The sequence below is a fragment of the Catellatospora methionotrophica genome (genome assembly GCF_011297335.1).
GTDB classification, from domain to species: domain Bacteria; phylum Actinomycetota; class Actinomycetes; order Mycobacteriales; family Micromonosporaceae; genus Catellatospora; species Catellatospora methionotrophica.
Genome location: NZ_JAAOTJ010000001.1, coordinates 1,259,904 through 1,488,900, shown reverse-complemented (window position 1 = coordinate 1,488,900; position 228,997 = coordinate 1,259,904). Strand labels below are relative to the sequence as shown.

Annotated in this window: 194 protein-coding genes and 2 pseudogenes (1 of these 196 running past the window's edge); 112 read left to right on the top strand and 84 right to left on the bottom strand. The window is 72.2% G+C overall.

Features of this window, described 5'->3' with window-relative positions; all coding sequences use genetic code 11:
* Positions 1–553: 553 nt before the first annotated feature.
* Together HAV40_RS06440 and HAV40_RS06435 are read right to left on the bottom strand one after the other, a co-directional pair.
* The gene (locus HAV40_RS06440; protein WP_166379811.1) at positions 554–1,003 is read right to left on the bottom strand and encodes a GNAT family N-acetyltransferase; all 450 of its coding nucleotides are present in this window, start codon (positions 1,001–1,003) and stop codon (positions 554–556) included.
* A 99-nt stretch (positions 1,004–1,102) separates the two neighbouring features.
* Entirely contained in the window at positions 1,103–1,774 is a 672-nt protein-coding gene (locus HAV40_RS06435) for a hypothetical protein (protein ID WP_166379810.1), read from the bottom strand.
* A gap of 149 nt (positions 1,775–1,923) precedes the next feature.
* On the opposite strand from HAV40_RS06435, the gene HAV40_RS06430 reads away from it, so the two are divergent.
* The 3 genes from HAV40_RS06430 to nhaA all read left to right on the top strand — a co-directional run bounded on the left by HAV40_RS06430 (position 1,924) and on the right by nhaA (position 5,869).
* A complete protein-coding gene (locus HAV40_RS06430; RefSeq protein WP_166379809.1) occupies positions 1,924–2,355 on the top strand; it encodes a protein-tyrosine phosphatase family protein in 432 nt (143 codons plus the stop codon).
* Between the two features lie 77 nt (positions 2,356–2,432).
* Positions 2,433–4,244, top strand: a complete 1,812-nt coding sequence (gene ggt / locus HAV40_RS06425; protein ID WP_166379808.1) for a gamma-glutamyltransferase — start codon at positions 2,433–2,435, stop codon at positions 4,242–4,244.
* A gap of 218 nt (positions 4,245–4,462) precedes the next feature.
* Positions 4,463–5,869, top strand: a complete 1,407-nt coding sequence (gene nhaA / locus HAV40_RS06420; RefSeq protein WP_203671457.1) for a Na+/H+ antiporter NhaA — start codon at positions 4,463–4,465, stop codon at positions 5,867–5,869.
* 4 nt (positions 5,870–5,873) lie between these two features.
* Here nhaA and HAV40_RS06415 read toward each other — a convergent pair whose 3' ends face one another.
* From HAV40_RS06415 to HAV40_RS06390, 6 genes are all read right to left on the bottom strand, one after another.
* Positions 5,874–6,377, bottom strand: a complete 504-nt coding sequence (locus HAV40_RS06415; protein WP_166379807.1) for a DsbA family protein — start codon at positions 6,375–6,377, stop codon at positions 5,874–5,876.
* A gap of 26 nt (positions 6,378–6,403) precedes the next feature.
* Complete coding sequence (locus HAV40_RS06410; protein ID WP_166379806.1) at positions 6,404–6,979, bottom strand: GerMN domain-containing protein; 576 nt, start codon at positions 6,977–6,979, stop codon at positions 6,404–6,406.
* 80 nt (positions 6,980–7,059) lie between these two features.
* On the bottom strand, positions 7,060–8,421 hold the full coding sequence (locus HAV40_RS06405) for a sensor histidine kinase (protein ID WP_409364975.1): 1,362 nt from the start codon (positions 8,419–8,421) through the stop codon (positions 7,060–7,062).
* The gene (locus HAV40_RS06400) at positions 8,421–9,098 is read right to left on the bottom strand and encodes a response regulator transcription factor (RefSeq protein WP_166379804.1); all 678 of its coding nucleotides are present in this window, start codon (positions 9,096–9,098) and stop codon (positions 8,421–8,423) included. Before HAV40_RS06400 ends, HAV40_RS06405 begins: the two co-directional genes overlap by 1 nt.
* A gap of 7 nt (positions 9,099–9,105) precedes the next feature.
* Positions 9,106–10,554 carry a trehalose-6-phosphate synthase gene (locus HAV40_RS06395; RefSeq protein WP_166379803.1) on the bottom strand — a complete coding sequence of 483 codons (1,449 nt, stop codon included), beginning with the start codon at positions 10,552–10,554 and terminating at the stop codon, positions 9,106–9,108.
* Complete coding sequence (locus HAV40_RS06390) at positions 10,551–10,898, bottom strand: STAS domain-containing protein (RefSeq protein WP_166379802.1); 348 nt, start codon at positions 10,896–10,898, stop codon at positions 10,551–10,553. Before HAV40_RS06390 ends, HAV40_RS06395 begins: the two co-directional genes overlap by 4 nt.
* 190 nt (positions 10,899–11,088) lie before the next feature.
* On the opposite strand from HAV40_RS06390, the gene HAV40_RS06385 reads away from it, so the two are divergent.
* From HAV40_RS06385 to HAV40_RS06375, 3 genes are all read left to right on the top strand, one after another.
* Positions 11,089–11,715, top strand: a complete 627-nt coding sequence (locus tag HAV40_RS06385) for a pyridoxamine 5'-phosphate oxidase family protein (protein ID WP_166379801.1) — start codon at positions 11,089–11,091, stop codon at positions 11,713–11,715.
* A gap of 79 nt (positions 11,716–11,794) precedes the next feature.
* The gene (locus tag HAV40_RS06380) at positions 11,795–12,226 is read left to right on the top strand and encodes a hypothetical protein (protein WP_166379800.1); all 432 of its coding nucleotides are present in this window, start codon (positions 11,795–11,797) and stop codon (positions 12,224–12,226) included.
* A 104-nt stretch (positions 12,227–12,330) separates the two neighbouring features.
* On the top strand, positions 12,331–12,657 hold the full coding sequence (locus HAV40_RS06375; protein ID WP_166379799.1) for a YciI family protein: 327 nt from the start codon (positions 12,331–12,333) through the stop codon (positions 12,655–12,657).
* Between the two features lie 51 nt (positions 12,658–12,708).
* Here the strand turns inward: HAV40_RS06375 and HAV40_RS06370 are convergent, their stop codons facing one another.
* A complete protein-coding gene (locus HAV40_RS06370) occupies positions 12,709–13,683 on the bottom strand; it encodes a carcinine hydrolase/isopenicillin-N N-acyltransferase family protein (RefSeq protein WP_166379798.1) in 975 nt (324 codons plus the stop codon).
* Positions 13,684–13,726: 43 nt separating this feature from the next.
* Positions 13,727–13,966, bottom strand: a complete 240-nt coding sequence (locus HAV40_RS06365; protein WP_166379797.1) for a hypothetical protein — start codon at positions 13,964–13,966, stop codon at positions 13,727–13,729.
* A 200-nt stretch (positions 13,967–14,166) separates the two neighbouring features.
* On the opposite strand from HAV40_RS06365, the gene HAV40_RS06360 reads away from it, so the two are divergent.
* The gene (locus HAV40_RS06360) at positions 14,167–14,370 is read left to right on the top strand and encodes a CsbD family protein (RefSeq protein WP_166379796.1); all 204 of its coding nucleotides are present in this window, start codon (positions 14,167–14,169) and stop codon (positions 14,368–14,370) included.
* Positions 14,371–14,422: 52 nt separating this feature from the next.
* On the opposite strand, the gene HAV40_RS06355 is transcribed toward HAV40_RS06360, so the two are convergent.
* Positions 14,423–15,085: a response regulator gene (locus HAV40_RS06355; RefSeq protein WP_166379795.1), complete on the bottom strand. Its 663-nt coding sequence runs from the start codon at positions 15,083–15,085 to the stop codon at positions 14,423–14,425.
* Complete coding sequence (locus HAV40_RS06350) at positions 15,082–16,356, bottom strand: sensor histidine kinase (RefSeq protein WP_166379794.1); 1,275 nt, start codon at positions 16,354–16,356, stop codon at positions 15,082–15,084. The genes HAV40_RS06355 and HAV40_RS06350 overlap by 4 nt, the downstream gene beginning before the upstream one ends.
* 160 nt (positions 16,357–16,516) lie before the next feature.
* Between HAV40_RS06350 and HAV40_RS06345 the strand changes: the two genes are divergently transcribed.
* Both HAV40_RS06345 and HAV40_RS06340 read left to right on the top strand, forming a co-directional pair.
* A complete protein-coding gene (locus HAV40_RS06345) occupies positions 16,517–17,311 on the top strand; it encodes an ABC transporter ATP-binding protein (RefSeq protein WP_166379793.1) in 795 nt (264 codons plus the stop codon).
* Positions 17,311–19,830: an ABC transporter permease gene (locus tag HAV40_RS06340; RefSeq protein WP_166379792.1), complete on the top strand. Its 2,520-nt coding sequence runs from the start codon at positions 17,311–17,313 to the stop codon at positions 19,828–19,830. The genes HAV40_RS06345 and HAV40_RS06340 overlap by 1 nt, the downstream gene beginning before the upstream one ends.
* A gap of 168 nt (positions 19,831–19,998) precedes the next feature.
* Here HAV40_RS06340 and HAV40_RS06335 read toward each other — a convergent pair whose 3' ends face one another.
* Positions 19,999–21,336, bottom strand: coding sequence for an RICIN domain-containing protein (locus HAV40_RS06335; RefSeq protein WP_166379791.1), 1,338 nt, complete (start codon positions 21,334–21,336; stop codon positions 19,999–20,001).
* Between the two features lie 216 nt (positions 21,337–21,552).
* Between HAV40_RS06335 and HAV40_RS06330 the strand changes: the two genes are divergently transcribed.
* From HAV40_RS06330 to HAV40_RS06315, 4 genes are all read left to right on the top strand, one after another.
* The gene (locus HAV40_RS06330; protein WP_166379790.1) at positions 21,553–21,939 is read left to right on the top strand and encodes a MerR family transcriptional regulator; all 387 of its coding nucleotides are present in this window, start codon (positions 21,553–21,555) and stop codon (positions 21,937–21,939) included.
* Positions 21,915–22,256 carry a thioredoxin gene (gene trxA, locus HAV40_RS06325; RefSeq protein WP_166379789.1) on the top strand — a complete coding sequence of 114 codons (342 nt, stop codon included), beginning with the start codon at positions 21,915–21,917 and terminating at the stop codon, positions 22,254–22,256. The genes HAV40_RS06330 and trxA overlap by 25 nt, the downstream gene beginning before the upstream one ends.
* Before the next feature lie 88 nt (positions 22,257–22,344).
* Positions 22,345–23,049, top strand: coding sequence for a class I SAM-dependent methyltransferase (locus HAV40_RS06320; protein ID WP_166379788.1), 705 nt, complete (start codon positions 22,345–22,347; stop codon positions 23,047–23,049).
* A 141-nt stretch (positions 23,050–23,190) separates the two neighbouring features.
* Positions 23,191–24,240 (top strand): hypothetical protein, encoded by a 1,050-nt coding sequence (locus HAV40_RS06315; protein ID WP_166379787.1) that lies wholly within the window; start codon positions 23,191–23,193, stop codon positions 24,238–24,240.
* A gap of 117 nt (positions 24,241–24,357) precedes the next feature.
* Here the strand turns inward: HAV40_RS06315 and HAV40_RS06310 are convergent, their stop codons facing one another.
* The gene (locus HAV40_RS06310) at positions 24,358–24,942 is read right to left on the bottom strand and encodes a sigma-70 family RNA polymerase sigma factor (RefSeq protein ID WP_166379786.1); all 585 of its coding nucleotides are present in this window, start codon (positions 24,940–24,942) and stop codon (positions 24,358–24,360) included.
* 127 nt (positions 24,943–25,069) lie between these two features.
* Here HAV40_RS06310 and HAV40_RS06305 point away from each other — a divergent pair, with 127 nt between their 5' ends.
* The 4 genes from HAV40_RS06305 to HAV40_RS06290 all read left to right on the top strand — a co-directional run bounded on the left by HAV40_RS06305 (position 25,070) and on the right by HAV40_RS06290 (position 30,025).
* Positions 25,070–25,849: a zf-HC2 domain-containing protein gene (locus HAV40_RS06305; protein ID WP_166379785.1), complete on the top strand. Its 780-nt coding sequence runs from the start codon at positions 25,070–25,072 to the stop codon at positions 25,847–25,849.
* A 113-nt stretch (positions 25,850–25,962) separates the two neighbouring features.
* Positions 25,963–27,840 carry an ABC transporter ATP-binding protein gene (locus tag HAV40_RS06300; protein ID WP_166379784.1) on the top strand — a complete coding sequence of 626 codons (1,878 nt, stop codon included), beginning with the start codon at positions 25,963–25,965 and terminating at the stop codon, positions 27,838–27,840.
* Between the two features lie 135 nt (positions 27,841–27,975).
* Positions 27,976–29,136: a family 43 glycosylhydrolase gene (locus tag HAV40_RS06295; RefSeq protein WP_166379783.1), complete on the top strand. Its 1,161-nt coding sequence runs from the start codon at positions 27,976–27,978 to the stop codon at positions 29,134–29,136.
* A 13-nt stretch (positions 29,137–29,149) separates the two neighbouring features.
* Positions 29,150–30,025: an endonuclease/exonuclease/phosphatase family protein gene (locus tag HAV40_RS06290; protein ID WP_166379782.1), complete on the top strand. Its 876-nt coding sequence runs from the start codon at positions 29,150–29,152 to the stop codon at positions 30,023–30,025.
* Between the two features lie 46 nt (positions 30,026–30,071).
* Here the strand turns inward: HAV40_RS06290 and HAV40_RS06285 are convergent, their stop codons facing one another.
* Positions 30,072–30,623, bottom strand: coding sequence for a carboxymuconolactone decarboxylase family protein (locus HAV40_RS06285; protein WP_166379781.1), 552 nt, complete (start codon positions 30,621–30,623; stop codon positions 30,072–30,074).
* A 203-nt stretch (positions 30,624–30,826) separates the two neighbouring features.
* On the opposite strand from HAV40_RS06285, the gene HAV40_RS06280 reads away from it, so the two are divergent.
* From HAV40_RS06280 to HAV40_RS06270, 3 genes are all read left to right on the top strand, one after another.
* Positions 30,827–31,990, top strand: coding sequence for a M20/M25/M40 family metallo-hydrolase (locus HAV40_RS06280; RefSeq protein WP_166379780.1), 1,164 nt, complete (start codon positions 30,827–30,829; stop codon positions 31,988–31,990).
* A gap of 115 nt (positions 31,991–32,105) precedes the next feature.
* On the top strand, positions 32,106–33,245 hold the full coding sequence (locus HAV40_RS06275) for a carboxylate-amine ligase (protein ID WP_166379779.1): 1,140 nt from the start codon (positions 32,106–32,108) through the stop codon (positions 33,243–33,245).
* Positions 33,246–33,359: 114 nt separating this feature from the next.
* Positions 33,360–33,959: a nitroreductase family protein gene (locus HAV40_RS06270; protein WP_166380111.1), complete on the top strand. Its 600-nt coding sequence runs from the start codon at positions 33,360–33,362 to the stop codon at positions 33,957–33,959.
* Here the strand turns inward: HAV40_RS06270 and HAV40_RS06265 are convergent.
* Complete coding sequence (locus HAV40_RS06265; RefSeq protein WP_166379778.1) at positions 33,933–35,501, bottom strand: NAD(P)-binding domain-containing protein; 1,569 nt, start codon at positions 35,499–35,501, stop codon at positions 33,933–33,935. The genes HAV40_RS06270 and HAV40_RS06265 overlap by 27 nt on opposite strands.
* Before the next feature lie 183 nt (positions 35,502–35,684).
* Between HAV40_RS06265 and HAV40_RS06260 the strand changes: the two genes are divergently transcribed.
* Complete coding sequence (locus HAV40_RS06260; RefSeq protein WP_166379777.1) at positions 35,685–36,491, top strand: SDR family NAD(P)-dependent oxidoreductase; 807 nt, start codon at positions 35,685–35,687, stop codon at positions 36,489–36,491.
* 33 nt (positions 36,492–36,524) lie between these two features.
* Here HAV40_RS06260 and HAV40_RS06255 read toward each other — a convergent pair whose 3' ends face one another.
* On the bottom strand, positions 36,525–37,550 hold the full coding sequence (locus HAV40_RS06255) for an SDR family NAD(P)-dependent oxidoreductase (protein ID WP_166379776.1): 1,026 nt from the start codon (positions 37,548–37,550) through the stop codon (positions 36,525–36,527).
* 258 nt (positions 37,551–37,808) lie between these two features.
* Between HAV40_RS06255 and HAV40_RS06250 the strand changes: the two genes are divergently transcribed.
* A complete protein-coding gene (locus HAV40_RS06250; RefSeq protein ID WP_166379775.1) occupies positions 37,809–38,231 on the top strand; it encodes an SgcJ/EcaC family oxidoreductase in 423 nt (140 codons plus the stop codon).
* A gap of 136 nt (positions 38,232–38,367) precedes the next feature.
* Here HAV40_RS06250 and HAV40_RS06245 read toward each other — a convergent pair whose 3' ends face one another.
* The 5 genes from HAV40_RS06245 to HAV40_RS06225 form a co-directional block, all read right to left on the bottom strand.
* Entirely contained in the window at positions 38,368–39,168 is an 801-nt protein-coding gene (locus HAV40_RS06245; RefSeq protein WP_166379774.1) for a TIGR03084 family metal-binding protein, read from the bottom strand.
* A gap of 84 nt (positions 39,169–39,252) precedes the next feature.
* Positions 39,253–40,866 (bottom strand): MFS transporter, encoded by a 1,614-nt coding sequence (locus tag HAV40_RS06240; RefSeq protein WP_166379773.1) that lies wholly within the window; start codon positions 40,864–40,866, stop codon positions 39,253–39,255.
* Positions 40,863–41,936, bottom strand: coding sequence for a carboxymuconolactone decarboxylase family protein (locus tag HAV40_RS06235; RefSeq protein ID WP_166379772.1), 1,074 nt, complete (start codon positions 41,934–41,936; stop codon positions 40,863–40,865). Before HAV40_RS06235 ends, HAV40_RS06240 begins: the two co-directional genes overlap by 4 nt.
* Before the next feature lie 80 nt (positions 41,937–42,016).
* The gene (locus HAV40_RS06230; protein WP_166379771.1) at positions 42,017–43,654 is read right to left on the bottom strand and encodes an FAD-dependent oxidoreductase; all 1,638 of its coding nucleotides are present in this window, start codon (positions 43,652–43,654) and stop codon (positions 42,017–42,019) included.
* On the bottom strand, positions 43,651–44,181 hold the full coding sequence (locus tag HAV40_RS06225; RefSeq protein ID WP_166380110.1) for a DUF5987 family protein: 531 nt from the start codon (positions 44,179–44,181) through the stop codon (positions 43,651–43,653). The genes HAV40_RS06230 and HAV40_RS06225 overlap by 4 nt, the downstream gene beginning before the upstream one ends.
* A gap of 357 nt (positions 44,182–44,538) precedes the next feature.
* Here HAV40_RS06225 and HAV40_RS06220 point away from each other — a divergent pair, with 357 nt between their 5' ends.
* The 9 genes from HAV40_RS06220 to HAV40_RS06180 all read left to right on the top strand — a co-directional run bounded on the left by HAV40_RS06220 (position 44,539) and on the right by HAV40_RS06180 (position 57,115).
* Positions 44,539–45,615 (top strand): carboxymuconolactone decarboxylase family protein, encoded by a 1,077-nt coding sequence (locus tag HAV40_RS06220; protein WP_166379770.1) that lies wholly within the window; start codon positions 44,539–44,541, stop codon positions 45,613–45,615.
* 136 nt (positions 45,616–45,751) lie between these two features.
* Positions 45,752–46,330, top strand: a complete 579-nt coding sequence (locus HAV40_RS06215; protein ID WP_308441037.1) for a hypothetical protein — start codon at positions 45,752–45,754, stop codon at positions 46,328–46,330.
* On the top strand, positions 46,330–46,704 hold the full coding sequence (locus HAV40_RS06210) for a hypothetical protein (RefSeq protein WP_166379769.1): 375 nt from the start codon (positions 46,330–46,332) through the stop codon (positions 46,702–46,704). The genes HAV40_RS06215 and HAV40_RS06210 overlap by 1 nt, the downstream gene beginning before the upstream one ends.
* 53 nt (positions 46,705–46,757) lie before the next feature.
* Positions 46,758–47,753 (top strand): DUF1702 family protein, encoded by a 996-nt coding sequence (locus tag HAV40_RS06205; protein WP_166379768.1) that lies wholly within the window; start codon positions 46,758–46,760, stop codon positions 47,751–47,753.
* Between the two features lie 189 nt (positions 47,754–47,942).
* On the top strand, positions 47,943–48,914 hold the full coding sequence (locus HAV40_RS06200) for a DUF1702 family protein (RefSeq protein ID WP_166379767.1): 972 nt from the start codon (positions 47,943–47,945) through the stop codon (positions 48,912–48,914).
* 65 nt (positions 48,915–48,979) lie between these two features.
* Positions 48,980–54,763 carry a type I polyketide synthase gene (locus HAV40_RS06195; protein ID WP_166379766.1) on the top strand — a complete coding sequence of 1,928 codons (5,784 nt, stop codon included), beginning with the start codon at positions 48,980–48,982 and terminating at the stop codon, positions 54,761–54,763.
* A 2-nt stretch (positions 54,764–54,765) separates the two neighbouring features.
* Positions 54,766–55,209: an acyl-CoA thioesterase gene (locus HAV40_RS06190; RefSeq protein WP_166380108.1), complete on the top strand. Its 444-nt coding sequence runs from the start codon at positions 54,766–54,768 to the stop codon at positions 55,207–55,209.
* Positions 55,210–55,211: 2 nt separating this feature from the next.
* On the top strand, positions 55,212–55,757 hold the full coding sequence (locus tag HAV40_RS06185) for a flavin reductase family protein (protein ID WP_166379765.1): 546 nt from the start codon (positions 55,212–55,214) through the stop codon (positions 55,755–55,757).
* On the top strand, positions 55,754–57,115 hold the full coding sequence (locus HAV40_RS06180) for a cytochrome P450 (RefSeq protein WP_166379764.1): 1,362 nt from the start codon (positions 55,754–55,756) through the stop codon (positions 57,113–57,115). The genes HAV40_RS06185 and HAV40_RS06180 overlap by 4 nt, the downstream gene beginning before the upstream one ends.
* Positions 57,116–57,299: 184 nt before the next feature.
* On the opposite strand, the gene HAV40_RS06175 is transcribed toward HAV40_RS06180, so the two are convergent.
* Positions 57,300–58,112: a helix-turn-helix domain-containing protein gene (locus tag HAV40_RS06175; protein ID WP_166379763.1), complete on the bottom strand. Its 813-nt coding sequence runs from the start codon at positions 58,110–58,112 to the stop codon at positions 57,300–57,302.
* Between the two features lie 793 nt (positions 58,113–58,905).
* Between HAV40_RS06175 and HAV40_RS06170 the strand changes: the two genes are divergently transcribed.
* The 7 genes from HAV40_RS06170 to HAV40_RS06140 all read left to right on the top strand — a co-directional run bounded on the left by HAV40_RS06170 (position 58,906) and on the right by HAV40_RS06140 (position 67,855).
* A complete protein-coding gene (locus tag HAV40_RS06170; RefSeq protein WP_275413486.1) occupies positions 58,906–59,544 on the top strand; it encodes a MerR family transcriptional regulator in 639 nt (212 codons plus the stop codon).
* A 349-nt stretch (positions 59,545–59,893) separates the two neighbouring features.
* Positions 59,894–61,846, top strand: coding sequence for a CRTAC1 family protein (locus tag HAV40_RS06165; protein WP_166379761.1), 1,953 nt, complete (start codon positions 59,894–59,896; stop codon positions 61,844–61,846).
* Positions 61,843–62,865, top strand: coding sequence for an enediyne biosynthesis protein (locus tag HAV40_RS06160; protein ID WP_409364973.1), 1,023 nt, complete (start codon positions 61,843–61,845; stop codon positions 62,863–62,865). The genes HAV40_RS06165 and HAV40_RS06160 overlap by 4 nt, the downstream gene beginning before the upstream one ends.
* Positions 62,866–62,993: 128 nt before the next feature.
* Positions 62,994–63,848 (top strand): maleylpyruvate isomerase N-terminal domain-containing protein, encoded by an 855-nt coding sequence (locus HAV40_RS06155; RefSeq protein WP_166379760.1) that lies wholly within the window; start codon positions 62,994–62,996, stop codon positions 63,846–63,848.
* A gap of 174 nt (positions 63,849–64,022) precedes the next feature.
* Positions 64,023–65,198 carry an acyl-CoA dehydrogenase family protein gene (locus HAV40_RS06150; RefSeq protein ID WP_166379759.1) on the top strand — a complete coding sequence of 392 codons (1,176 nt, stop codon included), beginning with the start codon at positions 64,023–64,025 and terminating at the stop codon, positions 65,196–65,198.
* Positions 65,199–65,224: 26 nt separating this feature from the next.
* Positions 65,225–66,607 carry an NAD(P)/FAD-dependent oxidoreductase gene (locus HAV40_RS06145; RefSeq protein WP_166379758.1) on the top strand — a complete coding sequence of 461 codons (1,383 nt, stop codon included), beginning with the start codon at positions 65,225–65,227 and terminating at the stop codon, positions 66,605–66,607.
* Positions 66,608–66,625: 18 nt separating this feature from the next.
* A complete protein-coding gene (locus tag HAV40_RS06140) occupies positions 66,626–67,855 on the top strand; it encodes a cytochrome P450 family protein (protein ID WP_166379757.1) in 1,230 nt (409 codons plus the stop codon).
* Here HAV40_RS06140 and HAV40_RS06135 read toward each other — a convergent pair.
* Positions 67,839–68,525, bottom strand: a complete 687-nt coding sequence (locus HAV40_RS06135; protein ID WP_166379756.1) for a winged helix-turn-helix transcriptional regulator — start codon at positions 68,523–68,525, stop codon at positions 67,839–67,841. The genes HAV40_RS06140 and HAV40_RS06135 overlap by 17 nt on opposite strands.
* 186 nt (positions 68,526–68,711) lie before the next feature.
* Here HAV40_RS06135 and HAV40_RS06130 point away from each other — a divergent pair, with 186 nt between their 5' ends.
* The 3 genes from HAV40_RS06130 (at position 68,712) to HAV40_RS06120 (ending at position 72,691) form a co-directional block, all read left to right on the top strand.
* Positions 68,712–70,193 carry an MFS transporter gene (locus tag HAV40_RS06130; protein WP_166379755.1) on the top strand — a complete coding sequence of 494 codons (1,482 nt, stop codon included), beginning with the start codon at positions 68,712–68,714 and terminating at the stop codon, positions 70,191–70,193.
* 125 nt (positions 70,194–70,318) lie between these two features.
* On the top strand, positions 70,319–71,503 hold the full coding sequence (locus tag HAV40_RS06125) for an acyl-CoA dehydrogenase family protein (RefSeq protein ID WP_166379754.1): 1,185 nt from the start codon (positions 70,319–70,321) through the stop codon (positions 71,501–71,503).
* A 15-nt stretch (positions 71,504–71,518) separates the two neighbouring features.
* Positions 71,519–72,691 (top strand): epoxide hydrolase family protein, encoded by a 1,173-nt coding sequence (locus HAV40_RS06120; protein ID WP_166379753.1) that lies wholly within the window; start codon positions 71,519–71,521, stop codon positions 72,689–72,691.
* 56 nt (positions 72,692–72,747) lie between these two features.
* Here HAV40_RS06120 and HAV40_RS06115 read toward each other — a convergent pair whose 3' ends face one another.
* Positions 72,748–73,545, bottom strand: coding sequence for an SDR family NAD(P)-dependent oxidoreductase (locus HAV40_RS06115; protein WP_166379752.1), 798 nt, complete (start codon positions 73,543–73,545; stop codon positions 72,748–72,750).
* 212 nt (positions 73,546–73,757) lie between these two features.
* On the opposite strand from HAV40_RS06115, the gene HAV40_RS06110 reads away from it, so the two are divergent.
* Complete coding sequence (locus HAV40_RS06110; RefSeq protein WP_239086400.1) at positions 73,758–74,678, top strand: hypothetical protein; 921 nt, start codon at positions 73,758–73,760, stop codon at positions 74,676–74,678.
* A gap of 3 nt (positions 74,679–74,681) precedes the next feature.
* Here HAV40_RS06110 and HAV40_RS06105 read toward each other — a convergent pair whose 3' ends face one another.
* Positions 74,682–75,200 carry a hypothetical protein gene (locus HAV40_RS06105; RefSeq protein ID WP_166379750.1) on the bottom strand — a complete coding sequence of 173 codons (519 nt, stop codon included), beginning with the start codon at positions 75,198–75,200 and terminating at the stop codon, positions 74,682–74,684.
* Between the two features lie 293 nt (positions 75,201–75,493).
* Here HAV40_RS06105 and HAV40_RS06100 point away from each other — a divergent pair, with 293 nt between their 5' ends.
* The 6 genes from HAV40_RS06100 to HAV40_RS06075 all read left to right on the top strand — a co-directional run bounded on the left by HAV40_RS06100 (position 75,494) and on the right by HAV40_RS06075 (position 84,350).
* The gene (locus tag HAV40_RS06100; protein ID WP_239086399.1) at positions 75,494–78,304 is read left to right on the top strand and encodes a PQQ-dependent sugar dehydrogenase; all 2,811 of its coding nucleotides are present in this window, start codon (positions 75,494–75,496) and stop codon (positions 78,302–78,304) included.
* A gap of 123 nt (positions 78,305–78,427) precedes the next feature.
* A complete protein-coding gene (locus HAV40_RS06095; RefSeq protein ID WP_166380107.1) occupies positions 78,428–80,467 on the top strand; it encodes a ThuA domain-containing protein in 2,040 nt (679 codons plus the stop codon).
* Between the two features lie 126 nt (positions 80,468–80,593).
* Complete coding sequence (locus HAV40_RS06090) at positions 80,594–81,364, top strand: hypothetical protein (protein ID WP_166379748.1); 771 nt, start codon at positions 80,594–80,596, stop codon at positions 81,362–81,364.
* 248 nt (positions 81,365–81,612) lie between these two features.
* Entirely contained in the window at positions 81,613–82,188 is a 576-nt protein-coding gene (locus tag HAV40_RS06085; RefSeq protein ID WP_166379747.1) for a TetR/AcrR family transcriptional regulator, read from the top strand.
* The gene (locus HAV40_RS06080) at positions 82,172–83,623 is read left to right on the top strand and encodes a nitrilase-related carbon-nitrogen hydrolase (RefSeq protein ID WP_166379746.1); all 1,452 of its coding nucleotides are present in this window, start codon (positions 82,172–82,174) and stop codon (positions 83,621–83,623) included. The genes HAV40_RS06085 and HAV40_RS06080 overlap by 17 nt, the downstream gene beginning before the upstream one ends.
* A gap of 10 nt (positions 83,624–83,633) precedes the next feature.
* Positions 83,634–84,350 carry a M23 family metallopeptidase gene (locus HAV40_RS06075; protein ID WP_166379745.1) on the top strand — a complete coding sequence of 239 codons (717 nt, stop codon included), beginning with the start codon at positions 83,634–83,636 and terminating at the stop codon, positions 84,348–84,350.
* A gap of 13 nt (positions 84,351–84,363) precedes the next feature.
* Here HAV40_RS06075 and HAV40_RS06070 read toward each other — a convergent pair whose 3' ends face one another.
* Entirely contained in the window at positions 84,364–85,083 is a 720-nt protein-coding gene (locus HAV40_RS06070; protein WP_166379744.1) for a TioE family transcriptional regulator, read from the bottom strand.
* Between the two features lie 116 nt (positions 85,084–85,199).
* Here HAV40_RS06070 and HAV40_RS06065 point away from each other — a divergent pair, with 116 nt between their 5' ends.
* The gene (locus HAV40_RS06065; RefSeq protein ID WP_166379743.1) at positions 85,200–86,459 is read left to right on the top strand and encodes an erythromycin esterase family protein; all 1,260 of its coding nucleotides are present in this window, start codon (positions 85,200–85,202) and stop codon (positions 86,457–86,459) included.
* A gap of 125 nt (positions 86,460–86,584) precedes the next feature.
* Here the strand turns inward: HAV40_RS06065 and HAV40_RS06060 are convergent, their stop codons facing one another.
* Positions 86,585–88,192: an ABC-F family ATP-binding cassette domain-containing protein gene (locus HAV40_RS06060; protein WP_166379742.1), complete on the bottom strand. Its 1,608-nt coding sequence runs from the start codon at positions 88,190–88,192 to the stop codon at positions 86,585–86,587.
* A 277-nt stretch (positions 88,193–88,469) separates the two neighbouring features.
* On the opposite strand from HAV40_RS06060, the gene HAV40_RS06055 reads away from it, so the two are divergent.
* The 9 genes from HAV40_RS06055 to HAV40_RS06015 all read left to right on the top strand — a co-directional run bounded on the left by HAV40_RS06055 (position 88,470) and on the right by HAV40_RS06015 (position 109,098).
* Positions 88,470–90,428 carry a PASTA domain-containing protein gene (locus HAV40_RS06055; RefSeq protein ID WP_239086397.1) on the top strand — a complete coding sequence of 653 codons (1,959 nt, stop codon included), beginning with the start codon at positions 88,470–88,472 and terminating at the stop codon, positions 90,426–90,428.
* Positions 90,429–90,639: 211 nt separating this feature from the next.
* A complete protein-coding gene (locus HAV40_RS06050) occupies positions 90,640–92,118 on the top strand; it encodes a glycoside hydrolase family 3 protein (protein ID WP_166379741.1) in 1,479 nt (492 codons plus the stop codon).
* Between the two features lie 192 nt (positions 92,119–92,310).
* Positions 92,311–95,382: a non-ribosomal peptide synthetase gene (locus HAV40_RS06045; RefSeq protein WP_166379740.1), complete on the top strand. Its 3,072-nt coding sequence runs from the start codon at positions 92,311–92,313 to the stop codon at positions 95,380–95,382.
* Positions 95,379–100,904: a non-ribosomal peptide synthetase/MFS transporter gene (locus HAV40_RS06040; RefSeq protein ID WP_239086394.1), complete on the top strand. Its 5,526-nt coding sequence runs from the start codon at positions 95,379–95,381 to the stop codon at positions 100,902–100,904. Before HAV40_RS06045 ends, HAV40_RS06040 begins: the two co-directional genes overlap by 4 nt.
* A complete protein-coding gene (locus HAV40_RS06035) occupies positions 100,901–102,427 on the top strand; it encodes a class I adenylate-forming enzyme family protein (RefSeq protein ID WP_166379739.1) in 1,527 nt (508 codons plus the stop codon). Before HAV40_RS06040 ends, HAV40_RS06035 begins: the two co-directional genes overlap by 4 nt.
* A complete protein-coding gene (locus HAV40_RS06030) occupies positions 102,424–105,585 on the top strand; it encodes a non-ribosomal peptide synthetase (RefSeq protein WP_166379738.1) in 3,162 nt (1,053 codons plus the stop codon). The genes HAV40_RS06035 and HAV40_RS06030 overlap by 4 nt, the downstream gene beginning before the upstream one ends.
* A complete protein-coding gene (locus HAV40_RS06025) occupies positions 105,582–105,833 on the top strand; it encodes a phosphopantetheine-binding protein (protein ID WP_166379737.1) in 252 nt (83 codons plus the stop codon). Before HAV40_RS06030 ends, HAV40_RS06025 begins: the two co-directional genes overlap by 4 nt.
* Complete coding sequence (locus tag HAV40_RS06020; protein WP_166379736.1) at positions 105,833–107,218, top strand: condensation domain-containing protein; 1,386 nt, start codon at positions 105,833–105,835, stop codon at positions 107,216–107,218. Before HAV40_RS06025 ends, HAV40_RS06020 begins: the two co-directional genes overlap by 1 nt.
* Positions 107,215–109,098, top strand: coding sequence for a N,N-dimethylformamidase beta subunit family domain-containing protein (locus HAV40_RS06015; protein ID WP_166379735.1), 1,884 nt, complete (start codon positions 107,215–107,217; stop codon positions 109,096–109,098). Before HAV40_RS06020 ends, HAV40_RS06015 begins: the two co-directional genes overlap by 4 nt.
* Here the strand turns inward: HAV40_RS06015 and HAV40_RS06010 are convergent.
* Positions 109,066–109,674 (bottom strand): hypothetical protein, encoded by a 609-nt coding sequence (locus HAV40_RS06010; RefSeq protein WP_166379734.1) that lies wholly within the window; start codon positions 109,672–109,674, stop codon positions 109,066–109,068. The genes HAV40_RS06015 and HAV40_RS06010 overlap by 33 nt on opposite strands.
* Before the next feature lie 221 nt (positions 109,675–109,895).
* Between HAV40_RS06010 and HAV40_RS06005 the strand changes: the two genes are divergently transcribed.
* The 3 genes from HAV40_RS06005 to HAV40_RS05995 are packed head-to-tail and all read left to right on the top strand — an operon-like array spanning position 109,896 to position 113,955.
* Positions 109,896–112,355: a hypothetical protein gene (locus HAV40_RS06005; RefSeq protein WP_166379733.1), complete on the top strand. Its 2,460-nt coding sequence runs from the start codon at positions 109,896–109,898 to the stop codon at positions 112,353–112,355.
* On the top strand, positions 112,352–113,011 hold the full coding sequence (locus HAV40_RS06000; protein WP_166379732.1) for a hypothetical protein: 660 nt from the start codon (positions 112,352–112,354) through the stop codon (positions 113,009–113,011). The genes HAV40_RS06005 and HAV40_RS06000 overlap by 4 nt, the downstream gene beginning before the upstream one ends.
* The gene (locus HAV40_RS05995) at positions 113,008–113,955 is read left to right on the top strand and encodes a hypothetical protein (protein WP_166379731.1); all 948 of its coding nucleotides are present in this window, start codon (positions 113,008–113,010) and stop codon (positions 113,953–113,955) included. The genes HAV40_RS06000 and HAV40_RS05995 overlap by 4 nt, the downstream gene beginning before the upstream one ends.
* A gap of 27 nt (positions 113,956–113,982) precedes the next feature.
* Here HAV40_RS05995 and HAV40_RS05990 read toward each other — a convergent pair whose 3' ends face one another.
* Positions 113,983–115,497, bottom strand: a complete 1,515-nt coding sequence (locus HAV40_RS05990; RefSeq protein ID WP_166379730.1) for an FAD-binding oxidoreductase — start codon at positions 115,495–115,497, stop codon at positions 113,983–113,985.
* 661 nt (positions 115,498–116,158) lie between these two features.
* Between HAV40_RS05990 and kdpF the strand changes: the two genes are divergently transcribed.
* The 6 genes from kdpF (at position 116,159) to HAV40_RS05960 (ending at position 124,531) form a co-directional block, all read left to right on the top strand.
* Positions 116,159–116,245: a K(+)-transporting ATPase subunit F gene (gene kdpF / locus HAV40_RS39160; RefSeq protein ID WP_166380104.1), complete on the top strand. Its 87-nt coding sequence runs from the start codon at positions 116,159–116,161 to the stop codon at positions 116,243–116,245.
* A 23-nt stretch (positions 116,246–116,268) separates the two neighbouring features.
* Entirely contained in the window at positions 116,269–117,939 is a 1,671-nt protein-coding gene (kdpA, locus tag HAV40_RS05980; protein ID WP_166379729.1) for a potassium-transporting ATPase subunit KdpA, read from the top strand.
* A 31-nt stretch (positions 117,940–117,970) separates the two neighbouring features.
* Positions 117,971–120,124 carry a potassium-transporting ATPase subunit KdpB gene (gene kdpB, locus HAV40_RS05975; RefSeq protein WP_166379728.1) on the top strand — a complete coding sequence of 718 codons (2,154 nt, stop codon included), beginning with the start codon at positions 117,971–117,973 and terminating at the stop codon, positions 120,122–120,124.
* Positions 120,124–121,005, top strand: coding sequence for a potassium-transporting ATPase subunit C (locus HAV40_RS05970; protein WP_166379727.1), 882 nt, complete (start codon positions 120,124–120,126; stop codon positions 121,003–121,005). Before kdpB ends, HAV40_RS05970 begins: the two co-directional genes overlap by 1 nt.
* Positions 121,006–121,173: 168 nt before the next feature.
* Positions 121,174–121,881: a response regulator gene (locus tag HAV40_RS05965; RefSeq protein ID WP_166379726.1), complete on the top strand. Its 708-nt coding sequence runs from the start codon at positions 121,174–121,176 to the stop codon at positions 121,879–121,881.
* A 7-nt stretch (positions 121,882–121,888) separates the two neighbouring features.
* Positions 121,889–124,531, top strand: coding sequence for a sensor histidine kinase (locus HAV40_RS05960; RefSeq protein WP_166379725.1), 2,643 nt, complete (start codon positions 121,889–121,891; stop codon positions 124,529–124,531).
* A gap of 160 nt (positions 124,532–124,691) precedes the next feature.
* On the opposite strand, the gene HAV40_RS05955 is transcribed toward HAV40_RS05960, so the two are convergent.
* On the bottom strand, positions 124,692–125,294 hold the full coding sequence (locus HAV40_RS05955; RefSeq protein WP_166379724.1) for a class I SAM-dependent methyltransferase: 603 nt from the start codon (positions 125,292–125,294) through the stop codon (positions 124,692–124,694).
* A 324-nt stretch (positions 125,295–125,618) separates the two neighbouring features.
* Positions 125,619–126,122, bottom strand: coding sequence for a GbsR/MarR family transcriptional regulator (locus HAV40_RS05950; protein ID WP_239086392.1), 504 nt, complete (start codon positions 126,120–126,122; stop codon positions 125,619–125,621).
* An 80-nt stretch (positions 126,123–126,202) separates the two neighbouring features.
* Here HAV40_RS05950 and HAV40_RS05945 point away from each other — a divergent pair, with 80 nt between their 5' ends.
* Both HAV40_RS05945 and HAV40_RS05940 read left to right on the top strand, forming a co-directional pair.
* Complete coding sequence (locus tag HAV40_RS05945; RefSeq protein ID WP_166379723.1) at positions 126,203–127,096, top strand: ABC transporter ATP-binding protein; 894 nt, start codon at positions 126,203–126,205, stop codon at positions 127,094–127,096.
* The gene (locus HAV40_RS05940) at positions 127,093–128,703 is read left to right on the top strand and encodes an ABC transporter permease (RefSeq protein ID WP_166379722.1); all 1,611 of its coding nucleotides are present in this window, start codon (positions 127,093–127,095) and stop codon (positions 128,701–128,703) included. Before HAV40_RS05945 ends, HAV40_RS05940 begins: the two co-directional genes overlap by 4 nt.
* A gap of 208 nt (positions 128,704–128,911) precedes the next feature.
* Here the strand turns inward: HAV40_RS05940 and HAV40_RS05935 are convergent, their stop codons facing one another.
* The 3 genes from HAV40_RS05935 to HAV40_RS05925 form a co-directional block, all read right to left on the bottom strand.
* Positions 128,912–129,592 (bottom strand): DUF4166 domain-containing protein, encoded by a 681-nt coding sequence (locus HAV40_RS05935; RefSeq protein WP_166379721.1) that lies wholly within the window; start codon positions 129,590–129,592, stop codon positions 128,912–128,914.
* Positions 129,589–130,149 carry an SRPBCC family protein gene (locus HAV40_RS05930; protein WP_166379720.1) on the bottom strand — a complete coding sequence of 187 codons (561 nt, stop codon included), beginning with the start codon at positions 130,147–130,149 and terminating at the stop codon, positions 129,589–129,591. The genes HAV40_RS05935 and HAV40_RS05930 overlap by 4 nt, the downstream gene beginning before the upstream one ends.
* A 68-nt stretch (positions 130,150–130,217) precedes the next feature.
* A complete protein-coding gene (locus tag HAV40_RS05925; protein WP_166379719.1) occupies positions 130,218–131,018 on the bottom strand; it encodes a helix-turn-helix domain-containing protein in 801 nt (266 codons plus the stop codon).
* Positions 131,019–131,059: 41 nt separating this feature from the next.
* Between HAV40_RS05925 and HAV40_RS05920 the strand changes: the two genes are divergently transcribed.
* Complete coding sequence (locus tag HAV40_RS05920; RefSeq protein ID WP_166379718.1) at positions 131,060–131,629, top strand: TIGR03086 family metal-binding protein; 570 nt, start codon at positions 131,060–131,062, stop codon at positions 131,627–131,629.
* A 120-nt stretch (positions 131,630–131,749) separates the two neighbouring features.
* Here the strand turns inward: HAV40_RS05920 and HAV40_RS05915 are convergent, their stop codons facing one another.
* The 3 genes from HAV40_RS05915 to HAV40_RS05905 form a co-directional block, all read right to left on the bottom strand.
* Positions 131,750–132,259, bottom strand: a complete 510-nt coding sequence (locus HAV40_RS05915; RefSeq protein ID WP_166379717.1) for an NUDIX hydrolase — start codon at positions 132,257–132,259, stop codon at positions 131,750–131,752.
* Positions 132,260–132,349: 90 nt separating this feature from the next.
* A complete protein-coding gene (locus HAV40_RS05910; protein ID WP_203671449.1) occupies positions 132,350–132,730 on the bottom strand; it encodes a hypothetical protein in 381 nt (126 codons plus the stop codon).
* Positions 132,731–132,786: 56 nt separating this feature from the next.
* Positions 132,787–133,815: a LacI family DNA-binding transcriptional regulator gene (locus tag HAV40_RS05905; protein WP_166379716.1), complete on the bottom strand. Its 1,029-nt coding sequence runs from the start codon at positions 133,813–133,815 to the stop codon at positions 132,787–132,789.
* A 190-nt stretch (positions 133,816–134,005) separates the two neighbouring features.
* On the opposite strand from HAV40_RS05905, the gene HAV40_RS05900 reads away from it, so the two are divergent.
* From HAV40_RS05900 to HAV40_RS05880, 5 genes are all read left to right on the top strand, one after another.
* On the top strand, positions 134,006–135,901 hold the full coding sequence (locus HAV40_RS05900) for a glycoside hydrolase family 127 protein (protein ID WP_239086388.1): 1,896 nt from the start codon (positions 134,006–134,008) through the stop codon (positions 135,899–135,901).
* Between the two features lie 117 nt (positions 135,902–136,018).
* Positions 136,019–137,308, top strand: coding sequence for an ABC transporter substrate-binding protein (locus tag HAV40_RS05895; RefSeq protein ID WP_166379712.1), 1,290 nt, complete (start codon positions 136,019–136,021; stop codon positions 137,306–137,308).
* A gap of 71 nt (positions 137,309–137,379) precedes the next feature.
* Positions 137,380–138,339 (top strand): carbohydrate ABC transporter permease, encoded by a 960-nt coding sequence (locus HAV40_RS05890; protein ID WP_166379710.1) that lies wholly within the window; start codon positions 137,380–137,382, stop codon positions 138,337–138,339.
* A gap of 11 nt (positions 138,340–138,350) precedes the next feature.
* A complete protein-coding gene (locus tag HAV40_RS05885) occupies positions 138,351–139,160 on the top strand; it encodes a carbohydrate ABC transporter permease (protein WP_166379708.1) in 810 nt (269 codons plus the stop codon).
* 125 nt (positions 139,161–139,285) lie between these two features.
* A complete protein-coding gene (locus HAV40_RS05880; RefSeq protein ID WP_239086387.1) occupies positions 139,286–142,591 on the top strand; it encodes a discoidin domain-containing protein in 3,306 nt (1,101 codons plus the stop codon).
* Between the two features lie 148 nt (positions 142,592–142,739).
* Here HAV40_RS05880 and HAV40_RS05875 read toward each other — a convergent pair whose 3' ends face one another.
* Both HAV40_RS05875 and HAV40_RS05870 read right to left on the bottom strand, forming a co-directional pair.
* Positions 142,740–143,906 (bottom strand): serine hydrolase domain-containing protein, encoded by a 1,167-nt coding sequence (locus HAV40_RS05875; RefSeq protein ID WP_203671446.1) that lies wholly within the window; start codon positions 143,904–143,906, stop codon positions 142,740–142,742.
* A gap of 310 nt (positions 143,907–144,216) precedes the next feature.
* A complete protein-coding gene (locus HAV40_RS05870) occupies positions 144,217–144,423 on the bottom strand; it encodes a hypothetical protein (RefSeq protein WP_166379704.1) in 207 nt (68 codons plus the stop codon).
* A 173-nt stretch (positions 144,424–144,596) separates the two neighbouring features.
* Here HAV40_RS05870 and HAV40_RS05865 point away from each other — a divergent pair, with 173 nt between their 5' ends.
* The 3 genes from HAV40_RS05865 to HAV40_RS05855 all read left to right on the top strand — a co-directional run bounded on the left by HAV40_RS05865 (position 144,597) and on the right by HAV40_RS05855 (position 148,174).
* Entirely contained in the window at positions 144,597–145,802 is a 1,206-nt protein-coding gene (locus HAV40_RS05865; RefSeq protein WP_166379702.1) for a helix-turn-helix domain-containing protein, read from the top strand.
* A complete protein-coding gene (locus HAV40_RS37930) occupies positions 145,799–146,557 on the top strand; it encodes a TIR domain-containing protein (protein ID WP_203671444.1) in 759 nt (252 codons plus the stop codon). The genes HAV40_RS05865 and HAV40_RS37930 overlap by 4 nt, the downstream gene beginning before the upstream one ends.
* A gap of 132 nt (positions 146,558–146,689) precedes the next feature.
* Positions 146,690–148,174 (top strand): apurinic/apyrimidinic endonuclease family protein, encoded by a 1,485-nt coding sequence (locus HAV40_RS05855; protein WP_166379700.1) that lies wholly within the window; start codon positions 146,690–146,692, stop codon positions 148,172–148,174.
* A gap of 7 nt (positions 148,175–148,181) precedes the next feature.
* Here HAV40_RS05855 and HAV40_RS05850 read toward each other — a convergent pair whose 3' ends face one another.
* The 4 genes and pseudogenes from HAV40_RS05850 to HAV40_RS05840 all read right to left on the bottom strand — a co-directional run bounded on the left by HAV40_RS05850 (position 148,182) and on the right by HAV40_RS05840 (position 150,779).
* A complete protein-coding gene (locus HAV40_RS05850; RefSeq protein WP_166379698.1) occupies positions 148,182–148,844 on the bottom strand; it encodes a hypothetical protein in 663 nt (220 codons plus the stop codon).
* Positions 148,845–148,876: 32 nt separating this feature from the next.
* Complete coding sequence (locus HAV40_RS38350; protein ID WP_239086385.1) at positions 148,877–149,017, bottom strand: hypothetical protein; 141 nt, start codon at positions 149,015–149,017, stop codon at positions 148,877–148,879.
* 89 nt (positions 149,018–149,106) lie between these two features.
* Positions 149,107–149,544: pseudogene (locus tag HAV40_RS39155) on the bottom strand (ATP-grasp domain-containing protein); the annotation flags it as partial.
* Between the two features lie 131 nt (positions 149,545–149,675).
* Positions 149,676–150,779, bottom strand: coding sequence for a serine hydrolase domain-containing protein (locus HAV40_RS05840; protein ID WP_166379696.1), 1,104 nt, complete (start codon positions 150,777–150,779; stop codon positions 149,676–149,678).
* 168 nt (positions 150,780–150,947) lie between these two features.
* Here HAV40_RS05840 and HAV40_RS05835 point away from each other — a divergent pair, with 168 nt between their 5' ends.
* Genes HAV40_RS05835 through dinB form a run of 3 tightly spaced genes read left to right on the top strand, consistent with a single transcriptional unit; the run spans position 150,948 to position 153,433 of the window.
* The gene (locus HAV40_RS05835) at positions 150,948–151,502 is read left to right on the top strand and encodes a TIGR03086 family metal-binding protein (RefSeq protein WP_166379693.1); all 555 of its coding nucleotides are present in this window, start codon (positions 150,948–150,950) and stop codon (positions 151,500–151,502) included.
* 3 nt (positions 151,503–151,505) lie between these two features.
* Positions 151,506–152,207: an HAD family hydrolase gene (locus HAV40_RS05830; protein ID WP_239086382.1), complete on the top strand. Its 702-nt coding sequence runs from the start codon at positions 151,506–151,508 to the stop codon at positions 152,205–152,207.
* A 35-nt stretch (positions 152,208–152,242) separates the two neighbouring features.
* Positions 152,243–153,433: a DNA polymerase IV gene (gene dinB, locus HAV40_RS05825; protein ID WP_166379691.1), complete on the top strand. Its 1,191-nt coding sequence runs from the start codon at positions 152,243–152,245 to the stop codon at positions 153,431–153,433.
* 171 nt (positions 153,434–153,604) lie between these two features.
* Here the strand turns inward: dinB and HAV40_RS05820 are convergent, their stop codons facing one another.
* From HAV40_RS05820 to HAV40_RS05810, 3 genes are read right to left on the bottom strand one after another with little or no spacing between them, the layout of a single operon-like run.
* On the bottom strand, positions 153,605–154,222 hold the full coding sequence (locus tag HAV40_RS05820; RefSeq protein WP_166379689.1) for an MBL fold metallo-hydrolase: 618 nt from the start codon (positions 154,220–154,222) through the stop codon (positions 153,605–153,607).
* Between the two features lies 1 nt (position 154,223).
* On the bottom strand, positions 154,224–154,586 hold the full coding sequence (locus tag HAV40_RS05815; RefSeq protein ID WP_166379687.1) for a VOC family protein: 363 nt from the start codon (positions 154,584–154,586) through the stop codon (positions 154,224–154,226).
* A gap of 32 nt (positions 154,587–154,618) precedes the next feature.
* Positions 154,619–155,587: a helix-turn-helix transcriptional regulator gene (locus HAV40_RS05810; protein WP_166379685.1), complete on the bottom strand. Its 969-nt coding sequence runs from the start codon at positions 155,585–155,587 to the stop codon at positions 154,619–154,621.
* A 64-nt stretch (positions 155,588–155,651) separates the two neighbouring features.
* On the opposite strand from HAV40_RS05810, the gene HAV40_RS05805 reads away from it, so the two are divergent.
* Positions 155,652–156,110, top strand: a complete 459-nt coding sequence (locus tag HAV40_RS05805) for a hypothetical protein (protein WP_166379683.1) — start codon at positions 155,652–155,654, stop codon at positions 156,108–156,110.
* Positions 156,111–156,195: 85 nt separating this feature from the next.
* Here HAV40_RS05805 and HAV40_RS05800 read toward each other — a convergent pair whose 3' ends face one another.
* From HAV40_RS05800 to HAV40_RS05780, 5 genes are all read right to left on the bottom strand, one after another.
* Positions 156,196–157,059 (bottom strand): sugar phosphate isomerase/epimerase family protein, encoded by an 864-nt coding sequence (locus tag HAV40_RS05800; RefSeq protein WP_166379681.1) that lies wholly within the window; start codon positions 157,057–157,059, stop codon positions 156,196–156,198.
* Positions 157,060–157,127: 68 nt separating this feature from the next.
* Complete coding sequence (locus HAV40_RS05795) at positions 157,128–158,312, bottom strand: substrate-binding domain-containing protein (RefSeq protein ID WP_166379679.1); 1,185 nt, start codon at positions 158,310–158,312, stop codon at positions 157,128–157,130.
* Between the two features lie 71 nt (positions 158,313–158,383).
* Complete coding sequence (locus HAV40_RS05790; protein ID WP_166379677.1) at positions 158,384–159,388, bottom strand: ABC transporter permease; 1,005 nt, start codon at positions 159,386–159,388, stop codon at positions 158,384–158,386.
* Positions 159,385–160,377 carry an ABC transporter permease gene (locus HAV40_RS05785; protein WP_166379675.1) on the bottom strand — a complete coding sequence of 331 codons (993 nt, stop codon included), beginning with the start codon at positions 160,375–160,377 and terminating at the stop codon, positions 159,385–159,387. Before HAV40_RS05785 ends, HAV40_RS05790 begins: the two co-directional genes overlap by 4 nt.
* Positions 160,374–161,891 carry a sugar ABC transporter ATP-binding protein gene (locus HAV40_RS05780; RefSeq protein WP_239086380.1) on the bottom strand — a complete coding sequence of 506 codons (1,518 nt, stop codon included), beginning with the start codon at positions 161,889–161,891 and terminating at the stop codon, positions 160,374–160,376. Before HAV40_RS05780 ends, HAV40_RS05785 begins: the two co-directional genes overlap by 4 nt.
* Before the next feature lie 432 nt (positions 161,892–162,323).
* Between HAV40_RS05780 and HAV40_RS05775 the strand changes: the two genes are divergently transcribed.
* Complete coding sequence (locus HAV40_RS05775) at positions 162,324–165,884, top strand: ThuA domain-containing protein (protein WP_166379673.1); 3,561 nt, start codon at positions 162,324–162,326, stop codon at positions 165,882–165,884.
* 83 nt (positions 165,885–165,967) lie between these two features.
* Here HAV40_RS05775 and HAV40_RS05770 read toward each other — a convergent pair whose 3' ends face one another.
* Positions 165,968–167,233 (bottom strand): AI-2E family transporter, encoded by a 1,266-nt coding sequence (locus HAV40_RS05770; protein WP_166379671.1) that lies wholly within the window; start codon positions 167,231–167,233, stop codon positions 165,968–165,970.
* Positions 167,234–167,460: 227 nt separating this feature from the next.
* Here HAV40_RS05770 and HAV40_RS05765 point away from each other — a divergent pair, with 227 nt between their 5' ends.
* A complete protein-coding gene (locus HAV40_RS05765) occupies positions 167,461–167,631 on the top strand; it encodes a hypothetical protein (protein ID WP_166379669.1) in 171 nt (56 codons plus the stop codon).
* Between the two features lie 105 nt (positions 167,632–167,736).
* Here HAV40_RS05765 and HAV40_RS05760 read toward each other — a convergent pair whose 3' ends face one another.
* Positions 167,737–169,023: a S1 family peptidase gene (locus HAV40_RS05760; protein ID WP_166379667.1), complete on the bottom strand. Its 1,287-nt coding sequence runs from the start codon at positions 169,021–169,023 to the stop codon at positions 167,737–167,739.
* Between the two features lie 133 nt (positions 169,024–169,156).
* Complete coding sequence (locus HAV40_RS05755) at positions 169,157–169,909, bottom strand: class I SAM-dependent DNA methyltransferase (protein WP_166379665.1); 753 nt, start codon at positions 169,907–169,909, stop codon at positions 169,157–169,159.
* Between the two features lie 106 nt (positions 169,910–170,015).
* Here HAV40_RS05755 and HAV40_RS05750 point away from each other — a divergent pair, with 106 nt between their 5' ends.
* Complete coding sequence (locus tag HAV40_RS05750) at positions 170,016–170,678, top strand: hypothetical protein (protein ID WP_166379663.1); 663 nt, start codon at positions 170,016–170,018, stop codon at positions 170,676–170,678.
* Here the strand turns inward: HAV40_RS05750 and HAV40_RS05745 are convergent, their stop codons facing one another.
* The gene (locus tag HAV40_RS05745) at positions 170,679–171,176 is read right to left on the bottom strand and encodes a DUF4440 domain-containing protein (protein WP_203671441.1); all 498 of its coding nucleotides are present in this window, start codon (positions 171,174–171,176) and stop codon (positions 170,679–170,681) included.
* A 134-nt stretch (positions 171,177–171,310) separates the two neighbouring features.
* Here HAV40_RS05745 and HAV40_RS05740 point away from each other — a divergent pair.
* A pseudogene (locus HAV40_RS05740) lies at positions 171,311–172,639 on the top strand (aldehyde dehydrogenase family protein); the annotation flags it as partial.
* Positions 172,640–172,649: 10 nt separating this feature from the next.
* Here HAV40_RS05740 and HAV40_RS05735 read toward each other — a convergent pair.
* On the bottom strand, positions 172,650–173,171 hold the full coding sequence (locus HAV40_RS05735; protein WP_166379659.1) for a GNAT family N-acetyltransferase: 522 nt from the start codon (positions 173,169–173,171) through the stop codon (positions 172,650–172,652).
* 329 nt (positions 173,172–173,500) lie between these two features.
* Positions 173,501–175,978 carry a DUF7617 domain-containing protein gene (locus HAV40_RS05730; protein ID WP_203671439.1) on the bottom strand — a complete coding sequence of 826 codons (2,478 nt, stop codon included), beginning with the start codon at positions 175,976–175,978 and terminating at the stop codon, positions 173,501–173,503.
* A 221-nt stretch (positions 175,979–176,199) separates the two neighbouring features.
* Here HAV40_RS05730 and HAV40_RS05725 point away from each other — a divergent pair, with 221 nt between their 5' ends.
* Positions 176,200–176,907, top strand: a complete 708-nt coding sequence (locus tag HAV40_RS05725) for a sulfotransferase-like domain-containing protein (RefSeq protein WP_166379656.1) — start codon at positions 176,200–176,202, stop codon at positions 176,905–176,907.
* 10 nt (positions 176,908–176,917) lie between these two features.
* On the opposite strand, the gene HAV40_RS05720 is transcribed toward HAV40_RS05725, so the two are convergent.
* Both HAV40_RS05720 and HAV40_RS05715 read right to left on the bottom strand, forming a co-directional pair.
* Complete coding sequence (locus HAV40_RS05720) at positions 176,918–177,817, bottom strand: aminotransferase class IV (protein ID WP_166379654.1); 900 nt, start codon at positions 177,815–177,817, stop codon at positions 176,918–176,920.
* 34 nt (positions 177,818–177,851) lie between these two features.
* Positions 177,852–178,370, bottom strand: coding sequence for a hemerythrin domain-containing protein (locus HAV40_RS05715; RefSeq protein ID WP_166379652.1), 519 nt, complete (start codon positions 178,368–178,370; stop codon positions 177,852–177,854).
* Positions 178,371–178,600: 230 nt separating this feature from the next.
* On the opposite strand from HAV40_RS05715, the gene HAV40_RS05710 reads away from it, so the two are divergent.
* On the top strand, positions 178,601–179,272 hold the full coding sequence (locus HAV40_RS05710; RefSeq protein ID WP_166379650.1) for an acetoacetate decarboxylase family protein: 672 nt from the start codon (positions 178,601–178,603) through the stop codon (positions 179,270–179,272).
* Between the two features lie 50 nt (positions 179,273–179,322).
* Here HAV40_RS05710 and HAV40_RS05705 read toward each other — a convergent pair whose 3' ends face one another.
* The gene (locus HAV40_RS05705) at positions 179,323–181,116 is read right to left on the bottom strand and encodes an SIR2 family protein (protein WP_166379648.1); all 1,794 of its coding nucleotides are present in this window, start codon (positions 181,114–181,116) and stop codon (positions 179,323–179,325) included.
* Positions 181,117–181,340: 224 nt separating this feature from the next.
* On the opposite strand from HAV40_RS05705, the gene HAV40_RS05700 reads away from it, so the two are divergent.
* The 3 genes from HAV40_RS05700 (at position 181,341) to HAV40_RS05690 (ending at position 183,892) form a co-directional block, all read left to right on the top strand.
* Positions 181,341–182,294, top strand: coding sequence for a cation diffusion facilitator family transporter (locus HAV40_RS05700; protein WP_166379646.1), 954 nt, complete (start codon positions 181,341–181,343; stop codon positions 182,292–182,294).
* Positions 182,295–182,348: 54 nt separating this feature from the next.
* On the top strand, positions 182,349–182,687 hold the full coding sequence (locus HAV40_RS05695) for an ArsR/SmtB family transcription factor (RefSeq protein ID WP_409364974.1): 339 nt from the start codon (positions 182,349–182,351) through the stop codon (positions 182,685–182,687).
* Between the two features lie 209 nt (positions 182,688–182,896).
* Positions 182,897–183,892, top strand: a complete 996-nt coding sequence (locus tag HAV40_RS05690; protein ID WP_166379642.1) for an Acg family FMN-binding oxidoreductase — start codon at positions 182,897–182,899, stop codon at positions 183,890–183,892.
* Between the two features lie 9 nt (positions 183,893–183,901).
* On the opposite strand, the gene HAV40_RS05685 is transcribed toward HAV40_RS05690, so the two are convergent.
* Both HAV40_RS05685 and HAV40_RS05680 read right to left on the bottom strand, forming a co-directional pair.
* The gene (locus tag HAV40_RS05685) at positions 183,902–184,756 is read right to left on the bottom strand and encodes a hypothetical protein (RefSeq protein ID WP_239086377.1); all 855 of its coding nucleotides are present in this window, start codon (positions 184,754–184,756) and stop codon (positions 183,902–183,904) included.
* A 74-nt stretch (positions 184,757–184,830) separates the two neighbouring features.
* Positions 184,831–186,660: a choice-of-anchor B family protein gene (locus HAV40_RS05680; RefSeq protein ID WP_166379640.1), complete on the bottom strand. Its 1,830-nt coding sequence runs from the start codon at positions 186,658–186,660 to the stop codon at positions 184,831–184,833.
* 249 nt (positions 186,661–186,909) lie between these two features.
* On the opposite strand from HAV40_RS05680, the gene HAV40_RS05675 reads away from it, so the two are divergent.
* From HAV40_RS05675 to HAV40_RS05665, 3 genes are all read left to right on the top strand, one after another.
* Positions 186,910–191,091, top strand: coding sequence for a bifunctional nitrate reductase/sulfite reductase flavoprotein subunit alpha (locus tag HAV40_RS05675; RefSeq protein WP_166379638.1), 4,182 nt, complete (start codon positions 186,910–186,912; stop codon positions 191,089–191,091).
* Between the two features lie 68 nt (positions 191,092–191,159).
* The gene (locus HAV40_RS05670) at positions 191,160–191,804 is read left to right on the top strand and encodes a pyridoxine/pyridoxamine 5'-phosphate oxidase (RefSeq protein WP_166379636.1); all 645 of its coding nucleotides are present in this window, start codon (positions 191,160–191,162) and stop codon (positions 191,802–191,804) included.
* A gap of 161 nt (positions 191,805–191,965) precedes the next feature.
* Entirely contained in the window at positions 191,966–192,478 is a 513-nt protein-coding gene (locus tag HAV40_RS05665; protein WP_166379634.1) for a methylated-DNA--[protein]-cysteine S-methyltransferase, read from the top strand.
* Between the two features lie 23 nt (positions 192,479–192,501).
* Here HAV40_RS05665 and HAV40_RS05660 read toward each other — a convergent pair whose 3' ends face one another.
* Positions 192,502–193,032, bottom strand: coding sequence for a general stress protein (locus HAV40_RS05660; protein WP_409364972.1), 531 nt, complete (start codon positions 193,030–193,032; stop codon positions 192,502–192,504).
* 168 nt (positions 193,033–193,200) lie between these two features.
* On the opposite strand from HAV40_RS05660, the gene HAV40_RS05655 reads away from it, so the two are divergent.
* Both HAV40_RS05655 and uvrA read left to right on the top strand, forming a co-directional pair.
* Positions 193,201–193,323, top strand: coding sequence for a ribosomal protein bL36 (locus HAV40_RS05655; RefSeq protein ID WP_166379632.1), 123 nt, complete (start codon positions 193,201–193,203; stop codon positions 193,321–193,323).
* A gap of 146 nt (positions 193,324–193,469) precedes the next feature.
* Complete coding sequence (gene uvrA / locus HAV40_RS05650; protein ID WP_166379630.1) at positions 193,470–195,974, top strand: excinuclease ABC subunit UvrA; 2,505 nt, start codon at positions 193,470–193,472, stop codon at positions 195,972–195,974.
* 57 nt (positions 195,975–196,031) lie between these two features.
* Here uvrA and HAV40_RS05645 read toward each other — a convergent pair whose 3' ends face one another.
* The gene (locus tag HAV40_RS05645; protein WP_239086375.1) at positions 196,032–196,928 is read right to left on the bottom strand and encodes a hemerythrin domain-containing protein; all 897 of its coding nucleotides are present in this window, start codon (positions 196,926–196,928) and stop codon (positions 196,032–196,034) included.
* Positions 196,929–197,127: 199 nt separating this feature from the next.
* Here HAV40_RS05645 and HAV40_RS05640 point away from each other — a divergent pair, with 199 nt between their 5' ends.
* The 3 genes from HAV40_RS05640 to HAV40_RS05630 all read left to right on the top strand — a co-directional run bounded on the left by HAV40_RS05640 (position 197,128) and on the right by HAV40_RS05630 (position 200,208).
* The gene (locus HAV40_RS05640; RefSeq protein ID WP_166379628.1) at positions 197,128–197,397 is read left to right on the top strand and encodes a GlsB/YeaQ/YmgE family stress response membrane protein; all 270 of its coding nucleotides are present in this window, start codon (positions 197,128–197,130) and stop codon (positions 197,395–197,397) included.
* A gap of 104 nt (positions 197,398–197,501) precedes the next feature.
* The gene (locus HAV40_RS05635; RefSeq protein WP_239086372.1) at positions 197,502–197,975 is read left to right on the top strand and encodes a YdeI/OmpD-associated family protein; all 474 of its coding nucleotides are present in this window, start codon (positions 197,502–197,504) and stop codon (positions 197,973–197,975) included.
* Positions 197,976–198,060: 85 nt separating this feature from the next.
* Positions 198,061–200,208: a COG1361 S-layer family protein gene (locus HAV40_RS05630; RefSeq protein ID WP_166379624.1), complete on the top strand. Its 2,148-nt coding sequence runs from the start codon at positions 198,061–198,063 to the stop codon at positions 200,206–200,208.
* 49 nt (positions 200,209–200,257) lie between these two features.
* Here HAV40_RS05630 and HAV40_RS05625 read toward each other — a convergent pair whose 3' ends face one another.
* The 3 genes from HAV40_RS05625 to HAV40_RS05615 all read right to left on the bottom strand — a co-directional run bounded on the left by HAV40_RS05625 (position 200,258) and on the right by HAV40_RS05615 (position 202,688).
* Positions 200,258–200,881: a cysteine hydrolase family protein gene (locus HAV40_RS05625; protein WP_166379622.1), complete on the bottom strand. Its 624-nt coding sequence runs from the start codon at positions 200,879–200,881 to the stop codon at positions 200,258–200,260.
* 81 nt (positions 200,882–200,962) lie between these two features.
* Positions 200,963–201,724 carry an SDR family NAD(P)-dependent oxidoreductase gene (locus HAV40_RS05620; protein WP_166379620.1) on the bottom strand — a complete coding sequence of 254 codons (762 nt, stop codon included), beginning with the start codon at positions 201,722–201,724 and terminating at the stop codon, positions 200,963–200,965.
* A gap of 211 nt (positions 201,725–201,935) precedes the next feature.
* Positions 201,936–202,688 carry an SDR family oxidoreductase gene (locus tag HAV40_RS05615; protein ID WP_166379618.1) on the bottom strand — a complete coding sequence of 251 codons (753 nt, stop codon included), beginning with the start codon at positions 202,686–202,688 and terminating at the stop codon, positions 201,936–201,938.
* Between the two features lie 96 nt (positions 202,689–202,784).
* On the opposite strand from HAV40_RS05615, the gene HAV40_RS05610 reads away from it, so the two are divergent.
* Positions 202,785–203,258 (top strand): RrF2 family transcriptional regulator, encoded by a 474-nt coding sequence (locus HAV40_RS05610; protein ID WP_166380094.1) that lies wholly within the window; start codon positions 202,785–202,787, stop codon positions 203,256–203,258.
* Positions 203,259–203,287: 29 nt separating this feature from the next.
* Positions 203,288–204,058: a GNAT family N-acetyltransferase gene (locus tag HAV40_RS05605; protein ID WP_166379616.1), complete on the top strand. Its 771-nt coding sequence runs from the start codon at positions 203,288–203,290 to the stop codon at positions 204,056–204,058.
* Positions 204,059–204,100: 42 nt separating this feature from the next.
* Here the strand turns inward: HAV40_RS05605 and HAV40_RS05600 are convergent, their stop codons facing one another.
* Positions 204,101–204,850 (bottom strand): MerR family transcriptional regulator, encoded by a 750-nt coding sequence (locus tag HAV40_RS05600; RefSeq protein ID WP_166379614.1) that lies wholly within the window; start codon positions 204,848–204,850, stop codon positions 204,101–204,103.
* A gap of 246 nt (positions 204,851–205,096) precedes the next feature.
* Positions 205,097–205,822 (bottom strand): hypothetical protein, encoded by a 726-nt coding sequence (locus tag HAV40_RS05595; protein WP_166379612.1) that lies wholly within the window; start codon positions 205,820–205,822, stop codon positions 205,097–205,099.
* Positions 205,823–206,024: 202 nt separating this feature from the next.
* On the opposite strand from HAV40_RS05595, the gene HAV40_RS05590 reads away from it, so the two are divergent.
* Positions 206,025–207,182, top strand: a complete 1,158-nt coding sequence (locus HAV40_RS05590; protein ID WP_239086370.1) for an acyltransferase family protein — start codon at positions 206,025–206,027, stop codon at positions 207,180–207,182.
* Here HAV40_RS05590 and HAV40_RS05585 read toward each other — a convergent pair.
* From HAV40_RS05585 to poxB, 5 genes are all read right to left on the bottom strand, one after another.
* Complete coding sequence (locus tag HAV40_RS05585) at positions 207,155–207,844, bottom strand: response regulator transcription factor (protein ID WP_166379610.1); 690 nt, start codon at positions 207,842–207,844, stop codon at positions 207,155–207,157. The two genes, HAV40_RS05590 and HAV40_RS05585, sit on opposite strands and share 28 nt — an antisense overlap.
* Positions 207,845–208,054: 210 nt before the next feature.
* Positions 208,055–208,507 carry a hypothetical protein gene (locus HAV40_RS05580; protein WP_166379608.1) on the bottom strand — a complete coding sequence of 151 codons (453 nt, stop codon included), beginning with the start codon at positions 208,505–208,507 and terminating at the stop codon, positions 208,055–208,057.
* Positions 208,508–208,838: 331 nt separating this feature from the next.
* Positions 208,839–209,573, bottom strand: a complete 735-nt coding sequence (locus HAV40_RS05575; protein WP_239086358.1) for an SDR family NAD(P)-dependent oxidoreductase — start codon at positions 209,571–209,573, stop codon at positions 208,839–208,841.
* 129 nt (positions 209,574–209,702) lie between these two features.
* Positions 209,703–210,296, bottom strand: coding sequence for a hypothetical protein (locus tag HAV40_RS05570; protein ID WP_166379604.1), 594 nt, complete (start codon positions 210,294–210,296; stop codon positions 209,703–209,705).
* 153 nt (positions 210,297–210,449) lie between these two features.
* A complete protein-coding gene (gene poxB, locus HAV40_RS05565; RefSeq protein WP_239086356.1) occupies positions 210,450–212,189 on the bottom strand; it encodes a ubiquinone-dependent pyruvate dehydrogenase in 1,740 nt (579 codons plus the stop codon).
* A gap of 320 nt (positions 212,190–212,509) precedes the next feature.
* Between poxB and HAV40_RS05560 the strand changes: the two genes are divergently transcribed.
* The 3 genes from HAV40_RS05560 (at position 212,510) to HAV40_RS05550 (ending at position 214,510) form a co-directional block, all read left to right on the top strand.
* Positions 212,510–213,496 (top strand): DUF3824 domain-containing protein, encoded by a 987-nt coding sequence (locus HAV40_RS05560; RefSeq protein WP_166379602.1) that lies wholly within the window; start codon positions 212,510–212,512, stop codon positions 213,494–213,496.
* 205 nt (positions 213,497–213,701) lie between these two features.
* Positions 213,702–214,031, top strand: coding sequence for an ArsR/SmtB family transcription factor (locus HAV40_RS05555; RefSeq protein ID WP_166379600.1), 330 nt, complete (start codon positions 213,702–213,704; stop codon positions 214,029–214,031).
* Entirely contained in the window at positions 214,031–214,510 is a 480-nt protein-coding gene (locus tag HAV40_RS05550; protein WP_166379598.1) for an SRPBCC family protein, read from the top strand. Before HAV40_RS05555 ends, HAV40_RS05550 begins: the two co-directional genes overlap by 1 nt.
* Before the next feature lie 44 nt (positions 214,511–214,554).
* Here the strand turns inward: HAV40_RS05550 and HAV40_RS05545 are convergent, their stop codons facing one another.
* From HAV40_RS05545 to macS, 4 genes are all read right to left on the bottom strand, one after another.
* Positions 214,555–215,370, bottom strand: coding sequence for a DUF6999 family protein (locus HAV40_RS05545; protein ID WP_239086355.1), 816 nt, complete (start codon positions 215,368–215,370; stop codon positions 214,555–214,557).
* Complete coding sequence (locus HAV40_RS38340; protein ID WP_239086353.1) at positions 215,367–217,298, bottom strand: 3-oxoacyl-[acyl-carrier-protein] synthase III C-terminal domain-containing protein; 1,932 nt, start codon at positions 217,296–217,298, stop codon at positions 215,367–215,369. Before HAV40_RS38340 ends, HAV40_RS05545 begins: the two co-directional genes overlap by 4 nt.
* A gap of 81 nt (positions 217,299–217,379) precedes the next feature.
* Positions 217,380–218,009, bottom strand: coding sequence for a response regulator (locus HAV40_RS05535; RefSeq protein WP_166380090.1), 630 nt, complete (start codon positions 218,007–218,009; stop codon positions 217,380–217,382).
* A 22-nt stretch (positions 218,010–218,031) separates the two neighbouring features.
* Complete coding sequence (gene macS / locus HAV40_RS05530) at positions 218,032–219,138, bottom strand: MacS family sensor histidine kinase (RefSeq protein WP_166379596.1); 1,107 nt, start codon at positions 219,136–219,138, stop codon at positions 218,032–218,034.
* Between the two features lie 112 nt (positions 219,139–219,250).
* Between macS and HAV40_RS05525 the strand changes: the two genes are divergently transcribed.
* From HAV40_RS05525 to HAV40_RS05515, 3 genes are all read left to right on the top strand, one after another.
* A complete protein-coding gene (locus tag HAV40_RS05525) occupies positions 219,251–220,624 on the top strand; it encodes a dihydrolipoyl dehydrogenase family protein (RefSeq protein ID WP_166379594.1) in 1,374 nt (457 codons plus the stop codon).
* Positions 220,625–220,730: 106 nt separating this feature from the next.
* The gene (locus HAV40_RS05520; RefSeq protein WP_166379592.1) at positions 220,731–221,876 is read left to right on the top strand and encodes a hypothetical protein; all 1,146 of its coding nucleotides are present in this window, start codon (positions 220,731–220,733) and stop codon (positions 221,874–221,876) included.
* Between the two features lie 59 nt (positions 221,877–221,935).
* On the top strand, positions 221,936–222,190 hold the full coding sequence (locus HAV40_RS05515; protein ID WP_166379591.1) for a DUF3040 domain-containing protein: 255 nt from the start codon (positions 221,936–221,938) through the stop codon (positions 222,188–222,190).
* Between the two features lie 43 nt (positions 222,191–222,233).
* Here HAV40_RS05515 and HAV40_RS05510 read toward each other — a convergent pair whose 3' ends face one another.
* Complete coding sequence (locus HAV40_RS05510) at positions 222,234–222,872, bottom strand: N-acetylmuramoyl-L-alanine amidase (protein ID WP_166379589.1); 639 nt, start codon at positions 222,870–222,872, stop codon at positions 222,234–222,236.
* A 311-nt stretch (positions 222,873–223,183) separates the two neighbouring features.
* Here HAV40_RS05510 and HAV40_RS05505 point away from each other — a divergent pair, with 311 nt between their 5' ends.
* Both HAV40_RS05505 and HAV40_RS05500 read left to right on the top strand, forming a co-directional pair.
* Positions 223,184–224,632, top strand: a complete 1,449-nt coding sequence (locus HAV40_RS05505) for an FAD-dependent monooxygenase (RefSeq protein ID WP_166379587.1) — start codon at positions 223,184–223,186, stop codon at positions 224,630–224,632.
* A gap of 85 nt (positions 224,633–224,717) precedes the next feature.
* Positions 224,718–225,062, top strand: coding sequence for a hypothetical protein (locus tag HAV40_RS05500; RefSeq protein WP_166379585.1), 345 nt, complete (start codon positions 224,718–224,720; stop codon positions 225,060–225,062).
* A gap of 40 nt (positions 225,063–225,102) precedes the next feature.
* On the opposite strand, the gene HAV40_RS05495 is transcribed toward HAV40_RS05500, so the two are convergent.
* A complete protein-coding gene (locus HAV40_RS05495) occupies positions 225,103–225,447 on the bottom strand; it encodes a hypothetical protein (protein WP_166379583.1) in 345 nt (114 codons plus the stop codon).
* A gap of 212 nt (positions 225,448–225,659) precedes the next feature.
* Between HAV40_RS05495 and HAV40_RS05490 the strand changes: the two genes are divergently transcribed.
* Entirely contained in the window at positions 225,660–225,800 is a 141-nt protein-coding gene (locus HAV40_RS05490; protein WP_166379581.1) for a hypothetical protein, read from the top strand.
* A 1-nt stretch (position 225,801) separates the two neighbouring features.
* On the opposite strand, the gene HAV40_RS05485 is transcribed toward HAV40_RS05490, so the two are convergent.
* Genes HAV40_RS05485 through HAV40_RS05475 form a run of 3 tightly spaced genes read right to left on the bottom strand, consistent with a single transcriptional unit; the run spans position 225,802 to position 227,986 of the window.
* Positions 225,802–226,221, bottom strand: a complete 420-nt coding sequence (locus HAV40_RS05485) for a hypothetical protein (RefSeq protein WP_166379579.1) — start codon at positions 226,219–226,221, stop codon at positions 225,802–225,804.
* A gap of 17 nt (positions 226,222–226,238) precedes the next feature.
* Positions 226,239–226,784 carry an RNA polymerase sigma factor gene (locus tag HAV40_RS05480; RefSeq protein ID WP_203671428.1) on the bottom strand — a complete coding sequence of 182 codons (546 nt, stop codon included), beginning with the start codon at positions 226,782–226,784 and terminating at the stop codon, positions 226,239–226,241.
* A 20-nt stretch (positions 226,785–226,804) separates the two neighbouring features.
* Positions 226,805–227,986: a S8 family peptidase gene (locus HAV40_RS05475; protein ID WP_166379577.1), complete on the bottom strand. Its 1,182-nt coding sequence runs from the start codon at positions 227,984–227,986 to the stop codon at positions 226,805–226,807.
* A 153-nt stretch (positions 227,987–228,139) separates the two neighbouring features.
* Here HAV40_RS05475 and HAV40_RS05470 point away from each other — a divergent pair, with 153 nt between their 5' ends.
* Positions 228,140–228,997: the 5' portion of a CHAT domain-containing protein gene (locus HAV40_RS05470; RefSeq protein ID WP_239086348.1), read on the top strand. 1,689 nt of this gene lie beyond the right edge of the window; 858 of the gene's 2,547 nt are visible here — the first part of the coding sequence; it begins with the start codon at positions 228,140–228,142; its stop codon lies beyond the right edge, outside the window.

The window sequence follows — 228,997 nt, the reverse complement described above, 5'->3', positions numbered from 1 at the left end:
CGCAATATTCGCGACCATATCGAATATTGGGCGGGTGCGGGCGATCGTTCCCGCCACAAGAGAATATTCTCAAATATTCTTGACAGGTGCGAGAGTGGTGGCGGACATTCGATGCATGGAAATCGTCTGTCTCTCGGCTGGGCTCATCGCGGGCATCGTCACCGGGCTCGTTGCCAAGAGCCGGGCCATGCACTGGTGCCAGGACTGCGGCGGCGCACTACCGCTGAGGCACCGTGCGGGCGAGGGTTGCCGTGTCGACCGCAGCGCAGAGATCATCGCCTACGCACGTGGGCAGGCTGCACGACCTGGCGTGAAGCCGTGAACCACCTAGGTGGCGCAACGGAGCCGGTGGGTGACGCGTACGCGGCGTGGCTGTGGCGCGACTACTACGCGCACACCGACGATCCCGCGGTCGGGCGGTGCAGGCGCTGCTGGCGGTCTCGGTGCTCGCGCTGGGCCGAAGCGCAGGCCTTGCTGGCGATGGCTGGTCTGCTCGAATGGGATCCGTTTCGCCAACGCCTGATCGCCACCGTGCGGCAAGACCAATGATGGATCAGAGGTCCAGCACACCGACGGTCTGGTCGCCGGACTGCTCGCCGGTCGGCTGGAAGCCGAGCTTCAGGTAGAACGGCTCGGGACCACCCGCGCGAGGTGCCCAGGTGACGAACATCCGCGCGCCGCCGCGGGCGCGGATCTCGTCGGCCACGGCCTCGACGGCGTACCTGCCGTAGCCCTTGCCCTGGGCGTCGGCCGCGATGTTCAGCCGCCACAGGCCGTAGCGCACGTCGTCGGGGTTGCCGCCCCATTCGTAGGCGAGGATGGCCATCACGAAGCCGACCAGCCGGTCGCCGTCGTAGATCAGCCTCGGCCAGGCGAGTTCCGGGAACACGTACGCCTCAGCCAGTGACTTGACCACCGGCGCGACCAGGTCCGCCTGGTCCGGGCACACGGTCAGCGCCAAAGCCGCCTCGTAGTTGTTCGGAGTGATCTCCACCAGTCGCATGGGGCGGACGATAGCGACCGGACGCCGAGGGAGCGACTGGATTCGGCGCGGTTCGCCGCGCACCATGCCGGTGCGCGGCGAACCGTGGGACTCAGCCCGTCACGGCCACTGGCCGACCGTCCCGGCGGGGACGAACCGGAACCGGGTCTTGGCGGCCGCGTTGCCCGCCTTGGCCAGCGACACCTTGCCGAGCTTGCTGACCTCGACCTGGTATCCGCCGACGACCAGGTCGAACGTCGTCGTGCTGCGGGCCACCAGGGTGACCTTCTGCGACTTCGCCGCCGCGTCGCAGGCGACAGCGGTCAGGACACCGGTCTTGATCCCGGCGCACAGCGGCTCGCCGCCGACGCGCAGCCGCGCGGTCTTGAGCAGGTACGTCGTCGCGCCCGGGGACAGCGGCGTGAGCATGAACTGCTCGCGGTCGCCGGTGTCGGCGCCGCTCGGGTAGGTGCCGATACGGTTGCTGGCGGTGACCGTCAGTGCCGGGTCCTCGACCCGGTCGACGGCGACCAGCAGGAACGCCTTGTCCGGTCCGGGGACGGTCAGCCGGGGTGCGGCGGCCGGGGCGGTGACCTTGCCGGACGAGTCCGTCGACTGCGCGGCCGCCGCCGTCGGCGACGACACGACCGACGACGCGGAGTCGGTCATCGCCACGTTCTGCAGGTCGTTCGGTGCGGCCTGCTGCTGCGGGGTCGAGCATCCGGCGGCCCCGGCGAGTATCACCAGGCCGAGCGAGCATCGCGCGATCCACCGCGCCTTCGTGTGCTGCATCTCTGTCATCCTTCCGCCGACGAGAGCGCTCCGTTCGGAGCGCTCCATTGACGCCCGACCCGGGCCGGTGGACGCATCGACGAAGCGATGTGGCACACCGCACACCGCGTCGCCGGAAGCGGCCGAGGATCGGCTGTTACGGTCGCGCGATGGCGGCGTGGGACGAGGGCGGGCAGGGTGTGCTGCGGCTGCCGTCGGGGCGGTGGGTGCGCGGGCGCGGGTTGCGCCGTCCGCTGCCGGTGGGGCAGGTTCCCGAGTTCGGGCTGTACCTGCTCGGCGGGCCGCCACCGGAGACGGCCTGGTCCGCGCGGTGGGTGCGCTGGCGGGACTTCTGGCTGCCGTCGGACCCGGCGGGGTTCCGGGACGAGTTGGTCGGGATGCTGCGCCGGGCCGGTGACGAGCGGGTCGAGGTCGCCTGCGGCGGCGGGATCGGGCGTACGGGCACCGCGCTGGCCTGCCTGGCCATCCTGGACGGGGTCCGGTCGGATGAGGCCGTGGCCTACGTCCGGTCCGGTTACCATCCGCGGGCGGTGGAGACGCCCTGGCAGCGGCGTTTCGTCGAGCGGTTCGGCGCGGGTTAGTCACGACTCGGCGTGCGCGCGGCGGTCTTCCGGCATACGGTGAAGACATTGACCTCATCCGATCCGGGAGGATCTTCATGAGATTGCGCCATCGCCGCGCGCTCGTCCTGATCGCCGTAACGACCCTGGCGTCGACCGCCGCGGCGCCCGTCCAGGCGAGCCCGCGCCCGCCGACCCCGGAGAAGGTCCCCGTGGCCACCGGGTATGGCGGCGCGGTCGCCACGGTGGACCTCGACGCCACCAAGGTGGGCCTGGAGGTGCTGCGCAAGGGCGGCAACGCGGTCGACGCGGCCGTCGCGGCGGCGGCGACGCTGGGCGTGACGGAGCCGTTCTCGGCGGGTATCGGCGGCGGCGGCTTCTTCGTCTACTACAGCGCCAAGGACCGGCGGGTGTACACCATCGACGGCCGGGAGGCCGCACCGATGACGATGGGGGAGACGGCGTTCGTCGACCCGGCGACCGGGCTGCCGTACGCGTTCCCGGAGGCGCGGGTCAGCGGTATCGCCGCAGGGGTGCCCGGCACGCTGGCGACCTGGGAGAAGGCGCTGCGCAAGTGGGGGACGGCCGACCTGGGCGACGCGCTGCGTCCGGCGGCGAAGGTGGCCGACCGCGGTTTCACCGTCGACAGCACGTTCCGCACCCAGATCAGCGACAATGCGGCGGCGTTCGGGCAGTTCTCGTCCACGAGCGAGCTGTACCTGCCGGGCGGGCTGCCGCCGGAGGCGGGCACCGTGTTCCGCAACCCGGACCTGGCCGACACGTACCGGCTGATCGCCAAGCAGGGCACGGGCGTGTTCTACCGGGGCGCGGTGGCCCGCGACATCGTCGACACCGTGCAGCACCCGCCGGTCGCCGACGTGCCGATCGGCACCTGGGCGTATCCGATCCGCCCCGGCACCATGGCGCTGTCCGACCTGGCCAGGTACCAGGTGCGTACGCCGTCCCCGACGCGGGTGTCCTACCGGGGCTATGACGTCTACGGCATGCCGACCCCGTCCAGCGGCGGCCAGGCCGTCGGCGAGGCGCTGAACATCCTGGAGCAGACCGACCTGAGCGCGCTCACCCGCACCGGGGCGCTGCACCAGTACCTGGAGGCCAGCGCGCTGGCGTTCGCCGACCGCAACCGGTTCGTCGGCGACAACACGCCCCGCCCGCTGCTGGAGCAGCTGCTGTCGGACGGGTTCGCCAAGGAGCGGGCCTGCCTGATCAACCCGGCGCAGGCGCTGGTCAAGCCGGTCGCCCCGGGTGAGCCGGACGGCGCGTACGGCGGCTGCGCGGCGGGCGCGCCGAGCCCGGCGGTGACCGAGGGCCAGTCGACGACGAACCTGACCGTCGCGGACCGGTGGGGCAACGTGGTCGAGTACACGCTGACCATCGAGCAGACCGGCGGCAACGGCATGGTCGTGCCCGGACGCGGGTTCCTGCTCAACAACGAGATGACCGACTTCAACTTCACCCCGACCCAGGGCAGCGCGGCCGACCCGAACCTGCCCGGTCCGGGCAAGCGGCCGCGCAGTTCGATGGCGCCGACGATCGTGCTCGCCGACGGCAGGCCGTTCCTCGCGGTCGGCACCCCCGGCGGCTCGACGATCATCACGACGGTGCTGCAGATCCTGGTGAACCGCCTCGACCTGGGCATGACCCTGCCGGAGGCGGTCGCCGCGGCCCGCGCGACCCAGCGCAACACGGCGGCGGTGCTCGGCGAGGCCGAGTTCGCCCCGGAGATCCCCGGCCTGACCGCGCTCGGCCACACCTTCGCGGCCAGCCCCGAGATCGGTGCCGCCACCGGCATCGAGTTCCTGAGCCACGGCCGCTTCCTCGCCGCGGCCGAACCCGTCCGCCGCGGCGGCGGCTCGGCCGGAGTCGTCTGGCCGGTCGCGGGCTCCTGATCGCGATTGCAGTTTCGGGGAAACTGCACCATCGGCCCACCCGATGGCTGCACTTTCCCCGAAACTGCGGCGCGCGGCTGCTGCCCGCGTAACGGGCGGCCGCCCGTTACGCGTGGGCGCGGGAGCGGGGTGCGTAGGACTGGTCCGGGAAAGTGGGCGGGCCGGTCGGGGTTGCGCGGGGATCATGGGTGGGTGACTGAGGGCGCGGGCGGGGTGCGGTGAGCGAGCCGAGTTCCGTGTCGCTGCCGCCGCGGCCCGGTCCCCGGCCGCGGGTGGCCATTCCGGTGCCGCACGTGTCGTATCCGCTGCAGCGGTTCCTGGCCACCGAGGCCGGCGGCGGCCTGCTGCTGCTGGTCGCGGCGGTGGCGGCGCTGATCTGGGCGAACCTGCCCGGCGACAGCTACGAGCAGTTCTGGCATACCAAGGCGTCGGTGTCGGTCGGCAACGCGGGGATCGACCTGGACCTGCGGCACTGGGTCAACGACCTGGCGATGGCGCTGTTCTTCCTCACCGTCGGGCTGGAGATCAGCCGAGAGCTGACCGTGGGGGAGCTGCGCCGCCCGAGGGCCGTGCTGGTGCCGGTGCTCGGCGCGATCGGCGGCCTGATCCTGCCAGCGCTGATCTACATCGCGTTCAACCCGTCGGCGCCCGCCCTGCACGGCTGGGGCATTCCCATCTCGACCGACACCGCGTTCCTGGTCGGCATCCTGGCGCTGTTCGGGCCGCGCTGCCCGGACCAGCTCCGGCTGTTCCTGCTGACCCTCGCCATCGCCGACGACATCGGCGCGATCGGCGTCATGGCGATCTTCTACAGCGAGGGCGTGTCCGCAACCGCGCTGGTGGCGGTGCTGGCGCTGACGCTGGTGCTGATCGGGCTGCGCTGGGCGCGGATCTGGCAGTTGCAGCCGTACGTCGTGGTGGGTCTGCTGCTGTGGGTGGCGGTGTTCGTGTCGGGGCTGCACCCGACACTCGCGGGGGTGATCGTCGGGCTGCTGGTCCCGGCCGCGCCGGTCGGGCCGGAGCAGGCCGAGCGGCTGCGCTTCTACGGCCGGGCGGTGCTGGAGCGGGCCGACGCGGTCCGGGCCCGGCTGGCCGCCGCGGCGGCGCGGGCCACGGTGCCGCCCAACGACCGGTTGCAGGACGCACTGCACCCGGTCAGCGCGTTCCTGGTGATTCCGGTGTTCGGCCTGGCCAACGCGGGGGTGCGGCTGGACGGCGAGACGCTGCGCCGGGCGCTGACCTCGCCGGTGACCATCGGCATCGTGGTGGCGCTGCTGGCGGGCAAGACCGTCGGCATCAGCCTCGGTGCGGCGCTGGCGCTGCGTACCGGCTGGGGCGAGCTGCCGGGCCGGGTGCGGTACGGGCACCTCATCGGCGGGGCGGTGCTGGCCGGTATCGGGTTCACCATCTCGCTGTTCATCGCCGACCTGGCCTTCAAGGATCCGCTGCTGCAGGCCGAGGCGAAGATCGGGGTGCTGGCGGGGTCGCTGCTGGCGGCGGTGCTCGGCTCGGTGGCGCTGCGCTGCCTGGGCGAGCGGCTGCCGCTGTGCACCGTCGACGACGACATGGAGATGCCCGAGCTGCCGACGGGCCCGTGGCGTGATCCGACGCTGAGTGATCGCTGACCGGTCAGTGGCGCATGCCCAGGGCGCTGCGCAGTGCGCCGAGTTCGACTTTGCCCTGGTAGAGGCGGCCGTCGGCGAACAGGGTCGGCGTGCCGCGTACGCCCATGGTGGTTCCGGAGCGGTAGTCGGTCTCCACGGCGGGCCGGAACTCCTGGACGGCCTCGCCGGTGACCGAGCCGACGCCGAGCATCTGTGCGTAGTTCTCCAGGTCAGGGTCGGTCAGCCGGCTCTGGTGGGCGAACAGCAGGTCGTGCATCTCCCAGAACTGCTCACCGGACGCCTCGGCGGCCAGCGCCGCGGTCAGCGCGAACGGGTGCACGGTGAACAGCGGGAAGTGCCGGTAGATCAGCCGCACCGTGCCGTCGCCGTCGTCGATGAGGCGGCGCAGCACGGGCGCGGCCGCGCCGCAGTACGGGCACTCGAAGTCGCCGTACTCCACGAGCGTGATCGGGGCGTCGACCGGCCCGTAGCAGTGCCGGTCGACGTCCACCGCGACGGACTCGGTCATTCCTGCAGCGTAGTTCGCTCCGGTGGTCAGCCGTTGGCGATCAGCGCGGCGTAGTCGGCGGCCCGCAGCGGCTCCTGGCTCAGCGAGGCGTCGGGCAGCGGCACGCCGATGCGTACGCCCTGGCGGGTGAAGAGCACGCCGAGGATGTCGGGACGGCTGGTCAGCGTACACACGATCTGGCCGAAGGCCAGCACGTCGTCGTTGCGCCCGTCGAGGCCCTCGGGCAGTTCGACGTACGCGGTGGCTTCGAGCAGCCGCACCGACGCGACGACGCCACGGCCGCCGAGCGCGGTGCTCATGCCCCGGTCCTGCTCCGCTTCGGTCGGCCCGGCGAGCAGGTCGGTGAGCAGCCGCTGCGGGTCGGGTTCGGTGGGCAGCCGCCGCTGCACGGCGACCAGCGAACCGTCGCGGACCAGGTACAGGCTCTCCGCGGCGGGGCCGGACGCGGCAGCCGACGGCGCACCCGTCGCGGCCCGGGTCGGCGCGGCGACGTCGACCGCGCGCGGACTGTCCTCAACGGGCACCCCACACCCCGCCACCACCCCCGCCACGACCGCCAGCACGCAGCCCCGCGCGAAGAACCCTGCCCGCCACCGGGGCATGATCGCTGTTTCAGGGCGGGAAGTGCGGTCGGAGCATGGGTTCTGACCCGAAACAGCGATCTTCGCCAGCGAGCGGCGGATCATGAGGAAACTCTCGGCAGGTCGATGCGGAAGCGGGCGCCGCCGCCGGGGCGGTCGGTGACGTGTACGCGGCCGCCGTGGGCCTGCACGTGCTGGGCGACCAGGGACAGGCCGAGGCCGGTGCCCTCGCTGTCGCCGCGCGCTCCGGCGGTGCGCCCGCGCACGAACCGGTCGAAGATCGACTCGCGGTCGGCGAGGCTGACACCGGGGCCCTCGTCGTCGACCTCGACGTAGTACCCGATCATACGGCGGCCCCCGAGGCGCACCGCGATCGCGCCGCCGCCGTGGCTCTGCGCGTTGTCGACGAGATTGACCAGGATCTGCTCGAAGCGCCGCCGGTCCACCTGCCAGATCGCGTCGCTGCCCGGGGCCACCGACACCAGGTTCACGCCCAGGCCGCGGGCCCGGCACACCCGGCGCACCAGCGCGGGCACGTCGACCGAGCTGCGGTCGGCGGCCTGGTCGCTGCGCGACAGCTCGATCAGGTCGGTGACCAGCGCCTGGAATCGCTCGACCTCCTCGGTGAGCAGCGCGGCGGCCATCGCCGTCCGCGGGTCGAGGTGGGCGCGGCGGCGGGCCAGGACGCTCGCGGCCGCCGACAGGGTCTGCAGGGGTGAGCGCAGCTCGTGGCTGACGTCGGCGGCGAAGCGCCGGTCCCGTTCCATGCGCCGGGAGAGCTGGTCGACCATCAGGTTGAACGAGGTGGTCAGCCGGGCCAGCTCGGGTTCGGCGGCGGGGTCGAGGCGGGCGCTGTGGTCACCGGCGGCGATCTCGCTGGCGGCGTTGGCGACCGAGGTCAGCGGGCGCAGCACGCGCCGGGCCGCGTACGAGCCCACCACCGCCCCGGCCCCGGTGGTCCCGACGGCCACCAGGGTCAGCACCAGGGCGAGCACCTTCAGGGACCGGTCCAGTTCGCGCATGAAGTCGACCTCGTAGAGGGCCGTCCCGTCGCTCAGCGGCACCGCGATGACCATGGCGGGCACGCCGTCGACGCGTACCCGCTGGATGCCGGGCACGCCCCGGTCGACCTGGGCCACCAGGGCTTTCGGGATCTCGTCGGCGGTGTTGGCGGTGTCTACCTGGGCGGAGAACCAGCGCGCCTCGCGGCGCAGGAACACGCGCCGGTCGGTGCCGGTGTTGAGGGTGCTGAGCGCGGTCAGCGCGTCGGGGTCCTCGGTGTCGAGGCCGGACACGACGACCGCGGCGTCCAGCTCCACCGCGCGGATCGCCGAGTCCTCCCGCTGGGCCAGCAGGAAGCGTTCGGTGAGCTGGTAGGACAGCGCGCCCATGACCGTGGACACGCCGAGCGCGGCGAAGGCGAAACCCGCCGTCACCCGCGCCCGCAGCCCCGGTTTGCGGATCATCTCTGGAGTTTGTAGCCGAGGCCGCGCACGGTCACCAGCCGGGCGGGTGTGCCGGGGTCGTCCTCGACCTTCTGGCGCAGCCGCCCGATGTGCACGTCGACCAGGCGCTCGTCGCCGAAGTCGTACTCCCACACCCGCTCCAGCAGCTGCTGGCGGGACAGCACCTGTCCGGCGTGCTCGGCCAGTTCGCACAGCAGCCGGAACTCGGTGCGGGTCAGCGCGAGCTGGCTGCCGCGCAGCAGCACCTCACCGGCCTGCGGGCGGATCTCCAGGTCGCCGACCACGGAGGTGCGCGGACCGGCGGCGGTGGCCGCGCGGGCCCGCCGCCGCAGGGCGCGCAGCCGGGCGGTGAGTTCCTTGACCGCGATCGGCTTCACGACGTAGTCGTCGGCCCCGGCCTCCAGCGCGGCGACGATGTCGTGCGTGTCGTCGCGGGCGCTGACCACCACGATCGGCACGTCGTCGGCGCGGCGCAGCTCCCGGATGCACTCGAAGCCGTCGATGCCGGGCAGCATCAGGTCCACCAGCACGGTGTCGGCGGGCTCGCGGCGCTGGCGGACCAGCCCCTCCTCGGCCGTGGCGGCAGCGGAGACGGTGTAGCCCTCGTCCTCCAGGGCCAGCGTCAGGGACAGGCGGATGCGGTCGTCGTCTTCGATGACCAGTACGGCAACCATCGCCGCATCATCGCCCAACAACCCGCCGCGCGGCCAGTGGCGGCCCGCCGACCTCGTACCCGCCGGGCCGGGTGTGCCGGGCACGGGCGCCGCCGGACAGCGGCCGGGCGCGGCGTTCCAGCACCACGGGCACGAGCGAGCCGGGCGGCCGGGCGGTGGTGAGCAGGTGCTCGGCCCAGCCGTCGAGTGCGGTCGCGGCGGCTGCGGTGTGGGCCCGCGGTGCGGGGCCGAAACGGCCCGTGGCCTGCGCGATCGCGTCGGCGAACGCGCCCGGGTCGTGCGGGTTGACCGCGATCGCACCCGGCAGCTCGGCGGCCCGGCTGGTCAGCTCGCTGACCACGACCGTCGCGCCGAGGTCGCCGCGTGCGGCGATGAACTCGTGCGCGGTGGTGACGGTGCCGTGGTGGGTCGGTGTGACGAGCATCCCTTCGCAGGCCAGATACAGCGCGGCGAGGTCGCGGCGGTCAGGCTCGGCGCGTACGTAGTGCACGACCGCCTGCCCGACGCTGGCATGCGTACCGTTGATCTTCGCGATGAGCCGGTCGACGCGCTGGCGCTGCGCGTCCTCGGCCGGGGTACGCGGATCGCCGCAGGCCACGTGTAGCAGCGCCACCTCGCCCGGGGCGGGGCGGTGCTCGGCGAGGAACCGCTCGAAGGCGTGCAGCCGCTGCTCGACGGCGTCGGCGGGGTCCCACCCGGCCACCGAGAGCAGCACGGTCCCGGTCACCCGCATCGCGTCGCGGATGCGCCCGCCCGCCGCGCGGACCGCGGGCAGCCGGGCGAGCCGCCGGGCCCCGCCGGTGTCGGCGGGCAGCGGGTACGCGATGACGCGTACGCCCCGGTGGCCGAGCGTGATACGGCCCTGCCGCACCGGCAGGCCGTGCACCCGTTCGGCGAGGTCGAGCAGGTTGTCGACCGCGCGCTGGTGCGGCAGTGCGATCACGTCCGCGCCGAGCAGGCCGGACAGTAGCGCCCGGTGCTCGGGCAGCCGGGCGAACGACTCCGCGGGCGGGAACGTGCTGTGCAGGTGCGTCACGACAGCCAGGTCCGGGCGCATCCGGCGGAGCAGGCGCGGCAGCAGCTGGAGCTGGTGGCCGTGGGTCCACACCGTCGCCGAGGCCGACGCCGACGCGGTCACGGCGGCGGCGACCCGGCGGTTGACCGTGAGGTAGCCGTCGAACCAGTTGCTCGGGAAGTCCGCGGGCTGGTGGTGGCACAGGGACCGGAGCAGGCTCGCACCGAGTGCGGCGGCCCCCGCCCGGGCGGGCGACCGTACGCCGAGCACGCCGTCGCCGGGGCCCTCGCCCCCGGCCGGAGCCCAGGCCCCGGACCTGTTCGCGACCAGCGGCCGCAGCGCGGCGAGCGCGGCGTCGACGTGGTCGCGGCTGTCGTCGGGATCGGCTGCGGGCAGGCGGTCCGTGGCCACGACCAGGCCGTACCGTCGCCCGCGGCTCACGGCGTCACCCGTAGTGGTTCGGCTTCGGGGGTGAGCACCTGCAGCACCCGGTCGACGCGGGCCAGTTTGAGGTTGCGCCGTGCCCGCGCGGACGGCGAGCGCAGGGCGACGGTGCCGCCCTCGCGCATGGCGCGGCGGTGGGTGTCCAGCAGCAGCAGGATGCCGGCCGCGTCGATCAGCTCGCAGTCGGCCAGGTCGATGACGAGCTGGCGCGGGTGCAGCGCCAGGGCCTCCTCCAGCACGTCGTTCACACGGGGCGCGGACCGTACGTCCAGATCGCCGCGAACCTGCACTTCGACCAGCGGCACGACCTGCGTCGCACCGGCCGGGACCACGTCGTCCACCGTCACCTCCGGGAATGGAACCCGAGCCTTACCCGCTGGTACGGCGATCATCCGGCGGTACTGTGACAGTTGTGTGACAGTTCCGCCGTTTCGTGACAGGAACGGCTGCCGTGGCCGTCCGCGCGGGAGTCCGCGCCGGTGGCCGCGCGAGTAGGCTCCCGGCCAGGAACGGCGAGAGGGAGGCCTGGCCATGAGCGCGAGTCCGCATCGGATCACCACGCCGGAGCAGTTGCGCGCGCTGCTGGGCGAGCCCCACGCGGCCGCCGTCGCCAAGACGCGCACCCGCCTGCACGAGTTCGACCGGGCGTGGCTGGCCGCGTCGCCGTTCTGCCTGGTCGCGACCGCGCACGCGGACGGGAGCTGCGACGTGTCGCCCAAGGGCGACCCGGCGGGTTTCACCATGGTGCTGGACGACACCACGATCGCGATCCCGGAGCGGCCGGGCAACCGGCGGGCCGACGGCTTCTTCAACATCCTGGCCAACCCGCACATCGGCCTGCTGTACGTGATCCCGGGCCGCACCGACACGCTGCGGATCAACGGCCGCGCGGAGCTGGTGTCGGACGCGCCGTTCTTCGACGACATGGTGGTCAAGGGCCACCGGCCGCAACTGGCCGTGATCGTGTCGATCGAGGAGGTGTTCCACCACTGTTCGAAGTCGTTCCTGCGCTCGGCGCTGTGGAAGCACGAGGGATGGGATCCGCAGTCGGCCCCGTCGCGGCCGCAGCTCGCGCGGACCTTCGAGGGCTCGCGGAAGTCCATCGAGGAGCTGGAGGCCTACTACGGGCCGGGCTACGAGGAGACGATCTACCGCTGAGGTCCGCCCGTCGGGTGATATCGGGCTGGTGAGCAGGCAGGTAGCGTCAGGGCCGATCCCCGAATGGGAGGTATCGGACATGTCCGGCTTGCCGCTCCATGATCTGCGCCAGGTGCCCGACGAGACGCTGTACCTCCGGCTCGTCGTGTTGCGCAGGCACTTCCCCGACGACTTCGCCGCCGAGGACTACGACTACCGCCGCAACGTGTGGGAGGCGGCCAATCGCGCCGTGCAGGGCGAGATCCGGCGGCGGCGGGCCGACCCCCCGCAGTGGTGGATCGCCGAGCGCGGTGAGCGCCGGGAGGCCCGGCAGCGGCGGTTCGGCGCGATCGTCGCCTACCTGGTCGCGGGCGGGCTGGTGGTGCTGCTGTCGGGCGTGCCGTACCTGACCGTGCCGCTGATGCTGACCGTGTTGGCCAGCGGCGCGACCTGGCTGGTGCCCGAGGTGCTGCGCAACCAGCGCCAGCCGTTCCTGCGGCCCATCCCGCGCCCGAGGGCGTCCCAGGACTGAGTCGCCGGAAAGAATTTCTGGCATGGTGTCGGATCGGAGGCGGGCCGTTCGTAGTAGACGTGACGTGGCGGCCGCAGGGGCCGCCAGGAAGAGGGAGTGACGGCATGCCGCGGTACTTGATCTCATTCGACGACGGCGCGATGGACCACATCTCCGCTGAAGACCTGCCCGAGGTGGGCAGGGCCGCGAACGCGGTGTGCCAGGAGGCAGCCGACGCGGGCGTCTGGGTGTTCGGCGGCGGGCTGAACAGGCAGCGGGCCAGCATCGTGTCCACGGACGGGGTGGTCACCGACGGTCCGTTCCCGGAGACCAAGGAGGTCGTCGGCGGGCTCGTGGTCGTCGAGGTGGCCTCGCGCGAGGAGGCGCTGCCATGGGCGGCCAAGATCGCCGCCGCCTGCCGCTGTGCCCAGGAGGTCCGGGAGATCATCTGATCGTTCCGAACGGTAGGGACGCCTGGTGAGGCCGACCGGCGGTGCCGCCGGTCAGCTCACCGCCAGGCGGAACGCGTGCACCGTCTGCCACCGGCGGGCGGTCACCACCCGCAACTGCCCGGTGCCCAGGTCGTACGTCGCCGACCAGCGGGTGATCGGCTGGGCCACCGCGCGCAGCAGGCTCATCGCGTCGATCTCGGTGACCGTGCCGCCGGTGCGGCCGAGGGTGTCGGCCAGCACGCGGTAGCGCGTGTCCTGCCGCCGTTCGTGCTCGCCGACGCCGATCAGCGGGACGTTGGTCAGCGCCTGCCACCGGCCGGTGCCGCGTTCGACCTGGCGGCGGCCGTCGGCGAACTCGACCAGCGCCGACGTGCCGGAGGCGTCCGCGAGCAGGTAGTGCAGCGGCGGTCCGCCGACGAAGTCGATGTTGTACCGGTCGAACATCGCCAGCGCCTCGTCGACCGTGGCGGCGGCGTCAAGCACCAGGCGCAGGATGCGTACGCTGCCCACGGTCGGCTTGGCCGGGTCGTGGGTGGCCGACGCCCCCTCGTCGGCGGCCATGCCCACGGCCAGCCCGCGCTCGTTCAGCCCGTCGAACGGCAGCAGCGGCGCGTCGAGCAGGCGTCGGTCACCGGCCGGGTCGTCGGCGGCGGTCAGCCCCAGGTAACGCAGGTCGACCAGCGAGATCGAGGCGTACCCGTCCGGCGGATCGGTCCGCAGCACCAGCGCCGGGTTCGGGTCCCAGTCGAAGTTGCGCCCGAACAGCGGGTGATCCGGGTCGCCGAGCGCGGCGAACAGCGAGCAGCCGAACGGCGCCGTGGCCGTCGGCGACGGGCCGGGCGCCGAGACGTCGTAGTCACCGGTGTAGGTCATCTCGTAGAGCGGCAGGTCGTCGACGCGGCGCAGGCTGGCCAGCGTCGCGTCGGCCTCGGCCGTGGACTGCCGCGAGGCGGTGCTCGGCGGGGCCGGGGCCGTGGGCGTACACGAGGCCAGCAGGAGCAGCAGCGCGAACCCGAACCGTCTCATCGCCCCACCCTGGCACGGCGGACGTCGATGGGACAGGCCCGGTTCAGACGAGGGCGTTGCGGTTGGCGGGGCGCTTGGGCAGCCGCCGCCGCAGGCGACGGGGCACCCGGTCGGTGTGGCGGCGCAGCCCGGTGCGCAGCACCCGGACGGGACGCGCGGCGGTGCGGATGAAGGCCCGCGCGGGAGGCGGAGACTGCCGCTGTGCGGCACGCCTGCGCAGGGCCAGCAGCAGGACGTACGCCCCGGCCAGCGCGCCGCCGAGCGCCAGCTGTGCCACCGTCATGATCCACCCCCGCGTTCGCTGCCGGTGTCATGTCTACACCGCACCAACGACGAACATGAGTGAGCCGTTGTTACTTCCCGTAGTCGCGTACGTCACCCGGCGGCGGGCATGCTCCGGTGTGGTCGCGGTCTCCGCAGGTTTGCCGTCGCCGTCCGCGGGGCAGGTCAGTGGGGCACGACCAGCTACGAAGGGATGTTCCGATGGGTACCGTCGATTCTGCCAAGCACCACCTCCAGGACATCGCGGGCAAGGCCAAGGAGCATGTCGGCGACGCGACCGACAACCACAGCCTGCAGGCCGAGGGCGTCGCCGAGCAGGCGAAGGCCAAGGCCGGTATGGCGGCCGACGACGTGCGCGACGCGCTGCGCGGCCGGGACGAGGACCGCGACCAGAACAAGAACTGACCTCAGCGGGTACGCGGGCCGGTCTCCTTCGGGAGGCCGGCCCGCCGCCGTATCAGGCCGCCGGGGTGTCGCCGAGCCGGGCGTCGTGGACCAGGATCGCCGCCTGCACCCGGTTGGTCAGGCCGAGCTTGGCCAGGGCCCGGCTGACGTGCGCCTTCACGGTCGCCTCGGCCATGTCCAGCTCGCGGGCGATGTCGGCGTTGGCCAGGCCGCGGGCGACCGCGCGGACGACCTCGCGCTCGCGGTCGGTCAGCACCGCCAGGCGGGCGCGGGCCTGGTCGGCGACCGACGGGCCGCGCTCGGCGAACGAGCTGATCAGGCGGCGGGTGACCGTCGGAGCGAGCATCGCGTTGCCCGCCGCGACGGTGCGCACCGCCTCGGCCAGGTCGCGCGGCGGGGTGTCCTTGAGCAGGAAGCCGACCGCTCCGGCGCGCAGCGCGGCGTGCACGTACTCGTCCTGGTCGAACGTGGTCAGCATGATCACGCGGGGCGGCTCCGGCAGCCGGGCGACCGCGGCTGCGCCGGTCAGCCCGTCGGTGCCCGGCATGCGTACGTCCATCAGCACGACCTCGGGCCGGTGCCGCCGGGCGGCCTCCACCGCCTCGGCCCCGTCGCGGGCCTCGGCGACCACGGCGATGTCCCCGGCCGCCTCCAGGATCATCCGCAGCCCGGAGCGCACCAGCGCCTCGTCGTCGACCACCAGCACCCGGATCACGCGGGCACCGTCGCGGGCGGTTCGGCGGGGATACGGGCGTGCAGCGTGAAACCGCCGTCGAGCCGGGGCCGGGCGTGCACCGTTCCGCCGGCCAGGGCGACCCGCTCGGCGAGCCCGACCAGGCCGAGTCCACTGTCGGGCACCGGTGGCACCGGGTGCGGCGGCGGCGCGTTCTCGACCGCGACGACCAGCCCGTGCGGCTCGTGGTGCAGGGTGACCGTGGTCGGCGCGGCCCCGGCGTGCTTGGCCACGTTGGTCAGCGCCTCCTGCACCACCCGGTACGCGGTGCGCTGCGCGGACAGCGACACCTCCGGCAGCTGTCCCCGGTCGACGCGGCGCACCGGCAGCCCGGCCGCGCGGCTGGCGTCCAGCAGCCGGTCCAGGTCGGCCAGTGTCGGCTGCGGGGTGAGATCGGGCACCGTGCCGTCGGCCGTGTCCGGCGCCCGCAGCATGCCCAGCACCTCGCGCAGCTCCTGCATCGCCTCCCGGCCGGTGGTGCGGATCAGGCCCGCCTCCTCGGCGGTGCGCGGGTCGGCGGTGCTGACCTCCAGCGCACCGGCGTGCAGCACCATCAGCGCCACCCGGTGCGCGACGACGTCGTGCATCTCGCGGGCGATCCGTCGCCGCTCGTCGGAGCGGGCCCGCTCGGCGCGCTCGTGCTGCTCGCGCTCGAGCCGCTCGGCCCGGTCCCGCAGCTGCTCCAGGACCTGACGGCGGGCCCGCACCCACAGCCCGAAGAGGAACGGCAGCCCGACGGTCATGCCGACCCAGAACGAGCCGGTCATCGCGCCGCCGAAGATGACGCCGCCGGTCATGCCCTCGTAGAGCAGGTCGCTGTGCACCGCGCTCCAGCCGACCGGCAGCCCGACCAGGGCGGTCGCGACGAAGAAGTACGGCCAGGCCCGGCCCGGCGCCTGCGGGTGGCCGGGACGTCCGGCCCCGGCGTAGTAGGAGGCGACGAACAGTGCGGCCATCATGCTCAGGGAGAGCCAGCTCACCAGCGAGACGACGAACAGCGGCCAGCGCGACCGGCGGATCAGCGCCGCGCTGAGGCCCGCGACCAGCATCATCAGCGCGGTCAGCGCCCAGGGCGGCTCGCCCGGCAGGCCCTCGAACATGAAGATCGGCGGCCGCTGCGGGGTGGCCAGGGAGAAGATCGTCACCGTGCCGCCCAGGGCGAACGGGTACAGCCAGTGCCCCACCCGGCGCAGCCAGCTCGACGGCTGCAGCCACGACGGCAGGCCGGGCACCCGCGCCACGCTCTGCTCCACCGTTCCACCTCCCTTTCGCGGCCGTGTCGGTGACGAGCTTAGGCAGGTGTACGGCGGGGACGGCCACTACTTCCGTCCGTGCCGTCTGCGACTTAAGTAGCGGGTCTTGATCTACTCATGCCCGAGTGCACGGCCGCCAGGGCGCGGCAGCGTGTGCGCCATGACGAACTTCGACGCCGCGGTGAGCGCGGAAGACCTGACCAAACGGTACGGGTCGGGCGACGCGCTGGTGACCGCGCTGGACGCGGTGACGGTGGCCTTCGGCCGCGGCGAGCTCACCGCGATCATGGGCCCGTCCGGGTCCGGCAAGTCCACCCTGATGCACTGCCTGGCAGGCCTGGACACCCCGACCGCCGGGCGGGTGTGGCTGGACGGCTCCCGGCACGGCGACGCCGGGCGGGTCGAGCTGAGCGGCCTGCGCGACGACGCGCTGACCGCGCTGCGCCGCGACCGCATGGGTTTCGTGTTCCAGGCGTTCAACCTGCTGCCGACCCTGACCGCCTGGGAGAACATCACCCTGCCGCTCGACCTCGCGGGCCGCCGCCCCGACCAGTCCTTCGCCGACACCGTGATCGACGCGGTCGGGCTGCGTAACCGGCTGCACCACCGCCCCGCCCAACTGTCCGGCGGCCAGCAGCAGCGGGTGGCCTGCGCCCGCGCGCTGATCAGCCGCCCGGACGTGGTCTTCGCCGACGAGCCGACCGGCGCGCTGGACTCGCGGGCCGGGGCGGAGGTGCTGGGCTTCCTGCGCCGCAGCGTCGACGAGCTGGCCCAGACCGTGGTGATGGTCACCCACGACCCGGTCGCCGCCTCGTACGCCGACCGGGTGCTGTTCCTGGCCGACGGGAAGATCGTCGACGAGCTGCGGGAACCGTCCGCCGACCGGGTGCTCGACCGGATCCGCTCCCTGGAGTCGGCGGCGCGTGGCACCCGCACCGTCGGAGTGGGTGCCTGATGCTGCGGGCGATGCTGCGCGACCTGCGCGCGCACCTGGGCCGGGTCGCGATGACCCTGGCCGCGATCGTGCTCGGGGTGGCCTTCGTGGTCGCCACCTGGGTCGTGTCGGACTCCGCCGCGGCCACCGTGAGCAGCGGCTCCTACCGCACCGACCTGGCCGCGGTCGTGGAGTCGCGGCCGAAGACCACGACCGACAGGGAGATCCCCGTCGAAGTCGTCGCCCGGCTGGCGGCGCTGCCGGGGGTGACCCGGGCCGAGGGCGTACGCGAGGGATACGCGGCCCTGATCGGCACCAGTGGCAAGATCGGCACCACGTCCTTCGCGGAGACCGCGGGCACCGACTGGGACGACTCGCAGCGCTTCGCGCTCACGTCGGGCCGGGGGCCGCAGCGGACCGGGGAGATCGCGCTGGAGGCGCAGGCCGCCGCCGAGGCCGGGCTGACGGTCGGGGACCCCGCGCGGGTGCTGCTCGGCGGAGACCGCTCCGACACGGCGACCGTCGTCGGCGTGTTCACCTACCGCGCCACGGGCTGGGAGTTCGACCCGGCGGTGGCCTTCGACGCCGACACGGCCACCCGGCTGCTGCGCGACCGGGACCTGCCGCCGACGGCGGTCACCGGGTTCGCGCGGATCGAGCTGTCCGGTGCCGACGAGCGGGCCGTCGTCGCCGCGGCCACGGCCGCCCTGGGCGCGGGCTTCCGGGTCGAGTCGGGCAGTGACCTGCGCGAGAAGCAGGCCGAGAACGCCCGGAGCGACGGCGACGTGATCCGCAAGGCGCTGCTGGCGTTCGCCGCCGTCGCGCTGCTGGCGGGCGTGTTCGTCATCGCGAACACCTTCACCATGCTGGTCACCCAGCGCACCCGGCAGTTCGCGCTGCTGCGGGCCGTCGGCGCGCGCCGGGCGCAGGTGCGCCGGGCCGTGCTCACCGAGGCCGTCGTGCTGGGCCTGGTCGGCTCCACGCTCGGCGTGGCGATGGGCGTCGGGCTCGGACTGCTGGCGATGCGGCTGCTACCGGTCGTCGGGGAGGTCGCGTACGTGGTGTCGCCGTGGGCGGTGCTGCTCGGCTACGCGGTCGGCGTCATCGTGACGATCGTCGCGGCGTACGGGTCGGCGCGGCGCGCCGCCCGGGTCTCGCCGATGGCGGCGCTGCGCACCGACGCCACCGTGCCGCGGCGCTCGCTGGTGCTGCGTACCGTGGTCGGGCTGCTGGCCATCGGGGCAGGCGCGGCCATGGTCGCGGTCACCTCACCGGAGGACCTGACCGAACCCAAGCGCATCCTGGCCATGGCCGGGGCCGTGCTCGCCTGGTTCGGGGTGCTGCTCACCGCGCCGATCCTGGTGTCGGCGGTGCTCGCCCCGCTGACCCGGCTGCTGCGCAAACCGCGCCCGGTCACCCGGATCGCCCTGCGCAACGCGGTCCGCGACCCGCGCCGCACCGCCGCCACATCGTCCGCGCTGATGATCGGGCTGTCGCTGGTGTGCGCCTTCTCGACCGTGGGGCAGACGCTGAGCACCGAGACCACCGCGCAGATCAGCTCGGCGGTGCCCGAGAACGCGGTGGTGCTGCGGGCCGCGGCGTTCGGCACGCTCGACGACACGGCCGGCGCCGCCGCGCGGGCCGTGCCCGAGGTCACCGCGCTGGCCGCGCCGCGCTCCGGCGGGGTCGAGGTCGTCGCGGCGAACGGCAGGTCGTCGGACACCGAGTTCACCAGCCTCGACCCGGCCGCGGTCGGCTCGGCGATCCGGCCCCGGATCACGTCGGGCGGCTCCGATCTGCGCCGTGGCGTCATGCTGGCGCAGCGGGTCGGCACGGAGCTGGGAGTGAAGACCGGTGACCAGGTCCGGCTGCGGTTCCCGGTCGAGGGCGACAGCCCTGCGACGGTCGAGGTGCCGGTGACGGTGGTCGGGCTGCACGAGGGGAGTGACCTGCTGCGGGGCCAGCTCGTCGACGACGCGCTGGTGCCGTCGGGGGTCTACCGGTACGGCGACAGCATGTACGCGGTCGGAGCCGACGCGTCGGTGCTGCGGGGCGCGCTGGAGCGGGCGTTCGCGTCGCGGCCCGACGTGCTGGTGCAGGATCGGGAGCAGCTGCTCGATGACCTGCTGGAGCCGTACCAGCTGGTGTTGGGTCTGGTTTATGTGCTGCTCGGGGCGGCGGTGGTGATCGCGGTGTTCGGGGTGGTGAACACGCTGGCGCTGTCGGTGCTGGAGCGGACGCGGGAGCTGGGGGTGTTCCGGGCGCTGGGGGCGTCGCGGGCGCTGGTGCGGCAGACGGTGCGCCGGGAGAGCGTGGTGATCTCGCTGTACGGCGGGGTGCTGGGGATCGGGGTCGGGGTGCTGCTGGGCGGGGTGATGCAGTACGTGATCCTGGCCAATCCGGTGTTCGGGATGTCGGTGCCGTGGCTGACGGCCGGGGTGGCGTTGCTGGGGATGGGACTGGTCGGGGTGCTGGCCGCGCTCTGGCCCGCCCGCCGCGCGGCCCGCGCCGACATCCTGGCCGCCATCGCGACGGAGTGACCGGGGGCGCGGGCTCGCTGGGGGCGGGCCCGCGCTTTTAATCGACGCTGGCCTATTACATCGAGTTTGATCTACGAAAACTCGATGTAATAGGCCAGCGTCTATGGAAAACGGGGTGCGGGGCGGTGCGGTGCGGCGCGGGCCGGGGGTGGGGTGGGGTGGGGTGGGTTAGCGGGTGAGGCGCCAGCGTTGGTTGGGGCCGGTGCCGCAGGTCCATTGGATGGCTAGGGCGCCGTCGGTGGTGGCGGCGCTGGTGATGTCCACGCATTTGCCGCTGTGCACGGCGACCAGTTGGTAGACGCCGGTGCTGGACGGGCGGAGGGTGAACTGCTGGTTGGTGGTGCCGGTGCAGGTCCACTGGATGATCGCCGCGCCGTTGGCGGTGGAGACGCCGTTGACGTCTAGGCAGAGGCCGTTGGCGGTGTTGGTGATCGTGAAGGTGTCGGTGCCGACGGGGGTGAAACGGAACGACTGGGGGGCCTGGCCGTTGCAGGTCCACTGGCGCAGTTGGGTGCCGGTGGCGGTGGAGCCGTTGGGTACGTCGAGGCACTTGGCGCTGTGCTGGGCGACGGCGGTGGAGGTGAACGTGTCACCGGTGGTGATCGTCTCGGACAGGACGGTGCCGTGCCGGATGAAGCCGCTCAGGCCGCCGGGCACGTCCGAGCGGGCCGACCACGTGTTCAGGTCGGTGCTGGTCGCGGTGTAGTAGTGGCCGGAGGTGTAGCCGTCCATGTAGATCCGCCAGCTGCCGTCGGTCTGCCGGACCAGGGCGGGTCCCTCGACGCCGGAGCCCCAGCCGGCCCAGTTGCCGGTGCCGGTGAACGTCCACGGGCCGTTGAGCGAGGACGCCGTGGCGTGCTCGATGTACTTGGTGGTCTCGTTCTTGGCGAACGCGTGGTACGTGCTGCCGGAGCGTACGACGAAGGTGTCGATGTAGTTCGGGGCGATGCCCGACAGCGCGACCGGCGCCGCCCACGACGAGAACGCCGCGTTCAGGGCCCGGAAGCGGTACGGGCGGAAGTTGGCGTACGAGGTGGTGCTCAGGGAGACGATGACGTTGACGCTGCCGTCGGCGGGGTCGACGAACCATTCCGGGGCCCAGGTGTTGACGATGCCGGAGATGCCGACCGGCACGTTGCGGACGAAGCTCCAGGTGATCAGGTCGGTGCTGGACGCGATGCCGAACTCGGTGCCGGTCCAGTTGGTGGTGTAGACGACGTAGTAGCGCCCGTCGCTGTGCTTGAGCACGCTGGGGTCGCGGATCAGGCCCGACGGCGGGGTGTACGCGGGGCCGCGCAGCAGGGTGAAGTCGCGCGCGTTGGTCGAGGTGTAGACGTACAGGTTGCTCTCGCTGCTGTTGGTGAACGCGGTCAGGACGTACCGGGTGACCGTGGCCGCGGCGGCAGGGCGTGCGCCGGTCAGGCCGGACAGCAGCGCGAGCAGGACGGCCGCGACGGCGGCGAGGGCGCGGGTGGACTGGCGGGGGGACGGGGTGCTGCCGAGCATCTGCTGCTCCTTGTCGGGCTATGCATAGTGGGATATGCATGTGAGCGGTAACAAAGCGCGACCGGGAGGGGCCCGGTTCGACCGGACGCGATTGCTCCACAGTGTCCGCACCGACATCGACACCTGTCAAGGTCATGCGGCGGGGTGACCGGGGCCACGCTTGCCTTGACACCGGCGGCAAGGTTTAGCGTTGGCGGGGACAGGGAGGAGACGCGGATGCGCATCGGCGAACTGGCGCGGCGCGCCGGCACCAGCACCCGCACGCTGCGGTACTACGACCAGCACGGGCTCCTGCGGTCGCGGCGCGCCGACAACGGCTACCGGGCCTTCGACGAGGCCGAGCTGCGGGTCGTCGACGAGATCCGGTCGCTGCTCGCGGTCGGCTTCGACCTCGACGACATCCGCCCGTTCGTGGCCTGCCTGCGGGCCGGGCACGCCACCGGCGACGTGTGCCCGGACTCGGTCGCCGTGCTGCGGCGCAAGCTCGCCGAGGTCGACACCTGCGTCGACCGGCTCAACGCCGTCCGCGACCAGCTCCACCAGCAGCTCACCGAAGCCATCGCCCACCGGGAGAAGACATGCCTGACAAGACCGGCCCCCTAGTCGAGGTCACCGACGCCACGTTCGCCGACGTCGTGCTGAAGTCGGAGCGGCCCGTGGTGGTCGACTTCTGGGCCGACTGGTGCGCGCCCTGCAAGGTGCTCGAGCGCTCGCTGAACGACCTGTCCGAGGAGTTCGGGGACCGGCTGGTCTTCGCCAAGCTCGACGCCGACGCGAACCCGGAGACGGCGCGGGCGTACAAGGTGATGTCGATGCCGACGCTGATCGTGTTCCGGGGCGGCGAGGTCGTCGCCAGCGCGGTCGGCAACCGGCCGAAGATCGCGCTGCGCCAGTTCCTGGAGACCGGCATCGGAGCCTGAGGCCGCGAGCATGCCCGAACGGCACCGGCCGACCGTGGCCGGTGCCGTTCGGTGCCTGGTGGCGGCCTGTCTTTGACATGATCGGCTGATGTCCCAGGCGTACGCGGTCACCGCCGAGTTCTACGACCTGCTGCAGGCCACCGAGCACCTGGCGGTGACCGGACGGCTGCTGGACCGCTGGCTGGGTCAGCCCGCGGTGGGTGTGCTCGACGTGGGGGCGGGCACCGGGCTCGCCACGAACCTGCTCGCCCGGCGCTGCACGGTGACCGTGCATGCCGTGGAACCCGCCGCGAGCATGCGGGCCGTGCTGCTAAGCCGCCTCGCGGGGCAGACCGGGGTGCTGCCCCGGGTCCGGGTGCACGCCCGCAATGTTCAGGATCTTGGCCTGGTCGGTGTCGCCGACTTCGGCTGGTGCCTGAACACCATGGCCGGGCTGGACCTGGCGGAGCGGGCCGCGGCGCTCCGCGCGCTCGCGGAGGCGCTGGTGCCCGGGGGTCGCCTGGTGGTGCAGCGCCCGCCGAGCCGCGCCGTCGCGGACCGCCGTGACCTGCCGTCGTGGCAGCTCGGCGGCGACCTGTACAGCGGTGAGGTGGCCACCACGCCGGTCGGCGCGGACCGGATCCGCTGGCGGTTCAGCTACCGGGTCAGCCGCAAGGGCGCGCTGGTACGCCAGGAGAGCGAGGTCTTCGACGGCCACCTCGCCACGGTGTCCGGATTCGACGCCGAGCTGGCAACCGCCGGGTTCACCCCGGTCGGCACGGACGACCCGGACATCGTCGTCGTCCAGCGGTGACCCCGCCCTCGCGTTCGTGGCGCTGCTGACTGTTTTCGCAGGTCACGGGCGTGGCGTGGGTCGCCGGGAGCGGTCGTCTTCGTAGGATCTGGTCGATCCTAGGAAAGGCGACATGTAGTGAAAAAAGTGTATCGAGTAGCCGTGTTGACCACCGCGCTGCTGGCGGCGTCGGCCGCGGGCGGCGTGCCGTCATGGAGCGCCGCGGCAGCCGGTGAGCAGGTCTACGACACCGCGGGGACGTACACGTTCGACGTGCCCGCCGGTGTCGAGGTGACGCTGGAGCTGTGGGGCGCGGGCGGCGGCGGTGGCGGCGGCACCGGCGGAGGAGCCGGTGGCGGCGGTGGCGGCGGCGGGAAGTCGCTGTTCGGCCGGGGCGGTGGCGGCGGAGCCGGGGGCAGTTCCGGTGGCGGCGGCGCGGGCGGCGGCTCCGGCGGCGCGGGACAGTACGTCACGTGCGTCCTGCCCGCGAACTTCCCCGCGACGAAGCTGTCCATCGTGGTCGGCCGCGGCGGCAGCGGTGGACGCGGCGCGGCGGCGGCGACCGGCGGCGCGCCTAGCTCACCCGGCGGCAACGGCAATCCCGGGCAGATCTCCAAGGCGGGCGCGGACGGCGCGGCGGGCGCGATCACCGAGGTCAGCGTGCTGCTCAACGACACCCCGCTGCTGCTGACCCAGGCCGGAGGCGGCAACGGGGGCCAGGGCAGCCCCGAGTTCTCCCACGGCGGACCCGGCGGCATGGACGCCACCGGGAGCCGTCCGGGCACGACCCGGCCCGGCGGGATCGGCAGCAGCGCCCCCGGTGACGGCGGCGCGGGCGGCACGCTGACCGTGCCGTCGGCGGCGCTGTGCACCGGAGTCGACGGTGCGGAGGGCAACGCGGGCAAGGGCGGCGGCGACGGCGCGGCCGGCGGATCCGGGGTCGACGGCGCGACCAGCGGCAACGGCGGGGCCGGTGGCGCGGGGGCGACCGTGGTCGGCCTGGGTGGCGCTGGTGGTGCGGCCGCCTCCGGCGTCGAGCACGGCGTCGGCGGGGCCGGTGGTGCGGGCGGCAACGGCGGCCGTGGCGGCGTGGGCGGCCGTGGGGCCTACTCCCGCAGCCTCGCCGCAGAGGGCGGCAAGTCGGGCGGCACCTCCGCCGCGGGCGTCACCGGCCGCCCCGGCGCCGACGGGTACGCCCGCGTCACCTGGTGACCTGACCTGCCGTACGGCGGTTGGGAAGATCAGCGTTTGGGGTCAGGATGTGCGGTCCAACCGCAGATCCTGACCCCAAACGGCGATCATGGGGCCGCTCAACCCCCAGGAGGCGGGTCAGACGGCGCGGAGGTGGCGGCGGGGGGCCGCGGTGGCGCTGTCGTCGAGGGCGGTGGCGAGGTCGTCGCGGGCGCGGGCGACGCGGGAGCGGATCGTGCCGATGGGGCAGCCGATGACCTCGGCGGCCTCGACGTAGGACAGGCCGAGCACCTGGGTGGCGACGAAGGCCTCGCGGCGGTCGGGGTCGAGTCCGGCGATCAGGCGGGTGAGCAGGATCTGCTCGTCGAAGCGCCCGGCCGCACCGGCGGTGGCGGTGTCGGCCACGGCGGCCCAGTCGGCCAGGTCCGCCGAGCGCGGTCGGCGGGCGAGGGTGCGCAGGTGGTCCACGACGGTGTGCCGGGCGATGGCCAGCAGCCAGGTGCGGGCCGAGGAGCGGCCCTCGAACGCGGGCAGGGCGCGCATCGCCCGCAGGTAGGTGTCCTGCGCGAGGTCGTCGGCGTCGGCGTGCCCGGCGAGGTGGGCCACGAACCGGACCACGTCGCGCTGGGTCGCCGCCACGAACGCCTCGGTGGCGGCGCGGTCGCCGCCGCGGGCCGCCAGGGCCAGCGCCGTGATGCGCTCGTCGTCACCGCCGTAGGACATGACCGGTAGCGTATCGTTCGCCGCCCGTCGATGCGATCCCCCCGGTGCGCGACAGCGCCGCAGGTCACATGATCGGGTGGGAACCAATCCGGGGGTACGGGCGACAATGTGTCTCATGGGAGTGGGCATGGGGTGCACACAGGCACGTGAACTGCTGTCGGCCCGCCTGGACGGCGCTGACGAGCCGGGCGAGCGCGAGGCGGCCGACGCGCACGTGGCGGGCTGTGCCGCGTGCGCGGACTGGTGGCAGCGGGCGGAGTCGCTGACCCGGCTGGCCCGTACCGCGGCGGCGCTGCCGGTCCCGCCGCTCAGCGACCGGGCACTGGCCGCGGTGCTGGCTGCCGCGCCGGTTCCGCCGGTCCAGCGGGCCAGGTTCGACGTCGCGGTATGGCTGCGGCGGGCGCTGCTGGCCGTCGGTGTGGGGCAGTTCCTGCTCGGCGTCGCCCAGATCAGCAGCCTGGCCGCCGCCGAACGGCACGCGCACAGCACTGTCGGCTCGGTGTCCTCGGGGCACCTGTGGCACGAGTCGGCAGCGTGGAACGTGGCCATCGGCGCGGCCCTGGCCTGGCTGGCCTGGCGGCGTACCCGCCCGGCCACGCTGCTGCCCGTGATGACCGCGTTCGTGATCGTGCTGAGCCTGCTCACCGCCAACGACGCGCTCGCGGGCCGGGTCGAGGCGAGCCGGGTGCTGTCCCACGGCCTGGTCCTGGTCGGGTACGGCCTGCTGCTGGCCCTGAACCACCCCCGCCTGCGCGGGGACGGCCCGGCCGACCGCGCGTCCCGTCCCCGGGGAACCTGGTCGCTGCGCGGCGACGACGGCGACGGCCCGCTCGCGCCGGTGTACCCGTTCCCGGTCCGGGTGGCCGTCACCCGAAAGGTGACCGCCGAGCAGCGCCGGGCGGCGTGAGTGTCGCACCCGTGCGGTAGACGTCGGGTTGACGTCAACCTCGCTTGAGGTTCTACGGTGACGGCGGCGGGCGCGGCCCGCCCGCACCGGACCATACGGGAAGGCACAGCTCGATGAGCATGGAAATGGCGGCGTGGAACTCTCTCTACCACGCCATGAACGCCCAGGACGAGCGCCGTCCGTTCTCGGTGGCGACGCTGAAGCGCATTCTCGGCTTCGCCCGGCCGCACCGGCGGCAGCTGCTGTCCTTCCTCGCGCTGAGCGTGGTCGGGGCGGTGCTCGCGGTGGCCACCCCGATCCTGGCGGGCCGGGTCATCGACACGATCACCAACGGTGGGCCGCAGTCGACCGTGATCTGGCTGGCGGTGATCATCGCGGGGCTGGCGCTGGCCGAGGCGGGGCTGAGCCTGGCCACCCGCTGGCTGTCGGCGACGATCGGCGAGGGCCTGATCCTGGACCTGCGTACGGCGGTGTTCGACCATGTGCAGCGGATGCCGGTCGCGTTCTTCACCCGTACCCGCACCGGCGCGCTGGTCAGCCGGCTGAACAATGACGTGATCGGGGCGCAGCGGGCGTTCAGCGACACCCTGTCCGGGGTGGTGGCGAACCTGGTCATGCTGGTGCTGACGCTGGTCGTCATGATCCAGCTGTCCTGGCAGATCACGCTGCTGGCGCTGGTGCTGCTGCCGGTGTTCGTGCTGCCCGCCCGGCGGATGGGCAACAAGCTGGCCAAACTGGAGCGCGAGGCCGCCGAGCACAACGCGACCATGAGCACGAACATGACCGAGCGCTTCTCCGCGCCGGGCGCGACCCTGATCAAGCTGTTCGGCCAGCCCGAACGCGAGTCGGCCGAGTTCGCCGCGCGGGCCCGGCGGGTACGCGACATCGGGGTGCGTACCGCGATGGTGCAGTGGGTCTTCGTGACCGCCCTGATGCTGGTATCCGCCCTCGCGCTGGCCCTGGTCTACGGCCTGGGCGGGGTGTTCGCGCTGCGCGGCACGCTGGACGAGGGCACGGTCGTGACGCTGGCCCTGCTGCTGGCCCGCCTGTACGCGCCGCTGACGTCGCTGGCCAGCGCCCGCGTCGAGGTGATGAGCGCCCTGGTCAGCTTCGAGCGGGTGTTCGAGATCCTCGACCTCAAGCCGCTGATCACCGAGCCGGAGCAGCCGAAGCAGCTGCCGGAGGGCCCGGTGTCGGTGCAGTTCGACGGCGTCGACTTCGGCTACCCGTCGGCGGACAAGGTCTCCCTGGCCTCGCTGGAGGAGGTCGCGGTGCTCGACTCGCGCGGCGGGGCGCAGGTGCTGCACGAGGTGTCGTTCACCGCCGAGCCGGGCCAGCTGGTGGCGCTGGTCGGCTCGTCCGGGGCGGGCAAGTCCACGATCGCGCAGCTGCTGCCCCGGCTGTACGACGCCGACGGCGGCACGGTCCGGCTGGCCGGGGTCGACGTACGCGACCTGGACGCCAAGACGATCCGGCAGACGCTGGGCATGGTCACCCAGGACGGGCACCTGTTCCACGAGTCGGTGCGCGCGAACCTGCTGCTGGCCCGTCCGGAGGCGAGCGACGAGGAGCTGTGGGACGCGCTGCGCCGGGCCCGGCTGGCCGACCTGGTGTCCGAGCTGCCCGACGGCCTGGACACGGTCGTCGGCGAGCGCGGCTACCGGCTGTCCGGCGGCGAGCGGCAGCGGCTGACCATCGCCCGGGTGCTGCTGGCCCGGCCGCGCGTGGTGGTGCTCGACGAGGCGACGGCGCACCTGGACTCCACCTCGGAGGCGGCGGTGCAGGAGGCGCTGGGCGAGGCCCTGGCCGGGCGTACGTCGGTGGTCATCGCGCACCGGCTGTCGACGGTGCGCCAGGCCGACCAGATCCTGGTCATCGAGGCCGGGCGGGTCGTCGAACGGGGCACGCACCCGGATCTGCTGGCCCGCGACGGCCGTTACGCCGAGCTGTATCGCACCCAGTTCGACCAGCCGGTCGGCAGCGCGGCCTGAGCTGCGCCGACTTGCCCCGGCCGCCGGTCGGTGTAGTGAATCTGTAGGGATCGTTCACAAGTGGTTCGTAAGGTAGCGCCATCTGTAGATGTATGGATGGCGTCTACCTGACCGACCGGTGATCGGAGACCTGCGATGAGCACAGCACACCGCACCCCGGCGCGCCACGGGTGGGCACTCATGACCGCCGCCGCGGTGCTCGCCGCCGTGCTGCCGTCGGTGGTCGTCGTCGTCGCGCCACCCGCCGCCGACGCGGCGCGGCTGCTGGCGGCGGCCGTGCTCCCCGCCGTGGCCCCCGCCGACGAGGCGCAGGACTTCCCGTTCCCCGGGGCCGACACGATCGCCCTGCACAACGGCTCGGACCAGTACGTCACGTACGGGGCCAGCGCCGGTGGGCGCAAGGTGCCGTACGCGGTGTCGGGGTCGGGCGATGTGGTGGGCACCTCGCCGGTCGTCGCCGGAGACGCGCTGCCGGGCGGGGGCGGGGCCTGGGTCGCCGACGGCGCGGGCATCTGGACGCCCGGCGCGTTCTACCACGTCAAGGACGGCGTCGGCCGGTACTACCTGTTCTACACGGCGATCCACCGCAACGACGGCGACCGCCGGTGCATCGGCGTGGCCTCCTCGGTGAACCCGTTCGGCGGGTTCCGGGCCGAGGCTCAGCCGATCGTCTGCCCGGACAAGGGCGACCGCTGGGCGCTGGACGCCGACGTCACCACCGGGCCCGAGGGCGCGATCTGGATGACGTGGCGCGACGGCCAGCGCGCGGAGGGGCCGGAGTCGGCGCTGTCGGTGATGATGCTGAAGTTCAACGCCGACGGCACCGTCGACCGCAACTCCGACCCGGTCGTCATCATGCGCAGCGACGCCCTGGCATGGGCCCACTACCAGCAGGACGGCGGCGTGACCGTCATCGAGAACCCGAGCGCGCTGTTCCACAACGGGTCCTGGTACCTGTTCTACTCCGGCAACAGCTGGCCGACGAACTACTACGCGACCGGCATCGCGTACTGCGGGGCGAAGATCGACGACGGGCTGTGCAGCCAGCTGCCGGGGCCGAACCGCGCCTGGTTCTCCTACTCCGGGCCGCAGACCCACCTGCCGGACAGCCTGCGGCTGTACGGGCTGCCGGGCAACAAGCGCGGGCCGGGCGCGATGGACGTGTACCGCGCCCGCGACGGCAAGCCGTGGGTCACCTGGAACTACCTCAGCGACGGCGGCGGCCGCAAGAGCCGCGTGGGCCGTCTCGTGATCACCGGGTCGGGCGCGAACGCCGACTTCCGGGTCACCCTCTAGGGAAGGGATTTCCATGCAGCACAGGAGAAAGTGGCTGGTCCGTGGCGCGAGCGTGCTCGCCGGTGCGGCCGTGCTGGTGGCCGGGGTGCTCCCGGCGCTGCCCGCGGCCGCGGCGAACGCGACCTTCAAGGCGGGCTCGCTCAACATCTACAACGGGCTGACCCAGGCGCAGTTCACCCAGGACCTGAACCTGATCGCGGGCAAGGCCGACCTGATCGGCCTCAACGAGGTCGGCAACCGCAAGGAGTTCCTGCAGGGCTGGGCCGCCGACAACGGCTGGTGGCTGTACTCGCCCGGCAGCGTCAACCAGGCGGGCGAGGCGCTGATCGCGAAGAAGTCCATGTTCGACGTGCTCGACAAGGGCTCGATCTTCATCTGCGACACCAACGGCCAGGGCGAGGTGCCGCCCGCCCGGTACAACAACTGGGTCAAGTACCGGCACAAGGCCAGCGGTCGCAGTGTCATCCACATCAACGCGCACGCCGTGGCGGGCATCGACAACAACGGGCGGCCCGAGGACCTGCCGCGCACCGCGTGCGCGGAGAAGCAGTTCCAGGAGCTGAAGAACCTCGCCACGCAGAAGAAGGACGAGGGTCAGGTCATCGTCAGCGGCGACCTGAACGTCGACTTCAGCGCCGACCGGGCGTACGGGTACGGCAAGTTCCCGTGGAAGGTGTTCGAGGCCAACGAGTTGCCGAACCTGCGGTCGAGCTTCAACCTGTACGGCGAGAAGGGCACCGGCACGCACGGCAACCGGCACATCGACTACATCTACTTCTGGAAGCGGCTGCCGGACTACCAGCTCATGTGGATGACCGGCTACGACATCGTCGGCGGCACGAACTCCGACCACAACGGCATCGTGGCGTACTTCTCGATCCAGCTCTAGGCGGGACCGTGCGCCGCCCGGCTCGCGGGCCGGGCGGCGCGAGCGGTCAGGCCGCCTGCCCGTAGCCGTGCACCTTGACGCGCTGGGCGGCCTGCTCGTAGTCGGCGGGGTCGGCGGCGGGCAGCGTGCCCAGGCCGTCGACGTAGCGGTTGAACATGCAGAACGCGGCCGCGATGAGCACCGTGTCGTGCACCTCCAGGTCGGTGGCGCCCTCGGCGCGGGCCGCGTCGACCAGCGCCGCGGTCACCTTGCGGCCGTCCTGCTGCACGGCGGCCGCGATCCGCAGCAGGGCCCGCAGCTTCGCGCTGACGTCCGCGCCGTCGAGGTCGGCCCGGACCTGCTGGACCAGGGTCATGCCGCCGTCGAGCTGCGCGGCCGCGAAGGCCGAGTGCGACGAGCAGCAGAACACGCACTCGTTGAGCCCGGACACGTACGCCGCGATCAGCTCCCGCTCGCCCGCGCTCAGCGTCGGGTGCGGGGCGTGCAGCAGGGCTTCGGCCAGGGCGTTGAGCGGGCCCGCGGTCTCCGGCCGGAACCGCATCGGCCCGTTGATGCCGGGAAATTGTCGCTCGTCCAGACCCAGGTCGATGTGCGCCATCGGCGACTCCTCACGGACCGGTGCGCGACTGCCGCGCACTCCTTCGGCATTCTCCCGGCTCGATCGATGGGCGGCTTCTTCGATGTTGCGCTCTTGCGGCCGGTCAGCCCCGTCCGGGTGGTCGGCCTGCCCGGACCTCCCGTCCGGCGGGTTGCGCAATTTAGCTGCTGGCAGCGGCGGGACCACGCTGCCACGCTCACATCATGTCCGATGTGGAGCATATGGGTAGTCAGGCGCAGCGGCGGGTCGCGGCGATGTCGGCGCAGCTGCGCGAGCTGGTGGAGACCGAATCGCCCCCGGGCGCGCTGCCGCAGCTGAACGCCTGCGCGGACCTGCTGGCGGCGTGGGGCACGGCGGTGCTGGGCCGCCCACCGCGCCGCGTGGTCCGCGACGGGCTGCCGCACCTGCTGTGGGCCGCCGAGGACCAGCGGGTGCTGCTGCTGGGCCACTACGACACGGTATGGCCCGCCGGTACCGTCGAGCAGTGGCCGTTCACGGTACGCGGCACCATCGCCACCGGGCCGGGGGTGTGCGACATGAAGTCCGGCATCGTGCAGATGTTCGCCGCCCTGTCGCAGCTGCCCGACACCTCGCGGGTCGGCCTGCTGCTGACCAGCGACGAGGAGACCGGCTCGGTCACCTCCCGGCCGCTGATCGAGCAGCAGGCCCGCCGCTCGCGGGCGGTGCTGGTCGGCGAGCCGAGCACCGAGGACGGGGCGCTGAAGGTGGCCCGCAAGGGCGGCTCGATGTACCGGATCACGGTGCGGGGCCGGGCCGCGCACGCCGGAGTGGAGCCGCACCGGGGCGTCAACGCGGCCGTGGAGCTGGCCCACCAGGTGCTGGCGGTGCGCTCGTTCGCGGCGGGCGGCACCAGCGTCACCCCTACGCTGCTCAGCGCGGGCACGATGACCAACCAGGTGCCGGAGTCGGCCGTTTTCTGCGTGGACGTGCGCGCTTGGACCCGTGACGAGCTGGAGCGGGTGGACCGGCTGGTGCGGGCCATGTCGCCGCTGCTGCCGGGGGCGGAGCTGGTGGTCGGCGGCGGCGTCAACCGCTACCCGCTGCCCGAGCACGTCGCCTTGCCGCTGCTGGAGCTGGCCCGGCAGGCCGGACGCAGGCTCGGGCTGGCGGAGGTGCGCGGCGCGCACGCCCCGGGCGCGTCGGACGCCAACTTCACCGGCTCGCTGGGCGTGGCGACCCTCGACGGCCTGGGCGGCGTCGGCGGCGGCTCGCACGCGCGCAGCGAGTGGGTCGACGTGTCGCAGATGCCGGCGCGGGCGGCACTGCTGGCGGGGCTGATCACCGGAGTGCTGGAGCAGCCGCGCGGCCGGGCCCGCCAGGCGGCGGCCGGGGCCGCGCTGGGCTGAACCGTCCACATCGGCGTGTCGGCACCTTTGCTGACCTGGTTGGGAGGGGGCGGCCGGTATTCTCCGGGCGGCCGTACCGTGCGGCCCCCGACGCATCCCGGAGGCGACGACCGCCATGTCCGCGACCCAGCAGCCGAGCCAGGCCCCGCCCCGGTTCGGCGTCGAGGAGGAGTTCCTCGTCGTCGACGCCGCCACCCGCGCCCCCGTGCCCCGTGCCGCCGAGGTCGTCGAGAAGGCGTCGGCGACGCTGGGCGCGCGGGTGTCCGGGGAGATCACCACGTGGCAGCTGGAGACGCGGACGGATCCGTGCACGACGATGGCGGAGCTGGCCGGGCAGATCGGGCAGGCCCGCGCGGTCGTCGCGGCGGCCGCCGACGCCGTCGGCCTGCGGCTGCTGTCGGTGGGCTCGTCGCCCGTCGCCGGGGCGGTGCCGCCGCCGATGACCACCGGGCCCCGGCAGACGCGCGGCATCGAGACGTTCCGCGGGCTGCACGACGAGCTGGCCATCTGCGCCCTGCACGTGCACGTCGAGCTGCCCGACCGTGACCTCGCCGTCGCCGTGTCCAACCACCTGCGGCCGCACCTGCCGGTCCTGCTGACGCTGACGGCCAACTCGCCGTACTGGGACGACCGCGACACCGGGTATGCCAGCTGGCGCACGATGACCTGGCCGCGCTGGCCCGTGGCGGGCCCGCCGCCGTGCTTCGACTCCGCCGCCCACTACGACCAGGTGGTCGACACGTTGCAGGAGGCCGGGGCGCTGGTCGACCGGGGCACCGTGTTCTGGGACGTGCGGCCCTCGGCGAACCACCCGACCCTGGAGGTCCGAGTCGCCGACGCGGCGCTGACCGCCGACGCGGCCGTGCTGTACGCGGTGCTGGTCCGGGCCCTGGTGATGCACCTGGCGGCGGTCGCCGGGCGCGGCGGGCCCGCCCCTGACGTGCCGGGCGAGCTGCTGCGCGCCGCGTACTGGCGGGCCGCCCGCGACGGCCTCGACGGCGATGGCCTGGACCCGGTCACCGGGCGGCTGCGGCCCGCGCCGGAACTGGCCCGTGCGCTGGTGGCGCTGGTCGAGCCGCAGCTGCGCGCCAACGGTGAGCACGAGTTCGTGGTGGCGGGGCTGGACCGGCTGCTGGAGGAGGGGACCGGAGCCAGGCGGCAGCGGGCGGCGGCGCGCGCGGGCGGACCGGCTGCGGTCGTCGACCACGTCGCGGAGCTGACGGCGCGGCCGTACGAACTGGGCAATCCGGCGTAAGCGCGACGGGCCGCCGGTGGGTGATGCTGGATCGACAGATGTCACCCCCTGGAGGCCCCCGTGAACGCCGTCGCCACCGTCCCGTTCCACCTGGACCGCCTCGATCCCGCGCAGATGAGCCGCACCGCTCATGACTTCGCCGACCGGATGGCCGCCCGCCGGTCGGTGCGCGAGTTCTCGTCCGAACCCGTGCCGCTGGACGTGGTCGAGCAGGCCATCCGGGCCGCCGCGACCGCGCCCAGCGGCGCCAACCTGCAGCCGTGGCGCTTCGTGGTGCTCACCGACCCGGAACGCAAGCGGGCGCTGCGGCACGCGGCCGAGGCCGAGGAGCGGGAGTTCTACGCCCGCCGCGCGCCGCAGGAGTGGCTGGCGGCGGTCGCCGACATGGGCACCGACTGGCACAAGCCGTTCCTGGAGACCGCCCCCGTCGTCATCGTCGTGTTCGAGGTCCACCAGGGCCCGAACACCCCGAAGCCGTACTACGTCAAGGAGTCGGTCGGCATCGCCGTCGGCGTGCTCATCACCGCGCTGCACCTGGCCGGGCTGGCCACGCTCACGCACACCCCGGTCCCGATGCGGTTCCTCAACGAGATCTGCGAGCGCCCGGCCGAGGAGAGGGCGTGCGTGGTGATGCCCGTCGGCCGGCCCGCCGACGGGGTCACCGTGCCCGCCCTGACCCGCAAGCCGCTACCCGAGGTGCTGGTCCGCCACTAGGTCGCGGGCGAAGAACTCCTGCAGGGGCCGTACGTGCCGGTCCTCGCGCCGCCATTCGGCCAGCAGGTCCTCCAGCAGGTGCAGTTCCTCCACGAGTACGCCGTCGCGGTAGCGGCGCACGACCGGGTGGATGAAGGCGCTCTCGGCGGCCCGGTCGGGCTGCGGGTGCCGCTCGATGGCGAACACGTCGCCGTAGTCGTCGCGGCCCCAGCGCAGCCCGAACGTGTACAGGTGCGGCTCGTCGCCGAAGCGGGCGACCGCGTAGTCCTCGGGCAGGTCGTGGTAGTGCCGCACCTGCCCGGTCGCCGGGTCGACGACCAGCGCGTCGACGAGGAACTCGAACTGCGTCCACAGCGCCGAGCTCCAGTTGACCCGGTCGAGCACCGCCCCCGCCAGCGCCTCGGCGTCGGCGGTGAGCTGCTCGTACGGCAGCGGCACGTCCTCGTACCGTTCCCGCAGCAGCCGGGTCAGGGTGCGCAGGTTGTACCGGAAGCCGTCGATGAACGCCGAGGACGCCTTCTTGAAGTCCCGGTCCTGGGCGAGCGTCCCGGCGAAGTACAGCCCGTCGACGTCGGCCGACTGCCAGTCCGGGCGGGTGACCGGCATCCGCCCGTTCGGGGTCATCCGCGGGCGGCAGCCGTCGCCGAACAGCGAGGTGTCCATGGCGAACCCGGTGCAGCGCAGCACCGACTCGTACTCCATGACGGCGGTCTCGCCGTCGGCGTGGCTGTAGGTCAGGCGCACCTCGAACCGGTCGCCGACCGGGCGGATCTCGTCGATGACGCAGTCGAGCACCGAGTGCAGCGTCTTGAACTGGTAGCTGTCCAGCACCGCGCCGTGGTGGCCGCGTACGTCGCCGGGGTGCTTGGTGTTCCAGGCCAGCCGCAGCGGCCGCGGGCTGGCCAGGTGGATCATCGCGGCGTGGCTGAGCAGCGCCGACGCGGTCTCGAACGCGGAGTTGCCCTTGCCGAGGATCAGCACCCGGTGGTCGGCGTAGTCGGCCGGGTCGGTGCTCATCGCCTCGTAGCCCACGGCGTGTTCGATGCCGGGCACGTCGGGCACGTTGGGACGGCCCCAGCCGGTCGCCACGACCAGGCAGTCGGCCTCGATCGTCCCGTCGGCGGTGTGCACCGCGAAGCCGTCGGCGAGCCGGTCGATCCGCTGGACGCCGGTGTCGTAGCGGACGTTGAGCTTGTGGTGGCGGCTGAAGTCGGCGAGGTAGCGGACCAGGTCGTCGGCGTGCGGGAAGTACTCCCGGCTGTAGTCGGCGAACGGCAGCTCAGCGGGCTCCTGCAGCAGCGAGTTCCAGTCCCAGCGCAGCCGGATCTCCGGGTCGTCGCTGACCGAGTGGACCTTGTTGAGGGAGATGAGCTTGCGGTGCCGGGGGAAGCGGCGGAAGAACTCGGCGGGCTCCGGCGCCCGTTCCAGGGTGAGATAGTCGGCCCCGGCCTGCTGGAGGTAGTAGCTCAGCTGCAGCCCGGCGGGTCCCCCGCCGACGATCACGTACCGGTGGCGGACCTCCGCCGATGCACTGTCTGTCATGGACACTCCTTGTCGGGCATGCCCACGACCCTTCATCACAGTTCTCGATGCGTCAATCTACGGTGCGTAGCGTGTCGCCCGCCGGAGCGCCGCCAGGCGGGGCCGATCCCCCCGTATCGGGGCGAGGCGGGCGCGGGCCGCCTCGGGCCCGCGCGCCGGAGATCGACGTCCTATCATGCGTAGATGATCGATCAACCCGTCGCCCTCGTCACCGGAGGCGGGGGCGCGATCGGCGCCGCCTTCGCACGACACCTCGCCGCCCGCGGATACCATCCGGTCGTCGCGGACCTCGACGCCGGTGCCGCCGCCACCGTCGCCGACGCCGTCGGCGGCACCGCCCACGCCCTCGACGTCAGTGACCAGCAGGCCAACCGCGAACTCGTCGACACCATCCTGGCCCGGCACGGCCGCCTCGACGTCGTGTGCCTGCACGCGGGCGTCCCCAGCGGGCAGCGGGCCACCGAACCGTTGGACCTCGCGCGCTACCGGCGTGCCACCAACGTCAACATCGACGGTGTCGTCTTCGGCATCGACGCCGCGCTGCCGGCCCTGAGCGTGCGCGGCGGCCACATCGTCGTCACGTCGACGCTGGCCGTGCTCGACCCGAGCCGGGCCAACCCGCTCTACACGCTGACCAAGGCCGCCGTGCTCGGCTTCGTCCGGGCGCTGGCCAACCCGCTCAAGCCCCGCGCCATCACGATCAACGCGCTGTGCCCCGGCTTCGTGGACACCCCGATGCTCGACGCGTTGCGCCCGCTGCTGGTCGAGCAGGGTTTCCCGATCCTCACCCCCGACGACATCGCCGCCGCCCTGGGTCACGTCATCGACGAGGGCGGCACCGGCGACGCCTGGGCCCTGGTGCCGGGGCAGCCGCCGACCCGCTACGCGTACCCGCCCATCCCCGTGCCGCTCATGCCGGACGGCAGCCCGGTGCCGGAGCTGAGACTCCCGCCGCCGCCCCTGCCGACCCCCGTGACCGGCCGCGCCTGACCGTCGCGACCAGCCGCGCCCGCCGGGCGGGGCTCACCGGTCAGCGGACGCCGTTCCCGCCTGGCGGGCCGTCAGCAGTCCGCGCCGGTGCAGCCACCGCACGGTGTCGGCGAGCGTCGTCGCGAACGGGCGCGCCGCCACGCCCAGCGGCGGGCGCTGGTCGTCGGGGCGGGCGTCGCACGCGCACACGTAACAGGCGCCGTACTCGGCGGGAATGTGCCAGGGCCAGGCCCGCTGGGCCAGCCCGGCCAGGTAGGCGAACGGCAGCATCGCGCGGGCGGGCACGAACGCCGTCGGCAGGGCGCGGCCGGTCGCCAGCCGGGCCGCGCGGACGAACTCGCGGGTGCTGACGTGGCGGCCCGGTCCGAAGTGGCGGCCGGGACCGGGGTCCGGGGTACGCAGCAGGGCGGCGTGCAGCGCGGCGGTGTCGCGTACGTCGCCGGCCGGGAAGCCCCCGGTGGGCCACATCGGCATCAGCCCGCGCAGCATGTTGCGCAGCCGCTCGTTCTGGTCGCCGAGCTTGGGGTCGTCCGGCCCGAGCAGGGCGGGCGGGTAGACGATCACGACCGGCGCGCCCTGCGACTGGTGCTCGCGGGCGACCCGGTCGGCGGCGGCCTTGCTCGCCAGGTACGGCTCGCGGGCCGTGCCCGTGGGCCCCTGCGTGCTCACCACGCCCGTCCCGGCGGGCAGCAGCGCGCCGAACGTGGACACGTGCACGGTGCGGCCGGTGCCGTGCTGCCTGGCCGCGCCGAGCACCAGCTCGGTGCCGGTGAGGTTGGCGCGGCGCATGGCCGGGTGCCGCCGGGTGTCGAAGGAGAACACCCCGGCCGCGTGGACCACGGCGTCGACCCCGCGCACCGCCCGGGAGACCGCCGCCCGGTCGGTCACGTCGCCGACCGTCACGTCGACGGCGGCGGCCGGCACACCGAGCGGCGTGAGCGCGGGCTCGACCGCGGCCTCGGCACGGGCGAGCACCCGCACCCGGTGGCCGTCGCGGACCAGCGCGGCGACGGTGTGCGCGCCCAGGAAGCCCGTGCCGCCCGTCACCAGTACCAGCATCGTGTCCTCCGTATCAGCACCACCCCACGATCCTGCCGGGCGGACCCGCTCCGGCGCGTCTTCCAGCGTGCGCTGGCGCACGTCACCGCCGCGCGGTGGGCGTTCGCGCCGGGGGCCGCGGGTGCGATCGACTCCGCAATACCAAAGGTGCGCGGGCCTGTGGGCCGATGTGAGTCTGGATCGGACGTGACTGGCCCGGAGCCCGGTGTCCGGTCCGCTGCCACCGGCAGCGCCATCCGGTTCAGAAAGGACGAACACATGAGCGACGCAGCTACCGCGGTCATCGACGACGCCGATCTCGCCGCGGTGACCAGCGTTCCCCAGCGCATCATCGAGGCGTGGGCCAAGCACGACGCGGACGCCTTCGCGGCCGCGTTCACCGAGGACGGGACCCTGATCCTGCCCGGCGACATCTTCCTGCGCGGGCGCGAGGAGGTCCGCGGCTTCATGGCGGCCGCGTTCGCCGGCCCGTACCAGGGCACCCGGGTCACCGGGACGCCGCTGGCGCTCAAGCCGCTGGGCGAGAGCGTGGTGCTGGTGCTGACGCAGGGCGGCGTGCTGGTGCCCGGCGAGGAGGCGGTGTCGGCCGAGCGGGCCATCCGGGCCAGCTGGCTGCTCGCCAAGCAGGACGGCGAGTGGCTGATCACCGCGTACCAGAACACGCCGGTCAAGGCTTCCTGACCTCTCCCGCCGACCACAGCCGGCACCGACGGGCCACGCCCGGACGGTGCCGGCTGTGTCTCGTCCGCTGGTGCGGCACGTACCGGCAGTAAGCCGCCCCGGTGCGCGTACGGCACCGGGGCGGCTCTTCGGCGGTTCAGCGGGACGCTGTGTCGAACTGGCCCGGGCGGCGGCCCTCACCGGCCGGTCCACGGTAGGCCTGCGCGATGTCGAGCCAGTGCTCGGCGTCCTCGCCGACGGCCTTGAGGGCGAGGTCGGCGCGGTTGCGCCGGCGCGTCACCAGCAGGCAGAAGTCGACCGCCGGGCCGCTGATCACCTGGTCGGCGTCGGCGGGCCCGAACTGCCAGACGGTGCCGGACGGGGCGGTGATCTCGTACCGGAACGTGACGTCGGGAGTCTGCTCGCCCCGGGCCTGGTAACCGAAGTCCCAGGTCCGGACGGCGAAGAAGACCAGGTGGCCGAGCCGGTCGGTGTAGGTGCGGGTCACGCCGAGCGCGTCGGCGATGTCCTGGCCGTGGCCGAACAGCTCCATCATCCCGGCGGCCGCCAGCACCGGCCCCGGCAGGGGACGGACCAGCCACGGGACCACCTGGCCGTCGGGGACGGCGGCCAGCGCCCGCTCCGCCGCGGTCCGCGACTGCCGGAACGCGCCGAGCAGCTGCTGCGGGGGCAGGGCGAGGTGGGGTGCCATCGCCGCGTCGACGTTGGCGTTGAAGTCGGGGCTGAGCCGCCCCGCCAGCGCCGCGAACGCCTCCGGTTTGCCCGCGGCCAGCGCGGCCAGCTGGAAGGTGGCGGTCAGGTGGGCGATCTGGTGGGCGACGGTCCAGCCCGCGGCGGGGGTGGGCAGGGTCCACCGGTCGTCGGGCAGGTTGGCGACCAGGCGGTCGATGTCGTCGCCGTCGGCGGTGAGGTCGGCGAGCACGTCATGCTGCGGCATGCGGTCGTCCCTTCGTCATGGGGCACCGCGGGGCGGGCAGGTCCGCTCCGGAACGCCCGTGGCATTGATGAGTTTCAAGATGAATTATGGTGATACCGCGAGGGCGGGGTCTTCTTCGTGCTTGCCGTCCTTCGCGGCGGTCGGCGGGGTCGGCCGGATCAGCAGCGCCAGGGCGCACGCCAGCACCAGCAGGGCCGCGACCGCCACCAGTGCGGGCCGGGACGCGGCGAGGAAGCCGTCGGCGAAGACGTCCTGGATCAGCGCCCTGACGTGACCGCCACCGGCGGCGGGCGTCCCCGTGGAGCGTGCGGTCACCAGTGCCGACCCGGCCTGCGAGGCCTGTTCCAGTTCGGCCGTGAACGGTGCGCGTTCGGCCGGGGCGAGCTCACCGGCCCGCCGCACGGCCTCGGCCTGGACCACCTGGGCCAGGCGGTGCTGGACCACCGCGCCGATGGCCGCGACGCCCATCGCCGCGCCGACCTGGCGGGCGGTGTTCAGCGCGCCGGACGCGGCTCCGGCCCGCTCCGGCGGCACGGTGCGCATGGCCAGCGTCGTCGTCGGCGCGATGACCAGTCCCATCCCGACCCCGACCGCGATCAGGACCCCCGCGTACGACAGCGACGTCCAGCCCCGGTCCGGCAGCAGCCCGGTCCCGGCGACCCCGGCGGCGAACACGGCCAGCCCGCCGATGAGCAGCCAGCGGCTGCCCGCCCGGTCGGCGAGCCGCCCGGCGACCGGGGCGACGGCGCTGAGCGCGATCGTCCACGGCAGCGCGGTCACGCCGGACAGCTGCGGGCTCATCCCGTGGGTGAGCTGCGTCTGCAGGACGAAGACCAGCAGGAAGCCGTGCAGGGCGAACGAGGTGACGAACGTGATCGCCGTCGCCGCCGCGAAGCCCCGGTCGTGCCACAGCGCGGGCGGCAGCACCGGTGCGGCCTGCCGCCGTTCCCACAGGGCGAACCCCACCAGCAGGGCCACGCCCGCGCCCAGCACCATCGGGATGGTGACCGGCCCGGCGACGGCCGCCCAGCGGTGCCGCTCGCCCTCGATCAGGCCGTACACGACGGCGAGCAGCCCCAGCGTCGCCAACAGCACCCCGATGCCGTCGTATCCGCGCGGCGGCGTCCCGCGCAGGTCGGGCACCAGCCGCCGGGCGGCGACGATGCCGCCCACGGCCAGCGGCACGTTGGCCAGGAAGATCCAGGGCCAGGTGGCGTGGGTGACCACGACGCCGCCCAGCGTCGGCCCGCTGACCGCGGCCACCCCGGCGACGCCGGTGAACACGCCGAACGCGGCACCGCGCTGGGCGGCCGGGAAGATCGCGGTGATCAGCACCAGCGCCTGGGGCAGCAGCGCTGCCGCGCCCACGCCCTGCAGCACCCGTGCCGCGATGAGCTGGCCCGCGGTCTGGGACAGCCCGCACAGCAGCGACGCCACCCCGAACAGGGCCAGGCCGCCGACGAACACCCGGCGCGGCCCGAGCAGGTCGCCCAGGCGGCTGAACACGATCAGCAGCGAGGCCAGCGCGAGCAGGTAGCCGTTGAACACCCACAGCACCTGCCCGATGCTCGCGTCCAGGGTGCGCATGAGCACCGGCGCGGCGGTGTTGACGACGCTGGTGTCGAGCAGGATCAGGTAGTTGCCCAGGCAGAGCACCGCCAGCGCGGCCCACCGCCGGGGGTGTGGCGCGGGGTTCACGCCACACCGTCCGGGCTCGGCCGGGCGGCCGACAGCCGGTCCCCGGCGGCGCGGGCGGCCAGCAGGCTCGCCCACGACGTGATCCGGACCAGCCCGGCGTCGTCGAGGCCGGTGGTCTGGCGCACCTGGGCGACCAGCGGCGCGGTCACCCGGTACGAGGCGAACATGGTGAGCAGGAGCAGCCGCCCGGTGGGGCGCTGGGTGGCGGGCAGCGGCGCGACGGCCGCGTCGAGCCACGGCGCGGCCGACAGCCCGGTCGGACCGGCGCCGGGTGTCGCGGCGAGCTGTTCGGCCAGTTCGCGGACCGGGCCGGGCAGCACGGTGTCGGCGGCGCGGTCGACGGCGTGCGCGGCCCTGGCGAAGGCGGCGGCGATGGCGGGCTGGCCGCTGGCCCAGTGCAGGTCGGCGGGCAGCGGCGCGGCGGGCAGCAGCGGTGCGGACAGGCCCGGTGCGGCCGTACGCCGGGCCAGCGCGGCCATGATGCGCCCGGTGACGTTCTCGACGGCGCCACGGGCGCGCGCGGGCACCGCCGGTGGCAGCGGCGACGGTGGCAGGAACACGTTGACCATGCGGTTGAGGTAGTGGAAGGTGACCGCGACGCCGACCAGCTCGGCGGTGTGCGCGTCGGGGAACGGGGCCGGGACGGCCGGGTCGCCGCCCGCCCAGCGGGCCAGCGCGCGCATGTCCGCGTCGGCGATCTCGTCGGGGCGTCCCCGGCCGACGGCGGCCAGTTCGCGTCCGCCGAGCCCGACCAGGGTCGAGCCGTGCACGGCCACGCAGTACGGGCAGGTGTTGGCGGCCGACACGGCGGCGGCGACGACCTCGCGGGTGCGCCGTCCGGTGTGGCCGGTGGTCAGCAGGCTCTCCCGCAGGATCGACCAGGCCGCGGCCAGGCTGTCCGGGGCGGGGGAGTGCAGCGCGATCGGCGGGGCGAGCATGCCGAAGTCGCGTTCCATCTGCTGGTAGACCTGGGTGACGAGTCCGGTCGCGGCGGCCGGGTGCACCGGGGTGACGTGCAGGACCTGTCGCATGGTCCCGCCGCGGGTGACCCGGGCGAGCAGTACGCCCATGGCTGTTGCCTCCTCGAACGTGGCGCCGTCCGGGCATGGCCGCACCGGCCCCGGGGTGGGGCCGGTGCGGCCGTGCCGGATCAGGCGCGGGGGAGTGCCGGCGCGCGGGCCGGGGTGACATCGCTGGGCAGGCTGCCCGTGTACTGCACCGGCACGCCGCGCCGCCGTGCGGCCTCGACGATGCCGGGCATGGCGCGTTCGGCCAGGGCCGAGATGGTCAGCGCCGGGTTGACGGTCAGCGCGCCGGGCACGGCCGAGCCGTCGGTGACGAAGATGCCCGGGTGGCCGCGCAACTCGTGCCCGTCGTCCAGGGCCGAGGTCCGCGGGTCGTCGCCGATCCGGCACGATGCCAGCGGGTGCACGGTGTACGCCCCCACCAGGTCGTTGGTCCACGGCGCGACCTTGGCCAGCCCGTCGCGTTCGAGGATGTCCTTGACGTCGGCGTCGGACAGCGCCCAGCCGCGCAGGGTGTTGGCGGTCGGCCGGTACTGCAGGCTGTTGTGGCCCAGCATCTGCTGGGAGAACCGGTTGGCGTTGCCGGTCGGCGGCGGCGGGCCGAACACCCCCTCGTTGTCGTCCTCCGACATCGTGAAGATGGTCAGCCACGACTTCCACTGCTGGAGCAGTTCCTTCTTGGGCACCCCGTACCAGGCCGGGCCGTCGACGCCGGGGGCCTGGGCCAGGATGGTGCCCAGGCCGGGCGGGAAGTACAGCTGCTCCAGCGAGTAGCGCTCGAACTCCGGCAGGCTGCCGTCGAGCTTGTCCCAGCTGGCCACGGTCGGGCCGCGGCCGATCTGGTACGCCTCGTAGGCGGCCCCGCCCGGCCGGCTCAGGCCCAGCACCTCGCGGACCCGGTCGTCGTCGAACACGGCGTTGTTGAGCCGCTCGCCGTTGCCGGAGAAGTAGCGGCCGACCGCGTACGGCATCGGCCCGAGGTCGTCCTCGGAACGCTGCAGGATGACCGGCGTGGCCGCGGTCCCCGCCGCCAGGATGACGATCTTCGCGTCGATCGCGCCCGCGTCGTGCAGCACCCGGTAGTCCTCGTCGTCGACGATCCGGTAGTGCACCCGGTAGCCGCCGTCGTCGTTGCGGGTCAGCTTCTGCACCTCGTGCAGCGGCCGGATCTGCGCCCCGTGCGCCGTCGCGCCGGGCAGGTAGTTCAGCAGCAGCGAGCGCTTGGCGTCGAACTTGCACCCGGCTGCCATCCAGTTGCAGTTGGTGCACAGCGACACGTCGACCGCCGACGGGGCCGGGTTGGCCGTACGCCCCGCGTGGTCGCACGCCGCCGCCCACAGCCCGCCGCCGTACGGGATCTTCTCCCAGCTCTGCTGGGTCACCGGCAGCGCCTGGCTGACCCGGTCGTACCAGGGGTCGAGGCTGTCCCGGTCGATCGCGGCTGGCCACATGCGGCGGCCGAGGCTGCCCTGGCGCTCGAAGACGAACCGGGGGGCGCGCGGCATGGTCGCGAAGTACACGACGCTGCCGCCGCCCACGCAGTTGCCCGACAGCACGCTCATGCCGTCGCCGATGGTGAAGTCGAAGATCCGCGTGTACGACGCGCCGAGTTTGAAGTCGTGGTCGAACTCGTCGGCCTCCAGCCAGGGGCCGCGTTCGAGCACGACGACGCGCGCCCCGCCCGCGGCCAGGTGGTACGCGGCGATCGCGCCGCCGAAGCCGCTGCCGATGACCAGGACGTCGGTGCTCTCCACCGCGCTCATGCCGGGCTCCCCGTGGACGTCGTGTTCGGATGGATGCGGGCCAGCGGGCGCCCGTAGCTGGAGTCCGGGAAGCGCCACACCCCGTCGGGGTCGGGCTGGGCGTAGCCCATGGCGGTCAGGCCGGGATGCTTGGCGGCCAGGGCCTCCAGGGTCGGCAGGTGCGCGGCGCTGTCGAAGGCCATGTTGCTGAACAGGGCCAGGCCGACCCACAGCGGCTTCTCCGGGTGCTCCGGATGGGTGAGCTGGGCGACCAGCTCGGTGCGGGCGGCGAACGGCAGCGCGACGAACGAGGGCAGCGCCTCGTCGAGGGCGAGGCCGCGCTCGTTGGCGTACAGCATGGCGTGCAGGTTGAGCATCTGGCTCAGGCCGTCCAGGGACTCGGCCAGCCCGCCGGCCGGATGGCTCAGCAGTTCCAGCGCGCCCGCCGCGACCGCTCCGCCGCCGGCACTGGCGCCGGCGACGGCCACGTCGTCGGGAAAGCGTTTCTCGCCGGGGATGATGGTGTCGGCGAACGCCTCGAGCGTCATGATGCTCGTGGCGTCCAGCTCGGGTGGGTCGGGTTGCACGGCGTCGCCTCCTGTGTGTGGAGACCGCGACCGGCCGTCGGGGACGGCGGTCGTGGGTGGACGGACGGCCGGGCGGGACGCATGGCGGCGCGTCCCACCCGGCCCGGCGCGAACACGGCAGAACCGGTTCGCGGCTCATCGTGCCCAGCCGTGAAAGGGCCGTTCACCTTCTGCGTTGCCCTTGGCACTTCGAATGTCTTCGATATTGCGCAGTCTCGTCCGGGGCGTGGTCGCCGCCGGGACGCCGCCGAATACTGGACCCCGCCGGCCGGGCCGCATCGGGCGCGGCCACGGCGGTCCCACCACACGGAGGTCGGCATGGTCGTCGGACGAATCGCCTCATCGGTCATCCAGCGCCAGGTCAGGTACGTCACCCCGGTCCCGGTCGCGGCGGCGTCCGGGCTGCTGGGACAGGTCTACGGCCAGGTGCTCGACGAGATGGGCCTGGTCGTCCCGCCCGTGCAACTGCACTCGGCGGTGCCGGAGCTGGCGGCGGCCTACTGGATGCTGATGCGCGAGCCGCTGCTGCCGACCGTCGACGTCGACCGCGCGGCCAAGGAGGCGGTCGCCACCGCCGTGTCCGTGGCCAACATCTGCCCCTACTGCGTCGAGATGCACAGCGTCGGCATGTACGACCTGGCCGGTGAGCACGACGCCGAGCAGCTCGCGGCCGACCGCGCCGTCGAGGTCGACGACCCCCGGCTGCGCGCGCTGGCGCTGTGGGCCCGGCACGCCGCGCTGCCCGACGACCCTGCGGCCACCACCGCGCCGTTCGCCGCCGCCGAGCGGGCCGAGCTGGTCGGGACGGTGGTCGGCCTGCACTACCTGACCCGCATGGTCAACGTGTTCCTGTCCAGCTTCCTGCTGCCGCCGGGGCTGGGCCCGGCCGCTCGGCGGCGGTTCAAGCGGGGCGTGGGCCGGGTGCTGCGCCCGACGCTGCGCAACCCGCGGCTGCCCGGCCGCGCGGTGGACCTGCTGCCCCCGGCCGCGCTGCCCGACGACGCCGCCTGGGCCGCCGCCAGCCCGACCGTGGCCGCCGCGACCGCGCGGGCCTACGCCGCGTTCGAGGACGCCGGGCAGTGTGCCCTGTCCCCGCAGGTGCGGGCGGTGGTCGAGGTGCGGCTGGCACGCTGGCGCGGCGAGGAGACGGGGCTCAGCCGGGCCTGGTGCGAGCGCCTGGTCGCCGACCTGTCCGCCGCCGACCAGGCCGCCGCCCGGCTGGCGCTGCTGACCGCGCTGGCGTCCTACCAGGTCGACGAGGACGTGGTCGGGGAGTTCCGGCGGTACTTCCCCGACGACGCGACACTGCTGCGCGCGGCGTCCTGGGCGGCGTACCGGGCGGCGCGGGCGGTCGGCGGCTGGCACAACGCTCAGGTGGGCTCAATACCGCAGTGATGTGAACGGCGCCAGAGCTTGGCCAGAGCATTCTCGAAGAAAGACTTTGCTGCCTGAGCAGCCATGCTGGTGGATGGCCGACCGGATCGCACGTGCTCCGGATCGGCCGACCTCGTACACCCCTCGGGAGGACAACGTGACTACCCACGGCCTAGCGGGCAGCCCGCCGGTCCGCATCAGCACCGGGATCAACGGAGCCGGTCACCGCATCGCGCTCAACACCTTCATGTTCGTCGTGCTCGCGCACTGGGCCGAGCACCTGACCCAGGCCTACCAGATCTACGTGATGGGCCGGGCCGCGCCGCAGGCGCGGGGCGTGCTGGGGCAGTTCTTCCCCTGGCTGATCAAGTCGGAGTGGCTGCACTACGGGTACGCCCTGGTCATGGTCATCGGCCTGTTCGTGCTGCGCAAGGGCTTCACCGGCCGGTCGAAGACCTGGTGGATGGTGGCCTTCGGCATCCAGTTCTGGCACCACATCGAGCACCTGCTGCTGTTCCTGCAGGCGCAGCTGGGCACGCCGTTCTTCGGCCAGGCGGTGCCGACCAGCATCGCGCAGCTGGTCGTGCCCCGGGTGGAGCTTCACCTGTTCTACAACACCATCGTGTTCATCCCGATGGTGGTGGCGATGTACCTGCACCTGCGGCCCAACCCGGCCGAGCTGAAGGCGGCCGAGTGCACCTGCGCGCGGCGGGCCGACAGTCCGTCCCCGGTCTGATGTCCGGTTCCGACACCGGCCCCCGGCCGGGCCTGAAGAGGTCCGGCCGGCGGGCGTGGGCCGTGCTGGCGTTCGTGGTGGCGCTGGTGGCGCTGGCCTTCCCCGCGCTGCAGGCCGCCTCGGACTCCGCCACGCCCGCCCCGGCGGTGAGCGGCACCGCCGCCCCGGCCGCCGAGCACCAGCACATGCCGCCGCCCGACCCGGTGAACCTCACCTTCACCTGGCTGGCGGTGCTGCTGATCATCGGGCTGGTGGCCATGCTGGTGTGGCGGCCGCCGCCGCGCAGCGACAACGGCGGCGCGTCGTGGCGCTACACCGACCCGCGCGGGCAAGAGCGCAATGCCGAAGACGCTCCTTCCGCCATCGACAGATGACGATGGTGGCGGTCGCCGTCCGGCGGCCGTGGACTCGCGGGCATGGAGGAACGATGCCAACGGCACTAGGCGCGATGCGCAGCCTGATGATGACGCCCAGCCTGGCCGAGGTGGGGTTCGCCCGGCGCGGCTTCCCGGTCCGGGAGACCGAGGCCACCCGGCGGCTGGAGGCCATCCCGCAGTCGGTGATCTGCGGATTCGAGTGGGGCATCGACGCCCGCACGCTGTGGGAGCTGGAACGGCGGCTGGCACTGGTCGAGCCCGAGATGCGCGGCTTCGCCTACGAGGGCGCCACGATGGCGTACACGATCCGCGACGCGATGGCGGGCGGGCGCGGCACCCGCGCGCGGGAGCTGATGCAGGGCCCCGCCCAGCCGCACGTCTTCCTGACCTACATCGGCATCGGCTTCGCCATGGCGCGGCTGCCCCGGCCGCTGTGGCGCGGCGTGCTGCCCGACCTGACCGGCGTGCCCTACCACCCGACCATGAGCTGGCTCGCCGTCGACGGGCTGGGCTTCGACCGGGCCTACTTCGACACCGCGAAGTGGGTGAACCGGCAGGCCCGGCCCAAGCCCTACCCCTGGGAGGGCAACGCCGCCTACTTTCCGCGCGCCTGGGACCAGGGCGTCGGCCGGGCGCTGTGGTTCATTCACGGTGGGCAGGTCGACCCGGTCACCGACGCCGTCGCCGCGTTCGCCGAGGACCGCCACGCCGACCTGTGGAGCGGCGTCGGCCTGGCCGCGACGTTCGCCGGGGGCAGCGAAGCCGAGGATCTGGCCCGGCTGCGTGAGCTGGCCGGCACGCACCGCGCCGACCTGGGCCAGGGGTCGGTGTTCGCGGCGAAGGCGCGCACCTACGCCGGGCACGTGCCCGAGCACACCGAGGCGGCGGTGAACGCCCTGGCGGGGCTGGACGCCGCCGCGGCCGCGGCGATAGCCGACGAGGTCGCCGAGGGCGGGCTCGACGACTCGGACGGGCCGCACTACGAGGCCTGGCGGCGGCGCGTACGCGAATCGCTGCGCGTTCCGGCCGCCCGCGCCCGGCACTGAGACCCACGCCGCCGCGGTCGCGCTCACCGGCGGGGTGGGCGCGGCCGCGGCGGCGTGCTGTCGTTTCCGGCCACGCGAAATTGCGTTCTGTGACCAGGGCAATGCAGAAGAAGAGGAAGTTCCAAACCCGCTGCGACGATGGCAAGGGAACGGCACCTATCACCCATCGTCGATGGTTCGGGAGTTCCCATGAGCATCTACCGGGCGCTGCGCCGCCGCATCCTCACCCCGGACATCTCCGCCACCCGGATGGATGTCCGCAAGTTCCACGTCAAGAGCGAAGAAGGCCGCCAGCTGCTGGAGACCGTCGGCAGCAGCTTCCTGGCTGGCTACGGCTACGCCGCGCAGGCGCGTACCGTCGCCGACGCCGAGGCCGACCTGGAGACCGTGCCCACCCGCTTCAAAGGCTTCGCCTACGAGGGTGCGGCCATGGGCTTCGCGGTCCGCGAAGGCCTGCCGGTCGGCGGGCGGGGCCTGGTCCAGAAGTTCCTCGACGGCCCCGGCGACCCGCACGTCTACATGGCGTACGTCGGCATCGGCTGGGCCATGGCACGGCTGCCCCGGTTCCGCTGGTCATCGCTGACCGCGCCCGACCCGCTGCTGCGCTGGCTGGTGCTCGACGGGTACGGCTTCCACCAGGCCTACTTCCAGACCGACCGCTACGTCTACGGCCAGTACCAGGAGGCCGACTTCCCCTGGCCCGGCGGCACCTTCGGCTGGTACGCCAACCGTGCCATCGACCAGGGCATCGGCCGGGCGATGTGGTTCGTCGGCGGCACCGACGCCGAACTCGTGGCCCGCATGATCAACCGGTTTCCGGAGCCGCGCCGCGCGGACATGTTCAGCGGCGCGGGCCTGGCGGCGACCTACGCCGGGGGCGCGGACGTCGAGGAGCTGACCACGTTCTGGGAGCTGGGCCGCGACTACCGGCCGCAGATCGCGCAGGGTTCGGCCTTCGCGGCCGGCGCCCGGGTGCGCGCCGGGCTCGTCGTGCCGCACAACCGCCTCGCCACCGAGGTGTTCTGCGGCATGACCCCCGAACGGGCCAAGGAGGTCACCGACGAGGCCCTGATCGGCCTGACCGACGACGGCCTGACGCCGTCGTGGGAGGTGTGGCGCGTCCGCATCGCCCAGGCCCTCGCGGCCCAGCGGCAGTTCTGAACCACCCGGCTACATACCCGGCGCGCGTGGCGGTGCGCTGCCATGAACCAGAAAGGCCAACCCAGATGACCAGGATCGCGATAGTGGGAATGGCGTGCCGTTACCCGGACGCCACCTCGCCCCGAGAGCTGTGGGAGAACGCGGTGTCCGGCCGCCGCGCCTTCCGCCGCCTGCCCGACGTGCGCATGCGGCTCGCCGACTACTACGACGCCGACCCCAAGGCTCCGGACAAGTTCTACGCCCGCAACGCGGCGGTGATCGAGGGGTACGAGTTCGACCGGATCGCCTACAAGGTCGCCGGCAGCACGTACCGGTCCACCGACCTGACCCACTGGCTCGCGCTGGACGTCGCCGCGATGGCGCTGGCCGACGCGGGCTTCCCGATGGCCGAGGGGGTGCCCCGCGAGCGCACCGGCGTCATCGTCGGCAACAGCCTCACCGGCGAGTTCTCCCGCGCCAACCAGCTGCGCCTGCGCTGGCCGTTCGTACGGCGCATGGTCGCCGCGGCGCTCAAGGAGCAGGACTGGGACGACGACCAGCTCGGCACGTTCCTCGACGACTTCGAGGCGACGTTCAAGGCCCCGTTCCCGGAGATCGACGAGGACACCCTGGCCGGCGGCCTGTCCAACACCATCGCCGGGCGCATCTGCAACCACTTCGACCTCAAGGGCGGCGGCTACACCGTCGACGGGGCCTGCTCGTCGTCGCTGCTGTCGGTCGCGACCGCGTGCAAGGGCCTGGTCGACGGCGAGCTGGACATCGTCGTCGCGGGTGGCGTGGACCTGTCCATCGACCCGTTCGAGATCATCGGCTTCGCCAAGACGGGTGCGCTCGCCACCGGCGAGATGAAGGTGTACGACAAGGGCTCCAACGGTTTCTGGCCCGGCGAGGGCTGCGGCATGGTCGTGCTGATGCGCGAGGACGAGGCGCGCGCGGCCGGGCACCGCATCTACGCCACCGTCGCCGGGTGGGGCATCTCCTCCGACGGCAAGGGCGGCATCACCCGGCCCGAGGTCAGCGGCTACCAGCTGGCGCTGAGCCGGGCCTACGAGCGGGCCGGGTTCGGCATCGACACGGTCGCCCTGTTCGAGGGCCACGGCACCGGCACCGCCGTCGGCGATGTCACCGAGATGCGGGCGCTGTCGCTGGCCCGTGAGGCGGGCAACCCGGCCGGTCCGGCGGCGATCAGCTCCATCAAGGGCATGATCGGCCACACCAAGGCCGCCGCGGGCGTCGCCGGGCTGATCAAGGCGGCGATGGCCGTGCACCAGCACGTGCTGCCTCCGGCGATCGGCTGCGTCGACCCGCACGAGCTGGTCGGCGAGGAGGGCGCGCAGCTGCGCGTGCTGCGCAAGGCCGAGCCGTTCCCGAAGGGCCAGCCGACCCGCGCGGGCATCACCGCGATGGGCTTCGGCGGCATCAACACCCACATCGTGCTGGAGAACACCAACCCGCGCCGCCGCACCAGCTTCGACACCCGCACCCAGGCGCTGGCCGCCTCGCTGCAGGACGTCGAGCTGCTGGCCGTCGACGCGGGCTCGCCAGCCGAGCTGCGCGAGCGGTTGACCCGGCTGGTCGAGTTCGTCCCGCAGGTGTCGTACGCGCAGCTGTCGGACCTGGCCGCGACCCTGCACCGGGAACTGCGCGGCCTGCCCTACCGGGCCGCGGTCGTGGTGTCGCACCCTGAGGACGCCGAGCGCCGCCTGCGGTCCCTGCTCGACCGGCTCGACGCGGGCGAGACGTCGGTGTTCGCCGCCGACGGCCGCAGCTTCCTCGGGCATGCGGCCGGGCCGGGCCGGATCGGTTTCCTGTTCCCGGGCCAGGGTTCGGGGCGCGGGGTCAGCGGCGGCGCGATGCGGCGCAGGTTCGCCGAGGCCGAGGAGGTGTACGTCCGGGCGGCCCTGCCGACCGGCGCGGACGTCGTCGCCACCGAGGTGGCCCAGCCGCGCATCGTCACCGGCTCGATGGCCGGGTTGCGGGTGCTGTCGGCGCTGGGCGTCGAGGCCGTCGTCGCCGTCGGGCACAGCCTGGGCGAGATCGCGGCCCTGCAGTGGGCCGGGGCGATGGACGAGCAGACGTTGCTCGACGTCGCCGCCGTACGCGGTTCGACGATGGGCCGGCACAGCTCCTCGGGCACCATGGCGGGCATCGCCGCCAGCCCGGAGCAGGTGGAGCAGCTGATCGAGGGCACCGACGTGGTCATCGGCGGCTACAACGGCCCCCAGCAGACCGTCGTCGCGGGCACCGTCGAGGCGATCGAGCAGATCATCCAGGCCGCCACCGAACGCGGCTGGAACGCCATGCGCCTGCGGGTGTCGCACGCCTTCCACTCGCCGCTGGTCGCCCCGGCCGCCGACGCGTTCGGCAAGAGCCTGAACGCGCTGGCGTTCGAGCCGGTGACCCGGCGGATCGTATCCACCGTCACCGGTGACGTGCTGGCCGCCGACACCGACGTGCCCGCCCTGCTGCACCGCCAGATCACCGACCCGGTGCTGTTCAGCCAGGCGGTCGTCCGGGCCGCCAAGGAGGTCGACCTGTTCGTCGAGGTCGGACCGGGCCGGGTGCTGTCCGGCCTGGCGGCCGCGGCCACCGACGTGCCCGCGGTCGCGCTGGACACCGACGACGAGTCGCTGGCCGGGCTGCTGTCCGTGGTCGGCGCCGCGTTCGTCGCCGGGGCCTGCGAGGTCGACGGCACGCTGTTCCAGGGCCGGGTGCTGCGTCCGCTGCAGGTCGGCACCGAGTTCCGGTTCTTCGCCAACCCGTGCGAGTCGGCCCCGCAGCTCGACGTGGCGCGCAGCGCCCGCGCGGCCGTCGCGGCGGTCGAGCGGCAGGCTGGCCCGGCCGAGACGGAGCTGACTGCGGAGTCGAGCCTGGAGCTGCTGCGCAGGATCGCCTCCGAGCGGGCCGAGCTGCCGCTGGAGCTGGTCGGGCCGGACAGCCGGCTGCTCGACGACCTGCACCTGAGCTCGATCACCGTCGGTCAGCTGGTCAACCAGATGGCGACCCAGCTGGGCGTGGCGGCGGCGCAGGCCCCGACCAACTTCGCCACCGCGACGGTACGCCAGCTCGCCGACACCATGTACGAGCTGGCCCAGACCGCCGGTTCCGGCGACACCGCCAGCGCGGCCGTGATCAACGGGGCGGCCCCGTGGGCCCGTCCGTGGTCGCTCGACCTCGACGAGCTGCCCCGCCCGACGCGGGCGGCCCGCGAGGCCGACGGCGAGTGGCGGCTGTTCGCCGCCGACGGCGACCAGTTCGCCGAGGGGCTGCGGGTGCGCCTGCAGAGCGCGGGCGTCGGCGGCGGCGTGCTGGTCTGCCTGCCCGCAGGCTGCACCGAGGAGCAGGTGGGGCTCGCCCTGGCGGGAGCCAAGGCGGCACTGCCGGGCGCGCCCGGTCACCGGTTCGTACTGGTGCAGCACGATCGCGGAGCCGCCGGTATGGCCAAGACGCTGCACCTGGAGGCACCGCAGCTGCGTACCACGATCGTGCACGTGCCGGTCGGTCCGGACGCGGTCGAGCGGGTCATCGACGAGGTCGCCGCGACGGCGCGCTTCGCCGAGGTGTTCTACGACGCCCAGGGCGTGCGACGGGTGCCGACGCTGCGCGTCATGCCGGTCGAGCCCGAGCGCACGATCAAGGCGCTCGACGAGACCGACGTGCTGCTGGTCACCGGCGGCGGCAAGGGCATCACCGCCGAGTGCGCCATGGCGATGGCCGAGGACAGCGGCGCGTCGCTGGCCCTGATGGGCCGCTCGGACCCGGCGCAGGACGCCGACCTGGCGGCGAACCTGGAGCGCATGCGCGCCCGGGGGCTGCAGGTCGCGTACGCCTGCGCCGACGTCACCGACCCTGACTCGGTTCAGCGCGCCGTCGGCGAGCTGATCAACGAGCTGGGCGAGGTCACGGCGATCCTGCACGGGGCGGGCCGCAACGAGCCCGCCGGGATCGCGGGCCTGGAGATGGACACGGTGCGGGCGACGTTCGCGCCGAAGGTCGACGGGCTGCGCGCGGTGCTGGCGGCGGTCGGGCCCGGCCAGCTGAAACTGCTGGTGACCCTGGGCAGCATCATCGGGCGGGCCGGTCTGCGTGGGGAAGCCCACTACGCCACCGCCAACGAGTGGCTGGCCGACCTGACCGAGCAGGTGGGCCGCGAGCACCCGCAGTGCCGCAGCCTGTGCCTGGAATGGTCGGTCTGGTCGGGCGTCGGCATGGGCGAGCGGCTGTCGGTCGTGGAGTCGCTGACCCGCGACGGCGTCACGCCGGTCACCCCGGAGCAGGGCATCGCGATCCTGCGCCGGCTGCTGGCCGACCCGGACACCGCGCCGGTGACCGTGATCAGCGGCCGCACCGAGGGCATCGACACCGTGCGCTACGACCTGCCGGAGCTGCCGCTGCTGCGGTTCGTCGGCCGGCCGCTGCTGCGCTACCACGGCGTCGAGCTGGTGACCGAGGTCGAGCTCAGCGCGGGCAGTGACCTGTACCTGGCCGACCACCTGCTGGACGGCAACCTGCTGTTCCCGGCGGTGTTCGGCATGGAGGCGATGGCCCAGGTGACGGCCGCGATGACGGGGCGGGCGACCGCGCCGGTGATCGAGCAGGCGGAGTTCCTGCGGCCGATCGTGGTGCCGCCGGACGGGTCCACCCGGATCCGGGTCGCCGCGGTGCTGACCGGCGCCGACACCGTCGAGGTCGCGATCCACAGCGAGGAGACCGGGTTCGCCGCGGACCACTTCCGGGCGCGGCTGCGGCTGGACCCCGGCGCGGCGCCGGACGGCCCGCCGGAGCAGGTCGACGCCGACCTGCCGAAGTCCTCGCTGGACCCGGCCGCCGACCTGTACGGGCCGGTGCTGTTCCAGGGCGGTCGCTTCCAGCGGCTGCGCGGCTACCACCACGCGGCGGCCCGCCGGGTCGACGCCGACCTGGCCGCCGACGCGGACACGTCCTGGTTCGCCGGTTACCTGCCGGGCACGCTGCTGCTGGGCGACCCGGGGGTGCGCGACGCGCTGATGCATGGCAACCAGGTGTGCGTCCCGGACGCGACGCTGCTGCCGCAGGGCGTCGAGCGGATCCACCCGGCCGGTGCGGCGATGTTCACCGCGCCCGGCCTGCGCTACACCGCGACCGAGCGGTCCCGTGACGGCGACAGCTACGTCTACGACATCGTGCTGCGCGACGGGGCGGGCACGGTGCTGGAGCGCTGGGACGGGTTGCGGCTGCGGGCCGTACGCAAGAGCGACGGTGCCGGTCCGTGGGTGGCTCCGCTGGTCGGGCCGTACCTGGAGCGGGCGCTGGGCGACCTGGTCGCCGCCGACGTGGCGGTGGCCGTCGAACCCGATGGTGACGGCGGCGACGGCGACCTGGTGGTCCGCCGCCGGGTGGGCACCGCGACGGCACTCAGCCGTGCGCTGGCCCGCCCGGTCACCGTGGCCTACCGCGGCGACGGCCGCCCGGAGGTGAGCGGTGGGCACACCGTGGCCGCCTCGCACGGCGCGGGGGTGACCCTGGCCGTCGCCGGTACGGGCGCGCTCGGCTGTGACGTCGAGCCGGTCACGGCCCGCGACCGCGGGGTGTGGCAGGGCCTGCTGGGTCGGCACACCGAACTGGCCTGGCAGGTGGCGGCGGCGGTCGGCGAGCCCGCGGACGTCTCCGCGACGCGGGTCTGGTCGGCGCTGGAGTGCCTGCAGAAGGCCGGCCGCACCGTGCACGACCCGCTGACGCTGCTGTCGTCGCCGCGGCCGGGCTGGGTCGTGTTCGCCTGCGGGAGCCTGCGGGTGGCGAGCCTCGCCACCACGCTTCGTGACGTCGCGGACCAGGTCGTGTTCGCCGTCCTGACCGAGGGGGGCAAGTGATCGTGGAGGGCTACTTCGAATACCGGCACACGGTGGGCTTCGAGGAGACCAACATCGTGGGCAACGTGTACTACGTGAACTACCTGCGCTGGCAGGGCCGGTGCCGGGAGATGTTCCTCAAGGAGCGGGCCCCCGAGGTCCTGGCCGACCTGCAGGACGACCTCAAGCTGTTCACGCTGAAGGTCGACTGCGAGTTCTACGCCGAGATCACCGCGTTCGACGAGCTGTCGATCCGGATGCGGCTGGTCGAGCTGGGCCAGACGCAGCTCCAGTTCGGCTTCGACTACGTACGGCTGGACCCGGCGGGCGGCGAGACGCTCATCGCCCGCGGCAACCAGCGGGTGGCGTGCATGCGCGGCCCGAACACCCGGACCGTTCCGGCGCGGGTGCCTGAACCGCTGGCGCGCGCCCTGGAGCCGTACCTGCTCAGCACGGTCCGGAGCTGACCATGGAGGCGTACGTGAACACGCAGGCCACGCCGCACGTCAGCGCGACAGACAGGGTCTCGCTGCGGCGCGCGTTCGGAACGTTCGCCACCGGGGTCACCGTGGTGACCGTCGGTGGTGCCACGCCCCACGGCATGACCGCCAACTCCTTCACGACCGTGTCGCTGGATCCGCCACTGGTGCTGATCTGCGTCGGCCGGGAGGCGGTCATGCACAACCTGCTCGGCACCACCGGGACGTTCGCGGTGTCGGTGCTGGCCGCCCACCAGGCGCGGCTGGCCCGTTACTTCGCCGACCGGGGCCGGCCGATGGGCCGACGCCAGTTCGACGACGTCGACTGCGTGCCCGGCCCGCGCACCGGCGCGCCGCTGCTGGCCGAGGCGCTGGCGCACTTCGAGTGCGAGGTGCGCCACGCCTACGACGGGGGAGACCACACGATCTTCCTGGCCGAGGCCGTGGCGCTGCGGCGCGGCGAGAACGACGCCGCCCTGCTGTTCCTGCAGGGCAAGTTCCGGCAGATCGAACCTGACCACGAGGTGAAGGCATGACGACCACGCAAGCCCGGCGGCCGACGGCGCCGCCGGGCCCGTCCCGGGCGGCCGCACTGCGCTGGCTGTCCGTGATGAACCGCGACCGGCTCGGCATGCTGGCCGAGGCGGCCGGGCAGTACGGCGACGCGGCGCGCATCCCGGTGGGCCACAAGACGCTCTACCTGTTCAACCACCCGGACCACGCCAAGCATGTGCTGGCCGACAACGCCGCCAACTACCACAAGGGCATCGGTCTGGTGCACGCCCGCCGCGCGCTCGGCGACGGGCTGCTGACCAGCGAGGGCGAGCTGTGGCGCAAGCAGCGCAAGGTCATCCAGCCGGCGTTCCAGAGCAAGCGCATAGCCGCGCAGGCCGGGGCGATCGCGCTGGAGGCGCAGGCGCTGGTGACCCAGCTCCGCACGTTCGAGGGGCAGGGCCCCGTCGACGTCGTGGGGGAGATGACCGGGCTGACCCTGGGCGTGCTCGGGCGCACCCTGCTCGACGCCGACCTGGGCACGTTCGCCTCGATCGGGGCGATGTTCGGCGTGGTGCAGGACCAGGCGATGTACGAGCTGGAGACGCTCAGCGCGGTGCCGGCCTGGTTGCCGACCTCGCGCCAGCGGCGCTTCCGGCAGGCCCGGCAGAACCTGGAGGGCATCGTCGACCAGCTCGTGGAGCAGCGGCGGGCCCGCACCGAGGACCGCGACGACGTGCTGTCGCGGCTGATCGTGTCGACCGACCAGGAGACCGATCCCGGCGTGGGTCGGATGCGGCTGCGCGACGAGCTGGTGACCCTGCTGCTGGCCGGGCACGAGACGACCGCGAGCACGCTGAGCTGGACGCTGTATCTCATCGACGAGCATCCGCAGGTATGGCAGCGGCTGCACGACGAGGCGGTGCGCGTGCTCGGCGACCGGCTGCCGGAGTACGAGGACCTGCACCAGCTGCGCTACACGGCGATGGTGGTGGAGGAGGTCATGCGGATGTACCCGCCCGTGTGGCTGCTGCCGCGGATCGCGCTGGCCGACGACGAGGTCGGCGGCTACCACGTGCCGGCCGGGGCGGACGTGCTGATCAGCCCGTACACCCTGCACCGGCATCCGCGGTTCTGGGAGGACCCGACCCGGTTCGACCCGGACCGGTTCGATCCGTCGCGCAGCGGTGAGCGGCCGCGGTATGCGTTCATCCCGTTCGGGGCGGGGCCGCGCTTCTGCGTCGGCAACCACCTCGGCATGATGGAGGCGACCTTCGTCATCGCGCTGCTGGCCCGCGAGCTGCGGCTGGAGCGGGCGCCAGGCTACGAGGTGGTGCCGGAGCCGATGCTGTCGCTGCGGATCCGCGGCGGGCTGCCGATGACGGTACGGTCGGCGCGCTGATCAGGCCTGTGGCCGCACCCGGTGACCGGGTGCGGCCACAGCCGTGCCCGGCGGCGGTCGGCCCGCCGGGCCCGGACATGGCTGAGGTCTCCCGGCCGTCGTCCATGACACGACGGTGGGGAGACCTCGGAAGTGCCGGCGGCAGGCGGCGGGCCGCGGCGCGGTGGCCGTGACCCGCGGCTCGTCAGCCCGCCGCCGGCTCGGCGAGACGCGGCGGCTGACCCCCGGCCTGGGCGCGGGCGGCCATGCGCTGCAGGGCGGCGGTGCGTACGTCGAGCAGGGCCATCAGTACCGGCGGGTCGAGCGCGCTGGCGGGCTTGAGCTCGATGTCAGCGCCGTCGATCATCGCGCCGCGGCGTACGGTCAGCGGCCCGTGGGTGCCGACGGCGACGTCGGCGGCGACGGCCTTGCCCAGCGAGGGGCTGCCGACCGGCACGGAGTGCACCAGCAGGTACCACATCCCCGGCGGCACCTTCTCCAGCAGGTAGGGGCCGGGTTCGTGCAGCACCGTGCAGCTGATCGGCCGCCCTTCGGGGATGCGGTCGCGGAACAGCCCGCAGAAGATGAGCTCGCGCTGGTCGCCGTAGTGGGGGCGGATCACGCCGCGGACGGTGGCCAGCGCGTCCGGGGCCGTGTAGCCGCCGCCGGATGCGATGTGCGTGGTGATGCCGCGCTGCTTGCGGTACGTGGTCGGCGACAGCCCGACGCTGCGGGTGAAGCGGGAGCTGAACGTGCCCACGCTGGTGTAGCCCACGCGCAGGCTGATGTCGGAGACGTTGAACGACGTGGACACGAGTAGCTGCTTCGCCTGCTGCAGGCGCAGCGCGGACAGGAAGCGGCCGGGCGAGATGCCGGTCACCCGCTGGAAGATCCGCGAGAAGTGGAACTTGCTGAACATGGCCACCTTTGCCATGTCGTCGATCGTCAGTTGCTCGTCGAGGCTGGTCTCCATGACGGAGATGACCCGTTTGACCGCCCGCTCGGCTGTGCTGTCCATTGCGACTCCCTTGGTTCCCGTTCTTGGCGTGTGTGCCCATGGCGATACGAGGTGCCGGCCGTGCCTTTTTCGCGATCCGCCGCGGTCGACTCGCGAGCGGTGTCACCGATCCGCGAATAGCGTGTCGCTTTTGTTTCGCGGTTGCTTCCAACGGTTTTCTGGAGGATGGACAGTGGGTGGACAAGGGAATTGACGGCTGTCTCCTCCGTCTGCCCATACCGGCCTGACGTCAATAGCTGTCGATGCTAGGGAAGGTGGCTGATCGGGGCAACGGGTCGACCGATCGGCGGATCGCGTTCCGTCGTACGGGCGTTCGGGCGTGAGGAAATCTACGGGCTGTGATCAGGGTATTCACGTTGCGTGGTGCGACTTCCGTCCAAAACAGAGCAACATTGTGGACAGAGAAAGGCTGCGCTTGCCACTATCCACTCGGCTCACGGAGTGCTAGCGCGAATGGCGGCTGCCGCGGCGCCTGCCGGGTGTCCGTGCAGGTGAAGGCGACGGGGCGCGATACGGCATGGTGACGCGCAGTAGTTGTCCGGCTACCTTGGGGCAGCCTGGGTTAGGCTGTCGCGGTGGCGACCGGGTCCTGGAGTGCTCCGAATCCCACATCGTGGACGTTCGAGGATGAGTGATTGCGGGACGAGCAGAGGCGGCCGCGCGGGGGCGCGGTGGTGGCCGGGCATCGATGCGGGCGCGCCTATCTGTTGAGCGGTCAGCGATATCGCGAGCCTTGCCAGTCTTCGATCTTCCGTGACAGCATGGGTCGACCAGCTTAAAGAGATGGTGGTCGATGAAAATCTCAAGGCTCAGCAGGCTGAGTGGTGTGTCGATTCCCACGATCAAGTTCTATGTGCGCGAGCAGCTGCTGCCCGCCGGCATACCGACCGCCCGTAACCAGGCTGAGTACGACACGACCCACCTCACCCGGCTGCGGCTGATCCGCCTGCTCACGGGCGCGGGCATGATGAGCCTGGCGTCGGTGCGAGAGGTGCTGGCGGCGGTCGACAGCGACCAGCTGCCACCACCGGAACTGGTGCGGGTGGTGAACCGGGCGCTGCTGGCCGAGCACGCGGGCCCGCCTGCGGACCGCGAGGCCTACGACAGCGTCGCGCCCGGCGTGGACAGGATGCTGCAGCGGCTGGGCTGGCGTGTCGGCCGGTCCGGGCCGGAGCGGGAGAGCCTGATCCAGGCTCTGGCCGCCCTGCGCGCCCTCGGCGTGCCGTGCGTCGCCGAGGAGCTGGCGCCCTACGCGGAGGTCGCCGAGAAGCTCGCCACCCAGTCGCTCGACCGCGCCACGGGCTCCGGCGACGCCGTGCTCCTGGTGGCCCGCATCGTGCTCTTCGACGTCGCGTTCGACATCATGCGGCGCATGGCGTTGCAGCACCGGCTCGCCGAGGTCCTCGGCGAGCCCGCCGACCCGCCGCAGTGAGCCGTCCCGCTGTGCCGAGCCGGGTGTGAGCCGCCGGCGTACCCATTGCAGGCTGGTCGGCGACGCTATTGCGCGGTGATTCTCAGGCCTTGTGCCGGACTATTCATGAGTCGTGCGCGATGTGGACCACTTCAAAATTGCGACTATTCCGCGATGGGATCTGAGCGCAATTCTTGAGAAGACATGCCGACCGTCCGGCCGCCACGATGGCGTGAGCCGGATGCGGCAGCCGGACGGTTCTCAGCACCGCCGGCAGCCGACCTGGTGTGGCTTCCACCTGCAGCCCTGTTCCGCGTGACGCGGATCGCCGCCGTGCTCCGGCGGTGGGGCCGTCCTTCGAGGAGACCCTATGTCCCAGAAACCCGGCGTGCTCCGCCGGCTCGCACCCGCCGCCTTCGTCCTCGCACTGGTCGGCACGCTGTTCGTGGCCGCCCAGCTGCCCGAGGCGTCGGCAGCCGACCGGGCGGACCTGGCCTCGCGCTTCACGTTCACCGAGCAGCCGATCGCGCTGCCGCCCGGCCTGCCGGAGAACCACGTGCGCGAGGTCAACCCCAAGTACGAGCACATCAAGTCGTGGGTGTCGTCGGTCGGCGCGGCCATCAGCGTCAACGACCTCGACGGCGGCGGCAAGGCCGACGACCTGTGCCTGGTCGACACCCGCACCGACGCGGTCGTGGTGACCCCGGCGCCGGGCAGCGGCCAGTCCTACGCCCCGTTCGTGCTGGACACCGCGCCGCTGCCGATCAGCGACACGAGCGCGCCGATGGGCTGCGTACCAGGTGACTTCAACCTCGACGGGTGGAACGACCTGCTCGTCTACTACTGGGGCCGGACCCCGGTGCTGTTCATCCACAACGGTGGCCGGGACCCGCTGGCGCGGCCCTGTTTCACCGCCACCGAGCTGCTGGAGCAGCTCCCGTCGCCGGACGGCAAGTACCACGGCAAGCTGTGGAACACCAACGCCGTCGCGGTCGCGGACTTCGACGGTGACGGCCACGCCGACATCGGCGTGTTCAACTACTTCCCCGACACCCAGGTGCTGGACCCGAACGGCCAGCCCGGCGTGCAGATGAACCACTCCATGTCGCGGGCGCAGAACGCGGGCGGCGCGCACATCATGCGCTGGGTCTCGGCCACCGCCAAGGGCGCGCGGTTCGAGGAGCAGGTCGCCATCGCCCCCGAGTTCGCGACCGGCTGGACGCTGGGGGCGGCCTCGGCCGACCTCGACGGCGACCAGCTGCCGGAGCTGTACCTGGCCAACGACTTCGGCAACGACCGGATGTTCCACAACGTGTCCACCCCCGGAAAGATCAAGTTCAAGCTGATCGAGGGCAGCCGCGGGCCGTTCGACCCGAAGTCGCTGGTCCTGGGCCACGACTCGTTCAAGGGCATGTCGATCGAGTTCGGCGACCTGGCGAGCACCGGCCGTTTCGACATGTTCGTCAGCAACATCACCGCCGAGTGGGGCCTGGAAGAGAGCAACATGGTGTGGCGCAACGACGCCGCTGACGCCGCCGACGCCAGGGCCCGCATGTCGCGCGGCGACGCGCCGTTCGTGAACAAGGCCTCCGCGATGAACATGGCCTGGGTCGGCTGGGGCTGGGACGCCAAGATGGCCGACTTCGACAACAGCGGCCGGCTCGCCGTCGTGCAGGCCTGCGGCTTCGTCAAGGGCACCATCAACCGATTCAACTGGCTGCAGGAACTGGCGATGACCAACGACCTGCTGCTGCAGGAGCCGGACATGTGGCCCAAGGCGATGCCCGGCGACGACATCTCCGGCAGCCAGCCGATCGGCTTCTGGGTCCGCGAGGACGGCAGCGAGAAGTTCGTCAACCTCGCCGACGACCTCGGGCTGGGTGACCCCACCCCGTCGCGCGGCATCGCCGTGGCCGACGTCGACAACGACGGCGACCAGGATCTGATGATCGCCCGGCAGTGGGGCGCGCCGCAGTTCTTCCGCAACGACACCACCAAGCGCGGCGACTACCTGGGCCTGCGCCTGTACCGCCCGACGACCGGCGCCGGGGCTCCCGGCACGCCCGCCTACGGGGCCGTGGCGAAGCTGACCACCGCCGACGGGGCCACCCACGTGGCACAGCTCGACGGCGGCGGCGGCCACTCCGGCAAGCGCAGCTTCGAGGTCTTCTTCGGGCTCGGCAACGCCGGCGGTAAGCCGGTGTCGGTCGAGCTGAGCTGGCGCGACCTCAACGGCAACCCGCACAGCAGCCGCCTGGACCTGGCCGCCGGCTGGCACGACCTCACCCTCACCGACAAGGCACAGGAGGTGGCGGCGCGATGACGCACGCCGAGAGAGTGACCACACCGGCGATCACCATCAAGAAACCGGTGACCACCGCCGCCCGCCCGGCGGCCACGCCCGCGACCACGATGCCCACGGTGGCCAAGGCCCCCCGGGTCGACAACGCCGATCCCCGCTACAAGGCCCTGCGCAACTTCGCCATCTCCATGTCCATCTTCAACATCCTCGGCTACACCGTGCTCGGTTTCGAGCAGCCGTGGGCCTGGCCGTTCCTGGCCCTGGCCGTCGGTTACAGCACCGAGCTGGTCAGCGAGCGCATCCAGGCGTGGGCGCAGAAGCGCCCGGTCGGGTACCGGGGCAACGGCGTCTGGGGCCTGTACACGTTCCTGCTGCCCACCCACATCACGGCGCTGGCGGCGAACATGCTGCTGTACGCCAACGACCTGTTCTGGCCCATCGCCTTCGCGGTGGTGGTGGCCGTGGGGCAGAAGTACGTGCTGCAGGCGCCGATCAACGGCCGGATGCGGCACTTCATGAACCCGTCGAACTTCGGCATCACCATCACGCTGCTCGCGTTCGCCTGGGTCAACGTCGCGCCGCCGTACCACTTCACGGAGAACGTGCCCGACGTCATCCGGATCATGGTGCCGCTCATCATCATCACGGCGGGCACGGTGCTCAACGCGATGCTGACCAAGAAGGTCGGCCTGATCATGGGCTGGATGGGCGCGTTCGTGATCCAGGCACTGATCCGGCACTTCGTCTGGGACGTCGCGCTGTGGGCGGCGTTGGCGCCGATGACCGGGGTGGCGTTCGTGCTGTTCACCAACTACATGATCACGGACCCGGGCACCACACCCGGCCCGTTCAAGTGGCAGTTCATGTTCGGCTCCAGCGTCGCGATCGTGTACGGCGTGCTGATGCAGTTCAACATCGTCTACACCCTGTTCTTCGCCGTGACGCTCGTCTGCCTCGCCCGCGGCATGTACTGGTGGATGAAGTGGTTCCGCGAGCGCGGCAAGCCGGCCGTCCCGGCCGCCGCGGCGACGACGGGCTGACCCGACCTCACCCGAGCGGTGGCGGCGGCGGTGGTGCGGGCCTGGGGGTTCCGCGCCACCGCCGTTCGCGCGCAACTGAGCAATCCAGCGTATGCGGGCCCGCCGCGCCCCCGCCCATGCTGGAGGGCATGCCGATCGTGCCCGTCGACCCCGCCGCCTGGGACCTGGTCAGCCGCGCGCTGCCGCAGGTCACCGACCGCCTCATCGCGCTGGCCTCGGCGCATCCGCCGCAGACCAGGGTGACCGCCGACTGGACCATCGCCGACACGGTCGCGCACCTGGTCAGCCTGATGCTGCTGGACGCGGTCCTGGTCGGGCGCACCGACCTGGACGCGCACATGCCGGGCGCGCTTGATCTGGTCGCGGCGACCAACGTGGACACCGTCGCCGACACCAACCACGCGGTGCTGGCGCACTTCACGGGCCGCGACGTGCCGGTGCTGTGCGAGCAGCTGCGCTGGTACGCCGACGAGCTGGTCGCGGCCGCCGCCACCCGCGACCCGTCCGAGCAGGTCGGCTGGCTGGGCGGCTCCCGGCTGACGATCGCGGGCCTGGTCGCCCACATGATCAACGAGCTGGTGGTGCACGGCTGGGACATCGCCCGCGCGACCCGCACCCCGTGGCCGATGGACCCGCTGCTGGCGGGCCAGTTCTTCGACCTGTTCCTGCTCGGGGTCACCCGTGGCGGCTACGGCGCGCTGCTCGATCACGGCGCGCCGGTGCGGCCCGGCCGCATCGCCGTGGACTTCCGCTCGCCGTACACCACTCCGGCGATGCTCGTGCTCACCGACGGGGCGGTGACGGTCGAGGACCCCGACCCGCGGGCCGACGTGCGGCTGGCCTTCGACCCGCCGACGCTGAATCTGATGCTGTTCGGGCGGGTGAGCAAGGCCCGCGCGGCGCTGACCGGCAAGGTGCGCCTGGGCGGCCGCCGCCCGTGGCTGCTGCCGGCGTTCGAGCGCACGATGCACCTGCCGTCCTGACCGCCGGCGGTGCGCAGCGGACGGCCCGACGCGGCCGCCCGCGGTACGAACGCGCATGTCAGCCCCTAGACAAAGCACTTAGGAAGATGCGGCGGACGACCGCCGGATGCCAGGGTCTTATAGCGCCGAGCGTCGATGGATGCGCGGCTGACCAGCCCTGGGAGGACACCAGTCATGGACACCACCACTTCGCGCGAGGATCTCGTCGCCCGCGCCGCGGAGATCGCCCCGCTCATCGCCAAGCACGCCGCCTGGTCGGAGGAGAACCGCCGCCTGCACGACGAGATCATCGAGGCTTTCGGTACGGCGGGCCTGCTGCGGATGCGCGCCCCGCAGCGCTACGGCGGCCACGAGGCCGACCTGAGCACCGTCAAGGAGGTCATCACCCAGGTCGGCCGCGGTGACGGCTCCGCCGCCTGGACCCTGTCGGTCTGGAGCATCTGCTCCTGGCTGGTCGGCCTGTTCCCGGACGAGGCCCAGGACGAGGTCTTCGCCAACCCCGACGCCCGCGTCTGCGGCCTGCTCAGCCCCGGTGGCATGGGCACCCCCGCCGACGGCGGCCTGGTCGTCAACGGCCGCTGGCAGTTCAACACCGGCGCGCTGCAGAGCGACTGGAACTCCCTGATCGTTGTCGCGCCGATGCCCGACGGGCAGATGGCCCCGGTGATGGCGCTGGCCCCGACCTCGGAGCTGCAGATCATCGACGACTGGCACACCAGCGGCCTGCGCGGCACCGGCAGTGTCACCACGGCGGCGCGGGAGCTGTTCATCCCGGCGCACCGCCTGCTGCCGATGGGCCCGGTCCTGCACGAGATCTACGCGTCCAAGGCCAACGCCGACAGTGCGGTCTACCGGACGCCGATGCTGCTCACCGCGGCCACCACCACCGCGGGCACCGTGCTGGGCCTGGCGCAGGCGGCCAAGGAGGCGTTCTTCGAGCGGCTGCCCAGCCGGAAGATCACCTACACGGCGTACGAGAGCCAGCGCGAGGCGCCGCTGACCCACCTGCAGGTCGCCGAGGCCGTCCTGAAGCTCGACGAGGCCGAGTTCCACGCCGACCGGGCCGCGTCGACCCTGGACGCCAAGAGCCGGGCCGGACAGGCCTGGACGCTGGAGGAGCGGGCGCGGGTCCGGGCCGACCTGGGCCGCATGGTCGAGCTCGCGAAGGGCTCCATCGACACGCTCAAGTCGGCCAGCGGCGCGTCGTCGATCTACAACGGGGTGTCCCTGCAGCGCATCGCCCGCGACATCGAGGCGCTGAGCCTGCACGCGATCCTTCACCCGGACACCAACTACGAGCTGTACGGCCGCATCCTGGCCGGCCTCGAACCCAACACCCTCTACATCTGACCTCCTGGCGGACCGGGAGGCCGACGATGGGCAAGCTGATAGGTGATCGGGTGCTGCTGCTGGGCGGCAGCATGGCAGCGCTGCTCGCGGCCCGGGTGCTGTCGGAGCACTACCGCGAGGTGGTGATGGTCGAGCGCGACGAGGTGCGCGGCGTCCGGCAGACCCGGCGGGGCGTGCCGCACGGCGGGCACGCGCACGGGCTCATCGCCCGCGGCCAGCAGATCTTCGAGCAGCACTTTCCCGGTCTGACAGAGGAGCTGCGGGTGGCGGGCGTGGTGCCCGGCGACGTCAACGAGGACATCCGCTGGTACTTCAACGGCCGGCAGCTGCGCAAGGCCGTGTCGGGGCTGGTCTCGGTGCCCGCGACCCGGCCGGTGCTGGAGTTCCACCTGCGCGAGCGGGTGCTGAAGATCCCGAACGTGGTGCTGCGGGAGCGGCACGACGTGCTGGGGCTGGTGTTCTCCGCCGACGACTCCCGGGTGACCGGGGCCCGGGTGCGGGCGCACGACGCCTTCACCGACGAGGTGATCGACACCGACCTGGTCATCGACGTCACCGGGCGCGGCTCGCGGACCCCGCCGTGGCTGGCCGAGCACGGCTACGACCGGCCCGGCGAGGACAAGGTCAAGATTGGTCTGGCGTACACGACGCAGCACTTCCAGCTGCAGAGCGACCCGTTCGGCGACGACATCGCGATCATCCCGGTCGCGACGCCGTCGCACCCGCGCGGCGGGTTCTTCTACCGCCTGCCCGGCGACGACAACCGGGTCGAGCTGTCGCTGACCGGCGTGCTCGGCGATCACCCGCCGACCGACCAGGAGGGCTTCCTCGCCTTCGCCCGGTCGCTGCCGGTTCCCGAGGTGTACGCCGCGATCCGCGACGCCGAACCCGTCGACCAGCCGATCATGTTCGGGTTCCCGGCCAGCGTGCGCAAGCGCTACGACCGGCTGACCAGGTTCCCGCAGGGGTATCTGGTGATGGGCGACGCGGTGTGCAGCTTCAATCCGGTCTACGGCCAGGGCATGACGGTGGCGGCGCTGGAGTCGCTGACCCTGCGCAGGCACCTGGAACGCGGCCACGAGCCGCGGGCGGTGGAGTTCTTCGCCGACATCTCCCGCGACATCGACGCGCCGTGGGAGGTGTCGGCGGGCGCGGACCTGGGCTACCCCGAGGTGCCCGGACGCCGCTCGCTCAAGACCCGCGTCGCCAACGCCTACATGGCCAGGGTGCAGGCCGCCGCCGTGCACGACGGCGAGGTCACCAATGCCTTCTTCCGCACGGCGGGGCTCATCGACCCGCCGCAGCGGCTGTTCCGCCCCAGCACGGTGCTCAAGGTGCTGCGCCACTCGGGCCGTAGGGAGCAGCCGGGCCCGCAGGCGCCGGCCGCCGTCCTGGACCCGTCCGCTTAAGACCGATCGGAGGTATCCATGGAACCGACCTGCCCGTACCACATCGACCGCACCGGCGCGGACGTGCACGCCGAGGCGGCGCGCATCCGCGCCAACGGACCCGTGTCCCAGGTGGTCTTGCCCGGCGACGTGCTCGCCTGGTCCATCGTGGGCTACGACGAGGCCCTGCAGGCGCTGGCCGACAGCCGCTTCTCCAAGGACCCGCGCAAGCACTGGACCGCGTTCGCCAACGGCGAGATCGGCCAGGACTTCCCGCTCATCGGCTGGGCGCTGATGGACAACATGACCACGGCGTACGGCCCCGACCACTCGCGGCTGCGGCGGCTGACCGCCAAGGCGTTCACCATGCGGCGGGTCGAGGCGATGCGGTCCAAGGTCGAGGCGGTCGCGCAGACCCTGCTCGACGAGCTGGCGCAGGTCCCGGCGGGCGAGGTGATCGACCTCAAGGCCCGGTTCGCGCACCCGTTCCCGTCCCGGGTCATCTGCGACCTGTTCGGCGTCCCGGCGCACCAGCGCGCCGCGATGCTGCGCGGCGGCGAGCTCAACGTCGACACGACGCTGACCCCCGAGGAGGTCGCCGAGAACATCGAGCAGTGGCACACCATGATGCACGGCTTCGTCGCGGACAAGCGCCGCTCGCCCGGCGACGACCTGACCACCGACCTGCTGGCCGCCCAGGAGGAGGACGGCGGCAGGCTGTCCGACTCGGAGCTGGTCGGCACGCTGTTCCTGCTGCTGGCGACCGGGACCGAGCCGGTGATGAACCTGATCGTCAACGCGGCGCACGTGCTGCTGTCGCAGCCGGAGCAGCTGGCCCGCGCCCGGTCGGGCGCGGTCAGCTGGGCACAGGTGATCGAGGAGACGCTGCGGGTCGAGGCGCCGGTGGCGCACCTGCCGTTCCGCTTCCCGGTCGAGGACGTGAAGGTAGGCGACACCGTCATCCCCAAGGGTGACCCGGTGCTGATCGGGTTCGCCGGGATCGGGCGCGACCCGGTCAAGCACGGCCCGACGGCGGCGCGGTTCGACCCCGAGCGGGCCGACAAGTCGCACCTGTCGTTCGGTCACGGGCTCTACCGCTGCATCGGCGCGCCGCTGGCCATGCTGGAGATGGAGCTGGCGCTGCCCGCGCTGTTCGAGCGGTTCCCGGATCTGGAGCTGGCCGTCGCGTCCGACGCGGTCGAGCCGCAGGGCACCTTCATCATGAACGGCCGCAAGGAGCTGCCGGTCCGGCTCACCGGCCGGCGCTGAGCTCCGCGGCGGTGGGGGCCGGGATGGGCAGTGCGAACAAGGTCATGAAGCGCCTGCCCATCCGCTGGTCCCCGGTTATCCGCACGCTGCCGTCGCGCATCGCGTCGGGCAGGCTGTGCTGCTGGTACACCACCCCGGCCAGGACGTCCGGGGTGGTGCAGATCGTGGACTGGGCGGTGGTGGCCTGCCCGCGGCCGATCCGCAGCGTGCCGTCGTCGACCACGGCGTGGAACAGGTCGTCGGCGAAGTCGAGCTGCACGTCGGCGTGCAGGCCCGCGCTGCGGGCGGGCTGGAACAGCGTCCGGAACGACAGGATCAGCGAGTCGACGCTCAGCGTCGCGTTCGGATCGGGCAGCGGCGAGCGGGCACCCCATGCGCCCAGCTTCAGGATGATCTCCTCCAGCTCGGCGCCCCAGGCGGTCAGCTCGTACACCGCCGAGGCCGCGGGCGGCGGCAGGCGGCGGCGGCCGACGACCCCGGCGTCCTCCAGCTCGGTCAGGCGCTGGGCCAGGATGTTCGCGCTGACGGCGGGCAGGCCGTGGCGCAGGTCGGTGAACCGCTTCGGGCCGAGCAGCAGCTCGCGGACCACCAGCAGCGCCCAGCGCTCACCGACCACGTCCAGGGCGCGTGCCGCGCCGCACGCGTCGTGATAGCTGCGTCTGGTTCCCATGAGCGCCCATGGTATCCCGCGTTCGATGGCTTGCCCGACCTCATTGGTTGTTTTTTACTACTAGATGATTATAGATTCCCCCTGGCCGGTTGTCATAGACAACCATGGCTGCAAGCCTGCCTGGAGACCGCGCGCCCACTGCCACGTCCGCCGGTCGCCCGGTGACCGTCGCCAAAGGAGATCACCATGAGCTCGTCCGAGCCCGACCGCGCCGTGCCCGATCCGCGGCGCTGGAAAGCCCTGGCCTTGCTGTGCGTGGCCATGTTCGTCGTGAACCTCGACGCGCAGATCGTGCTGCTGGCCATCCCGTCCATCGAGCAGGACCTCGGCTTCACCTCTGGCAGCGAGCAGTGGGTGCTCAGCGCCTACCTGCTCACCTTCGGCGGCCTCCTGATGCTCGGCGGCCGCATGGCCGACCTGCTCGGCCGCCGCCGGATGTTCTTCATCGGCACCACCATGTTCCTGCTCGCCTCGGTGCTGTGCGGGCTGGCGTGGACGGGCGAGGTCCTGATCGCGGCCCGTACGCTCCAGGGCGCCTCCGCCGCCGTGATGGCCCCGACCGCGCTGTCGATCCTGGTCACCACGTTCGACGAGGGTAGCGAGCGCAACAAGGCCCTGGGCATCTGGTCCGGCATCGCGGGCTTCGGCGCGACCGCCGCGCTGCTGGTCGGCGGCCCGATCAACGACCTGCTCGGCTGGGAGTGGATCTTCTTCCTGAACGTGCCGATCGCGCTGATCCTGCTCGGCCTCGGCCCGGTGCTGCTGCGCGAGAGCAGGGGCGAGCGCCGCAACGCCTTCGACATCGCGGGGGCCATCACCGTCACGCTCGCCCTGGTGCTGCTCGTCTACGCCGTGGTCGAGGCACCTGACGCCGGCTGGCTCAGCGCGCAGACCCTGGGCCTGATCGCCGCGTCGATCGTGGTGTTCGCGATCTTCGCCTGGGTGGAGACGCGCTCGGCCGCGCCGCTGGTCCCGCTGCGCATCTTCCGCAACGGCACCCTGGTCGGCGGCAACATCGTGATGCTGCTGCTGGGCATGATCGGTTTCGGGATGGGCCTGCTCGTGTCGCTGTACGCCCAGCAGGTCCTCGGCTACAGCGCCCTGATCTTCGGCCTGGGCATGGCCGTCATGACCGTGATGACGGTCTTCGGCTCGGCCGTCGGGCAGGCGCTGGTGACCCGGGTCGGCTTCAAGCCCGTCGCGGCCGGGGCGATGACGCTGCTGGGCATCGGCTGCCTGCTGCTGTCGCGGATCTCGCCGGACGGCAGCTACCTCGGCGACATCCTGATCCCGCTGCTGGTGTTCGGGCCGGGCCTGGGCGGCTGCTACGTCGCCGCCACCATCGCCTCGCAGACCGGCGTCGCCGCCGACGAGGCGGGCCTGGCCTCCGGCATCAACAGCGCGGGCTTCCAGATCGGCGGCGCGCTCGGCGTGGCCATCTGCTCCACCGTCGCGGCCTCGGTGACCGGTGCGGCCACCGGCACGGTCGCGATCAACGACGGCTTCCGGGCCGCGTTCATCGCCTGCGTCGTGTTCGCGGTGCTCGGCCTGGCCGTGGCGCTGCTGCTGCGCGCCAACCGCCCCGCCGCGTCCCCGGCCGCGCCCGCCGCCGAGGACGTGCCCGCACCGCGTACCGGCGCGCCGGTGCACGCCCAGGCGGGGGAGTGAGCCCGGCAGGCACACCGCACGGCTTAACGGAACATCGACCTAGAGCAATTTAAGAGATGTGCCGCCCGCTCGCGGGCGGCATTCTCATGTCTGGCCCAGGCCGCTGACGCTCTAGGAGGAGACAGGTGTCGATCACTGCCGCACCACCACGTAACGAGCTGGTCGAACGCGTCACGCGGCTGCAGCCACTGCTGCGCGCGCACGCTTTGTGGACCGAGGAGAACCGCCGTCTGCACCCCGAGTCGATCGAGGCGCTGGCCGACGCCGGGGTGTTCCGGATGCGGGTCCCGGCCCGCTACGGCGGCCTGGAGAGCGACGCGGCGACCATGGTCGCGGTCGGCGCGGCCGTCGGCCAGGGCGAGTCCTCCACGGCCTGGAACGTCGGCGTCTGGTTCACCTGCACCTGGATGGCGTGCATGTTCGCCGACGAGGTCCAGGACGAGGTCTTCGCCACCCCCGACGTACGGGTGTGCGGCGTGCTCAGCCCCACCGCGGTCGCCGAGCCCCGCAACGGCGGCTACGTCGTCAACGGCAGCTGGCACTTCGTCAGCGGCGCGCTGCACAGCCAGTGGCAGGTCATCGTCGCGATGGCGCCCGCGCCCGACGGCGTGCAGCAGATGCCGGTGCTGGCCATGGTGCCGATGGCCGACCTGGAGATCCAGGACGACTGGCGCACCGCCGGCCTGCGCGGCACCGGCAGCGTCACCACGGTCGCCAACGACGTGTTCGTGCCCGCCGCCCGGGTGCTGCCCGTGCCGCTGGTGCTGCAGGAGCAGTACGCCTCGCAGCTCAACGCCGCCTCGCCGGTCTTCCGCGCGCCGCTGATGCCGGTCGGGTGCGCCTCCTTCGTCGGCAGCGCGGTCGGCATCGCCCGCTCGGCGATGGACAACTTCCTGGAGCGCCTGCCCGGCCGGAAGATCACCTACACGGACTACGAGAGCCAGCGCCACGCCCCGCTGACGCACCTGCAGCTGGCCCAGGCGAGCCTGCTCATCGACGAGGCCGACTTCCACGCCCGGCGCATCGCCGACCTGCTCGACGGCAAGGACGCCAGCGGCGACACCTGGACGATCGAGGAGCGGGTCCGCACCCGCGCCAGCACCGGCCGCGCCTTCCAGCTGGTCAAGTCGGCCGTCGACATCCTCAACACGGCCAGCGGCGGCTCGTCGGTGTTCAGCACGGTGCCGATGCAGCGCATCGAACGCGACGTGCAGACCATGAACCTGCACGCCCTGATGCACCCGAACACCACCGCCGAGGTGTACGGCCGCGTGCTGTGCGACCTGGCGCCCAACACCCCCTTCATCTGAGCGAGAGGCAGGGCGATGTACCCGTTCCGTATCGACATCCCGCAGGCCGAGCTGGACACGCTGCGCCAGCGGATCGCGCAGACCCGGTGGCCGTCCGAACCGGCGGGCGTGGGCTGGAGCCGCGGCATCCCGCTGGACTACCTCAAGGACCTCGCCGAGTACTGGCACACCACCTACGACTGGCGCAAGGCCGAGGAACGGATCAACCAGTACGCGCAGTTCATCACCCGCATCGACGGGGCCAACGTGCACTTCATGCACGTGCGCTCGCCCGAGCCCGACGCGATGCCGCTGGTGCTGACCCACGGCTGGCCCGGCTCGATCGTGGAGTTCCTGGACGCCATCGGCCCGCTGACCGACCCGGTCGCCCACGGCGGCGACGCCGCCGACGCGTTCCACCTGATCATCCCGTCGATCCCCGGCCACGGCTTCTCCGGCCCGCTGGCCCAGACCGGCTGGGACATCCCGCGGGTCGCCCGCGCCTGGGTCGAGCTGATGAGCCGCCTGGGCTACGAGGAGTACGGCGTGCAGGGCGGTGACTGGGGCTCGTTCATCTCGCTGGAGATGGGCCGTATCGCCCCCCGCCAGGTCACCGGCGTACACGTCAACCTGCTGCTGACCCCGCCGTCGGGCGACCCGGCGGAGCTGGCCGGGCTGTCGGCCACCGACCGCATCCGGATCGGGCGGCTCGCCCGCTACCACGCCGAGCTGTCCGGCTACGCCCAGGTCCAGGGCACCCGGCCGCTGACCGTCGCGTACGGCCTGCACGACTCACCGGTCGGCCAGCTCGCCTGGATCATGGAGAAGTTCAAGGAGTGGACCGACTCGAACGGCGCGCCCGAGGACGCCATCGACCGGGACCTGCTGCTCACCAACGTGATGTTCTACTGGCTCACCGGCACCGCCGGGTCCTCGGCGCAGCTGTACTACGACTCCGGCACCTACCTGCGCCGCTGGTTCATGCCCGGCCCGCGCGACGTGATGACGGTGCCGATCGGCGTCGCGGTCGCCAAGCCCGACGTCACCCCGCCGGTGCGCCGTTTCGCCGAGCGCGATCTGCCGACCATCAGCCACTGGGCCGAGTACGACCGGGGCAGCCACTTCTTCGCCATGGAGGAGCCGGACCTGTTCACCCACGACGTGCGGCTGTTCTACCGGTCCCTGCGGCCGGAGTTCGCGGCCTCCTGACGCGGACGCGCGGGTGGGCCAGGCTCCGCATGAGCCGGCCCACCCGCGCGTGCCGTTCAGTCGACCAGCGAGCCGCAGGTCATGTTCGCGACGGTGCCGGTGACCGCGGCCGCCCGGTCCGACGCCAGGAACACCGCCATGTTGGCCACGTCGTCCAGCGTCGGCAGGCGCTTGAGCAGCGTGTTTCCCGCCGCCCCGGCGAGCATGTCGTCCAGCGGCACCCCGGCCCGCGCGGCGATCGGCTCGAACACGTCGCGGCTGTACGACCCGGCCGCGATCGCCTGCGGCACGGCGTCGGGGCGCAGGCACACCACGCGTACGCCGCTGCCGCCCAGTTCACCGGCCAGCAGCCGGGACGTCGCCTCGATCGCCGCGCAGGTCACCCCGAACCCGAGGAAGCCCGGTCCGGGCAGCTTCGAGCCGGGCGTCGACAGCGACAGGATCACCCCGGAGCCCTGCCTGGTCATGTGCCGTGACACGGCCTTCGCCGTCACGAACTGCGCCCGGGTGTAGGCGGTGATCGGGTGCAGGAAGTCCTCCAGCGACAGCTCCGCCAGCGGCGTGCCCTGCACGTGCATGATGCCGACGGCGTTGAGCGCGATGTCGATCGAGCCCGCGGCCTTGGCCATCAGGTCGGCGTGGTCGCCGACCGCCTGCTCGTCCAGCGCGTCGACCTCGGCGACCTCGGCGGCCCCGCCGTCGGCCCGGATCGCCTCGGCGACGGCCTCCAGCTTCGACCGGGTGCGCCCGGCCAGGTACACGGTCGCGCCCTCCTGGGCGAAGGCACGGGCCACGGCGCCGCCGATGGCTCCGCCGCCGCCGTAGACGACGGCGTTCTTGTTCGCGAGCAGCATGAATACTCTTCCTCTCGGGCGTGGTCCAAGCGGCCTAACGCGGCCGGTACGCGCAGGACACGTCGCGCCCGAGCGGTGAACATCACAAGAAGATCGCGTATCCCGAGCCCGCCCCTCTCCCGCGGAGCTACGCCCGGATCCGCTCCCGCTGCTACTGCGCACTATGGAAGAAGACATTTTTGCGGCTGGACACCAAGAATCCATTCATGTCCATGACTGAACAAACCTCCCGTGCCGTGCCCTCCGCAGCCGAGCCGCCCCGCTCGCGAACCGGCCTGATCGTCGTCAGCGTGCTGGCCGGCGTGGCGCTGGCCGTGCTCTGGTCCTACGAGTTCGTCGACCACGTCATCGGCGACAACGTCGCGAACACCCTGCTCGGCCACGACGCCAAGGCGACCGCGATCGGCGGCACCGTCGCCGGGCTGGTGTTCGCGTTCGTGTCGGGGCTGGCGGGCACCTTCACCGCCTGCAACATCGCCATGGCCGCCTCGGTCGGGCCGATGACCCAGGCCGGTGGGGCCACCCGGGCCGGGCTGCGCGGCCTGCTGCGCCCGGTCGGCTGGCTCACCCTGGGCATGGTCGCCGTGTCGGCCACGTACGGCTTCGTCGGCGTGCTGCTCGGCGACCGCCTCCCGCAGCTGTCGACCGAGGTCGTCGGCGGGCTGCCGGTGCGCCTGATCCAGTCGATGGTCGCATTCGGCGTCATCGGGCTGGCCTTCGTCTACCTCGGCCTGGCCGCGCTCGGGGTGCTGCGCGACCCGTTCGCCCACCGGCCCGCCGCGCGGGTGGTGACGCTGGGCGCGCTGGTCGGCGGCTTCCTGGTCGGTCGGCCGTACCCGCTGTTCAACAAGCTGTTCCACTGGGCCGTCGACACCGGCAACCCGCTGTACGGCGCGGGCGCGTTCGTGCTGCAGTCGCTGGGCAACATCGTGCTGGTGGCGGCGCTGTTCGCGCTGCTGGTGGTAGCGACCAGGGGCGGGTTCGTACGCTGGCTGACGGCCAGCCCGGCGCGCACCGCGGCGGTGACCGGCGCGCTGCTCATCGCCCTGGGCGTGTTCACCGTCGTCTACTGGGACGTGCGCCTGCCCGCCATGTTCGGCTACGGCTGGTTCCCGAAGATGCCGTACCGCTGAGTGTCATTCGCGCAGCGCGCGCAGCAGGCCGTGGCGGTGCAGCGACCAGGCCAGACGGCGCGCGGTGCGGTGCCGTGCGAGCAGCACGAGCACCTGGCGGGCCAGGGACAGGCGACGGTTCTCGGCGCCGTCCTCGGCCGCCTGCAGCAGCAGCTCGCGGACCTTGGGGGTGTCCAGCGCGGCGTGCAGCTGGGCGCGTACGCGGGGGTCGTTGAGGGCGGAGGCGACGGCGACGGCCAGGGCCGGGCGGTCGGGCAGGCCCTCGGCGACCGCCGCGGCGAGCTGGAGGCGGATGTCGTCGGACTCGACCAGCAGGAGCACCGCGCGGCGGATCTCGGGGGAGTCCAGCGCGGAACGCAGCAGGTCCATCGCACGGCGTTCCTGCTCGTGGTCGCGGTCCTCGGTGGACAGTGCGGCCAGCAGTGCGGTCACCTGGTCGAGGTCGATCAGGTGCTGCAGGCCGGTGCGGAACTCGGGCCGTTCCCAGGCGTACAGCAGGGCCCGGATCAGGTTGCGGTTCATGCCGCTCGATACCCGCTGCCGCCGGTCGCTGAAACCGGTTCGCGACCAGGGAGTCTGGTCCACTTTCGATCGTGGCGTCGTTACTTTCCGTTGAGACATCCGAAAGTATGGACACGTTGATGAAAAGTCCCTAGTGTGTCCGTCACAGCTCCACCTTGTTTCATCTATGTAACCGGCGGCGCGGTTACCCCTGGCCCACCCCGGCATCAGGCGCGTCGGCGCGCGCCCTGCCTGGCATACCCCCAGTCAGGAAGGGTTGGACGGCAATGTCCACTAGACACCCACGTAGACACATGACGCTCTGGCGTGCGGCCGCGGCCGCACTGTTGATGACCGGACCGGCCCTGGCGGCCGTGGCCACCACCGCCGCCCCGGCGGCCGCGCACACCATCGACCCGAGCAAGTTCCAGCAGGTCGAGATGGCCCGCGGCGTCGCCGAGATGGGCGAGCCGATGTCGCTGGCCGTACTGCCGGACCTGTCGGTGCTGCACACCGCCCGCAACGGCACCCTGCGCCGCACCTCGGCGGCCGGGACCACCTCCGTCGTCGGCACCATCCCGGTGTACCAGCACGACGAGGAGGGCCTGCAGGGCGTCGGCGTCGACCCTGGCTTCGCCAGCAACCGCTACATCTACCTCTACTTCGCCCCGCCGCTGTCGACCCCGACCGGGGACGCCCCCGCGACCGGCACCAGCTGGACCCAGTGGCAGGGCGTCAACCGGCTGGCCCGGTTCACCCTCAACGCCGACTTCACGGTGAACATGTCCAGCCAGGTCAACGTGCTGGACGTGCCCGCCGACCGGGGCCTGTGCTGCCACGTCGGCGGTGACATCGACTTCGACGCCGCGGGCAACCTGTACCTGTCCACCGGCGACGACTCGAACCCGTTCTCCTCCGACGGCTACTCGCCGCTCGACGAGCGCACCGACCGCAACCCGGCCTACGACGCGCAGCGTTCCGCGGGCAACACCAACGACCTGCGCGGCAAGATCCTGCGCATCAAGGTCAACGCGAACGGCAGCTACTCGATCCCGTCGGGCAACCTGTTCGCGCCGGGCACCGCCCAGACCCGGTCCGAGATCTACGCGATGGGCTTCCGCAACCCGTTCCGGATGAGCGTCGACAAGGCTACCGGCGTCGTGTACGTCGGCGACTACGGTCCGGACGCGGGCACCACCAACGCCAACCGCGGCCCCAGCGGGCAGGTCGAGTTCAACCGGATCACCTCGGCGGGCAACTACGGCTGGCCGTACTGCACCGGCGCGAACACCAGCACCGAGATCTACAACGAGTGGAACTTCGCGACCGCGTCCACCGGCCCGAAGTACAACTGCGCCAGCGGGCCGACGAACAACTCGTTCCGCAACACCGGCCTGTCCACGCTGCCCCCGGCCCGCGCGGCCTGGATCAAGTACGGCGGCGACAGCGGCACCCCGAGCGAGTTCGGCGGCGGCTCCGAGTCCCCGATGGGAGGCCCGGTCTACCGGTACAACGCCTCGTCGACCTCGGCCGTGAAGTTCCCGCAGGACATGGACGGGCAGTTCTTCGCCACCGAGTTCGGCCGCGGCTGGATCAAGCCGATCCACGTCAACGCCGACGGCTCGCGGGGCACGATCGACTCGTTCCCGTGGGTCGGCAAGCAGGTCATGGACTCGGCGTTCGGCCCCGACGGCGCGCTGTACGTGCTCGACTACGGCACCGGCTACTTCAACGGCGACGCCAACTCGGCGCTGTACCGCTTCGAGTACATCGGCAGCGGCAACCGGGCCCCGATCGCCAACGCGTCCGCCACCCCCACCTCAGGTGCGGCCCCGCTGACGGTGCAGTTCTCCTCGGCCGGCTCCTCGGACCCGGAGGGTGGCGCGCTGACCTACTCGTGGGCCTTCGGCGACGGCACGACCTCCACGGCGGCCAACCCGAGCAAGACCTACACCGCCAACGGCACCTACACCGCGACCCTCACGGTGCGCGACCCGCAGGGCGCGACCGGCGGCGACTCTGAGGTCATCACGGTCGGCAACACGCCGCCCGCGGTGACCATCAACAGCCCCGGCAACGGCCAGCTGTTCGCCTTCGGGGACACGGTCAGCTACTCGCTGACGGTCACCGACGCCGGTGACGGCACGATCGACTGCGCGCGGGTCAAGCTGACCTACGTGCTCGGCCACGACCAGCACGGACACCAGATCACCTCGAAGAACGGCTGCTCGGGCACCATCACCATCCCGGTCGACGGTGAGCACGACGACGCGGCGAACATCTTCGCGATCTTCGACGCGGAGTACACCGACAACCAGGGCCTGACCACGCACACGCAGCACACGCTGCAGCCCCGGCACCGGCAGGCCGAGCACTTCGGCACCTCGTCGGGCATCAACACGTTCACCAAGACGACCGCCGAGGGCGGCAAGACCGTCGGTGACATCAACAACGGGGACTGGATCTCGTTCACGCCGTACCGGCTGAGCAACGCGACCGGCTTCACCGCCCGGGTGTCCTCGGGTGGCGTCGGCGGCACGCTGCAGATCCGCGCCGGGTCGGCCACCGGCACCGTGCTCGGCTCGGCCACCGTTCCGGTGACCGGCGGCTGGGAGACGTTCGCGACGGTGACCGGCACCATCACGAACCCGCCGAACACCACCTCGCCGCTGTTCCTGACCTTCAGCGGCGGCACCGGGGCGCTGTTCGACCTGGACTCGTTCACGTTCACCACGGCCGCGGGCGTCGGCCCGGTCAAGGGCCTGGCGGGCAAGTGCCTGGACGTGCGCAGCGGCGCGACGGCCGACGGCACGCAGATCCAGATCTACACCTGCAACGGCACCGGTTCGCAGACCTGGACCCGCAACGGCCAGACCCTGCGGGCGTTCGGCAAGTGCCTGGACATCGCCGGTGGCGGCACCGCCGACGGCACCAAGATCCAGCTGTACACCTGCAACGGCTCCGCCGCGCAGAACTGGACCTACCAGGCCTCCGACCAGACGCTGCGCAACCCGCAGTCGGCCAAGTGCCTGGACGTGTCCGGTAACAGCTCCGCCGACAGCACCATCGTCCACCTGTGGACGTGCACCGCGAACGCCGCGAACCAGAAGTGGACCCTGCCCTGATCGACCAGGTCCGGGCGGGCAGCCCCGCCCGCCCGGACCGTCTCCGTCCGTGAAAGGAGCACCACCGTGCGAATCCTCCGACCCGCGCTCGGCCTGGCAGCTGCCGCGCTGACCGTGGTGGCCATGACCGCCGCCCCGGCCGTGGCCGCCGACGCCCCCTACGACGTGCTGGTCTTCTCCAAGACCGCCGGTTTCCGGCACGACTCCATCGCCGTGGGCACCCAGGCCATCCGTGACCTGGGCGCGGCGAACAACTTCACCGTCACCGCCACCGAGGACGCGGCCCAGTTCAACGCGGGCAACCTCGCCCAGTACGAGGCCGTGGTCTTCCTCAACACCACCGGTGACGTGCTCGACGCCACGCAGCAGACGGCGTTCGAGAACTACATCCGCTCCGGCAAGGGCTATGTCGGCGTGCACGCCGCGTCCGACACCGAGTACTCCTGGCCCTGGTACGGCAACCTGGTCGGCGCGTGGTTCGCCTCGCACCCGGCCATCCAGCAGGCCAATGTCAAGGTCGAGGACCGCGGTCACGCCGCGACCGGGCACCTGCCGCAGACCTGGACCCGCACCGACGAGTGGTACAACTACCAGACCAACGCCCGGTCCACCGCGAAGGTGCTGGCCACCCTGGACGAGTCCTCGTACAGCGGCGGCGGCATGGGCGCCGACCACCCGCACGCCTGGTGCAAGGCGTACGACGGCGGCCGCTCGTTCTACACCGGTGGCGGCCACACCCAGGCTTCCTACGGCGAGGCGAACTTCCGCAACCACCTGCTCGGCGGCATCCGCTACGCGGCCGGTCGCAGCAAGGCCGACTGCCGCCCCGAGACCGGTTACACGCCGATCTTCAACGGCTCGACCACGGGCTGGTCGCAGGCCGGACCGGGCAGCCTCACCAACTCCGACGCGACGCTGACCACGGTCGGCGGCATGGGCCTGTACTGGTACAGCGCCAAGCAGTTCACCTCGTACTCGCTGAAGCTGGACTGGAAGCTCACCGGCGACTCGAACTCGGGCGTGTTCATCGGCTTCCCGCCGTCGACCGACCCGTGGTCGGCGGTCAACAACGGCTACGAGATCCAGATCGACGCCACCGACGCGGCCGACCGCACCACCGGATCCGTCTACACGTTCCAGTCCGCCAACATCGCGGCCCGGGACGCGGCGCTCAACGCAGCAGGCGAGTGGAACACCTACGAGCTGCTGGTCGAGGGCGAGCGCCTGCGCATCTACCTCAACGGCGTGCTGGTCAACGACTTCACCAACACCAACCCGGTCCGCAGCCTGGCCGGTCACATCGGCATCCAGAATCACGGCGCGGGCGACACCGCCCAGTTCCGCAACATCCGCGTCAAGGAGCTGGGCACCCCGCCGACCGGTGACGTCACCGTGCAGGCGGAGTCGTTCAGCAGCCAGAGCGGCGTGCAGGCGTTCACCAAGGCGGGCGCGAACAACGGCCAGACCCTGGGCTACATCGAGCCGGGCGACTGGGCGGCGTACAACGGCGTGAACGTCGGCGGCGCGACCACCTTCCGGGCGCGCGTCGTGTCCGGCGGCGCGGGCGGCGGCATCCAGGTGCGCACCGGTTCCACCACCGGGCCGATCCTCGGCACCGTCGCGGTGCCCAACACGGGCAGCTGGAGCACGTACGCCAACGTGCAGACCACGCTGACCGGGGTGCCCTCGGGCAACCAGAACGTGTACCTGACGTTCACCGGGACCGGCACCGGCCTGTTCGACGTCGACGACTTCACCTTCGTGAAGACCGCCACGCCGGGCACCGGGCCGATCAAGGGCCTGGCCGGCAAGTGCCTGGACGTGCGCGGCAGCGGCACCGCCGACGGCACGCAGATCCAGATCTACACCTGCAACAGCTCCACGGCCCAGACCTGGACCCAGAACGGGCAGACCCTGCGCGCCCTGGGCAAGTGCCTGGACATCTCCGGCGGCAGCAGCACCAACGGTGCCAAGATCCAGCTGTGGACCTGCAACGGCTCCGGCGCCCAGAACTGGACCTACCAGTCCTCGGACCAGACCCTGCGCAACCCGCAGTCGGGCAAGTGCCTGGACGTGTCGGGCAACAACTCCGCCGACAGCACCGTCGTCCACCTGTGGACGTGCACCGCCGGTGCGGCCAACCAGAAGTGGACCCTGCCGTAACAGGCTGAGCGGCGGGCCGTCATGCCGGACGGCCCGCCGCTCATATCCGTTGCACGACAACGCGACCGGTGCGATCATGAGCGCCATGATCTCCTCTGTACGAAAGGGCGTGCGCGCCCTCGCGGTATGACCGCCCCGCGGCACGAACGTGCCGCCTCCTGGCAGCAGGCAGCCGCCGTCCGCGACGAATGGCTCGGCCACGGCACCGCCTGCGGACCGACCGGCGAGGCAGCCGCCGAACAGGCCGTCACCGCGCTGTACCGGCGTATCGGCCGCCCCCGGCCCGAGTTCGTGTGGGTCCGCTCTCCCCGCGAAGCCCAGCCGCTGGTCCAGCACCTGCCGACGCTGCAGGACCTGCACACCTGGGTCACCCAGCCGCCGCCCGGCCGCCGTCCTCCGCTGGCCAGTGACCTGGCCACATCCCTGGCCAGGATGCGCGGGGCGATGGACGACCGGATCGAGACGCCGCTGTTCGACCCCAAGCCGCCCAAACGCGACAAGGACCGGCCCTGGCCCGAGCTCTCCGCGGAAGCGGCCGTGGCGTACGGCGTCCCGTTCGTCGACATCGTGCGCCGCCACGTCCGCGACGCCCTCTACACCTCGCTCGCCCAGGGCTTCTACCTGCCCGGCAAGCGGCTGCTCGGCACACCCGGCCCCGTCTGCTGGTACGGCCAGCAGGAGGCGCACTGGATCGCCTACTACGAGGTCTGGCGACGCCTCGGCCTGGCCGTCTACGGCTCGGCCCTGGACAGCGAGCTGGACGGCTGGCAGGCGCTCGCCCGCTCGGCGGGCTGGTTCTGGCCCGACGAGCAGCGCTGCGTGATCTCGGCCCGCCCCGTCTCCGGCACGACCTTCGCCGACGGCTGGTCGATCACCACCGCCGCCACCACCGGATAACCGCTGCCGCTGTGACGTGCCCGTCGCCACGGGGGCAGGCGGGCACGTCATGGCTGGTCAGTTCCCGGGTCGGCGGGGCGTCCTCGGGGGTGGAGCCCCTTCCGCCATAGCCGACAGTCCCGCTCCGGAGCATATGTGTGTGGGCGGCCGCTCGTTTCGGGACGCTGTGGCGTCCCGAAACGAGCACGCGAAAACGCTGATACCTTCGCGGCTTGTCTACACCGTAGACTTAGGTCTACGGTGTAGACATGAGCGCGACCGCAGAACGGCTGGTGGGCATCGCCCGCGAGATCCTGCTCGCCGAAGGGGCTGCCGCGGTGAGCATGCGGCGGGTGGCCACGGCGGCCGGGGTCACCCCGATGACCATCTACCGGCACTTCGCCAACCGCGAGGCGCTGCTGTCGACCATCGCGGACGCCAGCTTCGCCGAGATCGCGCAGCGCTGGGCCGCCCGCCCGGCCGCCGCCGACTTCGACACGCGCGTGACCGAGCTGCTGGACGACCATCTCGACTTCGCCCTCGGCCAGCCCCACCTGTACGACTTCGTGTTCACCGATCCGCGCGACGGCGCGCGGCGCTGGCCGGACGACTTCCGGGCGGGCGGTTCGCCGTCGATGAACCTCGTCGCCGCCGCGCTGACCACCGGCATCAGGCAGGGCGCGCTGCGCGACCAGGACGTATGGCCGCTGGCGCTGACGGTCGCCGCGCTGATCCACGGCCTGGTCCAGCTGTTCCGGGGCAGCCGGATCGACCTGCCGGAGCCGGATTTTCGTGCCCTGGTACACCAACTCGTCGGGAAGGTGCTCGATGGCAACCGAGCTTGAGGTCGCGCCACCGCGCGCCGAGGACGCCCCTGAACAGGAACGGCGCTCGCCGACCGGGCTGGTCGCGCTCGCCGTCGTGGCGTCGGCCGCACTGGTGTGGTTCGGCACCGGACTCACCCCGATCCCCTGGCTGACCTGGCTCGCCCCGCTGCCGGTGCTCGCCGTCGCGGGGCGGATCCCCGGCCGGGCCGCGGCCGGGGCCGCGTTCCTCGCCTGGGCTGCCGGCGGCGCGAACATGTGGACGTACTACACCGGGACCCTGGAAGTCCCGCCGGTCGTGGTGACGGGCTTCCTCCTGCTGCAGGCGTTCGCCTTCGCCGGGGCCGTCGCGCTGTGGCGGGCGCTGCTGCGGCAGAGCAGGCCGGTTCTGGCCGCGCTCGCCGCACCGGCCGCGTGGGCCGGCGCCGAGTATCTGGTGTCGCTGTTCTCGCCGGGTGGCTCGTTCTCCGCCATCGGCTACACCCAGGCCGAGCTGCTGCCGGTGATCCAGATCAGCTCCCTGACCGGGATCTGGGGCGTCGGCTTCCTGCTCCTGGCACTGCCCGCCCTCGCGGCGACGGCGCTGGCCGACCGTGCGGCGTGGATCCGCCTGCTCGCGACGGCAGCCGTCCTGGCCGGGGGCACCGCCGGATACGGGCTGCTGCGCCTGCAGGACCCGCCCACGGGTCCGAGCACGACAGTCGCTCTGGCCGACGTGCGACAGTCCGAGGACTCCTTGCCGATCGCGACGCCGGAGGCGCAGCGGGTCCTGGCGAGCTACCTCGACCAGGCCGCGACGGCGGGGGCGGCGGTGCTGGTGCTGCCGGAGAAGGTGTTCAAAGTGACCGAGCCGGAACTCGCCGACCTCGGCGCCCGGATCAGCGCCGTGGCCGTGCGCAGCCGGATCACCATCGTCATCGGCCTCACCCTGAAGGACCGGGCCGGAGTGCACAACATCGCGATGGCGTACGACGGCACGGGCGCGGTGCGGTACGACAAGCAGCATCTGGTCACCGGGTGGGAGGACCACATGACCGCCGGGGACCGGCTGGTGTGGCTGCCCGGTTCACCCGTCGGCCTGGCGATCTGCAAGGACCTGGACCATCCCGAACTGGGCAGGCGATACGGCGGGCAGGGAACGTCGGTGCTGCTGGTGCCCGCGCTCGACTTCGGTCGCGACGGGCTGCTGCACAGCCGGATCGCCGTGGTCCGTGGCGTGGAGAACGGGTTCGCCGTGGTCCGGTCGGCGGGGCACGGGCGGCTGGTCGCCGCCGACTCCCGTGGCCGGCTGGTCGCCGACGAGGCCACCGGCGCGGGGGTCACCAGTGCGGTGGCGCTGGTGCGGTCCGGGTCGGGCGGCACGCCGTACGCCAGGTTCGGTGACTGGTTCGCGTGGCTGTGCCTGGTGTTCGTGGCGGTCTGCGTGCTCCGGCTGCGTCTGGCGCGGCCCGCCTAGGGTGGGGGCCATGGGGCAGGGGTCGCAGGGTTCACCACGGGAGGTCGTCCTCGCGCTGCCGTTCACCGGGTGGTGGCTGGCCAGGAACAGTCCGGCCCGCAGGGTGCCGAGCCACGGCACGGACCTGATGGGGGAGCGGTACGCCATCGACTTCGTCGGCGTCGACGAGCAGGGCCGCACCGCCGGTCACCGGGACTGGCGGACGTTGCTGGCGAGCGAGCCCCCGGACCGGTTCTTCTCGTTCGGCCGCCCGATCCTGTCGCCCGCCGACGGCGTCGTCGTGGCGGCGCACGACGGCGAGCCCGACCATGCGGCGCGCCGGTCGCAGCTCGCGCTGGTGCCGTACATGCTCGGCCAGGCGGGGCGGCTGCGGCAGGGGGTCGCGGCCATCGCCGGCAACCATGTGATCGTCGAGCTGGCGCGGGGCGGGGCGTTCGTGGCGCTGGTACACCTGCGGGCGGGGTCCCTGCGGGTCGCCGCCGGTGACCGGGTGACGACGGGGCAGCAGCTCGCGACCTGCGGCAACTCCGGCAACTCGACCCAGCCGCACGTACACATGCAGGTCATGGACAGCGCCGAGCTGTCCGTCGCCCGGGGCGTGCCGATGGCGTTCCGGCACTTCCGCGAACGGCCCGCGGGGTCGGCGCAGTTCCTGATCAGACAGACCGCCGTGCCCGGCGAGAACGCGGTGGTGGAACCGCTGCCCGCCGCCGAGGTGAACCGCTGACCCCGGCCGGCCCTCAGGCCGCCGGTGACGCGTCGCGTTCGCGCAGGTAGGCGTCGAGTTCGGCGGCTCCGGTCAGCATCGCGCGGCCGCGCCAGGCGAGCCGTTCGCGCCAGTCGTGCAGCATCGCGTCGAGCGGGGCGACGCCACCGGCGGCCCGCACCTGGTCGAGCACGAGAGCGATCTGCTCCAGCAGGTATCCGCCGCGCCGCAACTGGTGCGCCAGCCGGGCGTCGCGTACGTCGGCGGGGGTGTAGACGCGGTAGCCGGTCGCCGGATCGCGCCGGGGGCGGACCACTCCGGCGCGTTCCCACTTGCGCAGGGTCGCGGGGCGTACGCCCAGTTGCCGGGCCAGCGGCCCGACGAACGTGTCGGCGGTACGGTGCGTGACCGGCGCGGTCGCGGCCAGGTCGCGCAGCGCGTGTTCGACCGCGGTGAGGGTGTGCCGGTCGGTGCGCAGTTGCCGGTGGCTGTCGTCGATCAGCGCGAGGGCGTCGTCGAGCGCGTCCTCGTTGACGGCCCGCATGATCGCCGTCGCGGTCTGGTGGCCGTGCCCGGGGGCCAGCGCGGCGAACGTACGCAGCGCGCGGGCGTGCAGCGGCGTGTAGACGCGGTAGCCGGTCGGGGTGCGCGCCGCCGGCGGGAGGATGCCCGCCTCCTCGTAGTTGCGGACGGCCTGCGTGGACAGCCCCTGCCCGCGCGCCAGGTCTACGGGCCGCAGCCGCGCTTCGCTCATGGTGTACCCGATGTTTGAGGGTTTCAGGCGCTCGCGAGCGCTCAGTGCGGAGAAAGTTTACACCGTTGATTCAACGATAGGGTTCAAGGTAGAACTCGTCGAGAGGATCAGACCTGATGACCACCACTGCCGCCCTGTCCGACACCGGCTGGGCGTTCGACGACGCGACCGGTCCGGGGCCCGCGATGTCGCGGCTGCTCGCCACCCTGCCCGCCCGGCCGTCGCTGCTGGGCCTCGGCGAGCCGCTGCACGGCGTGGACCTGTTCCTGCGGCTGCGCAACGAACTGCTGCGCCACCTGGTGGAGCACGAGGGGTTCCGGTCCGTCGCGCTGGAGAGCGACTGCCTGGCCGGACTGGCCGTCGACGCGTACGTCGCGGGCGGCGCGGGTTCGCTCGACGACGTGATGGCCCACGGCGTCAGCCACGGCTGGGGGGCGTTCGCCGGCAACCGGGAACTGGTCGCCTGGATGCGGGAATACAACCAGGGCCGCCCCGAGGACGACCGGCTGCGCTTCTTCGGCTTCGACGCCCCGACGGAGATGATGTACGCCGCCAGCCCGCGCCGGCCGCTGACCGCGCTGCGCGACCACCTCGCGGCCTGCGTGGAGCCGAGCCTGCTCCCGGACGACGCGGCTCTGATCGACGAGCTCGCCGGTGACGACGAGCGGTGGACCGATCCGGCGGCGGCCATGGAACCGCAGAGATCGGTCGGCGCGACGGCGTCGGCGGTGCGGCTGCGGCTGCTCGCCGACGACCTGCTCGCCCTGGCCACGGCGCAGACGCCACGGCTGCGCGCGATGACGTCCGACGACGACCGGTGGCTGGCGCGGCTGCACGGGCGCACCGCCGCGGGGCTGCTGCGCTACCACGCGGTCATGGCGGCGGCGTCGCCGTGGCGATATGCCCGGCTCATGATCCAGCGCGACGCGATGATGGCCGAGAACCTGCTGGCCATCGCGGAACGGGAGGCCGATCGCGGTCCGGTGCTGGTGTTCGCGCACAACGCCCACCTGCAGCGTGAGCAGGGCCGTTGGGAGGTGGCCCAGCTGGGCCAATCGCTGACGTGGTGGCCCGCGGGTGCCATCGCCGCCGACGGCCTCGGCGACCGGTACGCCTTCGTGGCGACCGCGATCGGCAGCCTGCGTCCGCGCGGCCTGGGCGCGCCCGCAGCGGACACGGTCGAGGGCGTCCTGTCGACCCTGCCCGGCGAGCGCCGCCTGCTCGACGGCCGCCGTCTGGCGGCCGCGCTGGACGACACGGGGCTGGAGCCGGTGCGGCGCGCCGACAACACCGACGACCACGGCTACTTCCCGCGCGACCCGGCCCACCTGGCCGACAGCGACGGCATCCTGTTCCTGCGCGACGTCGAGGGCTGAGCTGACCGGCGCGGGAGCCGCCGCTCCCGCGCCGGTCGTCGTTAACCGTCGGTCCACCGGCCACGGCGCGGGCCGGGGACCGCGCAGCCTGGCGTTCCTGGGCACAGAGGATCTGCTGGAGCGGGTCAGAGCCGCAGTTCGCGGCCCGGCCAGCGGGAGCGTAGCCAGCGGTCGTGGCTGGCGACCACGATCGCGCCCGGACCGCTGCCCAGCGCCGCCTCCAGCTCGTCGGCCAGGCGCGGCGACAGGTGGTTGGTCGGCTCGTCGAGCAGCAGCAGCTCCGGCGGGTCGGCCACCAGCAGGGCCAGGGCCAGGCGGCGGCGCTGGCCGACCGACAGGGCCCCGACCGGGGTGCCCTGGTCGCGCGGGGCGAGCAGGCCCAGCGTGCCCAGCGGCACAGCCTCCGCGCGAGCGGGACCCAGCGCCAGCTCGTACGTCTCCCGGGCGGTGCGGTCGGCCCGCTCGAACACGGTGTCCTGCGCCAGTAGCCCGACGGTCAGCCCGCGCCGCCGGTTCACCTCGCCGGTGGCGGACAGCCGCCCGGCGAGCACCGCGAGCAGCGTCGACTTGCCCGCGCCGTTGGCCCCGGTGACCAGCAGCCGGTCCGCCGACGACAGGTCGAGCCGGTCGAGGGTGAGCCGTCCGGGCACGTTTACGTCGCGCAGCGACAGCAGGGTGCCGTCGGCCGACGTGCCCGCCAGCCGGGTGGCCCCGAACCGCAGCGGCTCCGGCGGGCGGCGCACCTGCTCGCGTTCCAGTTCGTCCAGGCGGCGGGAAGCGCTGCGGACCCGGCGCGAGATCTGGTTCTGCACCCGGCCCGTGGTGTGGCCGTAGCCCATCTTCTCGCTGTCGCGTTTGGCGCGGCCCGGCGCGACCTGGTGCGCGGTCACCGACACGGCCTCGCGCAGCTCGTCGAGCTCCTCCTGTTCCTGCTCGAAGCGGCGCTGCCAGCGGACCCGCTCGGCCTGCTTCTCGGCCTGGTACGCGGTGTAGTTGCCGCCGTAGCGGGTCGGGCCGTCCACCGCCGGATCGAGGTCGATCAGGTCGGTGCAGACGGCGTCGAGGAACGCCCGGTCGTGGCTGGCCAGCACGACGACGCCGGGCAGGCCGCGCAGCTGCTCCTCCAGGAACGCCGCCGCGGCGTCGTCGAGGTGGTTGGTCGGCTCGTCGAGCAGCAGCGCCGACGGCCGCCGGGCCAGCAGCGCGGCCAGCGCGAGCCGCCCGCGCTGCCCGCCGGACAGCGAACCGAGCGGCCGCTCGTGCGCGATGCCGCCCAGGCCGAGCCCGGCCAGCACGATCTCCGCGCGCCGGTCGGCGTCCCAGGCCTCGTGTTCCTGGGCGCGGTCCAGCCGCTCGCCGTACGCGGCGAGCAGGTCGGGGTAGGCGGCGTCCTCCGGTGCGGTCGCGGCCAGTGCGGCGGTGAGCCGGTCGAGTTCGGCGAGGTCCGTACGGGCCTCGCGCAGGGCGTCGTCGATCACGTCGGCGATCGTCGATACGGCGTCGAACGGCATCTCCTGGTGCAGGAAGCCGAGGTCGGCCGGGCGCACGACGGTGCCGGAGTCGGGTTCGTCGGTCCCGGCGAGCAGCCGGAGCAGCGTGGACTTGCCGGCCCCGTTCTCGCCGATCAGCCCGATCCGGTGACCGGGGGACGCGGTGAGGCTGACGCCGTCGAGCACCCGGCGCGTGCCGAGGGTGCGGACGAGATCCTGGGCGAGCAGAGCAGAATGAGACATGGTGCACCTACTGACGAAAAAGACGCTTCCGCCCGCCGGGCAGGGCCTCGGTCGCGGGCGCGGGAAGGTGTCAGTGGCTCACATCGCCGACGACGTTACGCCTGCCACCGATGATCGGCAACAGATGTCGGCGAACCGCCGCTGAGAGCCAGACCACAGCGGCGCGGCTGGGCATGCCCCTCCCGGCGGGCCTGCGGTTCGTGGATAACCGCAGGTCGCCGCCCATCACGGCAGCAGGAGAGCCACAACGGCGGCGACTGCCCTAGACTGCGCTGCCATGGACGCTCAGCTCGCCGGACCGCTGCTCGGCACGCTCGTCGACGGGCGCTTGCGTATCCGCGCGGTCGTCGCCCAGACAGCCATGGCGACGGTCCACGCCGCCGTGGACGAGCGCCTGGGCCGCACCGTCGCGCTCAAGGTCGTGCACCCGCCGCAGCCGCGCCGAGGTCAGGCCGCACCGTTCGACGCCGAGCGGTTCGCCGAGGCGGCGACCGGGCTGGCCCGGCTGACGCACCCGAACGTGGCCGCCTTCTACGGCCAGGGCCAGCATGACGGCCTGCCGTATCTGGTGACCGAGTTCGTCCGTGGGCGCACGCTGCGCGACGTGCTCGCCGAGCGCGGGCGGCTCAGCCCGGCGGAGGCACTGGCGGTGACCGAACAGGTCCTGGCCGCGCTGGCCGCTGCGCACCGCATCGGGCTGGTGCACCGCAGCGTCAAGCCGGAGAACATCATGGTCGCCGAGGCCCCCGGTGGCGGCCACGACCTGACCGAAGCCGTGATCAAGGTGACCGACCTGGGGCTGGCCGACGCCGTCGAGGCGGGCGGGGCGGAGCCGTCGATCACCGCGGCGTACGTCGCGCCGGAGTTCGTGTCCGACGGGCGCGTCGACGCGCGCGGTGACGTGTACAGCACCGGGATCGTCCTGTTCGAACTGCTCACCGGTCGCGCGCCGTACCACGGCGAGCGCCCCGTCGAGGTGGCCTGGCAGCACGTCGAGCGCGACGTGCCGGCCCCGTCGCAGCTGGCCGCCGGGCCGCCGGTGCTCGACGACCTCGTGGCGTCCGCCACCCGCCGCGCCCCGGCCGCCCGGTTCATGGACGCGGGCGCGATGCTGTCCGCGGTGCAGTCGGCCCGCCACGGCCTCGCCGACGCGACCACCCGGATGCGCCAGGTGGCGCAGGAGACCATGGTCGTCAGCCAGGTGCAGCCCGCGGACCGCCCGTCCTGGGCCCGGCTGCACGACGAGCCCGCCGAACCGCGTACCCGCACCATGACGGCCGCCTCGGCGACGACGGGCCTGCTGGAGCAGGGCAGGCAGCAGTACGCGCGGCTGATGGGCGACCCGCGGGGCCGGATGGGGCTGCTGGCGGGCGCGGTCGCGCTGGTGCTGCTGGTCCTGGTCGGCGGCTACTACCTCGCGTTCGGCCGTTACGACACCACGCCGCAGCTGGTGAACCTGACCAAACAGGAGGCCGAGGCGACCCTGCGCGGCGCGGGCCTGGAGTTCACCTACGCCAAGGCGCAGTTCCGCGAGGACGTGCCCAAGGACGTGGTGCTGGTCCAGGACCCGGCCGCCGGTGCGGACGTGGTCAGCGGCGGCACGGTGACGCTGACCCTGTCGGCCGGTCCGGAGCGCTACACGGTGCCCGACGTGTCCGGCAAGCCGTGGGACCAGGCCGTCGCCGACCTGCAGGCCGAACCCTTGAAGCTGAAGCCGGTGAAGCTCGCCGAGAAGTACAGCGACCTGGTCCCGAAGGGCTCGGTGCTGGAGACCCTGCCCAAGGCGGGTGCGGAGGTCGAGGTGGGTGCCCAGGTCAAGGTGGTGCTCAGCAAGGGCCGTGCCCCGGTGACCGTGCCGTCGGTCGAGGGCAAGCCGCTGGCCGAGGCCAGGAAGATCCTGGAGGAGCTGGGCCTGCGGGTCGAGGTCGAGCAGGTCGACGCGGACAAGCCCTTCGAGACGGTGGTCAAGCAGGAACCGGTGCTGGGCACCGGCGTCGAGCGCGGCACCGTGGTCAAGCTGCAGGTGAGCAAGAACGCCCAGGGCACCGTCATGCCCGAGCTGCGCAACTGGGGCTGCGGCGACGCCGAGAACCACCTCGCCGGGATGGGCCTGCGGGTGGAGATCCGGGGCGTACGCGGCGACAAGAACCAGTACCGGGTGGAGCGGCAGTTCCCGAACGCGGGCTTCCCGCTCCAGCCGGGGCAGCGCGTCGTGCTCAGGTGCGAGCGCCGCTAGACCTCATTCGGCGCGGTGAGCGCGCCGGCCGCCGGTGCCTGTTGCGGGACGCGCGAGCGTCCCGCAACGAGCGTCCGCTGGAGGAGGCCATTGGGTTTTCGGGCCCCGGCCGGTACGCTCCCGCGTTGTCGTGCGCACAACTGACGCTTCGCCGTCCGCAATGCGCGTGAACGAGCACCGCGCAAGCGTTTGGTGAGCGAAGGGGAGCGACATGACGCAGCTCGACACCGACCTGGCCCTGCTGGCCGACACCGTGCTGCAGCCCGGATTCGTCGGCACCGACGCGCCCGACTGGGTACGCAGACGCCTCGGCCGGGGACTGGGCGGGCTCGCGCTGTACTCCCGCAACATCACCGACCGGGCGCAGGTCGCCGCGCTCACCGCGCAGCTGCGCGCGGAGAACCCGGACGTCGTCATCGCCGTCGACGAGGAGGCCGGCGACGTCACCCGGCTCGACGCGCGCACCGGCAGCGACCGACCCGGCAACCTGGCCCTCGGCGCGGTCGACGACATCCCGCTCACCGAGACCGTGGCCCGCGACATCGGCGCGGACCTGGCCGCCGTCGGCATCACCCTCAACTACGCGCCGACCGTCGACGTCAACTCCCGCCCCGAGAACGTCGTCATCGGCGTACGGTCCTTCGGCGCGGACCCGGCACTGGTCGCCCGGCACAGCGCGGCCTGGGTACGCGGCCTGCAGTCGGCTGGGGTCGCCGCCTGCGCCAAACACTTCCCCGGCCACGGCGACACGGTCGAGGACTCCCACTACGACGCCGCCCGCGTCCACTCGTCCCGCGAGGAGCTGGCCGCGGTCGCGTTGCCGCCCTTCGCCGCCGCGATCCGGGCCGGGGTGCGCGCGGTGATGACCGGGCACCTGCTGGTGGCGGCGTACGACCCCGAACTGCCCGCCACGCTCAGCCCGGCGCTGCTCACCGGCCTGCTGCGTGAGGAGCTGGGCTTCGACGGGCTGATCGTCACCGACGGCATCGAGATGGCGGCGGTGGCCAAGCAGTGGGGTGTCGGCGGGGCCGCCGTACGGGCGCTGGCCGCGGGCGCGGACGCGATCTGCGTCGGCGGCGAGTACAAGAACGAGGGCATCGTCGGGCTGCTGCGCAACTCCATCGTCACCGCCGTACGCGAGGGCGCGCTCACCGAGCAGCGGCTGGCCGAGGCCGCCGCGCGGGTCCGTGAACTGGCGACCTGGCAGCGGATCGCGTCGTCGGCGACCGTGCCGCGCGCTCCCGAGGCGGGACTGCGGGCGGCCCGGCGCGCCGTGCGGATGACCGGGGCCGCTCTGCCGCTGGCCGGGCCGCCGCACGTGGTCGAGCTGGACACCCCGACCGGTATCGCGGTCGACCAGGCCATGCCGTGGGGCGTGGCCGCGCCGCTCGCCGCCCGGTGGGCCGCGACGACCGCCGAGCGGGTGACCGCCGACGCCGATCCGTCGTGGCTGGACGGGGCGCTGGCGGCCGCTGCCGCGCGTCCGCTTGTCGTGGTGGGACGCGACGTGCGGCACCACCCGTGGGCGGTGGCGGCGCGTGCCGCGCTACTGGCCGCCCGGCCGGACGCGGTCGTCGTCGAGCTGGGCATGCCCGAGCCCGCCCCGGTGGGCGCGACCTACGTGGTCACCCACGGCGGCACCCGCGCCTGCGCGACCGCCGCCGCCGAACTCCTCACGGGACAGAGCTGACCCTCTGCCGGTAAACCGGCATGCTGTCGGTTGGTGGGGCCGTTTTGCAGGCCGGGGGCGGTAATGGGTTGAGGTGTGTCTATTAGCAGGCCACGGCCGTCGATACGTCACAGTAAAGAGTCTTGCCAATTACGGAAATGCACTTTACGGTGGCGTCCGAATCAATCGCATTCGGACGGCGGGAGAAAGCGCATGCCCGAGCCCGATCAAGGCCCGCTGACGGCGGCTCAGGAGCGACTGTGGTTCCTGGACCGGCTCGACCCCGGCGACGCCGCGTACCACATCTCGACGACCAGCCGCCTGCGCGGTGAGCTGGACCGTGAGCTGCTGACGCGGGCGTTCGACGACGCGACCCGCCGCCACGAGAGCCTGCGCACCCGCTTCGGCGACCACGACGGCGTGCCGTACCAGCAGATCCAGGAACCCCGGCCGACCCCGATCGAGTACGCCGACCTGACCGGCGACCCCGACCCGCAGGCCGCCGCCCGGGTACGCGTCGCGGAGCTGCTGGCCCGGCCGTTCGACCTCGCCCACGGCCACCTGATCCGGGTCGGCCTGTTCCGGCTGGCCGGCGACGAGCACGTGCTGAGCATGGTCGTGCACCACATCGTCGGCGACGGCTGGTCGATGAACCTGCTCTACCGGCAGGTCACCGAGTCCTACCGGGGCATCGCGCCGACCCCGCCCGCGGTGCGCCACCTCGACCACGCCCGTGCCCGCCGCGCCGCCGACACCTCGTCGCTCGACTTCTGGACCGGCGTGCTCGCCGACCCGCCGACCCTCGACCTTCCGCTGGACCGCCCCCGCCCGCCGGTGCGCACCTCGAACGGCGGCGTGGTCCTGCGCGAGTTCCCCGGCGAGATCCAGCAGGCCGTGCAGGCCGCCGCCCGGCAACTGCGCTGCACCCCGTTCATGCTGCTGGTGACGCTGTACGAGCTGACCCTCGCGCAGTTCGCCGGGCAGGACGACCTCACCGTCGGCACCCCGGTCGCGGGCCGCGACGACGTCGCGCTGGAGGCGGTGTTCGGCTACTTCAGCGGCATGCTCGTGCTGCGCGCCGACCTGTCCGGCGACGTTTCGTTCCGGGACCTGGTGCTGCGCACGCGCAGGTCGTTCATGGAGGCGTTCGCGCATCCGGACATCCCGTTCGAGGACCTGACCGCGCGGCTGCACCTGCCCCGCGACCTGAGCCGCAACGCGCTGTTCCAGGCGACTTTCACCCTGCACACCACGATGAACATCTCCGCCACGGCGACCGAGGGCTTCGGCGGCCTGGCGGCGGAGGCCTTCGACGCGGGCGCGCCGCACGTGAAGACCGATGTCGCGATGGACGTGCAGACCAGCACGGACGCGCTGGACGTGGTGCTGACGTACAACAGTGATCTGTTCGACGGGGCGACCGCGCACGCGCTGGCGGACCGGTTCACCGCGCTGCTGCACGCGGTGCTAGCCGATCCCGATCTGCGGGTACGCGACCTGCCCCTGGTCGACGACGCGACCCGCGACGAGCTGCTGCGCCTGGCCACCGGCCCGGACCTGCCGCCCGCCGAACCGCTGCTCGCGCGGATCGCGCGCGCCGTCGCGTCCACCCCGGACGCCGCCGCACTGGTCTGCGCGGGGGAGCGGGTCTCCTACCAGGACCTGTGGGCGCGCTCGGGGGAGCTGGCCGACGCGTTGCGTATCGCGGGTGTGACGCCTGGCGGGCTGGTCGGGGTCAGCGTGCCACGTGGGTCGGAGCTGGTCGCGTCGCTGCTGGCGGTGTGGCGGTCCGGGGCCGGTTACGTGCCACTCGATCCGCAGCTGCCGGACGCCCGCCGGGCGGAGATGACCGCGCGGGCCGGGCTCGCCGCGGTGCTCACCCCGTCGGGCGTCGGGCCGGGCACGTCCGTCCCGGCCGCCGCCCCCGGCTCCGCCTACGTGCTCTTCACCTCCGGATCGACGGGTACGCCGAAAGCCGTGCTCGTCGGCCGCCAAGCCCTCGACGACCGCACCGCCTGGATGGCCGACGCCTACGCGCTGACCGCCGCCGACCGCGTGGTGCAGTTCGCGGGCATCGGGTTCGACACGCACGCCGAGGAGATCTGGCCGACCCTGGCCACCGGCGGCACCCTCGTGCTGCTGCCCGACGGCCCGCAGTCGCTGCCCGAGCTGCTGGCCGCCGACCCGGCGATCACCGTCCTCGACCTGCCGACCGCCTACTGGCAGGCGCTGCTGGACGTCGTGCCCGCCTGGCCCGCCGCGCTGCGGCTGGTCATCCTCGGCGGCGAGCAGGTCGACGCCACCGCCGTCGCCACCTGGCGCGACCTGCACGGCGACCGCGTCCGGCTGGTCAACACGTACGGCCCCACCGAGGCGACGATCATCGCGACCGCCACCGACCTCGGCCCCGCCGACACGGACCGCCGCCCGCCGATCGGCCGCCCGCTGGCCGGGGTACGCGCCTACGTGCTCGACGCGGCCGGACGCCTCGTGCCGCCCGGCGCGGCCGGTGAACTGTGCCTGGCCGGAGCCGGGCTCGCCGACGGCTACCTGGGCCAGCCCGACCTCACCGCCGAGCGTTTCGTCCCCGACCCGTACGGGCCGGGTCTGATGTACCGCACCGGTGACCGGGTCCGGCTGCTGCGCGGCGAAGGCGCCCTGGAATTCCTGGGCCGGGTCGACCGGCAGCTCAAGGTCCGGGGCGTACGCGTCGAGCCGGGCGAGGTCGAGGCCGTCCTCACCGGACACCCGCACGTCGGGCAGGCCGTGGTGACGGCGGTGGGGGACACCCTGGTCGGTTACGTCACCGGCACGGCGGGCGGGGACGCGGTGCGGACCTACGCGGCGACGCGGCTGCCCGCGCTGCTCGTGCCGAGTGTCATCGTGGTGCTGTCCGAGCTGCCGCTGACCCGCAACGGCAAGGTCGACCTGCGGGCGCTGCCTCCGGTCACCGTCGGCGAGCAGGCGCACGCCGACTACGTCGCGCCGCGTACCGACGCCGAGTCCCTGGTCGCCGGGATCTTCACCGAGCTGCTGCCGGTGGACAAGGTCGGCGCGGGCGACGACTTCTTCGCCCTGGGCGGCCACTCGCTGCTGGCCACCCGCGTCATCGCCCGGCTGCGGGCCGCGATCGACCTGGACCTGCCCATCCGGGCGCTGTTCGACCGGCCGACCGTTGCCGGGTTCGCCACCGCCGTCGAGGAGGCGCTCATCGCCGAGATCGACCGGCTCACCGAGGAGGAGGCCGCGGCACAGCTCGCGGCCGCCGGGCAGGGAGCACCGTGACCGACATCGCCGAGAACCAGCAGGCGGTCGCACTGTCGGCGACGAAACGCTCGCTGCTGGCCGCGCGCCTGAAGCAGAGCACCGCCGCCCCGGCCGCGATCACGCCCCGGGCGGCGGGCGCTGCGGTGCCGCTGTCGCACGCGCAGGAGCGGCTGTGGTTCATGGAGCAGTTCGCGCCGGGCACGGCCGCGTACACGATCCCGGTGGTCCTGCGGGTGCGCGGTGCCGTGGACCCGGCGGTGCTGCGGGCGGCACTGAACGCGGTCGCGGCCCGGCACGAGAGCCTGCGCATGCGCTTCGGCGCGAGCCCGGACGGCGAGCCGGTGCTGCACCTGGACGACGCCGTCGACCTCGACCTGCCGGTCCTCGACGCGCTCGGCGACGACCCGGCCGCCCGCGAGGAGTACGTGCACCGCGCCGTGCAGACCCGCCTGGCCGAGCCGTTCGACCTGGCCACCGGCCCGCTGGTGCGCGCAACCCTCTACCGCCTCGGCGCCGACGCGCACGTGCTGATGCTCGCGGTGCACCACATCGTGTGCGACGGCTGGTCGGTGGATGTGCTGGTCGGGGAGCTGGTCGCGTACTACGACGCGCTCGCCACCGGTGCGCCCGATCCGCTGCCGCCGCTGGCCGCGCAGTACGGCGACTTCGCGGTCTGGCAGCGGGGCCGGGTCGCCGACGGGGCGCACGAGCGGGACGTGGCGTTCTGGAAGGAGCGGCTGACCGGGGTGCCGCCGCTGGACCTGCCGACGGACTCCCCGCGCCCGGTCGAGCAGACGTTCGCGGGCGCGGCCCACGGCGTCACCCTCGACGGGGAACTGGTCGGGGCGTTGCAGCGGCTGGCCCGCGAGCACGGCGCGACGCTGTACATGACGCTGCTGGCGGCGTACGCGGCGGTGCTGGCCCGTAACGCCCGCGCCGAGGACTTCGCGATCGGCTCGCCGCAGGCCGGACGTACCCACGCCGAGCTGGAACCGCTGATCGGCATGTTCGTCAACATGCTGGTGACCCGGATCGACGCCGCCGGCGATCCGACGTTCGCGCAGCTGCTGGGCCGGGTTCGGGAGGCGACCCTGGACGGGTACGCCCACCAGGACCTGTCCTTCGAGCAGCTGATCACCGAGCTGAACGTGGTCCGCGACGTGGGCCGCTCGGCGGTGTTCCAGGTCGTCTTCGCGCTGCAGAACTACACCGCGCCGGGCCGGGCCTCGGCGACCGGGCTGAGCGTGTCGCCGTTCGGCTCCCGCGCCGTGGCGACCCGGTTCGACCTGGAGCTGTCGCTGCTGGAGGGCGCGGACGGGCTGTGGGGCTCGTTCACGTACAACACCGACCTGTTCAGCGCCGACACGGTGGCCCGGCTCGCGGACGGCTTCGCGCAGCTGCTGGCGGCCGTGGTCGCCGACCCGCACCGCCCGCTGAGCCGCCTGCTCACGGTCACCGGCGCGGCCCGCGAGCAGGTGCTGACCGGCTGGAACGACACCGCCGCCGCGTTCCCCGACACCGCCACGCTGCACGGGCTCATCCAGCGGCAGGCCGCCGACACCCCGGACGCCCCGGCGCTGACGTTCGAGGGCGACACGATCACGTACGCGCAGCTGCTGGGCCGGGCGCACCGGATCGCGCACCGCCTGCGTGAGCACGGTGCGGGCCCGGGCCGCCTGGTCGCCGTCTGCGCCGAACGCAGCCACGACCTGGTCGCGGGCCTGCTCGGCGTCATGATCTCCGGCGCGGCCTACCTGCCGCTGGACCCGGAGTATCCGGCCGACCGGCTGGCGTTCATGCTCGACGACGCCGACGTGGCCGCCGTGCTGACCGCCGGGCCCGCCCGCGACGTGCTGCCGCCGACCGACCGGTCCGTGCTGGCCCTCGACGACCCGGCGACCTGGTCCGACGCCCCGCACACCGCTCCCGAGCCGCTGGCCGGACCCGACGACGTCGCCTACGCGATCTACACCTCCGGCTCGACCGGCCGCCCGAAGGGCGTGCTCAACGGGCATCGGGGCATCGTCAACCGGCTGCACTGGATGCAGCGCCGCTACGGGCTGTCGGCCGCCGACACGGTGCTGCAGAAGACCCCGGCCGGGTTCGACGTGTCGGTGTGGGAGTTCTTCTGGCCGCTGCTGACCGGCGCGCGGCTGGTGCTGGCCCGCCCCGGCGGCCACAAGGACGCGGCGTACCTGCGTGACCTGATCGTCGCCGAGGGTGTGACGGCGCTGCACTTCGTGCCGTCGATGCTGGGCATGTTCCTGGCCGAGTCCGACGTGGACCGGTGCGCGAGCCTGCGGCTGATCGTGTGCAGCGGCGAGGAGCTGCCCGTCGACCTGGCGCTGCGTACGCTGTCCGCGCTGCCCGCCGTGCAGCTGCACAACCTGTACGGCCCGACCGAGGCCGCGATCGACGTCACGGCCTACCACTGCACGAGAGCCGCCCTCGCCGGGCTGGCCCGGGTGCCGATCGGCGGGCCGATCGACAACATGGCCGTGTACGTGCTCGACGAGCACGGCGAGCCGCTGCCCGTCGGGGTGCCCGGCGAGCTGCACCTGTCCGGCGTCGGCCTGGCCCACGGCTACCTGAACCGGCCCGAGCTGACCGCCGAGAAGTTCGTCACCGGCCTGGCCGGGCAGCGCCTCTACCGCACCGGCGACCTGGCCCGGTGGCGGCCCGACGGCACGATCGACTTCCTCGGCCGCATCGACGGCCAGGTCAAGCTGCGCGGCCTGCGCATCGAGCTGGGTGAGATCGAGGCCGCCCTGCGCGACCATCCGGGCGTACGTGAGGCCGCCGTCGTGGTCCGCGAAGACTCACCCGGCGACAAGCGCCTGGCCGCGTACCTCGTGGTCGACGCCGAACCCGACACCGCCGAGCTGCGCGCGGCCCTCAAACGGCGGCTGCCCGACTACATGGTGCCGACCGCGTACGTGGTGCTCGACGCGCTCCCGCTGAGCCCCAGCGGCAAGCTGGACCGCCGCTCGCTGCCCGTCCCGCAGCGCGGCCGCGACGCGAACGCGGCCTTCGAGGCGCCGGGCACGCCGACCGAGGTCACCGTCGCCGACATCTGGGCCGAGGTCCTCGACCTGCCGCAGATCGGCCGCGACGACGACTTCTTCGACCTCGGCGGGCACTCGCTGCTGGCCACCCAGGTCATCGCGAAGCTGCGCCGGGCCGTCGGCGCGGGCGTGTCCGTGATGGACCTGTTCAAGAACCGCACGGTACGCGAACTCGCCCAGCTCATCGACGTGCCCGAGGACCAGCGCGGCCCCCGCGCCCTGGTGCACGAGCTGACCCGCCCCGTGCCGCCCGCACAGCTCGTGCGCAGCCTCGTCTGCGTGCCCTACGGCGGCGGCAGCGCCGTCGTCTACCAGCCGCTGGCCGACGCGCTGCCGTCCGGGCACCGGCTGTTCTCGGTCGCCATCCCCGGCCACGACATCGGCCTCGACGAGGCGGCGCTGCCCTTCGACGAGCTGGCCGAGCGCTGCACCGTCGAGATCCTGGACAAGGTCGCCGGACCGGTCGCCCTGTACGGCCACTGCGGCGTCGGCTCGGCGCTGACCGTCGAGATCGCCCGCCGCCTCGAACAGCGCGGCCGGGAACTCGACGCCGTATACATCGGCGCGATCTTCCCGTTCGCCCGGCCGCAGAGCAAGGTCTGGATGGCCCTGTCGCGGATCACGAAGATGGAGTCGCTGCGCTCGGACAAGGCGTACGCCAACTGGCTGACCTCGATGGGCGTCGACATGAGCGACATCGAACCCGGCCAGGCCCGCCAGATCATCCGCAACATGCGCCGCGACTCCGACAGCGCCGAGGAGTACTTCACCGAGCTGATGCACTCCGGCGCGGAACGCCTCAAGGCCCCGATCGTCGCCGTGGCGGGTGAACGCGACCCGGCGACCGAGTTCTACCCCGAGCGCTTCAAGGAGTGGCACTTCATCACCGACCGGGCCGCCGTCGTGGTGCTGGACGAGGCCGGGCACTTCTTCCTCAAGTGGCGGGCCGACGAACTGGCCGAGATCGTCACCACGGTCGACCCGGCGGTCACCGCCGAGCAGCCGGAGCCGCTGACCCGGCCGGCACGCGGCGAGCGGGCGACCTGGTGGCTGCACGACACCTCGCACGCGGACGGCCGCGTCGCCACCGCCGGACCGCAGCCCAGCATGGGCCGCTTCCTCGCGGTCGCGTTCGCGCAGCTGATCTCCATCCTCGGTTCTACGCTGACCGACGTCGCGCTGCCGCTGTGGGTGCTCCAGCAGACCGGGTCACTGCTCGACTTCTCGCTGCTGGCGGTCGCCGGACTGGTGCCGGGGCTGGTCGTGCTGCCGGTTGCCGGGGCGATCGTCGACCGGTACAGCAGAAGGGCCGTGATGCTGTTCGGCGACGTCGGCGCGGGCGGCACCCAGCTCGTCCTGGGCGTGCTGCTGTGGACCGGATCGCTGCAGGTGTGGCACATCTACCCGCTGATCGTGGCGCTGTCGGTGTCGCTGACGTTCCAGCGCCTGGCGTACGGGTCGGCGATCCCGCAGCTCGTGCCCAAGCAGTACCTCGGCCACGCCAACGGCGTGGTGCAGATGATCGGCGGCGTCGCCACCATCATGATGCCGATGCTGTCGGTGGCGCTGCTGGCCGTGATCGACCTCGGCGGCATCCTGATCATCGACGTGATCAGCTACGCCGCCGCGATCACCATCGTGCTGCTGGTGCGCTTCCCGCGCACGCTGGCCTGGCGGCGGCGGGAGAGCCTGGGCGTGGAGATCAAGGAGGGTTTCCGCTTCTCCTGGGGCAACCGGGGCTTCCGGTCCATGCTCGGCTTCTTCATGGCGCTCAACGTGTTCCTGTCGCCGCTGTTCCTGATGATGACGCCGCTGGTGCTAGCGTTCGCGGGACTGGACCAGATCGCGCAGGTGTCGGTGGCGGGCGGCGTCGGGGCGTTCCTCGGCGGCCTGACGATGAGCGTCTGGGGCGGCCCACGGCACCGGCGGCTGTTCACCGTACTGTGCTGCACCCTGGTGCTGGCCGTGTTCTGCGTCGTCATCGGACTGCGCCCGACGCTGTGGGTGATCGCGGTCGGCTCGTTCGGCATCTCGATGTGGCTGGTGCTGCTCAACGGCGTCTACACCACGATCGTGCAGGTCAAGGTGCCGCAGCGGTTCCACGGCCGGGTGTTCGCGATCAACACGGTGATCGCCTGGTCGACGCTGCCGATCGGCTGGACGCTGGTCGGCCCGGTCGGCTCCAGCATGCTGGAACCGCTGATGGCCGACGGCGGCGCGCTCGCGAGCACGGTCGGCCGGGTCATCGGCACCGGCGAGGGCCGCGGCATCGGCCTGCTGTACCTGATCCTCGCGCTCTGCATCGCGGCCGTGGTGCTGGTCGCGATGCGCATTCCGCGTATCGCCCGCTTCGACGACGAGGTCCCCGACGCCCGCCCCGACGACCAGGTCGGCCTGGAACTGCTCCGCAGCCGCCACGAGGACGAGGCGCAGGCGGTCGAGCCGCCACGACAGCGCGAGAAGGTCCCCGCATGACCGCCCTCGCGGCCGCCCGTGCCGCCCGCGCCGCCGGACGGGTCGCGCTGACCGTGCCGCAGTTGCTGGCGGCGCGAGCCGTCAGGCAGCCCGAACACGTCGCGGTCACGCAGGGCTCGGGCACGCTCGACCTCGCCACGTGGCAGCGGCGCACCCAGGCCGTCGCGGCCGGGCTGCGGGCGGCGGGGATCAGACCCGGCGACCGGGTCGCGCTGGTGTACGGGGCCCGTGACTGGATCGCCTACGCGACGGCGTACACCGGCGTGCTCGCGGCCGGGGCCGTCGCGGTGCCGCTGTCGACCCGCAACGCCGCCGCCGAACTGGACTTCATGCTGCGGCACAGCGGCGCTGCCGCGGTGCTGCACGGCGCCGACGCGGTGCTGCCCGCCGTGCCGATCCCGCTGGTCTGGGACCCGGCGACGGTCGCCGGGCTGCCCGACGCCGAGCCGCTGCCCGGCCCCGGCCCGGCCGACCCGGCACAGATCCTCTACACCTCCGGCACCACCGGCCGCCCCAAGGGCGTCACCGCCGTACACGCCAACCTCACCCACGGCTGCCGCGTCGACCCGCCGCTGCGCAGGCTCGCCCACTCGAAGCAGTTCCTGCACGCGTTCCCGATCGGCACCAACGCCGGGCAGACGATGCTGCTCAACGCCCTCGACGCGCACGCCGGCATGCTGGCCACGGCCCGGTTCGCCGCCGCGCACTTCGCCCGGCTCATCACCACGCACCAGGTCGGCAGCGTGTTCGTGGTGCCCGCGATGGCGATCGAGCTGCTGCACTCCGGCGCGCTGGCCGAGCACGACACGTCCTGCGTGAAGCTGTTCGGCTCCACCGCCGCCGCGCTGCCGCCCGCGATCGCGGCCGGGCTGGCCGCCGCGCTGCCGCAGGCGACCATCGTCAACTACTACACCTCGACCGAGGCCGCGCCGACGCAGACCAGCATGGTCTTCCACCCCGACCGGCCCGGCGCGCTCGGCAAGGCCACCGGCGGCGGCGAGCTGCGCATCCTCACCCCCGACGGCACGCCCTGCCCGCCCGACACGGTCGGCGAGGTGTGGCTGCGTGCGGCGGGGACCGCCCGGTCCTACCACGACGATCCCGACGCGACCCGGTCGGTGTTCCGCGACGGCTGGACCCGGATGGGCGACGTCGGCCGCCTCGACGCCGACGGTTACCTGTACCTCGCCGACCGGGAGAGCGACGTCATCAAGAGCGGCGCGGACAAGGTGTCGACGGTCGCCGTCGAGGCCGCGCTGCACGAGCACCCCGACATCGCCGACGTGGCCGTGCTGGGGCTGCCCGACCCCGTACTCGGCAGGGTGCCCGCCGCGGTCCTGGTGGCCGACCGGCCGCTGACCCTGGCCGAGGTACGCGCCTTCCTCGCCACCCGGCTGGCCGCGCACGAGCAGCCCAGCCGCCTCGCCCACGTCACCGCACTACCCCGCAACGCCGGGGGCAAAGTCGTCAAGCACCAGCTCCGGGCGTTGTTCGACCGGCCCGGCCAGGAGGGGACCCCATGACCCAGGCACTCGACGGCGTACCCGTCACCCTCGCCCAGCAGGGCATCTGGTTCACCGAACAGGTCGGTGACACCGGACCGGCATACCGGCTGGCGGTCGCGGTGACCCTGCCCGGCGCGCCCGACCCGCAGCGGCTGGAACGCGCCTGGGCCGAGGTGGTCGCCAGGCACCCGGCGCTGGCCGTAGCGGTGTCCGACGCCGACGGCGAACCCCTGCTGCGGGCCGTGCCGCCCGCGCCCGTGGTGTACCGCGAGGTCACCGGGGCAGACCGCACCGCGGCGGGTGACGCCGGGTCCCGTCCCGCCGACGGGCTCACCGAGGCCGACGGGCTCACGGAGGCCGTCGCCGCGGAGCTGGCCCGGCCGTTCGACCTGGCCACCGGGCCGCTGGCCCGGTGCGTGGCGCTGCACGCCGAGGGCCGCACGGCAGTGCTCGTCGTCGCGCACCATCTGGTCTTCGACGGGGCGTCGAAGGATGTACTGGTCGCGGACCTGCTCGCAGCGTACGAGGGCCGCCCGCTGCCGTCGGGTTCGCTGACCGCGCTCGGCGACGCGGCCCGCGCCCAGGCGGCGCGGATCGCGCAGGCCACCCCGGCCGCGCGCGAGTTCTGGTCGGCACGTCCGGCACCCGCCGACGACGTCGTGCTGCCGTACGCGACCGGCACGCCCACCGCCGCCGAACCCGACGTGCGCGTGCCGTTCACGCTCGGCCGCGACCTCGACACCGCGCTCACCGCATCCGCCGACGCGCTGGGCCTGACCCGGTTCGAACTGGTGCTGGCCGCCGTACACGCCGTGCTGGCCCGCTACGGCAACGCCGGCACCTCGGTCGCCGTCGACCTGACCACCCGCACCCCGGAGCTGTCCGGCGAGATCGGCATGTGGGTCAACGAGCTGCCCGTCACCATCGCCGCAGACCTGGCCCGCACCTGGGCCGAGCACGCCCGCGCCGTACGCGCCGAGGCCCGCGCCGTGTACGCCCACCGCGAGGTCCCCCTCGGCCGCGCCCTGCCCGGCCTGCCGCCCCGGCTCGCGTTCGCCCCGGTGTCGATCAGCTACCGCCGCCGCACCGACGCCGCCGCGAAGGTGGACTGGCTGCTCACCCCGCCCGTGGTCCGCACCGCGCTGCACCTGCACCTGGTCGACTCCGCCGACGGCCTCACCGGCTCCGTGCACGTGCCCGCCCGGCACGCCCCGACCGCCGACCGCGTAGCCGGTCACCTGCGCACCCTGCTCGCCGGAGCCCTGGCCCGGCCGGACACCCCGCTCGGCGACCTGCCCCTGCTCACCGCCGCCGAGCACGCCGAGCTGGCCGCGGGCAACGCCACCGCCCGGCCGCGCAGCGCCGCGACCGTGCTCGACCTCGTACGCGACCAGGCCGCCCGTACCCCCGACGCCCTCGCCGTGGCCGGTCCGGACAGCGAGCTGACCTACCGGCAGCTCGTCGACGCGGCGCACCGCATCGGCAACGGGCTGCGCTCGCGGGGCGTCGCCGACGGCGACCTGGTCGGCCTGTGCCCCCGGCGCGGCACCGAACTCGTCGCCGGGGTGCTCGGCATCCTCGCCGCCGGTGCGGCATACCTGCCGCTGGACCCGGCGTACCCGGTGGCGCGCCTGGAGTTCATCGCCGCCGACGCGGGCGCGAAGGTGATCCTCGGGCACACCGGCGGGCCGCTGGACGTGCTGGCGCTGGACGGCCTGGCCGCGTTCGCCGACGAGCCCGTCACGGCCCCGGCCACCACCGGCGACCCCGACGCGCTCGCGTACGCCATCTACACGTCCGGGTCGACCGGCCGCCCCAAGGGCGTCGAGATCGGACACGCGGCGCTGGCCAACCTGGTCGCCGCGTTCGCCGAGCTGCTGGGCGCGCGGCCGGAGCACCGCTGGCTCAACCTGACCTCGCTGTCGTTCGACATCAGCGGCCTGGAGCTGTTCCTGCCGCTGACCACCGGTGCGACCGTCGTCGTCGCGTCCGACGCGGCGACCCGCGAGGGCGCGGCCCTGGACCGGCTCATCCGCGACAGCGGTGTCACCCACGTGCAGGCCACGCCGTCGACCTGGCGGATGCTGCTCGACGCGGGCTTCGCCGGTGCGCCGATCACCGCCCTGTGCGGCGGCGAGCCGCTGCCGCTGCCGCTGGCCCAGCGCCTGCGGGCCCGCACCGACCGGCTCGTCAACGTGTACGGCCCGACCGAGACCACGATCTGGTCCACGGCCGCCGAGATCCCCGCCGACGCGCAGCGCGTCACCATCGGCGGCCCGCTGGCGAACACCACCCTGCACGTGCTCGACGAGGTGCTGTGCCCGCTGCCGCCCGGCGTGCCCGGCGAGCTGTGCATCGGCGGCGCGGGCCTGGCCCGCGGCTACCGCGACCGGCCCGAGCTGACCGCCGAGCGTTTCGTCGACGTGGCCGGGCGGCGGCTCTACCGCACCGGGGACCTGGTGCGGCTGGCCGCCGACGGGCAGGTCGAGTTCCTGGGCCGGGTCGACGACCAGATCAAACTGCGTGGACACCGCATCGAGCTGGGCGAGATCGAGCAGACCCTGCTCGGCGCACCCGGCGTCGGCCAGGCCGCCGTCGCGGTACGCGGCTGCACGCTGGTGGCGTACCTGGTCGGCGCGGGCGAGGTCGCGGAGATCCGCCGTCACCTCGCGGGCAGCCTGCCCCGCTACATGATGCCCGGCCAGTACGTGTGGCTGGACCGGCTGCCGCTGACCCCCAACGGCAAACTCGACCGCAAGGCGCTGCCCGAACCGCCGGGACTCGCCGACGACCCGTCCGGTGCGGACGCGCTGCTCGGCGAGCCCGTCGAGGACCTGCACGACGGGGTCGCCGACCTGTCCGCCCTCGACGGGGCCTGCGCCACCGCGCCGCTGAGCGGCCACGATGCCGCTGCCGATCCCGTGCCGTCCGGTGTGGAGGCCGACGACCTGATCTCGGGCGTCACCGCGATCTGGCGGGAGGTGCTGCGGATCGAGGACATCGCGCCCGACGACACGCTGTTCGACCTCGGCGGGCACTCGCTGACGATCATGCAGATCACGGCGCGCATCCGGGAGGCGTACGGCGTCGAGGTGCCCTTCGACGTCTTCTTCGACACCCCGACGGTCGAGGGCATCGCCGACTCGATCGCAGAACTGCGCGAGGAGCCGTCATGACCGCCGCCACCCTCGAAGCCGACCTCGCCGCGCTGGTCGCCCAGGCCAGCGAGGGCGGCATCACCGCCGCCGACGCGCTCGCCGAGCAGGAGTCGCTGGGCCTGCTCGGCCTGACCTCGCTCGGGTTCCTGAGGCTGATCCACGCCGTCGAGCGCGGCTACGGCGTCGCGCTCGACCTCGACGACGACGTGTCGTTCATGGACACCGTCGCCAGCCTGGCCGCCCATCTGCGCGAGCAGGGCATCTGATGCACCGGGTCGCCGTACGCGGAACGCCGGTCGCGGCCGCGCCGCTGACCTGGGGCCAGCACGCCATCTGGGCGGCGATCGGCCGGACCGCCCCGAACGACCACTACTTCAACCTGACCCGCGTACTCACCCCGCCCGACCGCTGCCGCCCACTGCCCGTCGCCGACGCGTCAACCCGCCTCGGTGCCGCCCTGAGCCGCCACCCGACGCTGCGCACCCGCATCGTCGCGGCCCCGAAGATCGGTCCGCTCGCCCCCGGCGGGCCAGCCCACCAGGAGATCCTTGCCGAGGTCGGTGTCGCCGTGCGCACCGTGACGGCGGTCGACGACGCCGAAGCGGATCGGGCTGCCGACATCCTCGCCACGGAACTGGCCGGAACCGCGTTCGGTTACGAAAACGAAGCGCCGGTGCGTGCGGGGCTGGTGCTGGTCGGGGGATCCGTGGCCCGGGTCGTGCTGGCGCTGTGCCATCTGGCGACCGACGGTCACGGGGCCGACATCCTGCTGCGTGACGTGCGGCTGGCCCTGCTGGGCCGCACCGGGCCACCGCCCGGCGACCCGCTCGCCGTCGCCACCGAGGAGATGTCGGCCGCCGGTCGCGCCCGCAGCGACGCCGTGATCGGCACCTGGGCCGACACTTACCGGGCCCTGCCGCCCAGCATGTTCACCACCGCGCGCGCCGAACCGCAGCCCGTGCGCTGGTGGGTCGGGCGGCTCACCTCGCCCGCCCTGGGGCTGGCCACGGCCGCGCTCGCCGCCCGGCACCGGACGAGCGTTTCGTCGGTGCTGCTGGCCGCGACGGCGGCGCTGGTCGCCGCGGACGGCGGCGGGGACCGGGCCGCCGTGCTGACCATCGTCGGCAACCGCTTCGACCCGTCCCGCCGCGACCTGGTCGCGACCCTGTCCCAGGAGGGCCTGTTCACCCTGGACACGGCCGCCGACGACTTCGCCGGCCTGCTGCGCCCCGCATGGCGGGAGAGCCTGCGGGCGTACCGTTCCGGCAGCTACGACCAGGCCGCGCTGGACGAGGCCCTGGCCGCCGTCAGCGCCGAGCGCGGCACGACCGTGCACCCGATGTGCTGCTTCAACGACATGCGCCTGGTCGACCTGCCGCCGGGCACCCCGCCCACGGCCGAGCAGGTCCACGCCGCGCGAGCTGACACCGTGTTCACCTGGGCGCCGCCGCAGCCGCAGGTCGCCTGCCGGTTCTGCGCCCACGTCACCGCCGACGGTCCCGCGCTGACCTACCAGGTCACCGGCGACACCCGCTACCTGCCGCCCGCGCGGCTCGAGGCGTTCGTGCGGGCACTGGAAGACCTGGTCGTGTCGGCCGTGGACGGTCCCGCGCCGCTGGCCCGCCTCCGGTCGGCGGTGGTCGCGGCGTGAGACTCACCGCGTACGCCGAAGCCTGCGCCGTCGACCCCGGCAAGACGCTCGCGTTCGTGGTCGGTGCCGACGGCGGCCACCCGGCCGGGCACGTCACCGTCGTGGACGTGCCGACCGGCCAGATCATGGCCAGTGACAGCGTCGACGGCCCGCACTGGTCCCTCGACGTGCCCGAGCACTGGCCCAGCTCGCTGTACCGGGCCGCGTTCCGCGCCGACGGCACCTCCGCGACCGCAGACAGCCCCGACGCCGACGCGCACTTCGTCGTACGCGGCACCGGCGACGCCGACGTGCTCGTGTCCGTGCCGTTCCTGACCTGGCAGGCCTACAACCGCTCGGGCGAGCCCGGTGAGAGCCTCTACTACGCCGAGGAGCCGACCAGGGCCGCCCGGGTCAGCTTCGACCGGCCCGGTGGCGGCCCGCCGCCGCAGGAATGGGAGCACGGGCTGCTGCGCTGGCTTTCGGGCAGCGGCCTGCGCGTCGCGTACTGCGCCAACCTGGACCTGCACGACCAGCCCGCACTGCTGGACCGGCACCGGATGCTCGTCGTCAACGGGCACGACGAGTACTGGACCTGGGAGATGCGCGACCACGTCGAGGCGTACGTGCGCCGCGGCGGCAACCTGGCGATCTTCGCGGCGAACACCTGCTGGTGGCAGATCCGCCTGGAGGACGGCGGCCGCACCATGGTCTGCCACCGCGAGGCCGTCACCGACCCGATGACCGCCGTCGACCCGTCGCGGGTCACCGTCGAATGGTCCAGCGCGCCCGTCAACCGGCCCGAGAACGCCCTGACCGGCGTCAGCTACCGGCGTGGCGCGGGCACCTGGGGCGAGCACATGCCGAAGATGCGCGAGGAGTCCTACCGCGCCCGCTTCGCCGACCACTGGGTGTTCGCGGGCACCGGCCTGCGCGACGGCGACGCGTTCGGCCGGGGCGCGCTCGGCTACGAGACCGACGCCGCCGACTTCACCGAGGTCGACGGGGTGCCCCGGGTCACCGGCCGGGACGGCACCCCACCCGACTTCGTCATCCTGGCCACCGCCGACCTGCGCCACTGGCGGCACTACGGGCAGGGCGGCCACGCGACCATGGGCGTACACCGGCTCGGCCAGGGCACCGTGTTCACCGCCGCGACGGTCAACTGGGGCAGCGCGCTCGGCGACCCGGTCGTGGACCGGATCACCCGCAACGTGTTCGACCGGCTCAGCGGCTCCACGCCCGTCGACTTCGAACTGATCGGCCCGGCGGTGCCGGACGCGGTGCTGGCGGCCTGCGAGGGCCTGCTGTTCGCGGCGGCGCGGGGCGTGCTGCGGGTACGCGAGCTGTGCGGGCAGAACCTGGCATGGCGCGAGATCGACACCGCTCCGGACCTGGTCGCGCTCGGCTCACCGCGGGAGGCGTACCGCGGCATGCCGTTGGGGTTGATCGGGGTGACCCGCGACGGCTGGATCGTGTACCGCGACCCGGTGCCCGAACGGAGCCTGTGGTCGGTGCTCGGCGACGCGCCCGCCGGGACGCTGGCGCTGGCCTGCGTCAACGCCACGTTCTACGCGGTCGCCGACGGCACGCTGTGGACCCGGACGGCGGCGTCCCTGGCCGACGGGACCGGTACGTGGCAGCAGATCGGCCCCGCCGACGGCGTCGTCGCACTGACCGGCCTGAGCAGCACTCTGTTCGCCGCGACCGCCGACCGGCTGCTGTCCCGCCCACCCGTGGACGGCCCGTTCCCGTGGACGGACCTCGGCCCGGCCGCTGACGTGCGGTCGCTCACCGGCGCGGCAGGCTGGCTGGTCGCCGGGGGCGAGACCCTGCGCCGCCGTCCGGCGACGGCGTCGATCAGCAGCTCAGTGGGTTTGCCAATCCAGCGCATCGAGTAGTTCGGCGACCACGGCGGCCCGGTTCGCGGCGCCTATCCCGTCCAGCGCTCGGTCGATGACCGCGCCCGCGTCGTCCGGCAACTCCTGCGGCTCCAGCAGCGGCAGCAGCAGGACGAAGCGCTGCGCCCAGCTCAGCCGCTCGTCGGGGACTTCCGCCAGCGCCAGCAAATCCGCCCAGGTCATCGATGAGGAGCCGCAGTCCTGTGCGAGGTCGTGGACCTGCACCGGACGATCCGGGCTCACCCGTACGAAGTCGAGTCCCGCGTCGCTCTCGAAGTTGCGGTACACGATCCACATCCGGTCGTCACCGGCCAGGCGCACCGGCACGGCGGGCCAGCGCTCCGGGTCGTCGAGCACGGCGTCCATCTCGTTCCGCTCGGCCGCGCCGACCGGCAAGGCATGGTCGGCAGCCCGGTCCGCGCCCAGCGGACCGGTCAGGTAGGCGCGCCAGAACGCGGCATGACCCACCAGGGAGTCGGCGGCGTACAGCGTCGCCTCGCACTCGGTGTCGAAGTCGGGCGGGGCCGTCGTCAGGTATCCGGCAACGGTGAACGAGGGGCCGACGGTCAGTGCCATGCCCGCCATTGAACACGAGCGCCCCGACACCCTGACCTGGGGTTTCGATCTTCCCTGCGCCCGGGCCGCCACCGACTACGCCGTCCGGCCACACTGGACTGACCGCGCGGCTGAAACAAGGCTCTGAGCTGCGGTCATGCGATGACAGACGGCGCTGGGGCGGACCGTCGGAATCACGACCGTCAACGGCTACGCGAGGGCGTGCGGTCCAGACTCCAGCCATGACACAGCGTGTGACATTCGGCGTGCCGGTGGAGGCACTGCAGGGGGCGCCCGGTTCCGGGGACCGCTTCGTGTATTCCTACCGCTACGCCGCCCTGAGCAACACCGGCAGCAACGGCCGCCCCGTCCTGACCCGCGCGCAGTGGGTGTACCTGGCCAAGGCGGCCGGCCTCACCGGCGAGGCCACCGCCGAATGGGCCGAGTGGCACGGCGGCTCCGGCAAGACGATCTCCGCCTCGGCCTCGGTGCCCCAGCGCGCGGAGGGCGCGGTGGGTGAGGCGACCATGCGGATGCGCCTCGCGCACGGCGTGCCCGGCGTCGACCCGGAGGAGGCGGCCGCGCCGCCCAGTTCGCTGCTCAGACTGGCGAACCTGCTGCGCAGGGGCACCGCGCCGATCATCGTCGGTCCGGGCGGGGGCACCGGCGGCGACCCGGGCGGCGGCAACCCGGGTGGCGGCGGCACGGGCGGCGGGAGCACCGGCGGTGGGACCGGCGGGCACCCCAGCACGCACATGCCGCCCAAGGGCGACGGGACCATCACCGGCACGGTGCTGGACCGTACGCCGGAGCAGGTGCTGCTGGACCTGGCCCGGTCGGAGATCGGCCTGCTGTTCCTGGACCGCACCCGGCTGCGCCCGGCGGGGTTCGTGGTCGGCGAGCACCTGCACACCATGGGCCTGGCCCCCGCCGAGGAGGTGGTGCTGGAGCAGCGCTCGTTCGTGCAGCGCGACGTGTTCTCGGAGTCGAGCAGCGAGACCGAGGGCAACAAGGAGAGCGAGACGTCGTCGTCGTCGACCATCGACCACGCCGAAGTGATCGCGGGTTCGCTGACGACGACCCGGACCGACGGCTTCAACGCGGGCGGCACGGTCGGTTTCGAGTACGGCATCAAGGCGCAGGTCAACGGCGGGGTGTCGGACACGACCACAGAGGCCGACAACGACACCCGGACCGACTCGGTCAAGGAGGTCGCCGCCCGGACCAGCAAGAACGTGGCGAAGCTGCGTGACGTGCACAAGACCGTGTTCCGGGTGTCGGAGTCGGACCGGTTCGAGCGGGCGGCCCGCCGCACGATCCGCAACCCCAACCAGTTCACCCCGATCGACCTGCACTTCTACAAGGTGCTCCAGCGGATCCGGTTCTCCCACGAGCGGTTCGGGGTCCGGTTGTGCTGGACGCCGTTCGTCCGGGACCCGGCCGGGGACTTCTACGCCGCCGAGACCGCGATGCGGGAGCAGATGCTCAAGGCGGCGCGGGACTCGATCCCCGCCGCGGTGCTGCCGGCGCAGCCGAACGTCGGCGAGGTGCCCGGCGCGCGGCTGGTCGGGCTCGATCCGCCGCTGAGCGAGCTGACCCAGTGGGGCGGCTGGCCGGGCAGCGACATGAGCGCCGACTACACCCTGCCGATCAACGTGCCGCGCGGCATGAAGTGGGACGGCGACATCGCGACGCTGCAGGGCAGCCTGCGTTCGACGCTGACCGGTGCGCCGCGCGGATTCGGCGTGCACACCGTCGGCGACCCCTGGGAGGTGATGAACTCGGCGGGCGACCGCACCATCTTCCAGATCATCCACTGTGGTGCGGGCTGGCGGCTCACCGGTTCGTCGCAGATCTGGGTGTCGCTGTCGGCCCGGGTCATCCCGGACGCCACGTCGCTCGGCCAGGCCCAGGCCGAGGCGGCGGCGGCGTGGGAGGCCCAGTGCGCCACCCTGATCGCGCAGCGGGCCGGGAAGGTCGCCATCGCCGAGTCGGTCGCGCTGGCCGAGTTCGAGGCCTGGCGGATCGCGCACCGGGCGAGCCTGAACCCGGCGCAGGAACTGATGCGCCGCTTCATCAACGCCATGTTCCCCGCCGACGCCCGCGACGAGATCGCCGAGCTGGACGTATGGGAGCAGGTCTTCGACTGGGAGCTGGCCGCGGCCCGCACCTACTCGGGCACCTGGAGCGGCGACGGCAGCCTGCGCGACCCGGCCCGCCCGGCCGGGGACTTCGTCAACGCGTCCTGGGCGCGGCTGTTCCTGCCGGTGCGCACCGGCTACGAGGAGATCGCGCTGCGCTGGATCTTCCTGCGCTCGCAGCAGGCGACCGGCCCGTCGGGCATCGAGGACCTGGTCGGCAAGGTGCTCAAGGAGCTGACCGACTGGCGCAACACCAACCTCGGCGGCCCGAACGAGGTCGTGCTGACGCCGGGCAACCCGTGCCCGGAGGTGGTGCAGCAGCACGTCTGCCTGGGCACCTGGTCGGAGGACCTGCCGACCGACGGCGTACACACCGAGGTGACGCTCGCCGGGACCACCGCGGCGGACCCGTTCACCGAGGCCGTGGCACAGGGCGCGGCCGACCGTACGGCCGCCTCGTCGGCGGTGCTGCTGGCGCAGGGCAAGGTCGGTGAGGCCGTCGCCTCCAGTGGCCTGACGTCGGTGGACGTGGCGGTGCACCTGACCGAGCCGCGGCCGTGACAGGCCTGTCCGGACAGCTCAGCGCCGCCGACCAGGCGGCGCTGAGCACGGGCCTGATCCAGGCGGTGAAGGCCCAGGTGCCGTCCACGGCAGGGGGCGACGGGGCGGCGTACCTGCGGATGGTCACCGCTCCCACGTATCCGATCCCGGCCACGGCCGGGTTCGTGGACGGCTTCGCCGACGGTTTCCTGGAGGGCTGCACCGAGTGGAAACGTGACCTGGAGGCACTGTTCAGGCTGGTCGGCGTCGGAGTCACGGTGAGCCTGGCCGAGTTCTTCGTCCGGCCGATCGTCGAGGACGACCCGCAGGGCCTGTCGCCGAAGGTCAAGGCCGAGCTGGAGCAGCTGCGCGCGATGCAGCGCATGGGCTCGGTGTTCCGCTGGCTGGACCAGGTCGGGCCGATCGAGGCGGCGAAGGCGCTGCGGGACCTGATCCCCGACGCCGAGGACATCGCCACCATGATCGGCCGGGCCAGCCTGGAGTGGTGGTCGGAGCAGGTGCGCACCGCACCGGACGCCGTCGCGTCCGGCCGCCACCTGGGCCGCCTGATCGGCCGGATCGCGCTGGAGCTGATCCGGGCGTTCTGCGAGCCGGACAGCTTCGCCCTCGGCGAGGCGCTGGAAGTGTCCTACGAGGAGACGGAGGCGACGCCGTGAGCAAGGTCGTGGCACTGATCCGGCTCGGGCACGGCACGAAGTTCGCCAAGAAGGCGAAGTGGCTCAGCCTGCAGATCTTCGGCAAGGAGGTGGCCCGGTACGAGATCCGGGCCGCCCCGAAGGCGATCGCCGCCGCGGCGTTGCGCGACTTCGAGCGCGCCGCGCTGCTGATCGAGGGCGCGGTCGTGGCCGAGGCGCTCAAACTCTACGAGCGTTTCCTGTCCCGTTTCCCGTCCATCCTCACCGGCGTGGAGAAGGCCGACTTCGCCGACATCGTGTCCCTGGCGATGAACCGGGGTGAGATGAGTTCGCAGTCGCTGCGCGGCCTGATCGTGGAGCGGCTGGCCCGCTCGATGCCGGACCTGGACGACCTGAAGAAGGCCATGGACAAGGTGCGGCTGCGGGCCTCGGAGGGGATGGCGAAGAAGTGGGGCAAGGTGCAGCTGGTCAGCGCGGTCGTCGACGGGCAGGGCAAGCAGCTCGGCGACCTCATGCTGATCTCGGTGCACCCCGACGGCCGGGTCTGGGTGATGGCCGTCTTCGAATCGAAGTCGATCTCGAACATCGACGATCTGACCCGGCTCAAGGACCTTCCGGTCGGCCAGCACCTGTGGGACTACGTACGGGCCAAGGCGCACGGCCTGACGATCGACGGGCGGCACTTCGCGCCGGACAAGATGCTGCTGGAACCGGTCCCGGTCGGGGCCCGCACCGGCGGGTCGGCGGTCGTCGGGACGAAGGACGCCACCCAGCGGCTGTCGGAGATGAAGGGCTACTTCACCCAGTTCATCGGGTTCGCGCCCAAGGAGATGTCGACCAACCAGGCGATGCGTATCTCCAAGCAGGGCATCCAGCTCGAACTGTGGCGCTGGCCGTTCGACCTGAACGAGTACGACAAGTTCCAGCAGGCGCTGATCGACAGGCTGAAGGCGAAGCTGAAGTAGGGCTCGTGCGCCTGCCCGGCCGTACGGTCAGGGCAGGCGCACGGACTGCGCGTGGCGGAACGTGTCCGTCGGATCCCACCGGGCTTTCACCTGCTGCAATCGAGCGTAGTTAAGGCCGAAGTACAGCTCCGTCCACGGAGTGCCGGAGGTGTTCCAGCCCGGGTCGGACAGGTCGACGTCGGGATAGTTGACGTAGCAGCCGTCGAGCTGATCATCGGCCACCGGCACGCCGCCCCGGTCGGCGAACACGGCGCGGTAGGCCTGCCGGATCCAGGCCAGGTGCCGGTCGTCGTCGGCCGGGTCGGTCCAGTACACCTGCCACTGGGCTTTGAGCACGCTGTCCCGGTGCGGGTACGCCGTCGCCTCCGCGGCGACCTCGTTGATCGCCCCGCCGAACGAGTCGAGCTGCAGCACCGCGTCGGTGTGGGGATGGTCCAGCGACGCCCAGATCGCGGCCCGCTGCCGCGCGGTGAACCCGCGCCGCAGGAACGCCGACTTGTACTTGGCCCGCCGCTCCAGGTCACTGCCTGCGGCGAGCTGGTTGGCCCACAGCCAGCGCAGCTTGCGCGGCGCGGTCGCGTCGGGCGGCGCGGCCACCTTGCCGCTGTCCTGCGTCATCGGCCCGGCCGCGCCGACCCCCGCCCCGATCTCGGCGACGAAGGCGCGCAGCAGTCCCTCGGTGTCGGGCGCGGTCGCGTCCATCGTGGTGCGCAGGCTGATCCCGTCGGCGGCCCGGGCCTGCACGAGCAGGGCGGCGGCGAGTCCCGCGTACGGGTCCGCCGCGGTGGCGTGCCGTTCGTGCCAGTCGCCGAAGTTGGTCAGCAGGCGGTCGAAGCCGTCCCGGTCGAGGCTCGCCCAGGGCCAGGTCACGGCGTGTAGCCAGACCTCGGCCGGGGGAGTGGGCAGCGCGGTCGCCGGGTCGGGGCCGCCGCCGGGGGAGCGCAGCCAGAAGCGGGTGACCACGCCGAAGGTGCCGCCCCCGCCGCCGGTGTGCGCCCACCACAGGTCGTGGTGCGGGTCGGCCGGGTCGCGGGTCGCCACCACCGCCCTGACCTGCCCGTCTTCGCCGACGACGACCACCTCGACCGCGTACAGGTGGTCGACGGTCAGGCCGTGTCGCCGCGACAGCACGCCGTACCCGCCGCCGGTGAAGTGCCCGCCGACGCCCACGCTGTGGCAGGAGCCGCCGGGGATGGTGACACCCCAGTTCTTGAACAGCGCCTTGTACACGGCCCCCAGGCCGGCCCCGGCCCCGACGGCGTACGCCTGCCGCGTCTCGTCCCAGCCGACCGCGTCCAGCCCCGACATGTCGATCAGGACGTCGACCTCGGGATCGGCGACGAACCCCTCGTAGCAGTGGCCGCCGCCGCGCACCGCGAGCCGCCGTCCGTCGCGCACCGCCTCGGCCACGGCGGCGACGACCTGCTCCGTGCCGGTCACCCGGTGCACCCGGTTCGGTTCCCCGACGAAACGCCGGTTGATCCCGCGCACCACCGTGGCGTACGCGGGGTCGTCAGGTCCCAGGATCAGCGCATCCGGCATGGCGGCCAGCCTACTCGAAACAAACCTAAGTATAACTCCTTCCCCTTGTCTCCGTTCGCGGCGAAATCCACACGCGTCGGTGCACACCCCGCCCTGCCCGCCCCGCTCCTGTGCGAAGGAAGGGCACCTTCCCATCGCTACGTGTCGAGGAAGGTGCGTTTCCTGACGGGCCCGGCGTCGGCTGCGGCGATGATCGCTGTTTCGTGTCAAAAGGTGAGGTCCAACAGCAGGTTCTGACCACAAACGGCGATCATCGCGGCGAGGCGCCCAGTCGGCGGTTAGGAAGGGCACCTTCATCTACGCCTGGGCGTGGTGAAGGTGCCCTTCCTTCGAGCCGAGCCGAGCCGAACGGAGCCGAGCCGAACGGAGCCGAGCCGAGCTAGGCGGTGCGGAGCGGTGCGGGTCACACGGTTGTCAGGGGCGCGTCAAGAAAGCGGGGCCGGTCGTAGTGATGGCGTCAAGAAGCCGCTCGTGAGCTGTTTTCGGGGTTTGGATTGGGCCGTTCCGCTTCCGGCCGCACGGCGGAAGCCGACAATACGGTCAAACACCCGAATACAACACACTGATAAAGGAGGCAGACGGTGGCTGACCTGGCTTACGTGCTGCTCACGGTGGGTCTGTTCGCAGTCCTCGCCCTCGTCGTACGAGGAGTCGAGCGACTGTGACCGCCAACCTGATCGGCTTGGTGATCGCCTGCGTGCTGGCGGTCTTCCTGGTCTTCGCCCTGCTGTTCCCCGAGAAGTTCTGACGATCGAAGAGAGCTGTCCTCAGATGAGCACGACAACCGCGGGAGTGCTGTTCATCCTCTCGCTCCTCGCCGCGCTGGCGGTCGCGTACCGCTACCTCGGTGACTACATGTTCCGCGTGGTCGCCGCGGACCGGCACGGCCGCGTCGAGCGGGGCGTCTACAAGGTGCTGGGCGTCGACCCCCACGCTGAGCAGTCCTGGGGCGTGTACGCCCGCAGCGTCCTGGCGTTCTCGCTGATCTCGCTGCTGTTCCTGTACGCCTTCCTGCGCCTGCAGGACCTGGTGTTCAAGGTCCCGGACTTCGCGACCTCGATCGACGAGCGGGTCTTCCCGCATCTTGCCTGGAATACGGCCGTCAGCTTCGTGGCCAACACCAACTGGCAGGCCTACTCCGGTGAGTCGACGATGACCCACTTCGTGCAGATGGCCGGTCTGGCGGTGCAGAACTTCGTCTCCGCGGCGGTGGGCATCGCGGTGGCGGTGGCACTCGTGCGGGGTTTCGCCCGGCGCAAGAGTGAGCAGCTGGGCAACTTCTGGGTCGACCTGACCCGGATCACGCTGCGCATCCTGCTGCCGATCGCGGTGATCGGAGCGATTCTGCTGATCATCGGCGGGGTGGTGCAGAACCTGGGTGACGGCACCATGCTGACCACGCTGACCGGTGCGCAACAGCACGTCACCGGCGGGCCGGTGGCCTCCCAAGAAGTGATCAAGGAACTGGGCACCAACGGCGGTGGCTTCTACAACGTCAACTCCGCGCACCCGTTCGAGAACCCGACCACGTGGACGAACTGGCTGGAGATCTTCCTGATCTTCTGCATTCCGTTCGCACTGCCGCGCGTGTTCGGCCGGATGGTCGGCGACAACCGGCAGGGCTACGCGATCCTGGCCGTCATGGCGATCCTGGCCATCGGCAGCATCGCCCTGACCAACGTGTTCGAGCTCGGCGGTGCGGGCACGGTCCCGCAGGCCGTGGGCGCCGCGATGGAGGGTAAGGAGATCCGCTTCGGCGTATCCGACTCGGCGACCTTCGCCGCGGCCACGACGCTCACCTCCACGGGTGCGGTGAACTCGTTCCACGACTCGTACACCGCGCTCGGCGGCATGATGCCGATCATCAACATGATGCTCGGCGAGGTCGCGCCCGGCGGGGTCGGCGCGGGCCTGTACGGCATGCTGATCATCGCGGTGATCACCGTGTTCGTCGCCGGTCTCATGGTCGGCCGCACCCCGGAGTACCTGGGCAAGAAGATCGGCGCTCGCGAGATCAAGTTCGCGTCGATGTACTTCCTGACCACCCCGGCGCTGGTGCTGATCGGCGTCGCCGCGGCGATGGCCACGGGCAACTGGAAGACGCAGCTCAACGTGGGCCCGCACGGCTTCTCCGAGGTCGTGTACGCGTTCACGTCGGCGGCCAACAACAACGGCTCGGCCTTCGCGGGCATCACGGTCAACACGCCGTGGTGGGACACCGCGCTCGGCCTGGCCATGCTGCTCGGGCGCTTCCTGCCGATCATCTTCGTGCTCGGCCTGGCCGGTTCGCTGGCCCGGCAGAAGCCGGTCCCGGCGTCGACGGGAACGCTGCCCACGCACCGGCCGCTGTTCATCGGCATGGTCGTCGGCGTCGTCGTGGTCCTGATCGCCCTGACCTTCCTGCCCGCACTGGCGCTCGGCCCGCTGGCCGAGGGCCTGTGAGCCCGGCCGCAGCAATAGACAAGGAACTGAAATGACTGTCACAACAGTGGCAACCCCCGCGGCGCGGTCGCGGAAGGTCGGCGGTGGGCTGCTCGACCCGCGGCAGCTGTGGAAGTCGCTGCCCGACGCCCTGCGCAAGCTCAACCCGGCGACACTGTGGCGCAACCCGGTCATGCTGATCGTCGAGGTCGGCGCGGTGTTCACCACCCTGCTGGCGATCACGCAGCCGTCCTGGTTCTCCTGGGCGATCACCGTCTGGCTGTGGCTGACCGTGGTCTTCGCCAACCTGGCCGAGGCCGTGGCCGAGGGCCGGGGCAAGGCACAGGCGGCGACACTGCGTACCGCCAAGAAGGACACCATGGCCCGCCGCCTGACCGGCTGGTCCGAGGGCGCGACCGCCGCGCAGTACCGCGAGGAGCCGGTGGCGGCGTCGGCGCTGTCCCAGGGCGACCTGGTGGTCGTCGAGGCGGGCCAGGTGATCCCCGGCGACGGCGACGTCGTCGAGGGCATCGCCAGCGTCGACGAGTCGGCGATCACCGGCGAGTCGGCCCCGGTCATCCGCGAGTCCGGCGGCGACCGCAGCGCGGTGACCGGCGGCACGAAGGTGCTGTCCGACCGGATCGTCGTGAAGATCACCCAGAAGCCGGGGGAGAGCTTCATCGACCGGATGATCGCCCTGGTCGAGGGTGCCAACCGGCAGAAGACGCCCAACGAGATCGCGCTCAACATCCTGCTGGCCGCGCTGACGATCATCTTCCTGCTGGCCGTGGTCACCCTGCAGCCGATGGCGATCTACGCCAAGAACTGGCAGGGCGCGGCCCCCGACACGGCGTCGTTCGGGCCGGACGGCATCAGCGGCATCGTGCTCGTCTCGCTGCTGGTCTGCCTCATCCCGACCACCATCGGGGCGCTGCTGTCCGCGATCGGCATCGCCGGCATGGACCGCCTCGTGCAGCGCAACGTGCTCGCGATGAGCGGCCGGGCCGTCGAGGCGGCCGGTGACGTCAACACGCTGCTGCTGGACAAGACCGGCACGATCACCCTGGGCAACCGCCAGGCGTGGCGGTTCCTGCCCGCCGAAGGCGTGTCCGAGCAGGCGCTCGCCGACGCGGCGCAGCTGTCCAGCCTCGCCGACGAGACCCCCGAGGGCCGCTCGATCGTGGTGCTCGCCAAGGAGCAGTACGGACTGCGCGCCCGCGAGGAGGGCGTCATGCCGCACGCGGTGTTCATCCCGTTCACCGCCCAGACCCGGATGTCCGGGGTCGACCTGACCGAGGGCGGCGGCACGCGGCAGGTCCGCAAGGGCGCGTCGTCGGCGGTCATGAAGTGGGTGCGCGACAACGGCGGGCACCCGTCCGACGACGTCGGCCCGGCCGTGGACGCCATCTCCGGGCAGGGCGGCACGCCGCTGGTGGTGGCCGAGCTGGTCCCCGGCCAGGCGGCCCGCGCGCTCGGCGTCATCCACCTCAAGGACGTCGTCAAGTCCGGTATGCGGGAGCGCTTCGACGAGATGCGCCGGATGGGCATCCGCACCGTGATGATCACGGGTGACAACCCGCTGACCGCCAAGGCGATCGCCGACGAGGCCGGGGTCGACGACTTCCTGGCCGAGGCGACGCCGGAGGACAAGCTCGCCCTGATCCGCAAGGAGCAGGAGGGCGGCCGCCTGGTCGCGATGACCGGCGACGGCACCAACGACGCCCCGGCCCTGGCCCAGGCCGACGTCGGCGTGGCCATGAACACCGGCACGTCGGCCGCCAAGGAGGCCGGCAACATGGTCGACCTCGACAGCGACCCGACCAAGCTGATCGAGATCGTCGAGATCGGCAAGCAGTTGCTGATCACCCGGGGCGCGCTGACCACGTTCTCCATCGCCAACGACATCGCGAAGTACTTCGCGATCATCCCGGCGATGTTCGCGGTGGTGTACCCGAGCCTGGACAAGCTGAACATCATGCGGCTGTCCAGCCCGGAGTCGGCGATCCTGGCCGCGGTCGTCTTCAACGCGCTGATCATCATCGCGCTGATCCCGCTGTCGCTGCGCGGCGTGCGCTACACGCCGTCCAGCGCGAGCAAGCTGCTGACCCGCAACCTGTGGATCTACGGCCTCGGCGGCATCATCGCGCCCTTCATCGGCATCAAACTCATCGACATGATCATCTCGCTCATTCCAGGGATCTCGTGATGCGCACTCCTCGTTGGATCTCCCAGCACCTCGCCGCCGTACGCGCGCTGGTCCTGTTCACCGTGCTGCTGGGCCTGATCTACCCGCTGGTCATCACCGGCGTGGCCCAGCTCCCCGGCCTTCGTGACCAGGCGAACGGCTCGCTGGTCGAGGTGGACGGCAAGCCCGTGGGCAGCGCGCTGCTCGGCCAGTCGTTCACCGACGCCGACGGCAACCCGGTGCCGAAGTACTTCCAGAGCCGCCCGTCGGCCTCCGGCTACGACCCCGACGCCACCGCCGCCTCCAACCTCGGCCCGGAGAGCATCGAGGACACCCTCGGCGACCCCGCCCTGGACCCCGCCTCCGAAGAGGGCGACGGCAGCAGCCAGGCCCTGCTCACGCAGGTCTGCGCGCGCAGCAAGGCCGTCGGCGAGCTGGAAGGCGTCTCCGGGGCCCGCCCGTACTGCACCGCCGACGGCGTCGGCGCGGTCCTGCGGGTCTTCTACACCGACGGACTGTCCGGCAGGGTCACCCGCGCCGTCAGCGTCAACCAGGCCTGCCCGGCCACCCCGTTCATCACCTCCTACCAGGGCGTGAACGTCGAATGCGGCAGGTTCGGCGAGGACTACGGCAAGGGCGTGCTGGTCCCGATTCGCGGCAGCGCCCCCGAACGGTCGGCCGTGCCCGCCGACGCGGTCACCGCCAGCGGCAGCTCCCTCGACCCGCACATCAGCGTCGACTACGCGCAGCTCCAGGCTGCCCGCGTCGCGAAGGCCCGCAGCCTGACCACCGAGAAGGTCAACGCCCTGATCGCCGAGCACACCACCGGCCGCGCCCTCGGCTTCATGGGCGAACCGGCCGTCAACGTCCTCGCCCTGAACCTGGCGCTGGACCGCCTGTAGGCAAAGGAAGGGCACCTTCCCATCGCCGTACGTTGTGGAAGGTGCCCTTCCTTTGCCTCGCCCGGCACGAGGATCGAGGGAGATCATGGACGGTACGCTGATCCGGGAGGCGCCCCCCGGTGGCCCGAGCACGACGCCGCCGCTCGTGGCGGGGGAGGAGACCGGGGCATGACGAAGATCCTGATCGTGGACGACGAGCCGCAGATCCTGCGCGCGCTGCGCATCAACCTCAAGGCCCGCGGCTACGACATCGAACTCGCCGCCGACGGCGCGGGAGCGCTGCGGGTCGCGGGCGCGACGCACCCCGACGTGGTCGTGCTCGACCTGGGGCTGCCCGACATGGACGGCGTCGAGGTGATCCGGGGCCTGCGCGGCTGGTCGGCCGCGCCGATCATCGTGCTGTCGGGGCGTACCGGCAGCGAGGACAAGGTGCACGCGCTCGACGCGGGCGCCGACGACTACGTCACCAAGCCGTTCGGGGTCGAGGAGCTGCTGGCCCGGATCCGGGCGGTGACCCGCAGGCACGCGGCCGCGCCCGAAGCGCAGAGCACGGTACGCGTCGGCCGGTACACCGTGGACGTCGGCAACCACCAGGTGCGCCCGGTCAGCGGCGACGGCGACGTGCGGCTGACCCCCACCGAGTGGCACCTGCTCAGCGCGCTGGTGCGCAACCCCGGCAAGCTGGTCAGCCAGCGGCAGCTGCTGCAGGAGATCTGGGGACCGCAGTACGCCACCGAGACCAACTACCTGCGCCAGTACATGGCCCAGCTGCGGCGCAAACTCGAAGACGACGCGGCCCACCCCCGGCAGCTGCTCACCGAGCCGGGCATGGGCTACCGGTTCGTCCCCCACGACGCACCGGCCCACGGAGGATGATCCGCTGATGGCACGGGGACAGCTGCGCATCTACCTGGGCGCCGCGCCGGGCGTCGGCAAGACCTACGCCGTACTGGAGGAGGCACAGCGCCGCCACGGCCGGGGCACCGACATCGTCATCGGCTTCGTCGAGACCCACGGCCGCCAGCACACCGCCGACATGCTCGACGGCCTCGAAACCGTGCCCCGCCGCACGATCGACTACCGGGGCACCACGTTCACCGAGATGGACGTCGACGCCGTACTGGCCCGCGCTCCGCAGGTCGCCGTCGTCGACGAGCTGGCGCACACCAACGTGCCCGGCAGCCGCAACGCCAAGCGCTGGCAGGACGTCCAGGAACTGCTCGACGCGGGCATCACGGTGCTGTCGACGGTCAACATCCAGCACCTGGAGTCGCTCAACGACGTCGTCGAGCAGATCACCGGCATCGTGCAGCGCGAGACCGTACCCGACCAGGTCGTCCGCCAGGCCGACCAGGTCGAGCTGGTCGACATGACCCCCGAGGCGCTGCGGCGGCGCATGGCGCACGGCAACGTCTACCACTCCGACAAGATCGACGCCGCGCTCGGCAACTACTTCCGGATCGGCAACCTCACCGCGCTGCGTGAACTGGCCCTGCTCTGGCTGGCCGACAAGGTCGACGAGCAGCTCGACCGCTACCGCGCCGACCACGGCATCGCCAAGCAGTGGGAGACCCGCGAGCGGGTCGTCGTCGCGGTCACCGGCGGCCCGGAGGGCGAGACCCTGATCCGCCGGGCCGCCCGGATCGCCGGCCGCAGCAAGGGAGCCGAACTGCTGGCCCTGCACGTAGCCCGCTCCGACGGGCTCGCCGGAGCCGACCCCGCACTGCTGGCCAAGCAGCGGATGCTGGTGGAGAGCCTCGGCGGCACCTACCACCAGGTCGCGGGAGCCGACGTGCCGCAGGCGCTGCTCGACTTCGCCCGCGGCGCCAACGCCACGCAACTCGTGCTCGGCGCGAGCCGCCGCGGTCGGCTGGCGCAGATCCTGTCGCCCGGCGTCGGGGTGACCACCACGGCCCTGTCCGGCGCGATCGACGTACACCTGGTCCCGCACGAACGGATCGGACGCGGACAGCGGCCGCTGCTCGGCGGCGGCGCCTCGGCCCTGTCCCCGGCGCGCCGGCTGAGCGGCTTCGCACTCGCCGTGCTCGGCCTGCCGCTGCTGACGGTCGTGCTGCAGACCCTGGGCGCGGAACTGTCGCTGGCCAGCGACATCCTGCTGTTCCTGGCCATGGTCGTCGTAGTGGCTCTGGTCGGCGGGCTGTGGCCCGCGCTGCTGGCCGCGGTCGCGGGTTCGGTGCTGCTGAACTACTTCTTCACCCCACCGCTGCGCAACTTCACCATCGCCGAGCGCGAGAACGTGCTCGCGCTGGCCGTGTTCATCCTGGTCGGCGTCGCGGTCAGCGCGGTGGTGGACCTGGCCGCCCGGCGTACCCGCGAGGCCGCCCGCGCCTCGGCCGACGCGAGCACCCTGGCCACCGTCGCGGGCAGCGTGCTGCGCGGCACGAGCCCGTTGCAGGCGCTGCTGGAGAACCTGCGGGAGACGTTCCAGCTCGACTCGGTCACGGTGCTGGAACGCCGGGGCGACGACCCACCCGGCCCCGACTGCCAGGGCGACCCCGGCGCGTGGCTGGTCGCCGCGACCGTCGGCGGCCAGCCCTGCTTCAGCCCGTCGCAGGGCGACACCGTGGTGGCCGTGGACGACCAGGTCACGCTGGTACTGCGCGGTCCCGCCCCGGCGGCCGCCGACCGGCGCGTCATCGAGGCGTTCGCGGCCCAGGCCGCGCTCGCGCTGCGCCAGCAGCGGCTGACCGTGGAAGCCGCGCGGGCCAAGCCGCTGGCCGAGGCCGACCGCATGCGTACGGCGCTGCTCGCCGCCGTCAGCCACGATCTGCGTACGCCGCTGGCCTCGGCCGCCGCCGCGGTGGAGGGCCTGCGCAGCGAGGACGTGGCGTTCAGCGACGAGGACCGGCGTGAGCTGCTGGCCACCGCCGCCGAGTCGCTGGACCGGCTGTCCCGGCTGGTCGCGAACCTGCTGGACATGAGCCGCCTGCAGGCGGGGGCATTGGGCGTCGCCGCGGTCGACATGTGGCTGGACGAGGCGGTGCCGACGGCGCTCGACGAGCTCGGCGCGCCCGGCCGCGAGGTCCGGGTGCGCATCCCGGACGACCTGTCGGCGGTACGCGCCGATCCGGGCCTGCTCCAGCGGGTGCTGGTCAACGTCGTCAGCAACGCGCTGCGGTTCAGCCCGCCGGACCGCCCGCCGCTGGTCACCGCGAGCGAGCACGGCGACGTGGTCGAACTGCGCGTCGTCGACCACGGACCGGGTATCCCGGAAGAGCAGCGCGACCAGGTGTTCCTGCCGTTCCAGCGGCTCGGCGACCGCGACAACGACACCGGCGTCGGGCTGGGGCTGGCCCTGTCCCGCGGCCTGGTCGAGGCGATGGGCGGCACCCTGCTACCCGAGACGACACCCGGCGGCGGCCTGACCATGGTGCTCAACCTCCCCGCCGTGCCGCCACCGGCGGGCCTGACCGCGGCAGAGGCGGCAGCCGCCGACCGAGCCTTCACCGAAGGGCTCCACCGTCCTGACCCGGCTCCGCAAACCGACGGCGAGGTCCCCGAATAGCCCTGACGCGACGCGAGCCGAACGCCCGCCGCCCGCAAACCGGGCGCGTCCGCCGGTTTGACCTTGCGCGGCGGGCGAAGATCGCTGTTTCGGGTCGGAAGCTGCGGTCAGAACCCAGGTTCTGACCCGAAACAGCGATCTCGAACCGTCGGCGGCGGGGTCAGGCCGGGCGGCGCAGGATGGTGACCGCGAAGTCGGCGTCCGGGTGCCATGGCCGCAGGTCCCACGTCGCGAAGCGGTGCTCGACGAGCAGCCCGGCCTCGGCGGCGTGGGCGTCGAAGTCGGCCGGGTCGTAGCCGCGTCCGGTGCCGAAGCCGACCACCACCGGACCGTCGGGCCGCACGTGGGCGGCGACCTGGCGCAGCACCTCGGCCTCGGTGTCCGGTGCGAGGTACAGCATCACGTTGCCGGCCAGGATCGCGGCGTCGAACAGCCGTGGCTCGCCGTCCGCGCGCAGATCCAGTTCGGTCAGGTCGCCGACGACCCACTCGATGTCCGGATAGTCCTGGCGGGCCGCCTCGATCAGGGTTGCGTCGGCGTCGACGCCGAGCACGGTGTGGCCGCGCTCGACCAGCGCCGCGCCGACCCGGCCGCTGCCACAGCCCGCGTCGAGCACCGTCGACCCGCGCGCGATGATCGCGTCGAGGGTCCGCGCCTCGCCGGCGAGATCGTGGCCTTCGGCCGCCATCTGCCGGAACCGGTCGGCCATCCGCTGGGCGTGGCCGCCCGCCGTCCCGGTCACCCACCTGGTCTGCCGCGCCATCTCCACCCCTACCTCGATCCGTCCCGCCAGCCTGCCAGGCCCGCCGGCCAGCCTGCCAGGCCCGCCGGCCAGCCTGCCAGGCCCGCCGGCCAGCCTGCCAGGTGAGTCGGCGAGCCTGCCGGGCCGCGCCGGGCGGCGCTCGCGCGCCCTGCCTCGTTCCGGTCGCCGACCAGGTTGCAAGATCGCTGTTTCGGGTCAGAAACTCGGGTTGGACCGCAGGTTCTGACCGCAAACGGCGATCATCGGGCTGGGGCTGGGGCTAGGGCTAGGGCTAGGGCTGGGGCTGGGGCTGGGGCTGGGGCTGGGGCTAGGGTGCGGGTGCCGTCAGGCGGGTGGGGGGTGGTGGAGGCGAGATTTGTGGGCGGCCCACTGGGCGAGCAGGGCGGGCATGTTGTCCTGGACCCAGGCGTAGAAGTCGCGCATTCCGGCTAGTTTGGCCCCGGCGGGGGTGTTCTCCCCGCCCGCTGCGGCGACGCCCTGGTCGGCGGCGTCGCTGATGGTCTTGAGCAGGCTCATCTTGGCGACGGTCACCTCGTACCAGGAGTCGTCGACCATGCGGTAGCGGTCGCGGCGCGAGCCGGGCACCGGCTCCCGGGCGACCATGTTCAGGTGGACCAGGTAGCGGATCGCCCCGGAGATGCCAGCCGGGCTGACGCCGAGGCGTTCGGCCAGCTCGGCGGCGGTCAGGGCCTGTTCGTCGGCGGCCATGAGGGTGAAGACCACGCGTCCGGCCATCCGCGGGAAGCCCCAGTCGGCCAGCAGCCTGGCCATGTTCTCGACGAAGCTGCGCATCGCCTGCTCGTCGCGCTGCGGCGGGGAGTATGCCACCGTGACCTCCGTCAAGATTTCGTCAAGAGAATAGCTTTCGTACTTTCACAAACTTGTGAAATGAGTGTAGCGTCCAAAACATGGACAACGCCATTTCAGTGGTCGGCCTGACCAAGAGTTTCGGCCAGGCCAAGGCCCTCGACGGCCTGGATCTGACGGTCGCCCGCGGCGAGGTGCACGGCTTCCTCGGCCCGAACGGCGCCGGCAAGACCACCACGATCCGCATCCTGCTCGGCCTGCTGCGGGCCGACGGAGGCACCGCCACGCTGCTCGGCGGCGACCCCTGGCGCGACGCGGTCGCGCTGCACCGCCGCCTGGCATACGTGCCCGGCGACGTCACCCTCTGGCCCAACCTCTCCGGCGGCGAGGTCATCGACCTGCTCGGCCGGCTGCGCGGCGGCCTCAACGCGAGCAAGCGCAAGGACCTGCTGGAGCGCTTCGACCTCGACCCGAGGAAGAAGGGCCGCGCCTACTCCAAGGGCAACCGGCAGAAGGTCGGGCTCATCGCCGCGCTCGCCTCCGACGTCGAACTGCTGCTGCTCGACGAGCCGACCTCCGGCCTGGACCCGTTGATGGAGGAGGTCTTCCGCCAGGTCGTCGCCGAGGAGACCCGCAACGGCCGCACCGTGCTGCTGTCCAGCCACATCCTGTCCGAGGTCGAGGCGCTCTGCGACCGGGTGAGCATCATCCGGCTCGGCCGCACCGTCGAGACCGGCACCCTGGCCGAGCTGCGCCACCTGACCCGCACCCACATCACCGCCGAGCTGGCCACCCCGCCGAACGGCCTGGCCCAGCTGGCAGGCGTGCACGACCTGAAGACCGACGGGGCCACCGTGCGCTTCCAGGTCGACCAGGCCGAGCTCGACGCGGTGCTGCGCCAGCTCACCACCCATGGCGTACGCAGCCTGGTCAGCCAGCCGCCGACGCTGGAGGAGCTGTTCCTGCGCCACTACGAGACGGAGCCGGTGCGATGACCTCCCTCACCGGTACGGGCACGCTGATCCGGCTGATCCTGCGCCGCGACCGGGTGCTGATGCCGATCTGGATGCTGTGCATGGCCCTGCTGCCGGTCGGCCTGGCCTCCGGCACGGCGAGCCTCTACCCGACCGACGCCGGTCGGCAGGGCTACATCGACTCACTGGCCAGCAGTCCGCTGCTGGTGCTGTTCTACGGCCCGAAGCCCGCCGAGCCGAGCCTCGGCGCGCTGATCTTCTGGCGTTCCGCCACCGGCATCGTGATCATGGGACTGATCGCCCTGCTCGTCGTCATCCGGCACACCCGGGTCGAGGAGGAGGCCGGACGCCGCGAACTGCTCGGCTCCACGGTCGTCGGCCGCCACGCGGCGCTCGCCGCCGCCGTGCTCACGGTCTCCGGCGCGAGCCTGGTGGTCGGTGTGCTGGTCGCGCTGGGCATGATCAGCCAGCAGACCCCCGCCCCGGGCGCGTTCGCGATGGGCCTGGCCTGGGCGTTCGCGGGCATCCTGTACGCCGCCATCGGCGCGCTCGCCGCGCAGCTCACCACCGGCGCGGGCGCGGCCCGGGGCATCGCCGGGGCGCTGCTCGGCCTCGACTTCCTGCTACGCGGCACCGGCGACGTCGCCGGTGGCGGCCTGTCCTGGCTGAGCTGGTCGACCCCGCTGAGCTGGGTCTACCAGGTGCACGCCTACACCGGCGACCGGTGGTGGCTGTTCGCGCTGACCACGGCCGTCGCCCTGGCCCTGGTGCTGGTGGCGCTGCGGCTGTCGGCCGCCCGGGACGTCGGCGCGGGCCTGCTGCCGCCTCGGCTCGGCCCGGCCCAGGCTTCCGCCACGCTGCGCAGCCCGTTGGGGCTGGCCTGGCGGCTGCACCGCGGTTCGCTGATCGGCTGGACGATCGGGCTCGGCGTCATCGGCGGCGTCCTGTTCGGCGGCGTCGCCAAGACCGCGAGCAGCCTGCTGGAAGGCAACGGGCAGCTCACCGAGATCATGGAACGGCTCGGTGGCAAGTCCGTGGCCTCCGACATCTTCATCGGCGGCTCGCTCGGCATCGGCGCGATCGCGGTCGCGGCGTACGCCGTCTCGGCGGCGCTGCGGATGCGCACCGAGGAGGCGGCGCTGCGCAGCGAACCGGTGCTGGCCGCCGGGGTCGGCCGGCTGCGCTGGGCGGCCGGGCACCTGGTGTTCGCGCTGCTCGGCCCGACCGTGGTCATGGCGGTCACCGGCCTGTTCGCGGGACTGGTGTACGGAGCCAGCACCGGCGAGGTCGGCCGGCAGGTGGTCCGCGTCGTCGGCGCGGCGCTGGTGCAGATGCCCGCGGTATGGGTGCTGACCGGCCTGACCGTGGCCGCGTACGGGCTGCTGCCGCGGCTGTCGCCCGCCGTCGGCTGGGCGGCGCTGGCGGCCTGCGTGCTGCTCGGCCAGGTCGGCGCGGCCCTGAACCTCGGCCAGTCCGTACTGGACCTGTCCCCGTTCAGCCACATCCCGCACCTGCCGGGCCCTGCTGCCGTACCGCTGACCCCGCTCATCATCCTGACCGCCATCGCCGCCGCCCTGACCGCGCTCGGCCTGACCGCCCTCCGCCGCCGCGACATCCCGGTGACCTGACCCACCCCACACCCCACCCCCGCTCACCACCTGTCCCATCCCGCGCTCCGCCCCGCTTCTCCATAGACGCTGGCCTATGACATCGATTCCGAGTCGCGGATTTTCGATGTCATAGGCCAACGTCTATCAAAGGCGGCGGTGGTGGCGGCGTTGGCGGTTGCGCTGGTGGTGGTGCGGAGGAGAGGGCGGGGTGCTGTGGCCTTGGTGCTCAGTAGCGCGCCTGCTCGCGGTAGGGCTTGACCGAGGCTGGGACCGGGGTGGTCTCGGTGTCCACGTGGCGCAGCGTGAACGCGCCGGTGTAGCCGAAGACGGGGCCGAACCAGGGGTTGGTCACGCGGACGTCGATGCGGAAGACGTCGGCGGTGTCGTCGTAGCGCTCGTGGACTTCGGCGACGGCGGTGGCGGCGGTGGGCAGGGCGGTGTCGACGCCGGCGGCGCGCAAGCGCATCTGGCCGCTGCGCAGGTGCAGGCCGCCCTCGTCGTCGACGCGCAGGTGCAGGTCGGCGGCTATGTGCTGGTGGGTGCCGAGGTAGTCGACGATCACCTCGCGGTGCGGGTCCCACACCATCGTGGCGTCGAAGCGGCGTCGGCGGTGGTGCAGTTCGAAGGTGCGTACGAAGGTGAGGGTCTCGCGGCCGTAGGTGTCGGTGTAGGCGTAGTTCTCGATCGTGAAGGGCACGTCGCGGCCCTGCTCCGGGAACATGATGTTGCGCAGGGCGCCCAGGGCGAGAAACGGCCGGGTGTACGCGCGCCCGCGCCAGATGCGATCCATGACCCCGTTGCCGACGCAGCCCCGGCCGTCGGTGCTGGTGAAGCCGAAGCGTTCGCGCAGGCGCGGGTGCAGCCGGTCGAAGTCGGCACCGAGCGCCGTGTGGAACAGGGAGTTCACAGTGCCTCCAGCAGGGATGGGGCGCGTCCGGCGGTGCGGTCCGGCGGGACGCGCAGGCAGCGGCGGGCCGACGGCGCGCCCCAGCGGGGGAGCAGCCGCAGCGGCGAGCGGCGGGGTGGCACGCCGTCCTCCAGCCAGATGCGCAGACGGTCGAAGGACCAGGCGGTCGCCCAGCCCATCAGCGGCCGCATGAGCAGGTCGAGCAGCGGCCAGCGCGGCGTGTAGTCGTACCCGGTGAGGAAGCGCACCCCGGTGGGGGTCGGCACGTAGCGCCAGTAGCCCGAGCCGGTCATCAGCCAGGAGTGGAAGCGCAGCGCGGAGGTGCGGGTGCCGTCGGGGCGGGTGTGCTCGCCCGCGGTGACGCCCTCGCCCGCCACGGTCAGGCCGGGGGCGAGCCGGGTGGCGTACCGGAAGCGCTGCGGGCTGGTGCCCGGCAGGTATTCGATCGTGGTGAACCGGGCGTCCCAGCGCTGGTGCAGGGCAGGGTCCTGGGTGAACCGCCACACCGTGTCGAGGTCGGCTCGGATGTGGACCTCGATGTAGAGCCCTCGTCGCATGGAAACCCCCTTTTGAGCGTTCGCTCAAACAGACTGTACGACTGTTTGAGCGATTGCTCAAGAGTGATTCAGTGCAGCGAAGCCGCGTACGCCGCGGGCGGCATTCCGATCGCGGCGGTGACCTCGCGGACCAGGTGCGCCTGGTCGCTGTACCCCAGCTCGGCCGCGACCGCCGCCCAGTCCACCTCGCCCCGCGCCTGCTCGATCGCCTCGTGTACGCGGTAGCGCAGGATCACCTGCTTCGGCCCGATGCCGACGTACCGGGTGAACAGCCGCTGCAGCGAGCGCGCCGAGATGCCCGCCTCCCCGGCCAGGTCCTCGACCCGGCGCAGCGCCCGGTCCTGCCGCACCCGCTCCACCAGCCGCATCGCGAGCCGCCCGGACTCGCCGGGTGCGGGCCGCAGACCCAGCAGCAGGTCGTCGAGCACCGCGGCGGCCGCCGCGTCGGTGGTCGCCGCGACCAGCCGGTCACCGGGGTCGGCGACCGGCAGCACCTGCGCCAGCGGCACCCGCCGACCGGTCAGCTCCGCCGGGGAACGGCCCGAGAACGCCGGGAACGCGCCCGGCCGGAACTGCACGCCACGCACCCAGCCCCGTTCCGCCAGTTTGATCGAGAACAGCTCGGTGGCGACGCCGGACACCTCGGCGGTCACCGGGTCGTCCGCGGTCGGCCGGAACACCACCAGGTTCACCGCCGGATGCCCCACGACGTGCTGCTCGAAGGGCCGGTCCAGGTCCCAGTCGATGAACCAGTAGTGCTCGACCAGTTCCGCCAGCGCCGCCGCCGGGGCCAGCCGCCGGAACCGCACCTGCCGCAGCAGCTCGGCGGGGTCGACGATGCCCCGGGTGTCCCGGCGTGGCTGACGCATTTGTTCAAGACCTTCCCGGTGCCGCTGGTTAGCGTGGCCTGATGACCACGATCTCGAAACTACTGCGAGAGTCCGCCGACGTCGCCCTGCCCGTGCTCCACGGCATCACCGACGAGCAACTGGCCACCGCCACCCCGTGCGCCGAGTTCCAGGTCGGCGATCTGGTCAACCACCTGTTCCAGGTCGTCGTCAACTTCCAGGGCCTGGCCCGCCGTGAGGCGGCCGACTTCTCCGGCACCCCGGACGTGCTCGGCACGGACTGGCGCGCCCGCTTCGTCGACGAGACACGGGAGCTGATCGCCGCGTGGTCGGACGACGCGGCACTGGAGGGGATCTCGCCCGGCATGGGACTGCCGCAGCCCACGGTGGGCCGGATGGCGCTGCTCGACCTGACCCTGCACCCGTGGGACCTGGCGGTGGCGACCGGTCAGCGGTATACGCCGAGCCACGCGGCGGTCGAGGAACTGCTGCTCATGGTCGAGCAGATGGGGCCGATGGCGCGGGAGTGGAAGGTCTTCGGTGAGCCCGTGCCGACCGCGCCGGACGCGGACCCGTTCACCCGCCTGCTGGGGGCCACCGGACGTGACCCCGGCTGGCGGCCCGCGCCCTGACGCGCGGCGGTCGCGCCGGGCGACCCGGGTGCGACCAGGTCAGTCCGGCGGCGATCGGCCGACGTCGTGAACGTGCTGGACGGGGCGCCACGTTCGCCAGCCGGCCGCCCCGCCGGGTCGTCAGAGGCCCGTCGGCGTGGGTGTCGCGGGCGGGCCCTGCGCCAGCAGCGTCGTGAGCATGGCGGGCAGCGCTCGCGGGGCGAACAGGTCGCCGCCTCGGTACTCGGTGAGTTCCTGCTGCGTCCACCAGCGGAAACCGCTGATGTGCTCCTCGGCCAGCTCCTCGTCGGTCATCGCGCCGCGCGGTGTGAACGACGCCGTGCGTACCAGGAAGATGTCGTTGACGACCCCGTCGTAGCCGGTGATGTGGCCCTGCCGCACGACCTCCTGATGCCACACGTGCGGCGGGTCGTCGGGCAGCGCCAGCCCGATCTCCTCGGCCAGCTCGCGCCGCAGCGCATCGAGCATGCTCTCGCCGGGCTCGACCCCGCCGCCGGGAGTCGCCCACACCACGATCGGGCCCTGGTCGAGCTTGTCGAAGGTGAACCGGCACAGCAGCACCCGGTCCTGCTCGTCCAACACGAGAGCGCGCACACCGGCCCGGAGCCGCGGGGAAGTGGAGGAGTGCATGACGACGAACCTATCCCGACCCACCTGGACGTGGGGGGACCACGGTCGGAGCGGTTGGGCCGTCCCGCGCCGACGTGGCGGTCCGGCGGGTCAGGAGTCGTGGCGGGAGTGGCGGCCCGGTCCTTCGCCCAACGGCGGGAGCGGCTCGGGCTCGGTGTAGCCGAACACCCGCTCGGCGAGCATCTGGCCGAACACACCGTTGAGGCTGCCGCAGTCGCGGCACTGGAAGTTCTCGTCCAGCCGGGGACCGCCGCAGTGGTCACACCGGCCCTGGTCGCGGGGGTCGTGGTAGTCCTGCAACGCCAGCCGCAGCGCCTGGGCGACCGGCTCACTCAGCATGAGACGGCTTTCGCGGCCGTCGATCCGTACGGTGAGTTCAGTGCTCGTGGGGGCGTGCGGGTCGAGCGCGTGGATCCGTGCCACGAACCCGCCGATCTCACCCAGGATGTCGGTCGGCTGCTCAGTCGCCATGACCCGACCGTACGACATCCAAGACCTTGACTCGCCGAGGGCATCAGCCGGGCGCGTCAGGCCTGCTGGGGGAGGGGGCCGGTGGACTCGCGGACGACGAGACGGCAGGGCTGGCGGATGACGCCGGACGACGGGGTGCCGTCGAGGGCGGCGAACAGGTGCATGACGGCCGTCGCGCCGAGCTGCTCCAGGTTCAGGTCGACGGTGGTGAGCGGCGGCCGGCAGTCGGCGGCCATCTCCTCCCAGTTGTCGTAGCCGATGATGGCGACGTCGTCGGGGATGCGGCAGCCGTGCTCCTGGAGTGCCTGGGCGGCCCCGGCCGCGATCTGGTCGTTGCCGCAGAAGATCGCGTCGATCTCCGGGTGCGCCGTGATCAGCATGCGGGCGGCGTGGCGGCCCCAGCGCTGGGACCACTCGCCGTACAGCGGCTCGCCGCCGACCAGCTCCAATCCGGACTCGGCCAGCACGGCCTGTAGCCCGGTGACGCGGTCGCGGGCGGCGCGGTAGCTCTGCGGTCCGGTGATGTGGGCGATGTTGCGCCGACGCAGGCTGATCAGGTGTTCCATGGCCAGCCGGCCGCCGCCCTCGTCGTCGGCGAGCACCGACAGGTCGGCGGGGTCGGTCGACTGGCCGTACACGTACACGACCGGCACGGGGATGTCGCGGCTGAGCGAGGGGCGCAGGTCGTTGCTGTCGCCGAGGATGATGAACCCGTCGACCTGCCGCGCGAGCAGGGTCCGGATGTAGTGCTGGCGGCGGATCGCGTCGCCGCGGGCGTCGCACAGCAGCACCGACATCTGCTCGTTGCCGAGAGCGTTTTCGGCGCCCAGCAGGATCGGGATGGAGAAGCGGCCGCCGAGTTCGTCGGTGAGCAGTCCGATGGTGCGGGTGCGCCCGGAGATGAGTCCGCGGGCGAGCACGTTGGGCTGGAAGCTGAGCTGGTTGGCCGCTTGCAGCACCCGCAGCCGGGTGTCGGGCGCGACCTCGCCGCGCGCGTTGAGCGCCTTGGAGGCGGTCGCCACGGACACCCCCGCCAGCCGTGCCACGTCGGTGAGTGTCACCGACGTCGATCGCCGCCTGCCCACGGAAAGCCTTTCGCTCGTTTTTCGACAACGTGTCGGAGCTTACGCACGGAAGCGTTGCTGTGCATAGCCCCCACCACGTTATCGAGATGTAACACGACGAGCATCTTGCCGAAAAGGTTTTCGGGATTCATGGTTGCTCCAACGTCGAAGTGACCGCGGTCACGAGAGTCTGTTGGAGGCGGAGATGACGGTGGCGGCGCGAACCGCCGACCTCACCGGAGGTCGGCCCGTGGTGCCGTCGCGAGGCGTCCTGCGACCGCTGGGCCTGAGCGAGGTCCGGATCACGGGGGGCTTCTGGGCGCAGCGGCAGGAGACCAACAGTCGGGCGACGCTCGACCACGGTCGCGAATGGATGGACAAGCTCGGCTGGACCGGCAACTTCACCGCTGAAGCGGGCCGGGGCAGCGCGGAGCGGCGCGGTCGCGAGTTCTCCGACTCCGAGGTGTACAAGCTGATCGAGGCGATGTCGTGGGAGACCGGACGGCAGGCCGACCCGGCCCGCGACGCCGAGATCGCCGAGCTGACCGCGATGATCGCGAGCGCGCAGGCCGCCGACGGCTACCTGCACACCGCGTTCGGCCGGCCCGGCCAGCGGGCCCGTTACGGGGATCTGGCGTGGGGGCACGAGCTCTACTGCGCCGGGCACCTGCTGCAGGCGTCGGTGGCGCGGGCCCGCACCAGCGGTGACGACGCGCTGCTGAACGTGGCGCGGCGGGTCGCCGACCACGTCTGCGAGGAGTTCGGCCCGTCCGGCCGCGACGCGGTCTGCGGGCACCCGGAGATCGAGCCGGGGCTCGTCGAACTGTTCCGGGCCACGGGGGAGCAGCGCTACCTGGACCAGGCCGCGCTGTTCGTGGCCCGGCGCGGGCGGCGCACGCTGCCACGGCACGAGTTCGGCTGGAGCTACTTCAGCGACGACATCGCCGTCCGCGAGGCGAAGGTGCTGCGCGGGCACGCGGTGCGGGCGCTGTACCTGGCCGCCGGGGTCGTGGACCTGGCCGTGGAGACCGGCGACGACGAACTGCTGGAGACGGTCGCGGCGCAGTTCGACCGGACCCTGGCCCGGCGTACGTACCTGACGGGCGGCATGGGTTCGCGGCACCTGGACGAGGCGTTCAGCGACGACTTCGTGCTCCCGGCCGACCGGGCGTACTCCGAGACCTGCGCGGGCATCGCGGCGATCATGGTGGCGTGGCGGCTGATGCTGGCCACCGGCCGCGAGCACTACGCCGACGTCATCGAGCGCATCCTGTACAACGTCGTGGCGACCGCGATCGGCGACGACGGCCGGTCGTTCTTCTACGCCCACACGCTGCACCAGCGTTCGCTGACCGCGGTGCTGCCGGGCGACGTGGAGCAGCTCGGCTTCGGCGGCGGCCCCCGCGCGCCGTGGTTCGAGGTGTCCTGCTGCCTGGCCAACACGGCCCGGATGCTGGCCAGCCTCTCCACCTACGTCGCCTCGGTCGACGATGACGGGTTGCGCGTGCACCAGTACGCCGACGCCGACATCGACACGGCGCTGGCCGACGGGCGGCGGGTCGGGCTGCGGATGCGGACCGGCTATCCCGACGAGGGCACGGTCGGCATCGAGGTGACCGCGGCCGAACCCGGCCCGTGGACGCTCGCGCTGCGGCTGCCCTCGTGGGCGGCGGGCGCGACGGTCACCGTCAACGGCGAGCCGCAGCAGGCCACGGGTGACCGGGTCGTGCTGCGGCGGGACTTCGCCGTCGGCGACCGGATCGTGCTGGCGCTGCCGATGCGGCCCCGGTTCACCCGCCCCGACCCGCGTATCGACGCGGTCAGAGGCTGCGTGGCGGTGGAGCAGGGGCCGATCGTGCTGTGCGCGGAGTCCGCCGGCGGTGCGCTGGACCTGGACAGCCTGCGCGTCGACGCGGGCACCGATCCGGCCGCCGACGGCGGGGTGACCGTACGCGGCGTGGCCGAGGAACTGCCCGAGCGGCCCTGGCCGTACGCCGACGCGGGCCCCGTCGGGCGGCGTACCACCTTGGACGTTCCCCTGGTCCCGTACCACCGCTGGGCTCGCGGCGGACCCTCCACCATGCGGGTCTGGCTGCCCACCACCTGATTCACCGCGAACGCACCACCGCACCACCGCACCTGGGGACCCGGCTCGCCGCGGATCAGGCGACTATCCGGGTTCCGGCTCCACCGCTTCGCGCCATACCGATGGAAGGAGAGATTTGTGAGATCTAGAGGACTTCGGGCGCTCGCCGTCACGGCGGCGGCCCTGCTGGTGACCGCTGTCGCCGCGTGCGGCGGCGACGACCCCGCGGCTCCCGGCGCCTCGGGCACCGCCGGCGTCGACGACGGTGCGCAGCTCACGCTGTGGACCCGGGCGGCAACCGAGTCGGTGTCGAAGGCGTACGCCGACGCGTACAACAAGACGCACAAGAACAAGGTGACCGTCACGTCGTACCCGAACGAGGAGTACCCGGCGAAGCTGGCCTCGGCGGCGGGCGCGAAGGCGCTGCCGGACCTGTTCGGCGCGGACGTCGTCTTCGCGGCGCAGTACGCCTCGCAGGGTCTGTGGACGGACCTGACCGAGCGCCTGGCGGCCAGCGGCCTCAAGGACAAGGTGTCGCCCGGACACCTCAACGCGGGCACCTGGGAGGGCAAGAACTACGCCGTCCCGCACACCGTGGACATGTCGGTGATGCTCTACAACAAGGACCTCTACACCAAGGCGGGCCTGGACCCGGAGAAGGGCCCGACGTCGCTGAAGGAGTTCGCCGAGCACGCCCGCAAGATCGACAAGCTGGGCGGCGACGTGAACGGCACCTACTTCGGCGGCAACTGCGGCGGCTGCGTCGAGTTCACCTTCTGGCCCTCGGTCTGGGGCGCGGGCGGCGACGTGCTCGACGCCAAGGGCGAGAACGCCAAGGTCGACTCCAAGGAGATGGCCGACGTCTTCGCGCTCTACCGGGCCCTGTACGACGAGGGCGTGGCGGCTCCGGCGTCCAAGGACGAGGCCGGTCCGACCTGGCTCGGCGCGCTGCAGAGTGGCAAGATCGGCATCGCCCCCGGGCCGTCGGTGTGGCTGGGCCTCATCGAGGAGAAGGGCGTGAAGATGGGCGTCGCGCCGATCAGCGGGCCCGACGGCGGCGACTCCACCTTCATCGGCGGTGACGCGATCGGCGTCGGCGCCACCAGCACCAAGGCCGCCCAGGCCTGGGACTTCCTGCTCTGGACGATGTCCGAGGAGGCCCAGGTCGAGATCATCGCCAAGAACAAGGGCGTGCCGATCCGCACCGACCTGGCGTCGAACAAGTACTCCTCGGCCGACCCGCGCATCGTGCTCATCAACAGCCTGGTCGCCAAGGGCAAGACGCCGTACGCGAAGAACTTCAACGCCTCCTTCAACGACCCGCAGAGCCCCTGGCTGCAGACGGTCCGAGGAGCGCTGTTCGGTGATGCCGCCAAGTCCCTGACCGACGGCAACACCGCGATCACCAAGTCCCTCCAGCAAGGCTGACCCGTACCCGGCCCGGCCGCCGCCCTACCCCGGCGGCCGGGCCACCTCTCCCGACCGACCCCGGAGATGCGATGTCCACGCTCACCCCGTCCCGCAGCGGCAAGGCGCGACCGCTGCCCGCCCCGGAGGCGCCCCGGCCGCCGAAGCGGTTCGGGCGCAGCGCCGCCCGCAGCCGGGCCGCGCTCGGGGCGCTCTACGCGATGCCCACCGCGGTCATGGTCGGCCTGTTCTTCCTGGTGCCGCTGGTGCTGGTCGGCTGGATGTCGCTGCACAGGTGGCCGCTGCTGGGCGCGCCGACGATGAACGTGCCCGACAACTACACCCGCATCGCCGACAACGAGCTGGTCGCCTCGGCGGTCTGGTTCACCGTCAAGTACACGGTGCTGATGACGGTGGGACTGTTCGTCGTCGCGTTCGGGCTGGCCCTGCTGGTGCAGCAGCGGCGGCGCGGGGTCGGTTTCCTGCGTACGGCGTTCCTGCTGCCCATGGCCGTCGGCTTCGCCAGCGCGTCGCTGCTGTTCCTGGGTCTGCTGTCCGACGAGATCGGCCCGATCAGCGACCTGCTCCGCAAGATCGGCCTGATCGAAGGGTACGTCTCCTGGACCAGCGGCAGCTCGGAGTCCGCACTCGGCTCGGCGATGGTGCTGGTGCTGTGGCGCTTCGCCGGGTTCAACATGCTGATCCTGCTCACGGGGCTGCAGGCGATCCCGCTGGAGGTGTACGAGGCGGCCCGCATCGACGGCGCGAGCCGCTGGCAGACGTTCCGCCGGGTCACCATCCCGCTGATGCGCCCGACGATCGCGCTCGTGCTCACCATGATGATCACCGGTTCGCTGCTGGCGTTCGACCAGTTCTGGATCCTCACCCGCGGCGGCCCGGACAACAGCACCACGTCGCTGGTCATGGTGATCTACCGGGAGGCCTTCATCCGCCTCGACCTCGGCTCCGCCGCCGCCATCTCGGTCGCGCTGCTGGCCGTGCTCGTCGTCTTCAACGTCATCCAGCTCGGCGTGCTGCGCCGGCGCTCCTAGGAGAGGCACTCATGACCAGGTCTTCCCTCGCCGGGCGGTGGGGTTACCACATCACCGGCACGGCGCTGGCGATCCTGTTCCTGTCGCCCCTGCTGTGGAGCGGCTGGGCGTCGCTGCGCACCAACAGCGGCTTCGGGCTGGAGAACTACGACCGCCTGTTCACCTCGGACAACGGCATCCGCCTGCACCACGTCGTCAACAGCCTGACGGTCAGCGCGCTGACGGTGATCGGCACGCTGCTGGTCGCCACGCTGGGCGGTTACGCCTTCGGCCGGTTCCGCTTCCCCGGCCGTGACCTGCTGTTCCTGCTCACGCTGGCGATCCTGATGGTGCCGTACGCGACCATCCTCATCGCCCTGTACGTCCTGCTCGGCTGGATCGGCCTGCAGGACAGCCTGATCGGCCTGAGCCTGGTGCTGATCATGTTCCAGCTGCCGTTCTCGATCTTCATGATGCGCAACTCCTTCGAAGCGGTGCCCCGTGAGCTCGAAGAGTCGGCGCAGGTCGACGGCTGCAACAGCGTCTCCACCCTGATCCGCATCATGCTGCCCGCGGTGAAGCCCGGCCTGATCACCGTCGGCCTGTTCGCGTTCCTGACCTCGTGGAGCGAGTTCTTCGCCCCGCTGATCCTGCTGAACTCCACGGACCAGTTCACGACCACGCTCGCCGTGGTCAACATGCGCACCGCCAGCCACGGCTCCATCGACTACGCCGCACTGGAGGCCGGGGTGGTCTTCATGGCCGTGCCCTGCCTCCTGCTGTTCGCCTTCATGCAGCGCAGCTACGTACGGGGGTTCACCTCCGGCGCGCTGAAGGGCTGAGCAGCCCGATTGACCCCCGGCCGCGCCCGCACCGCCTACCCGGCGGGCGCGGCCGGGTCACCAGACCTCTCACCGCCGAACACTCACCGCGTCCCACAACCGTCCCCCATGTGGAGGTGAACACCATGCCACTGCTTTCGCGCCACCGGCGCAGAAGCCTGGCACTCGGCCTGTCCGCAGTACTGGCCACCGGAGTGATCGCCGTACAGGCGTCCAACCCGGCGATGGCTGCGCAGACCATCGGCTTCCCCACGTTCAGCGGCCCGGCCATCCCGGCCCCGCCGGTCGCCTACACCAGCGGCAACATGATGCAGTCCATCTACAACGCGGAGTCGGGCGGCACCGACTTCTGGATGGACCGGCTGCTGGCCCGTCCCGGCAACGACCCCGCCGGCACCTGGCTGATGTCCCGCGGCCGGGCCCTGTACATGAAGACGCACACCCCGGGCACGCTCGGCTTCGCCGGGCAGGCCGCCTACTGGGAGAGCATCAACAACGGCAACGCGTACACCATCGCGGTCACCCCCGGCACGTTCACCGAGCAGGTGGGTTCCCGCTGGCAGGCGCCCAGCCACTGGAAGAGCGTGCACACCAGCGGCTCGGTCACGATCAACCAGACCAAGTTCATCACCGACAACAACGTCGCCGTGACGAACCTGTCGATCACCAACGGCGGCAGCAGCTCCACCACGCTGCAGCTGCGCGCGACCTCGCCGTTCGCCACGTCCGGCAGCGGCAGCGAGCTGACCGGCCAGGTCAACGCGTACAACAACCTGACCACGCTGTACCCGCGTATCACCGGCGACGGGTTCACCGTCTCCAGCGGCGGCCTCAACCGCTCGGTGACCATCGCCGCGGGCGCGACCGTGACCGCCAAGGTGGTCATGGGCTTCGTCACCAACGAGATCCCGGCGTCGCTGACGGAGTACAACACCTACGCGGGCTACAGCAACGCGACCGCGTTCGCGACCCACGTGCGGGCGTACAACCTGTGGTGGGCGCAGAACCTGCCCTACATCGACGTCGCGGAGCCCGCGATCAAGAAGAACATCTACTACCGCTGGTGGCTGATGCGCTTCAACAACCTCGACGCCGACATCCCAGGGCAGACGTTCCAGTTCCCGACGTCGACCGAGGGCGTGCTCGGCTACAACAACGCGATCGTGCTGACCCAGCCGATGCACATCGACGACCTGAAGTACCTGCGCAACCCGATCTACGCGTACGGCAACGTGCTGTCGACGGGGCAGGTCTCCAAGGGCGGCCGCTTCCTGGACAATCCGGGTGATCCGGAGAACTGGTCCAACAGTTACACGCAGTACATCGCCGAGGCGGCGTGGAAGGCGTACCAGATCTACGGCGGCCAGCCCGCGATCGCGGGCAACATCGCCAAGTACGCCGAGGGTGACGTCAAGGGCCAGCTCGCCTTCTACGACACGAACAACAACGGGCTCATCGAGTACGACTGGGGTGCGCTGACCGGTAACGACGCCGACGCGGTGTCGTTCCACTACCGCTCGGGCCGGATGGACCGCGCCGAGTCGGCCTACCAGTACTCGGGCGCGCTCGCGGCGGCTGAGGCGTACGACGCGATCGGCAACACGGCCAAGGCCGCCGAGATGCGCACCCTGGCCACCCGGATCAAGAACGCGATCACGAGCGTGCTGTGGAACTCCAGCCGGCAGCTGTTCGAGCACCGGTACCCCGACGGGACCTTCAACCCGTGGAAGGAGATCAACAACTACTACCCGTTCGCGGTCAACGCCATCCCGAACACCGACCAGTACAAGCAGGCGCTGCGGCTGTACGACAACCCGGCCCAGTACCCGATCTTCCCGTTCTACACGGCCAACCAGGTGGACAAGGCGGCTGCGGCCGCGCAGGGCCAGCCCGGCTCGAACAACTTCTCCACCATCAACTCCACCGTGCAGTTCCGGCTGTACTCCTCGGTGCTGCGCAACTACCCGAACGCGTGGATGAACGCCCAGGACTACAAGAAGCTGCTGTACTGGAACGCCTGGGCGCAGTACCCCAACGGCAACACCCAGTACCCGGACGCCAACGAGTTCTGGGCCGACTGGAACGGCTCGTCGGTGCAGTACCGCTCCTGGATCCACCACAACATCCTCGGTTCCAGCAACTGGACCGTGATCGAGGACGTGGCGGGCCTGCGGCCGCGCAACGACAACAAGGTGGAGCTGTCGCCGATCAACATCGGCTGGACCCACTTCGCGATCAACAACCTGCGCTACCGCAACAGCGACCTGTCGATCGTCTGGGACGACCCGGCCGACGGCGTGACCCGCTACCCCGGCATCCCGCAGGGCTACTCCATCTTCATCAACGGCAACCGCGTAGCCACGGTCAACAGCCTCGTCCCGGTCACCTGGGACCCGGCGACCGGCGCGGTCACCACCAGCGGCACGGTCGCGTTCAACACGGCGGTCTCGGGCCTGCAGGCGCCGAACCAGGTCGTGCAGAGCGAGTCGCGGCTGACCGACATCATGGCCAAGGCCGGTGTCGACCTGACCGCGAACCTGACCAACCTGGCCACCGGCTCGACCGTGTCGGCGTCGTACAGCGGCTCCGGTGCGGGCACCGGTGGCGCGGTCGACGGCTTCCCGATCAACGAGCCCTTCTGGGGCGCGGGCGGCTCGCCGAACGCGCAGGACTGGTACGAGGTCAACTTCGGCACCGCCCGGACGCTGAACGAGGTGCGGGTGTACTTCAAGGACAGCCGCCCGCAGTCGGCCACCTACCGCGCGCCGTCGTCCTACCAGATCCAGTACCTCAACGGCTCCACCTGGACGAACATCGCCAGCCAGGTCAAGACCCCGGCCGCGCCGCGGGCCAACTACAACCTGGTCACCTTCCCGGCGGTCAGCGCCCAGCGGGTCCGCGTGCTGGCCACCAACGCCTCCGGCGCGAAGACCGGCATCACCGAGATCAAGATCTTCAACCGGGGCGGCGTCCAGCCGCCGGACCCGCCGGTGTCGACCAACCTCGCCCTGTCGGGCACGCCCGTCTGCTCCTACACCTCGGCGTGGGAGGCCTGCGCGGCGATCAACAACGGTGACGAGCCGACCAGCTCCAACTACGGCGGCACCAACCAGGGCAACCGCTGGGGCACCTGGCCCGAGACGGGCACCCAGTGGGCCGAGGTCCAGTGGTCGTCGGCGCAGTCGGTGAAGCAGGCGCAGGTCTACTTCTTCGACGACGAGGGCGGCATCGACATGCCTTCCACCTGGAAACTTCAGTACTGGAACGGCAGCGCCTACGTCGACGTCCCCGGCGCCGGCTCGTACACCCTCACCAAGAACGCCTACAACACGGTGAACTTCACGGCGGTCAGCACCACCCGCCTCCGCGTCTCCCTCACCGCCACCGGCACGGCCTCCCTGGGCCTGCTGGAGGTGAAAGCCTTCGCCTGAGTGAAGGAAGGGCACCTTCCCATCGCCATGCGTTGCGGAAGGTGCCCTTCCTCACGGGCTCCGACCGAAGATCGCTGTTTGCGGTCAGAAAGTGCGGTCAGACCTCACCTTTTGACCGCAGACAGCGATCTCTGCGCGTGGGCTTCCGTCACCTCGTCGGCGTGGGCGACGGGTCGGGGGTGGTGGGCAGGTCGAGGTTGGCGTAGATCTGGTTGAGGATGGTGGGGAGCAGGGCGTTGGCGGTGGGGCGGCTGTCGTCGTCGACGGTCAGGTTGGTCCAGACCACGAGGGTCACGTCGTTGTCCGGGTCGTAACCCATGAACGAGTTGAAGCCGGGCATCTCGCCGCCGTGGAAGTAGACGGCGGCGTCCGGCGAGAACCGCTGGTACGAGATGCCGTACCCGTACCGCTGCCCGTTCGGGCCGCCGTCGGGGTTCTCGGCCTGGAGGCTGTCCAGCCACCGCTGCTGCATGTCGGCGTCGAGCACCTTGCCGGTCACCAGCGAACGGATCCACACCGCGATGTTCTCCGCCGTGGAGATCGCCCCTCCGGCGGCGGTCGCGTAGGACGGATTCTGGTTGGTGTAGTCGATCGGCTCCACCGACCCGGCCCGCATCGCCGCCTGCATGTCCGCCGGGTACGGCGCGTCGGTCATCGCGTGCGCGGAGCCACCGTAGAGGTAGCCGTGCGCACCCGGATCAGGGATGGTGGCGTCCTCCGGCGCGGGCAGCAGGGTCTGGCCGAGCCCGAGCGGCCGGTACAGGCGCTCGGTGAACTGCTCGCCCAGCGGCTTCCCGCCGACCTTCTCCGCAACCAGGCCGAGCAGCGCGTAGTTGGTGTTGTCGTATTCGTACTCCGTGCCCGGCGCGAAGTTCGGCGGCCGCTGGAACGCGATGTCCAGCACCTCCTGCGGCGTCCAGACCTTGGCCGGGTCGGCGTCCAGGGTCACCGAGAACTCCGGCGCGTTCGTGTAGTTGTACAGGCCGCTGCGCATCTTCAGCAGCTGCTCGAGAGTGATGTTCTGGCCGTTGGGCACGTTCGGGACGTACGCCGAGATCGGGTCGCTGAGCTTGAGCCTGCCCTCCTGGGCCAGCAGCAGGATCGTCGCCGCGGTCATGGTCTTGGTGTTCGAGCCGATCCGGAAGTGTGTGCCCGTCGCGGGTGGCTGCTGCGCGCCCCGTTGCAGGGTCCCCGACAGCACCGTGTACGCGCCCTGCGGTGTGCACAGCAGCACGACGGCTCCGGGCACCAGCATCCGTTTGGCCGCAGCGTCCACGGCAGCCTGCAGCGCCGCCTGGTCGATCGGCTTCAGCACGGTCCCTCCCGGGGGTGCAGTCGCGCCCGTCACCGGTGAAGCGCAGGCCTGCGCGACAGGAGCGCTGTACGCGGCGCTCGGTGGCACGGCGACGAACGACCAGCTGACGACCAGCAGCGCCGCACAGGCCAGCCGCGCGGCGCGCGACGTGACATACGCCCGGGATTGCCTCAACATCGCCATCACGGCCTTTGTCGTGGACTCCGTGCCCCGACGTCCCGGTGCCGGACGCGTCCAGGGCACTCGAACGAGTACAGCTTAAGTCGGCTGCCTCGGGACGGACGCTGGTTTCGGCTGGTCGCAGGGGGTCTCAGCGGTCACGCTGGCGAGCCGAGGCCTGCCGCTTGTGCTCGTGGCAGAGCGCGGCGGTCGGCTGCCCGCAGTTGCCGCACCAGGTGATCGGCACGTCCTCGGCGAGCGCCGCCGCGGTGGGGGAGCGGCGACGCAGCCACCGGCCGGCGAGCGTGCCCAGTGTCAGGCCGACGACCAGGCCGGCTATCGCGTCCAGCGTTGACATCGTCGGCCTCCGTTCGCGCGGTGGCACCGGGCGGGGCGGGGGTGCCAGGCGTGGGTTTCCGACACGGGCCCTGTCTATGACGGTATTGAGGTTCACCACTGCGGGTGGCACCATTTGGCACCGCGGCCTCTAATCTGGAGTGAGCGCCCCTCGCCTACCTCGTAGGACACGTGATGAAGTCACCCGAACGCCCGTCACCCGAACCGATCGGGGACAAGATCAAGCGATTGCGGGAGATCCGCGGCTACTCCGTGCGGCACGCCGCCGCGCTGGCCGGGATATCCCACACCCAATGGGGGCGTATCGAGAAGGGTCAGCGCAGCGCCGACAACCGCTTCCAGCTCGCCGACATCGCGCAGGCGCTCAAGGTATCGCTGGCGGACCTGACCGGTGCCGCCGGACTGGTGGCGGGCGACTACGCGCACACCCGCACCGCTGTAGCCCAGACGATGCAGGCCGTCATCGAGGCCGACCTCGAAGATCCGCCGCTGGCCGCACCCGTGCCCATGGACCTGCTCCTCCAGCGCCTCGACCTCGCGCAGAGCCTCCGCTTCAAGTGTGACTACACCGGCGCCTCGACGGTGCTCCCGGAGCTGCTGAAAGGCCTGCACGCCACGTCGTTCGGGCAGGACCGGCCCCGGGCGCTGCGCGGCCTGGTCCTGGCACAGGAGACGGCGTCGTTCGTGGTCCGCTACCTCGGCGACCCGGCGAGCGCCGTCATGATCGCCGACCGGAGCCGCCAGGCCGCGACCGCCCTCGGCGACCCCGTCGTCATGGGCCTGTCCGCGTGGACCCAGGCGCACGCCGCGGCAGGCTGCGGCCTGTACCCCCGTGCCCAGCGCATCGCCGACCGGGCTGTCGCCGACCTGGAACAGGCCCCCGGCCTGCCGGACGGGCGCGAGATGCTCGGCCAGCTGCTGATGGTGGCCGCGTTCACCCGCTACGCCCAGGGCGACGTCGGCGGGGCCGCGAGCGCCGTCGCCGAGGCCGAGCGGCTGGCCGAGCTGACCGGGCAGAGCGCCGCGCTGGGCCTCAACTTCGGCCCCACCAACATCAGGTTCTGGCAGGTCAACATGGACGCCGACGGCGCTCACCCGGGGCGGGCCGTCGAGATCGCGCGCCACGTGAACCCGAACGACGTGCCCGTCGTGTCACGGCAGGCGGGTTTCCACATCGACGTCGCGCGGGCGCTGGCCAACATCGGCCAGGACCAGGCCGCGATCCGCCAGTTCCTGCTCGCCGAACGCCTCGCTCCGCAGCGGGTTCGGATGTCGCCGATCGTGCAGGAGACCGCCCGGGGGATGCTGGAACGCGCGCGCCGTGGCACCGGCTGGGTGGAGCTGCGGGGACTCTGCGAGCGGGTCGGCGTCGCGCTGTGACCCCCGCACGGATCGCCGTCGTGCACGCCGGGGAGGAGCCGCCCGGCGGCTGGCACGCGTCGGTGTTCGTGGCGGGTCCGATGCCTCGCGATCCCGACCTGCCGTCATGGCGGCCCGGCGCGCTCCGGCTGATCGAGGAACGCTGGTCCGCCCCCGGGCTGCTCGCCGTGTTCGTGCCGGAGCCGCGCGACCGGCGTCACCCGCCTGAGGGATACGTGCACCAGGTGTGGGAGGACCGGTGGATGTCGGTCGTCGACACGATCCTGTTCTGGGTGCCCCGGGAGATGCCCGGCACCCCCGGCCTGACCACCAACGTCGAGTTCGGCAGGTACGAGGGCAGCGGCCGGGTGGTGCTCGGCATGCCACCGCACGCGCACAGCGTCCACTACCTGCGCCACTTCGCCGACCTGCACCAGGCTCCGGTCGCGGACACGCTGCCGGAGACGGTCTCGGCCACGCTCGGGCTCGTGGGGACCGGGTCGTGGCGGGAGGCTGGCACGCGGGACGTGCCGCTGCTGGTGTGGCGTACGCCCGCGTTCCAGACCTGGTGGCGTGCGATGACGGCGCGCGGCGAGCGGTTGCGCGGCGCGCGGGTGCGCTGGATCTCGGGTGCCGACGCGGCGTCGTGGGTGGTCGACGCGACGGTCGCCGATACCGTCGGCGTCGAACTGCGTCGGGTGATGTGCCTCGACGGCTCGGGGGACACGCTGACAGCGGTGGTCCACCCGTCACCCACGATCGACGACGCCCGCTAGCTGTACCGCGCATCGTGGCGGTCGACTGGTTCGCGGCGAAATGGCGTATCAGCCGGACAGAGAGTGATCAGGCGGTTACCGTTTGGGCATAATGTCCCACTTTGGCGGTTGCTGTTCTCTGTGAGGCGCACCATGCACGTATCCCGGCTTCGTCCCATCCTGCTCACCGGCGTCCTGCTGGCCGGCGGTTGCACCGCGGCCTTCAACGCAGACTCGCGGGCGGCCTCCCGCACCGTCATGCCGACCGAGCTGACCACCGTCGTGACCGGCGCGACCGGCGCGGAACTCGCGGTCCAGGCCAGCCGCTCGCTGTTCAGCCACGCCCCGGCTGTCGTGCTCGTCGGTGAGCAGGACGCGCCGAGCCTGGCCCAGGCCGGTTCCGCCGCCGAACAACTCGGCGTACCGGTGCTGCTCACGGCGGCGGCCGACGGCACCGCCGCGGCGGTCCGCGACGAGCTGGGCCGCCTCGCACCCGAGACCCTGATCCCGGTCGGAGCCGCGGCGGCCGCCTGGGCCAAGGACCACGCCACCGAGGGCCAGGCCGTGAAGCCGTTCGACGGCGGACTGCCCAAGCTCGGCTCCGTTGCCCCGCTCGACCAGCTCGTCGTGCTGACCCTCGACGGGCCGGACGCCGCCGCGGCCACCGCCACCGCGAAGGCGAGCCGCGCCCAGGTGCTCGTGCTCAAGGACCCCGACCCGCGCGCCGACGACGCCGTGATCAAGGCGCTCACCGGCCGCCCGGCCGCCCACGTCATGGCACTGGGCAGCGCGTTCGGCGACGCGGCGCGGCTGCGCAACCGGATCGAGACCGCCGCGACCGGAACCCTGCTGCCCGGCGGCCGCCAGGTCGTGTTCCCCGACCGCCGCATGGTCGCCCTGTACGGCCACCCCGGCGACTCCGGCCTCGGCTCGCTCGGCGAGCAGGGCGTCGACGCCGCGGTCAAGCGCGCCCGCAAGGTCGCCGCCCAGTACGCCGACATCGACAAGGGCCTGGTGGTACCCGCCTTCGAGATCATCACCACGGTGGCTTCCAGCGACGCCGGCCCCGACGGCGACTACTCCAACGAGTCGACCGTCGACCACCTGCGCCCCTGGGTCGAGGCGGCCGCCGCCGCCGGGATCTACGTGCTGCTCGACCTGCAGCCCGGCCGCACCGACTTCCTCACCCAGGCCAAGCGCTACGAGGAACTGCTCGTGCAGCCGCACGTCGGGCTCGCGCTCGACCCCGAGTGGCGGCTCGCGCCCCACCAGCAGCACATGGTGCAGATCGGCTCCGTCGGCGCGAACGAGATCAACAAGACGGCCACCTGGCTCGCCGAGCTGACCCGCAGCCGCCACCTGCCGCAGAAGATCCTGATGCTGCACCAGTTCCGCACCGACATGATCTCCGGCCGCACGGGCATCGACACCAACCTGGACGAGCTGGCTGTGGTGATCCACGCCGACGGGTTCGGCTCGGCCAGCGAGAAGATGGCGACCTGGGACAACGTACGCGCCGAGGCGCCGAACCAGGTGTGGTGGGGCTGGAAGAACTTCTACGACGAGGACAAGCCGACGTTCTCCCCGAAGGAGACCATCGCGATCGAGCCCTCACCGGTCTTCATCTCGTACCAGTAGGACGACATCACGTCGCCGTCATCGGATAACCGATGGCGGCGACGTCGTCGTACAGGGCGGCAAGGGTTGCCTCCGGGTTCAGCGCCTGTACGACCGCATCGGTGAGCGGCCGGTGCGCGACGACATGCTCCACGACTGCCCGGTCGACGTCGATCTCGTAGTAGTCCGAGGCGAACTCGGTGTACCGGTCGACGATGTCGTCGGACAGGATGCGGAGCATGCCGGCACCGTCCGTGCTGTCGTCGGGCGGGAACTCGATGCCCTCGGCGGCTCGCCAGCGGTCGTCGCCGGCCAGCCGCCACAGCACGGCGGTGGCGGCGAACTGGCCCGCATCATCGCTGAACGCGGGCTCGTTGAGCTGCGGGGTGAACACCGGGGGCAGGCCGTCGAGCAGCCCCGGCCACAGCCCGTGATCCGGATCGCGGTAAGGCGACATGGGCGACTCGTGGTCGAACACCCAGATGAACGCGCCGTCGGCGGTGAAGACGACAGCCCAGTCGTCGCCACTGCCGTTGCTCATCAGTACGGCTTCGTCCTCGCCCCACGCGCGTGTGTAGGTGTAGTACGCCCCCGAGCTGTCGATGATACGTTCCAGCACGGCGAGGGCCTTGCCGCGAGCGCGCAACTGCTCGATGGGCGGCAGCTGCGCTGCGATGTCGTACGCGTTCACCGGGCGACCCTACGCGGTATTGGTTATCCGGGTCAGCGGGCGGGCCGGATGAACGCCTGGTCGCGGGGAGTGAGGCGGTCGCGTGGCCCTGCCGCGCGGCGGACGACGTCGAGGACGCGGTCGGGGTCGGCGGCGTAGCTGCTGCTGAACCAGGCCATGTTCGCCTCCACCACGGCCCAGTGCTCCTCGGCCCGGTCGGGGTCGCTGACGAGCCCACGTCGACGACGACGGCGCTGGGCAGGCTTTCCGCGCAGGCGTCGAGCAGCTCGGCCGCGAAGGCGAGCACGGCGGCACGGTGCGGGCAGGTGTCGAGCGGCATAGGGTCGAGACGGCCGTGGGAGGCATAACGGCTGCCGTCGTGCACGATGCCGTCCAGAACGAACAACCGGTACTCCACCAGGAACGTCACGATGTCGCTGACCAGCACCGCAGTGTCGGCGGGCAGGGTGTCCACGCCGGGCAGGCGGGACCCGTCGGCGTATACGGCGGCCGGCAGGTTCTTGTCCCGGGGCGGCTTGACGAACATCGGCGTACGGGACCAGCGCGCCTCGCCGAGAGTGGTGAGCGCGATGTCGCGGCGGGTGACCGCGTACGGCAGCCGGACCAGCCAGTCGTCGTCCGGTTCGAGCAGCGCCAAGCCGAGGTCGTCGGCGACCGCTCCGGCGAACAACGGCCCGCCGTAGAGGTGCGCGCTTGCCATGCGCCGCAGCCGGTCCGGTACCACCGGCCCGGTGAGCTGCTCGACGGCCAGGCCCTGCCGCTGTGCCGACACGGCCAGCAGTCGCGCGGTGCTGTCAGGGCGCGGGGGCAGTACGAGGAAGTCGGTGGTGGTCACGACAGCTGATTGTGGTGTCCGGCGGTCGGGCCGTCGCCAGATTTATCCCGCCTCGGGGTTGGGCCCTGGTCGAATACGAACGCGAAGTGGCGCAGGATCTGCTCGGTGGTCGGCGAGCGGCCGGTGTCTGTCGTGATCGAGACCGTGAGCTGCCGCGACGCGTCCGGTGCGTGGAAAGAGAAGGTGTCGAAGCCGAAGAAGCCGCCGTGCTTGCCCCAGACGGCCGGGCCACCCGGCAGGTGGACCCGCACGAGACCGAGGCCGCTGTCCGTCGCGGGCGTTACCCACGGCGTCGGGGTCAGCATCTGGCGTAACTGGGCCGCGCCGAGCAGTTCGCCGCGCAGCAGTCCGGCGAAGAACTCGTTGACGTCACGGGCCGTGGAGACGATGCCGCCGGAGGCCCAGGCCGTCGAGCGGTCGAAGACGCTGACGTCGACCGGTTCACCGGCGGCGGGCAGGTAGCCGTGGGCGTGCGGCTGTGGCAGGTGCGGGTCCTCGTCGCGCACGACGGTGCGGGTCAGCCGCAGTGGGATGAGGATTCGCTGCTCGACGTGCTCGGCGTACGACATGGCGGCCGCTCGCTCGATGACCATGCCGGCCAGGATGTAGCCGGTGTTGTTGTAGGCGACGGCCGTTCCGGGCGGGAAGCGGGCGCCGTGGCGTTCGGCGAGGGCGACCGTGTTCTGTGGCCGGACCCGCAGGCCGCGCCGGGAGAGGATCACGTCGGTGTCCAGCGCGCCGCTCAAGGCCCAGGCCTCGGTGTAGTTGTACAGGCCTGACGTGTGCATCAGCAGCTGGCGGACGGTGATGGAATTGCCGTCGGCGAGCAGCCCGGGCAGCCAGCGCTCGACGGTGTCGTCGAGGCCGAGGGCACCGTCGCCGACCAGCTGTAGCACGGCCGTGGCCGTGAACGTCTTGGTGACGCTGCCGATCCGGAAGTGCCCAGCCGGGTCCACCGGGCGGTGGCTGCCCCACTGGGACACGCCACTGGACATCGCGTACGTGCTGGTGTCGTCGCGGGCCTCGGCCAGCGCGCCCAGGGCCCCGTCGGCGACGGTCGCGTCGAGGGCCGTCTGCAGCCGGGCCGGGAAGGTGCGCATGGCGCAGACCCTATGACGAGGCCGAGTTCGCCGGTGTATCGCTCTGGGCCGCAGCCGTCGTCGCGATCGAAGGCGTCGTATCCGGCGGATAGCATGTTCGGCGGCCCGGCCGTTCGAGCGTCGATGCGAGATCGTCCAGCCCCGGGCCGAGCCGAAGGAGCAGACGTCATGGCCGGTCCCGCTGACGAACACCGCCTCATCGCCGGGGTGTTCACCGAACGCGTACGCGGGGTCGCCTCCGGCGACTGGGAGCGCCCGGCACCGTGCGCGGGCTGGGTCGCCCGGGACGTGGTGGGGCACCTGGTCGAGTGGTTCCCGGGTTTCCTGCACGCAGGCGCGGGCGTGGAACTGCCGAAGGGGCCGCCGGTCGCGGAGGACCCCGTGGCGGCATGGGCGGTGCACAGCGACGGTGTGCAGGCGCTGCTGGACGACCCCGCGACGGCGGGCAAGGTCCTCCGCAATCCGAACATCGGCGAGATGCCGCTGGACCATGCGGTCGCGATGTTCTACACCTCCGACGTCTTCATGCACACCTGGGACCTGGCGCGGGCGACCGGTCAGGACGAGCGCCTGGACCCGCAGCGGTGCGCCGCGATGCTGGAGGGCATGCTGCCGATGGACGCGGCGCTGCGCTCCAGCGGGCACTACGGTCCGAGGGTCGGGGTCCCCGACGACGCGGACCCGCAGACGCGCCTGCTCGCCTTCATCGGCCGCACCCCCTGACGCATGCCGTCGGGGCCGTGGAGACCTATCCGTGACGGAGGACAGTCAGTGATCGATGCGGTCGTCTTCGATGTCGGCGGGACGATTCTCGACGAGTCCTACGAGTTCGCGTCCTGGGCGGACTGGCTCGGCGTGCCGCGGCACACGATGTCGGCGGTCCTGGGCGCGGTGATCGCCCGGGGCCTGGACTTCGAGGAGACGTTCCGGACGTTTCGGCCCGACTTCGATCTCGCGACGGAGCGCGAGCGCCGCGCGGTCGCCGGGGCTACGGAGTCGTTCGGCGAGAAGGATCTCTACCCCGATGCGCGGGCGTGCCTGACCGCGTTGAAGGAGCAGGGTCTGCTGGTGGGGCTGGCGGGCAATCAGCCTGCCTACGCCGAGACGCTCCTGCGCGATCTCGACCTTCCCGTCGACGTGATCGGCACGTCGGACGGCTGGGGCGCGACGAAACCAGCACCGGCCTTCTTCGAGCACGTCATCCGCGTGGGCGGCGGCGACGCCTCCTCGATCCTGTACGTCGGCGACCGGCCGGACAACGATGTGCGCCCGGCCGTGGCGGCCGGGCTGAAGACGTGCCTGATCAGGCGCGGGCCCTGGGGCCACATTCTCGACCTGCCGGAGGTGGCGGCGGCGAGCCTGTTCCGGATCGCGGCGCTCGACGAGCTTCCCGGTCTGGTGGCCCGGCACAACGCGGCAGGCGGCTGACCGCGCTCTTCGAACCTGTGTACTAAACTCCGGGGATGACCAGCTCGGCGACGATCCTGCACGCGGATCTCGACTCGTTCTACGCGTCGGTGGAGCAGCGAGACGATCCGCGCCTGCGGGGCCGCCCCGTGATCGTCGGCGGCGGGGTGGTGCTGGCCGCCAGCTACGAGGCCAAAGCCTTCGGCGTACGCACCGCGACGAGTGTGCGCGCCGCGCGCGACCGCTGCCCGCAGGCGATCGTGGTGCCGCCGCGCATGGCGGCCTACACCGAGGCCAGCCGGGCGGTGTTCGAGGTCTTCGACGACACCACGCCGATCGTCGAACCGCTGTCGATCGACGAGGCGTTCCTCGACGTCGGCGGACTGCACCGGATCGCCGGAACGCCGGTGACGATCGCGGCCCGGCTGCGCCGCGACGTGCTCGAACGCGTCGGCCTGCCGATCACCGTCGGGGTGGCGCGCACGAAGTTCCTGGCCAAGGTCGCCAGCCGGGTCGCGAAACCGGACGGGCTGCTGGCCGTCGCGCCCGCCGAGGAGCTGACCTTCCTGCACGGGCTGCCGGTCGAGGTGCTGTGGGGCGTCGGCGCGGTGACGTCGGCGAAGCTGCACCAGCGCGGCATCCGCACCGTCGGGCAGGTGGCCCGGCTGGGCGAGGCCGCCCTGGTGTCGATGCTCGGTCAGGGATCGGGCCGCCACCTGCACGCCCTCGCCCACAACCGTGATCCGCGACCGGTCGTCACCGGCCGCCGCCGCGCGTCGATGGGCGCCCAGCGCGCACTGGGCCGTGGCCCGCACACCGTCGAGTTCCTGGAGGCGGCGCTGGCCGGGCTCGTCGAACGGGTCACCCGCCGGATGCGCAGCGCGCAGCGTCCCGGCCGCACCGTGGTGCTGCGGCTGCGCTTCGCCGACTACACCCGGGCGACCCGGTCGTCGACCATGGCCAAGGCGACGTCGCAGACCCAGGCGGTCCTGGACACCGCGCGGGCGCTGCTGGCCGCCGCGTCGCCGCTGGTCGCCGAGCGCGGCCTGACCCTGATCGGCGTATCGGTCGGCAACCTCGACCGCACCGGCGACATCCAGCCCGAGCTGCCCTTCGACGCGTTGCCCCGCGACGCGCTCGACGCGGCCGTCGACGCGGTCCGCCGCCGTTTCGGGACCACCTCGCTACAGCGCGGCACGCTGCTCGGGACGGACACCGGCCTGGTCATGCCGATGCTGCCGGACTGAACCCGCTGGGCCGGAGGTGCCCCGACCAGGGACCGGTCTGGCGCGATTTGGCGGCCCGGAGACATGTCGCGTTTTCGGGTGCTCGTTTCGGGACGCTTTCGAGTCCCGCAACGAGCACCCGTCGCTCACGACAGTTCCCGGCGGAGGCGAGGTCGTGACCGATCGGGCTTCCTACAGGCTGATGCTCTCGCCCAGGGGGATGCGGGCGTAGCCGATGCCGTCCTCGTCGCCCAGCCAGGCGTCGAACTGGTGCAGGCCGAGGTCGTTGAGCACGCCGTCGTGGATCGGGAACGTGTGGCGCGGGCGTACCGCGCGGGCGAACCGGATCGCGTCGCCGATCTTCAGCCACGGCCCGGCCGCGGGGATCAGCAGCGTCTCCACCGGCTCCGACGGCACGAACAGCGAGTCGCCGGGGTGGTAGACGCCGTTGACGACGAAACCGATGTTGGCGCAGCCGGGCAGGCCGTCGATGATCTCGGCGTGCTCGCCGCCGACGGCCCGCACCGTGAACCCGGCGGCGGTGAAGACCTCGCCGGGGGAGACCGCCCGTACGCCGTCGCCCAGCTCGGCCGCCAGCTGAGGGTGGGTGTACACGGTCAGCGCCGGGTCGCGGTCACGGGCGGCCCGGAGCAGGTCGCGGTCGACGTGGTCGGCGTGCTCGTGCGTGACGAGCACCGCGGAGACGCCGTCGAAGGACACCGGCTCCGAGTAGGTGCCCGGGTCGATCACCACTGCCCCGTCGGGGCCGTCGATGCGTACACAGGCGTGGCCGTATTTGGTCAGGCGCATCTCAGAAACCTCTCTCCGCCTGCGAGCGCAGGACGCAGAACTCGTTGCCCTCCGGATCGGCGAGCACCGCCCAGCCGGTGCCGTCGGCGTTGCGGTGGTCGGCGACCATCGTCGCGCCCAGGGCGGTGATCCGGTCGACCTCGACGTCGCGGGGCGTGTCGGACTGCAGGCACAGGTGCAGGCGGTTCTTGACGGCCTTCGGTTCGGGGACCCGCTGGAAGTACACGGTCTGGCCCGACGGCAGGTCGAACGCGGCGGCGTGGTCGTCGCCGTCGGCCTCGCTGTCGAAGATCTGTGCCCACCAGCGTGCGAGGGCGCCGGGGTCGGCGGCGTCGAACGCGACATTGCGGATGATCGTCGTCATGCGGCAACCCTGTCGCCCGGACGGCCGGGTCGTCAAACGGGTTCGGGCCGGTCCGCGTAGGTGCGGGCCAAGTCGGCGACGGTGGCGGCCATGCGGGCGCGCAGCGACGCCGGTGCCAGCACCTCGACCTGCGCGCCGAGGCGCAGGAACTGCATCTGCGCGTGGCCGTCGGTCTCGATCGGCACGCGGGCCAGGATCCAGCCGTCGGGCTGCGGCTCGCCCGCGGCCACGGCGTCGGCGACAGCCCGGCCCATCATGTGCGGCAGCAGCTCCAGGGCCTGCGGGGAGAAGCGGGCCAGCGCCTCGCCGCGGACCAGCCGGGCGCGGAAGTCGGCGATGTGCCGCTGCCAGTGTTCGACCAGGTCGAACCCGTCGGGCCAGGTGAACTCGTGCGGCAGCACGGTCAGTTCACGGATCTGGCTGACCCGGAACGTACGCAGGCCACGGGCGGCGCGGGCCACCAGATACCACTTGCCGGCCTTGAGGACCAGGCCGTACGGCTCCAGCCGGTGCTCGGCCGAGCCGGTCCAGTTCTCGTAGTGGACGGTCAGGGCACGCTGGTGCCATACCGCCTCGGCCAGCGCCGCGACGTTCTCGGAACTGTCGCCGTCCTCATACCAGCCGGGGGTGTCCAGGTGGAAGCGCTGGCGCATGCGGGTGGCCCGTTCGCGCAGCGCGTCGGGCAGGGCGGCGCTGAGTTTGAGCTGCGCGGCGGCGACCGCCTCGGTCAGGCCGAGGTCGGCGGCGACGCCGGGCAGCTCGGCGAGCACGAGGCCGCGCGCCTCGGCGGCGGTCAGGCCGGTCAGCTGGGTGCGGTAGCCGTCCACCAGGCCGTAGCCGGTGACGTCGCCGTAGACCGGGATGCCCGCCGTGCCCAGCGCCAGCATGTCGCGGTAGATGGTGCGGGGTGACACCTCCAGCTCGGCGGCGAGCTGGTGTGCGGTCTGGCGGCCGCGGGTCTGCAGCAGCAGGACGATGGACAGGAGCCGGTCGGCGCGCATGTCGTGAAGTCTGCCGTGGAGCACTGACAGAACATGTCAGGGCAGTGGCCATAGCGTGCCTGACATGACGAACACTGATTTCGACTTCCTCGCCGGTTCGTGGGACAGCGTGCAGCGCCGCCTGGTCAAGGTGCTGGCAGGCCAGGACGAGTGGTACGCCTTCGACGCGACCCTGGACTGCCAGGTGCTGTTCGACGGCACCGGCGTGCTCGACGTGCTCCGCGCCCCGGAGCGTGGCTACGAGGGCGTCGCCCTGCGTCTGTTCCACCCCGAGGAGCAGACCTGGCGGATCTGGTGGGCCTCGAAGAACACCGGCGGCCTGCTGGACAACCCGGTCGTGGGCCGCTTCGAGGACGGCATCGGCACCTTCGAGTGCGACGACACCTGGGAGGGCACCCCGATCCGGGTCCGCTACCAGTGGTCGCGGACCGACACCGACCACCCGCACTGGGAGCAGTCCTTCTCCCCCGACAGCGGCGTGACCTGGGAAGTCAACTGGACCGCCGACTTCACCCGCCGCTGACCCGGCTCCTTCCCTGCATGATCGCCGTTTCGGGTCAGAACCCTTGGTTAAACCCCGGCTTCTGACCTGAAACGGCGATCACTACTCAGGTCAGGAGGGTGGCGGTTACCTGGCGGAGGTAGGCGAGGCCGGTGGTGGCCAGGGCGTCCTGGGTGGGGGCGAGGGGGCGCCAGATGGCGGCGGCGACGGCGATGGCCTCGTTGTCACCGGTGAAGGATTCGATGCAGATCGGGCCGCGGTAGCCGGTGGCGGCCAGCGCGCTGAGCCAGCGCGGCCAGTCGAGGTGGTCCGCGCCGGGTGCGCCGCGGTCGCTGCCGGAGACCTGCACATGCACGATGCGCGGCCCGGCCAGGATCACCGCGGCGTACGGGTCGGACTCCTCGATGTTCATGTGGTAGCTGTCGAGCATGATGCCGACGTTGCCGGGCAGCCCGTCGATCGCCTCCAGGGTCTGCGCCATGGTGTTGACGACCGAGGTCTCGTACCGGTTCAGCGCCTCGATGCCGACGGCGACCCCGCGCTCGGCGGCGTACTCGGCGATCGGCTCCAGGGCGGATCGCAGCTGCCGGTAGCAGTCCGTCCGCTCGGCGGGGGACATGCGCCAGAGGCGGCCGACGGCCGCGTAGACGGGGCCGCAGACGCTGGGCGCGCCGAGTACGGCAGCCGCGTCGATGAGGCCGCGCAGGTAGTCCTGCGAGCTGCGTACCGTGGCGGCGTCGGTGCAGACGAGGTCGCGGCCGGGCGGGGTGACCGCGAGCACCGCGGCGGCGGCCAGGCCGTGTGCGGCGAGCAGGTCGCGGACCTCGGTGGGCGTCCAGTCGCCCGGGTTCTCCACGGGGATCTCGATCGCGTCGAAGCCCCAGGCGGCGATGCGGGGGACGAGTTCGCGCAGGGCGCGGTCGTCGACGGGGGAGGTCCAGATCCACGGGTTGGCACCGACGGCGAACACAACGCACCTCTTTCGCTGGGAAAGGCGGCCGCCCTGGGAGGAGGGCGGCCGCCGTGGTGTCGCAGGGGTTACTTGCCGCCCCAGTCACCGGGGTAGCCGGGCAGGGTGGCGCAGCCGCACATGGCGTAGTGCAGCGGCGGCATGTCCTTCTGCACGAACTGGCTCAGGTTGTCGGCGGTGATGGTCGGCTGGGGCAGCTTCCAGGGGCTGGCCACGGCCTCGCCGTTGAGGATCTTCAGCGCGGCGATGACCGGGGTGCGCCACTGGTAGGTGGGGTAGGTCGGGGCGATCGCGGTGAGCTTCTTGTCCTGCCACATCTTGAGGAAGTCCTGCTGGTCCTCGCCGACGATGGCCGGGAACGGCTTGCCCGCGTCCTCGAACGCCTCGGCGGCGGCGACGGCGGTGGCACCGGCGTCCATCCAGATGCCGTCGATGTCGCCGAAGCGCTGGATGTAGTTGCTGACGATGGTCTTGGTCTTGGCCGCGTCACCGTCGGTGAACTCGACGCCGACGACGTCCAGCTCGGACTTGTCGAACACGACCTTCGCCGCGCCCCAGCGGGCTTCGAGCACGTCGACGCCGGGCAGGATGCGCAGCGCGAGGACCTTGCCCTTCGGCTTGACCTTCTCGACGAGGAACTCCGCGCCGGTCGCGCCGAACGCGTACCCGCCGATGGGGTTGATGAAGGTGACCGGGCACTTGGTGTTGACGCCGCGGTCGAACACGATGACCGGCACCTTGGCGCAGGCCTGCTCGACGGCCGGGGTCAGCGTCGCGGTCGTGTTCGGGGAGACGATGAGCGCGTCGCAGCCCTTGCCGAGCAGGTCGGTGATGTCGGAGATCTGCTTGTCGTCCTTGCTCTCCGCGTCGGCCACGGTGAACGACTTGATCTCCGGGTGCAGCTTCACCTCGGCCTGCATGTTCTTGAAGCCGACCTGCCGCCACGGGTTGCCCACGCCCGCGTTGGAGAAGCACAGGTTGTACGGGCCGGCCTTCTTGTACTTGGCGGTGTCCACGGTCTTGGGGTCCAGGGCCTGCTCCCACGGCTTGTCCGCGGGGCCGGTGGCGGACTTGGTACGCAGCGCCAGCTCGTTGTCGTGGTCGGCCTGGACGAAGAACTTCGACGTCTCGCCGGTGCCGGCCCCGCTGGGTCCGGCGCTGGGCGACGCGCCGGGCACGTCGCTGGTGCAGCCGACCACGCCCACCGCCACGGCGGTGCACACGGCCAGCAGGAAGGGTGTGCTTTTCCTCATGCGTGTTCCTCTCGGTTGCAGTGCTGGGCGGTTCAGTCAGGTGGTGCGGCAGTGCGTTTCAGCGGTGAGGTTCAGGTGCGGCGGCGCAGGGTGCCGACGGCGACGGCGGCGAGGATGATCAGGCCCTGCACGGCGGAGCTGAGCGCGCCGGATACGCCGAGCAGGTTGAGCAGGGTGAGCAGGGTCTGCAGGGTGAGCGCGCCGAGCATGGCCCCGGCGACCGAGCCGCGCCCGCCGCCGAGCACCACCCCGCCGAGCACGACCGCGGTGATCGCGGTGAACTCCAGTCCCTGGCCGACCTGGAAGGACACGCCGCCGAAGCCGCCGAGCAGGATCGCCGCGACGGCCGCGAGCACCCCGCTGGCCAGGAACGCGATGGTGCGCACGCGGGCGGTGCGGGCGCCGGTGACCCGGGCGGCCCGGGGGTTGTCGCCGACGGCGAGCAGCACCTTGCCGAAGTCCGACCGCATCGCCAGCACGGCGAGGACCGCGACCCCGGCCAGGACCAGCACCGCGTACGGCAGCTGCCCGAGGACCGGGACGCCGTCGATGCCGCGGCGGCCGAACAGCCGGAACTCCTCCGAGAGCGCGCCGCGCGGGGAGCCGCCGGTCCAGGTGTAGACCGCGCCGACGAGCACCAGGTACATGCCGAGCGTGGTGATGAACGACGGCACCTGCAGCAGCGTGGTGACCAGGCCGTTGACCAGGCCGATGAGCAGGCCGAAGCCGAGCAGCAGCGCGATGACCGGCCAGGTCGCGGCGGGGTCGCCGTCGATGAGCCGGGCGGCGATCACCACTTCGGCGGTGACCAGCGAGCCGACGGACAGGTCGAAGTCGCCCGCGACGATGACGAAGTACTGCCCGGCGGCCAGGATGATCAGTGGGGCGGCCCGTTTGAGGAACGCCAGCAGCACGGGCGGGTCGTAGAAGTCGGGCTGGCGGATGCCGACCGCGATCAGCAGCAGCACCAGGATGATCAGCACGGGCCGGATGCTGCCCGCGCCCCAGCCGCTGCGCCCGCCGCCGCCCAGCCCCGCCGGGGCAGCGCTGGTAAGTGCCGCTGTTTGAGTGCTCATGCCACGGCCGCCTTCCGCTGGTCGGAGGTGCGGCGCAGGCGCAGCGCGTACACCGCGACCGCGGCGACGATGACCACGCCGCGCACCATCTGCTTGAAGAAGGAGTCGACTTCGAGCTGGTTGAACACGGCGTCGATGACGGCCAGCAGCAGTACGCCGCCGACGGTGCCGGCGACGCCGCCCCGGCCGCCGGCCAGCACGGTGCCGCCGAGCACGACGGCGGCGATCGACTCCAGGTCGTAGCCGCCCTCGGCGCCGACCCGCGGCGCGCCCGCGCCCAGGCGGCTGGCCAGGTAGAGCCCGGCGATCCCGGCGCACAGCGAGCAGATGACGTGGGTGCGGATCAGGACCAGGTCGGTGCGTACCCCGGACAGCCGGGCGACGTCGAGGTCGCCGCCGGTCGCGATCAGGTGGTGGCCGTAGCGGGTGCTGCGCAGGGTGAACCAGACCGCGGCCGCGACGGCGGCGAACAGCAGGAACGACAGCGGGATCGGGCCGACGCGGTCGTAGCCCAGGTGCTGGAACGAGGTGGGCACGCTGCCCGCCGGTCCGGCGTACCCCTGTTCCAGGTAGCCCTTGATGAGCAGCCCGACGCCGAGCGTCGCGATGAACGCGTTGATCCGCAGTTTGGTGATCAGCAGCCCGTTGAGCAGGCCGATCGCGGCGGACACGAGCAGCACCGCGCCGATCGCGGGCAGCACCATGCCGTCGGAGCCCGCCATCGTCTCGGCGGCGACCAGCGAGGTCAGGCTGATCACGTACGCCACCGACAGGTCGAGCGACCCGGCGAGGATGGCGATGGTCTGCCCGACCGCGACGATGCCGAGCCCGGCGGCCCGCTGCAGCAGGCTGATCGTGCTGGACTCGCTGAACAGTGAGCCGCCGTCGAGGGCGACCAGCGAGCCGCCGACGACCAGCGCGACGGCCAGGGCGGGCCATACGCCGTTGGTCGCGTCGAGCTGCGGCAACCGCCATCCGCGCTTGTTCATGCAGTCACCTCGGTGTTCGTGGCGGCCCCGGTGGCCAGGCCCATCACGGCCTCCTCGCTCGACCCGGCGGGCAGCTCGCCCGCGATCGCGCCGTCGCGCATGACGACGATGCGGTCGCTCATGCCGATCAGCTCGGGCAGTTCCGACGAGATCATCAGTACGGCCGCGCCGTCGGCGGCGAGGCGGCGGATCAGGTCGTGGATGGCGGCTTTCGCGCCGACGTCGATGCCGCGGGTGGGCTCGTCGAACAGCAGCACCCGCGGTTTCATCGCCAGCCAGCGGGCCAGGATCACCTTCTGCTGGTTGCCGCCGGACAGGTAGCGGATCTCCTGCTCGGTGCCCGCGGCGTGCACCTCGACGGCGTCGAGCAGTTCGCGCACGGTGGTGGCGCGGGCGTTGCGGGCGAACCAGCGGGGGGTGACCGCGCGCTGGGCGAGCAGGGCGTTGTCGAGCACGGACTGGCTGAGGGCGAGGCCTTCGCCTTTGCGGTCCTCGGTGACGTACGCGATGCCCGCCCGCACCGCCTGCCGCGGGGAACGCACCCGCATCGCCACTCCGTCGAGCAGCAGCTGCCCGGTGCGGAAGCCGTCGATGCCGAACACGGCACGGGCCAGCGCGGAGCGGCCGGAGCCCTGCAGCCCGCCGACGCCGAGCACCTCGCCCGAGCGGAGTTCCAGGTCGACGGGGCGCAGGCGGCCGTTGCCGGCGGCGGACAGGGTCAGCACGGCTGCGCCCGCGCTGCCGGGGGCGGCCCGGTCGGGGTAGTAGTGCGACAGCTCGCGGCCGACCATGTGCCGGACCAGGGTGTCGGCGGTGGCTTCGGCGGTGGCCAGGGTGGTGACCCGGCGGCCGTCCTTGAGCACCGTGATCCGGCCGGACAGGTCGAAGACCTCGGTGAGCCGGTGCGAGACGTAGAGGATGCCGATGCCGCGCGCTTGCAGGCGGCGCACCAGCGCGTAGAGCAGCTCGACCTCGTGGTCGGCGAGCGAGGCGGTGGGCTCGTCCATGATGAGCACCCGCGCGTCCAGCGCGAGCGCCTTGACGATCTCGACGACCTGCTGCTGGGCGACGCTGAGCCGGCCGACCTTCGCCTGGGGTGCGATCGCGGACTCGCCGATGCCCGCCAGCAGTTCGGCGGTGCGGGCCTGCATGGCCCGGCGGTCGACCAGGCCGCGGCGCAGCGGCTCGCGGCCGAGGAACACGTTCTCGGCGACGGTGCGCTCCGGGAGCAGGTTGAACTCCTGGTGGATGATGCCGATTCCGGCGGCCTGCGCGGCGCGGGGGTCGGGCAGCGTCACCGGCTTGCCGGACAGCTCCAGGGTGCCGGCGTCGGGCTGGTAAACCCCGCTGGCGATCTTCATCAGGGTGGATTTCCCGGCGCCGTTCTCGCCCACGAGCGCGTGCACCTGTCCGGGATGCAGGTCGAGGTCGACGTCGTCGAGGACGCGTACCCCGAAGAACGCCTTACCGACCCCGCGCATCCGCAGCAGGGGCTGGTCGCTGTCTGGCTGCACCGCACCTCCTCGATCGTTTCGGACTCGCGCACTTTCGCTGGCAGAGCAAGAACTTTTGCTGTCCTGATCGGAAGTCTTGGCGTCGGACGTTAAACGTTGACGCTCGATCTAGCAAGCCTGTTACGCGCCGGAAATGGTCACGGTTCGGCATTGATGCATCTAGCAGGAACTATGCGACGGGCTTTCTCTTGGACGGACCGTAGTTTCGCCTGGCAGGCAACAAACTTTTGGCGAATCTTTTAAAACTGGCACCGCGGGAATATTGACGAGCCCCACTGAATCGATACATGCTCGGCTTCGCGCTCACCCGTAACAGAACCGACATCGGTCGATGCCGCATCCCTGTCCGGCATCGGAGCGCAGCACGGTCGTGCGTCGCGGCGGACGCATGACGGACCCGGACCGTCCTTTTAGGGGTACGAAGGAGACGGCATGAGCCGCCGCAGACCTGTCCTTGGCGCGTTCCTCGCGCTGGCCACCGCAGTAGCCGTGAGTGTGCTCCCCACGAGCACCGCCTCGGCCGCACCGGCGTTTCGCGCGCTGGTGTTCAGCGAGACCGCCGGCTACCGGCACGGATCCATCGCCGCCGGCACCACGATGTTCAACCAGCTGGCCGCGGCCAACAACTTCGAGGTCGTGTTCAGCGAGGACTCCAGCGTCCTCAACACCGCCAACCTGAACACGTTCGACGTGCTGGTCATGTTCCAGACCTCCGGCATGATCTTCGACAACGACGCCCAGCGCACCGCCACGCAGAACTTCCTGCGCAGCGGCAAGGGCATCGTGGCCATCCACAACGCCACCGACATGGGCATCGACTCGGCCTTCCCGTGGTGGGACGCCACCATCAACGGCGGCGCGCACATGCCCGAGCACTCGCCCGGCTCGCTGCAGGGCTACGCCCGGGTGGCCGACAAGGTCCACCCGTCCACGGTAGGCCTGCCGGACAACTGGCAGCGCACCGAGGAGTGGTACAACTTCGACGTCAACGCCCGCGGCAACGTACACGTGCTGGTCACCGCCGACGAGCGCACGTACAACCCGGGTGGCGCGGCGATGGGGGCCGACCACCCGATCTCCTGGTGCCGTGAGGCCGAGGGCGGCAAGGTGTGGGCCACCGCGATGGGCCACGACGACGCGTCCTACAGCGAGACCAACTTCCGCAACCACGTGCTGGGCGGTGTGCGCTACGCGGCGGGCAACCTGGCCGGCGACTGCGGCGGCACGGTGTGGAGCAACTTCGAGAAGGTCACCCTCGACTCCAACACCGTCGACCCGATGGCGATGGACATCGCCGCCGACGGCCGGGTGTTCTACGTGCAGCGCGGCGGCAAGGTCAACGTCTTCAAGCCCGCCCAGCAGCAGACGGTCCAGGCGGCCCAGCTGTCGGTCTACACCGGCGGCGAGGACGGCCTGGTCGGTATGGCGCTCGACCCGAACTTCGCCAGCAACGGCTGGATCTACCTGTACTACTCACCGGCCTCCAGCTCGACCGACATCAACCGGCTGTCCCGGTTCACGGTCAGCGGGGACACGATCAACCTGTCCACCGAGCAGATCCTGCTCAACGTGCCCGCCTACCGGGACCGGACCTTCGCCGAGCCCGGTCACACGGGTGGCTACGTCGCGTTCGGGCCGGGCGGCAACCTGTACCTGTCGACCGGTGACGACTCGCCGCCGAACCTCGACCCGGCCTGGCAGGGTTACGCCCCGCTCGACTGGCGGTCCGGCAAGAGCTTCCTGGACGCGGCCCGCAGCGCCGGCAACACCAACGACCTGCGGGGCAAGCTGCTGCGTATCCACCCGGAGAGCAACGGCACCTACACCATCCCCAGCGGCAACCTGTTCGCGCCGGGCACGGCGCTGACCAAGCCCGAGATCTACGCGATGGGCTTCCGCAACCCGTTCCGGTTCGAGGTCGACATGCAGACCGGCTGGGTGAACCTGGCCGACTACGGCCCCGACCGCGGTGGCGCGACCACCAACCGGGGCCCGGAGGGCCTGGTCGAGCTCAACGTGATCAAGCAGGCGGGCAACTTCGGCTGGCCGTTCTGCCACGGCAACAACCAGGCGTACGCGCCGTACAACCCCGACACCGGCGTGGTCGGTGCGAAGTTCAACTGCAGCGCCCCGGTCAACGACTCGCCGAACAACACCGGCCTGCGTAACCTCCCGGCGCTGGTCCAGCCGCAGATCTGGTACGGCTACGGCGTGTCGCCGAACTTCCCGGAGATGGGCGAGGGCGGCTCGGCGCCGATGGGCGGCCCGGTCTACCGGTACAACGCGTCGAGCACGTCGGCGACGAAGTTCCCGGCGTACTACAACGGCGTGCACTTCTTCTACGAGTGGTCGCGCAACTACATCAAGGAGATCCACTTCGACGGCTCGGGCAACCTGGTGAAGATCAACCCGTTCATGCCGGGTGGCGGCTTCATCAAGCCCATGGCCATGCGGTTCGGCGCGAACGGCTCGCTGTACGTGCTCGAATGGGGATCGGAGTTCGGCGGCGGCAACAACGACTCCGGGCTCTACCGCATCGACTACGTGCACGGCGGTCGCGCCCCGGTCGCCAAGGCCACCGGCACCCCGACCAACGGCCTCGCCACGCTGAACGTGACCTTCTCCAGTGCCGGGTCCTACGACCCGGACGCCGGGGACACCATCTCGTACGCGTGGGACTTCGACAGCAACGGCAGCACCGACTCCACGGCCGCCAACCCGACCCGGGCGTACACCACCAACGGCAACTACGTCGCGAAGCTGACCGTCACCGACAACACGGGCCGGTCCTCGTTCGTCAACGTGCCGATCACGGTGGGCAACAACGCCCCGATCGTCAACATCACGTCGCCGCCCAACGGCGGCATGCTCGACTTCGGGCAGAACGTCGCCTACAACCTGAGCGTCACCGACGCCCAGGACGGCACCATCAACTGCGCCCAGGTGTTCACCAACCCGGCGCTCGGCCACGACGACCACGCCCACCCGACCACCGACCTGCCCGGCTGCTCCGGCACCGTCAACACCGGCAACCTCGGCGGCCACCCGGACGGGGCCAACCTGTTCTACCTGCTCAACTCCCGCTACCAGGACAACGGCAACGGGTCGGTGGCGCGGCTGACCGGCTACGCCAACGTGGTGCTGCAGCCCAAGCACAAGCAGGCGGAGTACTTCACCAGCCAGTCCGGCATCCGGGTCATCGCCCAGGCGGGGGCCGAGAGCGGCAACCGGATCGGCGACATCAGCAACAACGACTGGATCATGTTCGATCCGATGAGCGTGCAGGGCATCACCAGCGTCAGCTACCGGGTCAGCACCCCGACGGGCGGCGGCAGCATCGAGCTGCGCGCCGACTCGCCGACCGGCACCCTGCTGGCGACCAACCCGATCGCGTCGACCGGCGGCTGGGACACCTACGTCCAGCAGGCGGCCGTGAACGTGGCGGCGCTGTCGGGCACGCACAAGCTGTACATGGTGTTCAAGTCGAGTGCGAACAACAACTTCGACCTCGACTCGTTCACGTTCGCCGGCAGCGGGGTGGGCACCAACCCGACCGGCGGCATCGCGGGTAAGACGTACACCCTGACGGCTCAGCACAGCAGCAAGCTGGCCGACGTCAGCGGGGTGTCCACGGCGGACAACGCGACCGTGGTGCAGTGGCCGTCGACCGGCGGCAACAACCAGAAGTGGCAGGCCGTCGACGCGGGCAGCGGCTACGTCTACCTCAAGGCGGTGCACAGCGGCAAGTGCCTGACGCCGTCCGGCGGCTCGACCGCCGACGGGGCGGCCCTGGTCCAGCTCACCTGCACCACGAACAACAACATGAAGTGGCAGGCGGTGCCCACCTCGACCGTCGGGGTGTACCAGCTCAAGGGCGTGGCCAGCGGCAAGTGTCTGGACGTCAACGGCGCCTCGACGGCCGACAACGCCGCGATCATCCAGTGGACCTGTCACACCGCCACCAACCAGCAGTGGCGGCTGACCCAGGTATGAGACCCGCCGGCCTGGTCACACCTGGGTGACCGGGCCGGCGTCCCGGCGGGCAGGACTCTGGCGTCCTGCCCTCCGCGGCATGTTCAGGGCGTCGGATCGGCGCTGACCACCACCGCGTCCGGGGCGGGCGGCGGCTGCCGGTGCATCAGGTGGCGCATCGCGGTGTTGAGCACGGCGACGAGCGGCACCGCGATCAGCGCTCCGATGATCCCGGCGACGGCGATACCCGCGGCCAGCGCCACGATCACGGCCAGCGGGTGGATCGCCACCGCCCGGCCCATGATCAGTGGCTGCAGCACGTGGCCCTCCAGTTGCTGCACCAGGATCACCGCGGCGAGCACGATCAGCGCGGTGAGCGGGCCCTGGTCGACCAGCGCCACGAGCACCGCCACCGCCCCGGACACGGTCGCCCCGACGATGGGGATGAACGAGGACAGGAACACCAGCGCCGCCAGCACGAACGCGAACTCGACCCGCAGCAGCACCAGCGCCAGGCCGATGCCGACGGCGTCGATGAACGCCACGATCACCGTCGCGCGCACGTATGCCACCAGCGTCAGCCACCCGGCGTCACCGGCCTCCAGCATGGGCCGGCGCGCCCGGCGCGGCAGGGCGAACGTCGCCAGGTGCCACAGCCGGCGCCCGTCGCGCAGGAAGAAGAACGTCACGACGATGACCAGCATCGCGGTGATGAGCACCTCGAAGCCGGCCCCGGCGGTGGCGAACAGGCCGCTGGTCAGGCTCTGCCGGTTGTCGCGCACCCACGCTCCGGCCGCGTCGAAGGTGCCGTCGAGCTGGCTGGTGGACAGGTGCAGCGGCCCGGTGCGCAACCACTCGCGGACCTGGTCCAGGCCCGCGGTGGCGTTCTCGGCCAGGCCGGGCATGCCGTTGACGAGCTGGGTGACCAGCAGGGTCAGGAAGCCGACCGCCAGCAGCACCCCGCCGAACAGCACGATCGCGGTGGCGGCCGAGGCGGGCAGGCGCAGCCGCTCGCGCAGCACGCGCACCGCCGGGGCGAGCAGCGCCGACAGCAGCAGGGCGATCGACAGCGGCACCAGCACCTGGGCGAGCCGTCCGGCCAGCGTCAGCACCACCCAGCCGACCCCGGCCAGCACCAGCAGCCGCCAGCCCCAGGCGGCCGACACCCGCAGCCAGTAGGCGACAGCGTGGTCGGGGTTGTCGTACTGGTCGTCCGCGGTGTCCGGAACGTCGACGGTGTCGGGCAGGATCAGCGGCGGCACGGTCCTGGCCGACTCCAGGCGCTGGCGGGCGGCCCGCAGGCTTGCCCGCCACCGTGCCGCCTCGGTCGATGGGGGAGCGTGGGCGGCGGGGGATTCGGACAGGGACATGGGGGCCTCCGGGAGGCGGTGCAGGGGCTCGGCTACGGCCGCCCGGCACGAGGGGAGGACGACCGGCTGAACTGACGGTTACCCACGGCGACGGTCGGCAAACGGCGACCCGCTGTCCGATGCTTTCCGTTACCGGCTGTTATCTGTCGCACATGACGGGTACCGTCGTCGACAGGTGCCCCGGATTTCGGGCCCTGCCCCCAGCTGTTGATCCACTTGGAGCCTGCGTGTCCGCTGCATCCGTGAACCGTCCCGACCGGCCCAACCCGCCGGCCACGCTGGTCTTCAGCGCACCGGAGGAGCCCCGGACCGACACCCGCGACGCCGCCGAGCCCCGCCCGATCGCGCTGGACCCGTTCGCCGTGCCGGCCGCCGGCAGCGCCCACGCCGGAGCCTGATCCACCCCGCACGGGACAGTCCGACCTGACTGGCACCCATGCGTATCCCCACGTCATCGCACAGGTGCCAGGCAAGTTCGCGGATCTTGCGGGCGGAGCGCCCGGTCAGTGCAGGATGTTGACGTTGAGCTCGCGTTCGGCGGTGCGGATGCCCTGGTAGACGGTGTCGCAGTCGTCCTCGACGCCGCCGACGAGGATGCCGTACGCGACGTGGCTGGCGAACATCGGTGCGCCGCTGTCGCCGGGCTTGCTGCAGTTGGTCGTGCGGCCCAGGTTGCGCATGGTCAGCCCGCCCAGGTTGGCGGTGAGGCCGAGCTCGATCACGATGCCGCAGTTGGTGACCCGGGTCGCCATGCCGGTGGTGCAGACGCGCATGCCGAACAGGCTCATCTTGTCCTCGGCGATGTGGTAGGTCGTGTTCTGGTTGGTCTGCGGGCTGTAGGTGACCATCACCCACGGCCGCGGATCCCAGCCGGTCGCCACCGACGTGTCGCTGATCCGGATGAGCGCCATGTCCCCGATGTACGTATCGAAGATCCAGTGGTGCACCGGCCCGATGGCCTTCGGGGTGAGCGCCGCGTTCTTGCTGCTCCACGTGCCCAGGTTGCCCATGGCGCAATGACCTGCGGTGACGATGTACTTCTTGCTGTCGACCTTGCTCTGCGCCACGAATCCGGACGTGCACGACACGTCCGGATGATTGATCTTCACGCCGCCCCGCAGCGGCGCGTCGCAGTACGGCGCGTCGCAGCCGAGGAAGGTCCGGTAGCCGCCGGACGTCGCCGCAGGCACCACGCCGTCGCCGAGCCGCGTCTGCGCCGCCTTCACCAGATCCTTCTGGGCGGTCGTCAGCTCGCCCTTGCCCGGCACCCCGAGCTGCACCGCGTTCAGGTCGGGACGCAGGCCGGCGCTGAGGAACACCGTCGCACCCCGGTTGACGCGGATGACCTCCTCAGCGAGCCAGTCGTTGTCGGCGGCGAGCCGGGCCGCCGACCGCTTCACTCCGACCAGGTCATAGCGGGTCAGGCCCACCGCCTGCGCGGCAGCCTTGACGATGCTCTGCGCGGGGCCGTCGACCTGCCCGGTGACGCCGACCTTGACCCGGTCGCCGTCGCGCACGTCGATCCACACCGAGCCGAAGCGCGCGCCGAGGTCGGTCTGCAGCCGCTCGTCGAGGTCGGGGGCGACCAGCTGCCAGGACATCCGCTCGCGGGCCTCGGCCTCGGAGATGCCGCGCTCCTTGGCGAACCCGGCTGCCTCCTCGGCGAACCAGTCGACGCCGGCCGGGCCCGCGGCCGCCGCGGGCCGCGCGGCGGCGGACGCGGGCGGCAGCAGCGCCACCGCCAGGCCGAGCGCGCACGCGCTGAACGCGGCCTTCTTCCATCGCACCATTCGTGAACTCCTTGGACAGGGGAGGGATCGAGCCCTCACCCTGTCCGGGCGGCGGAGGCTGTGCCAGGGCGCGTCGTGCTTGCGACTGTCGGGCACGGAACAGCGCCCGCCGCGGCGAGCGCCCGCAGCACCGTCAGCTGTCGGTGGCTTCCATCGGCTTGCGCCAGACCGAGACGTGGCTCTCGCTGTCGGAGGTGAACGCCGCCCCGTGCCAGTCCGCCACCCGCTGCTCGAACTCGAGCCCGGCCAGGCGTGCCATCAGATCGCACTCGGCGGGCCAGATGTAGCGGAAGTTGCTGAAGCCGTAGCGGGCGCTGCCGTCGCCCAGCCGCCGGTAGTGGTGTGAGGTGCCCTGCTGGGTGACCATGTCGAAGGTGTCGAAGCCGACGTGCTGGTCGGTCACCGCGAACGGCACGCCCGCCTGACCCGGCGGGAAGCGCCGGATGCCGGGCACCCACAACTCGATGACGAAGCGGCCGCCCGGCGCGAGGTGCCGCGCGGCGTTCTGGAAGCACCGCACCTGCTCGTCCTGGGTACGCAGGTTGCCGATGCTGTTCCACACCACGTACACCAGCGAGAACGCGCCGGGCACGGTGGTGGAGGCCATGTCGCCGACGGCGACCGGCACCTCGTCCGCGGACACCTTGCGCCGTAGCCGGTCGACCATCGGCTGCGACAGCTCGATCCCGCTGACGCGCACGCCCCGGGCCGTGAGCGGGACGGCCACCCGGCCCGTGCCGATCGCGAACTCCAGCGCCGGGCCGTCACCGGCGAGCCGGGCCAGGAAGTCCACGGCCGGATCGAGCACGTCCGGTGCGAACATCTCGGCCGAGACGTCGTCGTACCGCGCCGCGGTGTCCTCGTCCCACAGGTCACTACTCGTCATGGACCCGAGCCTGCCCGCCCTGCCACCCGGCCGCCATCGGTTTACGGGCACGACCGGCCCGCCGCGCCGCCCCCGGTTCCGGCGTCGATCGTGAGAACATCTCGGAATGTCTGCCGACGGCGCCGTCCGCCCGACCCTCGACGAGGTGCGAGGGTTCCACCTCGACCGGCTCAACGATGCCCTGCGCAGGTCCGGCATGTACGGCGGGGAGGTCGCCCTGCGCCTGTGCACGGACACGATGGCGTTCATCGACGGCGTCACCGACAGCTGGCAGCGGGAACAGGAAGACCTCAGATCCCGCGACGCCGCCAACTCCCTGGGCGTACGCGGTGCGTTCGCGCAGCTCGTCGACGGCTATCTGGACGACGGCGCGGCCGCCTCGGTGTACGCCGAGTTCGCCTGGCGGCACGGCTGGCTCACCGTGGACCGGACGCTGCCCGACGCCGACCACCGCCGCCTGCGCGAGGGCGCGGCCGCGTGGACCGCCCGGGACCGCAGTCTCGACGAGGTCGTCGCGGAGTTCGGGCCGCCGTCGGTGCTGTTCGGCGGCTCGAACCGGCGCTACCCGAAGACGCTGGCCTACGCGGCCGCCGACCGGTCCGAAGACCTCGTCAGCCTCCACTTCACCAGCACCTACGACTGGGACGCCACGACCGGCCAGCCCGAGCCGGACCTGGTGCTGATCGCGGTGCGGCACGGCCGGGGCCCGTTCGAGACGACGTTCGCCTTCACCCCGGCCGGGGCCCGGCACCGGTTCACCGGTGAGTAGTCACCGGCCGGTCGCGTCGTCGGCGACGACCAGGCCCTCGCGCTCGTCGTCCCAGGCCGCGGCGCTGATCCGCCAGCCGTCGCCGGTGCGGGCGAACTGCAGCGTCTTCATGCCCCGCCCGGTGAAGGCGACCCCGTCGAGCTCACCGGCCTTCGCGTAGGCGCAGAAGTGCTGGGCGATGTCGCCGAACACGTCGGTCCGTCCCGGCAGGGCCCATTCGCTGAACCCGGTCAGGGTGCCGCCGGTCAGCAGGGCCTGCCGGGGCGTGATGAAGCCGTCGACGTCGTACACCGTCGGCTCGCCGCCGCAGGTCTTCACGATGACCGCACCGGGCAGGAACAGGGCACGGAGCGCGTCGAGGCGCGCGGCACCGTCCGGTCCGGAGGTGAACGCGGCGAAGAACGTGCCCACGATGCCCTCGATCGCCGCCCGGTCCGCTTCCTCCTGGCCGGTCGTCGGCCGGGTGTCCTGCGGGCTCTGCGGCTGGGTCGCGTCCAAGGGTGCACCGTCCCGGCGAATCGTTGCGCGTCGTCGGCGGCCGAGGGGCCGGTCGCCGATTTGTCGTCGCATCACTTGCGGACAAGAGTAACCAGTAACCAGGGCGGTCCGGCCGCCGGACGAGGCAGGGAGCGCGCATGAACGTGTCCACCGCGGTGTCGCGAGCGGCAGCGGCCACGCCGCACCTGGCCGCACAGACCGGCGACCAGCGCCGCACGATGCTGTACGCGTGCGCCGACGCGCTCGCCGCGGCCGGTGCCGAGATCGTCGCGACGGCGCTGGCGGAGACCGGGCTGACCGAGGCGAGGCTGCGCGGTGAGCTGGACCGCACCACGGGCCAGTTCCGCCTGCTCGGCGACCACGCGGCCAAGCCGTGGCGGCGGGTGTCGGCCGGGGTCGCCGCGGGCGGCGGCGACGTGGTGACGGTGCCGGTGCCGGTCGGGCCGGTCGCGGTGTTCGCCGCGTCGAACTTCCCGCTCGCGTTCGGGGTGAGCGGCGGCGACACCGCCTCGGCGCTGGCCGCGGGCTGCCCGGTGGTGGTCAAGGCCCACCCGGCGCAGCCGCGCACCGCCGAACTGCTCGGGCGGATCCTCGCCCAGGCCCTGCCCGACGGAGCGTTCTCACTGGTCGCAGGCGGTCCCGAGGTCTCTCTGGAGCTGGTGCGGGCACCGGGGATCCGGGCGGTCGGCTTCACCGGGTCGCTGACCGGCGGCCGGGCGCTGATGGACGCGGCCGCGGCCAGGCCCGACCCGATTCCGGTGTACGCCGAGATGGGTTCGCTCAACCCGGTGCTGGTCCTGCCCGGCGCGGCCGTCCCGGCGACCGTGTCGGCGCTGGCCGCGGCGGTCACCGGCTCCGCGGGACAGCTGTGCACCAAGCCGGGCCTGGTGGTGACGGACGCGGCCGCGTTCGCCGACGAGCTGGCGGCAGCCGTCGCGGCGCTGCCGGTGCACCGGATGCTCACCGACGGCATGACCCGGGCGCACGAGAGGTGGCAGGCGCACGCGTCGGCGGCGTACCGGGTCGTCGCGGGTGCGGGCACGCCCGCGCCGTTCGCGGTGGTCGTCAGCGTCGGCGAACTGACCGGTGAGCTGCTGGAGGAGCACTTCGGGCCGTCGGTGGTGATCGCCGTCGGAGCCGCCGAGGACGTGCCGTCGCGTTTGGAGGGATCATTGACCGCGTCGGTGTTCGCCGCCGAGGGCGACCGCGAGCGGGCCCGGGTGCTGCTGCCGGGCCTGCTGGCGCGGGCCGGGCGGATCGTCTGGAACGGCGTGCCCACCGGGGTCGCGGTCTGCGACGCGATGCAGCACGGCGGTCCGTGGCCGGCGACGTCGGCGGCCTGGTCGACGTCGGTCGGCACCGAGGCGATCGAGAGGTTCCGCCGACCGGTGGCGCTGCAGGGGGTGCCGGCCGACCTGCTGTACGGCCACTCCGAACTCGCCCAGTGCCCGACAGCCGGCTGACGGAGGCTTCTCACCGGTCGAGGCTGATCCAGTAGCGGCGGACCCGCACGTGTCCGGTGTCGAGGATGCCCTGGAACACGCCGCCTTGGCTCTCGATCGTGCGGGCCGAGGCGGCGTTGTCCTCCAGGCACGGGATGAGCACGCGGTCCAGGCCGAGCACGGTGCGGGCCTCGTGCAGCATCTGGCCCAGAGCCCAGCTGGCCAGGCCGCGGCGGCGGGCCGACGGGCGTACGCCGTAGCCGATCTGGCCGAGGTCGTCGTTCTGCTGGTGCCGCAGGGCGATGCCGCCGAGCACCTGGCCGTCCTCCACGATCCACCGGCACGAGCCGTGCCGCTCCGCCGGGCACGGTGCCCCGGCCCCGTGGTCGAGCGCGTTGCGCCGGTGCACCCAGTCGGCGAAGCCCTCGGGAGAGTCCAGGTCGTCGTCGGCGCTGATGCCGAAGCCGTCCTCGTGCAGGCCGGGCCCCCAGTCGTCACGACACTCCTGGAAGGCGGCATGGAGGCTGGTGGTTGGTGCTATCAGAATCGGCATGCGGGCCACCGTAGCCACGGCACGGCCCGTCGGCGACCCCGCTTCCTCCACCGTGGATGACGCCCACAGGCTGGCTCCGTGTCCGATGATGCGGTTCTGTTGGGGGGACTACGAGCGCGCTGCACGGTCCGGTTCTCGGTAGCACTGGGGCGGCCAGGTAGCGGCTTGCGGGACGGTGCACCCTGGTGCGTCGGCAGCCCTCATCGATCATTGCCGTGACCTGCGTCACACAGCGGTCGCGGCACCCGTCGGTGGGTGCCGCGACCGCTTGCTTCACATCGTGTCTGCGGTGCTCTCCGCCGGGGGACCACCGGCGCAGAGCTGCCGGGTCACCGGGCGCGCAGTTCCGCCGCCCGGTCGGGGGAGCCGAGGATGCACAGCAGCGAGCAGGCCGTCGCCGACGACGTGCCCGACGTGGTCGGCGGAGTGCCCTGCGGCGCCCCGGCCGCGCTGTAGTTGACGCTGGCCGTGTTGGTCAGCGGCAGCAGCAGCAGGAACGTCGAGCAGTGGATCTGCTTGCTCGCCCCTGCGGCCACGGTGAACGTTCCCGCCGCGGTGACACAGCCCGGTGCGACCGCGTCGTTGACGGTCACCCCGACCGCGTCAACCGGTCCGGTGTTGGTCACCGTGATCCGCCAGTACGCCGTGCCCAGGATGCCGAGCAGCCCGGCCGGGCTGGTCTTGCCCCAGGGCCCGGCGCCGCCCGGCCCGCACCGCGAGGCACGGGAGTCCTTGCAGATCTCCTTGTTGACCGCGATGTTCGGCTGGCAGGCCTGTCCCGGGTTGATGGGCTGCTGGACGGTGTTGGAGGTGAGCGCGCCCCCGGCGTCGGTGCCGCTGGCGGTGTTGGACACCGAGTACACGCCGCAGTCGCTGCTCAGCTTGGTCTGGAAGCAGATCTGCGGCGGGTCGCCGACGAAGCCCGCGACCAGGTGCGGCTCGTTGCCGCCGCCGAAGTCGTCGACGTTGAGCAGCCGCAGGCTGGCGTCGATGACCAGCGCCGGATACGTGCTCGGCGAGATGCCGGACAGGTCGACGCTGCCGTCGGCTGCGAACGGCAGGGTCGCGATGACGGTGTTGTCGGGCTTGCTGACGGTCGCGGCGGAGTTGGCCAGGTCGATGTTGGCGATGTCGATGTCGACCAGGCGCGCGTCCTGGTATCCGGTGATGTGCCCGGACGCGCCGTCACAGTAGAAGTCGGGCGTGGTCAGGCTCAGCGACGCCCCCGCGCGGAAGCAGGGCGACGCGCCGGTGACCGGGTCCATGGAGAACAGCAGGCCCGCGTCGCCGAGTCCGAGCAGGCACTCGCCGGCCTCGTCGTAGTCGTAGCCGTAGTCGCGGGTGTTGCCGTTGCCGCCGACACCGGGGTGGGTCTTCGGGAACGCCATCCCGGCGCAGGCCGCGTCGGTGTTCCAGTCCCAGCAGCCGGTCGCGCCGAGGATCGGCCCGCCCCAGAACGGGAAGTAGCTGCGCAGGTGCCCGTCCGGGCCGGTGATGACCTTCGGGTTGAAGGTCAGCGCGCCGCTGGGCATCGCCGGGAACGCGGGCGGGGTCAGGGATGCGCCCGCGATCGTGTAGCAGTTGAGCTGGTAGGGGCTCGGCGTGGGCACGCACGCGCCCTCCTCGGCACCGGTGGTGGTGTACGAGGTGAAGACGCCGTAGGTGATCACACCGGCCGGACCGGCCGCCTTCGGGGTGGCCCAGCCGGCGCAGGTGGTCGTGGTGGCCGGGTCGAAGCAGGACAGCTTCGCGCCGCTGCTGGGCGAGGAGGAGATGAACATCTTCCCGCCGGCCAGCGTGGTGGAGCCGTAGAAGTACAGGCCGGGGTTGACCGACGTGTCGCTGTGCGGTGCGGCGATCCCGGCGTACGGCTGGCCCGCGCACGGGGTCCGGCTGCTCATGGTCAGGCAGAGCACGGATCCGTTGGTGGACACGGCGTACAGGTTGCCGTTCAGCTCGGTCAGCCCCGCGAGGCTGTTGCTGGCCGACGGGGAGCCGCCGGTCGGCGTGAGCGGGAAGAAGCCGCAGTTGGCACGGTTGTCCAGGTCGAGGCAGGCGACGCCGAGGTCGGCGGTGGTGCTCGCCGGGTAGTAGACGATGCCCGGCCGGGCGGGGTCGAACACGAACTGCCCGGCCATGGGGCTGGCCAGGTTGCCGGTGCTGCCCGAGCCGAGCGGCCCGGCGGTGGTGTTCAGCGGCTTCGGCCACGGCCCTCCGGAGCAGGGCTGGCTGGTCAGCAGGTTGATGCAGACCACCTTGGGGTTCGCCGGGACGAGGTGGTGGTAGATGTTCCACGACTCGATCGCGCCGTTGGCCGCCCGGTAGAGCAGCGGAGTGAACCCGTCGCCGCCGGTCGCGGTGGTGGTCGGCTGCACCGGGGGCAGCAGCAGCCGGGTCAGGCTGGTGCCGCCGGGCTGCAGGTCGGGGTTGGTGCCGCGGACGGCGACCACGCCGGAGCCCGGTTCGGTGGTGGAGAACGTCGTGCCGTCGGTGGACCACGACTTCACCCAGTCCGGCGGCACCTTCAGCGAGCCGGGGACCAGGGCCTGGCCGGAGCCGATCGGGTCGGTGACGGTCACCGAGCCGCCCGCGCCGGGGTCGTCGTAGGACATGACCCACTTGAGGACGTCGCCGTGGTCGGCGGGGTTCGAGCCGGGGTCGGTGTTGTTCTGCACCGATTTGGTCAATGTGCCCGGTGCGAGCGCGGGGGGATCGGCTGCCGCCATGACCGCCGGCGGCGCGAACGTCAGGGCCAGGGCGGTGGCTAGGAGCAGGATGGGCCGGGTACCGACTTGTGATCGTCGCACGGGGACGCCTCTCTCGACGGGAGCCGTGGCGTATGGACGGACGGTGGCCCGTCACGGTGCGCCAGGTTATGGAGGCCGACCGTAACCCGCTTAAATGTGTGGATTGATGAATGACGTCGTGAATGGGCACGCTCTTCACCGGTTAGGGTGTCGTGTCCGGCGTGGCGCGGTCCACCCGCTGGTGATCATTGCCGGGTACGCTGCGTCACGAGGAGGCGGCGATGGTGACTCGGGTGGCGATGTGGTCGGGGCCCCGCAACGTGTCGACGGCGCTCATGCGCAGTTTCGGCGCGCGGGCGGACACACTGGTCGTGGACGAGCCCCTGTACGCGCACTACCTCGACGTCACCGGCCTGGACCACCCGGGCCGCGCCGAGATCCTGGACAGCCAGCCACGGCGCTGGCAGGACGTGGCCGCCGCGCTGACCGGGCCGCTGCCGGACGGCGTCGACGTGCACTACCAGAAGCACATGACCCACCACCTGCTGCCCGACATCGGCCGGGACTGGCTGGGCGAACTCGCCAACGCGTATCTCATCCGCGACCCGGCGCACGTCGTCGCGTCGTACGCGAAGGTGCGCGGCGAGCCGACCCTGGCCGACCTGGGCTTCACCCAGCAGGCCGAGATCTTCGCGGCGTACGGCGGACCCGTGGTCGACACCGCGGACCTGCTCCGGGACCCGGCCGGGGTGCTGGCGAAACTGTGCGCGGCACTGGGCATCGGCGGGGACCCGGCGATGCTGGCCTGGCCGCCCGGCCCGCGCGACACCGACGGCGTATGGGCCCCGCACTGGTACGCCAATGTGGAGGCCTCGACCGGCTTCGCCGCCTACGACCCGTCCCCGGCCGTGGTCCCCGACCGGCTGCGCCACCTCGTCGAGGCCGCCCAGCCGTACTACGACGAACTGCACGCCCACCGGCTGAGGTGAGCCGCGAGGCTCAGGCCACCACCGTGCCCGAACCACGGGCGTGCGCGAGGTAGATGTCCGCGATGCGCCTGGTGACCGGGCCGATCGTGCCGTCGCCGATGGTGCGCCCGTCGATCTGGACCACGCCCGCGATCTCGCCCATGGTGCCGGTGCAGAACACCTCGTCGGCCGAGTGCATCTCGGCCAGCGAGATGTCGCGCACCTCGATCGCGATGCCCGCGTCGGCGGCCAGGGCCAGCACCGTCTCGCGGGTGACGCCCTCCGGGCAGGCGACCGTGCGGGGGGTGGCCAGCTGGCCGCGTACGACCGCGAACAGGTGGGTGGCGTTGGTCTCGGCGACGAAGCCGCGCCCGTCGAGCATCAGCGCGTCGTCGGCTCCGGACAGGGTGGCCTCCATCTTCGCCAGGATGGAGTTGATCAGGTTGTTGTGGTGGATCTTCGGGTCGAGCACGTCCGCGCCGGGCCGCCGTACGCTGGAGGTGGCCAGCTTCAGGCCGCCGGTGTCGTACACCGGGGCCTTGTGCTCGGCGAGCACGATCAGCGTGCAGCCGGACTGGTTGAGCCGCGGGTCCATGCCGCTGGTGACCTTCACGCCCCGGGTCAGGGTGAGCCGGATGTGTACGCCGTCGGTCATCTCGTTGGCCCGCAGGGTCGCGGTCAGCGCGGCGGTGATCTCCTCATCGGAGGGCACGGCGGCGAACCCGAGCGCGGCCGCCGAGCGGCGCAGCCGCGCCAGGTGCGCGTCCAGGGCGAAGGCCCGGCCCTGGTACAGCCGCAGGCCTTCCCACACCGCGTCGCCGCCCTGCACGACGGAGTCGAACGGGGAGATCCCCGGCTCGTCGCGGTGGCGCAGCACGCCGTTGACCCAGTACTTCAGGTCGGCGTTGCGCTGGTCGTAGCGCTGAAGCATGGAGATCCCCTCACGGTGCGGACATCCTAGGAGATCATGTGCGGTCCTCGGGCCGCCGCCCGGGTCGGTCGCTCAGCCCGGACCGGAACACGGTGCCGGACCAGCCGCTGTCGGCCGTGTCCCGGTCCAGTGCCGCGCTGAGCACGCGCTCCTCGAAGTTGAAGTGCGAGTCCATGATCGCGGTCAGGCCGTCGAGTTCGCGGCCGATCGCGTCCAGGTCCGCGCCCGGAGACTGGGCGGCCCGCGTGGCGAGGCTGTCGACGCGGGCCAGGATGGAGGTGATCCAGCCGTGGTCCTCGACGAGTTTGGCCACGGTCGGGGCGAGGTCGGGCCGGGCGCGCAGCACGTCGGCGAACATGCCCTCGTCCTCGCCGCGGTGGTGCTCGGTCAGCGCCGAGCAGAAGGCCAGGCAGTGGTGGGCGAGCACGTCATCGGGCAGGCTGCGATCGCCGATGTTCGCGCGGATCTCGCGCACCCGGTGGCGTAGTTCCTGGTGTGCCCGCTGGAGTTGCAGGCTGAAAGCGACCGTGCGGTCGCCGTGCGGGGAGGCCAAGACAGGCGGACCCTTCGATGCCACACCTCCATGCCTGGCGCAGTCCGCCACCGGCACGCGATGCTGCGGCCATCCGATCACGTCCCCGGGCGGCCCGGCAAGTGGCCGCGCTGTGACGAACGACAACACCCCGCTATCGAGAACAAGACAAAGGTCGATATTCGATTGTCGGTCTGCGGCGGCTGCTCGTAGCGTCCTGGCTACCCACAGCAACGTCCAGGAGAGTTTCGATGTCCCAGCTCCAAGCCCCTCAGCTCGTCGTCAACAGCCGGATGCTGTACTTCGGCTGGGTGCCCGCCGACCCCGACGCGGTCGCGGCGCTCGTCCCGGCGGGCCTGAAGCCGATGGCCAACCGCCAGGTCTTCATGAACCAGTACGTCGTCGACACCCCGGAACAGACCTCCGGCTTCGGCGCGTACTCGCTGACCTACATCGGCCCCGACCTGGAGGACGCCTACGCGCCCGACGGCGTCACGCCCGGCCGCTGGTGGACCCACTACTTCAACTCCAGCGCCGTGGTGCGCGACTACGCGTCCGAGCGGGGCGTGCCGGCCAGTGTGGGCGCCACGACCATCGAGGTCCACGGCCGCAAGCTGACCGCGACCACGACGTCAGACGGCGTGCCGGTCATCCGGACCACCGTGCGGGTCGGTCACCAGCTCGGCGAGACCGCCCGTGGCCAGCTGCGTTACCTCACCGAGGTCGGCGGCAGGTTCGTCGCGGGCAACTACCCGTTCATCTCCGAGCCGGTCGCCGACTTCACGGTCGAGAAGCTGGAGTTCCTGGACAAGAGCCATTCCGTGTACGCGCTGCGCCCGGCCGACCCACTGGAGATCACCTGGGGCTTCTACGCGCCGCGTGCCTCCTTCGCCTACCCGGGCGGCGAGTCCATCCTGGACTGATGCTCCGGCGGGGCGCTTCCCCTCACGGAAGCGCCCCGGCGAGAACCGGATCAGCCGTTGCCCGCGCGTAGCTGCTCGGCGAGGATCGCGAGCCTGCGGGCGTACGCGTCACCGTCGCGGCGGCCCAGCGGCGTGCGCTCCCAGATGTCGCGGTCGGCGTTCTCCCGGAAGTCGGCCTCCCAGTACAGGGTCCCGTCGGCGGCCCACTGCGAGTCGACGCAGAACCCGCCCGGCGCGGGCCCGAGCCCGTCGCCGACCCTGAACAGCGACTGCGCCAGCGCGGTGCGGTACTCGGTGCGGTGGTATAGCTGCAGGAACGAGTCCTCGTCACCGACCAGCGGCAGCAGCACGGGCAGGGTCTCCTCACGCAGCAGGCGGCTCTGCGGATACTGCCAGAGCGTGCCGTGCCAGCGGGGGAACGCGTTGACGGTGTCGAAGTCGAGCACCCGGCAGTCGTGCAGCGCGTCCATCGCGGCCACCGGCCGGTGCCCGTTACCCGCCCGGATCCGCCAGGTCGGGCGGCGCAGCAGCCGCAGCAGCACGTCGTCGTGGTAGGACGCGACGGCCGCCAGGCTCGCCGTCTTGAGGGCCAGCAGCGCGGGGTAGTGCTGCAGGGCGGTCCAGCGCGGGTCCGGGTCGCCCTCGGGGCGGCTGCGGGCCCGCATGAGCTGCTCGACGACGCGCACCCACAGGGCGGTGTGCTGGCGGTCGCGGTCGAGGTAGACCCCGTGCGCGAGCAGGCGCATCAGGGTGTCGCAGCGGGCGCGCACATCGTCGTGTACGCGCTGCCAGGTGGCCGGGTCCTGGGCCGGGGGAGCGGGCGGCATGGCGCGCAGGTAGTCGCGCAGCCGCCGGATCTCGGTGTCGAACAGGTCGGCGACCTCGATGTGCCGGACCGGGTCGGGCAGCAGGCGCTTGAGCCGGGCCACCGCCATGGCCTTGGTCAGCGGAGGGTCGGCGAGGTCGTCGAGGGCTTCGAGCCGGTTGACCAGGTCGGGGAAGAACTGCTCGGCGGCCGCTCCGGTGATGACGTGGGCGCGGTGCTGGGCGACCAGGCGCTTGGCGATCTGGCCGAGTTCGCCGCGCGAGGCCCAGAACAGCGGGTAGCGCCGGGACCGGGTGCCTTCGAGGGCGGCGACCAGGCCGTGGTCCCAGTCGCCGGACCAGCCGTTGACGATCAGGCCGTACTCGTCGAGCACGCGTTCGAGCAGCCGCTGCCACGGGGCCGGGTAGGCGCGCAGCTCCTCGACGGTGTTGAGCTGGTCGGTGCGGGCGTAGTCGCCGTGCAGCTTGATGACGGTGCAGCGGGCATGGGGCAGCGGCTCCATCCCCTCGATCGCGGCCGGGCTCGCGACGACCTGCGGGAAGATGCCCTCGGCTTCGAGTGCCTGCTCGATGAGCCGGTCGAAGTTCGTGGTCACGATGACGCGCACCGCGCCGCGCGCGACCAGGGCGGCGATGGCGCGGTGGGCGGTGCCGGGGACCTTGACGCCCTGCTGGCGCTCCTCGGCGGTGGGCTCGAAGAACGAGGCGAGCAGGGCCCGGCGCGCGGCGGGGGTGCTGGCCAGCGACTCCAGTAGCGCGGAGTAGCCCAGCGGCGCACCGTCGCCGTGTTCGGTCCACCACTTCTCGATGTCGGCGTCGGTCGGCATGGCCTCACCCGCCGCCGCGGCGACCTTCGCGACCAGCGCCGTGACGACGCCCCAGCCGGTGGGCACGCCGACCGCCGTGGACGTGCCGGAGCCGAGCAGCAGGGCGTATACGCCGGGTTGGGCGTGTACGGCGGTGGCCAGGCTGATCCGGGCGTCGAAGATGGGGCGGCGGGGGGCGAGGAGGTCGTCCATGGCGGCAACCATAGACATCCGTGGCGACTCTGGGGAGGGTGCGTCCGCGGGCCGACAGCGTGTGCCCGCGCACTTGCGTACGTGGCGGCGATGACATCCGTTCCCATGTTCATGTTGCAATGAATTCATGGTTCGCTGTACCGTCGGCGTGCCGCGCGCGTCGGCAAGGATCTTCCCCTGATGGGGCGCACGATGTCAGCATTTGAGGCACGAGGTGGGCGACGATGCATGACGACCATGGGCACGACGGGCACGCCCACGACGGGCACTCGCACGGGGTGAGCCGCGACGCCGACCGGCGCTGGCTGGCCATCGCGCTGGCGGTCATCGCCGCGTTCATGGCCGTCGAGGTCGCCGTCGGCGTGCTCGCGCAGTCGCTGGCCCTGATCTCCGACGCGGCGCACATGCTCACCGACGCCGCCGCGATCGTGCTCGCCCTGGTCGCGATGCGCTTCGCCGCCCGGCCCGCCGGCGGCCGGTACACCTTCGGCCTGGCCCGTGCCGAGATCCTGTCCGCCGCGGCCAACGGCCTGAGCCTGCTGCTGCTGGCCGGATGGCTGGGCTACGAGGCGGTCGCCCGGCTCGCCGAGCCGACCGAGGTCACCGGCTGGATGGTCGTCGTCACGGGCCTGCTCGGCCTGGCCGTCAACGTGCTGGCGGCGTGGGCGATCGGCAAGGCCAACCGGTCCAGCCTCAACGTGCAGGGCGCCTACCAGCACGTGCTGATGGACATGTTCGCCTCGGTCGCGGCGACGGTCGCGGGCCTGGTGGTGCTGCTGACCGGCTGGGCGCGCGCCGACGCGGTCGCCACCCTGGTGGTGGTCGCGCTGATGATCCGCGGTGGCTGGGTCCTGCTGTGCGAGTCGGGCCGGGTGCTGCTCAACGCCGCGCCCGCCGGGGTGCGGCCCGACGCGATCGGCGTGGACATGCTCGCCGCCGACGGCGTCGTCGAGGTCCACGACCTGCACGTGTGGACGATCGACTCGGGCCAGGCGGCGCTGTCGGCGCACGTGCTCGTCGACGAGCCCGCCGACTGCCACGTGGTGCGGCGGGCGCTGGAGCGCATGCTGGCGGCGGGGCACGGGATCACCCATACGACGCTGCAGGTCGACCACCAGGTGCAGGAGAGCGCCGACGAGCACTGCGAGTTCGCGCACGGGCAGGTCCACCGCCGCTGAGGCGTACCCACGGCATTTGTTCAGTATGCGATGTACTATTCGGCCGTGGACACGATCGCCTCGCCGCCGACCTACGGTCAGGTGCTGGCCCGCTTCGGGCACGCGCTGTCCGACCCGACCCGCGCCCGGCTGCTGCTAGCGCTGCGCGAGGGCCCGGCCTACCCGGCGGACCTGGCCGACCTGCTGGAGGTCAGCCGGCAGAACATGTCCAACCACCTGGCCTGCCTGCGCGGCTGCGGCCTGGTCGTCGCCGTGCCCGAAGGCCGCCGCTCCCGCTACGAGCTGGCTGACCCGCGGCTCGCCCACGCCCTCGGCGACCTGCTCGGCGTGGTGCTGGCCGTCGACCCGGCTGCCTGCCGGGCCGCGGAGGCCGGCGATCCACTGCCGAGCTGACCCCGATCCGCCTACACTGAAACAGCCTCGCTGTACGCGTCCGGAGACCGTGCGGCGGGGCTTTCTCCTGTCACGGATAGTGCGAACCTGCTGCACGTGACGGGTCCGGGCGGGTATTCGTAGGGAGCAGGGCCGCAGCGTCCGGCCGGGAGCCCGTGTCGCCCTCGGCCCGGTGGCTGAGCCGACGAGGCACCTTCGGGAGGCAGCCGATGAACACCGCCGCAGAGCACGACCGGTCGCCCGCGGCCGCGTACGCCCGGTCGGCGGAGGCGGCCGGGCGCGCGCCCTCGATCCACAACACCCAGCCGTGGCACTGGCGGGTCCACCCCGACCGGCTCGACCTGTTCGCCGACACCACCCGGGCGCTGCCCGGCACCGACCCCGACGAGCGCATGCTCCTGGTCAGCTGCGGTGGCGCGCTGCACCACGCCCAGGTCGCGCTGCGCGCGCAGGGTCACCTGGCACAGGTGCGCCCGCTGCCCGACCCCGCGCAGCCGGATCTGCTGGCCACCCTCACCATCAGCGGCGACGAGCCGGCCACCGCGCAGGACGTACGCCTCGTGCAGGCGATCCAGCTCAGGCACACCGACCGCCGCCCGACCGTCGACCTCGCGGTCACCGCGGAGCAGGTCGACGAGCTGCGCCGGATCGCCGGAGAGTTCGGCGTGCACCTGCACAAGCTGACCCGTGACCAGGTCTCGGAACTGGCCGTGGCGGTGTCCCGCGCCGAGGAGGCCGCCGCCGCCGATCCGGCCATGCAGGCGGAGACCGCCGCCTGGACCGGACCCGGCCGCCCCGCCGACGCGGGCGTGCCGCCCGAGTTCATCCCCGACCGGCGACCCGAGACCGACGTCGGCGAGCGGGAGTTCACCGCGCGCGGGGCGCTGGCCGTCGGCGGCGGCCACGACAAGTCCTCGACGTACGCGGTGCTGTTCGGCGAGGCCGACGACCGGGCGGCGTGGCTGCGGGCCGGGCAGGCCCTGTCGGCGGTGTGGCTGCACGCGACGGCGCTGGGGCTGGCGGTGCTGCCGTACAGCCAGGTCATCGAGATCGACGGCAGCCGCGCGATGATGCGCCGCATCCTGTCGAACCTGGGCTACGCCTACGTCGTCCTGCGTCTCGGCGTAGCCGACCCCGACCACCCGCTACCCGGTCACACTCCCCGCTTCCCCTTCGACACCACGACCACCATCGACCCGTCCTGAACCCGGTCGTCAGGTGACGAAGACGGTGAAGGCGGTGCGGTGGATGGTGCCGGCGACTTTGAATTCCAGGTAGAGGCGTTGTTCGCCGCGGTTGGCGAACTCGACGTGGAAGGTCAGGGTCGCGTCGGGGGCGTCGGCTGCGGCGTGCGCGTGGGTGAGCCCCAGGGTGCGGACCTCGAAGGCGGACAGGTGCGCCATCGCGCCCAGGTGCGGTTCGAGGACGGGTGGTCCGGCCGCCGAGGAGACCTTGAAGCGCAGGAGTTCGCCGCGTGCGGCACGGAGGTGGGTGACCCCGTCCAGCCGGGTGAGGGTGAAGCCGTCGACGGTCGCGGACGGGGCGGGGGCGGGCAGCGGGGCGAGTTTGGTGTCGCCGGTGATGAGGAACGGCAGGCCGAGGACGGTGGGGTGGCCGAGGGTGTCCTTGCCGCGCGGGACGAACTCGGCGTAGAAGCGGTAGGCGCCGCCGTCGGTGACGTCGACCGTGGTCGTCCAGGTGCCGTCGGCCAGTGCGGGGTGCAGGTGCTGGTAGTTGCTGGCGTCGTCGCGTACCAGGTAGAGGTGCAGTTGCCTGGTCTGGATCGTCTCGTAGGACAGCAGGGGCAGGCCGTCGGGGCCGAGGATGCGGAAGGCGACCGGGATCGCCTTGCCGCGCTTGACCGGCAGGGTGACGGGCTGGATGAGGTAGCCGTCGTGGCTGTCGGACAGTCCGTCGCTGTGCATGAACGGGGTGGGCGACGGTGAGGCGGCGGGGGCCGCGCCGGACGGGGTGGCGGGCAGTTCGTCCAGCACGTAGCCGATGGTGATCACGCTGGCGGTGAGCAGCACCAGGTAGGGCAGCAACCGTCGCCACGTGCCAGCCGTCACGGCAGGTCCCTTCGGGGCAGGGGTGGAGAAGGGCACCTTCCCTCACGCGAGGCGGCGGGAAGGTGCCCTTCCTTTCACTGGCGGGTGATGGTCACGTCGTCGACGCCGGCTTCGAGCAGGCTCGCGCCGGACAGGTCGGCGGCCTGGACGAGGATCTGGACCGACTGGCCGGCGTACGCCGACAGGTCCCAGCTGCCGGCCGTCCACGCGCCGTTGCGGTTGGACGCCGCCCCGGCCTGGTTGAACAGCTGTGTGGTGCCACCGGAGTGGACCACCGAGACCCGGAAGTAGTCGGCGCTGGAGGCGTTGCTGCCGTGGGCCAGATACCAGGACAGGTTCAGCTTCAGCACGCCGCTGCCGGGCAGGGCGACCGACGGCGAGCGCACGCTGGTGATGCCGCCGTCGATGTCGTAGTCACCCGCGGCCGACCCGGCCAGGCGACCGGTGACCAGGTCGTTCACGCCGCTCACGGTGGTGCCGAGCTGCTTGGTGCCGCTGGAGGTGGTCGCTGCGGGGTCGCCGCGCTCCCAGAGGCCCAGGGTCGCGGTGTCGGTGCCGGACGGGTTGACGGTCCAGCCGGTGGCGGTCTCGAAGGTGTCGCTCCACACCGTGGTGACGGGCGCTCCGGGGTTGTGCTTGACCAGCACCAGGCCCTGCTCGATGCCGCTGATGGCGATGGTGCCGCTGGCGAAGAACGGGTAGACGTTCCAGGCTCCGTTGAAACCGGTGTTGTTCGACGCCGGGTAGATGTCGAAGTAGGCGATCTCGCTCAGTGAGTTCGAGGCGATCCCGGTGATGTCGAGGATGCGCAGCCCGGCGCGGTAACTGGCCTGGTAGGCCTTCGTGCCGATGATGTACAGGTTGTGGTCGGTGGCCTGGATCGTCGGCGACACGTGCACACCGGTGTTGACCGGGGCGTTGAGGTCGGACACGTTCCAGATGAAGGTCTTGGTGCCGGGCAGGTCCGAGTCGGTCTCGTCGTCCATCAGCAGCCGGGCGTGGTCGCCGGTCAGCCAGCCCTGGTGGGTGTATCCGACGCCGACGTACCCGGTGCGCGACAGCTGCACGGGCGCGGCCTTGTTGGTGACGTCGACGATGGTCAGCGTGTCGACGTTGTAGTTGAAGCAGATCTCGTGGTTGGTGTAAGCCGTGTCCGGCCCGTGGTAGACCACGCACTGGTTCTCGTGCACGTACCCGTCGTTGCTGACGCAGCCCGCGTTGACCGGGACCTTCGGGTTCTGCACGTTGACCATGTGCACGCCGCCGCTGCACGTGTTGGTGCCGACGGCGTAGATGAACCCGGTCTGCTCGTTGACGGCGAGGGTGTGCGAGTTGCCGAAGCCGGTGTAGCGGGCGTCGGCGGCGAACGTCTGCGGGGTGGTCACCGTGCGCAGCCGGGTGAGGTCGAAGACCTGCATGCCGTGCGAGCTGATCGAGTCCGCGCCGATGTAGGCGTGGTTCGCGTACACCTTGATGTCGCGCCAGGAGCTCGACGTGCCGTTGTAGGACGGCAGGTTGCCCAGGTAGACCGGGGCGGTCGGCACGGTGACGTCGATGAACGACGCGCCGGTGGACCGGCCGAAGATGATGTACTCCTTGCCGGTGCTGCTGTCCGTCCAGCCCCACATGCTGTTGCCGTTGCCGCCGCCGATCGAGCCCAGCGGCAGGACGCTGAGCAGGTCGACGTTGCTGCACGGGTAGGCCCCGGCGAAGCCGCCGGAGCAGGGGGTGGCGGCGAGCGCGGCGGTCTCGGCGCGGACGGGGGCCTCGTAGTCGGCCATGATGCGCCGGACTTCCTCGCGGCCCTCGGCGCTGTTCGGGTCGTGTGCCCAGGCCGATCCGGCGGCCAGTGTCAGTGCCAGGACTCCCGCTACGAGCCCAGCTGTTCGCAAGGTCTTTCGCATGGCGCGGCCTCTCCCTCGACGGTGCGGTCATCGTCACATGCAAATGTTTCGAGGGCAATGGCACCATGACGGCCGCTTCCCGGCGTCGTATCCACGACCCGGGCTCACACATGGCTGGTTGCCGATGTGTGGCACGCGTAATGTGCTGGGTCGGGTGGCGTGACGCCTCGGTAACGGCGGGTTCCTACCGTCGGGAGGCATCCACGGGGCCGTCACCCGGGTGCCTTCGCCGACAGTGGAGGAACAGGCATGGCGTCCGCTGACCGCGCTGGAACGTCCCAGGTCAGGACAGTGTGTTCGTACTGCGGCGTGGGCTGCGGGATGATCCTGCACATCGGGCAGGGCCCCGGCGGCGACCGCCGCGTCCTCAAGGTGTCCGGCGACCGGGAACACCCCGCCAACCGAGGCAGGCTGTGCACCAAGGGCGCCACCAGCGCCGAGATGCTGGCCGCGCCCGGCCGCCTGGCCGCCGCGCGGGTGCGCCCGGTGCGCGGAGCCGAGCCGGTGGACGCCACGGTCGACGAGGCGATCAGCCGCACCGCGCGGGGACTGCGCGCGATCATCGACGAGCACGGCCCGGACGCGGTGGCGCTGTACGTGTCCGGCCAGCTCACGCTGGAGGCGCAGTACCTGGCGAACAAGCTGGCCAAGGGGTTCATCGGCACCAACCAGATCGAGTCCAACTCGCGGCTGTGCATGGCCAGCGCGGGCACCGGCTACAAGCTGTCGCTGGGCGCGGACGGGCCGCCCGGCTCCTATGACGACTTCGACCACGCCGACCTGTTCTTCGTGATCGGCTCGAACATGGCCGACTGCCACCCGATCCTGTTCCTGCGGATGATGGACCGGGTCAAGGCCGGGGCGAAGCTGATCGTGGTCGACCCGCGCCGCACCGCGACGGCCGACAAGGCCGACCTGTTCCTGCAGATCGCGCCAGGCACCGACCTGGCGCTGCTCAACGGGCTGCTGCAGCTGCTGGTCGAGGCCGGGGACGTCGACGAGAGCTTCATCGCCGCCAACACCGAGGGCTGGGCGGCGATGCCGCAGTTTTTGGCCGACTACCCGCCCGCGGCGGTGGCCCGGATCACCGGCATCCCCGAGGCGGACATCCGGGCCGCCGCCGCCCTGATCGGCGCGGCCCCGAACTGGATGAGCTGCTGGACCATGGGGCTCAACCAGAGCACCCACGGCACCTGGAACACCAACGCGCTGTGCAACCTGCACCTGGCCACCGGCGCGATCTGCCGCACCGGCAGCGGTCCGTTCTCGCTCACCGGCCAGCCGAACGCGATGGGCGGCCGGGAGATGGGCTACATGGGTCCGGGCCTGCCGGGGCAGCGCTCGGTGCTGGTGGCGGCCGACCGCGAGTTCACCGAGCGGGCCTGGGGCCTGCCGGGCGGCACGCTGCGCACCGAGGTCGGCAAGGGCACCGTGGAGATGTTCGAGCGGATGGCCGACGGGCAGATCAAGGCCTGCTGGATCATGTGCACGAACCCGGTCGCCTCGGTCGGCAACCGGCGCACCGTCATCGCCGGGCTGGAGGCCGCCGAGCTGGTCATCACCCAGGACGCCTACGGCGAGACCGAGACCAACGCGTACGCCGACGTGATGCTGCCCGCCGCGACCTGGTCCGAGACCGACGGCATCATGATCAATTCTGAGCGCAACCTGACCCTGGTCTCCGCCGCCGTTCCGGCACCGGGGCAGGCGCTGCCGGACTGGCTGCTCATCGCCCGGGTGGCCGCCGAGATGGGCTACGCCGACGCGTTCGGCTACACCAGCGCCGAGGAGGTCTTCGCCGAACTGCGCGCCTTCGCCAACCCGCAGACCGGCTACGACCTGGGCGGTGTCACCTACGAACGGCTCCGGCAGACCCCGGTGCAGTGGCCCGCCGCGCCGGACGGCCCTGCCCGCAACCCCGTGCGCTACCTGGCCGGACAGTCCGCCGACGGGCCGCGGCTGACCTTCCCGACGGCCAGCGGCCGGGCGGTGTTCCACCCGCGACCGCACCTGCCCGCCGCGGAGCTGCCCGACGACGACTTCCCGTTCGTGCTCAACACCGGGCGGTTGCAGCACCAGTGGCACACCATGACCAAGACCGGCCGGGTCGCCAAGCTCAACAAACTCAACCCGGCCCCGTTCGTGGAACTCCACCCGGCCGACGCCGCCGCGCTCGGCGTACACGACGGCGATCTGGTCGAGGTCGCGTCCCGCCGGGGCCGGGCCGTGCTCCCGGCCGTGCTCACCGAGCGGGTGCTGCCCGGCTCATGCTTCGCCCCGTTCCACTGGAACGACCTGTACGGCGAGTACCTGAGCGTCAACGCGGTGACCAGCGACGCCGTCGACCCGCTGTCGTTCCAGCCGGAGCTGAAGGTCTGCGCGGTCGCGCTGACGAAGGTGGCCGCCCCACCGGACGCCGTCGCCGCGCAGCCGGTGGCCGACACCGCGCTCCTGCCGCCGCCCGATGCCGGCGCACCGGCGCTGCTCCCGGCCGAGGACCTGGCCCCGCCCGTGTTCAGCCCGGAGCAGCGGCGCTACCTGGCCGGTTTCCTGTCCGGGGTGGCCGCCGTGCCACCGGCCCCGGCGAGCGCGCCGTGCCTGCCCGGCGACGCCCCGTTCGATCCCGGCCAGGTCTTGTGGATCAACGGCTTCCTGGCGGGCCGGCACTCCCGCACGCCGGTCGCGCAGGCGCCGCCGGACCAGGCTCCGCCGGACGTGCCGGTGGTGCAGGTGCTGTGGGCGTCGCAGACCGGCAACGCCGAGGAGTTCGCCGCCACGGCCGCCCGGCGGCTGGCCGACGCGGGCTGGCAGGCGCGGCTGCGCGGCATGGACGGCCCGGTGCCGGACCTGTCCTCCGGCGACGCTCCGCTGCTGGTGATCACCAGCACCTTCGGCGACGGCGACGCCCCCGACAACGGTGCCGGGTTCTGGGACTTCCTGGACCGGCCCGACGCGCCCCGCCTCGACGGCCGCCGCTACGCCGTGCTGGCCTTCGGCGACTCCTCGTACGCCGACTTCTGCGGCCACGGCCGCCGCCTGGACAGCCGCCTGCGCGAGCTGGGCGGGGTGCGGCTGGCCGAGCGGGTCGATTGCGAGCCCGACTACGACGACACCGCGGTCGCCTGGCTCGACCGGATCGTGGCCGCGCTCGCCACCGATCCGGGCCCGGACCTGCCATCAGGGTCGCCGGGGCTGTTCAGGTTGCCGGACGTACGCGGCTCGCACGGCCCGGGCGGATCGGTGCCCGAGCGGGTGCCCGCCACGAGGGTCGCCAAGCCCTTGCCCGCCGCGTCCGGCCCGGCCCAGCCGCCCGGCCTCAGGCCGGTTTCCCGGCTGCTCACGGCGGTGCTGGCCGGTAACCGGCTGCTCAGCCTGGCGGGCTCGGCCAAGGAGGTGCGCCGGTTCACGTTCGACACCAGCGCGGGCACGCTGGACTACGCGGCCGGGGACGCGCTGGGGATCTGGCCGACCAACTGCGCCGGCCTGGTCGCCGAGTGGCTGGCCGTCACGGGCCTGCACCCCGATGAGGTCGTCGACGCGGGTGGGCCGGTGCCGCTGGCCGAGGCGCTGTCGCGGCGGCTCGACATCACCCGGGTCACGCCGGGCCTGCTGCGCTTCGTCGCCGAGCGCGGCCACGACGCGCACCTCAAGACCCTGCTGCGCCCCGACAACAAGGGCGAGCTGGCCAAGTGGACGTGGGACCGGCAGGCCGTCGACGTCGTGGCCGAGCACGCGGTGCGGGCCGCGGCGGCGGACTGGGTCGCGGTCCTGCCGAAGCTGCAGCCCCGCCTCTACTCGATCTCCTCGTCGCCGCTGCTCGACCCGCGCCGGGTCAGCATCACCGTGTCCGTCGTGCGGTTCGCCAACCAGGGCGGCCAGGCACGCAAGGGCGTCTGCTCGTCCTATCTCGCCGACGCGGCCCCGGACACGCCGGTGCCGGTTTTCTTGCAGCGTACGCCGCATTTCCGGCCACCCGCCGACGATGCCACACCGATGATCATGGTGGGTCCGGGCACCGGCGTCGCGCCGTTCGTGGCGTTCCTGCAGCAGCGGCGGGCCTCGGGCGCGCGCGGGCGCAACTGGCTGTTCTTCGGCGAGCAGCGCCGGGCCACCGACTTCTACTACGCCGACGAGCTCGCCGAACTGACCGCCGACGGCACGCTCACCCGGCTCGACCTGGCGTTCTCGCGTGACCAGCGGAGCAAGGTGTACGTGCAGGACCGGATGCGCGAGCACGGCGCGCAGCTGTGGGCGTGGCTGCGCGACGGCGCGCACTTCTACGTCTGCGGTGACGCGGGCCGGATGGCCAAGGACGTCGACGCGGCGCTGCGGGAGATCGCGGCGGTGCACGGGCGGCTCGACCCGGCGGCGGCGACCGCGTACGTCAAGCAGCTCGCGGCCGACCGGCGTTACCTGCGCGACGTGTACTGACCGGCGTACGGAAGCGGGGACTGGTCGCGCAACCATCGGGGACGATCCGGGAGAATGGCGGCGTGTCCATGCGTGATCTTCTGCGAGGGCTGCCGGTCTTCGCCCGCCCGCTGCCGACCTTCGACCCGGACGCCGCCGCGCCCGACCCCGCCGACCTGCTGGCCGCCTGGCTGCACGAGGCCGTCGCGGCGGGGGTGTCCGAACCGCACGCGATGACCCTGGCCACCGCCGGACCTGACGGCATGCCGGACCTGCGGGTGCTGATCCTGAAGGACCTCGACGCCGAGGGCCTGTACTTCGCCACCGAGTCGATCAGCGCCAAGGGCGCGCAGCTAGGCGTGAACCCGCAGGCCGCCCTCGGGTTCTACTGGCGCGAGCAGGGCCGCCAGATCCGGGTCCGGGGGCCGGTGCAGCCAGCCGGTCCCGAGGTCAGCGCCCAGGACTTCCTGGCCCGGCCGCTCGGCTCCCGGACGGCGAGCCTGCTCGGACGGCAGAGCACCGTGCTGCACGACCCCGCCGACCTGGCCGCCGAGCTGCTCGCCGCGCAAGCCCGGCTGGAGGCCGATCCGCTCCTGGTCGCCGAACACCACACGGTGTACCTGCTCAAGCCGATGAGCGTGGAATTCTGGCAGGCGGATGCGGAGCGGCGGCACATCCGGCTGCGCTACCGGCGTACCCCCGAGGGCTGGCGCACCGAACGTCTGTGGCCGTGACCACGCCCCGACCGGCGTGACCCGCCTGGCCGCCGGTGGCACCGCCGCGCGGGCGGCGCCACGACGGCGCGTCACCGCAGGCCGGGTGTGACGTCGGTTTCCCGCGAGCCGTGCACGCGGTCTCGGTGAGATGATCGGCTGAAAGGCGGAAGGAGCGGACAATGACCGCACGGCACACCCGGATCGCCACCGCGCTGGGCAAGCTGATGCTCGTCGCCGACGGGGACGAGCTGATCGGGCTCTACTTCCCGGGCCACTGGTACCCGCCGAAGCCGGAGGCCATCGGCCCGTACGTCGACGCGGCCGGTGACCCGCTGTTCACCCGGGTGGCCGCGGAACTCGCCGACTACCTGGCCGGGCGGCGCACGTCGTTCGACGTGCCGGTCGCGCTGCGCGGCGACGACTTCCAGCAGCGGGTATGGGCGCTGCTGCGCGAGATCCCGCACGGCGAGACCACCACGTACGGGGCGCTCGCCGCGCGGCTGGGCAACCCGGCGCTCGCCCAGCGGGTCGGGCAGGCGGTGGGCCGCAACCCGGTCTCGGTGATCGTGCCCTGTCACCGGGTCGTCGGCAGCGACGGCAGCCTCACCGGGTTCGCCGGTGGCCTGCAGCGCAAGCATTTCCTGCTCGAACTGGAGGAGCCCGCCGAGGTCAAGGAGGGCCGGCTGTTCTAGGACGGCCCTGCGGCCCGCGCACGTCAGGCCCTGGCGGCCGGGGCGGCGGGGAGCCGGGCGAGCAGCTGCCGGGCCTGGTCGGCGTTCTCCGCGGTGACGCTGACGGCGTACTCCCCGGCCTGCAGCGAGCGGCTGGACGTGAAGTCGCGCTTGCCGCGGGACATGGCGTGGGCGATGGCGCCGAAGATGGCACCCCAGATCGCGGCGATCACGACGGCGGTGATCACGACGGCGAACCAGTTCGTCGGCACGAAGATGCCGAACAGCAGGCCGATGAACAGGCCGAACCAGGCTCCGCCGGCCGCGCCGTACGCGGTGGCCTTGCCGGTGGTCATGCGGCCGAGCACCTGCTCGACCATGCGCAGGTTGGTGCCGACGATGGCGGCGTGCTCGACGGGGAACTTGCTGTCGGACAGGAAGTCCACCGCGCGCTGCGCGTCGGCGTACTCCGGGTAGGTGGCGACGGACACCATCGCCCGGCTGGGGTCGACGGGCTGGACGGGCACCGGCTGGCCGCCGAAGCCGCCGGTTCCCGCCGCTGACGACGCGCTCATGTTGCTCCTTCGCTCAGGTCAGGTTCGGTCAGCCTGATCATCGCGCGTCTGATCGCCTTAACATGGGCTTTTGCCTGGTTTGTCATCAGCAATGCTTATGACCTGCGGGAATGCCGGTCGGATCGTGGTGGTTGTCGATGGGGTTCGCCTAGAAAGGGCAGGTGCCAGATGAAGAACAGAAGTTCGCTGCGCAGTCTCAAGAACCGGCCGAACTCGATCGTGGTGCGCCGCCACGGCGCCGTCTTCGTGATCAACAAGGCCGACCCGCGCCAGAAGACCCGCCAGTCCTGACCTGCCCGGTCAAGATCGGCAGATTCGCCAGGCACCTGGGCGTGGACGAGCACGAGATGCGCACAGGTGCCCGGCAAGTCCGATGATCGGGGCCACCGCCTCGCTATGCTCGGCTGGGGTGTGATCCACTCGGGCGGGAGGGGGCAGTGCCCAGCAGCGCGCCGCTTCACGACCCGTTCGTCCGGGTGCGGGGCGCGCGGGTGCACAACCTGCGCGACGTCGACGTGGACCTGCCGCGTGACGCGCTGGTCGCGTTCACCGGCATCTCCGGCTCCGGCAAGTCCTCGCTCGCCTTCGCCACCATCTACGCCGAGGCCCAGCGGCGCTACTTCGAGTCGGTCGCGCCGTACGCCCGCCGCCTGCTCAACCAGCTGCCCGCGCCCCAGGTCAAGGAGATCAGCGGGCTGCCCCCGGCGGTCGCGCTCCAGCAGCGCCGCGGCTCGGGCGGGGCCCGCTCCACCGTCGGTACGCTGACCACGCTGTCGAACCTGCTGCGGCTGCTGCTCTCGCGTGCCGGGACCTACCCGCCCGGCACCACGCAGCGCCTGGAGGCCGAGGCGTTCTCCCCGAACACCGTCGCCGGCGCGTGCCCGACCTGCCACGGCCTGGGCCGTACCCACGTGGTCGCCGAACGGCTCATGGTGCCCGATCCGGCGCTGAGCATCCGCGAGGGCGCGGTCGCGGCCTGGCCCGGCGCGTGGCAGAGCGTCAACCTGCGCGACATCCTGGTCGCCCTCGGTGTCGACGTGGACCGCCCCTGGCACAAACTGCCCAGGAAGCAGCGGGACTGGATCCTCTACACCGACGAGCAGCCGGTCGTGGAGGTGCATCCGCACCGCGACCGGGGCGAGGCCGTGTACAACGGCCAGTTCTGGAGCGCGCGGTCGCACATCATGCACACGCTGGTCAACTCCAAGAGCGAGCGCAACCGGGCCCGCGCACTGCGTTTCGTGACCATCGGGGCCTGCCCCACCTGCGACGGGACCGGGCTGCGGCCCGAGGCGCTGGCGGTCACCTTCGCCGGGCACACGATCGCCGACCTCGTCGCGCTGCCGCTGTCGGCGCTGGCCGACGTGCTGGCCCCGACCGCCGCGCTGGCCGATCCGGAACCGGCGTGGGAGTCGTCGCTGTCGGGCGAGCGCACCGAGGTCGCCCGTACGCTCGCCGCCGACCTGTGCGCGCGGATCGGCGTACTGGTCGAGCTGGGCCTCGGTTACCTGCAGCTCAACCGGCCCGCGCCGACCCTGTCGCCGGGTGAGGCGCAGCGGCTGCGCATCGCCACCCAGCTGCGCTCGGGACTGTTCGGCGTGGTGTACGTGCTCGACGAACCCTCGGCGGGCCTGCACCCCGCCGACGCCGAACCGCTGCTGCAGGTGCTCGGCCACCTGCGCGCCGCGGGCAACTCCGTCTTCGTGGTCGAGCACGACATGGACGTGGTACGCCGCGCGGACTGGCTGGTCGACGTCGGCCCCGGCGCGGGCGAGGCCGGTGGCCGCATCGTCTACAGCGGACCGGTCGACGGGCTGCGCGACGCCGCCGACTCGGCCACCCGGCCGTACCTGTTCCCCGGCCGGGCCCGCCCCCGGCGGCGCGAGCGCCGCGAACCCACGGGCTGGCTGCGGCTGCGCGGCGTCAACCGGCACAACCTGCGCGACCTGGCCGCTGACCTGCCGCTGGGGGTGCTCACCGCGGTCACCGGAGTGTCCGGCTCCGGCAAGTCGACGCTGGTGACCCAGGTCGTCGCCGACGTCGTCGCCCGCCACCTGGGCGTCGCCGCCGCCGAACCCGGTGAGCCCGACGCCGAGTCCGAACTCGGGCCGGTCGACGACCAGGACGTGCTCGCCGCCGACGTACGCGGGCTGGAGCACTTCGACCGGCTGGTACGGGTGGACCAGAAGCCGATCGGCCGCACCCCGCGCTCCAACCTCGCCACCTACACCGGCATGTTCGACGCCGTACGCAAGCTGTTCGCCGGCACCGCGCAGGCCCGCGAGCGCGGCTACGACCCCGGCCGGTTCTCGTTCAACGTGGCCGCCGGGCGGTGCCCGACGTGCCAGGGCGAGGGCTTCGTCACCGTCGAGCTGATCTTCCTGCCGGGCACGTACGCGACCTGCCCCGACTGCCACGGCGCGCGCTACGACCCGGAGACGCTGGAGATCACCTACCGGGGCGCGACGATCGCCGACGTGCTGGCGATGACCGTGGAGCAGGCCGGGCGATTCCTGGACGACGTGCCCGCGGCCGTACGCAGCCTGGGCACCCTGCGCGAGGTCGGCCTGGGCTACCTGCGGCTGGGCCAGCCTGCCACCGAGCTGTCCGGCGGCGAGGCGCAGCGCATCAAACTCGCCACCGAACTCCAGCGCGCCCACCGCGGGCACACCCTGTACCTGCTGGACGAGCCGACCACCGGCCTGCACCCGGCCGACGTCGAGCTGCTGATGGGCCAGTTGCGGGACCTGGTCGACGCCGGGAACACGGTGATCGTGGTCGAGCACGACATGGGCGTGGTCGCGACCGCCGACTGGGTCGTCGACCTCGGGCCGGGCGGCGGCGACGCGGGCGGCCGCATCGTCGCGGCGGGCACCCCGGAGCAGGTCGCGGCGGCCGGCGGGCACACCGCCCGCTACCTTGCCCGCCGGGTGCGGTCCTGACCGGACGCCGCCGCGCCCGCCGGTCAGGTGCACGGCGGGCGCGGCGGCGGGACCGGTTCACTTCACGGCGTCACGCAGCGCGCCCCGGAGCCGTTCGGTGATCGCCGACGGTGAGCCCGACGCCTGGACGCGCTCGGCGGCGCGGGCCGCGGTGGCGATGCCGATCAGCTGCTCGGCGGGCACGTTCTCGCGCAGGTAGCCGAACTCCTCGTCCTCCTCCAGCTCGGCGTGCTCGACCACGGCGTCGCGCAGCTCGATGAGGCCGTCGTCGAACTGCGGGTCGTCGATGCCGAGGCCGTACAGCCGGGACAGGTCCTCGGTGGCCTGCTGCTCCTCCTGCAGGCGTGACTCGATGACGTCCTCGCCGTCGGGCACGCGCCGGGCGGCCAGCGGGTGCACCAGCTGCTGCTCGATGGTCTCGTGCAGCACCAGCAGGCGTACCAGCTGCTCCCACGCTTCCTGCTTCTGCTGGCCCTGCACCCGCTCGATCCGGCTGAACAGCTGCTTGATCTGCTCGTGGTGGGACAGCAGCAGGTCGATCACGTCGTCGTGGCCGCTCTCCCAGGCCGTCTCGGCGGCCTGGCCGGAGCCGGTCTCGGTGCGCGGGGTCGCCGTGCCGTGGGCGGTCTTCTTGCTGGTGACGGTCTTGTGCGCGGGCGGGCTGCCCGGCGCGGTCTTGTGCGCGGCCGCGCTGCTCGGCGTGCTCCTGGCCGGGCTGTGGGCGGTGGTGCTCTTCTTGCCGGTCGCGATGTTCGGCGAGGCTGTGCCCTGGTCCGAGCGCATGGTCTTCACCGCTGCCTTGACCAGGTCTTCCTTGCGCATGCCCGAGGTCCCGGTCACGCCGTGGTCCTTGAGCCAGCCGCGCAGCTGGCTGACGGTCATCGTGTCGATGTCGCCCGCCATGTCCGCATGGTCGTGTCCGTGCGAACCGCCGCTGCTCGTGTGCTCCACCATCGTGTTCGTCCCTTCCTCCGCTTCGACCCCCACCCCCGTGGAGCCACGTTCCATCCTGATGGAAACGCCATGGCCGCGGGCCGGGTTGGCCAACCTCGGCCCGCGCGGGTGCGCTGAGCACGGCGAGGTTTGACACGGTGTAGATGCGGGCAGCCAAGCGTCGCGGAGCAACCCCTACTCGCACATAAAGGAGCACACCATGACCGTCGCCGGTATCATCTCGGCCATCATCGTCGGACTCGTCGTCGGCGCCCTCGGACGCCTGGTCGTGCCCGGCCGTCAGAACATGCCGATCTGGCTGACCATCCTGGTCGGCATCGTCGCCGCCCTCATCGGCACCGCGATCGCGCAGGCTGTCGGCGTCGCCGTCACCGACGGCATCGACTGGATCGAACTCGTCTTCCAGGTCGGCCTGGCCGCCCTCGGCGTCGCGCTGATCGCGGGCGTGCGGGGCCGCGGCACCGTCTGACCATCGCGCCGCAGCGGGGCCCCGGACGAGCATCGTCCGGGGCCCCGCTCCATTGCGGCCCGTGGGCACCGTTTCGTCGGCTCCGGATGCGAGGATCGGATGCTGTGGAACCTGTGCGATTCGACGCCGTGATCGGCGTGGCCGCCCGCGGCGCGGTCCTGGTCCCGGTGCCTTTCGACCCCGACACGGTATGGGGCCGCAAGCCGCGTCACCATGTCGCGGGCACCGTCGGCGGGATACGCGTGCGGGGAGTCGTCGAGGCGGCGGGCGGCGGGTTCGGCTTCACCCTGGGTCCGGCGTGGCTGCGCGACTGCGGTGTGCGGGCCGGTGCGACCGTGCCGGTCGAGCTCGTGGCGGAGGGGCCGCAGCGCGCGGACCTCGCCGAGGACGTGGCCGCCGCGCTGGACGCCAACCCGGCGGCGGGGGCGTTCTTCGACGCGCTCGCGCAGTTCTACCGCAAGGCCTACCTGCGCTGGATCGACGCCACCAGGCGCCGCCCGGAGCAGCGTCCGGTGCGGATCGCCGCGATGATCGAACTGCTCGCGGCGGGGCACAAGGAAAGACCTCCTACTTCTTAAAGTAGCCGACCCCTTACGCAAAGTGACCCTGGCGCGTTGATGAAGTGGGTGACGCACCCAGATCAACCAGGACAGGGGGACACCGTTGTCTCGTAGACGTCTTCTCACCGCGTACGCCGCGCTGGCCATGGCCGGCGGGCTCGCGGTAGCCACGCCGGCGGCAGCGGCCGCGGGCCCGCAGGCCGGAGCCGACCGGTCCGTGCCGGTCGGCAGCCCGCTGCGCGCGGCGAACACCATCAGCAAGGGCGCGCTGGCCACGCGCGCCGTCAACCGGACGCTGTCGCAACTCGCGCTGCAGCCTTCCCTGGCCATCACGAAGGTGGGGGAGCCCAGCCCGGTCCTCGCCGGGGAGGAGGTCACCTACACGGTCACCGTCACCAACAACGGCGACGCCACCGCGACCGACGTGACCGTCACCGATGTGCTGCCCGCCGGAGTCACGCTGGTCAACAGCGCGCCGCTGTGCACCAACGTCGCGGGAACGCTCACCTGCGGGCTGGGCGACCTGGGGGCGGGCCAGTCGGTCCCGCTCGTGATCCAGGTCAGCGTCCCGGCGAACTTCGCCGGCCTCACGCTCACCAACACCGCCACCGTCACCGGCGGCGGCGACGAGTCGCCGAGCAGCGTCACCACGACGACCGTCGTGCAGACCGCGGCCGACCTGTCACTGACCAAGGTCTGCAAGCCCGACGAGCCGGCCCCGGCCGGTGGCGAGGGCTACTGCGACATCTACGTCGACAACCTCGGCCCGTCCGACGCACAGGGCGTGACCCTGCGCGACGTGCTGACCTCCGCGGCGCCGTTCCAGGTGTCGCGGGTGCGGGTGAGCCCGGGGACCTGCACCCCGACCTCGACCGCCTCGACCCGCGACGTCACCATCAACTGCGAGCTGGGCACGATCGCGGCCGGTGCGCGGGGCGTCGTGCGGGTCGTGGTCACCGCCGCCGACGTCACCCAGATCAACGACGTCGCGACGGTACGCAGCACCACCGCCGACCCGGAGAAGGGCAACAACAAGGCCACCGGACGCGTCGACTTCGTCGGCTCGGCGGACCTGAGCCTGGACAAGACCGGCCCGGAGACCGTCGACGCGGGCACCGACCTGACCTACGTCATCACGGTCACCAACGGCGGGCCGTCCACGGCCCGTGACGTGGTCGTGCACGACACCATGCCCGCCGGGGTCACCTTCGACTCCGTCACCGCCTCGGTCGGCTCGTGCACCAACGGCCAGCCCAACGGCGGCCGCCTGGAGTGCGGCCTGGGCAACCTGGCCAGCGGCGCGACCGCGACGATCACCGTCGTCGGCCGGGTGGCCGCCGACCAGGTGCCCGGCACGATCCTGTTCAACGAGGCCGTCGTGTCCAGCGACACCGCCGACCCGGACAACGACGACGTCCGCGAGAGCGTACGCACCGAGGTCGCCGCGTCGGCCGACCTGTCGGTCACCAAGACCGACTCGCCGGACCCGGTCACGGCCGGGACCGAGCTGAAGTACACGATCACCGCGAACAACGACGGCCCGTCCGACGCGCAGGAGGTCGTGCTGACCGACACGCTGCCCGACGGCGTGACGTACGTGGACAGCAGCGGCGACGCCGTGTGCACCGCGAACGACGACGACGAGGTCGTCTGCGCGCTCGGCACGCTGCCGCAGGGCCAGGACCGCGAGGTCGTGCTCACGGTGACGGTCGGCGCGGACGTCGCGGACGGCTCGACGCTGACCAACACGGTCACGGTGTCGTCCTCGACGCCCGACCCGAACAGCGGCAACAACACGGCCACCACGGAGACCACCGTGGAGACCTCGGCCGACCTCGCGATCGAGGCCGCGGCGACCCAGGAGTGGCAGCAGCAGGAAGCGGCCGCACTGAGCGACAAGAAGGACAAGGACAAGGGCACGGTCGTGCTGCTGACGGTGACCGTGCGCAACCTCGGTCCCTCGGCCGCGCAGAACATCACCGTGCTCGACACCCTGCCGCTGCGCCCCGACAAGGTCTCGGTGGAGTCCCTGCCGTCGGCCTGCACCTACGACTCGGGCCAGGACCACGTCGTGACCTGCACCGCCGACAGCCTGGCCGCGGGCGAGACGCTCGTCTTCCCGATCAAGCTGAAGGTGCGTACCGAAGGCCAGCTCACCAACACCGCCACGGTGTCGAGCACCACCCCGGACCCGAACCCGGACAACAACACGAGCACCATCACGTTCTACGTCTACAAGAAGAAGAACTGACGCTCGGCTGAAGGAGACCGGGGCGGTGCGGATCTCGCACCGCCCCGGTTCAGTTCCCGTCCAGCGCCCGCAGATACTCGTCGACCGCCAGGGTGGCGTGCGAGAACAGCGGATAACGGGCGACCATCGCGTCGTACGCGGCGGGCCCCGCCTCCGACGCGGTGGCATCGGGGATCGTCGTGACGTGGTAACCGCGCTCCATCGCGCTGCGCGCGGTCGACTCCACGCACATGCTGCCGATCATCCCCGCCACCGCGAAGAACTCCACCCCGTGGTGGCGCAGCTGGGCGTCGAGGTCGGTGCTGGCGAACACGTCGATGTTGCTGTGCGGCGCGAGCGCCACCTCGCCGGGCCCCGGCGACAGCTCCGGGTGGAACTCGGTGTTCCACGTGCCCGCCGCGAACAGCCGGTTGTCGAACATCTCGCGGTGGATGCCGGTCAGCCGGCCCCAGGACGCGTAGTCCTGCTCGGTGTAGGACATCCCCGAGAAGAACACCGGCACGCCGCGCTCGCGGACCCCGGCCAGCAGCCGCCGCAGGTTGGCGAACGTGCCGATCCGGTCGAACTCCGCCGCGTACAGCGGATAACCCTTGCCGCCGGGGTCGAACACCTCGTTCACGGTGTCGATCAGCAGCAGCCCGTTGCGTCCGGGCAGGTAGTCACCCTCGGCCATGACGCCTCCTGTGCTCAGATGAGGTCCCGACCCCTTGCGTCCGGACGTGTGGTCACCGTCGGGCGCGACGCCGCCTCGTGGTCAGACGAGTTCCAGGCCGCCGTCGACGGCCAGGATCTGCCCGGTCAGCCAGACCGCGCCGGGGTCGGCCAGCCGCAGGATCCAGGTGGCGACCTCGTGCGGCTCGCCGCGCCGGCCGAGCGGGATGCTCGCCGCCTCCTGCTTCTTGACCTGGGCTAGCAGCTCCGCGGACAGCCCCGCCGCGCCCAGCGCCTCGCTCTCGGTGGGCCCCGGCGCGACCGCGTTGACGCGGATGCCGTCAGCGGCCAGTTCCAGCGCCCAGCTGCGGGTGAGCTGCTCGACGGCGGCCTTCGTCGCCGCGTAGTGCGAGGCTCCCGCCAGCGGGCGGCGGCCGTACGTGCTGGACACGTTGACGATCGAGCCGCGGTGCTCGCGCAGGAGCGGCAGGCAGGCGGTCGCGAGCAGGCTCGGCGCGGTGACGTTGACCTCGAACAGGTCGGTGATCTGCGCGGCGCTCGCCTGCGCCAGCGGGATCAGCGCGGTGATGCCCGCGTTGTTGACCAGCACGTCGATCCGTCCCCACCGGTCGGCCGCCGCCTGCGCGATGGCGTCGGCCGCGTGCGGGGCGCGTACGTCGATCGCCAGCGGGACGACCCCCGGATGCAGGCGGGCGGTCTCCGCCAGGGCCTGCGCGCGCCGTCCGACGCCCAGGACATGCGCGCCGTGCTCGGCGAACGCGAGCGCGGTGGCCCGGCCGATGCCGGAACCCGCGCCGGTGACGATGACCACGCGGTCGGCGAAGGACAGGTCGGTGGATGCCATATCGGTCTCATCTCCTTGCGGTATGGGTGACGCCGCCAGCGCCGCTGCGCCGGGCCATGATCGCTGTTTCCGGTCAGAACCTTTGGTCGGACCACAGGTTCTGACCGGAAACAGTGATCATGCGAGGCTGCGCACGGCGTCCGGCGTCCGGCGCACGGCGGCCGTCGGGCGGCGGCCGGCGGCCGGCGGCGGCGCGCGGCGGCGGGGTCGCTCAGGCGGTGGGGCGGTTGGCGAGCCAGGTGGCGAAGTCGATCTTGCCGATGCGGGCCTCGCCGAGCGGGACCAGGGAGGTGTCGTTGACCGGCGCGCCGAAGTAGGTGGCGGTGTCGTCGGTGATGACGGGGCGCTGGTCGCCGTCGGCGGCGAAGAGCCGGCGGACCATGTCGTCCTGGCGGATCTTGTCGGGACCGGCGATGTCGAGGGTGCGGTCGCCCGGCTCGGCGCTCGCGGCGTCGGCCACGGCGGCGGCGACGTCGTCGGCCGCGATCGACTGCATCATCGCCGACGGCAGGTGGATCTCCTCGCCACGGGTGCCGCCCCACGCGATCGCACCGGTGAACTCGAAGAACTGCGTCGCCCGCACGATGGTGTACGGCACGCCCGCGGCCTTGATCAGCTCCTCCTGGGCGACCTTGGCGCGCATGTAGCCGCTCTCCGGGTTGCGCTCCGCGCCGACGATCGACAGCGCCACGTGGTGCTTGACCCCGGCGGTCTTCTCGGCGGCGAGCAGGTTGCCCGACGATGCCCGGAAGAACTCCAGGATCGCGTCGTCCTCGAAGTTCGTCGAGTTGGCCACGTCCACGACGACGTCGGCGCCCTGGAGCGCGTCGTCGAGACCTTCGCCGGTGACGGCGTTGACGCCGGTGCTCGGCGAGGCGGCCAGCACCTCGTGGCCCTGCTCGCGCAGCCGCTTGGCGACGTTGGAGCCGATCAGGCCGGTGCCGCCGATGATGACGATCTTCATGGTCCTTCTCCGTTCACGCAAACTCGGATGTTTCTTGTCCGAGACTGTACTCGGACAGGTTGTATCCGGGTAACGCGTACACTGGGAATTGTGAAAATGTCCTCAGGCGTCGAATGGGCCCTGCACTGCTGCGTGGTGCTGACCGCAGCGGATCGCCCCGTGCCCGCGGCACGCCTGGCCGAGCTGCACGACGTCTCCGGCACCTACCTAGCCAAGCAGCTCCAGGACCTCTCGCGGGCCGGTCTGGTCCGCTCCATACAGGGCAAATCGGGCGGGTACGTCCTCACCAGGGCGCCGGAGGACATCTCGCTGCTCGACATCGTCGAAGCCGTCGACGGTGCACGACCCGCGTTCGTCTGCACCGAGATCCGCCAACGCGGCCCGCTCGCCACCCCCGCCGAGGCCTGCACCAAACCCTGCCCCGTCGCCCGCGCCATGGGCGCCGCCGACCAGGCCTGGCGCGCCGCGCTGCGCGAGATGACCGTCGCCGACCTGGCCCGCGACGTCACCGCCGACAACGGCCCGACCGCCTTCGACGCCGTACGCGCCTGGCTGAGCGGCGGCAGCTGACCCGAAGATCAACCCGATAGGGTGCCGGAATGCCCCTGCGCTCCAAGCCCGGCGACCCCGCCACGCTGCTGCACGCCGACGACGGCACCCCGCTCGCCCGGCTGCGGCTGCGCGACGGCGACGGCACCCTGCTCGCCGAGCACGTACAGCCCGTGCCGGGCGCGGACCTCGCCCAGGTCGCCGCGCAGGCCCGCCACGACCTCGCCGGACGGCGGCTCACCACCCGCGTCGACGCGCTGGCCCGCGCCCTGGTCGACGGCGGCCTGCGGCTGCGGCGCGCCGCCACGGACATGCGCCACGACCTCACCGCGCTCCCGCCGCTTCCCGCCCTGCCCGCCGGGTGGTCCCTGCGCGCCGGCGGCTGGGACGACGACCTGGCCGCAGGGCTCGCCGCCGCGTACGGGCCCGAGCACCCCGACGGCCCGTGGCAGGACGGCGACACCGCGCAGATCAAGGCCGTGTTCGGGCACGGCGACCCCGTGCCGCCCCTGGCCGGGGCCTGTGCACGGGTCGCCGGCGCCGACGGGCGCAGCGCCGGGCACGTGCTGTGCGCGGGACCGGTGCCGTGGACCGAGGACGAGTGCGCCTGGATCCTCAACCTCGGCGTCGCGCCACGGGCACAGGGCCTCGGGCTCGGCCGGGCGCTGCTGGTGCACGCGATGCACGGCTCCCGCGCGGCCGGGCTGCCCCGGCTCGGCCTCGAAGTCGCCGACAGCAACCCGGCCCGCCGCCTGTACGACAGCGTGGGCTTCCAGGTGCGCACCCGCGTGCTCTCCGTGGACCTGCCGCCGCACGGCTGAACACCGGCAGGACCGCACTCCCGGTGCCGGTGTTCAGCGCGCTCAGTCCGTGAGGTTGCGGTCCGCGTACACCCTCATCGCGTCACGGACCAGGACCGCCGTGCCCTCGCCGTGCCGGTCGTAGTTCTCGGTGAAGCGCGGGTCGGCGACATACATCTCGCCCAGCCCGACGAAGTACGGCTTGGCCGGTCGGCCGGTGATCGACAACCAGTCGAAGTGGCGCTGGGTGATCGCCTGCACCTCGTCGCTGTCGGCCGCCCTACCGGCCAGGTGCGCCTGGGCGAAGTCCTTGGCGATGTCGCGTTGCCGCCGCTGGAACTCGTCCTTGTCGGCCTGGCTCAGCGAACGCCACCAACGGTCGGCGCTCTGGTAGGCGTCACGTCCCCAGCGCTCGGTCACCTCCTGCTCGTACTGCGTGTGGTCGAAGCCGTCGAATACTTCCTCTGCCATGAGCTGCTCGCCCTCCTCGGTCTTACGCAATGTCGTCCGCACCGACGCGATCTGCCGCCCGATCCGCTCGCGTTCCCGCTCCAGCAACTCCAGATGGGTACGCAGCGCGGTCGCGGTGTCCTGCGGCCCGCCGTCGACCACCTCGGCGATCGCGGGCAGGCCCAGGCCGAGTTCGCGCAGCAGGAGGATCCGCTGCAGGCGTACCAGGCAACCCTGGTCGAAGTAGCGGTAGCCGTTGCCGCCCACCCGGCTGGGCGTGAGCAGCCCCAGCTCGCCATAGTGACGCAGCGTCCGGCTCGTGGTGCCCGCCAGCCGGGCCACATCCTGGATCGACCACTCCACGGTCCGCACCTCCGTTCTCGTCGGTACACCCACCGTAGAAGTTGACGTAACGTCAAAGTCAACGGCTATTGTCACGCGCAGCCCGCCTACGGGTGCCGGAACCATCGGGGTACGGGCGAACCGGCCGCCGTCCCAGGCGCGGATCAAGCGGGTGCGAGGGCCCCACGGAGTGCGTACAGCCGATACCCGGCCCCCGCAGAGCCGTGGCGACGAGCACACGTGCCCGGCAAGTCGAACGATCGAGGGTCAGGCCGTGGCGGACGGCTGCTGTTCCGGCAGCGGGTGGCGCGACGCATCGGCGGTCACGTCGGCGACCACCTCGACCAGGGTCGGACCGTACGCGTCGGTGTCGACCACCCGCAGTAGCAGGGCGAACGGCCGGTTGCCGTGCTCGCGCGCCAGCTGCTGGTACTGCGCGCGCAGATGCCGGGCGCCAGCCTGGTTGGACAACGCGGTCTGCCCGCACAGCAGAAAGACCGGCCGCCCGCCGCCGGGTCCGAACACCTTCGCCAGCAGCACGTACTCGCTGGTCCCCGGCTCGCAGACGTAGGACTGCCCACCGACCACCAAAGTCAGCGGGCGTTCGCCGTCCTTGACGATCGCCACTCCCGGCAACGTGCGTCGCAGGTGGCTTCCGGTACGAGGATTGAAGGTGGGCCCACCGACGCTGAACTCGGTGAGTTCGCCCGGTCCGGTCGGCGCGTCTTCGAAGGAGGCGATCCGAGGCACGCTCCCGCAGTCCCGCGCGATCACCGCCACCTCCAGCAGCGCACCCATGTCGGAACGGTGCACGCTCTGGGGATGCGGTGACGACGCGTGCCGGGACACGAAGAAGACGCACGTCGCCCCAGCCGCCAACCCGAAGAACGTCCGCATCCGGTGCAGTCGCCGCCGGCGCAGCGCGAACTGGGTCAGCCACACCGCCGCGCCGGCGATCGCGCTCGCCAGCAGATTGATCACGAGATCCCACACGGGCCCATCCTTGCCCATCCGATGCCGTCTGCAACAGACTGTCGGGTATGGACTTGTCCCCCCTTCACTAATCAGCGTGGCGAACAGGATTCGTGGCCAGGTCGGCCACAGTCCGTCAGGCCTGGTGCAGCCGCGTCCCGGTGTGACGGTCTTGTGACATGTTCCTCGACGGCCGGGGACATCGCGCTGGCAGTTTCGCCGGGTGCTCAAAGAACCGATGCCGTTCGACACCCGACCACAGCCGCGCGCACAGTGGGCCGACACCGCCAAGGGCGCGTGCATCGTGCTCGTCGTGCTCTGGCATGTGGTGATGAAGGACTACCTGCAGGTGGACTGGCACATCGGCATTCCCCTGCCCGGTGCCTGGGGCACCCTCGGCGAGCAGCTTCTCCCGCTGCGTATGCCGCTGTTCTTCACCATCTCCGGCGTCTTCGCCACCACCGCCCTGACCCGCACCTGGCGGCAGACGGCCCGACCGCGCATCGCCAGATTCCTCTACCTCTACACCGCCTGGCTCCTGATCCACACCGCGATCCTGAGCACCGTCCCCGGCTTCGCGACCGCCCGCGCCGACTCCGCCCTCGCCCTGCTGGAACAGCTCACCATCACCCCGTCGAACCTCTGGTACCTCTACGCCCTCGCCGTCTACTTCGTCATCGCCAAGGCGCTGCGCCACGCCCCCCGCGCCGCAGTGCTCGCCGCGGCGGCAGCCCTGTCGGTGGCCACCGCGTCGGGCCTGCTCGCGACGCCCGGTGACCGCGGCGGCCTGTACCAGAACCTGGTGTTCTTCCTCGCCGGCGTCCACCTGCGTCCCCGGATCGAACGCTGGGCGGAGACCGCGACGCGACGCCGTCTCGTGCTGACGTTCACGACATACGCGGCAGCGCTCGCGGCGATGGCCGCCGTGGGGGCACAGCGATGGCCGGGCGTATGGCTGGCCGTAGGAGTGATCGCGGTCGCGTTCGGCGTCACGGCCGCAGCCCGGCTCGCGAGGCGACCCGCGATCGGCGGCCCACTCGCCGCACTTGGACGGCGTACGCTGCCGATTTATGTGATCCACATGCCGGTGCTGGCGCTGCTGCACCTGGTCCTGCACGACCCGGTGTCGGGTCTCGGTGCGACGGGCCAGATCGTCGCGGCCGTCGTCTACCCGGCGGTGCTGTCAGCCGTGGTGATCGCGCTCTGCCTGCTCATTCACCGGGCGCTGCGCCGGCTGGGCGCGTCGTGGCTGTTCGAGCTGCCGCAACTCTCAGGAAGTCGCGCCTTCACACCTTGGCACGACCGCGACTCTTTAAGAGTTGCGGCAGGCGAGTTGCCGGGCAGGTCGGACGATCATGCGGGGACGGGGCCGAAGCGGTAGCCGAAGCCGCGGACGGTTTGGACGTACACGGGGGTGTGGGGGTCGTCTTCGATTTTGGCGCGCAGGCGCTGGACGCAGGCGTCGACCAGGCGGGAGTCGCCGAGGAAGTCGTGCTGCCAGACGGCTTCGAGCAGCTGGTGGCGGGTGTGTACGCGGGCGGGTTCGGCGGACAGGGTGAGCAGCAGCCGCATCTCGGTCGGGGCGAGGCGGACGCGACGTCCGGACTTGCCGACGCTGAGCGAGCAACGGTCGATGCAGAGTGCTCCGTGCTGCTCGCGGCCGGTCGGCCGGGTGGGCTGGCGGGCGGCTCGCCGCAGGACGGCGCGGATGCGGGCCTCGACGATGCGGGAGTGCACGGGCTGGATCACGTAGTCGTCGGCGCCCGCCTCCAGGGCGGCGACGACGTCGATGTCGTCGTCGCGGGCGGTCAGCACGATGATCGGCAGGTCGCCTTCGGTGCGCAGGTGGCGGCACAGGTCGAAGCCGTCCATGCCGGGCAGGGTGAGGTCGAGGACGATGACCTCGGCGGCGAACGTACGCAGCCGGGCCAGGCCCTGTTCGCCGCTGTCGGCGGTGGCGACGGCGTGGCCGTGCCGGGTCAGGGCCAGCCGCAGGCCCTCGCGTGCGGTGCGGTGGTCGTCGATCAGCAGTACGCGGGTCATGGCGCGAGTTCGCTCACCGCTGCCCGGGGCAGGGCCGGCCGTGCGGTGGCCGGTGGTGGTGTGGTGGTCGTCGGTGGGGGAGCGGTGTTGCCATGGTGCCCACCCCACCGCACCGGCTGTTAGCCCAGCATGAGCTGCTTCGCTCACGGGGTTCTCACGCCGGTCCGCCGCGGGCGGCGTCCGCCCTGCTTCGGACGCCGCCCGCACGGATCACTTACCGGACTCGGGGGAGGAGGCTCGGTCCGGTGAGTGGCCATGGCCGCCGAGGACGCCCGCCTCGGTCGCCTTGAGGATCGCGTCGGCTTCGGCCTGGGTGAGCTTGCCGTCCTTGACGGCCGCGGCGAGACGGTCCTTGAGGCGCTGGGTGCGGTCGGCGGCGTTGTCGCCGGTCTTGTCCCGGTTCTTGCCGTCGGGGCGCAGCTGGGACTGCACCTTCTCCAGGGCGGCGGAGACCTTCGCCTGGTCGACGCCCAGCTCCTTGGCCAGCGCCTCGGCGAGTTTCTGCTGATGTTCGGCGCGCTGGCCGCTCTTGTCCTGGGAGGTGGCGGCGGGCGCGGGGTCGCTGCCCTCTGCGGCCCAGGCTGCGGCGGGAACTGCGACGCCGAGCGCCAGCACGCCTGCCGCGCCGACCGTGACCAGGGTCTTCTTCGAGAACTTCATCATGATGAGGCTCGTCTCCTTGCGATCGGTGAGTCTCCGACGCTGCCGCGTCAGGCTCGACGGAACGCGCAGACAACCTCCGAGGGACCTGGCAGAAATACGCGACGCCGACCGTTTTGCTGCTGGAAGCGCGCTTTGCGGTCAGCGGACGCCCAGGATTCACAGGCGACGCCCAGCCCCCGCCACGCGACCCGCGCCAGCGAGGAGCCCGCCCCCCAGACCCCGCCCCCCACCTGCGGCAACTCTTAAAGACTTGCGGCCTCAGAGGGCATCTGAGGCCGCAAGTCTTTAAGAGTTGCGACGGGAGCGGGGGTCGGGGCCGGGCGGGCGGGGGTCAGGGGTGGAGGCTGCGGCCGCCGTCGATGGTGATGCGCTGGCCGGTGATGAAGGAGGCGGCGTCGGAGGCCAGGAAGCTGACGGCGTGGGCGATGTCGTCGGGGGTGCCCATCCGGCCGGCGGGCACGGTGGCCAGGTAGTCGTCGACGGCCGCGCCTTCGTGGCGCTCGACGGGGATCCAGGCGGGGGCGACGCTGTTCACGGTGATGCCGTGCGGGGCCAGTTCGCGTGCCCAGGCGCGGGCGAGGCCGATCTGCGCGTTCTTCGCGGTGGCGTACGCGGACCAGCCGGGCGCGGGGCGGTCGGCGACCTCGGAGTCCAGGTGCACGATGCGGCCGTGGCCGCGCGCGGTCATGCCGGGGATGAGCGCCTGCCCGAGCAGTACCGGGCTGTGTACGAAGAACGCCAGTTGCGCCTCGAACGCGGCCCGCCCGGCGTCGGCGATCAGGGCCTCGGGCTGCGGGCCGGTCGCGTTGAGGACCAGCACGTCGACCGGGCCGAGGGTGGCCGCGATCGTCTCGGCGAGCCGGGCCACGTCCTGCGCGTCGGTGACGTCGGCCGGGAACGCGACCGCGGTGCCGCCCTCGGCGCGGATCTCGTCGACGAGTCCGGCCAGGGTGTGCACCTGGCGGCCGTTGACGGCGACGGCCATGCCGTCGCGGGCCAGCCGCCGGGCGATGGCCCGGCCCAGGCCCCGGGAGCTGCCGGTGATGAGTGCCACGCGTGTCGTCACGAGGGCGATCATGCCAGCGCCGCGGGTCACGACCCGGTCGGGTGCACAGGCCGCCCACCAGGCGGAACAGGTCGGAGTAGGACGACGCCGGTGGCGGCCGTCAGGCCGCCACCGGCGTCGCCGCCCGGATCAGGGCAGGGTGTACTTGACCTGGTACGAGCCACCATCGCCGACGTAGTAGGCCCAGCCGCCGATCGAACTGTCGTCCGTCGCGACCATGTCGTCGTTGGACAGGTACATCGCCGTCGTGTTGCGCAGCGCGGCCCGCATCTCCGAGATCATCGTCGAGGTCGGCTTCCAGAACGAGATCTGATACTGGTTGAACATGTTGTTGCCGATCCAGGTGATCTCGCTGGCGGTGAGGTCGTTGTCGTAGTCCTCTTCCACCATGAGCGAGATGAGCCGCCAGCTACTGCTGCTCACCCCGGTGGCGACCGTGCCGTTCGGGCTGTACGAGTCGCCGCTGGCGATCTCGTCGTCCCAGCCGCCGGGGCCCCACTTGCCGAACGCCGTCGCGCCCGGGTTGGTCGTGCTGGCGGCGAACACCAGGAAGTACGGGCTGTCGTCGCCGAGCTCGTCGGTCTCCTCGTTGCAGATGACCGTGGTGACCTTAAGCGTCGTGGCGGCCTGCGCCGGTGAGCTGACGGCGAGGCCTGCCGCCAGCGACACGCCGGTCAGCGCGCCGAGCACGCCGATCCTGCGCAGGAGGGATGTGGTCTGCATGGGGGACTCCGTTCCGCCGCGGGTCCGGTGGGCCGCGCGGCTGCTGTGCCGGGAACGGGCCGGAGGTCCCGGCCGCTGCGCACAGCGAAGGCGAACCGGGCTGTGACGGGGTTGCGGCAGGGTTGTGGCGGGGTTGTCGCGCAGCTCAACGCGTCATTCGGCGTCGAGGTCGCGCAGGTTCGTCTTGGCGAGTTCGACGATCTCGGAGCCGCGCCCGGACAGGATCGTCCTGGTGGCGTACAAGGTGAAGCCCTTGATCTGGCCGAAGGTCAGCTTCGGCGGCAGGGACAGCTCCTGGCGGGCGGTGTGCACGTCGACCAGCGCCGGGCCGGGGTGGGCGAACGCGGCCCGCAGCGCGTCCTCCAGGTCGCCCGCCTTCTCGACCTTCGCCCCGAACAGCCCCGCGGCCTCGGCCATCGCGGCGAAGTCGGGGTTGTCCAGCTCGGTGGCGTACGTGACGAAGCCCGCCGCCTTCATCTCCAGCTCCACGAACGACAGCGCGCCGTTGTTGAAGACCACGACCTTCACCGGCAGGCGCATCTGGCGCAGCGTGATCAGCTCGCCGAGCAGCATCGCCAGCCCGCCGTCGCCGGACAGCGACACGACCTGGCGGGCCGGGTGCTCAGCCTGCGCGCCGATCGCGTGCGGCAGGGCGTTGGCCATCGAGCCGTGGTTGAACGAGCCGATGAGCCGCCGCCGGCCGTTCATGTTCAGATAGCGCGCCGCCCAGATGCACGGCGTGCCGACGTCGGCGGTGAAGATCGCGTCGTCGGCGGCGAGCCGGTCGATGACGGCGGTGACGTGCTGCGGGTGCAGCGGCGACTCGTCGGCGGCTGACGTGGCCAGGTTGTCCAGCCGGGCGCGGGCGCGGCGGTAGTGGGCGGTCATCCGGTCCAGGTGCGCCGAGTCGGTCTTGGCGGTCAGCCGGGGCAGCAGCGCGTCGACGGTGTCGCGGACGGTGCCGACCAGCGGCACGTCGACGGGCACCCGGCGGCCGATCTGCTCGCCGCGTACGTCGACCTGCACGATCGGCACGCCCTCGGGATAGAACTGGCGGTAGGGGAAGTCGGTGCCGAGCATCAGCAGCGCGTCGCAGTGCTCCATGGCCCGGTATCCCGAACTGAACCCGATCAGCCCGGTCATGCCCACGTCGTAGGGGTTGTCGTAGGCGACGAACTCCTTGCCGCGGAACGCGTGCACGACCGGTGCCTGCAACGCCCCGGCGACCGCGAGCAGCCGGTCGTGCGCGCCCGCGCAGCCCGCCCCGGCGAGGATGGTCACGCTCCTGGCGGCGTTCAGCACCTCGGCGGCGGCGTCGAGCGCGGCGTCGTCGGGCCGGGTCATCGTCACGACAGGGCGGATCGACTGGGGTTTGGCGTCGGCCGGGGCGTCGGCGAGGAACACCTCGCCGGGCACCACGACGACGGCGACGCCGTTGCGGGCCAGCGCGGTGCGCATCGCGATGTGCAGCACCCAGGGCAGCTGGCTGGGGACGCTGACCAGTTCGGTGTACACGGAGCATTCGCGGAACAGGTCCTGCGGGTGGGTCTCCTGGAAGTAGCCGGAGCCGATCTCGTCGCGGGGGATCTGCGCGGCGATCGCCAGCACGGGCACGCGGCTGCGGTTGGCGTCGAACAATCCGTTGATCAGGTGCAGGTTGCCGGGTCCGCAGCTGCCCGCGCAGACCGCCAGCTCGCCGGTGACGGCGGCCTCGCCCGCGGCGGCGAAGGCGGCGGCCTCCTCGTGGCGTACGTGCTGCCAGGTGATCCCGCCGTCGCGGCGCAGCGCGTCGGTGAGCCCGTTCAGCGAGTCGCCGGGCACGCCGTACATGCGCCGTACGCCCGAGGCCTTGAGCGTCGCGACCATCAGGTCCGCCACCGTGCGCGCCATCATCGCCCCCATCGTCGGCACGGACCTGGTGCCGGTCCGCGTTCCGGGGGGCGTCGCATCATTATCGCCCGTGCGAGCGGCGCGCGTTCACGGTTCGGCCCGGCCCCGCTGGATGGAGGCCTTCTCAGGAAGGTGTCTCTGACGGGGCGTGCTCATATGCGGACGCTCATGCGTCCCGATATGAGCACCCTCTGGCGCGAATGTCCTCCGGCCCGGAGGCGGAGGTGTCGTCGAGGTGGCCCACGTCATCGAGGAAGGGGGGCGATACGGCTGGCCGGGGCGTGGCACACTAGGCCGCCCCTCCGCGCCGACCTGGAGTTTCGATGTCCCAGCTGCCCGACCCCTACGGCCCCGCCGTGCCGTCCCCCTACGCGCCCGCGGGCGGCTACCTGCCGCCGCAGTCGGCGTTCGTGCAGCCCGGCGGCGACCTGTACGACGACCCGCTGGTCGCGCCCCCCAACGGCGGCGTCGGCGGCTGGTTCAAGCGCATCGGCAGCCTGTTCCAGCACAGCTGGAAGTCCACCCTGACCATCCTCGCGATCACCCAGCTGCTGCCCGGCATGGTCATCGGGGTGGGCGCGATCTTCGTCGGGGTGTACGTCGGCCTGGAGATCGTGAACCTGGTCCCGGAGGCCGGGACCGGCACCGGGACCGGCACCGGTGAGTTCGACTTCGCGACGGTGCTGCCGTTGATCGCCGCGGTGGTGGTCGTGGCCATCCTGCTCTACATCCTGCAACTGGCCGGGTACGCCGCCGCGACCCACTCCGTCACCCGGCAGGCCGCCGGAACGCCTGCCACCATCGGTGAGTCACTGGGTTACGGCTTCCGTCGCAGCCTCGGGCTGTTCGCCTGGTACATCCCGGTCGGCCTGATGATCCTCGTGGGTGCGCTCGCCTGCCTCCTGCCGGGCATCTACCTGACGGCCGCCACCGCCCTGGTCGGCCCGATCTTCCTGTTCGAGCGGATCAACCCGATCGGCCGCTCCTTCAAGATGCTCCACAACAGCGGCGGCCGGGTGCTGGGCCGCCTCGCGTTGATCGTGCTGATCACCATCGGGCTCGGGTTCGCGGTGTCGATCATCGAGGCCATCATCGAGGCGGTCGTCAATGCCGTCAGCGACCAGAGTTTCGGGCCGACGGTGAACGGCGTCGCGCTGGTCACCATGGGCGCCATCGTGTCGGTCGTGCTCAGCGCGGTCATCCAGCTGCCGGTCACGATGTTCCAGTTCGCGGGCATCCTGCTCACCTACACCGAGCAGCGCGGCTACGAGGGCGCGACCACCCCGCACCTCAACGCCGAACTGCACTGAACCACGGCGCGGCTGGCTACCGGACCGCGTGGGTCGACCGTTCCCCCGTGCTGAGCTAGCGGCCCTCCGATCGGCGTGGCAGGGTGCCCGCAGCTAAAGCGGCCACGTTCGCGCTGCCGTGAGCAAAGGGGCTGCTGGCCTTAGCTGCCGAGGTCGGCCCACGCGTGTTGTGTTGCCGAACTCGGTAAGTCTAGACTTACCGTTCGTGGAGACTTACGGAGAGAGCGGCCTGGGGTTGCTGGGTGACCCGACCCGGCGCGCGATCTTCGAGCTGCTGGCACGGCGGCCCAGTTCGGTAGGCGAACTGGCCGATCTCCTGCCGGTCAGCCGCCCTGCGGTGTCGCAACACCTGCGGGTTCTCAAGGACGGTGGCCTGGTCGTCAGCCGGGCCGACGGCACCCGCCGCGTCTACCAGCTCAACCCCGACGGCGTGACCGCGCTGCGCGCCTACCTCGACCGTGTCTGGGAGGACGCGCTGACGGCGTTCCAGAAGGCCGCCGAAGCGGCCTCCCCCGCATCCGAACAGGAGTCCTGATGACCGCTGCACCCATCCCGCCCCTGCACGCGAAGGTCACCGTCGCCCTGCCCGCCGCGCGGGCGTTCGACTTCTTCACCGCCTCGTTCGACACCTGGTGGCCCGCGCAGTACCAGATCGGCGAGGCGGACCTGGCCGAGGTCGTCGTCGAGCCACGCGAAGGCGGCCGCTGGTACGAGCGCGGCGTCGACGGCAGCGAGTGCGACTGGGGCCGGGTCCTCGCCTGGCAGCCGCCGCACCGCCTCGTCCTCACCTGGCAGATCAACGGCAGCTGGCAGTACGACGCCGACCCGGCGCACGCCAGCGAGATCGAGATCCGGTTCACCGAGGACGGCCCCGAGCAGACGACGGTCGAGCTGGAACACCGCCACCTGGACCGTCTCGTCGCCGGCCAGGAACTGCGCGACGGGCTCGTCGGCGGCGGCGACTGGCGTGCCGTCCTGGAGCTGTTCGCCAAGGCGGCAACAGACCGGGAGTAGCGCGACCGGCGCAGGCCGTCCCTCGGCGGCCTGCGCCCGCATCATCACGCCGGGTCACCGGCCGCCAGGTTCACGAGCCGGGCGTGGGCGTACTCGTGGACGACCGCGTGCTCGTAGACCGCGCGGGGCACGTCCAGGCCGCTGTCGACGCGGACCACGACCCCGCCCGGCCGCCAGCGCAGGAACGTGTCGTCGCCGGTCAGCTCCGCGAGCACCGTCATCAGCGACTCGTCGAGCCGCATCGAGTGCACCGCGCGCCGATACTCCTCCCTGGTCAGGCACAGCGCGAACGGGATGTTCATCAGGCACAGCGCGGTCTGGATGTCCAGCCGCAGCAGCCGCCGCAACCCTGGTGACGCGTCGACCGGCGGCACCGCCAGCATCGAGAAGTCCAGCGGCCCGCGCGGCCCGCGCCGCCCCGCGCCGAGGGCGATGAGCACGTCGTACACGTTGACGTCGTGTTCGATGACCGCACTGTTGCCGAGCCCGGCCAGGGTCGTGGGGCGCAGCACCGGCTCGGTGACCCCGGTGACGGCGCTGTTGCGGGCGATGAACGCCAGCAGGTTCGTCTCGATGAGGAAGTGCCGGATCAGCAGCTCACCGGCGCGCGGCGAGACGAACCGGCGCAGGAACCAGACACACAACCGATCCATCGTCGTATGCGCCGAGAACGTCCACGGCAGCAGCGCCTTGACGACCCGGATCAGCCACACCGCGACCCGCGACACGATCCGCGCGGGCGGGTACAGCCACCGGCGGGTCCACTGCCGCTGGTCGGCGACCACCATCGCGAGCACGTCCCGGTCGATCGGCACGGTCGGGTCGGCCATGATCGCGGTCCACACGGTGGGGCCGTTCACGCGTCGACCTCGGCGAGCTGCATCGCGTACAGCCGGGCGACGACCTCGGCCGTGCGCACCACCCGGGCCGCCGCCGCGCGGTCGGGCAGCGCCTCGCGCAGCAGGTGTGCCAGCTCGGCGAAGTGCGCGTCGTCGGCGTCGCCGTGGTAGCTGAGGAAGCTCACCTGGTCCTCGCGCAGGCCCAGCTGCTCGCGTAGGGCACGCGCCCAGCCCAGCACCAGTCCCGCGCCGAGCCCTTCGATGACGAACATGGCCCCGAGCAGGTCCACCGGGTCCGGCTGGCTCGCCTGGTGGAACACGTACGCCGACAGCGCCTCCGACCCGATGTTCTTGCGCGCGCCCTGGATCTGTTCGATCGTGCCGCCGACCGCGCAGTAGTCGCGTTCGAGCAGCTGGTAGTCGCGGTGCTCCTCGGCCGCGTGCTTGATCGCTGCGCTGCGCAGCGCGAACATCTCGACGGAGAAGTTCGACGCGGCCCGGCTGATCCACCGCCCGCCCTCGACGACCTGCTGGCGCAGGTGCACCAGCAGCCGCCGGTAGTCGTCGAGCGTCGCCGTGCCGGTGTCGATCCGCCGGACCAGGGCAGTGGAGCGCACCTGCCGTTCGAAGTCGTCCCACACCCTGGCCAGCTCCAGCACCGTCCAGCGCACCAGTTCACCGTCGCCGTCCTGTGCGACCAGCGGCGACGGCGTACCCCCGACGGACGCGGACCGGGCGCCCGGCAGTGCACCAGTCAGCTGCGCCGCGGGTGGCGTGGCGGCGTCGCCGTGGACCGCGACGCGCGCCACCTCGCCGCCGCCCACCGGGGATGCCGGGTCGTCCGCGGCGACGCAGGTGAGCTGCGCGAACGCGAGCGAGTAGCGGCCGGACTCGGGCACGATCAGCAGGATGCGGTCGCCGGGGGTGAACCGGCCGGTCCGCCACGCCTCCTCCAGCATCACGAAGATGCTGGCAGCCCCCGTATTGCCGCGCGTGTGCAGGTTGGTGAACCAGCGCTCCTCGTCGATCATCAGGTCGGCCTCGCGGAGCAGCCCGAAGATCTCGCCCCGGAAGTGTTCGGCGCTGTAGTGGCACAGCACGTGGTCGATGCCGTCGGGCGTGAACCGGCCCGCCCGGACCAGCCCCATGTACTCGCGCAACCCGAGCCGGAACAGCGCGGGCAGCGCCTTCACGTCCTGGCGCAGCCGGATCAGCCCGGCCTGCTCGGCGGTCGCCACGTCCGGCCCGTCGAGCCACGTCTGACCGGCGACGGGCTCCCCACCGGCCGACATGCACACCGGCCGCTCCCCGGCGTACGACACGAGGTGGGTCCAGTCCAGGCGCAGGCTCAGCCCGTCGGGGCGCGGGTTCGGCTCCAGGACCACCGCGCCCGCCCCGTCGGACAGCGTCCAGCGCAGGAACTCGGCGTCGAAGGTCGACCGGTCGCCCTCGTACCGGCTCTGCCGCAGCGAGCGGCTGACCAGCTCCGATCCGACGACGACGGCCGCCGGGTGCTCGCCGAGCCGGACCGCGCGCGCCGCGGCGGCCAGGGCGGTCATGCTCGACGCGCACACCCCGCCCGCCGACAGCACCTCCATCGGCGGGCCGCCGAGCCGCCCGTGCACCATCGAACCGAAGCCCGGCACCAGCAGGTCGCCCTGGGTGGTGCCCGCCGCCAGCATGCTGACCGCGTCCAGGGGCAGGTCGCGGTCCTTGAGCGCCTCCTGCACGGCGGCCGCGGCCAGTTCCTCGTTGAGCATGGTGACCGCGCCCTGCTCGTCGAGCGCGTAGTGCCTGGTCCGGATGCCGTTGGCGGCCAGCACCCGCGACCGCAGGCCCGCGCCGCGTGCGCCTGCGCCGAGCCGCTGCGCGATCTGGTCGGCGTCCAGCGGCTCGCCGGGCAGGTAGGCGCCGAAACCGGTCAGGTACACGTTCGGGGAAGCAGTCATGCTCCCGATTCAGCCACGTCCGGGGTGAAAGCGAATCCGCTCACACACTCACTCGCGATGTGCGGCGTACTCAACGGCGGGTCAGTCGTCGAGGCCCTGCTCGATGGCGTAGCGGACCAGCTCGACCCGGTTGTGCAGCTGGAGTTTGCCCAGCGTGTTCTGCACGTGGTTCTGCACGGTGCGGTGCGACAGGGTGAGGCGTTCGGCGATCTGCCGGTAGGTCATGCCCTTGGCGACCAGGCGCAGCACCTCGGTCTCGCGCTCGCTGAGCCGGGGCGCGTCGGCCCCGTCGCCGGGCGCGGCGGCCAGCCGCCGGTACTCGCCCAGCACCAGGCCAGCGAGCCCGGCCGTGAACACGGCGTCGCCCTCGGCGGTGCGCCGCACCGCGTCCAGGAACTCCTCCCGCGCGGCCGACTTGAGCAGGTATCCGGCCGCACCGGCCTTGACGGCGTCGAGCACGTCCTGCTGCTCGCCGCTGGCCGACAGCACCAGCACCCGCACCTGCGGCAGGGCCGCGACCAGCCCCTGGATGACCTCCACGCCGGACAGGTCCGGCAACTGCAGGTCGAGCACGACCACCTCGGGCCGCACCGACGGGCCGATGCGCACCGCCTGCGCGCCCTCGCCCACCGCCGCGACGACCCGGTAACCGGCGTCGGTCAGGTCACGGGCCACGCCGTCCCGCCACATCGGATGGTCGTCGACCACCATCACGTCCACCACGGGCGACAGCCTAGCGGGGCAGCGGCACGCGTAGTTCCACCTCGGTGCCCTGACCGGGCCCGCTGGTGATGGCGACGGTCCCGCCGAGGTCGCGGACGCGGCCCTGGATCGACTGCGCGACGCCGAGCCTGCCCGACGTCGCGGCCTCGGCGAGCCGGCCCGGTGCGATGCCGGGGCCGTCGTCGCGGATCGACACGGTGACCGCGTCGGGTTCCTGTTCGACCAGCACCCAGGCCCGTGCCGACGAGCCGCAGTGGGTGGCGACGTTGTCCAGGGCGCTGCCCGCCGCCGCGGCCAGTTCCGCCGCGACCGCCGCGGGCAGCAGCACCGGGGTCGCCGGGGTGGCGACGGTGACCAGCGGCGACCCGTACCGGCCCAGCAGCAGGCGCAGGTCGGCGGTGCCCGCGACGGCCGCGGTGACGTGTACGCCGACCAGCGAGCGCAGCACCGCCTCCTGCTCCCCGGCGAGCCTGCCCAGTTCGGCGGCCTCGCCGCCCAGTTCCGTGCCGCGTCGCTGCACCAGGGCGAGCACCTGCAGGACGGAGTCGTGCATGCCGCGCGCCAGGCGCTCGCGTTCGCGGGTCGCGGCCTCCAGTTCCACGGCCCGCTGGAGTCTGGTCTCAGCGTCGTCGGTCAGCCGCGACACGTATCCCATGACGCCGCCCGCGAGCAGCAGCAGCACCGTGCCGTTGACGGTCGCGGAGGTGATCTCGCCGCGCAGGAACAGGTCGGCCGCGCCGACGATCAGCGCGGCGATCCCGCCCGCGCGGCGGCCGCCGCGCAGTGCCCAGACCAGGACCGCCCCGGCGACCCAGGCCATCGGCAGCGTCGCCCCGCCGGAGCTGAGCTTCGCGGCGGGGACGACCAGCATGGAGGCGAGCAGGCAGGCCAGGGTGAAGGCGAGATCGGCCGCCAGCCAGCTGCGGTTGCGCCCGGCGGGGTCGTGGTAGTGCACGCCGGTGACGGCGGTCCACGCGATCATGGCGGCGAGCACGGCCCAGCCCAGCCACGGGCGGGTGAAGTCACGGAAACCGGTCAACATCAGGACCGTGGCGTACACCAGTGCCGCGACCCGGAACACGGTGACCGCCCGCCACAGCGGCGCCTGCAGTCCCATCGGCGATCTCCGTCCTTCCCGCGCTGGATGTCGGCAGCCAGACAAGAGGATCCGCCGCCGGGTGTCAACCGCGCCGGGTTTGCGGCCGTGGCCCTTCGGGCACTGTCCGTGCATGGGTGAGCAGGTGGACGCGGTGGTCATCGGTCTCGGCGTGGCCGGTCAGGACGTCGCCCACCGGCTGCGTGACGGCGGGCTGACGGTCGTGGGCGTCGAGGAGCACCTGCTCGGCGGCGAGTGCCACAACTGGGCCTGCGTGCCGACGAAGATGATGGTCCGCGCGGGCAACGTGCTGGCCGAGGCGCACCGGGTGCCGCAGTTGGCCGGAACCGCCACGGTCACCCCGGACTGGTCGCTGGTCGCCCGCCGTATCCGCGACGAGGCCACCCACGACTGGAACGACGCCGAGATCGCCGAGGAACTGACTGACGCCGGAGTGCGGCTGGTCCGGGGCAGTGCCAGGCTCGCCGGGCCGGGGAAGGTCGTCGTCGACCGCGCGTCGGGCGGGACCGAAGAGTTCAGCGCCCGCGCAGTCGTGCTGGCGACCGGGACGCGGCCCGCGGTGCCGGACATCGACGGACTGGCCGGGACGCCGTACTGGACCAACCGGGACGTCGCGGAGCTGACCGAGGTCCCACGGTCGGTGACGGTGCTGGGCGGCGGACCGGTCGGATTGGAGTTCGCGCAGGTCCTGCGAAGGTTCGGCGCGGAGGTGACGGTCGTCGAGGCCGAGGACCGGCTGCTCGGCCGCGAGGACCCGGAGGTCTCCGCGTTCGCCGAGGACGTGCTCGCCGGGGACGGGGTGCGGGTGGTCACCGGCGTGAAGGCCGAGCGGGTCGAGTACGGCGGCGGGTTCGTGGTCCGGCTCGCCGACGGGCAGAGCGTGACCTCGCAGCGGCTGCTGGTCGCCACCGGGCGCGAGGCCAACCTGCGGGAGCTGGGGCTGGACACGATCGGGCTCGACCCGCAGGCTAAGAGCCTCGACGCCGACGACCGGCTGCGCGTCGCCGACGGGGTGTGGGCGGTCGGCGACATCACCGACCGGGGACAGTTCACGCACGTCGGGACGTACCAGGGGCGCATCGCCGCCGCCGATGTGCTCGGCCAGGACGGTGACCGCGCCGACTACCGGGCCGTGCCGCGCTGCGTGTTCGTCGACCCCGAGATCGGCGCGGTCGGGCTGACCCGAGCCCAGGCCGAGGAGCAGCGGCTGCGGGTACGCATCGGACGGGCGTGCATCCCGGAGTCGGCGCGGGGATTCCTGCACCACGCGGGCAACGCGGGGTTCATCACGCTGCTCGCCGACGCCGACCGGGACGTCCTGGTCGGCGCGGTGTCGGCCGGTCCCGCCGGTGGCGAGGTGCTGGGGCTGCTCACGCTGGCCGTCCACGCGCGTACGCCACTGCCGGTGCTGCGGAACATGATCTACGCGTACCCCACCTTCTGCCGGGCCGTCGAGGACGCGCTGCGCGACATGGACACGCGCTAGCCGCTGTCCGATGCCCGCCACCTGCCGCCGTATCAGCGGCCGGTCCCGGCTCATCTTCTCTGGCGTAGGCGGTCACCCCCGACCGCGTGGCCCGAGGAGGAACCAAATGCAACCAGACCCGAGCAAGTTCGAGCTTCTCAAGCAGCGCGCGCTGATGACGTTCCGGGTCAACCTCGAGCGGCTCAACCTGCTCGTCGGCGTGGCGGTGCACGACCTCGCCGAGGCCGAGTTCACCAAGCTCGCCAAGGAGACCACCGGGGCCGACTTCGACCTGGCCAAGCCCGAGCTCGCGCCGATCGCCATGTGCGACAAGGGCGGGGTGGGCATGGCGAAGCTGGCCGAGGCGTGCGAGGCGCAGTCCAATGCCAAGGACGGCTCCTACCGCCCGCGCAGCCCGTACTTCGTCGGATTCACCTGGGCGCTGCGGCGCAAGAACCGGCTCGGCAAGGAGCACGCCTACCTGAACCACACCTACCCGCAGCCGGTGCCCGAGGAGTTCCAGAAGGAGTTCGAGGACACCACCTCGTGGTCGCCGTTCTGGGGGATGCTGTCGATGTTCTGCCCGTCCGGCGGGACCGTGCCGCACCTGCCGTACTACGGGGTGCCGTCGCTGGAGGACCCGTTCAGCGGCGCCGACATCCTCGCCGAGCTGGAGGGCGAGCGGCTGCTGATCGCGCACCGGGAGAAGCTGATCGCGGCGAACAGCGCGCCGCTCGGGCTGCTGAGCCTGGGCGCTGCGAACATCGACTTCAGCCGCCCGTTCATCCTGGAGACCCCGACGCACATCCACCGGGGCGGGCTGGCCAGCACCACGCCCAACCATCCGCTGGACGGCAACACGGGCTGGGTGCAGTCGTACCACAAGAAGAACAAGACGGTGAGCTTCACCGCCGCCGCCGGCGGCCGCAACCGGGTTCCGGGTGTCGACGAGTTCAACCTGACCTGGGCCGGCAACGTGTTCGGCCTGATGCTGGTCAGCTTCGCGGCCGTGATGAAGGTGCGCGCCGGGCGCGGCCAGGGTCTGCTGGCCCTGACCGACGGGGTCACCTACGGCGACGCGTACCACGCGTACGGGGAGAACCACTGGCTCGGCGCCCGCCGGGCGATGACGGGCTTCGCCGACATGTTCGCGCGGTTCGGGGCGCTGGCCCGGTCCGGATTCGGCACGCACGTGATCGAGAGCCCGGCCGACGACGGCAGCACCGACCTGTGGGTGGCCGTGGACCAGCCGAAGACCGGGCTGAACGAGTAACGGCTCGGGCGGTATCCGCGCGCCTGTGCGGGTAGTCAGACGGCACAGGAGGTGGACCGATGTCGTTGCGTCCGGAGGAGCAGGAGCTTCTGGAGGGGCTGGCCGCGTACACCCGCGTCAGCGACCCGGCGTTCGTCGCGGGACTGGCCAACGGGGTCGCCCTGCCGCCGGTCGAGTACCGCAGGCTGCACCGGGCGCGGCTCGCCTCGGCGCTGGCCGCCGCCGGATCGGCGCTGGCGGGCCTCGTGCTCGCGGTGGGCTGGCTGGCCGGTGCGCTCGCCGAGACGAGCACCGCCGTCGCCGTCAGGTGGTGAACCCGGTGCGGGCCCGTGAGGACTACGGGCCCGCACCGGCGCCTCATAGCCCGAGGAACGCGGCGATGCCGCGGGCGTGCCCGCGGGCGGTCGCGGTGATGAAGTCGGCGCGCTTGAGCAGGTTGGCGTTGGCGACCGTGTCGATGAACAGGTTCTCGGTCAGCACGGCGGGCATGTTCGACTCGCGCAGCACATGCAGGTTCGAGGTCTTCTGGCCCCGGTCGGTGACGGATGCGACCGAGCGCATGTTGCTCAGCACGTTGGAGTGGATGAGGCTGTGCAGCCGCTGCGTGGTCCCGGTCGTGCCGGGGTAGCGGTAGCTCTCGAAGCCGGTGCCGCCACCGGCGTTGATGTGGATGCTCACGAAGATCGCGGCACCCCACGCGTTGGCGTCGTCGGTGCGGTAGGCCAGGCTGCGGGTGATGTCGGTGGTGCGCGACATCCGCACGTCGACGCTGTAGCTCGCCTTGAGGATGTCGCGGGTCTGCAGGGCGATGTTGAGGGTGAGGGTCTTCTCCTGCAGGCCGTTGGCGACCGCCCCGGGGTCGGTGCCGCCGTGGCCCGGATCGATGTAGACCTTCGGCGCGGCCGCGAAGGCGGGTCCGGCGGCGAAGGGGGCCGCGACGACACCCGCGGCGGCGGCCAGCAGGGTGCGTCTGCGCAGGTGGGAGTTGCCGTTCATGGTTCACCTCTGGGGGCGAGGGACGGGGACGGCGTGAATCTATTACATGTGCATTCATCTATGAAGATGTTCTACGTAAATTCTTTGCCGACTGACTATTTCCTACGGCGCGTGCTCACGTGGGGGGCAGCGGACTGGACGCGACAGGGCTCGGCCTTGTAGTTTGCTGCTGAACGTGACGCTGCCCGAGGAGGTGAGACCCATGAACGCTGGATCGAAGTGGGTGCTCCCCCTTGCCGTCACGGTCGGGCGACTGACGTAGCCGTCGCCGGGAGCGCCCCACCACCGTGGCACTCCCGAAAGGCAACACCATGCACGCTGCGCCATTCACCCCCGACTACGACGTGATCATCGCCGGGTGCGGCCCGACCGGCGCGATGCTGGCCGCCGAACTACAGCTGCACGACGTACGGGTCCTCGTCCTGGACAAGGAAACCGAGCCCACGTCGTTCGTTCGCATCGTCGGCCTGCACATCCGCAGCCTTGAGCTGTTGGCCATGCGCGGGCTGCTCGACCGGGTCGCCGAACGCGGGCGGCGGCGACCGGCGGGCGCGTACTTCGCCGCCATCGACAAACCCGCGCCCGCTGACGTGGACTCCGCACACGCCTACCTGCTGGGCATCCCGCAGCCGGTCATCGTGCAGCTGCTCGAAGAACACGCGATCGCGCTGGGCGCGCAGGTCCGGCACGGCGCCACGGTGACCGCGTGCGAGCAGGACGACGACGGCGTGACCGTCGAACTGGCCGATGGGGAGCGGCTGCGTACGCGCTACCTCGTCGGCTGCGACGGCGGGCGCAGCACGGTGCGCGGACTGCTCGGCGTCGGTTTCCCCGGCGAGCCGTCGCGGACCGAGACGCTGATGGGCGAGCTGGAGGTGGGTGTTCCGGCGGAGGAGGTCGCCGCCAGGGTGGCCGAGATCCGCGAGACCGACCAGCGGTTCTTCGTCGGGCCCGCGGGCGTCGGGGTCTACCGGGTCATCATCCCGGCGGTGGGCGTCGGCGACCGTACGAAGCCGCCCACGATCGAGGACTTCCGGCAGCACCTGCGCGCCGTCGCCGGGACCGACTTCGGCGTGCACTCCCCGCGCTGGCTGTCCCGCTTCGGCGATGCCACCCGGCTGGCCGAACGTTACCGGGTCGGGCGGGTGCTGCTGGCCGGCGACGCCGCCCACATCCACCCGCCGATCGGCGGGCAGGGCCTCAACCTCGGGGTGCAGGACGCGTTCAACCTCGGCTGGAAGCTGGCCGCGCAGATCCAAGGCTGGGCGCCGGAGCCACTGCTGGACACCTACCAGGCCGAGCGCCGTCCGGTCGCCGAGGACGTGCTCGACAACACCCGCGCGCAGATGGCCCTGTCGTCCGCCGAACCCGGTGCGCGTGCCGCCCGCAGGCTGCTCAGCGAGCTGATGGACTTCGACGTGGTGAACCGCCACCTGCTGGAGAAGATCACCGCGATCGGCGTCCGGTACGACTTCGGCCCGGGCCCGGACCTGCTCGGCCGCCGCATGCGCGACATCGACGTCAAGTCCGGCCGCCTGTACGACCTGCTCCATCGCGGCCGTGGCCTGCTGCTGGACCGTAGTGAACGCCTGACTGTCGGCGGCTGGTCGGAACGGATCGACTATTGCGGGGACTCGTCGGCGATGCTGGATGTTCCGTGCGTCCTTCTGCGCCCGGACGGCCACGTCGCCTGGATCGGCGACGATCAGCAGGACCTGAACGAACACCTGGTCCGCTGGTTCGGCAAGCCCAGCAACTGATCTCGGCCTAAGGCAGGCACCGCGAGCCGACTCGCCGGCTGGCGGTGCCTGCGGCTGGCATACTGCGGCACCGGAGCAATCGGAGGTGGGTGCGATCGAAGACGGCGACCGCGAACTGGGCGCAATGCGCCAGTCGAACCGCTATAGCGTCACGGTCCGCAGTATGCGGGTTTCCGCGACGGGCTTCGCTGCTCTCGTCACGCTGTCGATCATCGGCTGGCTCACCGGGTCCGCGGCGATCAAACCCTTGCTGATCCTGGTACTCGTCGCAACCGGGCTTTCGGTCGTCGTCGGGTGGGTAGGGGTGCTGACGGTCGTCCCGGCGACCCGCCGCTACACCCGCGTCGCGAGCGGCACACTGCACTTCCGCAGATCGGACCGCCTGGTGTCCTCGCTGATCCGGGACATGGCCGATTTCCGCCGCTGGTGACGTCGCGCCAGGCCTCCGCGTCGGCGCTCCCGTGCGGCCATTAACGGGAGCCGAAGTTTGGGCTGGTGAGGTCCACCTGAATGGACAAGTCCGAGCTCGATCTGATCGTGGCGTGTCGTCCGTGGATCGCTACTTCGACAAACGGGTTGGACTCTTGCAGGTATACGACCCAGATGAGGGTCTTGGTGTGGTCGAGTCGGGCGAAGAATCCTTCCGAACCGTGGGACCCCTCGCCGCAGCAGAGGTGCCCGGAACCGTCGGGCAACGGGAGTTCGGTGGTGGTGTCGACGCAGGTATGCCATCCGCGGTTGGCCAGCAGCCACGCTTCGAGGTCGAACGGCTCGAGCAGCGCGAGCCCGCCGGGCGTCGAGGGGTCGGCTCGCACGGAGCGGGTCGACCCGTCGGCCCGGTAGAGGCCGTCTCGGATCGGGAGGTTGCCGGCCAGCCACAGCCGACTGATCGCGCTCGTCGTGGACAGGACTCGCCCTTCTCGAGGTGACCTTGGCCCGGATGTCGAACGTACCCGACCGCGCGTTCGGATCAGGTGCGCGGTGAGCTGAACGAACGAATCGAGCCGGGCCTGACCGGCTCAACGCCGTGCTGGCCGAGACGCCGGGCGGCACGGTGGCGGTGCAGTTGAGCGCGGCCAGCGACGGGATCGGCGACGCAGCGGAGCTGCGGGCCGCGGCGCTGGCCGCGCTGCGAGGGCTCGGCGTGGAGCCCCGGGAGGTGCTGTGACTCAGACGAGGGTCCAGGAGGTCTGGACCGGGCCGCCCTGCGGTGGGTGGCAGTGCAGGCGCAGGTGGCCGCGGGCGATCCCGGCCGCCGAGAACCGGCCCAGGCCGTCGGCCTCGACCCAGGTGGGCCCGTCGGCGTGGTCGACGCGGATGCGGGCGGGCTGCGGCGGCACGAGCTGGCCGGTCAGCGCGGCGGTCTGCCCGGCCACCGCGATCTCGACCTCGATGGTGAGCTCACCGGCGGTGAACGTGAACAGGTCGGGCAGGTCCTCGCCGCGGACGCCGGCGAGGTCGACCTGGGCCACCAACCTCGCCAGCGCCGCGTCGGTGTCCCGCCAGGCCAGGCTCTCCTTGGCCAGCGCGACCAGGTGTAAGGGCACCGGGTCCATCCGGGTGGTCAGCCCGCGCAAGTCGGCGGGCATGTCATCGTCGTACGGCATCAGGGGTTCAACCTCCGGCGGAGCTGGTCGAGGCAGCGCGCACGGGTCGGGCCGATGCTGCCGATGGGGATGTCCAATGCCGCGCTGACCTCGGCATAGCTGGGGGCGGGGTCCATCATCAGCAGCCGCAGCACCGACTGGCACTGGCCGGGCAGCCGCGCGAACTCCTGCCACAGCGCGCCGTCGCGTTCGCGGCGCAGCAGGTCGCTGTCGACCTCGGCGGTGGGGCGGTCGCGGGGTTCGAGGGTGAGCAGGTCGCCGACGGGCAGGTCGCGACCGGCGCGGCGCAGCACTGCCAGGGACTCCCGGCGGGCGGTGGTGGCCAGCCAGGAGCCGAGGCGTTCGGGTTCGCGGATCGCGCCGAGGTGTTCGACCAGGCGCAGCCAGGTGGCCTGGAAGACGTCGGCGGCGTCGGCCTGGCCGAGGCGGTGGCTGCGGGCCACCGACCAGACCAGCCCGGAGTAGCGGTCCACGATGGTGTTCCAGGCGCGCTGGTCGCCGTCGCCGGCCTGGCGCAGCAGCGCGGCGGTGTCGGCGTCGGGCAGCGTGTGCGGGGGCGTCTGGGTCACGACAGCCCCGGGTATCCGCCGAAGGAGCGGGCCGCGGCCGTGTTGAGCACGGACTTGAGGGCGACCTCGGTCGAGCCGGAGCGGGCCGTCTGCTCGGCGAGCAGCGCGACCACGTGCGGGGTGGCGAACGAGGTGCCGCTCCACAGCGCCCAGCCGGACGGGAACTGGTCGTGTTTGACGAACGTGCTGGTGATGTCCGCGCCGGGGGCGGTCACGCTGACCCACGGGCCCGCGTTGCTCCAGTCGCACAGCTCGCTGCCGTCGTGGGCGGCCACCGCGACGACCTGCCCGGCCCACGGCACGTCGGTGCCCGCGAACGCGGCGGGCCAGAACGGCCGGTCGCGCAGCCCGTCGTTGCCCGCCGCGGCGACCACGAGCCGGTCGCGGCCGGTCAGCAGCGCCGACAGGGCGGTGGCCAGGGCCAGCGGCGGCTGGTCGTCGAGGGTGTAGCCGCCCAGCGACAGGTTGATCAGCTTCTCGTCCCTGAGCCGGGCGAACGAGGTGATCAGGTCGGCTTCGGTGCACAGGCCGAACGTGTCGAGCACCCGCAGGGCCCGTACGTCGGCCTTGCCGGTGCGCGCGCCGATGACGCCGATGATGAAGTTCGCGTGCCCGACGTCGCCGTCGATGACACCGTCGTCGTCGACGTCGGTGTCGACCTCGTAGTCGGTCGGCGCCGCCGTGTAGGCGTGCGCGGGCAGCGGGCTGTTGCGCCATACGCCGGTGTCGATGACGGCGACGCTCACGGCGCGGCCGGGCCGGGCGGGACCGGGGCGCTCGCCGGGCTTGGGCGCGGGCACCGGCGGGCCGAACGGGCCGCCGTGCTCGAACGGGGTGGTGGACACGAAGACGTGGTTGGGGCTGACGACGGTGCGGGTGTCGCCGTCGCGGGCGGCGGCCTCGCGTACGCGGCGGGCGGCGGCCGGCACGTCCAGGCCGTCGGCGCTCAGCCGGACCAGGCCGGGGACGAGTTCGCTCTCGGCGACGCCCTTGTGCCCGAGGGTGCCGAGGACACGTTCCGCGGAGGCGCGGTGGTCGGACAGGACCAGCAGCTCGTTGCGGGTGTACCAGACAGGTTTGCGGTCGGCCCGGGTCTCCTGGCCGAGCCAGGGCAGCCCGGCCATCCGCCGGGCACGGCGGTCCTGCCAGCGGTGCAGACGATCCTGCGGCATAGCCATCGTCGTTCCTCCGTTTCGTGTTGCGTCCTGCAACAGAGTGCGGGGCGAGGCCTGCTGATACATCGGGATGTGTCGTAACGGCGACACGACCTTGCGTCGTGATGGGACGGTTGTGGAAGAGTCGGCCAGCATGAGCGCGTACTAGCCATGGTGATGGCCGATCCGCGCCGGGCCGGTGTGCTCGGCGAACGGCTGCTGGCCCGCGCCGAACGCGAACGCGATCCCGCCGGTGCGGCGGTGTCCCTGCGCATCCTCGGCCTGGCCGCCCGCGAACTCCAGGACCCGGCGCTGGCCGCGTCCCGTCTGCGGCGTTCGGTCGCGGTCGCGGGCCGGGCCCGGTTGCCGGAGCTGGCGGCACTGTCGCGGATGAGCCTGGCGCTGGTGCTCAACGACCTCGGCCGCCCGAACGCGGCGCTGGCCGAGATCGGGCGGGCGCTGTCGGCGCTGGACGGATTACCGCTGGCGCGGGCGCGGATGCAGCACGGCATCCTGCTGCGGCGGCTGGGGCGCGTCGACCAGGCGCTGGCCGCGTACACGTCGGCGCTGGCCGCGTTCCGGCGGCACGACGACCGGCTGTGGCAGGCCAGGGCGCTGACGAACCGGGGAGTGCTGCAGGCCTACCGGGGCGCGTTCGCCGCCGCGCGGGCCGACCTCGGGCGGGCCGAGCAGCTGTACCGCGAGCTGGCACTGCCGTCGGCGGCGGCGCAGGCGCAGCACAACCTCGGCTTCGTCGCGGCGCAGAGCGGCGACATCGTCACGGCGCTGACCTGGTACGACCGGGCTGACGAGCACTTTCGGCGCAGCGGGTCGCGGCCCGCCGAGGCCCTGATCGACCGGGCGGAGCTGCTGCTGGCGGCGCGGCTGCTGCCCGAGGCGCACCAGGCCGCGCAGGAGGCCGTCGAGACCGCCGCGGCGGCCCGGCTCGGCACGCTGCTGCCGCAGGCCCGACTGCTGCAGGCGCAGGCGGCGCTGGCCGCCGGGGACGTGGCCGGGGCGCGGGAACCGGCGCGG

What these genes read in the sequence shown, in the direction of transcription:
- HAV40_RS05690 (WP_166379642.1), top strand. Translation starts at nt 182,897, where the DNA reads ATGAACACCGCCGCAGAGCACGACCGGTCGCCCGCGGCCGCGTACGCC.
- kdpB (WP_166379728.1), top strand. Translation starts at nt 117,971, where the DNA reads ATGACTGTCACAACAGTGGCAACCCCCGCGGCGCGGTCGCGGAAGGTC.
- HAV40_RS06045 (WP_166379740.1), top strand. Translation starts at nt 92,311, where the DNA reads ATGCCCGAGCCCGATCAAGGCCCGCTGACGGCGGCTCAGGAGCGACTG.
- HAV40_RS05640 (WP_166379628.1), top strand. Translation starts at nt 197,128, where the DNA reads ATGACCGTCGCCGGTATCATCTCGGCCATCATCGTCGGACTCGTCGTC.
- HAV40_RS06375 (WP_166379799.1), top strand. Translation starts at nt 12,331, where the DNA reads ATGCCGCGGTACTTGATCTCATTCGACGACGGCGCGATGGACCACATC.
- macS (WP_166379596.1), bottom strand. Translation starts at nt 219,138, where the DNA reads ATGGGACTGCAGGCGCCGCTGTGGCGGGCGGTCACCGTGTTCCGGGTC.
- HAV40_RS06320 (WP_166379788.1), top strand. Translation starts at nt 22,345, where the DNA reads ATGTCCCAGGCGTACGCGGTCACCGCCGAGTTCTACGACCTGCTGCAG.
- HAV40_RS06150 (WP_166379759.1), top strand. Translation starts at nt 64,023, where the DNA reads ATGGACACCACCACTTCGCGCGAGGATCTCGTCGCCCGCGCCGCGGAG.
- HAV40_RS06415 (WP_166379807.1), bottom strand. Translation starts at nt 6,377, where the DNA reads ATGACCGAGTCCGTCGCGGTGGACGTCGACCGGCACTGCTACGGGCCG.
- HAV40_RS06090 (WP_166379748.1), top strand. Translation starts at nt 80,594, where the DNA reads ATGACCGCCCCGCGGCACGAACGTGCCGCCTCCTGGCAGCAGGCAGCC.
- HAV40_RS06345 (WP_166379793.1), top strand. Translation starts at nt 16,517, where the DNA reads ATGACGAACTTCGACGCCGCGGTGAGCGCGGAAGACCTGACCAAACGG.
- HAV40_RS06185 (WP_166379765.1), top strand. Translation starts at nt 55,212, where the DNA reads ATGGAGGCGTACGTGAACACGCAGGCCACGCCGCACGTCAGCGCGACA.
- HAV40_RS06380 (WP_166379800.1), top strand. Translation starts at nt 11,795, where the DNA reads ATGTCCGGCTTGCCGCTCCATGATCTGCGCCAGGTGCCCGACGAGACG.
- HAV40_RS05710 (WP_166379650.1), top strand. Translation starts at nt 178,601, where the DNA reads ATGTCCCAGCTCCAAGCCCCTCAGCTCGTCGTCAACAGCCGGATGCTG.
- HAV40_RS05665 (WP_166379634.1), top strand. Translation starts at nt 191,966, where the DNA reads ATGACCGCACGGCACACCCGGATCGCCACCGCGCTGGGCAAGCTGATG.
- kdpA (WP_166379729.1), top strand. Translation starts at nt 116,269, where the DNA reads ATGAGCACGACAACCGCGGGAGTGCTGTTCATCCTCTCGCTCCTCGCC.
- HAV40_RS06020 (WP_166379736.1), top strand. Translation starts at nt 105,833, where the DNA reads ATGCACCGGGTCGCCGTACGCGGAACGCCGGTCGCGGCCGCGCCGCTG.
- HAV40_RS06370 (WP_166379798.1), bottom strand. Translation starts at nt 13,683, where the DNA reads ATGAGACGGTTCGGGTTCGCGCTGCTGCTCCTGCTGGCCTCGTGTACG.
- HAV40_RS05700 (WP_166379646.1), top strand. Translation starts at nt 181,341, where the DNA reads ATGCATGACGACCATGGGCACGACGGGCACGCCCACGACGGGCACTCG.
- HAV40_RS06095 (WP_166380107.1), top strand. Translation starts at nt 78,428, where the DNA reads ATGACCGCCGCCCCGGCCGTGGCCGCCGACGCCCCCTACGACGTGCTG.
- HAV40_RS06050 (WP_166379741.1), top strand. Translation starts at nt 90,640, where the DNA reads ATGACGCAGCTCGACACCGACCTGGCCCTGCTGGCCGACACCGTGCTG.
- HAV40_RS05925 (WP_166379719.1), bottom strand. Translation starts at nt 131,018, where the DNA reads ATGCGTCAGCCACGCCGGGACACCCGGGGCATCGTCGACCCCGCCGAG.
- HAV40_RS05830 (WP_239086382.1), top strand. Translation starts at nt 151,506, where the DNA reads ATGCCGTCGGGGCCGTGGAGACCTATCCGTGACGGAGGACAGTCAGTG.
- HAV40_RS06200 (WP_166379767.1), top strand. Translation starts at nt 47,943, where the DNA reads ATGAGCATCTACCGGGCGCTGCGCCGCCGCATCCTCACCCCGGACATC.
- HAV40_RS06335 (WP_166379791.1), bottom strand. Translation starts at nt 21,336, where the DNA reads ATGCTCGGCAGCACCCCGTCCCCCCGCCAGTCCACCCGCGCCCTCGCC.
- HAV40_RS06365 (WP_166379797.1), bottom strand. Translation starts at nt 13,966, where the DNA reads ATGACGGTGGCACAGCTGGCGCTCGGCGGCGCGCTGGCCGGGGCGTAC.
- HAV40_RS05790 (WP_166379677.1), bottom strand. Translation starts at nt 159,388, where the DNA reads ATGAGCACTCAAACAGCGGCACTTACCAGCGCTGCCCCGGCGGGGCTG.
- HAV40_RS05680 (WP_166379640.1), bottom strand. Translation starts at nt 186,660, where the DNA reads ATGCGAAAGACCTTGCGAACAGCTGGGCTCGTAGCGGGAGTCCTGGCA.
- HAV40_RS06155 (WP_166379760.1), top strand. Translation starts at nt 62,994, where the DNA reads ATGCCGATCGTGCCCGTCGACCCCGCCGCCTGGGACCTGGTCAGCCGC.
- HAV40_RS06100 (WP_239086399.1), top strand. Translation starts at nt 75,494, where the DNA reads ATGACGCTCTGGCGTGCGGCCGCGGCCGCACTGTTGATGACCGGACCG.
- HAV40_RS38340 (WP_239086353.1), bottom strand. Translation starts at nt 217,298, where the DNA reads ATGACTGCTTCCCCGAACGTGTACCTGACCGGTTTCGGCGCCTACCTG.
- HAV40_RS05570 (WP_166379604.1), bottom strand. Translation starts at nt 210,296, where the DNA reads ATGCAGACCACATCCCTCCTGCGCAGGATCGGCGTGCTCGGCGCGCTG.
- HAV40_RS06145 (WP_166379758.1), top strand. Translation starts at nt 65,225, where the DNA reads ATGGGCAAGCTGATAGGTGATCGGGTGCTGCTGCTGGGCGGCAGCATG.
- HAV40_RS05515 (WP_166379591.1), top strand. Translation starts at nt 221,936, where the DNA reads ATGTCGTTGCGTCCGGAGGAGCAGGAGCTTCTGGAGGGGCTGGCCGCG.
- HAV40_RS05625 (WP_166379622.1), bottom strand. Translation starts at nt 200,881, where the DNA reads ATGGCCGAGGGTGACTACCTGCCCGGACGCAACGGGCTGCTGCTGATC.
- HAV40_RS05605 (WP_166379616.1), top strand. Translation starts at nt 203,288, where the DNA reads ATGCCCCTGCGCTCCAAGCCCGGCGACCCCGCCACGCTGCTGCACGCC.
- HAV40_RS06025 (WP_166379737.1), top strand. Translation starts at nt 105,582, where the DNA reads ATGACCGCCGCCACCCTCGAAGCCGACCTCGCCGCGCTGGTCGCCCAG.
- HAV40_RS05505 (WP_166379587.1), top strand. Translation starts at nt 223,184, where the DNA reads ATGCACGCTGCGCCATTCACCCCCGACTACGACGTGATCATCGCCGGG.
- HAV40_RS06105 (WP_166379750.1), bottom strand. Translation starts at nt 75,200, where the DNA reads ATGAACCGCAACCTGATCCGGGCCCTGCTGTACGCCTGGGAACGGCCC.
- HAV40_RS05890 (WP_166379710.1), top strand. Translation starts at nt 137,380, where the DNA reads ATGTCCACGCTCACCCCGTCCCGCAGCGGCAAGGCGCGACCGCTGCCC.
- HAV40_RS06410 (WP_166379806.1), bottom strand. Translation starts at nt 6,979, where the DNA reads ATGCCCCGGTGGCGGGCAGGGTTCTTCGCGCGGGGCTGCGTGCTGGCG.
- HAV40_RS05485 (WP_166379579.1), bottom strand. Translation starts at nt 226,221, where the DNA reads ATGCCCGCCGACTTGCGCGGGCTGACCACCCGGATGGACCCGGTGCCC.
- HAV40_RS06310 (WP_166379786.1), bottom strand. Translation starts at nt 24,942, where the DNA reads ATGTCCTACGGCGGTGACGACGAGCGCATCACGGCGCTGGCCCTGGCG.
- HAV40_RS06130 (WP_166379755.1), top strand. Translation starts at nt 68,712, where the DNA reads ATGAGCTCGTCCGAGCCCGACCGCGCCGTGCCCGATCCGCGGCGCTGG.
- HAV40_RS05915 (WP_166379717.1), bottom strand. Translation starts at nt 132,259, where the DNA reads ATGCACTCCTCCACTTCCCCGCGGCTCCGGGCCGGTGTGCGCGCTCTC.
- poxB (WP_239086356.1), bottom strand. Translation starts at nt 212,189, where the DNA reads ATGATGGCGCGCACGGTGGCGGACCTGATGGTCGCGACGCTCAAGGCC.
- HAV40_RS05525 (WP_166379594.1), top strand. Translation starts at nt 219,251, where the DNA reads ATGGGTGAGCAGGTGGACGCGGTGGTCATCGGTCTCGGCGTGGCCGGT.
- HAV40_RS05760 (WP_166379667.1), bottom strand. Translation starts at nt 169,023, where the DNA reads ATGGTGCGATGGAAGAAGGCCGCGTTCAGCGCGTGCGCGCTCGGCCTG.
- HAV40_RS06065 (WP_166379743.1), top strand. Translation starts at nt 85,200, where the DNA reads ATGACCACCACTGCCGCCCTGTCCGACACCGGCTGGGCGTTCGACGAC.
- HAV40_RS06175 (WP_166379763.1), bottom strand. Translation starts at nt 58,112, where the DNA reads ATGGACAGCACAGCCGAGCGGGCGGTCAAACGGGTCATCTCCGTCATG.
- HAV40_RS06295 (WP_166379783.1), top strand. Translation starts at nt 27,976, where the DNA reads ATGAGCACAGCACACCGCACCCCGGCGCGCCACGGGTGGGCACTCATG.
- HAV40_RS06210 (WP_166379769.1), top strand. Translation starts at nt 46,330, where the DNA reads ATGTCCGGTTCCGACACCGGCCCCCGGCCGGGCCTGAAGAGGTCCGGC.
- HAV40_RS05940 (WP_166379722.1), top strand. Translation starts at nt 127,093, where the DNA reads ATGACCTCCCTCACCGGTACGGGCACGCTGATCCGGCTGATCCTGCGC.
- HAV40_RS05820 (WP_166379689.1), bottom strand. Translation starts at nt 154,222, where the DNA reads ATGCGCCTGACCAAATACGGCCACGCCTGTGTACGCATCGACGGCCCC.
- ggt (WP_166379808.1), top strand. Translation starts at nt 2,433, where the DNA reads ATGAGATTGCGCCATCGCCGCGCGCTCGTCCTGATCGCCGTAACGACC.
- HAV40_RS06140 (WP_166379757.1), top strand. Translation starts at nt 66,626, where the DNA reads ATGGAACCGACCTGCCCGTACCACATCGACCGCACCGGCGCGGACGTG.
- HAV40_RS05870 (WP_166379704.1), bottom strand. Translation starts at nt 144,423, where the DNA reads ATGTCAACGCTGGACGCGATAGCCGGCCTGGTCGTCGGCCTGACACTG.
- HAV40_RS05920 (WP_166379718.1), top strand. Translation starts at nt 131,060, where the DNA reads ATGACCACGATCTCGAAACTACTGCGAGAGTCCGCCGACGTCGCCCTG.
- HAV40_RS05795 (WP_166379679.1), bottom strand. Translation starts at nt 158,312, where the DNA reads ATGAGGAAAAGCACACCCTTCCTGCTGGCCGTGTGCACCGCCGTGGCG.
- HAV40_RS05990 (WP_166379730.1), bottom strand. Translation starts at nt 115,497, where the DNA reads ATGCCGGATGCGCTGATCCTGGGACCTGACGACCCCGCGTACGCCACG.
- HAV40_RS06055 (WP_239086397.1), top strand. Translation starts at nt 88,470, where the DNA reads ATGGACGCTCAGCTCGCCGGACCGCTGCTCGGCACGCTCGTCGACGGG.
- HAV40_RS06120 (WP_166379753.1), top strand. Translation starts at nt 71,519, where the DNA reads ATGTACCCGTTCCGTATCGACATCCCGCAGGCCGAGCTGGACACGCTG.
- HAV40_RS05815 (WP_166379687.1), bottom strand. Translation starts at nt 154,586, where the DNA reads ATGACGACGATCATCCGCAATGTCGCGTTCGACGCCGCCGACCCCGGC.
- HAV40_RS05510 (WP_166379589.1), bottom strand. Translation starts at nt 222,872, where the DNA reads ATGAACGGCAACTCCCACCTGCGCAGACGCACCCTGCTGGCCGCCGCC.
- HAV40_RS06440 (WP_166379811.1), bottom strand. Translation starts at nt 1,003, where the DNA reads ATGCGACTGGTGGAGATCACTCCGAACAACTACGAGGCGGCTTTGGCG.
- HAV40_RS06030 (WP_166379738.1), top strand. Translation starts at nt 102,424, where the DNA reads ATGACCCAGGCACTCGACGGCGTACCCGTCACCCTCGCCCAGCAGGGC.
- HAV40_RS06005 (WP_166379733.1), top strand. Translation starts at nt 109,896, where the DNA reads ATGACACAGCGTGTGACATTCGGCGTGCCGGTGGAGGCACTGCAGGGG.
- HAV40_RS06400 (WP_166379804.1), bottom strand. Translation starts at nt 9,098, where the DNA reads ATGGTTGCCGTACTGGTCATCGAAGACGACGACCGCATCCGCCTGTCC.
- HAV40_RS06160 (WP_409364973.1), top strand. Translation starts at nt 61,843, where the DNA reads ATGACGCACGCCGAGAGAGTGACCACACCGGCGATCACCATCAAGAAA.
- HAV40_RS05660 (WP_409364972.1), bottom strand. Translation starts at nt 193,032, where the DNA reads ATGAGCGCGTCGTCAGCGGCGGGAACCGGCGGCTTCGGCGGCCAGCCG.
- HAV40_RS06280 (WP_166379780.1), top strand. Translation starts at nt 30,827, where the DNA reads ATGTCCGATGTGGAGCATATGGGTAGTCAGGCGCAGCGGCGGGTCGCG.
- HAV40_RS05865 (WP_166379702.1), top strand. Translation starts at nt 144,597, where the DNA reads ATGAAGTCACCCGAACGCCCGTCACCCGAACCGATCGGGGACAAGATC.
- HAV40_RS06170 (WP_275413486.1), top strand. Translation starts at nt 58,906, where the DNA reads ATGAAAATCTCAAGGCTCAGCAGGCTGAGTGGTGTGTCGATTCCCACG.
- HAV40_RS05885 (WP_166379708.1), top strand. Translation starts at nt 138,351, where the DNA reads ATGACCAGGTCTTCCCTCGCCGGGCGGTGGGGTTACCACATCACCGGC.
- HAV40_RS05840 (WP_166379696.1), bottom strand. Translation starts at nt 150,779, where the DNA reads ATGCGCACCTTCCCGGCCCGGCTGCAGACGGCCCTCGACGCGACCGTC.
- HAV40_RS05580 (WP_166379608.1), bottom strand. Translation starts at nt 208,507, where the DNA reads ATGATGAAGTTCTCGAAGAAGACCCTGGTCACGGTCGGCGCGGCAGGC.
- HAV40_RS06245 (WP_166379774.1), bottom strand. Translation starts at nt 39,168, where the DNA reads ATGCCGCAGCATGACGTGCTCGCCGACCTCACCGCCGACGGCGACGAC.
- dinB (WP_166379691.1), top strand. Translation starts at nt 152,243, where the DNA reads ATGACCAGCTCGGCGACGATCCTGCACGCGGATCTCGACTCGTTCTAC.
- HAV40_RS06085 (WP_166379747.1), top strand. Translation starts at nt 81,613, where the DNA reads ATGAGCGCGACCGCAGAACGGCTGGTGGGCATCGCCCGCGAGATCCTG.
- trxA (WP_166379789.1), top strand. Translation starts at nt 21,915, where the DNA reads ATGCCTGACAAGACCGGCCCCCTAGTCGAGGTCACCGACGCCACGTTC.
- HAV40_RS05655 (WP_166379632.1), top strand. Translation starts at nt 193,201, where the DNA reads ATGAAGAACAGAAGTTCGCTGCGCAGTCTCAAGAACCGGCCGAACTCG.
- HAV40_RS05965 (WP_166379726.1), top strand. Translation starts at nt 121,174, where the DNA reads ATGACGAAGATCCTGATCGTGGACGACGAGCCGCAGATCCTGCGCGCG.
- HAV40_RS05585 (WP_166379610.1), bottom strand. Translation starts at nt 207,844, where the DNA reads ATGACCCGCGTACTGCTGATCGACGACCACCGCACCGCACGCGAGGGC.
- HAV40_RS05735 (WP_166379659.1), bottom strand. Translation starts at nt 173,171, where the DNA reads ATGCCGATTCTGATAGCACCAACCACCAGCCTCCATGCCGCCTTCCAG.
- HAV40_RS06075 (WP_166379745.1), top strand. Translation starts at nt 83,634, where the DNA reads ATGGGGCAGGGGTCGCAGGGTTCACCACGGGAGGTCGTCCTCGCGCTG.
- HAV40_RS05755 (WP_166379665.1), bottom strand. Translation starts at nt 169,909, where the DNA reads ATGACGAGTAGTGACCTGTGGGACGAGGACACCGCGGCGCGGTACGAC.
- HAV40_RS06285 (WP_166379781.1), bottom strand. Translation starts at nt 30,623, where the DNA reads ATGGCGCACATCGACCTGGGTCTGGACGAGCGACAATTTCCCGGCATC.
- HAV40_RS06115 (WP_166379752.1), bottom strand. Translation starts at nt 73,545, where the DNA reads ATGCTGCTCGCGAACAAGAACGCCGTCGTCTACGGCGGCGGCGGAGCC.
- HAV40_RS05645 (WP_239086375.1), bottom strand. Translation starts at nt 196,928, where the DNA reads ATGGTGGAGCACACGAGCAGCGGCGGTTCGCACGGACACGACCATGCG.
- HAV40_RS06205 (WP_166379768.1), top strand. Translation starts at nt 46,758, where the DNA reads ATGCCAACGGCACTAGGCGCGATGCGCAGCCTGATGATGACGCCCAGC.
- HAV40_RS05775 (WP_166379673.1), top strand. Translation starts at nt 162,324, where the DNA reads ATGAGCCGCCGCAGACCTGTCCTTGGCGCGTTCCTCGCGCTGGCCACC.
- HAV40_RS05805 (WP_166379683.1), top strand. Translation starts at nt 155,652, where the DNA reads ATGACGAACACTGATTTCGACTTCCTCGCCGGTTCGTGGGACAGCGTG.
- HAV40_RS05670 (WP_166379636.1), top strand. Translation starts at nt 191,160, where the DNA reads ATGCGTGATCTTCTGCGAGGGCTGCCGGTCTTCGCCCGCCCGCTGCCG.
- HAV40_RS06195 (WP_166379766.1), top strand. Translation starts at nt 48,980, where the DNA reads ATGACCAGGATCGCGATAGTGGGAATGGCGTGCCGTTACCCGGACGCC.
- HAV40_RS05945 (WP_166379723.1), top strand. Translation starts at nt 126,203, where the DNA reads ATGGACAACGCCATTTCAGTGGTCGGCCTGACCAAGAGTTTCGGCCAG.
- HAV40_RS05725 (WP_166379656.1), top strand. Translation starts at nt 176,200, where the DNA reads ATGGTGACTCGGGTGGCGATGTGGTCGGGGCCCCGCAACGTGTCGACG.
- HAV40_RS05610 (WP_166380094.1), top strand. Translation starts at nt 202,785, where the DNA reads ATGTCCTCAGGCGTCGAATGGGCCCTGCACTGCTGCGTGGTGCTGACC.
- HAV40_RS05535 (WP_166380090.1), bottom strand. Translation starts at nt 218,009, where the DNA reads ATGGTGGTCGACGACCATCCGATGTGGCGGGACGGCGTGGCCCGTGAC.
- HAV40_RS05960 (WP_166379725.1), top strand. Translation starts at nt 121,889, where the DNA reads ATGGCACGGGGACAGCTGCGCATCTACCTGGGCGCCGCGCCGGGCGTC.
- HAV40_RS05785 (WP_166379675.1), bottom strand. Translation starts at nt 160,377, where the DNA reads ATGAACAAGCGCGGATGGCGGTTGCCGCAGCTCGACGCGACCAACGGC.
- HAV40_RS05955 (WP_166379724.1), bottom strand. Translation starts at nt 125,294, where the DNA reads ATGGCGCGGCAGACCAGGTGGGTGACCGGGACGGCGGGCGGCCACGCC.
- HAV40_RS06360 (WP_166379796.1), top strand. Translation starts at nt 14,167, where the DNA reads ATGGGTACCGTCGATTCTGCCAAGCACCACCTCCAGGACATCGCGGGC.
- HAV40_RS06340 (WP_166379792.1), top strand. Translation starts at nt 17,311, where the DNA reads ATGCTGCGGGCGATGCTGCGCGACCTGCGCGCGCACCTGGGCCGGGTC.
- HAV40_RS05615 (WP_166379618.1), bottom strand. Translation starts at nt 202,688, where the DNA reads ATGAAGATCGTCATCATCGGCGGCACCGGCCTGATCGGCTCCAACGTC.
- HAV40_RS06270 (WP_166380111.1), top strand. Translation starts at nt 33,360, where the DNA reads ATGAGCCGCACCGCTCATGACTTCGCCGACCGGATGGCCGCCCGCCGG.
- HAV40_RS06165 (WP_166379761.1), top strand. Translation starts at nt 59,894, where the DNA reads ATGTCCCAGAAACCCGGCGTGCTCCGCCGGCTCGCACCCGCCGCCTTC.
- HAV40_RS05550 (WP_166379598.1), top strand. Translation starts at nt 214,031, where the DNA reads ATGACCGCTGCACCCATCCCGCCCCTGCACGCGAAGGTCACCGTCGCC.
- HAV40_RS06305 (WP_166379785.1), top strand. Translation starts at nt 25,070, where the DNA reads ATGGGGTGCACACAGGCACGTGAACTGCTGTCGGCCCGCCTGGACGGC.
- HAV40_RS06225 (WP_166380110.1), bottom strand. Translation starts at nt 44,181, where the DNA reads ATGACGCTCGAGGCGTTCGCCGACACCATCATCCCCGGCGAGAAACGC.
- HAV40_RS05720 (WP_166379654.1), bottom strand. Translation starts at nt 177,817, where the DNA reads ATGCTTCAGCGCTACGACCAGCGCAACGCCGACCTGAAGTACTGGGTC.
- HAV40_RS06220 (WP_166379770.1), top strand. Translation starts at nt 44,539, where the DNA reads ATGGTCGTCGGACGAATCGCCTCATCGGTCATCCAGCGCCAGGTCAGG.
- HAV40_RS06385 (WP_166379801.1), top strand. Translation starts at nt 11,089, where the DNA reads ATGAGCGCGAGTCCGCATCGGATCACCACGCCGGAGCAGTTGCGCGCG.
- HAV40_RS05705 (WP_166379648.1), bottom strand. Translation starts at nt 181,116, where the DNA reads ATGGACGACCTCCTCGCCCCCCGCCGCCCCATCTTCGACGCCCGGATC.
- HAV40_RS06110 (WP_239086400.1), top strand. Translation starts at nt 73,758, where the DNA reads ATGACTGAACAAACCTCCCGTGCCGTGCCCTCCGCAGCCGAGCCGCCC.
- HAV40_RS05750 (WP_166379663.1), top strand. Translation starts at nt 170,016, where the DNA reads ATGTCTGCCGACGGCGCCGTCCGCCCGACCCTCGACGAGGTGCGAGGG.
- HAV40_RS05475 (WP_166379577.1), bottom strand. Translation starts at nt 227,986, where the DNA reads ATGGCTATGCCGCAGGATCGTCTGCACCGCTGGCAGGACCGCCGTGCC.
- HAV40_RS05855 (WP_166379700.1), top strand. Translation starts at nt 146,690, where the DNA reads ATGCACGTATCCCGGCTTCGTCCCATCCTGCTCACCGGCGTCCTGCTG.
- HAV40_RS05520 (WP_166379592.1), top strand. Translation starts at nt 220,731, where the DNA reads ATGCAACCAGACCCGAGCAAGTTCGAGCTTCTCAAGCAGCGCGCGCTG.
- HAV40_RS06330 (WP_166379790.1), top strand. Translation starts at nt 21,553, where the DNA reads ATGCGCATCGGCGAACTGGCGCGGCGCGCCGGCACCAGCACCCGCACG.
- HAV40_RS06230 (WP_166379771.1), bottom strand. Translation starts at nt 43,654, where the DNA reads ATGAGCGCGGTGGAGAGCACCGACGTCCTGGTCATCGGCAGCGGCTTC.
- HAV40_RS05930 (WP_166379720.1), bottom strand. Translation starts at nt 130,149, where the DNA reads ATGCGACGAGGGCTCTACATCGAGGTCCACATCCGAGCCGACCTCGAC.
- HAV40_RS06255 (WP_166379776.1), bottom strand. Translation starts at nt 37,550, where the DNA reads ATGCTGGTACTGGTGACGGGCGGCACGGGCTTCCTGGGCGCGCACACC.
- HAV40_RS05620 (WP_166379620.1), bottom strand. Translation starts at nt 201,724, where the DNA reads ATGGCATCCACCGACCTGTCCTTCGCCGACCGCGTGGTCATCGTCACC.
- HAV40_RS06265 (WP_166379778.1), bottom strand. Translation starts at nt 35,501, where the DNA reads ATGACAGACAGTGCATCGGCGGAGGTCCGCCACCGGTACGTGATCGTC.
- HAV40_RS06275 (WP_166379779.1), top strand. Translation starts at nt 32,106, where the DNA reads ATGTCCGCGACCCAGCAGCCGAGCCAGGCCCCGCCCCGGTTCGGCGTC.
- HAV40_RS06080 (WP_166379746.1), top strand. Translation starts at nt 82,172, where the DNA reads ATGGCAACCGAGCTTGAGGTCGCGCCACCGCGCGCCGAGGACGCCCCT.
- HAV40_RS06180 (WP_166379764.1), top strand. Translation starts at nt 55,754, where the DNA reads ATGACGACCACGCAAGCCCGGCGGCCGACGGCGCCGCCGGGCCCGTCC.
- HAV40_RS06235 (WP_166379772.1), bottom strand. Translation starts at nt 41,936, where the DNA reads ATGGGCGTACTGCTCGCCCGGGTCACCCGCGGCGGGACCATGCGACAG.
- HAV40_RS05770 (WP_166379671.1), bottom strand. Translation starts at nt 167,233, where the DNA reads ATGTCCCTGTCCGAATCCCCCGCCGCCCACGCTCCCCCATCGACCGAG.
- HAV40_RS05910 (WP_203671449.1), bottom strand. Translation starts at nt 132,730, where the DNA reads ATGGCGACTGAGCAGCCGACCGACATCCTGGGTGAGATCGGCGGGTTC.
- HAV40_RS06070 (WP_166379744.1), bottom strand. Translation starts at nt 85,083, where the DNA reads ATGAGCGAAGCGCGGCTGCGGCCCGTAGACCTGGCGCGCGGGCAGGGG.
- HAV40_RS06135 (WP_166379756.1), bottom strand. Translation starts at nt 68,525, where the DNA reads ATGGGAACCAGACGCAGCTATCACGACGCGTGCGGCGCGGCACGCGCC.
- HAV40_RS06260 (WP_166379777.1), top strand. Translation starts at nt 35,685, where the DNA reads ATGATCGATCAACCCGTCGCCCTCGTCACCGGAGGCGGGGGCGCGATC.
- HAV40_RS06430 (WP_166379809.1), top strand. Translation starts at nt 1,924, where the DNA reads ATGGCGGCGTGGGACGAGGGCGGGCAGGGTGTGCTGCGGCTGCCGTCG.
- HAV40_RS05970 (WP_166379727.1), top strand. Translation starts at nt 120,124, where the DNA reads ATGCGCACTCCTCGTTGGATCTCCCAGCACCTCGCCGCCGTACGCGCG.
- HAV40_RS06250 (WP_166379775.1), top strand. Translation starts at nt 37,809, where the DNA reads ATGAGCGACGCAGCTACCGCGGTCATCGACGACGCCGATCTCGCCGCG.
- HAV40_RS06435 (WP_166379810.1), bottom strand. Translation starts at nt 1,774, where the DNA reads ATGCAGCACACGAAGGCGCGGTGGATCGCGCGATGCTCGCTCGGCCTG.
- HAV40_RS06060 (WP_166379742.1), bottom strand. Translation starts at nt 88,192, where the DNA reads ATGTCTCATTCTGCTCTGCTCGCCCAGGATCTCGTCCGCACCCTCGGC.
- HAV40_RS06300 (WP_166379784.1), top strand. Translation starts at nt 25,963, where the DNA reads ATGAGCATGGAAATGGCGGCGTGGAACTCTCTCTACCACGCCATGAAC.
- HAV40_RS06035 (WP_166379739.1), top strand. Translation starts at nt 100,901, where the DNA reads ATGACCGCCCTCGCGGCCGCCCGTGCCGCCCGCGCCGCCGGACGGGTC.
- HAV40_RS05880 (WP_239086387.1), top strand. Translation starts at nt 139,286, where the DNA reads ATGCCACTGCTTTCGCGCCACCGGCGCAGAAGCCTGGCACTCGGCCTG.
- HAV40_RS05560 (WP_166379602.1), top strand. Translation starts at nt 212,510, where the DNA reads ATGTCCCAGCTGCCCGACCCCTACGGCCCCGCCGTGCCGTCCCCCTAC.
- HAV40_RS05675 (WP_166379638.1), top strand. Translation starts at nt 186,910, where the DNA reads ATGGCGTCCGCTGACCGCGCTGGAACGTCCCAGGTCAGGACAGTGTGT.
- HAV40_RS05810 (WP_166379685.1), bottom strand. Translation starts at nt 155,587, where the DNA reads ATGCGCGCCGACCGGCTCCTGTCCATCGTCCTGCTGCTGCAGACCCGC.
- HAV40_RS06290 (WP_166379782.1), top strand. Translation starts at nt 29,150, where the DNA reads ATGCAGCACAGGAGAAAGTGGCTGGTCCGTGGCGCGAGCGTGCTCGCC.
- HAV40_RS06010 (WP_166379734.1), bottom strand. Translation starts at nt 109,674, where the DNA reads ATGGCACTGACCGTCGGCCCCTCGTTCACCGTTGCCGGATACCTGACG.
- HAV40_RS05835 (WP_166379693.1), top strand. Translation starts at nt 150,948, where the DNA reads ATGGCCGGTCCCGCTGACGAACACCGCCTCATCGCCGGGGTGTTCACC.